This is a genomic window from uncultured Bacillus sp. (genome assembly GCF_958411575.1).
In the GTDB taxonomy this organism is placed as follows: domain Bacteria; phylum Bacillota; class Bacilli; order Bacillales; family Bacillaceae; genus Bacillus; species Bacillus spizizenii.
Genome location: NZ_CATYRA010000009.1, coordinates 1 through 170,182 on the forward strand (window position 1 = coordinate 1; position 170,182 = coordinate 170,182).

Here is a 170,182-nt window from a genome sequence, read left to right on the forward strand (position 1 = left end):
AATTGGCTGTTTAAAAGGTGTTTTGATCCCTGTCTCGAAAACGGGGGTCAGTCCCGAATCAGGACGCTTTTTTCTTATTTCTCAGTTACAGGTTTTTTAACGATACCGAGGATAATGGCCATCACGACAGCACCGATCACGATACTTAATAGGTAAAGCAGCGGATGGTTTGTGATGAAGGCTACGAACACTCCTCCGTGAGGTGCCGGAAGCGTGACACGGAAGAATTCAGTTAATCCGCCGGCAACAGCTGCACCAACGACAGCAGCTGGGATGACGCGAAGCGGATCAGCCGCAGCAAACGGGATCGCTCCCTCTGTTACGAATGCAGCACCCATGAAGTAGCATGTAATACCTGCTTCACGGTCACGTCGAGAGAACTTGTTTCGGAAAATTGTTGTTGCAAGTGCGATACCAAGCGGAGGAACCATACCGCCGGCCATAATCGCTGCATGAGGCGCATAGTTGCCTGCATCGATCATCGCGATACCGAACGTAAAGGCTGCTTTATTAAGCGGACCGCCCATATCGATCGCCATCATACCGCCTAAGATAATACCCATTAATACAAGGTTGCCAGTACCAAGGCTTTCAAGCCAGTTTGTTAAGAAATCCATAAATGCTGCTACCGGTGTATTCACAACGAAACGCATGATAATACCAGTTAAGAAAATACCAAGCAGCGGATAAATTAATACAGGTTTCAGTCCGTCAAGTGACTGCGGAATAAAGACGAATGCTTTTTTCAAAAGAACAACGATATAACCAGCCAGGAATCCGGCAATTAATCCGCCTAAGAATCCAGCATTTGCTTGAGTAGCCATAAATCCGCCGACCATACCAGGCGCAAAACCAGGACGGTCTGCAATACTCATTGCGATGAATCCGGCAAGAACAGCCACAATTAATCCTAATGCATTGTCACCGCCGATAAACTTAAGAGCTGCAGCAAACGTGTTGTAAGTAGGATCATCCGGATTGGATGAATTAATTCCCCAGAAGAATGAAATGGCAACGAGGATACCGCCGCCGACTACGAACGGAAGCATGTTGCTGACACCGCTCATCAGATGCTTATAAAACGCGCTTCCGATGCCGCCGCCAGATTTTCCACTCGTTCCATCTTCCTCGTTTGAAGCTGAAGAACCGCCGCCGTTGCCTTGATAAATCGGCGCATCTTGATTCATCGCTTTTTCGATAAGCTCTTGCGGGCGTCTGATACCTGCTGTAACAGGTACTTGAAGCACGCGCTTGCCTTTAAAGCGCTCCATTTCAACCTGCTTGTCCGCTGCGACAATGATTGCAGGTGCATCTTCAATTTCTTGGGCAGTCAGCTTGTGCTTAATACCGCTTGAACCATTTGTTTCGACCTTAATGTCCACACCCAGCTCTTTCGCTTTTTCTTTAAGGGCATCCGCAGCCATGAATGTGTGTGCAATACCTGTCGGACATGCAGTCACCGCCAGGATTTTTCCTTTTCCGGCAGGTGCTGGTGCCGCTTCTTCTTCCTCTTCCTCTTCGTCATCATCTTTATCATGCTGGTTAATGATGTCGATGATGGCATCTTCAGACTCAGCTTCAAGGAGCTGCTTGCGGATTTCTTCACGCATTAACAGCGTTGAAAGTCTTGACAATGCTTCAAGGTGAGTGTTGTTTGCGCCTTCAGTCGCCGCAATCATGAACACCAAGTGAGCCGGCTGGCCGTCTAATGATTCATAATCGACACCGTCTTTTGAACGTCCGAACGCGATCGCTGGGTTGATAACGCTTGCCGTTTTCGCATGCGGGATAGCGATTCCTTCACCAATACCCGTTGAGCTTTGGCTCTCACGATTTAAAATGGCTTCTTTGTAGGCTTGTCTGTCATTTAACTTTCCAGCCTTATCAAGAACAGTGACCATTTCGTCAATAACATTTTCTTTTTCTTTGCTCTCAATATTAAGCTTTATCGTATGCTTCGTTAAAAGCTCAGTTATTTTCACTTTTGTTTCCTCCTCTATAGACGTGTGACCTTAACTTCAGGAAGAAGCTGCTGGACAAATTCTTCTGTTCCAAGTTCTTCAGAGAACGCGGTAGCGCTGCCTGATGTCACTCCTAAGCGGAATGCTTCTTCAAGCGGCAGTTGTTTGGATATACCGGCAAGGAACCCTGCAACGACGGAATCTCCCGCTCCGACTGAGTTTACCAATTTCCCCTTTGGCACGTTAGCAAAATAAACTGCTTCGTTCGTAAATAGAAGCGCTCCGTCTCCAGCCATGGATACGATGACATGTTCAGCGCCTTGTTCTACAAGCTTTTTCCCATAAGGAACAGCTTCTTCAACAGATGTAATTGTCGTGCCGAACATTTCTCCAAGCTCATGATGGTTTGGTTTCATCAAAAACGGTTTCATTTCTGTCGCTTTCAAAAGCGCCTCGCCTGAGATATCCAGAACAACTCGCGCGTTCTGCTGTTTGCAGGCCTCTGCGATTTTTTCATAAGTATCATGAGGCAGTGAAGATGGAATGCTTCCTGCAAGGACGACGATATCTCCCTCTTGCAGAGATTGGAACTGTTCTAAAAAGGCTTTGAAATCTTCATCTGAAATTGTCGGTCCCTGCCCGTTAATTTCAGTTTCATCACCAGTTTTCAGCTTTACATTGATACGGGTATCTTCTTTCACTTCAGAAAAAGCTGTTTCCAGGTTTTCTTCCCGCAAAAATGTTTTGATATATTCTCCGGTAAATCCCCCGACGAATCCGAGTGCTTTAGACGGTACATGGTGTCTTTTCAGCAGTCTCGATACGTTGATGCCTTTGCCCCCTGGATACTTTGTATCGTATGCGGAACGGTTCAGGCCTCCTACAGTAAAATCTTCAACGTGAACAATATAATCGACAGATGGATTAAGTGTTACAGTGTAAATCATGGTTTCACTACCTTTACGACAGTTTTTTCTTGGTAATTATCGAATGTAAGCTCTTCAGCGTCAGTCGTAATGATTGTTGCGTCGCCTATTCCGGCGAATGCCGAAAATGAAATTTCTCCGAATTTCGAAGGGTCTGCTAAGACGTAAGCGTGTTTTGCCTGTTTGACAGCTTTCTGTTTTAAAAGGGCCTCATCAGGGTCCGGCGTTGTGAAGCCAGCCTCTGTATGGACACCGTTTGTACCCAGAAAACTCTTGTCAAATCTGTACTGATCCATGGCAATCAGTGAAGCGCCTCCAATGACCGCGCCCGTTCTGTGCTTTACGTATCCTCCAAGCAGATAAAAAGAAATTTCTTTCCTAATTAATGCTTCGATATGCATCACCCCGTTTGTGACAACGACAATATCTTTGCTTTTATCCATAAAATCAATCATGTGCAAAGTCGTCGTGCCTGCATCAAGGTAAATGCAGTCCCCTTCTTCTAAAAGTGAAGCAGCTTTTTCAGCAATCTTCAATTTGTCGTGAAGGTTTTTGGATGATTTTTCAAGCATATCGGGTTCAAGTCTGATATCGGAAAGCTTGGCCGCTCCCCCATGAACACGCTTTAAAAAACCGCGTTCTTCAAGCGTCGATAAATCTCTTCTGATTGTTGATTCAGAAGCATTTGTCAGATTTATGAGCTCTTGAATTTTTACCACATCATACTTTTCTATTTGATCAATAATCAATTGATGCCGTTCAGGAGTTAACATGCTTCACCTCCTAATGAAAACGTATTCATTTTGAATACAATTTCATTGTAAACGCTCTTTTCAGTTTAGGCAACTAAAATCATTCAAATTCATTCAATAACTATCAAAATCTTTCACGTTTCTCCATATTAACGTATGTCTATAGGGTTTGTAAACTGTAAATTCGACAAAAATAAGGACAATTGTACGACATTTTCTTCTTATTTTAATGAAAAAAGTCTTTTATATTCATAGTAGAAATCATGAAACATAAAAAAACCTCATGCATGTTGCATGAGGTTACTCATAACGCAGCGCTTCAATCGGATCAAGCTTTGCGGCTTTATTTGCAGGAAGCATGCCGAAAATAACACCAATGAGCATACTGAACAGCACGCCCCCGCATACAACCTGCCAGGATATGAGTGACGGCCAGCCCGCAATAGCTGAAACAAGCGATGCCCCTCCGTATCCAATACCAATCCCAATCAGACCGCCAATCAGCGTTAATACGACTGATTCAATTAAAAACTGAGTCAGAATCTGTCCCCTCGTCGCACCGAGTGATTTTCTGATTCCGATTTCCCGCGTCCGTTCCGTGACTGATACGAGCATAATATTCATGACCCCGATTCCGCCGACCAAAAGAGAGATGCCTGCAATTGAGCCGATAATCGTCGTCATAATCGCCGTTACTTTGCCAATCCCGGCAGCGATCTCTTCCATGTTCATCACTTGGTACGAATCCTCTGTGCCATGATTGTCATTTACCAGTTGAACCGCTTCTTTTCCAGCTGATTTTATGTCGTCTGCTGATTCGACTTGCAATGATACGTTACTGAAATCACTTGTGCCAAAAGAGGATTTCATCATATTAAATGGCACATACATTTCACTTAAGCCGAAAGAAAGCAAGCCTGTTTCTTTTTTCAGCACGCCGATAATTTCAACAGGCTGTCCGTTGATCCAAACTACTTCACCGAGAGGAGAGGTTTTATCAAACAGCTCCTCAGCCATCTTTTGAGAGATGACTCCGGCTCTTTTCCCCGCGAGAAAATCATTGTCGGTAAAAGTTCGGCCGCTTTCGATTTGTAGAGAATTGACATTCATGTATCCATCGTTTATGCCGTTAATCGTAACATCGGTTTCTTCCTCATGATAACGCGCTGTCATACTATTAGAAGTCGAGGCAACGACTTGTTTGATGCCCTCTATCTCTTTTAAACCTTTAATATCGTTTTCTGTAAAAGTAGATTCTGCTAAGGCGTTCGGATTGCTTGCAAGCTCCTCATCGCTTGGCATATAGTACAGCTCCACGGTATTTCCCGGACCGCTGATCGACTGCTTCAGCATTTGCTCGCCGCCCTGTCCTACCGCTACGACAACAATGACAGAGCCTACGCCAATGATAATGCCGAGCATCGTTAAGATCGAACGCATTTTATGGGCAAGGACAGAGCTTAGAGCCATTCTGATGTTTTCTAACAGGCTCATTCTCCCACACTCCTTTGTCCGGAGCTGGCAGGAACAATGTTTCCGTCACGCACCATGACGATCCGATTCGTGCAATCTGCAACTTCCGGCTCGTGAGTAACAAGAACGATTGTCGTTCCCTCGGCATTTAATGCTGTAAATTGATCCATAATCGCCGTGCTTGTTTTCGTATCCAGCGCGCCGGTCGGTTCATCAGCTAAAATCAATTTTGGCTCATTCACGATCGCCCTCGCAATTGCCACCCGCTGCTTCTGTCCGCCCGACAGCTCATTAGGCATGTGGAGCATTCGATCAGCTAACCCCACCTTTTCCAACGCTCTCTCAGTCCGCTCTTGCCGTTCTTTTTTACCTATACCGGAATAAATCATCGGCAGCTCAACATTCTTTTTGGCGTTCAGCCGCGGAAGAAGCTGAAATTGCTGAAATACAAAACCGATAGACCGGTTACGGACTGCCGCCAATTCTTTATCTTTATATGAAGAAATATCTTCGCCGTCTAATTTATACGTACCGGAAGTCGGCCGGTCAAGACATCCGATAATATTCATGATCGTCGATTTCCCTGATCCTGACGGCCCCATAATCGAGACATATTCCCCTTGATGAATGTCCAAATCAATGGAATGGAGAACATCAAACGTTTCCCTGCCGATCTGGTAGCTTTTTCGCACATTAGAAAGCTGAATCATTTATGCTTTCACTTCCGTTCCATCGGTCACCTGATCAGAAGGATTCAAAATGACTTGATCATCTTGAGAAATTCCCTCTTTAATTTCTGTCAGATCATCTGTTACTTCACCAATTTTGACATCAACTCGTTTTGCTTTTCCGTCTTTTACTGTATATACATAATATTGATCATCTTCTTTTTTGACTGCCTTTGAAGGAAGCATATTTGCTTTCCGCTTATCTGTTTCAATATTCATGATGAATTTAAACCCTGGCTTTCCTTCTGGAAGATTCCCTTTTATTTTCACTTGAAGCGGGTACTGGACCGCTTGTTCTGTTCCTTGTGCCGCAGTGCTTTCCTGCTGATCCGGAACAAGTCCGACTGCGGAAACTGTGCCTTTCCATGTTTTATCCTGAATAACATCTGAAGTGAGTGTGACCTTCTGGCCTTTTTTGACTTTCAGTGTATCGTATTCAGACAATTTCCCTGAGACGACTAGGTCTTTCGGGTTGCCGATATGTATGACAGGCTCTTGAATATCTGATTTTTTGGATGCCGCTTCTTGGTTGACAGAAATAACGGTGCCTTCGATGTCGCTTTTCACTTGAAGATCTGACACCCGATTGGCAAGTGACTGCCGCTGAAGCTCGGTTTGTTTTAATTCGATCTCAGCTGTTCTTTCCTGCATTTGAAGCTCCGTCCGCTCAGATTCAATTTGTTTTTCTGCTTCTTTCTTTCCAACCTGTTTTTCCAGTTCTTTTTCTTTGCTGTCTAAGGCTTTTACCTTTTCTTGAATTTGGTCAATTTGAAGCTGATTCGATTCAGCCGTTAACTGGTTCTGTTCTTTTTCCAGGCTCAGCTGTTCATTTGTATAAGTGATCAAAGGCGTGCCCTTTTTAACTTTATCGCCTTCCTTCACTTTAATGTCTTCTAATGTCCCTTTATCCGCTTCATAAAACACATACTGTTCATTTGAAAATTTAAGTGTGCCGGGAACCATAACCGTTGCCGAGATTTCTTTTTCTTCGAGACCTCCCGTCTGTATCTTCTGGCCGGCGCTGCCGCTTGTCGGAGCGGCAGACCGGTATATATTTATTCCAATAAAAAGCGCGACTAAAACAGCGATTCCAATCCCGATCCAGACTTTTTTCATGAGTTTATGCACCCGCCATAGAATTGATTAAACCTGTAAAAAACGAAAAAACAACTAAAATTCCAAAAAGAATAATTGCTGAAATCCATCCAGCTTTTTTGGAGATGCCCCCTGTTTTGTGAAGCCCGATCGCTAATATTACAAAACTCCATATGCTGAAAATTTCAAAGGAATTTAACACGCTGGCCAGAGCCCCATCTGACGGGATAATCCCTGCTAATGACGTCATGCTGTAAAGCGGATTGGCATCAGTCGTGAAAACAACGATTCCATTAATCAATAATCCAAGACTGCTAATTAAAGAGACAAACAGACCGAGAGAAAGCATTTTTTTGTATGTGGTAACTCCGCCTGATATTTTTACACAGAGCCAATAAATAAGAGGGGCAATAAATAACGCTGCGATACCGCCGAAAATAGCGCCTGCCATTGCTCCAAATTTGGTTATTGTTGCGACAGTTTCAATTTGTTCAGCTGATAACCCTTCAGTGTCCCCGCTTTTCAAAAGCTCACTATAATCCGTACCGAGTGATTGCAGTACCGCGCCAACGATGATAATCGCTGCAACAATTAATAGCGGTCCCCATACAGCCGGTCTTTCTCTTATTCTTTCAAATTGAACGGACGGACTTGTGATCACTCCGAAAAGTGATGGCTTTTCAGTCGCCATTCCGCTGTTTTTTTCTACATTTGTTTCCATTACAAAACCTCCTCGAGAATATCTAACAAATAGTACGGGAGAGGTACCAAAAAGTTTCATGTTTTTTTAATAAATTTCCAAAAGCCTTCAATGTATAACTGAAGGCTTTTTATATTATTCTATCACTGTGCTGTATTGCGCTTTCACAAGCTCGGCATAGATGCCCCCTTTAGCGAGCAGCTCTTCATGGTTCCCTTCTTCCATTTTCTTGCCGTGATCAAGAACAATGATGCGGTCGGCGTCGCGGATCGTGGACAATCTGTGGGCGATCATCACTGCTGTACGCCCTTTCAGCAGCGTTTTTAACGCCTGCTGAATTTTTACCTCCGTCTCTGTATCAATACTTGCCGTTGCTTCATCGAGGATGATAATAGCTGGATCGGCGAGCAATGCTCTTGCAAAGGAAATGAGCTGGCGCTGCCCGGCAGACAGTACGCTTCCCCTTTCCTCCACCTCTGTTTTGTATCCTTCTGCTAAACCAGAAATAAACTCATCAGCTCCGACCGCTTTAGCTGCTTTCATCACTTCTTCGTCTGAAGCACCCGGCCGGCCAAAACGAATATTTTCCATGATGGTCCCGGAGAAAATAAATGTATCTTGCAGCACAATGCTGATTTGAGAGCGCAGACTGGCAAGGGAGAGATCCTTTATCGGAATGCCATCTATTTTAATGGTGCCTCCCGTGGCATCATAAAAACGGCTGATTAAATTGGCGATCGTCGTTTTCCCGCTCCCCGTATGTCCGACAAGCGCAAGCGTTGAGCCCGCCGGGATAGAGAAGGAAACCGCGTGAAGAGCTTTTCGTTTTTCATCATACGAAAATTCAACCTCTTCAAAACTGATCTCCCCACTTATCTTTTTCTTATGAATGGCATCCGGCTTCTCCTTGACATTTGGCTGTTCGTCCAGAAACTCAAAGATCCGTTCGGATGAGGCCATCCCCATTAACAGCTGGTTATAGACCTGGCCCAGTCTCGAAATAGGTTCCCAAAACATGCCCAGATAGAAGGCAAAAGAAACGAAGACGCCAATCGTGATGGTTTCATTCATGATGAGTGTGGCGCCATACCAAATCAAAACAGCCGTTCCAATCGCATTCGTCATTTCTACCAACGGACGGAACATGGCATTTTTTCTTGTTGCTTCCCGCCATGATTGGTAGTTCTCCTGATTGACACCGTCAAAATACGCCATGTTTTCTTCTTCTTGCGTAAATGCCTGCGTGACACGGATGCCTTGAATGCTTTCGTTCAGATGAGAATTGAGCTTCGATTGCTTAAGTCGCACCGTTTGCCAGGAGCGGCGTATTTTTTTTCTGAGACTTGTTGAAATAAAAAACATGATCGGCAGTGTCACCATGATGGCGATAGTCAGCTCAGGACTCAGCGTAAACAAAATGATGATAACGCCGGCCAGAAGGAGCAAGTCCGTCAATAAGTTGATGACTCCGCTTGTAAAGAGCTCCTGAAGAGAGTTAATATCATTCATAATCCTGACCAAGATCGATCCTGCCGACCGCTGATCAAAAAATCGATGGGATAAGCGCTGCACATGGGTAAATAAATGCTGGCGCAAATCGTATATCACATGCTGGCCAAGCTGATTCATCCACCTGATTCTTAACACATTGGCGGCATAATTGAGCACATATAAACCGCTAATGATAAAAATGAGCTGGGTCAGCAGCTCCGAGTTTCTCGCTGTAATCGCTTGATCGAGAACATAAACACCGATCAGAATGGGAATCACAAGCTTCACAGCAGTCCCAATCAATACGGTGAGAAAGGAAAGCGGCAAAATTGTTTTTCGATAAGGCTTGACATAACTCAGCAGCCGCCACATTTGAGCCCAGTTAAACGGCTTTTCAATGATTTCATCTGAAGAATAATAGAAACGCTCCAAAATCCCCTGTTTTTTTGCTTGTTTCATATGGCCCTCCCTATCCGACCTGATGCGGCTCATTGATCATTTTGACATCACGGTATTGCAAATCATAAATCTTTTTATAGTAGCCGCCTTTTTCAAGAAGTTCGTGATGTGTTCCCCTTTCACAAATGCGCCCTTTATCAAAAACAAGAATTTCATCGGCGTGTTTCAGTGAAGAAATACGGTGAGCGATGATAAAGGTTGTGCGGTTTTTCATAACTTCTTTTAAGGCGAGTTGTATGCTGTGCTCCGTTTGCATATCTACTGCGCTTGTGGCATCGTCCAATATTAAAATGCTTGGGTTCAAACAAATGGCTCTCGCAATGGCGATTCGCTGTTTCTGTCCCCCGGAAAGCCCCATTCCCCTCTCTCCCAGCATGGTATCATATCCATCAGGAAGCTCCATAATAAAGTCGTGAGCCTGCGCCCTTTTTGCCGCTTCGATGATGTCTTCCATTGAGGCGTCCGGCCTCCCATACGAAATATTTGATCGAATCGTAGATGAAAACAGAAAAGATTCTTGAAGTACGACCCCGATATTGGAGCGAAGGGTTTTTAACGAATAATCTGTAATGGGTTTGTGATCAATGGCAATCATTCCGCCAACAGGGCTGTAAAACCTGGTGAGGAGCTGTGTGACTGAGCTTTTACCTGAGCCTGTCGGGCCCAATAGTCCGATTATCTTCCCGCTATTTGCCTCAAAGCTTACATTGCACAGCGCGTTTGTTTGTTCTTTTCCGTATGCAAGAGAAACATTTTTGAAATGGACATTGCCGGTTAATTTTTGTTTATGCAAAGTATGAGCATGGTCTGTGATGCCTTCTTCTCTTTCCAGAATTTCCAGCAGGCGTTCACCTGACGCTTTTGCTTGAGAGAACATATTGATTACAAAGCCTAAGTTCATAATCGGCCACATCATATAATTGACGAGGCTGAAAAAAGCGACAAGCTCGCCGGGATTAAGCTGATTTTGCATGACCAAATAGCCGCCGTATGAGAGGAGAGCTACAATGCAAATATTACCGATGAACTCCATTAAAGGGAAATACGCAGACCAAATGGATGATGTTTGTAAATACTGTGCCCTGTATTCCGCATTGGCCTTATTAAAAGTGCTGATCTGAAAATCTTCCCTGGAAAGAGATTTAACCGTGTTGATGCCGCTGATATTTTCTTGGACTTTTGTATTGAGTTTCGCAAACGATTTGCGGATGCCTCTAAAGGCAGGATGGACCCTTTTGTCAAACTGATATACCGCAACAGCGAGAAATGGCAGAACAGCTATGGTCACAAGCGTAAGAGGAACAGAATAGTAAAACATGACCGACAGGCTGATGGCGACCAGCAGGCCGAATCGTATGAGCTCAGCGAGACCGTATGACAAGAAAAAGCGAAGCCCTTCAACATCAGCTGTCAGCCTGGACATCAAATCTCCCGTTTTCGCGTTATCATAATAAGAAAAAGACAGCCGCTGCAGTTTTTCATACAGGCCATTTCTCAGCCGATAAACGGATTTGATTCCAAACATATCACCTAAATATTGATGAAAAAAAGTGGCGATTCCTTTCAGGGCCATTACCACAATAAATCCCAAGCTGACCCATGCTGCAAGCTGATACTGCCTCCCCATTACGATTTCATCAATCGTAATTTGCAGGATAATCGGGTAAACGACAGTAATCGCAGTCATCAAAAGCATGGCCAGAAGCGACCACATAAACACTTTTCTGTACGGCCAATAAAACGTTTTTAATCTTTTAAATGTCTCCATATCCAGCACCTTTCCAGTTTTTATCATCTTTACTATATCGATACCCGAAATAAATTTCTATTGTTTTTCAAAAAATTCAGTCTAATGATGGAGTGGGTCTCTTACTTTATAGGGAGTCACTTATATGTAGAATAAACGCTTACAGAAAATCATTGTATGCTGAGGATACTTGGGGATATGCGAAAAAAATACAGAAAAACCGGATGGCTGAATGCCGTCCGGTTTTCATCCACCACTGACCGGTGGAATGATGGCTACCGTGTCACCTGAAGATACGGAGGTGTTTTCTTTTACATAGCTTTCGTTAACGGCAATCATAGCTGTATCAATGGATTCGAGGCCGTATTGTTCTTTTAGACTCGCTTTTATTTCGTCTGTCGTTGATTGTTCCATATCTATTTCCAATGCTTGTGTGCCGGCCTGTTCGGCAAGCCCTGCAAATAATAGAATTTTAATCATGCTGCTCTCCCTCGCTTAGATCTGGTTTTCCGTTCGGATAAGCTGTTGTTTCAAGCTGGTCGCCGATCCATTGCTCACCGTTTTCCCAAATTTCTTTTTTCCAAATGGGCACAATCTGTTTAATTCGTTCGATCGCATACTCATTGGCTTCATAAGCAGCTTTTCGATGGGGAGAAGATACAGCGATCACGACCGCTGCTTCACCGATATCCAGCACACCTATACGGTGCGTGATCGCCGCTGAAGCGCCTTCCCACTTTTCTTCGATTTCAGCGCCGATTTGAGCCAGCATCTGCACGGCCATCGGTTCATATGCCTCATATTCAAGCCGAACCGTTCTTTTTCCGTTTGTCCATTCCCGAACCGTGCCAATAAATGTAGTAATTGCCCCTGCTTCCCGTTTCTCCACTTTTTTGATGATGTCTTCAGTAATAATGGGTGTTTTCGTAACCTCAAACCGTTCCATTATGCAGATTCCCCCTTCAGCTGTGAGAGCACAAAATCCACGGCAACCGGATCATCCGCATGAAAAATGGGTAATCCCTGATGCTCTGTCATATGCTCTTTTTTTCTATAGATGATGGCGATTGTATTTACTGTCTTCAGCGCTTCTAGATCTTCCTTTTCGCTTAGTATAACTACTTTAGGATAAGGGGCTTTTTTAAAGCCTTCGATCAGAAGGCAGTCTGTTTCTAGAAACTGATATAACTCGATCAGCCGCGTCAAATCCCAATTGCGGCGGGCTGTCAGCTGTAACACACCAGCACCTTCTACCGCTGTCACATCAGCACCTGCCGCTTGGTAACGGTCAGTGTCTTTTCCTTCAGTGAACGTTTGCGGTTCACCGCCGTGTCCGTGATGCTTCAAGCAACCCAAATTGAGCCCCTGTTCAGAGGCTTTTTCAAGAATACGCTCAATAAACGTTGTTTTTCCGCTGTTTTGAAATCCTACAACTTGGACGATCGGGAGAGGACAGACCAAGGCCATTCACTTCCATTCTCTTCTCTGATGAGCAGCACTTGAACCGTTCGGCCTGATTCATACCCTCTTGTGCCGCCCGGCAGGATAATAAACGCATTTGCTTCTGCAAGTGACGTGACAGAGCTCGACTTATCTAATCCGACGGGTGCCGCCAACAGCTTCCCTTCCTGGTGATACACGAATGCACGAACAAATCGGGTGAATGGGTTCGGCTTCGGAAAATCCTTTGTCAAAACAGCTTCTGCACAAATTGAGTGCGGTTTTTCATTGAACAGCCATGTCTGGATCATCGGTTTGACAAACAGTTCAAAACCGACATAGCATGCTGAAGGATTACCTGACAGGCCAAACAGCAGCATATCGTTTGCATGCGCCACCGTTGTTACGCTGCCCGGGCGCATGGCAACTTTATTAAAGAGCACGTCCGCTCCGAGTTTTTCATAAATCGCAGGCAAAAAGTCAAAATCACCCACTGACACGCCGCCCGTTGTAATCAGAAAATCAACCTTTTTCATTGCTTCTTTGATCGCGGCAAAGCTTTTATCCAGAACATCAGAAATTTTCCCTAAATAAAGCGGTGATGCGCCTGCTTCTATCACTTGCGCATACACCATACTGGCATTGCTGTTGCGGATTTTCCCCGGCTCCAGCGGATCACTGACATTCAGCAATTCGGTACCAGTTGCGATTATCCCGACAACAGGCTTTCTCACAACAGGCACAGATGCGTATCCGAAGGTTGCCAAAAGCGCAGTCACTCCTGGTGTCACCCGGGTGCCCTTTCTCAATAAAATACTCCCTTTTTGAGCGTCTTCACCTGTTTTTGAAATATTATCCCCCGTCTGGAAGCGGCGTTTTAAAGACATAAACGCTTTCCCATCCTCCTCAAAGGTTTGAGTCAGCTCTATCATGACGACAGCATCTGCTCCTTCAGGGATTTGCGCACCAGTCATAATCCGCACGGCCTGAAACGGGCCAAGTTCTTTTTCAGATACAGCCCCCGCTCCAATATGATCTATAACTTCAAACCGAACTGGGTTCTCACGTGAAGCTTCAGCCGTATCGCACGCTCTGACAGCAAAACCGTCGTATGGCGAACGGTCAAATGCAGGTACGTGGTGATCTGCTGTTACATCTTCAGCTAAAAATCGATGAAGGCTATCTTCAAGCGCCACCCATTCTGTTTCCCCTTGTTTTTGAAAATGGCTGACACGCCGAACTGCCTCGTCTACCGGTATCGGTATTCTTTTCTCCAGCATTCTGACCCCTCCTGTTGTTACAATCCAATTACTCTTGCCAACACGGAATTGGCTTCTTTCACATCATTTGTTCCATGCACCAGTGCCCGTCCGTCATTGAAAATGACGATTCTGAAATCTTCGTAAAAAATATGCAGCAAAAACGCATTGGCCTCGACCTTTCCAATTGTTTTCAGCCGCTTGATGAGCTCCTGTTTCGGAATTCTTTTTAATGATTCCGATCTTACCTGAACTGTATCACGGCCGCACAGTACAGCGGCTTTTGGTGTGTTCCAGTCTTGGAGATAAGGATAAACCGCATGTGCTCCGCAAGAAGGACAATCCTCACGGCGTACGTGATCCACGTTAATCTCCATATGTGAGTTGTTCCAGACATCGAATGTCACAAAACCTCGCTGTATCGCATCTGTTTGTCCGGTTAATAGCTTTAAAGCCTCAGCCTGCTGATAAGCCGAAACAATATGCACAGCGGGCGGAATGATGCCAGCAGTATCACACGTCGCCCCGCCGACAGGAATTTGCTCAAACAAACAAGACAGACAAGGGGTTACTCCCGGAATAATCGTCATGAACATCCCCTGGCTGCTTACACAAGCACCATAGACCCACGGTGTCTTTGTTTTCTGGGCTAGATCATTTATCAGCATGCGGGTTTCAAAATTATCTGTCGCGTCGATCACGACATCTGCTTTTTCGATCAGCGGCTCAAGCGTTTCAGCTGTTCCTTCGGCAACATACGCCTCAATATGTATTCCGCTGTTAATCGCTGACAGATGCTCTTTGGCAGCCATGGCTTTCGGCATACGGAGCTTGGCATCGCTTTCTGTATAAAGCTGCTGCCTTTGCAGGTTGCTCCACTCCACATAGTCACGGTCAATAAGGGTAATGGTACCGACCCCCGCTCTCGAAAGCCCTTCAGCACCTGCAGTCCCAAGCGCTCCAGCTCCGACAACCAGCACATGGCTGTCTCCCAGTCTTTTCTGTCCTATTTCGCCTATTTGCTTAAATCTGATTTGCCGTGAATAACGCTCCTCCATCAAACCTGTTCTCCTTATCTTTTATGTCATCTTAACATGTTTTTGCTCCATCAGTCCCACCTGAAGGAGTCCGTTTTTTCTTCCAAACGCCTAAAATCATCACGTGTATTAACGTTGATAAACTCTGCCGGATTTGCTCCGATCTCTTCAGCCTGTACGTAACAAACCGAAATTCGGCCTAACAAATCTGATATTCTTAATCTCTTCTCAGAGAGCTGATCATATAGAATCGGCATAATTCGTTTATGGTAAATTGCAATCAATGGCTGCTCCCGTCCGTCTGAAATCGGGACGACCGCGTCTATACCCTCAGTCATCAGGCGCTTGAGCTCCAGCATCGTCCTTCTTTGTATCAGCGGCGTGTCACAGGATAGAACAGTATAAAGATCACCGTCTGTCTTTTTAAAAGCGGTATATATACCAGCCAAAGGCCCCATTCCTTGAAACGGCTCAGCATCTTGATACACTTCGATTTCACCGTTTTCTTGAAATCTATCAATAAACTCAGGACGGCTGATGATAACTGTATGTTCTCCAAACGCCTTTTTAGCCCATTCGTAAAACATCTTGCCTCTCCAATTTACAAATGCCTTCGGTTCTCCGAAGCGCCGTGAAGCTCCTCCTGCCAGCAGTACATTTATATGCTTCATGTCATCTCACCTCTAGTTCGTTAAAAGCATAGCAAAAGCAAAGCCCCAATGCCAATGCTTGTCTGTTTATTAAAGAGGAATAGCTGTTCAGTATTTGCATATTGTAGTGTTAACATCATGAGGGAGATGGTTCGAATGAAAAGATCAGGTCCTTTTTTTCACGACGTGTCTCAGGAGAACCTTTATTTAAAATCAGAGCTTTCAAGGTGCCATAAGCTGATTTCCGAACTTGAAGCAAGCTACTTCCATCAGAAAAATAACAAGCTTCTCAAAGAAAATAATGATATGAAAGAAAAACTCCAGCAGCTGTCTGCCGAATTAACACAAATGTCAACGAAAGAAAAACACGCCTCCCATACCAGCCAAACCCTTCACCAAATAAGAGCTGAGCTGCTTGATAAAATCGTTGCTTTGCAGGAGCTTCTTTCTGCTGAAACCTATAAACGCAAAGCAGAAATAGAAGAAAAACATAAACTTCATATTGCTAATATCAAAATTGAAGAAGAAAATAAAAATCTTCATAAACGAATCAGCCATCTTCAGGCCTCTATTGAGCAGGAACAAGGCGCACTGCTTCAGGCAAAACAGCAAACCGAATTGATAAAAGCCGAAAACGGCCGTCTAAAAGAGCAAATGGTAGAAAAAGAATATCAGCTAAAAAATATTAAAATAGAAGTTGATCATATGAAAGATCGAATCATAGAAACGAAAGAAAGGCTGCTCGAAATAGAAAAAACGAAAGAAAAATTATTTCACGAAACTATTATATCGTATAAACGGCAGCTTGATGAAAGCGATGCCTGGATTGCTTCTCATTTTGCCGATATTGATGGCGGCACGAAACAAAAAGAAAAAACGGCAGAAGAAGCTCCAGCGGTCTACGCGCAGCCAGCTCATGTAGAAGCCATACTTGACGATGTCACCAAGCAGATACATGCGCTTCAAAAACAGCTTGCCCGCGCCCAATCATCAGACCAAGCCATGAGCCATACAATCGAAGAGCTGAAAAACAGAGCCGCTGAAGAAAAGCCATATCAAAAGTGGGTATATAAGCTTAATCTTGAAAAAGAAAACAAACCTTCACAGAAAAAACCTCAATAAAAAACTGCTTGAGCCATGCCAAGCAGTTTTTCTGTATCTTTATTCATTTGCTGATTCTGCAGATTCAGTTGATTCAATTTCGCCTTCTAAAATGTACTGGCCGCGATACGGCTTTTTCACTTCCGGGTACATTTTAATTAAGCTTTGCATAAACGTTGTCATATTAGGGATTTCAAGACCGCTTTCTTTTTCAATCTCTTTTTGAAGCTCGGAACTCTTAATCGCCGCGTTGTGGCGTTTTAATGTTTTAATGGCAGCTTCACGCAGCTTAGCTGCTTTTGATCCCGGTCTTGCCGTCCCTCTTCTTCTTCGTGTTGTTCCGTCTGGTATACCGGCAGGAAGAGAGGAAATAGATTGAAGCTGAGGCTGAACAGAAGACTGCTGCTGTGATTGCGGCTGATAGCTTCTGATTTCCTGAGCCGCAAGCTCGGCGAGAACCGGCAGAGAGTCAGGTTTTTTTTCAGAACGGAAATCCTTTTTGATTTCGGAAGGGCTTCCATTTCTGTCCAGCTCTCTTAATTTTGCGTATATTTTATCACGTTCAATTTGATATTCACGAATGACTTTCACTTCAGCTTCATTTAATTGTTCTAACCGCAAGCGCAAAGCTTCTCTTTCATTAAACATTCCTCAATGTACCCCCTATCAAAATTAACATCTTTAATTAAGATATTAGATTACAAAAGTAATTTTATCAACTATTATTTTAGCATTTTACTATTATATTTACTCTATGAAAAATTCCTTATTTTCTGAAAATGTTTTATTTTTCAAAAGAGTCCTTTATTCACAAGGGATTGAGGGGCTTTCAAATTCATTTGGTATAATGTTGAAAATATATATATTACTTACTTCTTTAATGAAATTTAGTGTAATATCTACAATTTTCGAGTAATGGGATATGAAATTTATCTAAAATTGAGGAAAAACATCAAAAATTAGCTGTTTTTTTAGCGATTCAATTAAACAAATCATCATTTCCTATGCCCAAATTTGGAAAAATAAGCTTCTTACTCTTCTTCGATTGTTTTCTTTCACAAAAAAAACCTGATGAGATCAGGTTTTTATGAAGAACTATTCAGATGCCTGTTCTGTTTCAGTCAGAACACGGTTCACACGTTTTTCAAGCATTTTCATACCGCTCCCGCCGGCTTGGAAGTGACGGAGCTGTCCTGTTTTATCAAACACATAGTATGCAGGCACAAATTCATTTTCAAATGCATCTGTTAAAGCATGATCACTGTCGACAAAAATCGGCTGAGTGATGTCATGTTCAGCAGCTACTTCTTTAATTTTGCCGAGGTCAAGATCATCTTCGGAACGAGGCATATGTACAGCTACTACGTTCAGTTTATCTTGATATTTATCACGAAATTCGTTCACTTGCGGCATCGCTTCTTTGCACAGATGGCAACTGATGGACCAGAAATGAATAAGCGTCGGCTTTTCCCCGATCAATTGCTCTCTCGTTACTTCACCATTGAACCAGGCCTTCTCCCCAGTCAATTCAGGCATTGGCTGACGTAATTTCATTGCTTTACCCTCCTATTAAACAGAAAGGCCTAACGAATATGTTAGACCCATTTTCGTCCTTAGAAAGACTTAAAGTGTTTTTTGGCCTGGTTTCCAGTTAGCCGGGCAGAGTCCGCCAGTTTGCAGCGCTTGAAGAACACGAAGCGTTTCGTCAACGTCACGGCCAATATTATTATGGAAAACAGTTTGATATTGGAGCTCGCCTTCAGGATTGATAATAAACAATCCGCGCAGGGCCACACCTTCTTCTTCGATTAAAACGCCATATTCACGGGATACCTCGTGGTTTGTATCAGCAGCAAGCGGATACTTCAACTTGCCAAGGCCGTTTTCTTTGCGGTCTGTATTAATCCACGCCAAATGAGTATGGATTGTATCAGTTGAAACCCCGATGACATCAGCATCAAGATCTTCGAATTCGTCATAGCGGTCAGACATTGCTGTAATTTCAGTCGGACAAACAAAAGTGAAGTCCATTGGATAGAAGAACAACACTGTCCATTTGTCGTTTTTCATGTTTTCCTCAAGACTTACTTTGCCAAATTCTTTACTTGCAAGGACTGCTTCCATTTCAAAACGAGGAGCTTGTTTACCTACCATACGTTCTGCCATATGTATCCCTCCAATTTATAGTTTGGCTTAAAAGCCGGATTCACATGAAAATAAAGGGTGTTTACCCATATTTCGTTAACAACATCACAATGCCCATTATATAGGAGAGGATTTTCTGAGTCAATTTTTAACAAATCTTGTATGTCTTTGGTTTCGACATTTTTGAGTAAAGAGTTTAACATATTCATGTATAGGGTAACTAACCTCAATGTGCAGCAATCAATTCAGAAAAAGGAGCTCCAACATGGATTTTATTAAACAATACGATTGGGCGGGACTGATTACAAATGCCGGTATCCTGCTCATTAAACTCGTCATTATGGTATTGCTCTACTTTATCGTTCGATCTTTAGGCATAAAAATCATTAAACATCTGTTTGCAAAATTCGAGGAGCAGCACAGCTTGACTATCGGACGTGCACATACACTCCGAAGCCTGACTCTTAACATATTTGCTTACATATTAATTTTTATATTCTTTGTCATGGTTCTTGATTTGTTCCATTACGATCCAAGTGCTCTTTTAGCGGGAGCAGGAATCGTCGGACTGGCTGTCGGATTTGGCGCCCAAGGACTTGTCAGCGACATCGTGACAGGTTTTTTTATATTGCTTGAAAAACAATTGGATGTCGGAGATTATATTACTGTTTCCACCTTTGACGGGATTGTTGAGCAGGTTGGCTTAAGAACCACTCAAATCCGCAGCTTTGACGGAACCCTGCATTATATCCCAAACAGAAACATTACAAACGTGAGCAATCATTCGCGGGGAACAATGCAGGCTTTAGTTGATATTAAAGTGCCGGCTGAAAGAAACATTGATGAAACGATTCACATTTTACAGCAAGTATGTGATGAGACAGCGGCCTCTCTCCCGCAAATAAAAGAAGGTCCCAATGTCATCGGGATTCAAGAACTTGGAACTTCTGAAATCGTGATCAGAGTCATTGCCAAAACAGAAAATATGGAACAATGGCGGGTCGAGCGAGTGCTTAGAAAGGAAATAAAAACCGCGTTTGACCGTGCTTTTCCTAAAGAAACAGAATAAATAAAAGAACCGAAGCTTTTTGCTTCGGTTTTTATTTACTGAATTCTGCTTTCAACTTCGCTGCAAATTTCTTCAGCAGTCATCCCGGAAGCTGTAATGACAGGTGCTTGTGTTACCGTATCGGCTATCCCTTGCACATTATTATCAAGACCTGTTACGACACAGCAGTCACAGCCTTTTGCATCGTCAGGGCTTTTCATCATTACAACGTCATATCCTTTTTCTTTTAATGCAGCTTCTACATCTGATAACGATTGTTCAATTCCAATTTTTTTAGCCATTATTGAACACCTCCGTTTACTAGAGTGCTCATTTTATGGAATTTTATTCTTTCATTTATACTTAATTGGCATAAACAGAAAAATAACCTGTCATGACGTTAACCGCTGTTTCTATCGCATTTTCATCAGGATTCAGCTTGGCGTGATGAAGCCCATGTTCAGAGTCAGCACCGAGCCAGAACATGAAGCCGGGATATTTTTTCAGCATGTAGCCAAAATCCTCTCCAGTCATTGCTTCTTTTGCTTCGATTACTGTTGCCAGTTGATGTTCAGCAACAAAAGACATAAATTCTTCTGTCAGTCCGTTCGTATTGTAAACTTGGTGATACACTGACGGGTATGTCACTTTCCCTTTGCAGCGGAACCCGATTTCGATTCCTTTCACTATATCTTCAATCCGCTCCTTTACCTTCTTCATTGATTCTTCAGAAAGCGTGCGGATCGTGCCTTCCAAGTGGGCCGTTTCCGCAATGATATTTTGTGCTGAGCCTCCGGTAATGGTACCAACTGTAATAACGGCACTGTCCAGCGGATCTGTGTTTCTAGAGATGATCGTTTGCAGCTGGGTGACAAGTGTGCTTGCGGCTACAACCATGTCCTCGGCCAAATGCGGATAGGCTGCATGTCCCCCTTTGCCTACCAAATCGATGACAAGCTCTGATGTATTCGCAAAAAGAAGGCCGCTTTTTGTCGCGATAGTGCCTACTGGCAGCTCTGGAGCAATATGCAGTGCAGTGATGAAATCAGGCTTCCACTTTTTTAAAACGTCGCTCTCAAGCATTGGTTCCGCACCGCCAGGTCCTTCTTCTGCCGGCTGAAACAGAAACAGCAAATCATGTTTGACCGGATGGTGAACAAAATGGTCAATAATGCCGAGTGCAATCGTCATATGCAAATCGTGTCCGCAGGCGTGCATGTTACCGTGATGCTCTGATGCGAAGGGAAGACCGGTTTGCTCTTCGATGGAAAGCGCGTCGATATCCGCTCTGTATGCCAGCATTTTTCCCGGCGCCGTCCCGTTGATCTTTACAAAAAGCCCTGTTCGCCATTTCTCAATTTCAATTCTGTCTTGCGGATATTGTTCCAAAACATTTAATAAATATTGCTGGGTTTTGAACTCCTGAAATCCTAGCTCCGGTATACGGTGCAGATCTCTGCGGATTGCGATGAGCTCCTCTTTCTTCATTTTCATTCCTCCTGCCTATACGAATAAGGCGTGGATATATTATCCACGCCTTTTTTATCAAACCATTCCTTACAGCTGGCGTAATTCCTGCTTGATTTCAGTTTTGCCTTTTGTTTTCTCATCAATGTCTTTGATTTTTTTAGCAGGTGTTCCTGCAACGACAGTGTATGGCTCAACATCGTTTACCACGATCGCTCCCGCAGCAACAACCGCTCCTTTACCTACTGTTACGCCTTCAAGCACAACAGCATTTGCGCCGATCACAACGTCGTCTTCAATGACAACCGGTTTAGCGGATGGCGGCTCAATAACGCCCGCAAGCACAGAACCCGCTCCGATATGGCAGTTTTTTCCAACAGTAGCTCGTCCGCCCAAGACAACGTTCATATCGATCATTGTGCCTTCGCCGATAACTGAACCGATATTGATAGAAGCACCCATCATGATGACTGCGTTATCACCGATTTCAACTTGGTCACGGATGATCGCGCCCGGCTCGATACGCGCTTTGATATTTTTAAGATCAAGCATTGGAATCGCAGAATTGCGGCGGTCATTTTCAACCACATAGTCTTCGATTTTGCTTTGATTTTCTTCAATTGCTGTTTGGATTTCGCTCCATTCACCGAAAACGACACCAGTGTTTCCATTGATAAAAGCTTTCGCAGATTCACCGAAATTAATTCCTTCCAGCTCACCTTTCACGTAAACCTTTACAGGTGTAGATTTTGTACTATTTTGAATAAATGAAATAATTTCATTTGCGTCCATCATTTTCATATGTATAGTCCTCCTCCTGATTTTCTACCTCATTACTGTATCAAAGGAAAGATACAAAGACAAGAAAAAAAGGAACAGCTGCTTTAGCAGTTCCCAGTGGGTGAGTCAGACAGCGATTCCGCTTTTCTTTGCGAATTGTCTCCCGAACTCCATTAATTCTTCCTCTTCTTCACCTTCTGGATTATTTTCTATTTTTACCGAAGGCAGCACAATTTCGCCTCCGCGTTCTTTTATTTTGGCTTCTAGCGTATCAACTGCTCCGCAGAAAAATTCATATGCCGTATCACCGGAACCGAATACAGCGCATGTTTTGCCGGAAAAATCAATCTCATCCATATCTTCAGCAAGGTCTAAAAATTCATCAGGCAGATCTCCGTCTCCCCACGTATAGGTTCCCATAATAATATGATCATAATCGTTAAACAGCTGTGCATTATCAATATCCATCGCTTCAAAACGGTCCGCTTCCACTTCCGCCTCCTGAAGCCCCTTCTCAATCAAATCTGCCATCGCTTCAGTGTTGCCTGACATTGTTGCATAAACGAGCAAAATCTTCCCCAATTCCTTATTCCTCCTCTAATGAATCATTGCTGAAACTTCGTACGGCTGGACAAATTTACATTCATACAAGCCTGCACAAAAGAAGTTCTCTTTCTGATTAGCCACTCTCCACCCATGCCCCTTAATGGTATCGAACCACTTTAACGCTCGGGCTTCCAGATCAGCCTGGTAAATTCTCGAATAACCATTTTCATCTTGTGTCGTTGTGACATATATAATTCCATCATCCTCTGAAATATCAAGAAATGATTCTTCTTTTCTGATCATGCTGGAATGTATGGTGAATTCTTCATCAGTCAAAATATTACGTACAGTGACAGCACCGTGCTTTCCTTTCACAGAACCCATCGCCGCCACTAGCCAATTTTCATTGAATACGAGCATGGATGCCGTCATCCGGTTTTCTTCTTTCTTTACAATTTGGACAGTATTACGTTTAAAATCGTAAGCCCAAATGCCCCCAAAATATTCGTGTATTTGCGTGCCGATGAAAAGACTGCCGCCGTGCAGGCACAACGAACGGATTACAGGGGGGGTATCAAATTCCGCAAAAGGTTTGGCTACGTGCCATGAAACACCAAAATCATCCGATACATAAATGCAATGCTTGCCATGGGCGCAGACAAATCCGTCGTTTCGGCCAGTAATCGCCCACACTGTTGCATTTGTCGGAAAGCTAGACATCGTCCAGGTTTTCCCTTCGTCAGACGAGCGAATGACCGTTCCCTTTTCACCGACGCCAAATAAGTAAGGCCCTATGTAACTGATGCAATGAATTTTGCTTTTCAAACGAAAAAGCTTTCTCCAGCCCTGCTCCAAAGAATAATGAAAAATGCCTTCTCTTTGTAGGGCCACAAAATAACCAGAAAATGCCGATGCCGTGACAGCAGTCGCTCCTTTATGAAACATGGATTTTTTCCTTGTTCATATAATCTGCCCATGCTAGAAAATCTCTCGCAAACGCTCGGCAGCTTTCCACATCTTCATCTGTTTCAGGCGCTAGTTCGATTTTCAATGTTTCCTGGTAAACAGCAGCCCCCGCCTCTTGCAGCATGACACTGAACAAATTGACCGCTTCACAAAACTTCGGATAAGAATAATCTCCAGATCCGAAGCAGGCTGTTTTTAAGCCATTAAGCTGAAGCCGTTTGACCTCTTCAAAAAAATCTTCCGCTTCGTAAGGCAAATCGCCATCGCCCCATGTATAGGTGCCAATCAGCACATAATCATAGGATGTCAAAGCAGACACATCCGCATCATCGATCTCGATACAATCGATATCCAACTCATATTCCTGAAACGTTTCTTTTATAATTATGGCAATGTCTTCTGTATTTCCTGACATGCTGGCATATGTAATCAAGGCTTTAGCCATGTTATCACCCCATTAATTGATAATGATTTTCAATATCATATGTATCACTTTAACTGATAATGATTTTCATTGTCAATGCGTAAATAAAAAAAGACAGCACATCGCTGTCTTTAAAATGGATTTTCTTGATCCAGCATATCCTTTATCACTTGAACAAAAGCTTGAACTTGCTTCAGCTCAAAGGCAGGTTCATAGCCTAATAGCCATGTATCCCGTCCGATCGGATGCTCTTTCATGTCTAACAGAGGCATTTTATTGACTTGATCTTCGTTTTGAAGGGTAACAGACGGCAAAATGGCATAACCGATTCCGTGCAGCGCCATCTGTTTGCACGTTTCAATCTGATCAACCAATATCGTCTGTTTTGGCGACGTTTTAAATTTTTGATGCCACCAGTGCTGTATTTCCTGAAAATAAGTGCTGTCGCTTTTAAATTGAATAAACGGCCGTTCTGTATGAGCAATATCTTCGATGCAGGAAATTTCAGTGTCCACTAAATATAGGTGATCTGTCATTAAGTAATCTTTACGGCCCTTCCACTCTGGATTGCCCCTAATAATGCCGATATGAACCTGATCCTCATATAAGCTTTTCAGCATTTCGCTGCTCCAGCCGGTAATGAGTGAGACCTTTGCATTCGGATACTTTTCCACATACGTCTTCAAGACTTTAGGAAGCCAATGCTGGCCGATTATGGAGGCGACGGCAAGCTTCAGTGTGCCGTGAATTTCACCTTCAAGCTCATCAATATTTTCTCTTATTCTTTCCTGCTCTAACGTCACATCATTCGCAAACTGAATGATTTTCTCACCGGCCGGCGTTACCGTTAACCCTTTTTGGGATCTTAAAAAGATTTTTGTGCCCCACGCCTTTTCAATGGTTTGTAAGCGCTGAGATAAAGCCGGCTGAGATACAAAAAGTCGTTCCGCCGCCTTTCTCATATTTAACTCCTCAGCTAAAACTACGAGCATATGAAGCTCTTGAAGCTGCATGTCGTCCTCCTTTTTATGATCAATAAGTTTTTCTTATCTCTCATTCTATTAAAATATCAGTTTCTGATTCAAGCCCTATTCTGGTTTAAATTATGTATGCGCTTTCTTTCCTGCTCTGGCAATATAATAAAAATAGGCCGTGAAGCCTACTTGTTCAATGAGCGTATATGCTTATTCAATTCCTTTAAAACCACTCTTCTCGTAAAAATCCCTTCAAACACCTGTTCATCATTTTCAACACAGACAAATCCGTTATTAATGACCATGCCGAATCCCTTCATAATCGGATCATTTATATGGAGGCGCGGAATATCAGTCAGCATGACTTCCTCGACAGTAATCTGGTCAAGCTTTTCAAACTCGATTCGCTCAAGCCCAAAAATGCTGTTCATGATCATATTTGTACCAATTAAGCCATGTAAACGATAGGAAGGATCAAGAACCGGGATGGCTGTGTATCCGGTTTTTGTCAGCACTAATAATGCGTGCTCAAGGTTGTTGCCGACTTGAACGTGCGCTACTTTGTCCGCCTCAATCATAAATTGTCCGACTGTTGCCTCAAGAAGCTGGTCTGATTGTAAGCTTATCATGTTTTCGACCCCTTTTCATTTTCATCAACAATACATTCCCTATATTACAATAATATAAACTTTATCAGTATTTGTCGAAAAGTTTCCTTTCAATAAAAAAGATACTCTTTATGCGAGTATCAATTATAGGGTGCTCCATTAATTTTCAAATCGAAATCGGTCGTATAGCGTTACAAGTTTTTTGTAGGTGGTTCCGTCAACGTTTTTGGTTCCTGTCTCTATATCGTTGATCTCACTGCTTAATAGCTCGATGGCATACTCATGGTTGATCAGGATATTCAGCAGAAGTTTTTGTTCTTCTTCTGTAAATCGTTCACCGATAAGACTCATTCGCAATCAGGCCCCCTGTTTTATACTGAATACCTCTGAAAGCAAGACAACTTACTTTCAGCTCTACCGCTAGAATAAGTAATCAGAAAACAAACGTCAACCGCATAATTCGACATTTCCCTTGGCTTTTCAGCCGGAATTATTTTGTAAAACGATTAGCATAGCTGAAGGCAGTGTATGAATCCGGTTTTATTTTCGCCTCAATCCCCATGGAAGTGATACGTCCTGTCATTTCTTGAATCAGTTCTTTTGTAAGCCCTTTTTTCCCAATATCCAAGTGAACCTCAAAGGTAAGATCCGCCCCCTCACCGGTAAAGGGCAGGAGCAGATCGGTAATATCCATTAAGTGCCCATCAAGAATATGAGCGGCCGTTTCTTGGCTGTACGCCGTTTCTAACGAAATCTTCTCCCGAAGGCTATGTATGGGTCTGTCGACTGTATGATTTTTCAAGCAGCCCCAAGCTCCCTTGCCTGTACGATGCAAATGCAATGCGGTAATAAACTTTGTGTAATCGCGGTACACTTGGGAGTCGGTTCCGATCGATAACACATAGGAAGAACGGGGGTCCTTTCGAACAAATGCTTTAAGCCGTTCCATCACATCTTGAAAGGTCATCTGTGCTTCTGAAAGATTATAAAACAGAAAAGAATCAGCCATAGCGACACTCCTTTTCAAAATTTACAACCATGAAACAAGTATGTTCCTTACCGTTTATTTCGATTACTTTTGCAAAAGCGGAAGCTTGTTCCCACTATTTCAGGAATCTTACTGAAGAAGTTCAAAGATTTCGATGGAAACCATGTCGATATTATCAAACGGATATGTGTTAGGTTTTTCACCTTTTTGGAAAACCGTCAGTTCAAACGTTTGATTTTTTTCGAAATATTTAACACTGCATATTTTCTCACCATTTACTTCGAAATAACGCTGCATTGGCTCGTTAGCCGCTTCCGCCGTTTCTTGCAGACTTTGCAGCCGTGTGATGATACCCATTAATTGTGACATTCTAAAAAAAGACTCCTTTCAAAAAGCAACTTCAAATCAACAAGTATTTATTATAATACAAGTTCTATTGAGCATCATACCATAAAGTCGGACAGGATGGCATTTTCACTGCTGAATTTAAGAAAAGAAAAAAAGTGAAAAAACTATTTTTTATTAGTTTGAGGCTTTTTTTGAATGTCATGCACACAATTATGATTTTTTTGGTATGCCCGCAGAGTCAAGAAAGCTTTTTTTTTCAATTTCATCAAAATCTTCTTTTTAAATTTTGCAATATGTAATGATTCAGAGTGAACATCTCGCCGCATTTGCCGTCTAATATCTCTTGCACGGCCGTGCAGCATTAGTACGGGAGTTCAGGCGCTGAAAGAACATTTTTGTTCCTCAGTGTTCAGCGTTTTCCCCTAGTTAGGTTTATTGTTTTATTGATTGTCTTATGCTTTGGCAAATAAAAAAACTTGGCGGGGGTAGCGCCAAGCTTTTTCGGATCTTGATCTGATAGAGGGGTTGGGGAACAGAGAGTAGCTTCTCTCTATAATTAAATGATAATGATTCTCAGTATCAATGTCAATCGTTTTTTGATATTTTTTTCAATTCATAAAAAAACGGCCTTTCAGCCGCTTAAATCAATCCATCCTGCTCATATAAATAAGAATACGGCAAGTCTATAAATAAATACATCTGATCATCCATCGGATACGAAAACGTTCTGATCATTTCACCTGTTTCCAAATCACTGTACAGATCACTGAAAAACCCTTTTCTGAGATTTCTCATTCTCATAATGTTCTCCAGGAAATAAGGACGCCAGCTCCAATTCTTTTCCGCGTATTCCGGCTGGTAAATCCATTCTCCATCTTGTTTAAACACATTTCCCGTCAGCTGATCGCCTTCTTCGTCACACATGTAAATTCTAAAGCTGCAATCGGTCAGCTCTTCCGCCAGCTTTTTAATAAAGTCATCATCAGAAGACAGGTTGTTTTTTCTCAAAGATGTCACAGCCTGGTGAACTCGTTTGTAAAACTGTTCAGAGTGCTCATAGACAGTTTCAAGCTTCTTTTTCTCATGTGTGATAAATTGGTGAAATTCAGTTTTAAGCCTTTGTTTCAATACATCTCTCTCTAGAAACGTTTCAGAAGGAGACAACAGGTAATAGCCCTGAAAATAGCGGCCTCCGTTTCTCCAAGCGTACTGAAGCTGGAAGTTCGCCTCAATGTCTTCATACAGCAACGCAGCACCGATTTTTCTCGCTAATAAAGATATGCTATATAGCACATGCTCATATGACGGTGACGGCTGTGATACTTTCAACGCCTGCAAATCGATTTTTAACAGATCAGGCGAAAGTAATGCAATTCTGTCCAGGTTGCTGCTTTCTTTTCCGATATTATCAACTGCAATTTTAATTCCGTATGTACGATAGTAGGCAAGCATATGGTAAAGCTGCTCAATATCCCCTTCAAAATTGTGCTCCGTAATTTCAAGCACGAAACGATGAAGTTCAATTCCTTTCGCTTCATATTCTTTCAGAAGCTCCAGAAAGCTTTCGCCGTGATCAAGCATCAAAAGATTGGCATCCTGATTCATAAAAATCAGCAGATCAGAATCCGCTTCTAAAAAGCGGTCTAGAGCTTGGCGGATAATTCTGTTATCCACCTCTAATTTATATTCTTCGGGTATTCCCCCATCTAAAAAGAAGGGTCCGAGACTTTGAATTTCTGAATCTGCCATTATACGCCCCAGCACCTCATACCCGACGATTTTCTGCTCCTCGGCACTGAAAATCGCCTGGTAATATGGGAGGACATCATCAATGTTCGTTAAAATATCAAGTGGATCCAACATGTTATCACCTGCTTCTCTATCTTTGTCTGATTATACCACATTGAATCCAAAGTTTAATATGCTTTAAAACGGATAAGGATTCAGCCATTGCCCCCCATCAAGAGTGACACATTCTCCATTCATATAGGAAGCTTCATCAGAAAGCATAAACGCGGCCAAGGCGGCGATTTCCTCCGGCGTGCCGAGCCGGCCGAGCGGCACACTGTTCAGCGTGCGGGCCTTCGCTTTTTCCGATTCAAATAGCTTCTCCGCACCGCCTGTTCGTTCTATCGGACCGGGTGCAATCGCGTTTGTGCGAATTCCATATTGGCTCCCCCACTCCACGGCCAGGGTTCTTGTCAGTGACAATACCCCTGCCTTGGCTGCAGCGGAATGAACGACCCCCGCTCCCGCTCCCCAAGCGTATGTGGCGGCCATATTTACAATGACGCCCTTCTGCTGCTTCTCGATCCAATACCGTGCCGCGGCTTGGCTGCAAAAAAATGTGCCGTTTAACACAATCTCAATAACGGCTTTCCATCCATTGGGCGTCAGCTTTTCTGCCGGGCAAATAAAATTTCCGGCCGCATTATTGATTAGCGCATCAACCCGGCCAAAGGCTCTGATCCCTTCTGTAATCATGTCTGAAGCAGCGGAATCAGAACGGACATCCATTTGAAAACAGGCGACTTGCCCCTCAAAGGTCTCAATTTCTCTTTTCGTTTCCTCAAGTGCTTCCTGATTCCGTCCTGTCACCATGACGTGCCAGCCTAATTCAGCCTGTTTTTTTGCCATTGCTTTTCCCATGCCGCTTGACCCGCCGGTAATAATAACCGTCTTTTTTTCCATGTTTCTCCCTCCCGTTATGAATGAGTATTCATTCAATATTATTCTATCATTATATGCCTGCTCTGTCAGTACATGCTGATATGAGATTTTTTCAAGATACAGATGCTATAATAGAAAAACTCTATTAAAGGTTGGTTTGAAATGAAAAAGATGTCCAGAAGACAATTTTTAAAAGGAACGTTCGGCGTTTTTGCGGCCGGGGTTTTAACGGCCGGCGGCGGATATGGCTATGCCCGCTATCTGGAACCGCATATGATTGAGACTACTAAACATACGATTAAAAGCTCTCTCATTCCCCATGGATTTGACGGTTTTAAAATCGTGCAGTTCAGTGATACACATTTAAGCGATTATTTTACGCTTGATGACTTTAGAACTGTCATCCTGACAATTAATGAATCTAAGCCTGATTTAATTGTTTTTACCGGTGATATTATCGATAACCCTGGTACGTATCAAAATTATCAGGCAGTGATTCCTTTTTTGAGAAAGCTGCAAGCACCCTTCGGCAAGTTTTGTGTTTATGGCAATCATGATCATGGCGGCTATGGCACGGATGCTTATAAAAGCCTGATGTCATCAGGAGGTTTTACGGTATTCCGCAACGCCTATCAAAAATTGAAGCTCACAGACGGCAGCGAAATTGAGATTGCGGCGCTCGATGATTTAATGCTCGGCAAACCCGATTATGAAGGCACCCTATCGAAACTAAGTGAGAAGCTTTTTTCTATTCTGCTCGTCCATGAGCCTGATGCCGCCTTGAATACAAAAATATACCCTGTCAATCTGCAGCTATCCGGACACACACACGGCGGGCAGATCCAGCTGCCCTTCTACGGACCGCTTATTACGCCTCCGTACGGAAATGTCTATACCGAAGGAATGTACCAAACAGGCGACACTCATATTTATGTGAACCGCGGCCTCGGGATGACGAGACTGCCTTTGCGATTTCTGGCTAAACCTGAAATCACAGTCTTTACATTAAAAAGCACAAATTAATGTAGCAGAATGGGTTCCTCATCAATACTTATAAATAAAAAAGAGAGGATGAGGAAACTGCTCACGTACCAGATTAAACAAGGCGATACACTCACCAGCATCGCGGCCGATTTCAGAGTAAGCACTGCTGCTTTGATCCAAGCCAATCCTTCTCTGCAAACAGGAGTTATCGCCGGACAGCGCATTGTCATCCCCGGTCTGCCGGACCCAAATACGATCCCATATCATATTGCAGTCTCTATTGGGGCTAAAACCCTTACTTTGTATCAAAATAATCAGGTAATAAAAACTTATCCGATCGCCGTCGGTAAAATACTGACACAAACACCAATTGGCGAGTTCTACATTATTAACCGCCAACGCAATCCCGGCGGCCCATTTGGCGCTTATTGGCTGAGTCTTTCAAGGCAGCACTACGGAATACACGGGACGAATAATCCCTCTTCGATTGGTAAGGCTGTTTCTAAAGGCTGCGTTCGCATGCATAACAAAGACGTAATCGAACTCGCTTCAATTGTGCCAAACGGAACAAGAGTCACTATTAACCGGTAATGTTTTCTTATTTGTTTCAAAAACAGGCGGTTTATAATATGATAAAGTGGGACCTTTAGGGTAAGGAGCGTTTTTATGGATATATTTAAAAATCGTAATTTTGTTCGTCTATTTTTCGCAGCACTCGCTTCTCAAATGGGCACGACAGTAGGCAACATGGCATTTGCTTTTTTCTTGCTGGACCGCTTCAGCAGCCAGCCTTCATATACGACCTTGGCGGAGCTGATGTATTCTCTCCCGACCATATTTGTATTTTTGATCGTCGGAGTTGTCGCGGACCGGTTTGACAGAAAAAAGGTCGCGGAAAACTGTGATTGGATCAGAGCCGGCCTGACTGTCGTTCTTTTTTTCACTTTATTTAGCGGCAATATTCCTCTTGTTTTCTGTATTTTATTTGTCAGAAGCGCTGTAACGAAGTTTTTCTTTCCGGCAGAAAACAGTTTGGTACAAGCCATCCTGCCGAAGGAGCATTATGCGAAAGCGGCAGGCCTTAACCAGATGCTTTTTAGTATTTTCATGGTATTCGGAGTCGGAATCGGCGCTGTTATGTACAACACAATCGGTATTGAAGGCGCCATTATTCTTGATTTTGTCAGCTTTATCATTTCCGGGCTGCTGATCCGCAGCTGCCGGATCCCGAAAGAAGCCCGACAGCCAAACGGTGCATTCAGCTGGAGAAAAACTTCTGTTAAAGATTCAATAAATGATTTTAGGGAAGGTATTTTCTATATTTTAAAAAACAAACTCCTGGCATCTCTTATTTTCGGTTTCTTCATTTTTGGATTTGTCAACGGAGGATTTGCCGTATTGCCAATGTTTACGATGAAATACGGATTGGCGCCTGACCGTTACGAGTGGCATACGTCTGTATTTACTATCGCACTCGGGTTTGGGCTGCTGGCGGGAAGTGTAATCGGCACGATCATCTCTAAAAAAGTGAAGCCGCACTTTTTAATGTCGATACCGATTTTCATTGCAGGCTTGCTGATTTTCGTTCTCGGCTACACGAATGTTTTAGGGGTGTACTATGCGGCAGCTTTTGCCCTGGGAATGTGCATTGGACCGATCAACATTGCAATCGGAGGATGGATGCCAAAGATTGTTCATCCAAAGCTGATGGGACGTGTAAGCGGCTTGCAGGACCCTTTTATGATGTTTGCACAGTCTTTAACACTCGGCTTAGTTGCGCTGTTATTCCCTAAGTTCGTTTCAAACATTGATTATCTTTATTACGGCATGGGCGTTATTATCCTGCTTGTTTTTATTTTTTATTTTGTTGCATTGCCAAAATACAGTGCACAGGTTGCGGAAGTGAATGTTCAGGAAGCATTTCAAGAGCAGCCGAAAAAGAAAGCAAGATCTGTATAATATACTTTAAAAATGCGCTTTTTTTCTCAGAAAAAAGCGCATTTTTACATTCAATATTTGCATTTCAATTTTAAAAAAGTATAATCTAATCATATAGAATTTGATAAGAGCAAAGGAGAGAAATAATGGACGACCATGCATATACGAAAGATCTGCAGCCAACCGTAGAAAATCTTTCAAAAGCAGTTTACACTGTGAACCGCCATGCAAAAACCGCCCCCAACCCTAAATACCTATATCTGCTGAAAAAACGGGCTTTGCAAAAGCTTGTCAAAGAAGGTAAAGGAAAGAAAATAGGGCTTCATTTTTCAAAAAATCCAAGGTTCAGCCAACAGCAATCGGACGTGCTTATCTCAATCGGAGACTACTATTTTCACATGCCTCCAACTAAAGAAGACTTCGAACATCTTCCGCATTTAGGTACACTTAATCAATCGTACCGAAATCCTAAAGCTCAAATGTCTTTAACAAAAGCGAAACACCTGTTGCAAAAATATGTGGGCATGAAAGAAAAACCGCTTGTGCCAAATCGCCAGCAGCCAGCTTATCATAAACCTGTTTTTAAAAAGCTTGGCGAGAGTTACTTTTAAAATAAAAACAGCCGTGCCACTCAGGCACCGGCTGTTTTTATTTATTCGATGACATACGTATCCACTTTTTTAATCAAGTCACTGATTTCAGGCTTGCTGATTTGCTCATCTGCGCCAACGACTTCTCCGCGGTGACGCAAATCATCTGTAATTAGCGATGAGAAAATCATAACAGGTACGTCTGAGCTTTTCGGGTTTTCCTTCAGCAGCTTTGTGAGCCTGTGTCCGTCCATTTTTGGCATTTCAATATCAGTGATAATCATATCAATCTGTTCTGATAAATCAGTTTCATTTTCAGCAAGGTTCATAATGTAGTCATATGCCTCTTTTCCGTTTTCAAACGAAGAAACATTGTTGTACCCTGCTTCTTTTAACTCATCCTGCAAGAGGCGCATCAAGAGCGGTGAGTCCTCTACAATGATAAGCTTTTTATCAGCTCTTCTTTCATCGAAGCCCTCGGTATGCATATTGTACGTATCCACACCTGAGTCTGATTCGATGTCATAAATAATCTTCTCATAGTCAGGCAAAAAGATCATCAGGTCTTCGAGCTTAATAATCCCGGTAAGGTGCCGCTCCATCCCTTGATTTAATGATGTCGGTTTTTCAATAGCTTCCCAGGACACTCGGTGAATTTGCGAAACAGAGCCGACATGAAAAACGATTTTCCGTTTATTAAATTCAGTCACGATATATTTCTCGTCTTTTGATCCGTCAGGCTCAACTCCAAAAAATGAGAAGAGGCTGATCACAGGAAGAATCTCTCCTCTGAGCTTAATCATGCCTTCTACATGCTGATGAGAGTGAGGCACTGATGTCACCTCGACTGGCTGAATAATCTCTCTTACCTTCATGACGTTAATTCCGAAAGCATTATCGCCCACGCCAAACTTCACAATTTCTAATTCATTTGTACCAGAATCCAATAAAATTTCGTATTGTTGTAACGACACTTCAATCCCTCGCTATTCGCATTCAGTATTGTACTGTATATATCGGCGTAAATTGTAAAAAGTGAATGGCATGGCTCTTCAAAATCGGATTCTGGGAGCGTCAAGCCGGGGTTCTTTAAAATAGAAACTTTTTTCCTAATAACCATTGACTTTCCAACTAACAGTGATAAAATAGTCAAGGATTTTTCCAAAGAAGGGTGTAAATAATGGGTACCTTAGTAATATTTAAAGAAAATGAAATGACTGTTTTAGAAGATATCAGTGAAGAGACTTACCTGCATATGAAGAAAGAATCAGCTGACCTTCAAGAAGAGCATCCATCGTATATGATTTGGCACGAAGACCTTCATTTTGATTATGGTTATTAATGATATTGGCACATATAAACAATAATAGAACATGATACAATAAAGACAATCAAATCGCTGGTTGTCTTCTTTTTTTCTAAAAAGAAAGGTATGTTTAGAAAATAGGCGCATACAATCGAAATATATCGGCTAAAAAGGTGACAAATGATCAGCTAGTGGTAAAATAGGATAAACTCATTATATTTGTTAAGGTGATGAATTATGGAACATTTGCTGAATCCGAAAGCAAGAGAGATTGAAATTTCAGGAATACGCAAATTCTCAAATCTTGTAGCTCAACACGAAGACGTAATTTCACTTACAATCGGCCAGCCTGACTTTTTCACGCCGCATCACGTGAAAGCTGCCGCAAAAAAAGCCATTGATGAAAACGTGACGTCATATACTCCGAACGCCGGCTACCTGGAGCTGAGACAAGCTGTGCAGCTTTATATGAAGAAAAAAGCGGATTTTAACTATGATGCTGAATCTGAAATCATCATCACAACAGGTGCAAGCCAAGCCATTGATGCTGCATTCCGGACGATTTTATCTCCCGGTGATGAGGTGATTATGCCAGGCCCGATTTATCCAGGCTATGAACCTATTATCAATTTGTGCGGCGCCAAGCCTGTTATTGTTGATACTACATCACACGGCTTTAAACTTACTGCCCGTCTGATTGAAGATGCTCTGACTCCTAACACCAAGTGTGTCGTGCTTCCTTATCCGTCAAATCCTACCGGCGTAACTTTATCTGAAGAAGAACTAAAAAGCATCGCTGCCCTTTTAAAAGGCAGAAATGTCTTCGTATTGTCTGATGAAATATACAGTGAATTAACATATGACAGACCCCATTACTCCATCGCAACCCATTTGCGGGATCAAACGATTGTCATTAACGGCTTGTCAAAATCACACAGCATGACCGGTTGGAGAATTGGATTTTTATTCGCACCGAAAGACATAGCAAAGCACATTTTAAAGGTTCACCAATACAATGTGTCGTGTGCGTCATCCATTTCTCAAAAAGCCGCCCTTGAAGCTGTGACAAACGGCTTTGACGACGCCCTGATTATGAGGGAACAATACAAAAAACGTCTGGACTATGTGTATGACCGTCTTGTTTCCATGGGACTTGACGTTGTGAAACCGTCTGGTGCGTTTTATATCTTCCCATCTATTAAATCATTTGGAATGTCTTCATTTGATTTTAGTATGGCTCTTTTGGAAGATTCAGGTGTGGCACTCGTGCCGGGCAGCTCATTCTCAAAGTATGGTGAGGGATATGTGAGGCTGTCTTTCGCATACTCGCTGGACACGCTAAGAGAAGGCCTGGACCGCTTAGAATTATTTGTATTGAAAAAACGGGAATCAATGCAGACGATAAACAACGGCGTTTAAGCCGTTGTTTTATTTTTTTGGAAATGAAATTTTAAATGCTGTGCCTTTTTCCGGCTGGCTGTCTACATGGATGACTCCCTGATGATTTTCGATAATATTAAATGTCACCATCAGTCCAAGCCCCGTGCCTTTTTCTTTTGTCGTTAAAAATGGTTCTCCAATCCGGTTCAGCACCTTTTCAGGTATGCCTTCTCCTTCATCTTTGACAGTGACATGAACAGAATGCTCATCCTCAGTTATGATAATGTCTACTGTTCCCCCATCAGGCATTGATTCAACTGCATTTTTAATTAAATTAATGAATACCTGCTTTAATTGGTTTTGATCCCCGTTTATATAAATGCTGTCATTTTCATAGCTGGTTCTGATAAAAATGCCATTTAAATTTGCCTGTGTTTCTAACAGGGCCGAGACCTCACCAATTAATTTTTTCAAGTTCAAATATTCTTTAACGGCATTTTGCTGGGGTTTCGCCAGCATAAGCAGTTCACTGAGTATTAGTTCGATACGGCTGAGTTCAGAGAAGACAATATCAAAGTAATGTTCATTTCCTTCCATCGTCGGTTTCATCAGCTGCAAAAATCCTTTGATCGCTGTCAGCGGGTTGCGGATCTCATGGGCGATTCCCGCCGCGAGCTGCCCTGCGATTGATAATTTTTCCGATTTCAGCATCAACTCTTCTGTTTGTTTTCTCTCAGAAATGTCCCGAAGAATGACTTGGACAGCCGCTTCTCCAAAAAAGGTCGTCGGAATGCAGACCATCTCCGTATAGATGACCCTGTTCTGGAAAGTGAACCATGATTGCTTGACAATTTCTGATTGTGTTTTTTGCTCGGCGATGTTTTGGATTCTTTCTTTTACATCCTCGTGATCGCAAGGATGCAGCTGATCATATATGTTTTTGCCAATTAAATCTTCATAGGTAGCCGCTTCAAACAGGGAAATTCCCGACTCATTCATAAACACCCATTTTCCATTATGAATCACCGCAATGGTATCGATTGAATTTTGAATCAGCAGCTGATATCGTTCACGGCTTTTTTGCAGGATGGTTTGGAATTTTTTCCTTGAAGAGATATCGATCAGCAGCAGCAGCTCAGCCTGCTGGTTTTTGTAGACGGTCGGGGACGCTTTCACTTCTAAATGAACAGGTGTGCCATCAAGCCTTTTCCACGTCTGTTCAATCATTCCAACTTCCATTCCTTTTTGCATTCGTATAATCCTGTTTTTCACGATATCATGATATTCTTCTTCAATAAATTCATAGGACCATTTGCCAATAATAGCACCCTTGCTTTTCGCTCCCAGCATTGAAAGCATCGCACTGTTTACATAGACGATCTTGCCTTTGACACTGATGCATAGCGGACTCGGAAGATTTTCAACTAACCGTTCATAATCATCCGTTATATATGTAGTCGATTCCGGGCTTGCAGGCTCGATTTCATGTTTTTCGAAATTTAGGGAGTGATGGCCTGTTTCTTCTTCAAGAACCTTCATTTTCAAAATGATTTCCCGTTCTGTCCGCTCAGCTCTTGTCGTAACGATTTCTACCGCAGCCTCCACCCACACAATCGTATGATCTTTTTTAATAAAACGAAAGGTGCACGGCATCAGATGATGTTCATTATAAAAATAGCTTTCAACTAAAAATTGGTCTTCCTCATGCAAAAACGTTTTGAGGAATGATCCGATCATCTCTCCTTGGAGATAGCCTAAATGCAGTTTGGAGTTGGCAGATATATAAATGATGCGTCCATTAGAGGCCAAGACTGCATGAATATCGGTTTTTGTTTGAAATGGTTTAACATGCTGCGTATCCTGTTCCACAGAATCCCTCCTTTGCATGATCATCGTGTTTCGATATATACAGATTAACTTTTACCTAGTATGATTCGCTAGAAAATGAGTATTCTCCTTCTATTCTTATGGTGAACGTCAATTTTTGAATAAAAGAAAGGGCACACAACCTTTCAGTTGTGCACCCTGTTTTTTTATTTTTTACTGTGTTTCTTTTCAAGCTCTGCGTAAGCGTGTATTGCTCTTTTGGCGATAAGTTTGTTGATCGGATCGTGGTCGTTCGCTACAGAAGGTACAACGACACTAAATGCCACTTTTGGATTTTCAGACGGATAATAGCCGACAAATGTCAGATTATACGTACTTTTCCCCCACCAATTACGGTTTGTTCCGTAATAAAATGTTTGAGCAGTTCCTGTTTTTCCTGAAACATCTTCTGTAAATGTATTTTTAGCTGTCCCTGAAGAGGTAACTAATTTCATTCCGGTCTTTACCTGCTGTATGTCACTATCTGTGTTGTTAATTTTATTGAGGATGTTTGGCTTTCTTTGTTCAATTGTTTTCCCAAGACCCTCTTTATTGTTGGGCTCATGAACACTAGTAACAATTCTTGGTTGAATACGGTATCCTCCATTGGCAATTGATGAGATGTACTGCGCCATTTGAAGGGGTGTGTATGTATCGTATTGACCGATTGCCAAGTCTAAAATTAAGCCCCCTACAGCATCAGGTGTAGTTTGCATTCCGGCTGATTCTTGTGGCAGATCAATACCTGTCTTTACGCCCAGGCCAAACTGGCTGTAGTAATTTCTCATTTTGTTTAAATCCTTCTGGTCAGCAGGAAGAGGTCCATGCGGCTTGTATGTAACACCGGCAATGTGCATGGCGATATTAAACATATATACGTTTGAACTTTTTTGCAAAGCCGTTAATTCATTTATGGTTCCCATGTTCATATAGGATTTCTTCGGTTTGTTATTACCTGCAAAATACAAAGGCGTATCAACAAAATATTTATAATGCGGTATGCCGTCTTGATAGCCGGCAAGTACAGTGGCGCCCTTTACTGCGGATCCCATTTCGTATTGTGTTGTAAAAGCACCAATCGCATAATCTTCAATTTTGTTAGTTTCTAAGTCTATCTTTTTTCCGGCCATGGACAGTACATCCCCGTTATTAGGATCCATCATTACGACAAAGGCTCTGTCAATCATGTAGTTACCGCGTGCACGGCTTTTTAGCAATTCCTCTTCTATGCTATTTTCCACTTCTGCCTGAAGCTCCATGTCAAAAGAAAGCTGAAGATCGTATCCCCTGCTGCCTTTATCAATGGTTTTTTGGCTGACGACATTCCCTTTATTGTCTTCTACGTATTGTACTTTTTCCTTTTGGGAATTTAGATAGTCTTCATATTGATACTCTATATAACTTTTTCCCACCCTGTCATTATTCGCATAGCCTCTTGTTAAGTAGAAATCTTTCCGGTCGCTCAACAGGCCTTGATCAGGTGTCGTGACGCCGCCGAAAACAGAATAGAGGGTTTTGTCATAAGGATATTTTCGTGTCCAATCGTTTACAATGTCGATTCCCGGAAGCTCTTCTAAATGCTCAGAAACAATTGAAATTTCATCATATGTTAAATCATTTTTTGGTCGTTGCGTGGAACTTTTCTTCTCATCAAGCAGTGTTCCGTTTTTTCCATTGCTGTTGCTTTCATTTGGATTCATCGCTTTTACGATTTGAGGTTCGTAAGCATTTCCGCTTGAAAACCTTGTATATATCGCAGCGATTTCCATTTCTTCGTCATCTCGCTGAATCGCCTTCAATTCTTGATCTGGTACACGCTCAATTTGAAGCTTGTAAGCCTGGGCCCCTTTTAGATTGCTTTCAGATTCCTTAAGCAGAGCGGCGGCTTTTTTCGGATGAGATGCGATCCAGTAATCACGCAAATCTCTTTCCTTCAAAAATTCGGTATCAATATGAATTAAAGCCGCAAGCCGCTTCGCTGTTTTGATTTTGTCTTCTGTTTTTGTGCTCGATGTTGAAACATACACAATTTCAGGCACGCTCTGGTTATCGACAGCCACTTTCTGGTTTCTGTCGTACATCTTCCCTCGAGGCGCCGGATAGTATGCTGTTTTTGCATTTGCTTTCTCAGCGTCTTCTTCATGCTGTTCGCCTTCAACAATTTGAACAACGCCAAGCTTAAAGATTAATGCAGTGAATAGAACAAAGACAGCAAGGAAAAAAAGGTTCATTCTGATTGCCCTGTTTCCTTTGCCCTTTTTCTTTGGTTCACGTCCTATTTCAGTCACTTCTGGTTACCCCTCTCAAATCATTCAATATATTTACATATACTGAGATTAATTGTAACACCTTTGTAACAGTTGTTACAGCAAAAAGGGATAAAAAAAGCTGTCAATATAAAAACACTTTAAAATATAACTAACGATTCAAATAAAAGGAAGCTATGTAACTGTACGATAATATCATAAAATGCAGCTGATTCCCTTCGTCTCAGCGGTTTAGCGCATATTGGTTACGAAAATGACAACCTCTCTTTGTCAAAGGAAAGTGATGGATACTTTATGACAAAAAAGCTATGTTATGATTTTTTTGTAGAAACAAACAACTCTAGGAGGTTATGAACTAATGAAGAAAGCATTTATTTTATCTGCTGCCGCTGCGGTTGGATTATTCACATTCGGGGGCGTACAGCAAGCATCAGCGAAAGAACTCTCCTGCCAACATGTGGTAACGGTAAAAACAGGGGATACAGTGCAAAACATGTCTCTTAACGATGTAGTAAAAAAGCTGCATATTAAAACAAATATGAAAACATTAAATGCTGCAAACGAAAAAGAGATCAAGCAGCTGCTGAAAAAACATGCGAAGCAATCTAACATGAACATTCAGGATGTTCAAAAGACAGAAAATGCAAAACCTGCGCAAAAAACTACAGAAAAAGCAGCTGCTGAAAAAAACACTGCTTCTAAAACACCAGCTGCTTCTAAAGCACCTGCAGCTGCTGAAAAAACAAACACAACAACTTCTGCGCCTTCATCTGTAAGTGCATATGAGAAAAAAGTTGTTGAGCTTACAAATGCAGAAAGACAAAAACAAGGCTTAAAACCGCTTCAAATTGATGAAACGTTAAGCAAATCTGCACGCGCAAAATCTCAGGATATGAAAGACAAGAACTACTTTGATCACCAAAGCCCAACTTACGGCTCACCGTTTGACATGATGAAATCTTTCGGAATCAGCTACAAAACAGCAGGTGAAAACATTGCTAAGGGCCAAAAAACACCAGAAGAAGTAGTAAAAGCTTGGATGAACAGTGAAGGACACAGAAAAAACATTCTAAACCCTAACTTTACTCACATCGGTGTAGGCTACGTTGAATCTGGAAGCATCTGGACACAGCAATTCATCGGAAAATAATAAAAAAAGAGATTGCCTGTTTCGTACAGGCAATCTTTTTTTATTTCACCCAGAGCTTATATATACTCTGTGTTCCGCTGTTTTCTTCGCCTTGTGCAGCGAGCTTGTCATATAAGGATTTTGCAAGCGACAAGCCGGGCAATTCTTCTCCCATTAATTCCGCTTCCTCTAGCGCGATTCCCATATCTTTAATAAAATGTTTCACATAAAAGCCTGGTTCAAAGTTGCCTTGCAGCATACGGGGAGCAAGATTTGATAATGACCAGCTTCCGGCTGCGCCCGTTGTGATGCTTTTCAGGACATTTTCCGGCTGCAGGCCTGATTTTTGAGCATATGCCATCGCTTCAGCAACACCGATCATACCAGCTGCGATTGCAATCTGATTACACATCTTGGTATGCTGGCCGCTTCCAGCCGGTCCTTGATACTGAATGTTTTCTCCCATTAAAGAGAAAATTGGCATGCAGGCTTCAAATGCTTCTTTTTCTCCTCCAACCATAATTGCGAGTGTTCCGTTTTGTGCACCGATATCTCCGCCGGAAACAGGGGCATCTAAAGCGAACAATGACTTTTCTTTAGCCGCTTCAGCAATCTTCTTCGCCAGCGAAGGTTTAGATGTCGTCATATCAATGAGATATGCGCCTTCTTTTGCGTTTTCAATAATTCCGTTACTTCCGAAATACACTTCTTCAACATCACTGGGATAGCCGACCATTGTAATGATAACGTCCGCTTCTTTTGAAAGATCTTTGACCGTTTCTTTCCATACTGCGCCTTTTTGCAGTATGCTGTCTGCCTTTTCTTTTGTCCGGGTGTACACCAAAACAGGATGGCCGTCATTGAGAATATGTGATGCCATGCTTTTTCCCATCACTCCAAGACCGATAAAACCAATTGTTTTCTTCAAGGTCATTCCTCCCAGATGTTTCGTTTTGATTTTAGTTAAAATGTATCGTTTTTCCTTCATTTTCTAGACTACCATATCTATTCATCATATAGTAGACTCTTAAAATAAAAAATCCCCAAGACATATTTTGGGGATTTTTTTGATTACAATGTGAATTTCGTAATTGTGTTCATAAGCTCTTGGCTTGCATGTTTTAACGTGTCTGTTGAGTGTTTGACTTTATCAAGAGTGATCAGCTGTTCATCAGTTGATGCGTTCACTTCCTCTGCTGCGGCAGCTGATTCCTGTGATATAGCTGAAATGCTTTGAATGGCTTCAGAAATCGCGAGCTGTTCTTCACTCATTCTTTGAATTTCTTCGTAAATGTGATCTATGCCCTGTACCAGCGATTGCATTTCCGCAGTTATCGTGTTTAATACCTCTCCTGTCTCATGAATGGCACTGTTTTGTTCATCATTCATTCTGCTTGCCTCTACCATTGCGTGAGAGGCCTCTTTTGTCTCTAGCTGGATCAGTTTCACAGTCTCGCTGATATGCTTTGTAGAGAGTGCTGATTGCTCGGCAAGCTTCCGCACTTCATCGGCTACGACAGCAAATCCGCGTCCGCTTTCTCCGGCTCTGGCTGCCTCAATGCTGGCATTTAAGGCAAGCAAGTTGGTTTGATCAGAAATATTCGAAATCGCTGTAACGACTTCTTCAATATTCTTTGTTTGATTTTCCAAATCAAGCAGCATCGTTTCAACCTTTTTCGTTTCCATGTTGGCTTCGTTTGACTTCATCAGCAGCTGGCCGAGCGCGTCAAGTCCTTTATAGCTTGCATCCTCAGACGATTTTGAGCGTTCTTTAATTCCGCCTGCCTCCTGAGCGATTTGTCTGATTTTCGTTGACAGGCTTTCTGATTTTTCGTTAATGGTCTCGACTTCAGAAGCCTGTTCTGATGCCCCTGCGGCTACTTCTTCAATCGCTTTTGCTATTTGTCCGCTTGTTTCATTTGTTTCCGCAGAGACAGCCGTTAATTGCTCAGAGGTATCAGATACTTTCCCTGAAGAGAGTCTCACTTGCTCAACCATTTCCTTCATATTGTCAACCATCTGGTTAAAGTCTCTTGTTAAAATACCGACTTCATCCTTGGATTTTGATTCCGCGTGCACTGTTAAATCACCCGCGGAAACTGCCTTCGTTTTTGCGATCAGCTGCTGTATCGGGCCGGTTATCGTTTTGGCCAGGAAGTAGCTGAGAATCATTGATATGATAAGCGCAATCAGTGATATCCAAAGATTCGCCCGATTCATTTTATCTGAAATCCACATTAATTTATCAGTATCAAATAGCGTTCCGACTTTCCAGCCCGTTTCCCCAATCGTTTGGTACACAACCATTTTCTCATTTTCATCCTGTATCCCTTTTTTCTCAGATGCAATGGTTTTCAGTGTTTGGTCCTTTGATATATTTTTTCCTTGGTTTGACGGGTGTGCTAAAAGATTGCCGCTGGCATCAGCTAAAAAGGCAAATCCATTGTAAGGCACCTTTTGCTTATTGACCATACTCTGGATCGCAGAGAGCTTTAAGTCGTAGCTGGCAACCCCGACCACTTTTTGCCCATCAAGGACCGCTTTCGATGCAGTGACAATCATGTCTCCCGTCACGACATCTTTATAGGGCTCTGTCCAAACGACTTGATCCGAGGTTTCAGCTGCAAGCTTATACCATGGTCTTGTTGTCGGATCATAATCATCAGCAAAATCTGCTTTCGGATATGTAAACATTTCTTTTTTTGCGGTGCCTACATAAGCCATCGCAACATAATCATCGTTATCTTTGATTTGTTTAATGTCATCGTTAAAGAGCCGAGAAGCTTCTTTACTAGGTTTTGTTACAAATGTATGAGTTAATTCCCCATTAGCCAATCTTGATAACGAAATGGCATAACTCTTTAATTGCAATTCAATATTTTGTTCAAGTGACTGTGTCACGTTTTGAGTTGTATTTTTCCCATCCTCTGTAATCATCGGTTTTAGCGTCAAATAAGAAGACAGCATTAAAAGAACAACTGTGACGATTAACATGATTGAAACAAAAACAGCAATCTTCATGTGAAGTTTTTTAAACAAACCAATCCCCTCCTAATTTCTATATCGGCCCTTTCGTTTAAAAAATGAATAATCAAAAAAAACAAATTATATGAAAAACGGAACATATTTACTGAAAATTCAATCTTCGTTATAATGAAACAACATAAGGAGGGTGATGATCATACGAAAACAAATGTATGTGCACAACGGCAGAAAATTTGAGACTCTGACTATTAGAAACTATACTGAAACTGACGTAAAGGGGCTGATTTCTCTTCAAAGAGAATGTTTCCCTCCTCCGTTCCCCCAAGAATTGCTATGGTCGGAGGAACAGCTTGACAGCCATATCAAAACCTTTCCGGAAGGCGCTTTATGCGCGCTGGTCAGTGGCAGAATTGTCGGTTCTATGACTGCCCTTATCATACATTTTGAGCCTGAATCTCCTGACCATACATGGGCGCAGGCAACAGGTAACGGATCTATTAAAAATCATGATCCTCACGGAAATACTTTATATGTAGTGGATATTTCAGTTTCTCCTCATTATCGAAAGCTTGGAATCGGAAAATGGCTGATGAATACGATGTATGAACTGACTGTTGACAAGCGGCTGGAGCGCCTGCTCGGCGGCGGGCGCATCCCTTTTTATCATAAATACTCAGATGAGATCAGCGCTGTTCAATACGTCGAAGATGTGATAGAGGGCAAGAAAAAAGACCCTGTGCTGTGCTTTCTTCTCCATTGCGGCCGTTCACCGATTCGTGTAGTCAGCAATTATTTAGACGATAAAGAATCATTGAATTTCGGCGTTTTGATGGAATGGAAAAATCCTTTTTATAAAAAAGCGAGCTGTTGATCACAACAGCCCGTTAAGTGAAATATTCAATTTTTGCGTTAGGGAAATAGGTATCAATATAGGATTCAAGCGTTTCCCGAAGTTCATGCTCTTCATCTTTCTGATAAATATATTTTCCGATCCCGTAACGGCCCCATTTATAACGACGCTTTTCTTCATCTAATTCGAGCTTCGTCTTCGGGTAATTCTTCTCTATCACTCGTTTGGCCGGTTTTGTAAAACGGTGCTGAATTAATTCAAAAGTAATATCATGTCTGACGTCCTGCGGCAAAGCAGCATCAAGCTTTTCAAACAGATGTCTGTATCCTTCTTCCCAGTCTTCATGAATATAAATCGGCGCAACAATAAAGCCTAGCGGGTATCCTGCTTTTGCAACTTTTACTGCCGCTTCTATCCGCTTATCAAGAGGTGAGGTTCCCGGCTCAAAGTTCTTAATCACATAGTCGGCATTAATACTGAACCTAAATCTCGTTTTCCCGTTATGCTTTGCATCTAACAGGTGATCGACATGATGGAATTTCGTTACAAATCTGAGCTTTCCGAGGTCACTTTGTCCAAAATGTTCAATGGCGCGCTTCAGCGTGTGTGTCAGATGATCGATTCCTACAATATCTGACGTACATGAGGCTTCGAACCTTGTGAATTCTGGTGCGCGCTCCTTCATATACTTATCTGCCTGATCCAAAATCTCTTCGACGTTTACATAGGTTCTGATATACGGCTTTGATCCCATCGTTGTTTGCAGGTAGCAGTAATGGCAATGCCCCATGCAGCCTGTTGCAAACGGAATGGCATATTCAGCCGAAGGTTTAGAAGAATCAAACTTTAATGTTTTCCGGACACCGATGACTAAAGTTGACTTTGCGTTGCGATATTGCTGAAGATGATTCTTTCCGGGAATATTACGCACTTGATTGTGGGATGTCGTTTCTCTGATTTCAATGCCCATTTTCTCAAATTTATCTTGTAATTCTTGGGCCAGCGGATATTCCAGCGCCCTCGGTTCAATATATACAAGCTGCGGAACAAATGGGTTCTGCATAGTGCCACATCCTTTTCCTTTACTACCGTTACTTTTCTCTTAAGGCGGAAAGGATATGAGTTGTAATGATTTCCTTGTTACTCATACGGATCGATATCAAATAGTTCTTTGTAGAGTGATTTAGCTTCCTCATAGCTTGCAAATACAGCATCATCCTCTGCAAATGGATGATAGGTTTCATAAATAAACAGCGAAAGCTCGCCTTCATGGTATGGATGGTGCACAATTTCAGCTTCCTTTATGTGGGCAACATTGGCGGCGTGCGGATTTCTGTAGATCACATAAACTGTATCTCCTGCGTTAAATTGGTTTGACATACTATCCCTCCTAGCCATGTTATTGTGCCCTTCTATACGTTTACTTATGAAAAAAACCAGACAGGCCGGAGGCCGTCTGGTTTTTTGTACATTACTTGAATGTTTCTTTTACGAACGCGACAACTTCTTCTGTCGTGCTCATAGATAAGATTTTCTCTTTGAATGACTCAGCTTCTTGTTTAGACAATTTGCTGATTTGTGTTCTTGCCGGAAGGATAGAAGTTGCGCTCATTGAGAACTCATCTAAGCCTAAGCCAAGAAGGATCGGAATCGCAATCTCGTCTCCTGCCATTTCTCCGCACATGCCAACCCATTTTCCTTCTTTGTGTGCCGCTTCAATTACAAGTGTAATTAAACGAAGGATTGCCGGGTTGTATGGCTGATACAGGTAAGATACACGTTCATTCATACGGTCAGCTGCCATTGTGTATTGGATCAAATCGTTTGTTCCAATACTGAAGAAATCAACTTCTTTAGCAAACTGATCAGCGATGACTGCAGTTGATGGAATTTCAACCATCATACCGACTTCAATATCGTCAGATACAGCCTGTCCCGCTTTTACAAGCTTCTCTTTCTCTTCAAGAAGAATCGCTTTTGCTTCTTTGAATTCGTTAACTGTCGCAATCATAGGGAACATGATTTTCAGGTTTCCGTATGTACTTGCACGAAGCAGCGCGCGAAGCTGTGTTCTGAAGATTTCTTGCTCTTCAAGGCAAAGACGAATCGCTCTATATCCCAAGAATGGGTTCATTTCTTTAGGAAGCTGCAGGTAAGGAAGCTCTTTGTCTCCGCCGATATCAAGTGTCCGCACGACAACTGATTTTCCTTCCATACGCTCAAGAACCGTTTTGTAAGCATCAAACTGCTCATCTTCTGTAGGCAGCTGATCTCTTCCCATGTAAAGGAATTCTGTACGGTAAAGACCAACTGCTTCTCCGCCGTTTTCAAGAACGCCTTTCACATCATCAGGAGTACCGATGTTAGCTGCAAGCTCTACATGATGTCCGTCTTTTGAGACAGTCGGTTCATTGACAAGCTTCGCCCACTCAGCTTTTTGAGCCAAATAAGCATTATGTTTTTCTTCATACTCTTTTACAGTTTCCGCAGATGGGTCAATAATGACATCACCATTGATACCGTCAACGATAACAGTCACGCCGTTTTGGATCGTTCCTGTAGCCGCTTTCGTACCAACAACTGCCGGAATCTCAAGAGAACGCGCCATGATGGCAGAGTGAGATGTGCGTCCGCCAATATCAGTTGTGAATCCTTTTACGAACTCACGGTTTAATTGCGCTGTGTCAGACGGTGTTAAGTCTTCAGCTACAATAATAACCTCTTCTGAGATCATGCTTGGGTTTGGAATTTCGACGCCAAGCAGGTGGCCGGTTACGCGTTTTGTTACGTCGCGGATATCTGCCGCACGCTCTTTCATATATTCGTTGTCCATTGATTCAAACATAGTAACGAACATAGAAGACGTTTCTTTTAAAGCGAATTCAGCATTCACTGAATCAGTGCTGATTTTTTCTTTCACAGGGTTCAGAAGCTCAGGGTCACTGAGAACTAAAAGGTGAGCAGAAAAAATATCAGCTTTATCCTGACCCAGTTCTTTCAAAGCGTGCTCTTTGATTTTTTCGAGCTCTTCTTTTGAACGTGCAATCGCTTCATCAAAACGGCTTACTTCCGCTTCAGAATCAGAGATGTTTTTCTTTTCAACCGTTAAATCTGGTTCTTCAAGCCGGTACGCTTTTGCAATCGCGATGCCGGCTGAAGCGCCAATCCCTTTTAATTCTTGCATTACTCGCCGAGTCCTTCGCTTTTCATTGTTTCTTCTAAAGCGTTAAGAGCATCGTTTTCGTCAGCGCCAGTAGCAGAGATTGTGATCTCAGCGCCTTTAGCGATACCTAGAGACATAACACCCATGATAGATTTAAGGTTAACTGTTTTGCCGTTATATTCTAAATTAACGTCAGCGTCGTATTTGCTTGCAGTTTGTACAAGAACTGTCGCAGGACGAGCGTGAATTCCAGAATCTGCAGTTACTTTGAATGTTTTTTGTGCCATTTTTATCATTCTCCTTTTAACTTAAAGCTTTATTACTTCACAATATTATATCATACAGCCGTACTTGTCATCTGACAAGCACAGCGTACTATATACCCTTATTTTTCAATCTTCACAATGTCTTCTTGCTCTCTGTTGACTGAGCCGCTTGCTTTAATGCTGACTGATTCTCCCTCAGCAAGGTTCGTAAACACAATCGGTGTCATGAGAGACGGTACATTTGGTTTGACTGCGTCCAGATCAACTTCAAGAAGTTTTTGTCCAGGCTCAACGCGGTCTCCTTCTGATACGAAAGATGTAAATCCTTCGCCCTTCAGGCTGACAGTATCAATACCAAAGTGGATCAAAATTTCTCTTCCGCCGTCGGATTGCAGGCCGATCGCATGTTTCGTCGGGAACACATTTAGAATTTTTCCTCGAACCGGTGATACGACAATACCTTCAGAAGGGAGAATCGCAAAACCGTCACCCATCATTTTTCCTGAGAAAACTTGGTCAGGAACATCAGTAATCGGGTGAATTTCCCCAGCAATCGGAGAAACGAAAACTTCCTCGCCGATTTCATTTTGCAGCGGTTCTGCAATGACTTCCTCAACCTGCTGACCTACTTCCTCTTGAGCAGATGTTGTTGGTTCAGGTCTTGGCTTGCGTCCCGCAATGATGTCTTGCATTTGTGTTTTTAAACCGTCAGAACGCGGTCCGAAAATAGCTTGAATGTTGTTGCCGACTTCCAGCACCCCGGATGCACCGAGCTGTTTCAGACGGTCTTTATCAACCTTTTTCTGATCGTTTACAGTCACGCGCAGACGAGTGATACAAGCATCAAGGTGTTTGATGTTTTCCTGGTCACCCATTGCCTGCAGGATCTCGTAAGGAAGGTCGCCTGCTTCTCCTGTTTTCCCAGATGCTGCTGTTTCAGCTGTAGCATCTTCACGGCCTGGTGTTTTCAGATTAAATTTGCGGATCGCAAATCGGAATCCGAAGTAGTAAATGACCGCAATCCCTAAACCAACAGGGATGACAAGCCACCATGCCGTCCGGTTCGGTAAAATGCCGAAAAGGAAGTAGTCAATCAAACCGCCGGAGAATGTCATACCGATCTTAACATTCAACAGCTGCATGACCATGAATGAAAGTCCCGCAAATACACAGTGAATCGCAAACAAAACAGGGGCAACGAATAGGAATGAGAATTCCAATGGCTCTGTGATCCCTGTCAGGAAGGATGTCAAGGCCGCTGAACCCATAATACCTGCAACGAGTTTTTTGTTTTGCGGTTTTGCTTCATGATAAATCGCAAGTGCCGCAGCAGGCAGACCGAACATCATAAATGGATATTTACCTGTCATGAACGTACCTGCTGTTAACTGTACGCCGTCTTTAATCTGCGCCATAAAGATACGCTGATCCCCGCGGATGATTTCCCCTGCTGCACTCTTATAGCTGAAGAATTCATACCAGAACGGCGAATAGAAAATGTGGTGCAAACCGAATGGAATAAGCGAACGTTCAATCACCCCGAAGATAAATGCAGCAAGGGTTGGATTCGCTTCCACTAATCCTGTTGAAAAGGCATTCAATCCATGCTGGATCGGAGGCCAGATCACTAACATAATAAGACCCAGAATCAGTGCAGAAATTGACGTAACAATTGGAACGAAACGTTTACCCGCAAAGAAACCAAGATATTGCGGCAATTCAATTGTATAAAATTTGTTGAACAATAATGCAGCTAACACACCGACGATAATACCGCCGAACACGCCTGTCGCCAAGGTAGGTATACCAAGCATGTTTACATATGCTGGATGGTTTTCCGTGAAGAACTTGGCTCTTTCGATTGAATCGGAAGGAATGGTTCCGTTTGCAAGAAGAACCGCACTCATGGATACGTTCATCACCAGATAACCGATAATTGCTGCAATCCCTGCAACTCCATCACCGTTGGCAAGCCCGATGGCTACACCTACTGCGAATAGAAGCGGAAGGTTATCAAAAACAATCTGCCCAGCGCTTTCCATAACACCCGCTACGAGCTGAACATTGTCATTGCTCAAGAAATGCATGACCTGAATCATGTCCTTATTTTGCATCGCATTCCCGATCGCAAGTAGAATCCCCGCAGCCGGAAGGATCGCAACTGGAAGCATAAGCGCACGCCCAATTTTTTGAAGAACGCCGAATAATGCTTTAAACATAAGAATTGACCTCCTCTTTTTACTAGTCTGACCTTACAGCTAAAAATCATGACAACGAATTCACAGGCGTAAGTCTTCCAGTTTAACCGTTTACATTTGCCCTTTTACACAACAAAAAGGGCATGAGCAAAATTGGGTGCGCAAAAGAACGAGAATGAACTTCCCGTTTTTTCCCCTCAATCACTCATGCCTGATCGGATCAGTAACACGTTATAAGGATAAACTGAATTTATGAAATTTTATTGGTTAATCGGTACAGATGAAGCGTCAGATAAACCGCTTCCGCCTCATGAACTGGTTTCTTCAATGTTTGCTGCAAGATTTTAATCAATTTCCAAGCTGTATTGTAGCATAGCGGATATTCATTTTTCAATAACAACATTAATTTTTCTGGTTCTTTAGTCGGTTCTTCTTTTTTGATTCTTTCTATTGTAAATCTGATATGCCGGATCAGCCGTAAATAGTTGACACTTTCCTTGTTTACTTTCATTTGAAACGAGTCTTCAATCACCTCGACAAGCTGCGCCATCAGCTGCGAATGCTGATTAACTTCGGACAGCGGACGGTTTGTCAGAGCTGAATGGATATGCAGAGCAATAAAGCCGATTTCTCCTTCTGGGAGGCAGATTCCCGCTTTTTCATTAATCATATCTATGACTTCTTTGGCGATTTGGTATTCTTCAGGATAAAGTGACTGAGTCTCCATTAAAAATGGATTTTTCATATCAAAGCCCTGCTGCTGCCTTTTGATCGCAAATGCGATATGGTCTGTCAGCGCAATGTGAATATGTTCATTTAATGAGTGGTTTGTCCTATTACTGATGTGATAGATGACATCGTTTGAAATATCAACGAGCTTTTCATCAACATAGTCAAGGAGCTTTTTAAACTGCTTTTGTTCCTTCTCGTCCTTTAAAATGAACATTTTATCGTAGCCTTTATCTTCAATGACATCATCTTGTTTTTTTCCGAAACCAATACCTTTTCCAATTAAAACGACTTCGCTGTATTTATGATGAGAAGCAATTAAGACGTTATTATTCAGTACCTTTTTCACTGTGAAGGACCCATTCACGATCCTCAGCTCCTTTGTCATTCAATACCTCATATCGTACATAACGAACGGAATGCGCGTCAAACCTTTTTTCGATGCTTTCACTAAACAGTCGATCTTTCGATGAGACGGTAATCGAGAACTTTCCTTTCAATCGGCTGTCCCTGAATTCTTTTTTCCAGCATGGCAAACGCCTGCTTTCCCATTTCCTTTGTCTGAATATCGATCGTTGTGATACCAAGCGATTGGCTAATTTCATGGTTATCAATGCTTAAGATTGCAAGCTCATCCGGTACAGATAGCCGCTGGGCCTTTGCTTCAAGTAAAAGCCCTGCTGAAACTTGATCATTGGCAACGAAAATAGCCGTCGGCTTTTCCTTCCACTTTTTCCACTTATGAAAAAGTGCCTTGCCATCATTAATTGAAATCGCTTTCTCAATCACCCAGTCTTCATGAAATGCTTCTCCGATCTCTTCCAATGCTTCTTTATAGGCTTTGATTCGAAAATGGCTATTCATGCCTTTTTTTCTTGCCAAACAGATGGCTATTTTTTTATGCCCTTTGGCAATTAAATAGTCCAAGCCGTACCGGAATGCTTGTTGGTGAGGAATGCTGATGGTTGGAAAACGGCCGATATCTGAATTCTGGCAAAGCAATATCGGGCCTTCCCATTCTAGGATTTTTTCATCAGCAAGCGCCTTTGAGCAAAAAATTAACCCGTCAACCTGCCGCTGCTTTAATTGGGACAGTGCAAAGATTTCTTTCTGTACATCATAGTTTGTTTGGAATAAAGAGAGGTGAATCCCGGATTCCGCGGCTGCGTCGGCTATACCTGCAATCAGCTCTGCAAAATAAGGCAGATTAACCGTCGGCAAAACAACGCCAATCATATTTGAAAATCCTTTCGACAAATGTACGGCATGGATATTTCTCGTGTACTCTAATGCTTCCATTGCCTCAAGCACTCTATTTCTTTTGTCTTCACTGACATAAGGATGATTGTTTATGACTCGGGAAACCGTTGTAACGGAGACACCGGCTTTTTCTGCAATGTCTTTAATATTAGCCATAGATTCCCTTCTTTCTAAATTCCCTTGATCTGGAATGCGTTTCATACAATATGATATGAACATACCAGACATATTTTGTTTTTTAGCTGAAAGGAGAAGATCACATGGGTTTCTTCATTTTAATTGGATTATGTCTGACTGTTCTCGGCGGCAGCTGTCTTGCAGTAAAACCTCTCAACCAAAAACATGAAATTAAACCATTTCGAACATTTGATGATTTTTTTATTTAATGCAGATAAAAAAGGACGATGTCGAGAACAAAGTCCTTTTTTATTTCCATTTACGGCAGTATGATTAATTCCTTTGGATATTGGGTCAGCGTAATCGCTCCGTCCTTCGTTACATGAACGTCATCCTCAATGCGCACGCCGCCGATCTCAGGCACATAAATCCCCGGTTCGATCGTGTAGACCATGCCTTCCTGCAGCAGTGTATCGTTGGCTTGGCTCATTGATGGGTACTCATGAACAGAAATCCCGAGCCCGTGTCCCAGCCGGTGAGGAAAATAATCTCCGTACCCTGCTTTTTCAATGATTCCGCGGGCAGTTAAATCCAGATCTCCGATTCTGACACCGGGTTTGCTTGCTTCAATCGCGGCTTTTTCCGCTTGAAGCACGGTCTCATAAATCTCCTCTTGCTTCGGATTGACAGTCTTGTATGCAAACGTTCTTGTAATGTCAGAGCAGTAGCCATCAAGAATAACACCGAGATCAAATAAAACAAAATCACCTTTCTTCAACGTGGCTGTACCCGGATTACCGTGAGGCTGGCCTGATTTTTCTCCAAACAAAACCATTGTGGAGAAAGACATGCCCTGAATTCCTTTTTTCTTCAGCTCATACTCGATTTGAGCGAGCACTTCCACTTCACTGATGCCTTCACGCAAAGCAGCTGTGCCGACTTCAACGCCGTAATCAGCAAGCTTTGCCGCCTCTTTCAGCAAACGAATTTCATTGTCGTCTTTAATCAGGCGAAATTGATTGAGTGTTTCTTCTGCTGAAACAAATTGAGCCCCGCCCACTGAATGCTTCAGCTGTTCCGCACGTGATAGTGAGATCGAATCCTTTTCTACCGCGAGTGTATGTATGCTGCTATTTCGCTTTTTCAAGGCTTTCTCTATCAGTTCCCACGGATTTTCATGATCCGCATAACCAATGATTTCATGATTCCAGCCTGCGTTGCGGGCCTGGTTTGCTTCCATTCCAGGACACACAAAGAAAGGCTCCTCTTCTTGAAAAATAAATAACCCCATTAATCTTTCATGCGGCTCTGTGTAAAAACCGGTTAAGTAAAAAACATTCTCTTTCGTATGAATAAATGCGGCAGTATGCCCCATTTCCTTCAGCCATGAAGAGACGCGTTGTATTCTATTCACTTCTAGTTCCTCCCTGCCATTTGCAATGCTTTGTTCTGTCTTTCATTGTAACAGGTTTTACAGGTGTTTGCCTTCCGTGGCACCTTCGTTTTCGATCCATTTTATTTCCTGCCCCGCTTCCTGTATACTGACAGTAGAGTTCAAGCGCAGGGAGTTGTTCCGTTTTGCTGATGAATTTTTTCAGACGAAAAGCAGTTATGCTCTTAACGGTTTTGGGAATTTCCGCTCCTTTTATCGGTATGAAGATGGTCAGTTTTTATTATTACAGCTCTATCATAGGCTGTGCAGCGGGTTGCCTATGCTGCGTCCTCGCTCTTATCATAGTTACGAAAAGATCCGACAAAGACAATAAAGAAGGAAAAGCTTGATACATAAAAAACCAGCAGCCCAGTTGGACTGCTGTTTTTATTTTAGGAGTCTTAACCCGTTTAAGATCACCAAAATCGTACTTCCCTCATGACCGATCACGCCAAATGGCAATTCCATCACCTGCAAAAAGTTGGCGCAAATCAGCAAGCAGATCACAGCTAGAGAAAACACGATATTTTGTTTGATAATCCTGTTCATTTTCCGTGACAAACGGCACATGTTTACGAGCTTTTTCAAATCGTTTTGCATGAGTACCATATCAGCGGTCTCAAGAGCGACATCTGTTCCGCCGCCCATTGCAATGCCGACATCCGCCGCTTTAAGTGCCGGCGCATCATTGATTCCGTCACCGACCATTGCAATTGTTCCGAATTCTTCTTTTAACCGTATGATTTCATTCACTTTTTGGTCAGGCAGGCATTCTGCAGCAACAGTTGTCATTCCGGCTTCGTTCGCTATCGCTTGAGCCGTGTCCTCATGATCCCCTGTCAACATGGCCGTTTTAATCCCTAGTCGGTTCAATTCTTCCATGACCTCTTTTGCTTCGGGCCTGATTTGATCTTTCAGTGCAATACAGCCCGCTATTTGATCATCCTTTTTTACAAATACAATCGTATAGCCGCTTCGAATGATATCAGGTGCTGTTTGTTTTATAAATTGTGCTGCCATTTCCTCGCCGATAAAACCTGCTTTACCGATCTTCCATTTCGCGCCCGACACTTCTGCCATAACGCCAAACCCTGATGTTTCTTCTATAGATATGTAGCCGGACTGATTTACGCCGCGGCTTTCAGCGTACGTTGTTATTGCTTGAGCGAGCGGATGGCTTGATTGCGTTTCGATGGCATAGACGGCCTCAAGAACTTCCGCTTCACTGAATCCTTCTGCAATTCTGATCGTCTCAACGGCAGGCTGGCCTTTTGTTACAGTGCCCGTTTTATCAAAGGCGATCATCTGCACAGAGCCCAGCTGTTCAAGGAAGACACTTCCTTTCACAAGCATACCGTTTCGGGCGCCATTTGAAATCAAGGACAAAGCTGCCGGCATAATAGAGGCGACAAGCGCACAAGGCGAAGCGACAACCATAAACACCATTGCGCGGTAGAAGGTTTCACTCCAGCTCCAGCCCAGCGCAAAGTGCGGCACGAATAACAAGAGCCCCACCGCGATCAGCACACCTTTTACATAAGCATTTTCAAATCGTTCGATGAAAGCTTGTGCGGGTGAAACACTGCTTTGTGCAGATTCAACCAGTTTGATAATTTTTCTGAATAACGAATCTTCATTTGCTTTCGTGACACGGACGGTCAAGGAACCGTTGCGATTCACTGTTCCTGTAAATACAGCGTCACCGGTATTTTTTTCTACAGGCATTGATTCACCTGTTAATGCTGACTCATCAATGCTTGTTGAGCCTGATTCAATGATACCGTCTGCCGCTACGCGTTCACCGGGTTTGATCACAATCATATCACCGGCCTGCAAGTCCGATACCGGAACTCTTTTGGTTTCACCATTGACCATCAGCGTTGCTTCTTCAGGCTCAAGCTGCATTAAAGAAGTTAAATCTCTGCTGCTTTTATTCATCGTGTATGTTTCTAAAGCTCCGCTTAAGGAAAAAATAAATATTAAAATAGCACCCTCCGCCCAGTATCCGATCAAGGCGGAACCGATTGCAGCGAAAATCATTAAAAGTTCTACATTCAACGTTTTGGATTCGAGCGTTTCTTCGATTCCTTCCTTTGCTTTAGCAAATCCGCCGATCACAAAAGCCAGCAAGTAAAGTGTTATTGATAATACTTGATGTCCGGATAAAAGCCACCCTGCCAAAATAAGAGCGCCTGACACGAGTGCTGCGATAAGCTCCCCATGTTGTGCCCAGTTTTTTTCTTTCTGGCCTGTTTTTAATGGCTCATGCGGATCGTGTTGAACGATAACTTGTTCATTCATATCAAAATCTCCTCTCTAATTGAGAACGCAAATCATCTTCATTTCTCTTATAAAAACAAAATTGCCGCCCAAAAGGCAGCTTTATCGTCAGTTACTTCTTGATGTCTTCCTTTATTATAGCATGCGCAATAAGAATTTCAATTATAATTATTTTAATTTCTTCTTGATAATAATTATCATTAACATCCATCAATTCTTCATTACATGAAAAAAGCTGAGAGTCTGTGCTCTCAGCTATTCTTCCGTCCATTCTTTCAGTTGTTCCGCCGTCATCGGGCCAATTTTTGTTTTTTCAATTTCTCCCTTTTCATTCAGCAAAAATGATGTTGGGATCGTGATGATATGATACTCCTTCATCAATTCTCCTTTTGAGTCAAGAACGATCGGAAACGTCAGCTTGTTTGCTTTAATAAAGTCTTCAACGGCTTGCTGATTTTGTTCTGAGTTCACTAAGTTCACCGTTACCAGCTTTACGCCATCGGATTGATGGGCATTATAAAACGATTGAAACTGGGGAAGCTCCTTTTTGCAGGGCGGACACCAAGATGTCCAAAAATGCAGGATGGTTTTCTGCCCTTTATGCGGGATCGAGATATCCTCCCCTTCTATCGTTTTCATAAGAAAAACAGCGGGAACTGCAGGCTGTTTATCCTCAGCGGCTGCCACATCAGGAAACCATGCAATCATCCCCAATAACATAAGGCATACAGTAAGCAAGCGCTTCGTCAACATGGAATCTTCCTTTCATGCTTTTCAATTAGCTTGCCCCTGCTTTTTCTTTATCATCCTTCAATTCGCGGCGTTCTGTTTCCTCCCGTAAGGAAAACAGATACCCGCAGCGCTTTGCAAATCTGTGTATAGTGAAGGCTCGTCAGCAAAATCATGCCGGTGTTCATTCCGAGGATAATCCCGAGCATTTGCAAATTCTCCATTGATCCCAGCACATACATCATACTTAGGGCAACGATATGGCTCCACACATTGTGATAAAAAGCTTCTTTTACAAACCCCATCCCGATTAAGCACGCCTGCAGCGGCATGACAAACAGATGAAAAAGAAAGTAAGGCCACAACAGCTGCAGGTAATACTGCGCTTCGGGGGAGTGAAAGAACAAATGTGTGAGAGGTCCCGCAAACTGGAACATGATCCAGACGGCCGGTATGCCGTAGCCAAACGTAATGAAAATCGACTGCTTCAGTCTTTTTAATACGATGTCATATTGCGAAAGCGCATAAGCTTCCGAAATGCTCGGTATCATGACAACCATTAACGAATGGGCAATAAAAGCAGGGAACGACCCTATCGTCACAGCCACACCGGCCAGCATACCATATTGATCGATCGCCGCTGTTCCGGCAACGCCCGCAGCCAAAAGCGCTCCTTTTACTAAAAAGGGTTCAATCGCATTGACAACCGCATGAAAAATGCGAAGCCCCGTTGTAGGAATGGAAACGGCAAGCAGTCTTTTTCTTACATCCTTTCCACGCAAATGAATGTGCTGCTGGCCGGATACCGCCCGCCTCGCCATGATAAATTGTGAATATAAATAAACAAGCACAACCACATCACTCACGACGAGGACAAATAAGGAAATCAGCACAGCCATATCCAATTCAAATGAGTACCATTGAAAAAAGAGGAATAAGCACAAGAGCTGGATGATTTTTTTCAGCACATTGGCGATTGCGATCTTCCCCATTTTTTGTACACCCATAAAATAGCCTCTGGCGATTGAAGTAAAGGCGACAATAGGAATTAAGCCGATGACAATCCCTTTAATAAACGGGTGGTATGTATCGAATACCGGAATAAACGGAAGCGCAATACTGGCAGCGGCGGTAGAAAACGCTGTAAAAACGACCGTCATTCTGAATGCGTGCCTCAGCATGCTTTCATGAAGCTTAGGGTTTGATTCGGCAATGAATTTTGAAATTGAGATCGGCAGTTCCAGGCTTGCGATGACTATAATTAAAAAGATCGTGGGCAAAATACTCATGTAAAGCCCCATCCCGTGCTCGCCAAGCTCCCGCGCCAAAATCATATTCACGACAAATTCAAGGCATTCAGCGAAAAAGGCGGCAATGGATAAAAGAATGATCCCTTTCACAAATCGATTCATGAAGTCTCTCCTTGTCTCTTGTACTACCAACATCATATGAGACAAGTTCAAAAATTATTTTATTTTTACTCTTTATATGTAAAAAAGCACAGCTGAGACAAATTGTCTCTTCTATGCTTAGATGGCAAAAACGTGCCTGCCGATTTTTTCTATGATTTTTCTTGAACGAATCCAATCATCTGACGCTGTTTTCGGATTATAAAAGAATATGGCATCTGTTTCTCTATTGTTTGAGGACAGCGCTTCTTCAGCAGCAGCAATCGATTCTTTATCAGGCTTTTGATTAATGCTTCCGTTTGCGACCGGTTCAAAGGCGTTTTTCTGATAAATAACCCCTCTTATTGTATCAGGAAAACCTTTTTTCTCCGTTCTGTTCAGCACAACGCTTGCTACGGCGACCTTGCCTTTATAGGATTCTCCCTTAGCCTCTGCGTGAACGAGACGGGACAGCAGATCTTTTTCAGACTGTGTATATGTTTCTTTCTTTTCAGTTGTTTTGGCTGGCTGGTCTTTCTCTTTCTTTTCAGTGTGTGCTGATAGCTTGATCGGCTTTATTTTTTTCTGGTCCTTATCAGCAGACAGTGAAGGGAAAGATTCGTCTCTCTCTTGATCTATATGTGTAAGCCATTTCGCTTCTTCATGTTTTGTCTTCTTTGTGCTCAGTAGTGAAGCTTGTGTATGTTCAATTTTTGCTGCAGGCATGAAACAAAGAAGAAAAACAGCCAGAGCAGTGAATTTCGTCGTCATACAGTTTCCTCCTTAAAGTGCTCAAAAAAACACTTCATAACCTTAACAAGAGATCCATTCATTTTCACGGAAAAAGATTTTCCAACTCTCCCAAGGAGGCATCAGGATGGAATATACCGGATGACAGGCTGGTTAATGGAAGAAAAATAGCTTGAAATTCTATAAATATTGTCATTTAAAAACATATTTATCCATTTTTGGTGTTTTACATTTTGTTTACATCTGTTACAGTCGAGTGTAATAAAGAGCCTGTATTCTGTCATATATGATAAAAAGGCTTCTCACGTATGAGAAACCTTCAGCTTCTTGGCTGTTCTAAGTATTGAAATATAACATCTCCGCCTTGCTGGGCAATTCCTCGGAAATGTTTAAAATCATCTTGTTTAGATAACACAGCCCTGAAATCCAGGAAATGCTCTTTCTGGACTCTCAGTTCGTTTATTGCGCCGGTGCGCAGCTGTTCAATCATTTCAGTAATCTCTTCGGGACGCAACGAAAATTCCCCCTTTTCTTTCTTTTGACGAAAATCAATATATCATCTTTATAGCGTCAGGACAATTCATTAGGGAGATAAAACTCCTTATCGCTTTACTTCTCAATGAAAATACTGCAAAATACTTTCAAAAGGCATTATTATGTTTAAAGGAGAGGAAGCTTGTGAAAATCGCTAAGGTTGGAAATGTCATTGAATTTAAAAACGGATTAACCGGTGTTGTTGAAAAAGTAAATGAGAATTCTGTTATCGTTGATGTCACGATTATGGATAACTATCGGGATCTTGAGTTAGATTCATTGACAGTTGTTAATCATAAAAATTATAAGATCATCAAAGACTCCTATTAAACCTCCTCATTTCCACATTCATTCGCAAAAACGGCAAGACGGACAATTAAACACCTTACATATGAAATTCGCTTTCTCAAAAGCTGCCGGCCGGCAGCTTTTTTACATCAAAAACACCGATTATGAATCGGCGTTTTTGTCTGTTTCCGTTATTTCTATATAGAACTCGCTGACAGATCCTGCTTCATACAGGTTGGTCAATGACGTTGAATAATTTGTAATTTCCCCCCGGAAGGCAAGATTTCGTTCCGGAACCTCGACGGTAAACGTTTTTTCATACAACAGGACAGCGATATCATGGTAAGTCTCACTCGTAACGTTTAGGGTAAATGCAATTTTGCGCTTCGGCTCGCTCTCCTCTTGATATGCAGCCATTTCTAACGTTACATCGTTTAAGCGCAATGTTTTCACTTCATATCACTCCTTTATCGTTCATGCATCTTAGCATACCTTAACGAACGTTTACAATGAATCTGTTCTGACCTATTATGTTAACCAATTCTTTAGAAAAGACACCTTTACAAACATACGTTCGATCAACTATAATAAAACAGACGAGCTGCCATCCAGCATCCCGTCTTTTCATTAGAAAGCGGCGAGTGGCATTCCCCCCGAATTCACTCGTCTTTTTTTTATAAGTATATCTTTCATCCACAACCATCACATCCAAAAAAATACATTCATTTAAAACCAATAACTCAGCCTTCTTCGAAGTTATCTGAGTATTTATTTCCCTCACTATTCAATAACAACTTTACCAAAAAACAATTAGAAACACTTCAAAAATTTTACAAATTGACTAATCTGCAAACATTTCAATAATATGCTTCATCATTAAACATTCCTCCTTATCTATCGTATATCTTTTGCGCCTCAAACATATGTCAGCCTAACCTCCTCCTTCAATGCGTTAAAGGAGGAGCCGTGTGTTACTCGGCTTCTCACTGCATGCTCGTTTGTCATTTGTAACCACCTCTCATAAATACAACCCCATCGTTATGTTCGATTTTGGGACATTGGGATTTAAATTTTTCACAACCGACAATATGCACATTTAATAAATGTCGCGCCATTTCCTTCCGTCATTATAACTGCGAAGTTAGATACCTGATTGGCACAACCTCTTCGTAAATAACTGCAAATAAACTTTTAAAAACGGACGTTTTCGTTGAAATTCCTCTGTTATAGCTGCGTATGTCATTCGAAAAATGGACAAAAAAATAACCCCGCCAAAAAGGCGAGGTCACTTCGGTCACACTTACGTTCATTATCGACTCTATTCTACTATATTACGAGGCACACTCCGTATCACACTTCGGAAATAATTAGCGATTATCAATCGTCTCCGGATACAAGTCATGGTTCATCATACGGTATTCGGCCATTTTCTCATACTTCGTGCCCGGCTTTCCGTAGTTTGTGTACGGGTCAATGGAAATTCCGCCTCTTGGCGTGAATTTGCCCCATACTTCAATGTAGCGCGGATCCATTAATTCAATTAAGTCATTCATGATGATGTTCATGCAGTCTTCGTGGAAGTCACCATGGTTTCTGAAACTGAACAGGTACAGTTTTAATGATTTGCTTTCAACCATTTTTTCATCAGGAATGTAGCTGATGTAAATTGTTGCAAAGTCAGGCTGTCCTGTCTTCGGGCATAAAGATGTAAATTCAGGGCAGTTGAATTTCACAAAGTAATCACGGTTTACATGTTTATTCGGGAAGGATTCCAGCACGTCCGGCGCATATTCAAATAAATAATTTGTTCCTTGGTTGCCAAGCAATGTGACACCTTCTAATTCTGATTCTTTTCTAGTCGTCATATTTATCTTCCTTTCTATTATACTCCGCGTTTGTTGCCCCATAACAGGGTGTGCAGCTGCGGAAGCACTCTGACCAGATTCAGCTCCGCGTCGACAGCTACCTTATCTACAAGCGCTTCATATTTTCCAAGCAAATGTGCAATCAGTGACTGATCGTCTGTTGTATGCACATCATCATTACCAACTTGTAAATAAAACGGGATTCCCGGGTAACGCTTGTGCACCGTTTTCGCAAACTCCAGATCTTCATCATTAAAAATGACTACCTTCAAGCTGACAGCGTGCTGTCTGTTATTCTCTTTAAGTGAAGTCAAAATGTGATCAAGCTTTTGAAAGTTTGTCACCATTTTTGAGCTTGGCGGTTTTGGAGAAATTGTCAGATCATCAATCAGCGTAAACCAATCCTGATAAACGGTCCCCTGGGTTTCGAGCGCTGCCCGGATGTTATTTTCCTTCAGCAGTTCGATAAAAGCATCCAGCTGCTTTAACAGGGCCGGGTTGCCGCCTGAGATTGTCACGTGTGAAAACGCGTCTCCCCCAATGTCCTTAAGTTCGGCAAAAATCTCCTCAGCCGTCATCCAGCGAATATCTTTTTTAGCAGACCCGTCCCAAGTAAAGGCGGAGTCACACCAGCTGCAGGAATAGTCACAGCCGGCTGTACGGACGAACATCGTTTTCTGTCCGATCACCATGCCTTCTCCTTGAATCGTCGGGCCGAAAATTTCTAATACAGGAATTCCTTTAGCCATTCAAACCACCCTTTTTCGGACGGTAGACACAGTAACTTGTCGGTGTTTCACGGACAAACACCTGTACACAGTTCGGCTTATTCTCCAATGTGTCTAAATAAGCCTGTACGTTGTCATAAATCGTTTTCGCCACGACTTCAGTTGTCGGGAGCGAATACCGGTCGTCCTGAGAAAAATCTTCATGATCATTTAAAAGCGTATGATCATAGTTTCCGTGCACCAGTTTTTTGAGCACGCTGAAATTGACAAGGAAGCCGGAGTCGTCAAGTTCGTCACCGGCAACGGTAATATTTACGGTATACGTATGCCCGTGAACCCTGCTGCACGCTCCAGCACTTTCCCGAGGGATAAAATGAGCAGCTGAGATGTGCATGTCCTTATTCAATTCAAATGAATAAGGATGCTGGGCCTGCGGATAAATTTGAGATAACAATTTATGCACGCTCTCCTTTCATCGCCATATATTCTTCATACCCTTTTGAACGAAGGTGGCATGCCGGACATTCGCCGCAGCCGTCTGCGATGATGCCGTTATAACATGTCAGCGTGTTGTTTTTTACAAAATCAAGCGCGCCAAGCTCATCTGCAAGCTTCCACGTTTCTGCCTTATTGAGCCACATGAGAGGCGTATGAATCACAAACGGTTTCTCCATCGCCAAGTTTACTGTTACATTGCAAGATTTCACGAATTCATCGCGGCAGTCAGGGTAACCGCTGAAGTCTGTCTCGCAAACTCCTGTAATAATGTGGCGCGCGCCAATTTGGTATGCCAGGATAGACGCAAAAGATAAGAATACCAAATTGCGGCCCGGAACGAATGTGGATGGCAATTCGCCGTCTTTTACTTCTATATCAATATCATTTCTTGTCAGAGCATTCGGTGCAAGCTGATTTAAAAGTGACATATCGAGCAAATGGTTTTTCACACCAAGCTTTTCTGCAATGGATTTTGCCACTTCAATTTCCTGCGAATGACGCTGATTGTAATGAAAAGTCACCGTTTCGACTTCTTCGAATTCCTTTAGAGCCCACAGTAAGCATGTGGTGCTGTCTTGACCGCCGCTAAATACGACAATTGCTTTTTCTTTTTTCATGATTCCTCTCCTTCTCCGCAATAAAAACTTTCGGCGAGAGACATCGCTACAGCTGATTCACACAAAAAAACACCTTTTCGGAAGGTGCTCTAGAAAAACATAAAAAAGGCCGTATCCAAGGATACAGCTCGTCCTTAGTTTTTTATAGAGGGTGTAGCTAGAACCTCTCCCGCATATCGAACGGATTTTCTTCAATTTTTCACTTCTGCTATCTTACCATAATGTTGTTTTTCTTGACAATAAAAAAAGTCAGCCCCTAGCTTTCCGTTCAAGCATCGTTCCGCAATGACGGCTCGCTTCATTATATATGTATGTTACAAACTGCGCCTCCGGGGAGACTTTTTGCAAATCAGGGCGCCTATGAAGGCCAAACTCACATAGCCAAACAAGGGATAAATCGTTGAAATCAGCTTGCCGTATCCAATTTGGCTCGTGATATAAGCCGTAATCATAATGGCTGCAAAGATATATTTGCTTTTCATTGGCAGAAAGCTCTGCACTTGTTTTTCCAACCCATATAGATTGCCGATAACTGATGTGAACACTTCACCGAAAATAATGAGCAAATAAATCAAATGGACAGATCGCGCAAAGAGATAAACCACTTGAGCCATCGGTATATCATACAAAAATACATCCGGGAGTGTCGACAAAGACAGAAAACTCGCGGACAGCACAATCGTCAGCATGGTGCCTCCGATTAAAGCGCCTTTTTTTATCACTTTTTCCGATGGCATTTCATTCGCCAGCGGAACCAAAACCGCTTGGGCAAGCGATAAATTCAAAGCGCCGTAAGAAACCGCTGACAACAGCCAGTCCCAGCGATGCGGCCAGACCCACTGAGCTGCGTTCCGCGACTCGCTGACAATAAAAGAGTCGGCCACCACAATCATAGAAAAGATGATCAAAAGAGGAACAACAAACACATTGACACCGAAAATGCCTTTTACCCCTTTAGTCATCACGATTAAGCTCAATCCGATTGTAATCAGCATCCCAATCTGAGCAGACATCCCCAGTTGCTCCTCAAAAAGCGCCCCTGCCCCAGAAAGCATAACAGATGTGACACCGAGGAGAACAAATAGCATAAACACATTGATAATCCGCCCAGCTGTCGCCCCGAACAAGAATATATTCATTTCTTGATATGACTTAGCATTGATTCGCTTTGAAATGATCATCAGCTTGGCCCCCAAAAACGTAAACATCCCGCCGCTGATGATAATACCGAATAAACCGAACCAGCCGAACTTCAGAAAAAACTCAACAATTTCCCTGCCAGTCGCAAATCCAGCTCCGACTACTGTGCCAACATACACAAAAGCAAGCTGACTTGCAGACCCTTTTGATTGTACCATTTCTCCCCTCCGAACGAACCGCAGTTTTGTCCATATATGCCTTTTTATAACCTATGAGACAAGTTCCTTGAAAAGACGAAGAAAACATGTTTTACTGTGTAAACAACTCAAAAATTTTTTATGCAAAAGACTTGAAAGTCAAAGATGGTCAGAGTATACTATAAATCAAAGTTGGTCAAACGAACCGGCCTTTTTTAAAAATCAATTGGTCAAAGTTGGTCAAATAGTCAGACTGCTCTGAGCATATGGTTTTGAAAGCCGATAAGTTTGCCGTATACTATTAGTCAAAGAAGGTCAAATCCAAACGACCTTTTTATTCACATTCATTGGTCAAAGAAGATCAAACTTTTAAGGAGGTTTTGGCAAATGCGTTGTCAACATTGTCATCAAAACGAGGCGACGATTCGCCTTAACATGCAAATAAATTCCGTTCATAAACATATGGTTCTATGTGAAACCTGCTATAACGAACTGACTCGTAAACCTTCAATGAGCATGGGTCCTCAATCTTTCGGTTTTCCGTTTGAACATGCATTCCAGCCGAAAGAACATAGCGCAGCAAAACAAAGCGAGAAAAAAGGATTGCTTGATGAGCTGGCTCAAAATATTACAAACGGTGCAAAAGCAGGTCTCATTGACCCCGTCATCGGCCGTGATGAAGAAGTGGCGCGCGTGATCGAAATTCTGAACCGCCGCAACAAAAACAATCCAGTTCTGATTGGTGAGCCGGGTGTAGGGAAAACCGCCATAGCCGAAGGACTTGCTTTAAAAATTGCTGAAGGTGATGTTCCAAACAAACTGAAAAACAAAGAGCTTTACTTGCTTGATGTTGCATCCCTTGTTGCAAACACAGGGATCAGAGGCCAATTTGAAGAGAGAATGAAACAGCTGATCACTGAGCTGAAAGAACGAAAAAATGTCATTCTGTTCATTGATGAAATTCATCTTCTCGTTGGCGCAGGCTCTGCAGAAGGATCAATGGACGCAGGCAACATTCTTAAACCTGCCCTTGCCAGAGGCGAACTGCAAGTCATTGGTGCGACAACACTGAAAGAATACCGTCAAATCGAAAAAGATGCCGCGCTGGAAAGACGTTTTCAGCCTGTTATGGTGCAGGAGCCTTCAATTGAACAGGCCATCCTCATTCTGCAAGGGATCAAAGACAAATATGAAGCATACCATGGCGTGACATTCAGTGATGAAGCAATCAAAGCATGTGTGACTTTATCATCCCGCTACATTCAGGACAGACACCTGCCGGATAAAGCCATTGACTTATTAGATGAAGCAGGTTCAAAAGCCAATCTGTTAATTGATGAGCTGAATGATGAAGATGCGGCTGAACGCTTAACTGCGATTGAAGCCGAAAAAACAAAAGCCCTGGAAGAAGAAAATTACGAACTGGCGGCAAAACTCCGTGATGAAGAAATTGCATTAGATAAAAAGCTGAACAGCTCTTCTGCTCATTCCGATGTCACTGTGGAAGCTGAGCACATTCAGGATATCATTGAACAAAAAACAGGCATCCCTGTCGGCAAACTGCAGGCAGATGAACAAACAAAAATGAAAGAGCTTGAAGCAAAACTTCGTGAACGCGTGATCGGACAAGAAGTCGCTGTTCAAAAAGTGGCAAAAGCGGTAAGACGAAGCCGCGCCGGATTAAAATCCAAAAACAGACCAGTCGGCTCCTTCCTCTTTGTCGGTCCTACCGGCGTAGGGAAAACAGAGCTTTCTAAAACGCTGGCAGATGAATTATTCGGCACAAAAGACGCGATCATCCGTCTCGATATGAGCGAATACATGGAGAAACACGCCGTATCTAAAATCATTGGTTCACCGCCTGGATATGTCGGCCATGAGGAAGCTGGGCAATTAACAGAAAAAGTGCGCCGCAATCCATACAGCATCGTGTTGCTGGATGAGATAGAGAAAGCGCACCCTGACGTTCAGCATATGTTCCTGCAAATTATGGAGGACGGCCGTCTGACAGACAGCCAAGGCAGAACCGTAAGCTTTAAAGACACTGTGATTATCATGACAAGCAACGCGGGTGCTGGTGAGAAACAAACGAAAGTCGGTTTCCAATCAGATGACAGTGTAATTGAAGAACAAACATTGATTGATTCACTGAGCATGTTCTTTAAGCCTGAGTTCCTCAACCGTTTTGACAGCATTATTGAGTTCCGCTCACTGGAAAAAGAACATTTGGTCAAAATCGTCAGCCTGCTGCTTGGAGAACTTGAAGAAACATTGTCAGAACGCGGCATCAGCTTGAGTGTGACAGACGAAGCGAAAGAAATACTCGCTGAGCTGGGCTATCACCCTTCATTCGGCGCCCGTCCGCTCAGAAGAACCATCCAAGAATGGATTGAGGATAAAATGACCGATCTGCTGCTTGACAATAGCGAGATCACAAGTTTTCACGTCACTGCAGAAGATCATACAATCAAAGTGCAAGCGAAATAACAATCAGCGGTTTCCTATTTAGGAAGCCGCTTTTTTGCGGATTCATACTCTTGAATGAGAAAATACCGTCCCTTCCCCCGAAGCGTTACTCTCCTTCATCCTTTACACTTTTCTTAAGGAGGGATGGAACATGTTTATATACAGTGAATATTTATTTCTATTGTTATATGAAAACCGTCTGAAGGACAGCTTACAAACAAGCTGCCAATTTCAATACCGCTAAACTCTCGGGCTTTTCAATTTCGAAAGGCCCGTTTTTGTTTATTTCTCCCTTCTATGCCTCTTCCTTGAATATTTCATGAACAAATTCACAATGTCCCTAAAGTTCCGGGCACCAAAACCGATATTAACCATAGACAAGCTAGTATAAAAAGGATTTGGTGAAAACTATGGATAAAACTTCGTTAATCGGTATTATTCTTGCTTTTGTGGCATTGAGCGTGGGGATGGTTCTGAAAGGCGTCAGTTTCAGCGCGCTTGCAAACCCAGCCGCCATATTAATTATTATCGCCGGGACTATCTCAGCAGTCGTTATTGCGTTCCCAACCAAAGAAATTAAAAAAGTGCCTGCGCTGTTTCGAGTGTTATTTAAAGAAAACAAACAGCTGACGATAGAGGAGCTCATTCCTATGTTCTCTGAATGGGCCCAGCTTGCACGCCGCGAAGGCCTGCTTGCTTTAGAAGCAAGCATTGAGGATGTAGATGACACTTTTCTGAAAAACGGGCTCAGCATGGCTGTTGACGGGCAAAGTGCGGAATTTATCAGAGATATCATGACAGAGGAAGTCGAAGCGATGGAGGACAGGCACCAAGCCGGAGCCGCTATTTTTACACAGGCGGGAACGTACGCGCCGACACTTGGAGTACTAGGCGCTGTAATCGGACTGATTGCCGCTCTTTCTCATATGGATAACACAGATGAGCTTGGACACGCTATCAGTGCAGCCTTTGTCGCCACCCTTCTCGGTATCTTTACGGGATATGTACTATGGCATCCTTTCGCAAATAAATTAAAACGCAAATCAAAACAAGAAGTAAAACTGCGTGAAGTCATGATTGAAGGTGTTTTATCCGTTTTAGAAGGACAGGCACCGAAAGTCATCGAACAAAAGCTTTTAATGTATATTCCTGCGAAGGACCGCTTGAAATTTGCAGAACAAGGAGAGGCGCAAAATGGCGAGAAAAAAGAAGAAGAAGCATGAGGACGAACACGTTGATGAATCGTGGCTCGTCCCTTACGCCGACATCCTTACTCTTCTCCTGGCATTATTTATTGTGCTGTACGCGAGCAGTTCGATCGACGCAGCTAAGTTTCAGATGCTTTCAAAATCATTTAATGAAGTCTTTACAGGCGGCACCGGCGTAATGGACTACTCCAGTGTCACCCCTCCAGAAAACGAGTCAGACGGAATCGATGAAGTTGAAAAGGATAAAGAAGAGAAAGAGAAAAACAAGAAAGAAAAAGAAAAAGCCGCTGATCAAAAAGAACTTGAAAATGTGAAGAGCCAGGTGGAAAAGTTCATCAAAGATAAAAAGCTGGAACATCAGCTGGAAACGAAGATGACTAGTGAAGGCCTTCTGATTACGATTAAAGACAGTATCTTCTTTGATTCTGGGAAAGCGACCATCCGTAAGGAAGATGTTCCGCTTGCAAAAGAGATTTCAAATCTTCTTGTGATTAATCCGCCAAGAAATATCATTATCAGCGGACATACTGATAATATGCCAATTAAAAATTCTGAATTCCAATCAAACTGGCATTTAAGCGTCATGAGAGCGGTAAACTTTATGGGGCTTCTGATTGAAAACCCTAAGCTCGATGCAAAAGTATTCAGTGCCAAGGGGTACGGTGAGTATAAACCGGTTGCTTCCAACAAAACAGCGGAAGGCCGAAGCAAAAACCGGCGTGTTGAAGTTCTCATCTTGCCGAGAGGCGCAGCGGAAACAAATGAAAAATAGTTAAAAAGGAAGCCTGTGACATATCAGGCTTCCTTTTTTTACTTATTATGAAACTGTTTTGCGTTTAATCCTACTCTTTTTAACATGTCCGTGCACATCTCTACCTCTTCTTCGCTTAATACGCTGATCATTTCATCAATTTCAGCAGCGTGATCAGGAAAAATATCATTCAAAAGACTGATGCCTTTTTCAGTGATTTGTGCAAATGTCACTCGTCTGTCTGTAGGAGACGCTTTCCGAATGAGGAGTTCTTTTTGTTCCAGCTTATCTACAACGTATGTGATGCTCCCGCTAGCCAAGAGAATTTTATCTCCTATCTGCTGCAGCGGCTGATCGCCTTTATGGTACAACAGCTCTAGTACAGCAAATTCAGTCGGATTCAGTCCATGCTTATGAATATGCTTATTCATATGATCGTTAATGGACCGATACGCGCGCGACAGCACGATAAATAACTTCAGTGATTTTTCTGTCATGTCTCAATCATCCTTTTAGAAACCGTTACAGAGAAACATTAATAAACAAAGACCGAAATGTCAATAAAAATCTTTCCAATATTTCTCTTCTTTTTTATATTATAAGCTGTTCAACATCTTTTTCTAATTTTTTTGGTTATTTTTTCTTATTAAAGAAGAAGAAACAATGATATAATACCTCTAATCAGGTGTATGTTGGAGCGATGCAAATTGAAAATACTAAAAGGCGCCTGCGGGAGAGTCAAACTTTATATGATACTGGTCGTGATTCCGGCAATCGTCATCAGCTTTTTCGTATATGAAAAAGAAAAAGATACAATAGCTGCAGAACATAAGCAAGAAGCGAGTGTCCTGCTGAACCTTCACCGCAACAAAATCAATTATTTAATCGGAGAAACAAAGGCGAGAATGACCTCCTTATCCATCGCCATTGACAGACCGGTTGATATAAAGAAAATGCAGTCGATTTTGGAAAAAACCTTTGATTCAGAGCCGAGATTTTCCGGACTGTATTTTCTAAATGCCAAAGGAGACGTCACCGCAAGCACAACAGAATTAAAAACGAAAGTAAACCTGGCCGACAGATCTTTTTTTACAAAAGCGAAGGAAACAAAAAAGACAGTCATTTCAGATAGTTATTCGAGCAGAATTACAGGCCAGCCGATTTTTACAATTTGTGTCCCTGTTTTGGACTCAAAACGAGATGTGACAAATTATCTTGTCGCAGCTATTCAAATTGATTATCTGAAAAATCTCATTAACTTACTTAGCCCTGATGTTTATATTGAAGTTGTGAACCAAGACGGAAAAATGATTTTTTCAAGCGGACAGGCCTCTCATGCAATAGATCAGAAGCCTGTCAGCGGATATCTGGATGATATCAGCTGGAATATGAAAGTATATCCGAACCCGGTTACAATAGAAGAACTGACAAAAAGCCTTGTGCTTCCGCTTTCATGTAGTATTGTTCTGCTGAATATCCTTTTTATTCTCGTGCTGTATTATTTGCTGAAGCGGCAGACACAGCTGGAGCGCTCAGAAAATGAGGCGCAAAAATTAGAGCTGATCGGAACGCTTGCTGCCAGCACAGCCCATGAAATCCGTAACCCGCTCACCGGCATAAGCGGCTTTATTCAGCTGTTGCAAAAGAAATATAAAGGTGAAGAAGATCAGCTTTACTTCTCCATTATCGAACAAGAGATAAAGCGCATTAATCAAATTGTGAGTGAGTTTCTCGTTCTCGGCAAGCCGACAGCTGAAAAATGGGAGCTGAACTCGCTTCAGGATATTATCGGTGAAATTATGCCGATCATCTATTCTGAGGGCAACCTATACAATGTTGAAGTCGAATTACAGTATTTAACTGAGCAGCCTTTACTCGTAAAATGTACCAAAGATCATATTAAACAAGTGATTTTAAATGTAGCAAAAAATGGCCTCGAGTCAATGCCTGAAGGAGGCAAACTGACGATCTCCCTGGGAGCTTTGGATAAAAAAGCCATTATCAAAGTTGTGGATAACGGTGAAGGGATTTCTCAGGAAATGCTGGATCATATCTTCCTTCCCTTTGTTACTTCTAAAGAAAAAGGAACCGGTCTCGGCCTTGTCGTATGTAAACGGATCGTTCTGATGTACGGTGGCTCTATTCATATCGAAAGTGAAGTGCGAAGAGGCACAGAGGTGACGATCACCCTCCCCGTATCCGCTTCATAGCCCCCCTGACCGTGTCAGGAGGGTTTTTTATCTTCGTGACCGGGCATTGCCAGTCGACTTGCTTGCTGTTCTGCCACAAAAGAGTATTTTGATGAAGCGGAACAGCAATTTCAGAAGCAAAAAGAACATAAAGAATACTAAAAAACCCTTTAAACCTTCCGTGGCATCTAAAAACTCCATATTCCCTCTCCCCGTCACTTTTTGCTGAATTTCAATCGCAAAAACGATAACAATGATCACTGTAACGGTGTAGATAAAGGACAAGGCTGTCATGCTCCATTTAGAAAGCCATGTAAACACAGCGTGTGTGACGCCAAAAAAGATTATGCCAAAAATGCCGATCACCCAAAAATGCATCTCTTTGTCGGTTAAATGAATGCCAAACATTCCGCATAATGAAATAAAAGCGTCATGAAATTGATTGACCATTTCAGTAATGAGAATCGCCAGTTCTTTCATCAGTTCCCTCTTTCATATGAATTTTTCCAGAAAAAAAGAGCGCTTCTGAAAAGCTCTCTCTTTATATATGCATTTGATAGTGCCACTATTTATTTGCATCATATGCTGGCATAACATCTCTGCGGGGCCACAAGCCTAATTTCTTAACAAGGCCTTGAATCCCTTGAGAATGTTCGTTTTCTTGCATGAGCTGGTGATATTCATTTATTAAACAATCCAGCTCCTGACTGTGTCTGATCGTGTCATGCCCTGTAAATCCCTGCTTTCTAGCGGCATCTATCATTAACTTTCTTTTTTCATCAATAGACACCAACAATCTTTCTTGTTCAGAAGAACCGCCCATTCACTTCACCCCTCGCCGCTAAGAAATAGGAAACAAGTTTGATTGGGTTATTGTGCATTATTACAGATTATACTTTATTTGTAAACATATTTTCATTAAATAAGTTATTTTTTCAGGTATAATAGATATATTGATAGGATTAGAAGAACAATACCCAGGTGAAGAATATCTTAAACACGCCGTCAGACAGGAGGTATGCCCGATGAAGAAAAAGAAAGCAATGATTCTCGGAGCTGCAGGCGGAAAAGCGATGTTAAAAAGAAAAAACCGAAAAAAATGTATCCAGTACATCACTATTTTTTTTCAGATGCTTCGCGATTGGAGAAACGGTGACTATCCCCGTTCCCAGGTTAAAACGCTTTTTCTTCTAACTGCTGCCATCTTATATATCGCCATGCCGCTCGATATCATTCCAGATGTTATACTTGGTCTTGGGATCATTGACGATGCAGCTGTTTTAGGTTTGATTTGGATGCTGATTAAAAAAGAAATGTCACAATATGAAAAATGGCGTTTGCAATAAATATAAAAAGCCCCGTTCTTTCTTCGAACGGGGCTTATCCTGCTTATTGATTCACGCTGTCTTTTTCATAAATTGGAACCCAGCCTTCAGTTGTGACAAAGATTCTTACCGCGACAACTTTGCGGTCCTCCTGGAGTGTGAAGTAATGGCGAATATTTTCAGGCACGGAGATTAAATCTCCAGGGTTTAAACGGACATCAAAAAACGTGCCATCCTTGCCCTGAATGACAAAAATGCCGTGTCCGCTTACGATAAAACGGACCTCATCGTCTGTATGGTGATGCTCTCTTTTAAAGTTCTCAAGCAGTTCATCAAGTTTCGGATTGCTGTCTGACAAAGAAATAACATCCTGTGCTTTGTATCCGCGGCGGGCTGAGATATCTTTAATTTCAGTTTCAAAGGTATTAAGGATTTGCTGTTTTTCTTCTTCTGTCAGATCATATTTCTCTGAAAGCTGTTCCGGGAGCTTCGCGATATCCCATTGCTCATAAATAACCTCTTGACTGTCCAGAAAACTTGCTACTTCCTCTTGATTTTCAATCGTTGTATTTGCCTCATCATGAATACGAATTGTTGCCATTTCAGTTCCTCCTTTTATTTAACCAGCTGGTGCTGGAGTGTTTTCAATTTCAAATGGTAGCTGAACAAAAATTCATATGCTTCAAGTACTTTTTTTGCTTCAAATGCTGTTCTTCCCCAAGCGGTAATACCGTGATTTCGGATCAGAACAGCTCCTGAATCTTCTGAAATCTCTTCCGCAAACAGTGCCGCGAGCGTCGGAATATGAGCCGGATTTTCAATGATCGGAATGGTCACTTCTGCATTCTCTTCCCACAAGCCGAGCGCTTTTATTATTTCCTGGCCTCTGAATGTGATTTTCTTTTGATCTCCGTATAGCTCTGAGATCACATTATTGTTTACCGTATGAACATGCAGGCAGCATCCGGCATTGGTTTTGTTGTACAAATGTGTATGCAAAAGCGTTTCCGCTGACGGTTTCAGAGAATGCCCGCTTTCGGCCGGCTCTCCGTTTAGATCCACCAGCAGAAAATCTTCATCCGTTTCTTTTCGTTTATCTTTTCCGCTTGCGGTTACAAGAAATGTTAAAGGCTCATCAGAAACCTTAATAGACAGATTGCCGCTAGTCGCCGGAAACCAATCTCTTTCTGCCAATTCCCGTTTTACTTCAGCAAGTTCTCTCCAGCGTTCTTGTTTTGCAGCCATTCCTGTACCTCCGTTACATTCTCAATATCTTTTCTTATCTCATAAAAATCTTGATACGGGAGATAATTCAGGTTCCGCTCCCGGCATTCGTTTAATAAATAATCCCTTGCAAAGCAAAGGTCAGACAGCTTTGCCGCCTCCACATCTGTAACCGAATCACCGATCATGATGATATATTGGTTCGGTTCAGCGAGTTCATGTATCACTGACGGCTTGCAGCACCCGCATTGATTTCTGCAAGTCCCTTTGCAAGAATGAGGCCAGTCAATATGAATATAGTCACTGTCAAATGAAGCATGGTTGCAATAAATATGGTCTTTCTCCACAATGCCTTCAAGCAAAGGATACACAAAAAAGTCCATTCCTCCGCTTACGATATAAAACGGAAGCTCATGCTCCTTGACAAACGCTACAAATTCCCGAAAGCCTTCCCTAATTTTTGCATCTTCCAATACATATCTTGTAATCTCTTCTTTTAATCTGCTTGGCAGAAGGCCGAACATCCGTCCGACACCTTCCTTTATCGACAGCGTTTTGGATAATACGCCGTCTTTTAATGCCGTCCACTCCGGTGGAGCAAATGTTTTCATGATGCTTATAATGTTGTCGTTCATCGTGATGGTTCCGTCAAAATCACAAATAATTAAAGGCTTTCGAGTCGTCATACAGCTTCAACCTTTCCCCATTTATCAAGGGCAAGCTTTAGATCCTTGCATTGTTCAGCTTTTTCATCTATCGGCTGGGCTTCTAAGACCGCATCAATTATGGCTCTGAACGCTTTGCCCCCGCCTTGGGCACCGTTCGGATGTCCGTGTACGCCTCCCCCGGCGTTAATAATATGATCTATACCGAAATCCCGCATTAAAAGTGGAACCATACCGGGATGAATGCCTGCTGACGGAACGGCAAATGTTTGGTTAAAGGCATCCTCTCTCACACATTCTTCGTGAATCGCCAGCGCATCTTCTTTTGGAAGCGCAACCGAACCGTATGGAGATGGGAAGAGACTAAAGTCAGCACCGCAATACCGGTTCAATTTTCCGAGCAAAAGAGCGTGAGAAAATCCGTAGAACGGAGAAGACGTAAACGCCCCGCTGACAGCTGGATGTGCCATAATCGGGATTGCGATTTCAGGATCTTCCGCTAGGCTTTGCATGACGTCCAAGCCGTAAGCGAAGACATTAAACAAAAGCGCATCCGCTCCCAATTCGGCAGCGCGTCTCGCTTTGTCTTTCAGATCAGCCGTACGTCCAGTCAAATTGACCGCATACAGCGTTTTATGCCCGGTTTGCTCATACGTTTCTTTCAATATTTGCTTTCCTTCTGTAATTCTTGTTTCAAAAGGCGCCAGACCTGTCTCAAAGAAAATTTCATCGTCCTTAATCAAATCAACTCCGCCCAGCGCCTGCTGTCTGAGCTGTTCTTTAATATCACTCAGGTCCCTTCCGATAACCCCTTTAAATATGCTCATTAACAGCGGTCTCTCAAACTCTCCCAGCAGCTTCCGAATGCCGTATACACCAAACTTCGGTCCCGGCAGCGTGCACTTAAATGCTTCAGAGAAGTGAAGGTCGAGTAATTTGATTTTTCCGTCCAGCGACAGCTTGCCAAACACTGTTGTCAGCAAAGCCGGAATATCCTGAGAGAAATTGATTTCAGGATAGGCAATTGTGATCACCGCTTGTTTTGCAGGAGTTCCCTCTCTTTCCTCTACCCTTATCACCCGTCCCTTGTGCTTTTGCATTTGCTCATGTTTCACAAGGGGCAGATCTGTCCATGAGCCTACTGTCAATCCTGTTGCGATTTGTTCTGCTTTCTTCTCTGTATCGGCTCCCGGTTCGGTCAGGAGATAAGTTGCTATTAACTCACTCATGCCAGAGCTCCTTTCATTTTCATCCATATAAAAAAACCTCTTCAAACAGCAATCGCGTCTAAAGAGGTTTCGTTTCTCGTCCGAATCTTATCTCTCAGCCGCCAGCTGCAAGAATTAGCACCGTGCTTTATAAGTCGGTTGCCGGGCTTCATCGGGCTCGTCCCTCTGCCTGCTCTTGATAAGAAAATATAGATTTTATAAATTATTTTGAATTATCCCATCGTTATCAGATCTTGTCAATGCTTTTTTGGGTAAACAGGTTCAGCTTCCCAATTCGATAAGCGGCTTCTTTGAGTCTTTCTTCACTTGTCAGCAGTCCGACTCTGACGTAGCCCTCGCCATATTCACCGAAGCCGTTTCCAGCCGCAACCGCCACATTCGCTTTTTCGAGCAAAAGGTCTGAGAACTGCTCGGAAGTATAGTCTTCAGGCACAGGCAGCCATGCAAAAAATGAACCTGCAGGAGCTGTCACATCCCAGCCGATTTCCCGGCATGCCGCAATCCAAGCGTTTCGCCTGCTCTCATATCGGGCATTTTGCTCCGCTACACACGTCTGATCAGCTAGCAGTGCCTTCGTTGCAGCCTCCTGAGTCGCTCTGAAAAGACTGACAAACATATGGTCTTGATAAAGATTGATCGCTTCAATGACCGAAGCGTTACCGACAGCGAAGCCGACCCGCCACCCTGCCATGTTATACGTTTTTGACAGCGTGTAAATTTCAATTCCGATATCCTTCGCACCTTCAGTCTGCAAAAAGCTTAACGGCTTGCAGCCGTCAAATCCTACAGCGCCGTAAGCAAAATCGTGAACGACACAGATTCCGTTCTCTTTCGCAAAACTCACGGTTTCTTCAAAAAACTCGGAGGTAGCAACAGCCCCAGTCGGATTATTCGGATAATTCAAATACATCAATTTCGCCTGTTCCCTCACTTCAGCGGCGATACTGCTGTAATCAGGAAGAAACGCCCTATCCTTTACGAGCGGCATCATTTCCATCTTCGCTTTCGCAAGTGTAACACCTGACCAGTAATCAGGATAGCCCGGATCCGGAACTAAAATCGTATCACCTGGATTCAACAAGCATTGCGGGAGCTCGACCAGACCGGCTTTCCCGCCGAATAATACAGCGACTTCAGTTTCTGGGTCAAGATCAATGCCGTATTCTCGCTTATAAAATGCTGCTGCGGCTGATTTCAGGCTGTATGAGCCGCGAAAAGACGAATATTTATGATTTTCAGGATCAGCAACGGCTCGTTTCATTTCCTCGACGATATGTTCCGGAGTCGGCTGATCCGGATTTCCCTGTCCGAGATTGATAACGTCGTGTCCTTCTGAGAGCTTTCGGTTCACTTTCTGCACCAAAGAAGCGAAGAATTGTTTAGGCAATTCCTTCAATACATGAGACTGTTCAAATTTCATCTATTCTCACCTTCTAAAAAAATCTTGAAATGATAGTCCATCATCATATATGGTTAAATGAAAAAAGTAAAGAAAAATTTGGGGTGTTAAAAAGATGAAATGGACGATATCTTGTCTTCAATTTGATATTTCATACGGTAAACCTTCGGAAAATATAAAAAAGGCTGAATTTTTGATTGAAAAAGAAAGCAAACATGCTGATGTTCTTGTTCTTCCTGAATTATGGACGACCGGATATGACTTGGCCAACCTTGATAAGCTCGCTGATGAAGACGGGCATTCTGCTCAGAGCTGGCTGCAAAAAACCGCAAAAAAACACGGGGTTCATATTGTCGCAGGATCTGTTGCTGTCAGAAAGGGTTCTGATGTTTATAATACAATGTTCATCGCAGATAAGGAAGGACGAATCATTAAAGAGTACAGCAAAGCCCATCTTTTTCAGCTGATGGATGAGCATGTGTATTTATCAGCCGGTTCCGAGGATGGATACTTCGAGCTTGAAGGCGTCAAAAGCTCAGGACTGATCTGTTATGATATCCGTTTTCCGGAATGGATCAGAAAACATACGACAAAAGGCGCTAACGTGCTGTTCATTTCTGCGGAATGGCCCCTGCCCCGTCTTGATCATTGGAAAAGCCTGCTTATTGCCCGGGCCATTGAAAATCAATGCTTTGTCGCTGCCTGCAATTGTACCGGTTCAAATCAAGATAATGAATTTGCCGGGCATAGCCTGATTATTGACCCTTGGGGACGTATATTGGCCGAGGGCGGCCGTGAAGAAGGCATTGTCAGAGCGGAAATTGACCTTCAAGAAAGCGTTGACGTGCGGGGAAAAATTCCTGTTTTTGATGATATCAGAAAAGATTTATATTAAAAAATATATTGACAATTCAATCAAACACCTGTTACTATGTTCATCAACTGATAAATTAGAATTGTTTAACAAGTGAATATATTCTCTTATCGAGAGTTGGGCGAGGGATTGGCCTTTTGACCCCAACAGCAACCGACCGTAATTCCATTGTGAAATGGGGCGCATCTTCTTGGCGCCGAGACTGAGGTCTCGTAAGGCACGGTGCTAATTCCATCAGATTTGATCTGAGAGATAAGAGAGGCGGGACATGATTGTTAAGCCTCCTTCTCTCTGAGAAGGAGGCTTTTTTACGGCCATTCTGCGGCACACATATCAAGAGATTACATAATTGGAGGTTATGACAATGGCAGTCACAAAAACACCTTTATACGAAACGTTAAATGAAAGCTCCGCTGTGGCGCTGGCAGTGAAGCTTGGCTTATTTCCAAACAAAAGCACGCTGACATGCCAGGAGATCGGCGACGGCAACTTAAATTACGTTTTTCATATTTATGATCAAGAACATGACAGAGCTTTGATCATTAAACAGGCAGTTCCATATGCAAAAGTCGTTGGAGAAAGCTGGCCGCTGACAATCGATCGCGCAAGAATCGAAAGCAGCGCTCTCATCCGTCAAGGCGAGCATGTCCCTCATCTGGTTCCAAGAGTGTTTTATTCTGATACAGAAATGGCGGTTACCGTCATGGAGGATCTCTCTCACCTGAAAATCGCAAGAAAAGGACTCATTGAGGGTGACCATTATCCGCATCTGTCACAGCACATCGGTGAATTTTTAGGAAAGACCCTTTTCTATTCATCAGATTACGCGCTTGAACCCAAGGTGAAAAAACAGCTTGTTAAACAGTTTACAAATCCGGAGCTGTGCGACATTACAGAAAGACTTGTCTTTACAGACCCTTTCTTTGACCATGACACAAATGATTTTGAAGAAGAGCTTCGTCCTTTTGTTGAGAAGCTCTGGAAAAATGACAACGTCAAAATCGAAGCCGCAAAGCTGAAAAAGTCATTTTTAACATCGGCAGAAACGCTGATTCATGGTGATTTGCATACAGGAAGCATTTTTGCCAGCGAACATGAAACAAAGGTGATTGATCCTGAATTTGCTTTTTACGGACCGATCGGCTTTGATGTAGGCCAATTTATCGCCAACTTATTTTTGAACGCACTCGGCCGTGACGGGGCTGACAGAGAGCCGTTATATCACCATGTCAAGCAGGTCTGGGAAACATTTCAAGAGACATTCATTGAAGCCTGGGAGAAGGACAGTCTGGATGTTTACGCCAAAATTGACGGTTATCTTACTGATACGCTCAGTCATATTTTTGAAGAGGCGATCGGGTTTGCGGGCTGTGAACTGATACGCCGCGCGATCGGCCTTGCCCATGTGGCTGATCTGGATACAATCGTGCCATTTGATAAACGAATCGGCAGAAAACGGCTGGCGCTCGAAACCGGCACAGCCTTTATCGAAAAACGTTCGGAATTCAAAACGATAACGGATGTTATTGAATTATTTAAGTTACTTGTAAAGGAATGATCCATTCATGACCCATTCATTTGCTGTTCCCCGTTCTGTTGAATGGAAGGAAACAGCCATTACCATTTTAAATCAGCAAAAGCTTCCTGACGTGACGGAATATGTGGAGCTGACGACGAAAGAGGATGTATTTGACGCAATTGTCACGCTCAAAGTAAGAGGCGCCCCGGCCATCGGCATTACGGCTGCCTTCGGACTTGCGCTTGCTGCAAAAGACATTGAAACAGATGATGTCACGGAATTCCGCCGCAGACTGGAAGATATCAAACAATATTTAAACAGCTCACGGCCTACCGCCATTAATTTATCTTGGGCGCTTGAGAGACTGAGTCATTCAATCGAAAACGCCATTTCCGTAAATGAAGCAAAAACAAACCTTGTCCATGAAGCGATCCAGATTCAGGTCGAGGATGAGGAAACGTGCCGGATGATCGGCCAAAACGCCTTGCAGCTATTCAAAAAAGGTGACCGGATTATGACGATCTGCAATGCCGGCTCTATCGCGACAAGCCGCTATGGAACGGCGCTCGCTCCATTTTACCTGGCCAAACAAAAGGATTTGGGCCTGCATATTTATGCCTGTGAAACAAGGCCTGTCCTTCAAGGTTCACGTCTGACTGCGTGGGAGCTGATACAGGGAGGCATTGATGTCACTCTGATCACAGACAGCATGGCCGCCCATACGATGAAGGAAAAACAAATTTCCGCTGTCATCGTCGGAGCCGATCGAATTGCAAAGAACGGTGATACGGCAAATAAAATCGGAACATACGGTCTCGCGATTTTAGCAAACGCCTTTGATATTCCGTTTTTTGTCGCCGCACCTTTATCTACATTTGATCCAAAAGTGAAATGCGGCGCTGATATCCCGATAGAGGAACGAGATCCTGAGGAAGTAAGACAGATTTCCGGAGTCCGGACGGCTCCATCCGATGTGCCTGTCTTTAATCCCGCTTTTGACATTACACCTCATGATCTTATTTCAGGAATCATCACAGAAAAAGGGATTATGACCGGTAACTACGAAGAAGAAATTGAACAGCTGTTTAGAGGCGAAAAGGTTCATTAAAAAACCGCTGGACTTTGCTCATTTCGGGCCGAGTCAGCGGTTTTTTTGTTTGTTTTTATTGATATTGATGATTTCATCTTTTTGAGCGCTGGATAAAATATGCAGTTTCACAAACAGTTTGGCAAAAACGGCAATTTTCTCAGAGCGGCTCGGCTTCAATTGCTTTGTCCTCCTTTTTCATCAGACCAACTTTTTTAACTTAATAAAATGATATGTCGGCCGTGAAAAAAGGGAACGTGCCATATGTTTTATTTTTCTTTATAGGAGATTTGCTCGATGTTCAGCAAAAATGCTTTGATATCGGTTTTGCTCCCAGCATACCCCGTTAACGCGCTGTTTTTGCCGATCACTCTGTGGCACGGGACAAAAATTGGCAAGTCGTTACGTTTATTAGCCTGTCCGACTGCGCGCACCGCTTTCGGACTGCCGACCGCAGCGGCAATGTCAGCATAGCTTCGGGATTCTCCGTATGGTATCATCGCCAGCGCCTCCCACACTTTTTGCTGAAAAGGAGTGCCTTTTTGGCTCAGCGGCAGTGAGAATGTCTTTCTTTCGCCGGCGAAGTATTCATGAAGCTGTTTTTTCGCTTCTGCCAGGTAAGGTGTTTCCTTGTGCTCTGTATGCTGAACGGTTTCTTTCCAATCCATCCAATCTTCCTGACTGAGAAATAGACGGGTGATTTGGCCACCCTCTTCGGCAATTATGAGTTCCCCGAGCGGCGTTTCCGCTGTCGTGTAGTAGTTCATTCATCAATCCTTCTTTCTTCAGCATTCTGTCTGACGGGAAGCGTAAGGTGGAAAACGGTGCCCTTCCCTTCTTCACTTTCTACCATGATTTCGCCTTGATGTTCTTCAATAATTTTATAGCTTACCATAAGCCCAAGTCCAGTTCCCCGTTCCTTTGTCGTATAAAACGGTTCACCAAGGCGCTTTAATTTATCTTCTGTCATTCCGATTCCCTCGTCTCTTAAGGAGATGAGAACATGATCTTGATCCAGTGTCCTTATCGTCACAAAAATGTTTCCGCCGTCAGGCATTACTTCGATGGCATTTTTCAATATATTGATAAATACCTGTTTCAGCTGATTCGGTTCACAGTAGATCGGGGGAATGTCGTCAATTAAATCAAGATGGATTTGTACGTTGCTTAAATTGGCTTGCGCGTTTAGAAGATCTATGGTGTCTCTCATAATTTGGGTAACATGTTTTTCTTCATACATAATGGCCTGGGGCTTGGCTAAAATCAAGAATTCGGTGATGATGGATTCGATGCGCTTTAGTTCTGAGGTGATCACGTTGAAGTAAAGGGCGTAGTCTCCCTCCACACTTCCTTTCAGGAGCTGAATGAAGCCTTTAAGAGCTGTCATCGGATTTCTGATTTCATGAGCGATACCGGCAGCGAGTTCGCCGACAACATGAAGGGTATCTGACTTGCGCAGGCGTTCCTCCAGTTCTTTTCGCTCCGTTACGTCTTTAAAGATAGCCAGGTTCATATTTTGAATAATATTTCGTTTAAATGAGAATTCCAATTTTCTGTTGTCACTGCTGCTCAGCAAAAATGGAATTTCGTTGTCCATTTCGTCAAAATTAATCTGTCTTGCCGGTGATGCAAGATTTTCTATTTCATACGAAGAAATAATATCTAACAGGCTATGCTGTTTAATCTCTTCATGTGACAGGCCTAAAATATGGCTTGCTAACGGGTTGGCGTCGATGATCCTGTATTGATTGTCGAACAATACATTGCCGTCCATTGAGCCGTTGAACACTTTTCTGAATTTCAGCTCACTTTCCCGAAGCTCCTTTTCCATCCGCTTTCTATCACTGACATTTCTTAAAATCGTCAAGTGCTGGTTCTCTAATATTGTCCGCTTTGAAGTAAATTCAAGTTCTTTGAACTGCCCATTCCCCATTTGAAACAGCAGCTCTTCTCTGATCTCTCCGTATTTTGCGTATTTCCTCTTCGTTATGCTGTATTTCTGCTGCGAGTCAACGAGAAAATCACACAGCCTTCGTTTCAACAGCAAATTCATCGGCAGCTCAAAGATTTTACAGGCTGACTGATTCGCCTTCACGATTCTTCCGTCATTCGACCAGATAATTATAGCATCCATCGCATTTTCAAATATTTCTCTGAAGCGCTCCTCACTTTTAAAGAGCTGCAGCTCCATAGACCGCTTCTCCGTGATATCCCTCATAATGGACATATAAAACCCGCTGATGATGTTTGATGTAATCGTGAATTCAAATAGCTTTTGAACTCCTGAACGAAGCTTGACGGGCAGCTCTCCCTTTGCTTTTCCCTTGCGGTTGAGCGTTTTCCAGATATTATCGAAATCTTTTCGTGAGCCGCTGTCTATGAACTCATATAACGATAAATGAGATAGCTCATTTTGATTGATTTGAAAACTTTTACAGAAGGACAAATTGGCATCAATAAAACCGCCATCTTTATCAAAAAGGACGATTCCGTCAACAGCTCTGTCAAACAAGTCTTTAAAAAGCTGTTCATTCATAGAGAATTCCCGCTCCAGAATTTTCTTTGAAGATATGTCTCTCATGACAACAAAAAAGAAATCCTCGCCAATCCCTCTTTTGGCCAGAAACTCTATGTATTTTGTCGCCCCGCCATCAAGCCTGATCGGGACCTCCTTCCATAGGAAACCTTTTTTAAAAAACTTCTTTACAGCATGATTCAGTTCATCCTTTGGGATTGAAAACAAAAAATCCAAAACGGAACGCTTTTTCAAATCTTCCGAATCAACTTGAAGCATCCTCTCTGTTGCTTCATTCGCCTGAACGATTCGCATTTCATTATCACATATAAAAATAGCATCGAGCGTATTGTTGACAATCACTTGATGCTGATTCAATTCCTTTTTCAGCCGGGCATTTTCTTCTTTGAGACGCTTCAGTTCTTCCCGCAGCTCCGAATTTGTCTGGACACCAAGAGTTTCCATGCGTGTACACTCCTTCTTCAAAACCTATCCCTCAATATTTCTACAAAATGCGGGAACTTCCTTCATTTGCCCTATAAATTTCAGAAAATTTCAGCGCGATTACATAACGAAGACATTTTCTACGATCCTTACCGCCACTTTACATCGTCCTAACAATCAGCCATTTTTTCAATTCCTTTTTCATCTTTTATTTTAAAATATATACCAGCAGGGAATAATCTCTTAGTGACTGATTAAAGAGAAGGTGATGCTATGAGTAAATCGCGGGACAGTTATTTCGATAATGCAAAATTCTTATTGATATTCCTTGTTGTATTCGGGCATATTCTTCGTTCCTTTATTAATGATAACAACTTTATGCTTTACCTCTACAAGTTCATTTACACATTCCACATGCCTGCCTTTATTCTCGTATCCGGTTATTTCGCAAAAGGCTTTAAACGCGCGGGATATGTGAAAAAGCTGGCGGTCAAGCTGATTATTCCGTATTTGATTTTCCAAATCATCTATTCTGTCTTCTATTACATTATGCAAGACGAAAGCATGGCAAATGTGAATCCGATTGATCCGCAATGGTCGTTATGGTTTCTCGTAAGCTTATTTTTTTGGAACCTGCTGCTTTATCCTTTTTCAAAGCTTTCAAAGCTGTGGGCGCTGTTTGTCAGCTGCGGAATTGCCGTGCTGATCGGCTATTTAGACTTTGTCAGCAGCACGCTGAGCCTGTCGCGGACATTTGTATTCTTACCGATGTTCCTTGTCGGATTTTATTTAAATAAACATCATTTTGATTTATTGAGATCAAAACGAGGCAAACAAATTGCGCTCGGGGTACTGGCCGCCGTATTCGTCATCTGCTGGGGCATCGACTTTGACTATTCTTTTCTGTTTGGTTCAAAACCGTATTCTTCATTTGGAGACGTTACCTTGGCAAGCGGTCTTTCCCGAATCGGCTGGTATGTACTCGCCTTTGCGGCGACCTTCAGCTTTTTAGCACTCGTTCCGCAAAAACGGTTCTTCTTTACGAAATGGGGAACCCGGACATTTTACGTGTATTTGCTTCATGGGTTTATTATTAAAACATTGAGACAGTTCGGGCTTGAGGATTCGCTTACTGACTATCAGAGCCTAGTGATTCTCTTACTTTTAACAGCAGCCCTGACATCAGTACTCTCCAGCAATTTTGTTAAGACAGTTGCTCAGCCCTTCATTGAGCTGAGAATGACCAGCTTATTGCAATTGGTCAGAGGCACGGGCAAAAATGCTTATTTAAAATAGAAAAGCACCTCTTAAGCGAGACTTCGCCTAAGAGGTCTTTTTTATTTTTGTTTTTTCTCTTTTTTCTTTTCAGGCTTTGTGACTTCTAGCATTTCGATGATCTTGCCGGCATTGTAATCCCCAAGTTCACTTGAGAATTCTTCCTCCAGCACTTTCTTATTCATGGGCTTTTTATGATTTTGCATATCTCTGCTATGACGATTTTTCTTCAAAATCACATGCCTCCTTGCTGACCCTGTTTGGAATTGCGGTTTGCACCCCTAAAATTCGGGTTGTCATGATACTGTGTCTTATAAGAATTGGGGTCCATGCTCTCAGTAGGTGTATTGTTATTTTTAATGGCTTCATTCACTTCAGCTTTTCGCTTCATACGAATCCTCCTCGCCAATTTTTCAGACATTTATTTCGCTTAAAGATGCAGGAGCTTTAAACTGCACCTGTTGATGTTAGGTTCTCCAACTGAAACGGCGCCACACATCTTTTTTTTGGCAATCAAAAAACACCGCAAAACATGCGGTGTTTTTTCTATCCGATAATCACTCTTTCCTTCGGATAATGATAATTCGCTTCAATTTCCTTTCTTCCGATCAGATACAGGAAGGTCAGGATACCGATTCGCCCGATAAACATGACAATCATAATGACACATTTTCCAACGTTGCTTAAATCAGCAGTAATTCCAAGTGACAGACCGGTTGTACCGAATGCTGAGCACACTTCAAACAAAAGCTCCAGCAGCGAGTGCTTTTCTGTAATGGTAAGAATGAGTGTCGAGCCAAAAACGAGAAGAATCGCCATCATTGTGACAACAAGCGACTTCATGAGATCAGCAGGATGCAGCTCCCGTTTAAACACCTTGACTGACTTATTGCCGCGGGCAAAATGAAACAGCGCAAGAAGGTTCAGAGCGAAAGTCGTTGTCCGTATGCCTCCCCCTACTGAACTTGGCGACGCTCCGATAAACATCAGCGCGCAAATAAAAAATATTGTAGCATCTGATAATTGGCTGATATCAATAGTTGCCAGCCCCCCGCTTCGGGTTGCCGTTGATTGAAACAGGGACAGAAACAAAATGTCATGCCAGGACTTTCCGGCAAACGTGTGGTTTGCTTCCAGGACATAAATGCCGATAGCCCCAAACAAGACAAGTGAGCCGAACGTGATCGTCGTGATTTTCGTAAAAAGTGTAAACGGATATCTTCGATGCTTTGAAAACAAGAAATCCTTTACTTCAACAAGAACAGGAAATCCAATCGCCCCAAATACAATTAAAAGCATAGTAATAAACTGTACAAAATAATCGTGGCGGAAAGGGATCATCGAATTACCTGTAATATCAAAACCGCCATTTGTGGTTGCGCTGATACTGGCAAAAAATCCGTGTAAATAAGCTTCCTGAAAGGAATCATAGTAGGTTAAGAAATAAGTGCCGAGTATGAGCCCGCCAAAAAATTCAATCCACAAGATCAGAAAAAGAACCTGTTTCATGAGATTGACAATCCCAGAAAACTGGGATTGGTTTTGGTCAACCATAATCAGTTTCCGTTCTTTCAGCCCGATTCGTTTTCCCATGATCAGCCAAATGAATGTTCCGAGCGTCATAATCCCAATTCCGCCAAATTGCAGAACAAATGCCAATATAAAAATGCCTATTGTGCTGAATGTATCAGCTGTATCAACTACCGTCAGCCCCGTTACGCTGACTGAACTGACAGCCGTAAACAGCGCATCAATAAACGTCCAGTCCGCCCCCGGTTTATGTGCCGCTGGCAGACTCAGCAATATAACCGCCACAGTAACTGCAAGAAAATAATATAATGCAATCAGTTGGGCTGGAGATAATGCCTGTATCAATTTTCCAATCTTAAATTTCATGTAAAATTCTTCTGCCTCTCTTTTTAAGTACGGTAATTATTCTAAAGATATTGGACCCATTTTTAAAGGCTTTTACGAAACATTTTCTTAACTTGCTTATTTTTTTATTATTTTAGTCAAAGGATAAAATAAAAAACCTCTGAGGGATTCTCTCAGAGGAACAATGTGCTTGTATTATTTAGCTTCTAACCGTCTGATTCGCTCATCTAAATCAGGGTGAGTAGAGAAAAGCGAAGAACGCTTCTTGCCATTAATCTTTAATGTTTGGACAGCTGTCTGATCGTCTTCCATAATGCGGGAAGAGTAGCTCTTAAGCGTCCGAAGCGCATGAATCATCTTATCCTTGCCGGCAAGATCCGCTCCTCCCCTGTCAGCATGAAATTCGCGATGGCGTGAGTACGCAAACACAACCAGGCTGCCGAGAATGGAAAAGACAATCTGAAAGACAATCACTGCAATAAAATGAACGATCGGTGCAAGATCTTCCTTGACGAAACGGCTCGCAATCCAAGCTGCGATACGCGATAAAAAGACGACAAAGGTATTGACGATACCTTGTAAAAGCGTCATTGTTACCATATCACCATTAGCGATATGCGCGACCTCGTGGGCAAGCACACCTTCAACTGCGGCATCATCCATTTGCTCCAGCAGCCCTGACGACACTGCCACAAGGGAACGGCGTTTTGACGGCCCAGTCGCAAACGCGTTCACTTCAGGTGAACGGTAAATTCCGACTTCCGGCATTTTCGTTAACCCGGCAGAGCGGCTTAATCGGTGAACACGATCAACCAATTGCTGTTCCTCATAGCTGAGCGTGTGTTTTTTCGGATTCAGCACTCTGACACCCATCATCGTCTTTGCCATCCATCTTGACATCGCAAGAGACATAAAGGAACCGACAAAACCAACGACTAAACTGAATACAAGAAGCGCAATTGGATCGATACCGCCATCAGCTGTAAAGTACGTCCCGACTCCGGTAACTGAGCTTAAAACAGACAAAACGATCCCGATTGTTGTAAGAACCAAAATATTCGTTAAAATAAACAGAAAAATTCTTTTCGCCATGACAACCTCCGTTATTTTAAGTTCAAAGGAACCTGTATACTTAAATTATAAATCATCCGTTTGAAAATGCAAGGAATTCGACGTATGATGTTAATGTAATTGCTGACGCTTTAATTTTGAACTCATACATAGACTATATCCGCGTCAAATTGTTTTAAAGAGGTGAACAATGAACATTTTTAAACTCACTCGAACCGATATGGTGCGGCTGCTCTATTCCCTAAAAGGACAAGGCGAAATAAGCCCGCTCGACATTCTCGTCCAATCAGCGAACATGTCAGCGGAAAAAGCAGCCAATCATCTTGAAATTCCTGAATTTCTTACAAGATACGAACGAAAAAAGCAGAGGAAAGAATACGGTCTCTCTACAAACGAAATCGTAGAGCTTGGCAACCTATGCGAGCTGACTTCGTTAAAGTCCACTGCTATTCAAAACTGGGTAAAGCGTGATATTAAGGATTTGATCGGACACCCTGAGCTGGGCAAAAAATACTCTGTTGAACAGGCAGTCATTCTTTTAATTGTACGTGATTTAAAATCCATTTATGACTTTGAACATATACGTGCTATTTTAAAAGTGGCCTTTAACACAATCTCAGACAGATCCGATGATGTCATCAGCCCGATTTCTTACTATGAAAGCTGTGCATATGTGCTTGATGCCGTTCATCACCAAGACACGCCTTCTATGAAAGAATCGAATCTGCAGGAGATCGTCGAACAGGAGACAGAGCGTCTTCGCCACCGTTTTGAAGAACTGAATGACAGCCAATGGCTAAAAATCAGACAAATTATCGCCATTACAGTCCTCTCCATTTTGACCTTCCATATTCAGGCAACCGCACACAAAATGACAGCAGACATTATATAGTCTGCGTCACCCCCGGCTTAGAGGCCGGGGTTTTCTTATTCTCCACAACAATTGCCAGCATAAATAAACCCCGTACATTTCAAACTAAGTACGCGTTAAGAATTTCTATATAGAATAAGGAGATGAAAAAGATGGCGAGCAGAAATAAACTCGTTGTTCCAGGGGTGGAGCAGGCACTAGACCAATTTAAACTCGAAGTGGCTCAAGAATTCGGTGTAAACCTCGGTTCTGATACAGTCGCACGCGCTAACGGCTCTGTAGGCGGGGAAATGACAAAGCGGCTGGTACAGCAAGCACAATCACAATTAAATGGCACAACTAAATAAATTCAGGTCTTCATTCGCCGGGGTCACTCGGCGAATCTTCAGTTTGAGCTGAATGATTATCACTGCTGTACCCGTTTGGATTACGGCGGTCAGAAGCGTTATCCCCGTTTGACGAAGAACGATTCCTGCCTTGTTCACCGTTATTCCAGTTTCTGTGATACTGGCTTTGACCTCTTTCACCATTATTCCAGTTCCTGTGATATTGGCTTTGGCCCTTTTCACCGCTGCTGTCTTCATTTCCTTTATCTTGAGGATCTTGTGTTGGGGTTTGCTCATGATCCCCACCTTTTTCAACATTCGTTTTTTCATCTGATTCCTTTACATTTTTATCTTCACGATCATCAGTCTGTGTATCCGTTGCATCTTCTTTCTGTTCTTCGGAATCCGTATCATCCAGCTGTTCCTTATCTCCTTGCTTGTTGTCCTGGCCGTCTGTTTGGTCAGTGTTTTCATCCTCATTTCCGGCGCTCTTTTGATCCTCTTCCCCGGATTGTTTGCTGGAGTCTTCTTTTGAATCTTCACTATTCTTTTCATTTGATTTGATGTAGCTGCCTGTTGAAACGCCTTTCTTTTTCGCTTTTTCCCTCGTCTGCATATCTGACTCGAGAGATTCCATGCGGTATGTCGTTTTATATTTTTCCGTCACATCATTCAGCTGTTTTTTCACAGCTTTTTTATATGTATTGTCTTCCGTATTTTCATAAACAGTGGAAATCAATATTTCTTTCGATTTCTTTACATACCCGTGCTCACTGCAGTCGGTTATAATATCGTCAATCACCTTTTTAAAATCAGTCTTCTCCCAATCATCTATATCATTCACGACTTTCTTTCCCTCATCATTTAGAGGCGTCAGTTCAATCACTTCGTAATCGCTGTTTAACGCCATTTCAACGCTTGGATTGATATCGATTGTCATATACGCATAAGCCTTATTATTAGAAAAAACGGGGAGAATGATAAAAATAAAAAGCATAATAGCAGTCATCGTAACAATCCCCATTTTAAAAGGGCGCAGTTTTAAAAAATCAAAAAAGCTGGCCCTTCTGCCCATGCGTGATTCACTCGGAAGCATGATTTCTTCTCCGATTTCATAGCTGCGGCGATCATTTTTGGCTTTAAAAATTGTCCGTCAGGGGTCAGCAACGTGACGAATTTTCTATTTTTCTCTACTATAATCCCTCTTCTCATGAGTGCAGCACCCCTTTAAGATAATCTTTTAAATAAATATAATCACCCGTAATGATAATACACATCGCAATAATATATTTTCTGTTTCTCTCAATCGTTTTTCGGCTTACAGAGACAAGCTGTTCTAGCTGTTTCACCGGAAGCTGTTTCTTTGTATACAGGATAGCGGCTAATTCTTCATGTTCAACAAGGGTCATTGCCACCTTTATGGCGTTTTGCCTAGCGTCCGCATGCTTTGGAGAGTTTTCAAGCAGTTCTTTAAACGATAAACCATAATCTTTGAGCTGCTTTTGAAAATAGAGGATTTCCTCCCGCCTCTGCTCCTGCTCAATCTGACGGCGGTATTCATCAATGGAAAGCTCGGCTTCAATCAGGCTTTGTGATGACTCCTGATCGTCTCCTTCCTGTAAATCGATATTTATATTTTGTGCGCTTCTGGCTTCTTTTCTGATGTAATCAATGACTTTTCTTTTTATTATTAGCTCAGCAAATGCGAGCAGAGAATTGCCTTTTTCAGGTGAGTATTTTTCAATAGCTTCATTAAACGCGATCAGTCCGATGCTGAACTCATCGTCTTTTTCATCTATATATCGTTTACAAACGGATGAAACCGTCTTTGCGATAAATGGCTTATATTGCTGTATTAATTCATTTTGAAGATCTTTATTGCCTTTTTGTATACTTTCAACAGTTTTTTCAAGCGTTTGCTTCTTTTTTCCCAATTTAAACAAAAGGCTAAGCACTGGTTTCACCTCAGTTCCTCCCTATAACTACTCATTAATGATAGCTAATTTGATAGGGATTCGCAAAGGAGAAAAAGAAATATTGATTTCCAATGTCTCAATTGTGACAAACCATTCTGACGTACTATACATGATTTCGTGCCTTTCTAGAGAATTAAGGGGGTTTTATACGTGTTTTTTGTAACAAAGCTGTTATAAAAATGTTATTTTATTTCGTTCATGAAAACGTTTTAAACATGAAAAGACTCTGCTTTTTAAGCAGAGTCTTCAGATTACGCCCGTTCCCGGCTGCTGTTTTTTTGTTCGTTTTGTGCACCCTCCGGCTGTTTTTTTCCACCTGACATGAACCAGCCGCAAACCGCGATTGCCGCTAAGACACTCCAGAAGATGAGCTTCCATGTTCCAGAATGGATAAAGTGTTCAGAAACAACCGCTATGTCTTGATGGGCAAGCGTATATAAAGCAAGCTTCACTCCGACCCAGCCGACAATCACAAAGGCCGCTGTTTCTAGGCTTGGACGTTCCTTTAATAACTTAACAAACATTGAAGCTGCAAACCGCATAATCACCAGGCCGATAATACCTCCGGCCAAAATGACGATAAATTGTCCTCCGTCAAGTCCGCCGATCTTCGGAAGCGATGTTCCAGGAAGCGTAACCGCCAACGCGACTGCCGCTAAGATGGAATCAACCGCAAACGCGATATCTGCCAATTCAACTTTTAAAACAGTTGGCCAAAAACCGCTTTGCTTTGTCTCTTTATGCGTGTCTTCTTTCTTAAATACATATCTTTTCAATAAATGGCTTGCTGAGATATACAGCAAGTAGATCGCGCCAATCGCTTGAACCTGCCAAACGTTGACTAAAAAAGAAATCGCGAATAAAGAGCCAAACCGCAGAACAAAAGCTCCTGCCAACCCGTAAAATAACGCCTTTTTTCGTTTTTCCTCCGGCAAATGTTTTACCATTACCGCCATAACCAGCGCGTTATCGGCGGCTAAAATCCCTTCCAGCCCGATCAAGACGAGAAGAACCCAACCATACTCTAATAATAATGCTGCATCCATAAATGATACCCTCCCAAAAAAGTTGTTTTCTTTCTCTTCATCCGATCTTATGCCGGCCGGACCATGCAAAAAAGACCTTTGCCGACATAAGGCAAAGGTCTTGCTAGACATGAATTCAGGCATGCCAACAAAGCCGATGGATATCGCAATCCATGAAATGACGACTTTGTTTCCGGAAAACATTCCGGACGCTACTCCCCTTTGGGATTTCAAGAAATATGATATTATACGTCAATGATATGCGCAGCGCGATACTTTGTCAACGTTTATTTTTAAAAAATACAGATAATTGTTCTGAATGGGTGCGTTTCTTCCTCTTTTTTATCAGCAAATAGAGCAGGAACAATGCCAAAATCGCTATCCCGATTGGAAGCATATATTGATCGAGAATAGAGCCAACTTCCTTCCAATTTTCACCGAGCTTCACACCGAGATAAACATATACAAATGTAATCGGCAGCATGGCGATGAACGTATAAAACGAAAACACCCAAACGTTCATTTTTGCTATTCCGCACGGTATGGAGATCAATGTCCGGATGCCTGGCAAGAAACGGCCGCTGAAGGCTACAAATCCCCCATGCTTTTTGAAAAATTCATCCGACTTATCAAGCGCTTCAGGCTTAATAAAGAGATACTTCCCGAAACGTTCAAGAAACGGCCTTCCTCCGTACCGGCCTATCCAATACAGCGTAAGCGGGCCGGCCACTCCTCCAAGAGATCCTGCCAAAACAGCGCCAAAAAGTGTCATATCACCTTTAGATACCCAATAGCCCGCAAGCGGCAGGACGATTTCAGCAGGGATAAACTCAATACAGAGCGCTAGAAATATTCCAAAATAAGATAAGCTTTTAAATGCTTCTATCCATGACATAACCAGCTCTTCGATAGCCATCACTTCCCCTTTTTCATACTTATGTATAATGCATTTTGTTTTTTCGGCAAACGTCAACATGATTTTAACACATTTTTCAGGGTCAGCTGAACTAATAATAGATCTTACCGTATTTCTATGGTCTTAAAGGCTGAAACTCTGCGGCTAAGCAGCCGATAATAATGAGAGTCAACAAGACTGGAACACATGACACGGGGGGAATCTCCATTTGGAAATACACGTTACTTATAATACAACGCTCATATGTTTATCTATTCTTATTGCCTGTGCCGCATCGTACATTTCCCTTGAACTGTCAAGGAAAGTCACTATCAATACAGGCTTAAAAAGCATAGTTTGGCTGATCGGCGGCTCACTTATAATGGGATTCGGTATTTGGTCAATGCATTTTGTTGGGATGATGGCCGTCCATATGGAGATGCCGATGCAATATGAATTCATGCCTTTAATTGCATCCATTGGCGCAGCTGTTTCCGGATCATTTGTGTCATTATATTTTGTCAGCCGGAACATTCTTACATATTACAGACTGCTTACTGGATCAGTTGTGCTTGGCGCATCTATAGCATCTATGCACTATATCGGAATGTCTTCCATTTCCCGGGTAATGATTATGTACGAACCGATTCTTTTTACATTTTCCATTATCATTGCGATTGCGGCATCTTTCGTCTCGTTAAAAATATTCTTTGACCTGGCCTTAAAAAAACATTCTGATCATCTTATGTTTTATAAAGTCATCAGTTCGATTGTAATGGGTATTGGGATTTCAGGCATGCACTATACAGGGATGCTTGCGGCATCTTTCCACGAGGACATGGGACCGCCCGGAAGCCATATGGAGGTGCAAACGTTTCATTGGTCGATTTTTGTTACGTTAATCGTTTTCTGTATACAAACGCTATTATTATTCAGTTCCCATGCGGACCGAAAGTTTATTAAACAGAGCGAACGCATAAAGGATAACGAACAGAGGTTTCAGTCTTTAATCGTCCACAATATTGACGCGATTTTTATTTTGTCATTAGATGGAGACATTATATCGTCCAATCATGCTGGTGAAGACATGATCAGAAAATTTGGCTTTAGCATGCACGATTGGAGACACTATACATCAAAGAAGATTAATCGCCTTTTTGATCAAGTCAAAAAAGAAAAACAGGCCATTAACAGTGATAGCGATCTTATCACTGAAAAAGGCCAGTTTCACTTAAATATTACGCTTATACCCGTTGAGGTCAATCAAGAGCTGGACAGCATTTATGTCATTTGCAAGGACATGACAAAGCAGTACAGGGCAGAAAAAGAAATCCATAGAATGGCTCATTACGATTCACTTACAGATTTACCCAACAGACGGCATGCCATTTCGCACTTAACAGCGGTGATGAATCGCGAGCATACTTTGAACAACAGCACAGTTGTATTCTTTCTGGACTTAAACCGGTTTAAAGTGATTAACGATGCATTAGGACATAATGTCGGCGATCAGCTGCTTCAGCTGGCAGGTAGACGTCTGTCATCTGTTGTCCCTGATAATGGATTTATCGCCCGTCTTGGTGGTGATGAATTTATTATTATTTTAACGGATGCCAATACCAGCACAGGAGAAGCAGATGTTTTAGCAAGAAAAATTATCCAAAAATTCAAAAAACCTTTTAAGATCCAGGATCACACGCTTATCACATCTGTCAGTATCGGGATTGCGATATCACCGAAAGACGGGACGGACGGTCTTGAATTGATGAAAAAGGCTGATATGGCGATGTATGCCGCTAAAGAACGAAACAAAAGCAAATACAGATACTATTCTTTTTCGATCGGCAACAAAGAAACCGTTAAGCTTAACCAAGAAATGGTACTAAGAGAAGCAATCGAAAACAATAGATTTGTCTTGCATTATCAGCCGCAATTTAGTGCAAAAAATCAAAAAATGACAGGGGCAGAAGCGCTGATACGCCTTGTCACCCCCGACGGGCAGCTGTGTCCGCCCGGAGAATTCATCGGTGTTGCTGAAGAAACCGGTCTCATTATTGATATCGGAAAGTGGATTGTAGATGAAGCATGCAAGCAGGCAAGGGTTTGGTATGACAAAGGCTATGACCTTTCTGTCGCCATTAATATTTCCGCAAGACAATTTCAATCTGAAGATCTGATCCCCCTGATCAAGAACGCGCTTGACAAATACCAGCTCCCTCCGCAGCTTCTTGAAGTGGAAGTGACAGAAAGCATGACAATGGACAATCTCGATCACTCCAAGAAGGTTTTATCATCTTTAACAGAATTAGGCATCAGAATCAGCATTGACGATTTCGGAACGGGACACAGCTCTCTTAGCTATTTGAAGGACTTTCCGATTCACAGGCTGAAAATCGACAAATCATTTATCGACGATATTCAGACCCATCCGAAATCAGAGCAAATTACCGGGGCCATTATTGCTATGGGACATCAGCTGTCTTTGCAGGTGATTGCTGAAGGCGTGGAAAATTCAGCTCAAAAACAGCTTCTTTACGAAAAAGGCTGTGACCATTTACAGGGCTTCTTTTTCAGCAGGCCGATACCGCCGGAACAACTCGAACAATTAATTATTGAACAGCCGTCGCAATAACAGCGACGGCTGTTTTTTCACCCATAAGTTACTACACATGAATCGTACTCCCCCTCTTCACACTAAAGAAAAAAAGGGGTTTATCGATATGCATACAATGTGGAAGGGATCAATCAGTTTCGGATTAGTAAACATCCCCATCAAGCTCTATGCGGCCACAGAAGATAAAGACATTAAGCTGCGCAGCCTTCATAAAGAGGATCACGCGCCAATCAAATACGAAAAGATTTGCACGAATTGCGAAAAAACACTCGGTCCTGATGAAATTGTAAAGGGATATGAATATGTAAAAGGAAAATATGTGGTGCTGACGGACGAAGATTTAAAAAGTTTAAAGCAGGAGCATGAGGAGAAAGCGGTTGAGATTGTTGATTTTGTTCAGCTTCAGGAAATTGACCCGATTTATTTTAACCGCTCCTACTTTGTCGGACCCGGGGATAACGGCACGAAAGCTTATACCCTGTTGCGTGAGGCGCTGCGCTCAACCGGAAAGATCGGCATCGCCAATATGACAATCAGGTCGAAGCAGCAGCTGGCCATTCTCCGCGTTTATGAAAATTGTATCGTGATGGAGTCTATCCATTATCCGGATGAGGTGAGAAGCGCTGCTCATGTCCCAGGTGTACCGGATCAATCGAATGTAAACGAGAAGGAACTGCAAACCGCTATCACATTAATAGATGAGCTGACGGCTGAGTTTGAGCCGGAGAAATATGAGGACACGTACCGGCACGCCCTGCTGCAAAGAGTCAACGACAAGCTTGAAAATAAAGAAACAGCCGTTACTCCTGATAAAGCGCCTCCTCGTGAAGATGTCATTGACCTGGTCAGCGCCCTGCAAGCCAGCATCGACCGCACCAGAAAGCCGAACCGGGAAACCCCGGCAGCCGCACCAGCACAAGCCGCGGAACCGAAAGGAGCCGGAGATAAAAAACAAAAAACAACTAGAAAAAAAGCCTCCGGCACGTCATAGCCCATGGCGTTAACCATGCAGCCAGTCCTTACTTCATCACCGCCAATAGGAGCAGAATGGCGCTACGAAGTAAAATATGACGGGTACCGCTGTATTCTCCGCATCCATTCAGAAGGTGTGACCTTAACCAGCAGAAATGGCTTGGAGCTTACCAGCACCTTTCCTGAAATCACGCAATTCGCCAAAACCGCCTTTCAGCATATGGAAAAAGATCTTCCTCTGACACTTGATGGCGAAATCGTATGTTTGGTGAACCCTTGCCGTTCAGATTTTGAACACATTCAGGTGCGGGGACGTTTGAAAAGACCAGATAAGATTCAGGAATCGGCAAATGCGCGTCCGTGTTGCTTTCTCGCCTTTGATCTGCTAGAGCGCCGCGGAGAAGATATATCGTCTCTTTCGTATCTGGACCGGAAAAAATCGCTGTACGATCTCATGTCTGCGGCAAAGTTTCCTGCGTCTCCAGACCCTTATGCTAAGGAAACGATTCAGTATGTCCCCTGCTATGATTATTTTGATCCGCTTTGGGAAATGGTTACGAAATATGACGGAGAAGGAATCGTAGCGAAGAAAACAAACAGCAAATGGCTTGAAAGAAAGCGGTCGTCCGATTGGCTCAAATATAAAAACTTTAAACAAGCTTATGTTTGTATAACAGGGTTTAACCCAAACAATGGATTTCTGACGGTGTCTGTGTTAAAAAACGGCGTAATGACACCGATTGCCTCTGTCTCACACGGAATGCGTGATGAGGAAAAAAACGCCATACGTGAGATTATGGAACAGCACGGGCATAAAACATCTTCAGGGGAATTTACGCTTGAACCATCAATTTGTGCAACCGTTCAATACTTAACGATTCTCCAAGGCACATTGAGAGAGGTATCTTTTGTCGGTTTTGAATTCCATATGGACTGGACCGAATGCACATATGCGCAAGTCATACGCCACTCCAAAACGGTCCATCCAAAGCTTCAGTTCACAAGCCTGGATAAAATCATATTTGAAAAGAATAAAAAAACGAAAGAAGATTTTATTCAGTACACGATTGAAGTCAGTGACTACCTGTTCCCATTTCTGAAAAACCGTGCTGTCACCGTCATCCGCTATCCGCATGGATCAAGGAGCGAATCGTTTTTCCAAAAAAACAAACCGGACTATGCGCCGGATTTTGTTCAATCTTTCTATGACGGTAGCCATGAACATATTGTCTGCGAGGATATGTCCACTTTATTATGGCTTGCCAACCAGCTTGCTTTGGAGTTTCATGTCCCTTTTCAAACCATTCAAAGCAGGCGTCCGGCTGAGATTGTTATTGATTTGGACCCACCTTCACGAGACGACTTTCTCATGGCTGTGCAGGCTGCGAATGAGCTGAAGCGGCTGTTTGACTCCTTCGGCATCACATCGTTTCCGAAGCTGTCCGGCAATAAGGGCATCCAGCTTTATATTCCCTTGTCCCCTGAGGCATTTACGTATGAAGAAACACGCCAGTTTACACAGCTGATCGCTGAGTACTGCACCAATGCATTTCCCGAGCTATTTACTACTGAACGCTTGATTAAAAACAGGCACGGCAAATTGTATCTTGATTATTTGCAGCATGCAGAAGGAAAAACGATTATTTGTCCTTATTCGACAAGAGGAAATGACCTTGGAACTGTCGCGGCACCGCTCTATTGGCACGAGGTACAGCCCTCCTTAACACCCGCTATGTTTACGATTGATACTGTAGTTGATCGGATTAAGAAACAGGGCTGCCCATTTTTTGATTTTTACCGCAACCCGCAAGATGAACCTCTTAACGCCATTTTACATCAGTTGAAGAAAAAGAGCTGACTTTCATCAGATGTGACGGAGGTGGCGTTCAGGCAGGACACCTGAGTCATTAGCCATCTATCATTCAAGTACGTGAGTAGTCAAAAGCAAAGCTTGTCGGGCACGCTGAAAGAGCTGACGAATGAAGTCAGCTCTTTCCCATTCAACTGTACTTTTTTTCTAACCGCTCTTTTTCCTGACGCTGGAGCGGGCTTAGCGGCTCATTATATAAATCGATATCAATCGCATATTTCGGCCGTCTTTTCACCTCAGAAAAAATCGTTCCAATATACTCTCCGATGATCCCGATTCCCATTAATTGCAGCCCGCCCAAAAACCAAATGGAAATGATGAGCGACGCCCAGCCTGCATTTGTATGGCCTAGCAGTTTTTGTATAAATGCTCCAACTCCTGCCACAGTGCTGAAGAAAAATAAAATAAAACCTAAAAGCGTAAAGAATCGAATCGGCGCGACACTGAATGATGTAATCCCGTTAAAAGCGAATGATAGCATTTTTTTCAGCGGATATTTCGTTTTGCCGGCAAAGCGTTCCTTACGGTCATACAAGACTTCGGCTGATCTAAAGCCGATCATGGGAACAATGCCTCTTAAAAACAGATTCGCTTCCGGATAACGAGCGAGCTCTTCAAGCGATCTTTTATTCATTAAACGAAAATCAGCGTGATTATAAATTAATTTAATCCCAAGCTTATTCATGAGGCGATAAAATCCTAAAGCAGTCGTGCGTTTAAAAAAGGTATCAGTTTTTCTGCTGCGGCGGACACCGTAAACGATTTCGCAGCCCTCATGATATTTCAGCATAAAATCCCGGATCACAGAGATGTCGTCCTGAAGATCAGCATCAATCGAAATGACGCAGTCTGACCTGTTCTTCGCTTTATGCAGCCCGGCTAAAAGCGCTCTTTGGTGTCCGACATTGCAGGCTAATTTTAAGCCCGTCACCTTCTTGTTTCTTATGCTCTCCATAGCAATCAAGGCCCAGGTGCGGTCTTTGCTGCCATCATCGACGAACAGAATTTTACTGTCTTCACCGATTAACTTCTCTTCAATTAAGCTGTCTACAACCTCTGTCAGCTGACGGCTTGTCTCTTGAAACACTTCCTCTTCATTGAAACACGGAACGACGATGGTTAATACTGGCTGTGACTGTTTCAATCGATATCCTCCTTATCTTGTTTCATATAAATAAATGCGCCAGGCAGAATCTTTATGGTCAAACGTCTTAACGAGCGCAAGATGGTTTTGATCAGCATTCTTGATCGGAACTGAAGAAAAAATATAACGCCCGCCCATTTTTTTAAATACATCTGTATTTAATTGAAGATTGTTAATCGTTTTCTTCGAGTTCTTTTTGAAATCATATCGTTTACCGAGTTCATCAACGAAAAGATAGCAGCGGCTGCCCCATTCATCAAAATATTGTTTCAGCCGAGCGTTTTTTTCCAGCTCTTTTTCAATGATTTTCCTAAATTCATATTTATAAGAGAGCGGGTACAGATTGTTATACGTATCTAACGTGTAAAACCCGTTATATTGGGCGATAGACGGATGCAGTCCGATGCTTGCCACCCTGTACGAATCTTGAGGACGCCCGATATATTCCTTAATCTCTTTGAATTGCTCGGATGCATAAAACTCCCGGAATGTCGGCGCATTGTAGTGAACGCCATACGTATATTCTTCATTAAAAGGCGCCAACACCATCAGCTGAGCAGCAACCGCAGCATATACAAGCCATTTCCATCCTCTGCCCATCCGCCAAATAAGATATAAAGCAAGCGCAAAGCTTACGTATATGACAAGCGGCCGCAGAAAATGAAAACGGGCAAAATTAAATTCAGCTAAAAAGGCAAATTTCTGCTTCGGCACCGCCCATATTTTGTTGAACCAAAATGCATACCATAATGACAGTCCGTAATTAAGCACACATAAAAACAGATAAACATTTTCTAACTTTGTCCGGTTTCGCTTGAACAGCACAGCTGCAAATACGAGCAGCAGGATCGGGAGGATGACAACAGTGTGAACGGTCATCACGTGATTATGCCCGTAGACAAAGTTTTTTACGGATAGACGAAGAGAATGCCAAACGTCATGCCTGGATGAGATAAATTCAATCCGATGCATTGGTGCGTGTGAGAACAGCATCGAATAGACGAGCCGATACTCTACGAAAAGATAAATACTTGTCATAAATGCAATACTGCCTAAGAACATCAAATTCCATCTTCTTTTTGTAATAGCATCATACAGCCAAAAGCATGCCATCCCTGCCAAGAAAAAGAAGAAGCCTAATACAAAGCTTGAATATAAAGGAAGCAAACCGAGCGTCAGCCACTCTTTCCAAGAGCTATCCCCTTTTCGGATATTTAAAAAAGCCCACAGTGCCAAAGGATATCCAAGCGTACTCAGCATTCCCGAAGGCCAAAAAGGTGTTAAGGCAAATGCCAGCGATACGCCAATTCGGATGAAAGCCGCTTTTGGCTCCTGAATTACATGTTTCTTCAGCAGCACATACATTCCAAAAAAAGCGACAACCCTTGTAATCGTCTGGCTTACTGCATAGGCGGTCATGGAAGAAAAGAAAGCGTGCAGCCAAACAATTCCGCTCAACTCAGTGCCAAAGGCGTCCCGCGGCAGCCCGTTAATGATTTGCGGAATGGCCGCGTCCACCCTGCCGATGATTTCTCCGCTATCTGCCAGCACCTTGTACCAAGCGATATTGGAATCTAAATTGTCGTGGACGCGAATATGGGCATCTTCCTTTAAAATAAAGAGCGGGGATACATACAGCAAAAGGAGAAATAATGCGATCCAGAGATAATATGTTTCTTTTTTGTGTTGTCTCATTAATCGTAACATCGCTTACACATCCATCTGTTATTCTGACACCGTATCCGGCATGTTCTGCCTCATGTGTCAAAATTTATTATCCCTTTTCCTTTCCAAAACATTCATCAGATGACAATCCGTTTTTCAACCTGTCTCTTACCCATTAATTCCCGCTATCCATAAGGCTCGATTACTTACTATACTGATAGGAGGGGAGGGGATATATTTTGTTTACAATCTTACTTTCATTGGCCATACTCGTGTCTGTGCCATTTATATATAGAGCGAATCGCAATACAAAAGATGTAAAGGTCAACACCATTTCAATCGATCAAAAAGACGGCCTTTCAGCCAGAAAAAAATTAAATATCCTTCATTTATCAGATCTTCACTTAGAAAACATTTCTGTTTCACCTGAAGAACTGTATCATTTAACAAAAGATCAGTCTGTGGACATCATCGCCCTTACCGGGGATTTTCTAGATCGGAAACGTAATATTCCGAAGCTGGCAGGTTACTTGAACGCACTGCAAAAGCTGAATCCAGCATATGGAATGTATGCGGTTTTCGGTAACCACGATTATGTATTGAAAGAAAAGGACTTTCAGAGATTGAAGCATGTTTTAGAGGAAAACGGCTGTATCACACTGCAAAATGAACATGTTCAAATCGAGACGGCTGCAGGGCCTGTCAATATTATCGGCATTGATGATTACAGCACGAATCGCAGTAATATTACCGGCTCTTATCAAAATCTAGAAAACGGATACCATCTTGTATTGACACACGACCCAAACATTATTCTGGATATGAAAGATGTTCATTATGATTACCTGCTTTCAGGCCATTTTCACGGCGGGCAAATTCACTGGCCAAAACCGTACCATTTGGCGAAAATGGGCAAACTTGTGCGCATGAACATGGTTAAAGGCCTTCATTATCACCATGATAAACCGTTTTATATCAGCGAAGGCTTAGGACAAACCGGTGTAAATATCCGTGTCGGCAGCCGCCCTGAAGTGACATTTCATCAGATATAATCAAAAAAGACTGTGCTGACCAAGGCATCAGTCTTTTTTTTGATAGGTTTTCTGCAGCTTTTCTTTCGAAATAAACAAATAGGATGTATTCGGTAAATGCCGCAAGCTCACCTGCTTTGAAGTGAGATAAAAAATGGGTATATGCGTGATCTTTTTAAAGCACCTGTAAAAAGGGTTGACCGGGGTGACCACATCAAAACCGAGCCTTTCCACACCTTTGTCAAGCATGGTAATGCCCACAATCCCTTTAATTTTTTCACTTTTTTTATGATTATTAATGTAATCCACGAGAATCGGCATCGATTGGTATACTTTTTGATAGATAATGAGCCCCTTTCTGACTGCGCTCTCTATGCTATACAGCTCCCTAACCAGCTTAATGTTGTGCAGGTGGATTTTAACGAGCACATCATTTTTTCTTATATGCGTTCCGTCACTCAGTACGACATGATGTCCTTTGTACTTCGTCAACCTCACTCGAAAGACGCTTTTTCGATCTTTGTCAATCAAGGTCAGTCTTGAAAAAAAGAAATAAATCGGGTCAACCACTCTCCAAATAGAAAGGAAACAGGTTTTCATCTCTTCACCTTCCTTATAATCAAAAACACCCTTATATTTTGTGAACGTTCTCCCCAAAATATAGTTGCCATATTTTTTAAGGAGGACCATCATGAAAAACATTCTCATTTTTCCTTTTTTAAGCATATCCACCGGCCATCACCATGTTGCAGATGCCCTGCAGGCTGAACTGGAGTCCCAAGGGCTGGCAGCAGAGAAAATTGATATCTTTTCACATACGTATAGACGGTTAGAAAAATTGTCCTCTGAGGCGTATTTAAAATGGATTCAATATTTCCCGAAAACGTACAGTGGCATTTACAGGCTCCTCGCCTGCGGAAAATATCAAAATGACAAACGCTATGCCATGTACGAATGGCTGTTCACACAACAAATGAGACACATCCTAAAAGAGAAACAGCCTGATATCGCCTTCTGCACACACGCACTGCCTTCTTATCTGTTGAACCGGCTAAAACTGGAATATCCGAATATGAAGGTTGTGAATGTATATACTGATTTTTTTGTGAATCAGTTATGGGGGCGGGAGAATATTGATTACCATTTTGTGCCGATCATGGATGTCAAGAAGCAGCTCTTGTCTGAAGGAATCGATCAGAAAAACATATACTTGACCGGCATCCCCGTTCACCGGATGTTTGAAATGGAATCAGCAGACACCTGTCAGCATCATCCGCCATTTACCATCATCATCACAGGCGGCAGCATGGGGGTCGGAGGTATTTTAAAATGGGTTCAGGATCTGTCGCCAGGCGGAAACATCTTATACAAAATATTATGCGGCAGGAACAAAAAGCTCTACTGCTATGTCAAAAGTTTACGCCACCCTTTTATTGAGGCGATTCCCTACCTTCACAGCAAAGCAGAGATGAATCGTTTATACGATCAAGCGGCAGGCATCATGACAAAACCCGGAGGCGTGACCATCAGCGAATGCTTACAGAAACGGCTTCCGGTATTTATTTATCATGCGCTGCCGGGACAGGAGGAAATGAATTTGAACCTTCTAAAGGAACGAAGGCTTGTCACAGATATGAGAAACTGGGACATGCAGAAAGCAGAGGAGCGTATTGCGGCATTTTTTCAATCAAATGAACAGATGAAAGAATATGAAAAACGTGTCAATGGCTATCTTGGCGAAATATCTGACCGGAAGATTGCAGATGTTTTAAAAAGAATGATATGAAATAAAAAAAACACTCCCTGAAACAGAGAGTGTAGAATAGTTAACGAAACAGCAAATGCTGGCTGTGAATGCCTGCTTTCTTCAGCAGGAGGATCAGCTGGTCCTGTTCATCAGGCGAAAGGCCTGAAAACGCTCTCGCAATACGCAGTGCATGAATCGGATAAATTTTATCCAAATACTCATTTCCCTTGTCAGTTAAATGCGCGTAAACGGAGCGTTTATCTTTCGGATCCTGCTCCCTTACTAAAAATCCGTTTCTTTCTAATTTGTCAATGACATATGTGACGTTTCCGCTCACAAGCAGAAGTCTCGACCCAATTTGCTGTAATTTTTGCGGGCCTCTTGTGTACAGGAGCTCTAGTACAGCAAATTCAGTGGGATTAAAGCCGTGCTCTTTGCTGTCACGTATACTATGTTCAGAGACACTTTTGAAAGCCCTTGCAAAAACTCTGTACAAATTCATCGCACGCTCAACTTCTTCTTCGTTAAACGATAATCTCATCATATCTACCTCGTATATAGGATTTTTATAAAAAAATAATGAAAACCCTTACATATAATAAGAGTTCAGTCCCTTACTATACGTATTCGCTATAATTCGAGAAATTCCTTCTGAAAGCAAAAAAAATCCTTATACATTATCTTGTATAAGGATATTTTTTGTGATTTTGAATGCTGCGAAAGAAATAAGCATATTCCTTCCGAAGCTCAGAAATCGTCATCTTGTTCATGACTTCTTTATTATAAACTCCAATTTGACAGAGTTTTTCAGAATAATGGCTTCGTTCTTTTTCTAAAGCAGATTTCAATAAATTACTCATAGCGTCCTCCTTCATTTTGAGGTATCCTATACACAGAATACGCTTTTTAAATGAATGTGGTATGAATCTAATGTAAAGAATTTATGTCTACGAAGATTTTCGGTAAAGTCCGTTTTGAACCGATCTTAATAATTGAAAAGCATGTTCTCCGGCAAGCTGCATAAACGTCTCCAACATTTCATCACGCTTGATATCCAACTCTATAATTTCTTTTGCCAGCGAGACCGCTTTTTCTTCCTCCATGATTATCCTTCCTCCTCAGTTATTCGTTACATAAAGGATAAAACGCGATTGTGTGTTACGCATTATTCTTGTTAATTTTTCTTCCGTGTTTTTTCAAAAATCTTCTATTTGATGTTAGAAAATATGACAAGCGTCAGGTTTTTTCGTTTTGTTTTTTATATACTATTATCAAAAGAAATCCAGGGGTGGAAAAATGGCCACAGAAGATCATTCTTATAAAGACAAAAAAGTGATTTCAATCGGAATTGTGAGTGAATTGACAGGATTGTCCGTAAGACAGATCAGGTATTATGAGGAACGAAAGCTCATTTACCCGCAGCGTTCTTCAAGGGGAACGAGAAAATATTCTTTTGCAGATGTGGAGCGGCTGATGGATATTGCCAATAAGCGTGAAGACGGCGTACAGACGGCAGAGATTTTAAAGGATATGCGCAAAAAAGAGCAAATGTTAAAAAACGATCCGCAAGTGCGGAAAAAAATGCTGGAGGGGCAGCTTAATGCTCACTTTCGGTATAAAAACCGTTAAATGATAAAAGTCCGACTCGCTATTGAGACGGACTTTTATCATTTATAATGAGTGTATGAATGCAGTGGCAATGCCAAAGTAAATTAATAAAGACAAAATATCGTTTAACGTTGTAATCAGCGGTCCTGAAGCGATCGCCGGGTCTACTTTCAGCTTATGCAAAATAATAGGGATAATCGTTCCTGACATCGTACCGATAATTAACGTGAAGAACAATGAAGAAGCGACAACAAATCCCAGCAGCGCGTTTCCTTGCCATAAGATGGAGACAATCGCAATCAGCACAGAACAAACCGCTCCGATATAAATACTTGTTCTGAACTCCCGGAAGATCAGGCGCACAATCGTTTTTTTGTTCATTTCTTCTTTAGACAAACCTCTGATGACAACCGCGAGGGATTGTGTTCCCGTATTTCCTGTCATCCCTGATACCATCGGCATGAAAAACGCCAGCGCGACAACCTGCTGCAGCGCATCTTCAAAATAACTGATAATGCTTCCAGAAATCAGTCCGATAAACAAGAGTAAAATCAACCATGGCAGGCGCCGATACGCCGCCACGTAAGCCTTTGTGTCAAAGGTGATGTCTTTACCTGAAGCGGCAAATTTTTCATAATCCTCATCAGCTTCCCGAATGACGACGTCGATAATATCATCGACCGTTACAATACCGACAAGCACGTTGTTTTCTTCCACAACCGGGATGGCCAAGAAATCGTAACGTTCAATCAGGCGGGCAACCTCCTCCTGATCCTGAAGAGCGTCTGCTGATATGACACGGGTAAACATTAAATCCTGCACCTTTTCTTCAGGTTCGCCCAGAATCAAATCGCGGTAGGAAAGTACGCCAACCAGCTGTTTGCTTTCATTGATGACGTATAAGTAGTTGATCGATTCAGCTATTTCAGCAAAGCTTTTCAGTTTGACGACCGCGTCTTTTACCGAATAATGCTGAGGAATCCATACATACCGGTTTGTCATCATGCGTCCCGCTGAGTCAGCCGGATAATTCATCAAAAGCTGTACAGCTTTTGACTCTGATGCTTCCATGCTGGACAAAAGCTGTTCCTTCAGTTCCTCGTCCATTTCTTCTAGCAATTGAGCGAGGTCATCGTTGTCCATTTTGTTCATCGCCAGTGTTGCTTTTGTTTTTCCAACTTTATTTAAGACGACAAGCTGATATTCGCGTTCCAGCTCCCCAATCATATCAGTAATATCATCCACAGTTAAATATGATAAATAGCGGGCGCGGTGTTTTTCTGGCATTTCCTTAAAAATAAATGCCATATCATAGGGCTGAAGCTCATCAATAACGCTTCTGAAATCCTTAATTTTCCCGTCTCGCAATAAAATAATAATGCGTAAAATGAGTTCGTCATAGGTCATGTTTTGAACCATCGGGACTCGTACCTCCTCTACGGAGACGTGCCGGCCTCGCCTGAAGGTGCGGCAGATCGTCTCCTCATCGTGTAATCAATTGTCTTGCTGTCATAGTATATGGGTACCTCTTCAGATTGACTCGAATGGGGAGAATCCATACTCCGCACCTCCTTTGATCAGTTTCGTTTTAAAGGCATAAAAAAAGCCTTCGGGAATTGAAGGAGAAAGAAGCACGGCAAAAAAGCGTGCGAGCGCCTTCAATCGTAGAGCTTTAGCACTGTATGGCATAGGATCTCATCATCCAGCTGCGTTAAAAATCACCTTATGTCGATGATTTCTGTTGACCCATTGGCGTCTTTGGACATTTTTGGGCAGCAGCGTATCTCCATACAGGAGCCTCACCTAACGAAGTTCCTAATTGAATTGACACACTGAGATTACAGAAAAAAACAAGCTGTGTCAACTCAAAAAAGTAATTAATGCGCTTTCATCACCATTACGGAACAAAACAAGGGCCTAAGCCCTTATTCTGTTGTTTGCGTCTCATCATCTTCAGAGAGCAAATGATATGTTTCATGAAGAAATAAAGCGTACTCTCCTTCCTTCGTCGGATGAGGGACATATTCAGCCTGATTGATGTATTGCTCCTCTTTCTTTTCCATGCGTTTTTCGCCTCCTTTTCTACTTAGATTGTCCAAAAGAAGGTTTCTTATCATGAAAAAACCCCGCTGCTGCGGGGTTTTGATTAGTCGTCTATCTCTTGCTTGATGATACGTCCATCCTTTGCGGAAATGTCAAATTCCGCCTCAGTTCCTTGTTTCGTTTGGATCTCAACTTCGTAGATGTAAGCGCCGTCGTCTTCATCAAGCTTGCTTTCTGTTACGGTTCCATTTGTTTGCTTTAAGGCAATTTCTTCAGCTTCTTTTTTTGTGATGATGACTTGTTCTGCTTTCTCCTTTAACGGGTCATTGAGCGCTTGTTTTGTATTGATATCTACATAAACGTCGTAGTCTTCACCGTCTTTTTCGATCTCCACTTCATAGACTTCTTTGCCGTTGTAAATGTCTCTGTCGATGTCGTCCACTGTGCCGTCAACAACCGTTTTGGCTATTGATTTCGCTTCCTGTTCAGTGAGTGCATCAGTCTTGGAAGAAACAGACTGTGTGTTTTCATTGTTTTCTTTTGCAAACGCATTGTAGCTGAATCCGCCAGCCGCTAAACACCCTGCTAAAAGACCAACCATCCATCTTTTCTTAAGCATACGTGATTCCTCCTTTGTTTTGTATGAGTTCAGTTTACACACTCAACATGAAAGGAAAACGAGAGAAAGATGAGAATTTGATGAGAACCCGTCAGTCCTCATACACAATGTTTGCAACCTTTCCGGTGTAGGCATTAATTTTCACAGTCGCTTCTTTATCATCCGGAAGATCAACATCCACTTCAAAGATGAGAGTGCCCTCACTTTTTTCGAGATCTGCGTCATCCGCTGTCCCGCCCGTTTCTCGCTCAGCAATGGTTTTGGCTTCTTTTTTCGTAATCGGTGTTTTTTGTTGATCTTCACCGCTGATTCGATCAGCAGACACGACTGCTTTTGCATTCATGTCTATCTTCACTTCGTATGTTTCTCCATCTTCTTTTTGAATGGTATATGTGGCAACACGATTCTGTTGTGTTTGTTTTTTGACGGTTCCCGGCACCCGCTCAAGCGCGAGATGCTCGGCTTCTTTTTCTGTCATGGCAGATGGATTCATCGCTTTTACTCTGTTCATCGAAAGAATGTTAGCTGATTTTGCGTCAGCTTTTATAAAATAAGTTCCCTTTGGATTTTCAAGGGTCATGTCATATGTTTTTTTATCCTTTGACTGTGTTACTTTCGTGACCTTTCCTTCATAAGAGGCTTCTACTTTTTTTACGACAGCCTCCTTTGACAGTACATCCTCATGGGTTTGCCGAATGATGAGAACTGCACAGATGATGACGGCTAAAACCGCTGCTCCCGCAGCAAATACTGCTTTTATGTTCATCGGCCTCCCCCATTCTGTTCTCTGAATTGCATGATAACATCTGTTCCTTCTCCAGGCTTGCTTTTTACAGACAGCTCAATGCCGTGTTCATCGGCGATTTGCTTGGCAATGGAAAGGCCTAAACCCGTTCCGCCTGTTTTTCTGTTTCGTGCCTCATCCGCCCGGTAGAACCGTTCGAACAGGTGCGGGATATGCTCCTCAGGTATTCCGATGCCTTTATCTCTAACAGACAGAAACGGCCGGCCATTCCTCGTTCCGGCCGACAACACAATGGCTTTTTCACTATACTTTATGGCATTATCGAGCAAAATGGTCAGCAGCTGCTTGATGCGTTCTTCATCAGCTGCAACAAACAGGCTCTCCTTATCAGTTTCAAGCAAAATATCACGCTGATAGACGGGCTGGAGCGTTTGCATGACGGCGCGCGATACTTCAACCAGATCGATTGTTTTGAGGTCAAGCTCAAGTCCTTTATGGCTTTTGGCCAACGCCAGAAGCTGATTGGTCAGTTTTTTCATATGCACCGCTTCTGAATGAATGGCTTCTATCGATTCCTCAAGCACTTCCGGTTTTTTTGCCCCCCACCGTTTCATCAGGCTGCTGTAGCTTTCTATAATTGTGAGCGGGGTTTTCAATTCGTGTGAAGCATCTTGAACGAATTGCTGCTGTTTATCATAATGCTCTTTCAGCATCATCGCCATCTCATTAAATGTCAGCCCCATTTGATATAACTCGTCGTACGACTGACCTTCCAAAGAAATTGTTTTAAATGCTTTCTCCCGCTGTATGTCTTTCATCGTCATCATTAATCGTCTGATCGGATTGATGATACGGCGGGCAAGCAAGCTGCCGGCAAAAAAAGAAGCGATACAGACAGCAGCACTTGCAGCGATTAAAATGATTTTTAGCAGAAACAGACTCTCCTCTGTGTTCTCCAGCCTTTCAACCAGCTGAAGAGATACCACTTGCCCATCGGTCCAAATAACGGGAACAGCAGCCTCAGCAAACAGTTTGCCGTCATGTTTCCTTACATCTACCGTTTCCCCGCTGTGATAAGAGATTGGAAAATGTTTATACGCTTTTTCTTTTGTCATGGTCATGACGGCTTTTTGATCACCATTCACTACACGAACCATGCCGTTTGCCGGAAGATAAGCCTGCAGCATGTCCTGCAAAGCGACTCCTTCTGTTTCAGCAGCATGTAGCGCTTCGGCAATGTTATCCGTCTCATCCGCAAGCCTACCTGCATCCTTTGAGGTCAGCGCGGACGAAAAAATGAGATAGACTGCGGTATGGACCAAAATTAATAAAACCAGCAGCGATATTGATGTGTACAGATGAATCTTGGTCTTCAGCTTCATCGTTTACCCCTTAATGGCATAGCCGACCCCTCGAACAGTATGGATCAGCTGTTTTTCGTAAGGATAGTCCAGTTTTTTTCTGATGTATCTGATGTAAACGTCCACCACATTTGTATCACCGATATAATCAAATCCCCATACAGAGTTTAGAATCTGTTCCCGTGTCAGCACTTGCTGCGGATGTTTCAGCATATAGACGAGCAAATCAAATTCCCGGGGCGTTAATTCCACCTCTTTGTCTCCGCGCCTCACTTCACGGGTTTTTTCGTTCACCCGCAAGTCGTCATATGTAAGAAAGGTGTCGATATCTTCTGTTTTTGTTCCATTTTGGCGCAGCGCCACCCTGATTCTCGCAAGCAATTCCTCAATTTCAAACGGCTTGGTGACGTAGTCATTCGCACCGATGTCCAGCCCTGTTACCTTATCAGGGATACTGTCGCGTGCCGTTAATAAAATGACCGGTGTCTGCTGATCCGTTTTTCTCAAGCGGCGCAGCACTTCCAGGCCGCTAAGTCCCGGAAGCATGACGTCTAGAAGCACTAAGGAATACCTGCCTTCCGCGGCCGCATTCAGTCCTTCAGTGCCATTGTATTTAATGGTGACATTATATCCTTCATATTCCAATTCAAGCTGGAGCACCCTGGCGATTTTTTCCTCATCTTCCACGATTAATATGTGCCCTTTTTCCAAATTTGATCATCCTCTCCTGTCCCTATATGAAAAAAAATGATTTCATTGTTTACAAAATGATTCTTATCATCTATTATGATGTCAAAATAAAAAATTGTATACGGAAAGCACTAGGGGTGCTGTTTTTGGCTGAGATAAAGCGCGCAAACACGCGCTTTGATCCCTTATGACCCGATCTGGATAATACCAGCGTGGGGAAGTGCAGGTTGACCGAATGGTGTATTTTTTTGTGCGCTTAATCGATCTATGACTGCATATTCCCTTAGGATATGCAGTTTTTTATTTTACCAAAAAAACAGGAGGTCGGAGAAATGGATCATATTTGCGGGACAAGCAGAATCGCCGGTTTTCGGTTCTCTTTATACCCGATGACGGATGATTTTATCAGTGTGATCAAGTCAGCGCTGAAAAAAACCGACACATCTAAGGTTTGGACGAAAACAGATCATATCAGCACAGTCTTGCGCGGATCGATTGATCATGTATTCGACGCTGCCAAAGCCATTTACCTTTATGCGGCGAACAGCGAAAAACACATCGTCATGAACGGGACGTTTTCCATCGGATGCCCGGGCGATACACAGGGAGATACATATCTTTCTGTAAACGATAAGCGTGTCAATGAAGATGCTGTCCGAAGCCTGTTCGCGGAAGCGCCGTGCCAATTTGCGCTTTATCCGATGAATGAGCCGGATTATATGGGCTTGATCATGGAAGCTCTCGATATTGCGAAAGCAGAAGGCACCTTCGTACAAGGTGTCCATTATGCGAGTGAGCTTGACGGGGATGCGCATGACGTGTTCAGAACACTGGAGGCCGTTTTCCGCATGGCTGAACAGCAAACAAACCACGTAACCATGACTGTGAATCTCTCGGCTAACAGTCCATCAAGAAAAAACAGAAAGCAGGGATAAAATGAAAAGCTGGAAAGTAAAAGAAATTGTCATCATGTCCGTTATCAGTATCGTTTTTGCCGTTGTTTATTTATTATTCACGCATTTCGGAAACGTACTTGCAGGTATGTTCGGGCCAATCGCCTATGAACCGATTTACGGCATTTGGTTTATCGTTTCCGTCATCGCTGCGTACATTATTCGAAAACCGGGCGCAGCGCTTGTTTCTGAAATCATTGCCGCTCTCGTTGAGTGCCTGCTGGGAAATCCGTCTGGCCCGATGGTCATCGTCATCGGTATTGTTCAAGGTCTCGGGGCTGAGGCTGTATTTCTCGCGACGCGCTGGAAAGTATACTCTCTGCCTGTCCTTCTGCTGGCAGGAATGGGATCTTCAGTAGCCAGCTTTTTCTACGATCTCTTTGTTTCTGGCTATGCAGCCTATTCACCAGGTTATCTTCTTATTATGCTTGTGATCCGTCTGATTTCCGGCGCGTTGCTTGCGGGGCTGCTCGGAAAAGCAATCAGTGACTCTCTTGCTTATACGGGTGTGTTAAACGGAATGGCACTCGGAAAGGAACTGAAAAAGAAACGGAAGCGGGCATCAGAACATGCAAGCCTTTGATGAGCTCCTGACGGTTGACCAGCTCAGCTTCTCTTATGAAGAAGACGAGAAACCGGTGTTTCAAAACATTTCGTTTTCGCTGCAAAAAGGGGAATGCGCTTTATTGCTGGGGCCGAGCGGGTGCGGAAAAAGCTCGCTCGCCCTTTGTTTAAACGGTCTTTACCCGGAGGCTTGCGACGGCATACAGTCCGGACATGTATTTTTATTTCAAAAACCGGTCACAGACGCTGAAACCTCCGAAACGATTGCTCAGCATTGCGGGGTCGTCTTTCAGGACCCGGATCAGCAGTTTTGCATGCTGACGGTTGAGGACGAAATCGCTTTTGGGCTGGAAAATCTGCAGGTTCCGAGAGAAGAGATGACAGAGAAGATTGATGCCGTATTAGAAAAATTACGTATTACCCATTTAAAAGAAAAAACAATATCTGCACTGTCAGGAGGACAAAAGCAGAAAGTGGCTCTCGCCTGTATTTTGGCGATGGAGCCTGAGCTTATTATGTTAGATGAGCCAACTTCTTTATTAGATCCTTATTCAGCTCGGGAGTTCGTTCACATGATGAAAGATCTTCAGCAAGAAAAAGGCTTCAGCCTCCTCGTCATTGAGCACCAGCTTGATGAATGGACGCCTTGGATTGAGAGAACAATCGTGCTGGACAAAGCAGGCAAAAAAGCGCTCGATGGCCGGACGGAAGATCTATTTCAGCACGAAGCGGAAACTCTAAAGCAAATGGGCATCGCGATTCCAAAAGTGTGTGACCTGCAGGAAAAACGCAGTATGCCGTTTACTTTATCAAAAGAAACGCTTTTCAAAGAACCCTTTACCGGGCATGCCGAAAAGGATGAAGCTCCTTCCGGGAAGAGTGTGCTGGAAGTCAACAGCCTTTCGTTCACGAGAGGACAGCAGACGATTTTCAAAGACATCAGCTTTTCCTTGCGCGAAGGCTCTTTGACGGCGCTTGTCGGCCCGAACGGCACCGGAAAATCAACACTCTTATCCGTCCTCGCCCGTCTGATGAAGCCGAAAAGCGGAAAGATTCTTCTATATGATAAGCCGCTGCAATCGTATAAAGAAACTGAACTGCGAAAACGAATGGGATTTGTTTTTCAAAACCCGGAGCATCAGTTCGTCGCCGGCACAGTATATGACGAGCTGCTGTTCGGCCAGAAAGTAAATGCTGAAACTGAGAAAAAAGCGCAGCACCTGCTGCATCGTTTCGGTCTTGCACATTTGGCTGATCATCATCCGTTTGCAATCAGCCAAGGGCAAAAACGGCGCCTGAGCGTCGCTACCATGCTCATGCATGACGTAAAGGTTTTATTATTAGACGAACCAACCTTTGGCCAGGACGCCCGTACGGCGGCTGAATGCATGGACATGATTCAGCGGATTAAGCAAGAAGGAACCGCTGTCCTCATGATTACACACGATATGGAGCTAGTGTCTTCGTATGCCGACAGCGTGCTAGTGCTTCACGATACAGGCCTGGTTTTTGACGGATCTCCAGCGCAGTTATTTTCTCAGGAAACCGGACTTGTCCAAAAAGCAAAGCTCACCCTTCCTCTTCTATATGAATGGATGGCATATCAAGAGGAGGTGCGTGATGAAGCAGCGGTTACATCTCATTAATCCGACAGTGAAAGCAGCAGCCGTTTTTTGCTGTGTTGTCATGCTGTCGTTTATTTACAATCCTTACACTCCTGCGTGTTTTTATATCATCATCGTTGCGGGTATCCTATTGGCGGCCAAAATTTCATTGAAAAAATGGTTTTTGTTTACGATTCCGTTTTTGATTTTGGCATTCGGATGCGTATGGACAGCCGCTGTTTTTGGGAAGGTTCCGACAACACCGGATAATTTCTTGTTTCAAGCCGGCCCTATCTCGATCAACAGCGATAATGTATCTGTCGGCATCTCTCTCGGATTTCGTATTTTGTGCTTTTCCGCCTTATCAATGATGTTTGTTTTTACAACCGATCCGATTTTATTTATGCTGAGCCTTGTCCAGCAGTGCAAACTCTCACCAAAGCTCGCATATGGCGTTATTGCAGGCTTTCGTTTTCTTCCGCTTTTAAAGGATGAGGTCCAGCTGATCCAGCAGGCTCACAAGATCAGAGGAGGAGCGGCGGAGAGCGGCTTCATTGAGAAAATCAGCGCGTTAAAGCGGTATACCATCCCCCTTTTGGCCAGCGCCATTAGAAAAGCGGAACGGACAGCGCTGGCGATGGAATCGAAAGGTTTTACAGGAAGCAGAAAACGGACATATTACCGGACACTGACCGTCAACCGGCGCGATTGGCTGTTCTTTTGCCTCGTTCTCTTATTATTCGCAGGGTCTTTTCTCGTATCTTTCTGTTTTTCCTCATAAAAAATCCGCTATCGGCGATAGCGGATTTTTTCTTATTGATGATAGTTTAATGCCTGGGCGAGATTGGTTTTAATCGTAATATTCGAAAAATCAATTCCCAGCTGTACAGCGGTTTGCGCAATTTCAGGCCTGATTCCTGACAGGGTTGACCTGACACCGATCAAATTGAGGGCCTCGATCAATTTAAAGATTTGGTGTGCTACCATCGTATCAACCACCACAACACCTGACAGATCGATTAACAGATGCTCCACGCGTCTTTTTGCACAAGCCTGAAGCGTGTTTTCCAGAATAAACTTTGCCCGTTCGGTATCAATGTCACCGACAAGCGGAAGCAGAGCTGTTGATTTGCTCAGTGTAATGACAGGCGAGCTTAATTCTAGTATCATTTCTCTTTGGGCGTTTAATTGCTGTTTGGCATTCATTTCAGCGTGATCGACGAATGTATAAATGGTAAAATCAAATACTTTTACAATCAAATCTGCCCATTTTTGTTTCTCTCCCGATTCAAACGCCGACTCGTTTTCTTCTGCGAACTTCTCAAAATACTTCGTATATAATCTCCGGTTTCTCATAAACTCCCGAATGACATACTGAACCGGAGTGTCAAGATGCTTTTGATCGTTCGTCAGCTCAATGACCCACTCTTGAAATTCTTCGAGAAATTGTTTTTCCGGTAAAACATACATGTAATTCAGATGCCGGTAAAATTCTCTGTCCTGCTCTTTCAATTCTTCCGTTACAGATGCATTATGTAAGGCGTAAAGCGAATTCGGATCACTTTCCTCCATCGTTTCAATCCATTCCTCGGCCATTTGGTCCACATGCTCTGAAAAAAACGCATATAATTTTTCATTCAGTTTCATCACACTGCTCCTTTCCCCAACACTATTATAACTTGACTAACAGCTGAATCCCAGTCATACATGCTGAAGCCATCCAATATTTTGAAAATTACTAATTCTTTGGGTTGTATCCCATTTTTTCAAAATGCTTCAAATGGCTCTGTCCGAACGGTTGTTTTTTTCATATAATATGAGGCAACACCCTTGAATCCACTTGAAAGCATAAAAAAGGAGGGCTTTTTTATGAATGGTGAAATCCGCTTGATCCCGTATGTGACGAATGAGCAGATCATGGATGTAAACGAGCTTCCTGAGGGCATTAAAGTGATTAAGGCGCCAGAAGTGTGGGCAAAAGGGGTAAAAGGCAAAAATGTAAAAATTGCTGTATTGGATACGGGGTGCGACACAAGCCATCCTGATTTAAAGAACCAAATCATCGGCGGAAAGAACTTTACGGATGATGACGGCGGCAAGGAAGATGCGATCTCCGACTACAACGGACATGGCACACACGTCGCTGGAACAATTGCAGCTAATGATTCAAACGGCGGCATTACCGGGGTCGCGCCTGAGGCAAGCCTATTGATTGTGAAGGTTCTTGGCGGTGAAAACGGCAGCGGACAATACGAATGGATTATTAACGGCATTAACTACGCGGTGGAACAGAAAGTCGATATCATCTCAATGTCCCTTGGCGGACCAAGCGATGTGCCAGAGCTGGCAGAAGCAGTGAAAAACGCCGTCAAAAACGGAGTGCTTGTCGTGTGCGCAGCGGGAAATGAAGGTGACGGGGACGAACGAACAGAAGAGCTTTCCTACCCTGCGGCTTATAATGAAGTCATTGCGGTTGGATCTGTTTCCGTAGCGCGAGAATTATCAGAATTTTCTAACGCTAATAAAGAGATTGACCTTGTGGCTCCGGGAGAAGATATCTTATCCACTCTCCCTAACAAGAAGTACGGTAAGCTTACCGGCACTTCAATGGCAGCTCCTCATGTCAGCGGAGCGCTTGCTTTAATCAAAAGCTATGAAGAAGAATCATTTCAAAGAAAGCTTTCTGAATCTGAGGTTTATGCACAGCTGATCCGCAGGACACTTCCGCTTAATATTGCTAAAACGCTGGCAGGCAATGGATTCCTGTATTTAACCGCTCCTGATGAGCTGGCAGAAAGAGCAGAGCAATCACATTTGCTGACCATATAAAATTATTTTTCTTATATAACATAAACCAAATATTGTCAATCAAATTTCAAATTCTATGTTGACAACGAATTTGAATTACTGTTAAGATTACCAACAAATGATTCAACTTTTCAAAAAATTAATAACATTTTCTCTTATCGAGAGTTGGGCGAGGGATTGGCCTTTTGACCCCAACAGCAACCGACCGTAATTCCATTGTGAAATGGGGCGCACTGCTTTTCGCGCCGAGACTGATGTCTCATAAGGCACGGTGCTAATTCCATCAGATTGTGTCTGAGAGATGAGAGAGGCAGTGTTTTACGCAGAAAAGCCTCTTTCTCTCATGGGAAAGAGGCTTTTTATTGTGGGAAAACCTCTTAGCAGCCTGTATCCGCGGGTTAACGAGAGTGTTTTACATATAAAGGAGGAGAAACAATGACAACCATCAAAACATCGAATTTAGGATTTCCGAGAATTGGACTGAACAGAGAATGGAAAAAAGCACTTGAAGCGTATTGGAAAGGCAGCACTGATAAAGATACGTTTTTAAAGCAAATCGACGGACTATTTTTATCCGCAGTAAAAACACAAATTGACCAGCAGATTGATGTTGTGCCTGTTTCTGATTTCACACAGTATGACCATGTACTCGACACAGCAGTCAGCTTCAACTGGATTCCGAAACGATTCAGACATTTGACTGATGCTACCGATACATACTTCGCTATCGCCCGCGGAATAAAAGACGCTGTATCCAGTGAAATGACAAAATGGTTTAATACAAATTACCATTACATCGTTCCGGAATATGACGAGAGCATTGAATTCCGCCTGACAAGAAACAAACAGCTCACAGATTACCGCCGGATCAAACAGGAATACGGCGTTGAAACAAAACCTGTGATTGTCGGCCCTTATACGTTCGTCACGCTTGCTAAAGGCTATGAACCGTCTGAAGCAAAAGCGATCCAAAAACGCCTTGTGCCGCTATATGTACAGCTTTTGAAAGAGCTTGAAGAAGAAGGCGTAAAATGGGTTCAAATCGATGAGCCGGCGCTTGTTACAGCTTCTGCCGAAGATGTCCGAGGCGCAAAAGAATTATTTGAAAGCATGACAAACGAGCTTTCATCCTTGAATGTGCTTTTGCAGACGTATTTTGATTCTGTTGATGCTTATGAAGAGCTGATCTCTTACCCGGTACAGGGAATTGGCCTTGATTTCGTTCACGATAAAGGCAGAAACCTGGAACAGCTGAAAACACACGGATTCCCAACAGATAAAGTGCTGGCAGCCGGCGTCATCGACGGACGCAATATTTGGAAAGCAGATCTTGAAGAACGTCTCGATGCCGTTCTTGATATTCTCAGCATTGCAAAAGTCGATGAACTGTGGATTCAGCCTTCCAGCAGCCTGCTGCATGTCCCGGTAGCGAAGCACCCTGATGAGCATTTGGAGAAGGATCTGCTAAACGGATTATCCTACGCAAAGGAAAAACTAGCCGAGCTGACAGCTTTGAAAGAAGGTTTAGTATCAGGAAAAGCGGCGATCAGCGAACAGATTCAGCAGGCGAAAGCTGATATTCAGGCGCTCAAACAGTTTGCAACTAGCGCGAATTCTGAACAAAAGAAAGAGCTTGAGCAATTAAGCGATAAAGACTTCAAACGCCCGATTCCTTTTGAGGAACGTTTAGCCCTGCAAAATGAATCTCTCGGCCTTCCGCTTTTGCCGACGACTACGATCGGAAGCTTCCCGCAGTCTGCTGAAGTGCGGAGCGCACGCCAAAAATGGCGGAAAAATGAGTGGTCTGATGAACAGTACCAAGACTTTATCAATACAGAAACAAAACGATGGATTGATATTCAGGAAGAATTGGAGCTTGATGTGCTTGTGCACGGTGAATTTGAACGGACAGACATGGTCGAATACTTCGGTGAAAAGCTGGCCGGCTTTGCCTTCACAAAATACGCTTGGGTTCAATCATACGGCTCACGCTGTGTCCGCCCGCCAGTCATTTACGGAGATGTTGAATTTATTGAACCGATGACAGTGAAAGACACGGTATATGCACAGTCCCTGACATCCAAGCATGTGAAAGGAATGCTGACCGGTCCTGTTACAATCTTAAACTGGTCCTTCCCTCGAAACGACATTTCGAGAAAAGAAATCGCCTTCCAAATCGGGCTTGCCCTTCGTAAAGAAGTAAAAGCGCTTGAAGACGCAGGCATTCAAATTATTCAAGTAGATGAACCGGCGTTGCGCGAAGGCCTTCCATTAAAAACCGAAGATTGGAATGAGTATTTGACTTGGGCGGCAGAAGCATTCAGATTAACCACTTCTTCCGTGAAAAACGAGACGCAAATTCATACACATATGTGCTACAGCAACTTCGAAGACATCGTCGATACGATCAATGATCTTGATGCCGATGTGATTACAATCGAACACAGCAGAAGCCACGGAGGATTTTTAGATTATTTAAAAGACCATCCGTATTTGAAAGGGCTCGGCCTTGGTGTATATGACATTCACAGCCCTCGTGTGCCGTCAACTGAAGAAATGTACAACATTATCGTTGATGCACTTGCCGTCTGCCCGACTGACCGCTTCTGGGTAAACCCAGACTGCGGATTGAAAACAAGACAGCAGGAAGAAACGGTTGCCGCATTGAAAAACATGGTTGAAGCCGCAAAACAGGCAAGAGCTCAGCAGACACAGCTTGTATAAAATAGAAACCATCTGTCTTTGGCAGATGGTTTTTTCTATTAGAAAGCGGAAATCGGTTTCCGATGCTTCCCGTCCCCTTCTATTAATATTTTGGCTGTTCCATTTTCATCAAATTCCACAAGGCTCATTGAGGTATCATGTATGTAAGCAGAATTCCATATGTCATGAACGCGTCTTCCCTTTATGATATTTAACAGCATTAATATAAAGACAGAATGGGTAACCAAGAGAACATTACCGGAAGAATGGCTGTCTAAAATCGTTTGGAGAGCCAGCCTTACCCGGTTTTCAAAGTCAAAAAACGTTTCACATCCCTGCTGGCGATAAGCTTCGGGATAATGAAAATAAGCATGAAAAAGATCTGGTTCGTCCCTTTCAATATCCTCTTGTTTTTTCCCTTCCCATGAGCCCAGTGACATTTCTCTGAATATATGATCTATCACCAGCGGGGGCCTGCGCGATCCCAGTATGGTTTTTGCTGTCTCTTCTGTCCGCTTGCTCGGGCTGATGTATACCTGATTCAATTCAATATCCTTCAGACGCTCCCCAAGAGCGCGGGCGTTGTACAGTCCAAGTTCTGTTAAATCAGAATCCAGCCAGCCCTGCATCCGTTTTTCTACGTTCCATTGGGTCTGTCCGTGTCTGGCAATATATAAATGCAGCATGATTACCCCTCCTCTATTCTCCTCTTATCTTAGCAAATCACCCAAATACTTTGTTTATTTTGCACTTTTTCGAGAATGTTCTTTGCCCCTTTTTCGGCTATACTTATAACACTCAATTGACAGGAGGGTTTGGGATGAATCATGAAACATTTTTAAAACGGGCTGTCGATCTTGCTCGTGATGGAGTGAATGCAGGAGTTGGCGGGCCTTTCGGAGCCCTTATTGTGAAAGACGGATCCATTATTGCCGAGGGGCAGAACAATGTCACAACAAGCAATGATCCGACCGCCCATGCGGAAGTGACAGCTATTCGGAACGCCTGCAAAGCACTTGGAACATTCCAGCTTGATGACTGCATTTTGTATACGAGTTGTGAGCCATGCCCCATGTGCTTGGGCGCCATCTACTGGGCCCGGCCCAAAGCCGTTTACTATGCAGCGGAGCACACAGACGCTGCTGAAGCCGGTTTTGATGATTCATTCATTTATGAAGAAATTGATAAACCTGCTGAAGAAAGAACGATCCCCTTTTATCAAGTGACACTGACGGAGCATTTATCCCCGTTTCAGGCATGGCGGGATTTTGCCAATAAGAAAGAATATTAAAAGGATCAGGCATGTGCGGCCTGATCCTTTGTTAATTCGCTGAGAAGCCGCTGTGCCCGGACGCACTTCGGGTTGGCATTCAGCGCTTTTTGCAAATACAAAACAGCAGTCATATGCTGACGCAATTCAGCATGGCAGACACCGAGCCAGCAGCTTGATCTAAAATCGGCTGCCCCCTTCACCTGTACGTACTGATGGTTTTCATTATTGGTTTGCAGGCAAGCTTCAAACGCTGCAATCGCTTCTCTGACTTTTTTAAGCTGATACATGACGATCCCTTTATAATAGTGAAGCGTGCAATAATCCGGATAATGTCGCAGCGCTTCATGGATATCGCGTTCCGCTTCTTCGTACCGTTCTGCGTCAATTAATAATTTAAACTTTAAATAATAGACAGCAGGCGGCGGAAATTGCATATTTCTTTTACATTCATTGATGCAATCCACTGCCAGTAGGAGGGCTTTATCATGTTCGTTTCCTCTGTCATACTCAGCTGCTTTCTGATAAAGGAGAGACGGGTCAGTGCTGGATGTCAGCAATTCCGTATTCAGCAAGCTTATGTTGTGTTTATGCTTTTGCTGTGCCTCCTGCTCTAAATACCCGTAATGGTGAATGATACATGGAAGCGAGAAAGTACTGCTTTCCCCTTCTCCCTCAGGCCTTTCGCAAACCCTTCCCGTAAACGTTATGTTTTGCTGATTGCGGATCAGCCTGATCTGCCTTTGTTCAAACGCTTCGTGTTCATCCCATTCCTTCCCTGTATAGTTCACAACCTTCACGCAACCGAGAGATGGCAGGCTGTCAGCCAGCATCGAAGGCAATAGGCTGCCTGTGTCCGGATCTAATTCTTCGTCGGCATCCAGGATCAATATCCACTCACCCTCGGCATGCTGCAGACTGGCATTTCTCGCCTGTGAAAAATCCTGTTTCCATCTATGATGATAAACCCGGGCATGAAAGCTTGCGCAAATGTCTTCCGTACGATCGTTTGACCCGGTATCAATCACAATGATTTCATCGGCAATAGGCTGCACACTCTCTAAACAGCGTGCAATATGGCGTTCTTCATTTTTCACAATCATACATACTGACAGCTTTGGTCTCTTCATGTACTCACCTTTTCTCTAGTCTGAATTCACCTCTATTACATGTATTCACACTTCGAAAAGATCATGCCCGCCCCGCATGCTTCCCCACAAAAAAACATCCTGAGAACCCTCAGGATGCCGGTCATTATTTTAATTCTAATTTCACATCAATATTTCCTCTGGTTGCCTTTGAATAAGGACAGAAATCATGAGCAGCATTGACAAGCTCTTGCGCCTTGTCGCGATCCAAATTTTTCGTGTTCACAACAAGTGTGACGCCGATTTTAAACCCGTCGTCGCTCTCATCCTTCATGAGGCTGACCTGTCCTTCAACTTCGGAATCAATCTCGATATTTTGTTCTTTGGCCACGTGTTCAAGCGCGCCGCCGAAGCAAGCAGCGTATCCTGCCGCAAAGAGCTGTTCCGGATTTGTGCCGGTTTGTCCTTCTTTTTTGGCATTTGGCATTACAATATCAAAATCAAGAACACCGTCATCTGATGTAATATGTCCTGCCCGTCCGCCGCGCGCGGTTACTTTTGCTGTAAATAGTGCCATATTTTCCAACCTCCTTATTTGTATCTAGTTGTTATATTTCCCTTTCTGATCTTTTTAAACATGCTATGTTTGCCGAGAATAGGAAAAGTGATGTTTTTCAGATACAATAGAATGGAATGTCAGAAAGAGTTGGTGAACAAGATGGAAAATGAATTTGACCATATGAAATTGGAAAATCAGCTATGTTTTTTGCTTTATGCGAGTTCACGGGAAATGACAAAGCAATACAAGCCGCTGCTTGAAAAACTAAATGTGACGTACCCTCAATATTTGGTTTTGCTTTTGTTATGGGAGCACGAAACGCTAACTGTCAAAAAAATGGGCGAGCTGCTGTATTTAGATTCAGGAACGCTCACTCCGATGCTAAAGCGAATGGAACAGCAGGGTTTGATTACGAGAAAAAGATCTGAAGAGGATGAGCGGTCCGTGTTGATCAGCCTGACAGAGGACGGGGAGTTACTAAAAGAAAAAGCGGCTGACATACCAGGAACGATCCTGGGGCTTTCAAATCAGTCCGGAGAGGACCTGAAACAGTTAAAATCCGCTCTATATACATTGCTGGAAACACTTCATCAAAAAAATTGAGGATACCTTATACGAGTATCCTCTTTTTTCTTTTATTCAGCTACTTCAAGCGTAACATCGATATTTCCGGAGGTTGCTTTTGAATACGGGCAGACGCCGTGCGCTTTTTGCACAAGTGCCTGTAATTCTGATGCACTGACTCCTTTTCCTTTCACCTGCAGCGTTACACCCAGTTTGTAGCCTTGATCTGCTTCATCCTTTAACAGGCTGACATGCGCTGTAACCTCTGTCTCCACTTTCACTCGTTCTGTTCTTGCTACAAGCTGAAGTGCGCTGTCAAAGCAAGCTGCGTAACCTGCCGCAAACAGCTGCTCCGGATTTGTCGCTTTTTCTAATTTCTTTGCTCTCGGTGTCCCCGGCATTGCGACATCGAGCTCAAGAACGTGGTCTGATGAAATCACCTTTCCTTCTCTTCCTCCTACCGCTGAAACAGTCGCTGTAAATAATGGCTGACTCATTTTTGTATCCCCCTAATTATATTTTATACAATTAAATTGTACACAATATAATTTACAGTGTCAATTTTTTAACGCGCAAAAAAGCTTATCCCGTTACGAGATAAGCTTTTTCATCGAACATTGCCCCGCTATTCGCGGATTTGCCCTGTTCCTTTAATAATGTATTTTGTAGAAGTCAGTGCTGGAAGTCCCATCGGCCCTCTTGCATGAAGCTTTTGCGTGCTGATGCCGATTTCGGCTCCGTAGCCGAATTCAAATCCGTCGGTAAAACGGGTTGACGCATTATGATAGACAGCGGCAGCATCGACAGCCGTTTGAAAATAAGCCGCGTGCTTGTCATCTTCAGTTAAAATTGCTTCAGAATGATTGGTGCCGTATTGCTGGATATGCTTCACAGCTTCTTGGATGTTCTCAACCGTCTTTACGCTAATGACAGGCGCTAAAAATTCAGTTTCCCAATCTTCTTCTGACGCTTGTTTGCTTGAAGGATGAAGTTCACATACAAATTCATCACCGCGAATTTCAACTCCTACGCTTTCCAGCTGAGCCAGTAATTCTTTCCCGTGTTGCTTCGCCCATGCTTTGTGGATCAGCAGTGATTCAATCGCGTTGCATACGGAAGGGCGCTGCGTTTTGGCATTTACGACAACCTTTTCTGCCATTTGGTGTTTGGCTGTTTCGTCAATGAAAATGTGGCAGTTTCCTGCTCCGGTTTCTAATACAGGGACTGTCGATTCTCTGACAACGAGATCGATCAATTTCTTGCCTCCGCGCGGAATCAATACGTCTAAGCCATCATTTAACGTAAAGAGCTCTTTTGCTGTCTCTCTGCTCGTATCCTCAATCAGCTGCACAGCGTTGATCGGAAGCGCTGATTGCTCGAGTGCTCTGTGAATAACATTGACGAGTGCTTTATTGCTGTGAATGGCTGAGGAGCTCCCCCGCAGGACAACCGCGTTCCCTGTCTTCAGGCAGAGGGTAGCCGCATCAACTGTGACGTTTGGCCTCGCTTCATAAATCATTCCAACGACACCGAGCGGCACACGGATTTTTTCAATAAACAGGCCGTTTTCCTTTTCAATCGTTTCAAGAGATTCGCCGACCGGGTCCGCCAAGTCGATTAAGAGCTCTACCGCGTCCGCAATGTCACGAATGCGTTTCTCATCCAGCTTGAGACGGTCAATGACATCCGGTGTTAAACCATTTTCTTTTCCGTTCTCAATGTCTTTTGCATTCTCCGACAAGAGAAAGTCCAGTTCGTTGCGGAGTCCGTTTGCAATGAGACTGAGCGCCTCATCCTTCTCGACCGTTGTTTTCATGATCATTTCGGCTGCTGCTTCTTTCGCCAGCTTCGCTTTTACAGAAACTTCACTCATTTTCCTGCCTCCTAGTCTTTTAAATTGACCCAGTCATTCCTATGAATAACCTCAAACGTTCTCTCAAAATCAAGTTCATTACTTCGTTTGCCTTTGGCCTCCATAATCTCCTCGGAGGAGTAATGAGTTTGGCCTTTGCCGATCACGCCGCCCGGTCCTCTGACTTCCACAACCGCCCCTTTCGGAAAGCTTCCATTTACGCCTACTACGCCAGCCGGCAGCAGGCTGCTTCCGTTATGGATCATCGCCTCCTCGGCACCCGCATCAATGAGGATCTCTCCTGCTATCGGCGAGTGGAACTGAATCCACTGTCTCGTGTTGTTAACCGAGGATAATTCTTTGTCTCCGATATAAGTGCCGTCTCCCCTGCCGTCTAAAATATCCGCAAGCTTTTGCTCTCCGCTGCCTGTTCCGATAAACACTTTCACTCCAAGAGACAGCGCAGTTTGTGCAGCTAACAGCTTTGATTTCATACCGCCGGTGCCGACCTTTGATCCGGCTGAGCCCGCATATCCCAGTAATTCAGGCGTGATCTCCGGCAGATAATCAAATCGTTTCGCCTCAGGATTTTCATTCGGATTGGCATCATACAGCCCGTTAATGTCAGTGAGAATCATGAGCTGGTCCGCATGAATCAATCCGCTGACTAACGCAGAAAGCATGTCATTATCCCCGAATGTCAATTCTTCAACAGATGTAGAGTCATTTTCATTGATAATCGGAATGACGCCGCGCTCCAGTAATTCCATTATCGTTGCATATGCGTTTCGGTACCGTTCTCTTTTCGAAAAATCATTTCTCGTTAAAAGGATTTGTCCCGGAGTCAGAGAGTATTGTTTGAATTGATTCATATATTGCTGCATTAACAGTGTTTGTCCGACCGCGGCCGCCGCCTGCTTTCCTTTAATGGTAACGGGTCGGGACGGATAACCGAGGCTGGAAAACCCCGCCGCTACGGCACCCGAGGTAATCAGAATCATTTCATGTCCCGCTTTCTTCAACAGTGAAATGGCTTGAACATGCTCTCTGATTTTTGCCTCATCAATGCTTCCGTTGCTATTCGTGAGCGAACTGCTTCCTATTTTCACTACTATTCTTTGTTTTTTCATTTATTCTCCTCCGCGGCTTTTTGCCAGCCAACTTACAATAAAAAAACCCATTTCATCCTGATTCATAAGGACGAAATGGGTTTCCGTGGTACCACCTTGATTGAACGCGCTTATGCACGCTCCGCTTTCCTGTAACGCCAGGTTACGCGCCTAGGTTTTCCCCCTAAGACTCCAAGGCAGGTTCGGCAGGTTTCATGCGGCAAAATGTTTCAGCGGTTCATTTTGCTCTCTGTCACAGAAAGGTCTGCTTACTAATCCTCTTCAACGCTCAATGATTTTTTTATATTATGCAAAGAAAAAGGACACTTGTCAAGGTTTTTTGTCACCAAAAAGAGCCCGCATGGCGCGGGCATCTTCAGTCTAGTTAAAGACGATTGTTTTATTTTCGTGAACGATGACGCGGTCTTCCAAATGCCATTTTACAGCACGGGCAAGCACGCTGCGTTCAATTGTTCTTCCAATGTTTTTTAGCGCTTCCGTATTGTCACGGTGGTCCACGCGCTCAATATCCTGTTCAATGATCGGCCCTTCATCAAGATCGTTTGTGACATAGTGAGATGTCGCTCCGATCAGTTTCACGCCGCGCTCGTAAGCCCGTTTGTATGGATTCGCACCGATAAAAGCAGGCAGGAACGAGTGGTGAATATTAATGATGCGATTCGGATGAGCCGAAACAAAGTCAGGGGTTAAGATCTGCATATAGCGTGCAAGCACGATCGTATCAATCTCATATTGCTCAAGCAGTTCAAGCTGCTTCTTTTCGACTTCCGCTCTGATGTCTTTGTTTGCTTTCATATAATGGAATGGAATGTTCAGCCGTTCAACCAGTTCTCTCGCTTCCTCATGGTTGCTGATGACAACAGCGATTTCCGCCATAAGGTTGCCGGTTTGCCATTCCCAAATCAGCTCATGCAGGCAGTGAAGCTCCTTTGAGACAAAAATGGCGACGCGCTTCAGCTCGCTTGCCAATGTTAAACTCCATGTCATGTCGAATGTTTCCGCAACAGACGCAAACGCATCCTGCAGTGTTTCTTTTTTCTCACGAATGCCCTCGCAGTCAAATTCAATTCTCAGGAAGAATCGGCCGCCTTCAGGGTCTGTCGTATATTGATTAGATTCTATAATATTGGCGCCGTGTTCAAACAAAAACGCGGAAACTGCAGAGACGATCCCCGGCTGATCGGGACAGCTGACCAAAAGACGCCCTTTATCCTCATTTCCGTCACGGTATTCGTTCAACCGCTGTGTCATATATGATTTCATGAATAATCCCTCTTATCTTTCTAAGTCTAAACTATTTATCCATTATACTGAAGATTTGATAAAAATCAATTTATGACAGAATTTTTAAACCAACCGCTGAACATAAAATCAAAGCGATAAAAAAGATCCGTTTGGCGTCTTTCGGCTCCTTGTAAAAGAGGATGCCGACAAGTGCTCCGCCGGCGGTGCCAATACCTGTCCAGACAGCGTAAGCCGTGCCCATTGGAATGGTTTCCATAGCATACGACAGCAAGGAAAATGAAGCAGCAAAACCAACAATGATCAACAGCACCCATTTCACGCTTTTTTCCTTCGCATATTGATTCATAAGGGCCACGCCGGCCATCTCCAAACAGCCCGCGCACAATAAACTGATCCAGTGCAGCATTATGCCTCGCCTCCTCTTTCCTCTGTCTCATCCTGTGTCACAAGCTTCAACCCGATTACACCGACTAAGAGCACGCCGATTAGCAAAAGCTTCGGCCATCCAACCGGCTCATGAAACAGAATGATTTCACTCAGCACTGTTCCTGCCGTGCCGAGTCCGGTAAAGACGGCATACACGGTTCCGACAGGCAGACTGTTTGTCGCCTTCATTAAAAGATAAAAGCTGACTATGATGCCGACGGCAGTGCCGCTCCATGTTAAAGCTGAGTCAGCATGCTTTAAGCCTACCACCCAAACAACCTCAAAAACGGCGGCAAGCACGACTAATCCCCATTTCATTTCAAGTCATTCCTTTCTTTCCAGTAAGATTCTCCGAAAACAAAAAAACCCCGGACAGTCGTCTCTCATGAGATTGACTCTCCCGGGCTTTTTTCCCTCCGTGTGCATACACGCCTCTATTTACGCGTATGTGTTTTCTCTCGGACCAGGCCATGTTCATTGACACGCGGAACCCTAGAAAACTTTACCTGACATCATGATACTATAACTTGACTCTTTCTTTCAATTGTAAGATTTTCTTTCATATACTGCGATTGGTTTATTCCATTTTCTAATCGTTCTATCATAAATCATGCCGATTTTCTCCGCTACTCGTATGGACGCTTTGTTATTAGGGTCAATCAAAGCCGCAATTGTGCCGAACTGCCGATCGTTGAAACCGTAGTCTAGGCAGGCTTGAGCCGCTTCTTGCGCATAGCCGTTCCCCCAGTGGCGGAAGGCAAACATATAGCCGATTTCCATTACTGTTTGATTTTCGACCTGCTGAGGAACGATGCCGCATTGCCCTAAAAAGTCCCCTGTCCGCTTATCTTCGGCGATCCACAGACTGACGCCGTACCCTTTTTCATTTCTTTTGTTCCAACTGATCCACTCGCGGGTTTGCCTCTTATCTTTTAAACCGGAATAATATTTCATGACGTCAGGATCGTTAAAAAGTTCAAACAAATAGGCTTGATCCCGATCTTCCATACAGCGCAAACGAATTCGATCGGTCACAAGCTTCGTTTTAGCGCTCATATTTCGCCACATCCTGCTTCCATTCTTTTTTGAGGGCCTCAATATGTGCTTGATGATAGCGGTTATGATCCGCCATATGCCAAATGCCCCACCGTATGGTCGCGGTGTCACTATCGTAAGAAAGCGGCTGATGCAAATCATTTTCAGTTAAGGTGTAACATACCGATTTCAGCTCGTTTACCACATGCCGATGTCTTTTCAAGAGTTTATCTAATCCGGGCTGATTCTCCGGTTCAGGCAGCCGTCCGCTTTCATCTGCCATCAGGCCGTATACTTCTTCAATATGATCTGGTATCCGGTTTTCCTTGATACGCCAGACCCATCTGATATCTACATTTGTGATATGGTGCAAAAGCTGAGCTGTGCTGTTTTTTGTTTGGCAGCGCCCCTTATAGTAAAGTTCATTGTGTGTCATGTGACTTACGATAAAAGCCAGACGGAGACTGTTTTCTTCCACTGCTGAATACAACAGACTGACCGTTGGTGCCATATCGTTTCTAATGAATAAGTCCTTCATGTTCAATTCCCCTCCTAACTAGGTACATTTGACACCAAACAAAAATTCCCTTTAAAAAAGAAAAAAGCTCTCGTTAAAAATAGAGAGCAATCTTAATTGTTATTTCCCGGTTTATATAAATAAGGATCATGCTGCGGTTCGTTTGAGGTATTCAAATCAAGCGATATATCACCGCGGGCATTCATCGTGCCAAGCGTGATCAAGGAGAGCCGTTTTGGGCTGTATCCTTTTTCCTCAAGCTTCTCAAACAGCCAGGTTCGGTTTTTTTGGAGGTATTTCAAATTATGATCAAGGATTTCGCCGTCCAGTATGAGAGGTATCGGGATAAAATTCCGTTCAGCTTCCATATTCAAATCCCGCACCTGCACCGCTCTCGCTTCCTCTTTTGGGATAACGCTTACTTCCCCCGTTTCTTCAATGATGGCAAGATCAATGTCAGCCGGATCGGCATAGCCCTTTTCCCTTAGTTTTCCGAGCAGTTCATTAACCGTCAGCCTTTCTTTACGCAGTCCGCATTCATCAATGTCCCCGTTTCGGATTAAGACAGTCGGGCTTACGACCAGTAACCAACGCCATTTATTAGAAAGAGAGAGCTTGCTCATCAGCAGATAAAGCACCAAAAAAGAGCCTGCGTAATAAATTGACATCGGCAGCCTGGATGTAAGAATCGGCTCACTGATGATTGTGCCGATTGCGAAGGTCAAAAGCAGATCAAAATTGTTCATTTGTGACACGGCTTTTTTACCGGCAAGCCGAAACAGAATATACGCAATCGTAAATACGATAACTGGCTTCAGTAAAAATGCCCATACCATCCATAACACTGATCTTTACCTCCATCCGCTGGTCATATTTTGAGCCTATTGTTCCCTGAGGCAGGTCCTCTATACATCATCCTTTTTTCGATTCTAAATAGGCGAACGTGCAGATAGGCAGCACATAACATAATAGAAAATGAAATCGATTGGAGGCGCAATATGAAACATCAGAAAACGAGTGCCCATTGGCCCTATGATCTGTCATCAGCTCCTCATCCCGCTAGCTATAAGCAACAGCAGTCTCTCGACAGACTAGCCGGTTTAGAGCTGAAAATGGAGCAACTAATCAGAGCGATTGAGGTAAACAATGAATTGCTGAGAACGATGCAAGAACAGCAAAACCGTGTATGCACAAGCGGCGGAGGCGGGTCAGTGATTGTCCGGATGTAGAAGAAGGCGTTGTCCGCCTTCTTCTCTTTCAATAAAATACTCTTCTCTGAAAGAAGAGTTTCATACATGTGATCAAACGGACTGTGCCATGCTTAATTGCGGGCCGAACAGCTCGTAATGGATAGACTCTGGCGCTGATCCGAGTTCTGATACAAGTTTATGCATTGCCGTAATAAATGACGATGAACCGCAAATATAATAATCTGCATCTGTATTGGCAATCAGTTCTTTGAGAAACTGCTGATCAATCTGTCCTTCATGAAATTGAAGATCACCTGCACGGTCTTCCTCTGTTGGCTCACGGTACACAAATGCTGTCTTGACAGAAGAATGGTTTGCCGCTTCTTCTACCTCATGACGCAATGCGTGATACTCACTGTTTTTCGCGGCATGAATGAATAGAATCTGCCGTTTAGGCTGCTTGGAAACAGACGTTTTCAGCATGCTGATCATTGGTGTAATACCAACTCCGGCACTGATCAGAACGAGATCTTTTTGTGATGAAGCATCTAAAACAAAGTCCCCTGCCGGTGCGCTGATCTCTACTGAATCTCCCTCCTGCAGTCCATCGTGTAAATAGGAAGAAACGACACCGTCTTTCTTCACTGAAATTCGATAATAGTCTTTTCCCGGCATATCAGACAGGCTGTACTGGCGGATTTGCGTATATTCAGAATCAGGAATCTGCACTTTAATGCTGATATACTGCCCTGCTTGAAAATCAGGTAACGGCTTGCCGTCTTCCGGCTTCAGATAGAAGGATGTAATTTCTGCGCTCTCCCGCTCTTTTTTCGCGATGACGAACGGCTTATATTCTTTCCAGCCGCCTGCTTGCTCTTCCGCCTGTTCATACATTTCTTTTTCAATTCCGATAAACGCGTCAGCTATGACTCCGTACGCTTTCTCCCATGCCTGCATAATGTCAGGGGTTGCAGCATCTCCCAATACATCTTTAATGGCAATCAGCAAATATTTCCCAACGATCGGGTAATGTTCAGCCTTAATTCCGATACTGCGGTGCTTATGGCCGATCTGTTTGACGACCGGAATGATAGTTCCGAGCTGGTCTATATTTGCCGCAGCTGCAATAACGGCATTTGCAAGGGCAGCGCGCTGAGTTTTCTTCTTTTGGTTTGTTTGATTAAAAATGTTCAAAAGCTCTGGATGGTCTTGAAACATCAGATCGTAAAAACGGCCAGTGATGGTTTCTCCATGCTGTTGTAATACGGGTACAGTGCTTTTAATGATTTCGATTGTTTTATTATCTAACATGTATAAACAATCCTTTCAAAAAGATGTATTTAAAATATATCTTTAAAATACATGATCTCACGATTAAAAGATATATCTAAAATGAATCTTTTATAAAGTTGTCACAAAATTATCAATTTAACGTGACATTTGTTGCTTTTTTATAGAATTCCCTAGCAAAAACGGACTAACCATTGTAATAATCACCATTGAAAAGCACAAAAAAACCCAAAACAATATATGTTTTGGGTTTAACGTTCACCAAGGTTTATCAGTTCCGAGCGCATTTGCAAGCGCTTGGCTGTGTTTCTTGCGGTTCTTTCGTTCATTAGCGCGCTGTACTGCTGTATTATGAAGCATGATTTCTTCTTCTGTTTCCGGTACAACTCTCGGTACAGGCACCGGCTTGCCATTTGAATCTAATGCGACAAATGTCAAAAAGGATGTGGCAGCGAGTTCCCGTTCGCCAGTCATCAAATGCTCCTTAATGACTTTCACAAATACTTCCATGGAAGACGTGCCGACCCATGTCACATAGGACTCCAGACAGACAGAATCTTTTTGCCCGATCGGCTTTAGAAAATCTACAGAGTCCATTGAAGCTGTTACTGTATCACGTCTGCAATGGCGCGCCGCCGAAATAGAGGCAATATCGTCGATGTAGCTCATTAATTTTCCGCCAAACAGCGTATTATGGTTGTTCGTATCAAGCGGGAACACCCTGCTGGTTTTTACAACCTTTGACTCTTTACAAAATCTTGTTTCCGGTGTTTCCATACCTTTCTCCCCTTTGATGTCTGATCTTTTAGCTAAATGCACTTATATTCTCCTATTAAACAATATTCTCTGCCATTTGTCTAAAATTTAAAATGGTTTAATGATTTTCATGATGAGGGAATAATAAATGTATTCTTCACACTTTAGGAGGAAAAACAAATGGACGTATCCATCCCAAAATTTCAGCACAAAATGGTATGCCGAACGGAATACGGCACACTTCAGAAAGTTGTTTTATGCAGTCCCGAGCACATGACCATAAAAGATGTCATAAACGAAACACAAAAACATTTTGAAGATGACAATATTCATGTAAAAACCGCCAACGATCAGCACAACCGCTTCGTTGAAGCACTTAGGTCACATAATGTTGAGGTCATCCTTTTACCCGTTCGCGACGGGCTCCCAGAACAGGTTTTCACTAGGGATATAGGGTTTGTCATCGGAGAAAAAGCCTTCCTCTCAAGCATGACTGAACCGATTCGCCAAGGGGAAGAAGCCATCATAAAAGATTTTTTTCACAGGCAAGGCATTTCTTACACCCGTATGCTTAATACAAGCATTGAAGGCGGTGACGTCATTATTGATGAAGATATCGTCTACGTCGGTATCAGCCAGCGCACCGACATGTCAGCCATCGGCCAGCTAAAAGAGGAGCTACCTGAACATACAGTCGTTCCAGTGCAGCTGCATGAAAAATTTTTGCATTTGGACTGCGTATTTAACATCGTATCTGAAAACGAAGCGTTAATTTATCCTAATGCCCTTGAGCCAGAGGCTGTTCATATGCTTGCAAAACGTTACAATCTCATTGAAGTGCCCGAGGACGAACAATTTACGCTTGGCACCAATGTCCTTTCAATCGGGAGAAAAACGATTATCAGCCTCCCTTGCAACCGCCATGTCAATCAACAGCTATCGATAAGAGGCTATCATATCATCGAAATTGATCTGTCAGAAATTATTAAATCAGGCGGCTCCTTCAGATGCTGTACGATGCCGCTAATTCGCGGTGAGTGAAGAAATTCCCCTTTTTCATGTTTTGAACAGCTTATTTTATCAAGATACGTTAATATAGAGATGACATCATTTTAAGGGGGAAATCGCATGACAAAGTACATAGGATATGTCGGAACATATACAAAAGGCGGAAGCGAAGGGATTTATTCATTTGAGCTTGATACTGAGAAAAAAACACTCAGCGAGCCAAAGCTTGCCGCTAAGCTGGGCAACCCGACATATGTAACGCCGAATAAAGACAACACCATTCTTTATTCAATTGAAAAAGCAGACGGCCAAGGCGGAGTTGCTGCCTATCAAGTCAATAAAAACAGCGGTGAATTAACATTTCTGAATCATCAGTTAATTGATGGGCCATCGCCATGCCACGTTAGCGTCGATGATCAAAATCAGTTCGTACTGACTGCCAATTATCACAGCGGGAAGGTACACGCTTTTCCGGTTCAGGAAGACGGAAGCTTGCAATCACCTGCTACAGAAGCCGCTCACACAGGAAAAGGACCGCACGAAAGACAAGAAAAACCGCATACACACTATGCCGGGTTCACACCTGAACACAATTATGTGGTAGCGGTTGATTTAGGTACAGATAAGCTGTACACCTATAAGCTGAAAGACGGCGTATTGGCTGAATCCGGAAGCCATTCCTTCGCTCCCGGCGCAGGACCTCGCCATATCGCTTTTCACCCGAAAGAAAAATACGCTTATGTGATGACAGAATTAAGCAATGAAGTGATTGCGCTTGAATATAATCCGACAGCCGGCGAATTTAGAGAAATCCAAGTCGTCTCTGCCATCCCTGATGATTTTACAGATAACAGCCAGGGAAGCGCCATTCATGTCACACAGGACGGCCGTTTTGTTTACGTCGCAAACCGCGGCCATGACAGTATCGCTGTATTTGAAGTGAATCAATATTCAGGCGAGCTGGCTTTCGTGGAAAGAGTTTCGACAGAAGGAAACTGGCCTCGGGATTTTGTATTTGATCCAACGGAAGGATTCCTTGTCGCTTCAAATGAAGAAACAGGCAACCTTGTCCTGTTTGAAAGAGACAAAGAAACCGGCCGATTGACTGTGCTTCCATCAACTGTCTCTGTCCCTTACCCCGTTTGCGTGAAATTTTTACATCAATGATAAAAGCAAAGACTGGCTCCGGAGCCAGTCTTTTTTTGATTATCTCACCTTTTCTGTCGTCTCAGCATTTCGATACAAATGGCAGGCGACAAATCTGCCGGCTTCAATTTCCTGAAGGTGGGGACGGGATTCCCCGCATTCAGGCATCGCCTCCGGACAGCGGGTCCGAAACACGCAGCCGCTCGGCGGATTGACCGGGCTCGGCAGCTCCCCTTTTAAGAGGATGCGCTCACGCTTGTCCTCCAATTCAGGGTCAGGAATCGGAATCGAGGACAAAAGCGCCTTTGTATAGGGATGCAGCGGTTCGCGATACAAGGTGCCGCTCTCTGTAATTTCCATCATGTGCCCTAAGTACATAACACCGATCCTGTCACTGATATGCTTCACCATCGAAAGGTCATGGGCAATAAATAAAAACGTGAGCCCTTTCTCTTTTTGAAGCCGCTTCAGCAGGTTGACCACCTGCGCTTGAACCGAGACATCAAGTGCAGAAATCGGTTCGTCTGCCACGATAAATTCAGGATTGAGCGACAGTGCTCTGGCAATCCCGATTCTTTGTCTCTGCCCGCCGCTGAATTCATGGGGATAACGGCTGCCAAAATCAGGGTGAAGCCCTACTGCCTCAAGCAGCTCGTCCACGACGAGAAGCCGCGCTTTGTGGGTATTGTAAAGGTTGTGAATTTCCATCGGCTCCAAAATGATTTCTCGAACGGTCATGCGCGGGTTCAGCGAAGCATAAGGATCCTGAAAAATCATTTGCAGCTTGCGGTTAAAGGCAAACTGCTCTTTCTCACTAAGTGCGTGAAGGTTGGTGCCGCGGTATTTCACACTTCCTTCTGTTGGCTGATAAAGGCGCATCAGCACTCTCCCCAAGGTTGATTTCCCGCACCCTGATTCACCGACTAGCCCAAACGTTTCTCCTTCATGAATGTGAAAGGTGACCCCGTCGACGGCTTTGACTGTCCGCTTTTTTCCTGCGTCAAAATGCATTTTCAGCTGGCTGACCTCTAACAAAGGCAGTGGCGTCATTTGTCTACCTCCTTATTCTAAAACACAGCGGCGTACCGCACATCGTTCTTTTTCATAGATTGTCTCTTTTAATGTAAGAATTTCGATTGATTTTCCCGTCTTTGGAGAATGAAGCATTTTCCCGCCGCCGACGGACAGACCGACGTGGTGAATCGCTCCTTTTCCTTCCTCATAAGCAAAAAACAGCAGGTCACCGGCTTTCATATCATCAAGCGGGATTTCCTCCCCCGCCTTTGCCTGATCTCCTGCATCACGGGGGATGCTGTATCCATTGGCCTTAAATATACTGTACATAAACCCGGAACAATCAAATCCAAACCCGCTGATCCCTCCCCACAGGTAGGGAAGCCCGAGAAAAAACGCCCCCGTTTGAATGATGTCTTCAGCAGTCCCTTTCTGTTCGCGGACAGGCACTGCATCAGTTTTCTTCACAAACCTTTCCCCCAAAACGGTCGAAACTTTAAAATACCCGTTTTCTTCTGCAAGAAGGGGGAGAACCGTCAAAAAGCTCAGTTCGATCTCCTTTTCTCCATTGCTTTTGTACAAAAAGGCAGCAGGTTTGCTGATCATGACATCCTTTTGCGTATGGATGGGACTTGTTTTTTTCAGCTGGTTCTTTTTCATCCAGCCCGGATATCCGCGTGAATCTTTTCGGGATGGCTGGCTCGGCACGATTACAGAAACCCATTCACCCTGTTCCGCCGTCACCAGTACCTTTTCGCCAAAGAGAACCTGAGTTTGGATCACATTGTCTGTACATAATCCAAGCCGCTCATCATACGTCATGCGCTCCAGCCAGTCTCTGATCAATACGGTAGGACGAAGCATCGCTTGATCAGATGGACGAGGTGAATCAGGCGCTGTCCAGATGTTGGCCACTGCTGATATGACAGTGTGCATCATTGCTCTATTTCCCCTTTCAATAGCGCAGCTCCAGTGATTCCGAGACCTGGTCTGTCAGGCATCGCAATCGTGCTGCCTCTGTATGTTATGCCACCTTTGATGACATCTGTTTTCAGCATCAGCGGCGCATCAAAATCAAAGCGTGTGATATTTCTTTTGCTTGCCGCAAAATGCGCCGCGGCCGTAATGCCCAGCTTCGTTTCGATCATGCTGCCGACCATGCACTCTACCCCGCACGCCTCAGCCATGGCATTGATTTTCTCTGCTCCGCTAATGCCGCCTGCTTTCATCAATTTAATATTGATCAAGTCAGCGCTCCGGGTTTGAAGAATTTCGAACGCCTGCCGCGGCGTAAAAACACTTTCATCAGCCATAATCGGTGTGTCTGTCGCATCTGTCACCTTTTTAAGCCCAGCGAGATCATCTTTATGGACAGGCTGCTCGACAAGTTCAATGCCAAGACCGGCATCCTCCATTTTCCGAATAGCAGTTACCGCTTCCTTCGGCGTCCACCCCTGATTGGCGTCTAATCGAAGTTTCACGGCTGACCCGACACGTTTTCTGATTTCTTGGATACGCGTGATATCTGTTGCGATATCATCTTTCCCGACCTTTATTTTCAGCGCCTGAAAGCCTTGATTGAGATAATTCTCGGCATCCGTTGCCATCTCTTCAGGTGAGTTGACACTGACGGTATAATCTGTTTCCAGCGTATCTTGGTATCCGCCGAGCATTTGATAAAGCGGCAGTCCGCACATCTGCGCCCAACCGTCGTATACCGCCATTTCCAAAGCCGCTTTAGCGCTCTGGTTTCCTGTAAGAAGATGCTGTATGTCGTGCAGAATAGCTTCACAGCCGGACAGGCTTTTTCCAAGCAGTGCCGGCTTCAAGACATTGTGAATTGCACTTTCAATACTATCCATGCTGTCTCCTGTAATCACTATCGTCGGAGGCGCTTCTCCCCATCCGATTGCGCCGTTGTCATAAGTGATCCTTACGATGACCGATTCAGCCGTATGCACAGTGCGAAGCGCGGTTTTAAACGGCTTTGTCAGCGGTACGGCGATTCGGTTTGTTTCTATTCGCATGATTTTCATGTCTTCAGCGCCCCTTTTGAAACGCCCGCCCCGATGACGACTGTTTTATGTGCTGTATTCATAGCAGCTTGCGCACCGATCGGTACGGCGAAACTCGGTGAGCAGTGGCCGATTTTAAATCCTCTCAGAGCAGGCTTGCCCGCCGATAGAATATAGTCATCAAGCACCTGCTCAAGCGACAGAGATTTCTCCCTCTTCACCGGGACACAGTTGTGAAAATCACAAACAAGAATTCCGGCTGCATCCGTCAGCTTTCCTGCCATTTTCAGCTGATTCAGCATCCGGTCGATTTGATATGGCTCCTCGTCAATATCTTCAATAAACAGAAGCTTCCCTCTCGTATCAATTTCAAACGGCGTGCCCAGCGTAGACGTCAGTAAAGAGAGATTTCCTCCGACAAGCTCGCCTTCCGCTTTTCCGGGAACAAGCACGGTCAGCGGAGAAAGCTCTTCTGTATAGGTAAATTCCGTCTCTTGGAAGAGCTGCTCATACGACGCTTTTGTCAGCGGGTGAACGTCGTCGAGACCAATATCTGAGCTGAGCATCGGGCCATGGAAGGTGACAAGACCTGTGTTTTGATGGATGGCAGTATGTAAAAACGTAATATCGCTGTATCCCCAAAAGATTTTAGGATGTTTGCGGATTAAGCTGAAATCAATGCCGGCGGCGATACGTCCTGTCCCAAAACCCCCGCATGCGCACAGCACTGCTTTTACCTCCTCGTCTCTGAACATCTCATGAAGATCAGCCAGCCGCTCATCATCTTGTCCCGCTAAGTAGCCGTGCTGGTTTTTCAGTGCCTTGCCCAATTTCACCTGAAGTCCGAGCTCTTTTAAAAATAAAAGCGCGGTGTCAAGCTTTTTTGGATCCGGCGGGCTTGCAGGCGCGATCACTCCGACTGTATCACCCTTTTTCAGCGCTTTCGGCTTGTGATTCAACTGAATCACTCCTTTCATTTGCTCTGCACCCTACGTATACGTGCAAGAAAGAGAAAAAATACCGCTCCTTCGCATAAGAGAGCAGTATTTCCTCAATCGCCGGCGTCAGTTTTTATCTGCCCATTTTAAATCGATATAGCCGACAGGATGCCGGACGATTCCCTTCACATTTTCGTTTTGCAGGTTGACCTGGTTATAGAAATAAACCGGAATAATCGGCGCTTCATTGACCAGCAGCTTTTCTGCTTGATGCATTAGGGAGAAACGCGTTTTTTCATCAGCTTCATGTTTCGCCCGCTTGATCAGCTGATCGTATTCTTTATTGGCCCAGCCTGTGCGGTTCATCGAATTTCCTGTTTGGAAGGCTTCCAGAAAACTGATAGGGTCTGCGTAGTCAGGCAAAAAGGAGCTTTGAGAGAATTGGAATTTCAGCGCTTTTTGATCCTCTAAAAATACGTTCCATTCCATATTGGCCAGCTTCACATCGACACCTAGAGTATTTTTCAATTTTTGCTGGATCGCCTCGGCAATCTTTTTATGCTCCGGCTTTGTGCTGTAAGTAAGAGTAATCGCAGGAAGCTTATCATAGTTTTCTTCCTTCATGCCCTTTTCCAGCAGCTGCTTCGCTTTGCTTTCATTTGTCGTGACCAGGTCTCCGCCCGCTTCACGGAAATCCTTGCCATCAGGCTGCGTAAATCCAGGCGATACAAAGGCGTGCGCAGGTTTTTCGTTATTTTTCGTGACGTATTTTACAATTTCCTCCTGATCGACAGCCATCGCAAAGGCTTTTCTGATGTTTTCATTTTGGAATGGCTCCATGTTCACATTAAATCGGTAGAAATAGAGGCCCGCCTGGTCAACAATACTGACATTGTCCTGATCCAGCAGCTGATCGCTTAATTCAGCAGGGACATAAGCGGTATCCAGTTCACCAGACTGAAACATCTGATAATCTGTATTTCTGTCACTGACCATCGCCCATTTCACCTTATCAAGCTTCACGGTATCTTTATCCCAATACATGTCGCTTTTTTCCATTGTGATGCTGTCATCATGCTTCCATTCCGTCAGCTTAAACGGACCGTTCCCGACAAATGTATCTGCCTCAGCAAACCACTTTGGATTTTCTTTATCGACCTTTTCGTTTACTGGAAAATACGCCGGATTGGACACGACGCTGAGAAAGTATTTTTGCGGTGCTTCAAGGGTTACTTCAAGGGTTCGGTCATCCTTTGCCGTCACCTTCACATCGTCTTTTTTCCCTTTCCCGCTGTTATACGCTTCGCCGCCTTCAATAAAATAGCCGAGAAACGCAGATGAAGCGCCTTTTTTCGGATCAAGCATCCGTTTCCACGCGTATTCAAAATCTCCGGCCGTTACCGGATCTCCGTTTGTCCATTTCGCATTTTCCCGAATCGTAAATGTGTAGGTTTTTTTATCGTTTGAAACAGACCACTTTTCCGCCATTGCCGGTTCAGGCTCATTCTCTTTGCCAAGACGTGTCAGCCCCTCCATGATGTTATTTAACGGCTGCCACGACACATTATTAAAACCGATCGGCGGATCGAACGAAGTCGGTTCATTTTCGTTATTTAAATACAGCACCTTTTCCCCGCTTGTTTTTGCCTTATCATGACCGCTTTCCTTTCCGGCCTGTTCGTTCGCTGTACATCCCATCAGCGCAAACGAAAGTCCTAATGCAAAGCCCATTCCCCATAGCTTTTTCACTCGTTTCATCCTCTTCCCCCTTTTCATGATCAATCCTTTGCACCTCCAGACAGCATCGCATGTTCAGCCCGTTGATCCTGCAGCCAGCAGTTGACGGTGTGCGTGTCAGATCTGATGGTCTGGCCCGGGTATACCCTGTCACACACGATCATCCTGTTCGGACAGCGGGCGGCAAACGGGCAGCCTGGCGGAGGTGAAAATAAATCCGGCGGCGTTCCGTCAATCGGAATCAGCTCTGCGCCCTCCATATCCAACCGCGGGACAGAATTCAGCAGCCCTTTCGTATAAGGGTGCTGCGGCTGATAAAAAATATCTTTTCTCGTGCCGATCTCCGCCATTTTACCGGCATACATAACTGCAACTCTGTCAGCAACCTGAGCAACGACCCCTAAATCGTGTGTAATCAGAATGACAGACACATTCGTTTTTCTTTGAATCTCTTTAAACAGCTCCAAAATCTGTGCCTGAATGGTCACATCAAGAGCGGTGGTCGGTTCGTCTGCGATTAATATATCAGGCTCGCAAATCAGCGCCATCGCAATGACAATCCGCTGTCTCATGCCGCCGCTGAATTGGTGGGGATACTGTTTGAGACGCTCTTCGGGATCTGGAATGCCGACCAATGACAGCATGGAAAGCACTTCTTCCCTCGCCGCCTTCTTGCTCATGTTTTTATGGCGCAGGAGTGCTTCCCCCAGCTGATCTCCGACAGTCAGCGTCGGGTTTAACGCTGTCATCGGGTCTTGAAAAATCATAGATATGTCGGCTCCCCTTATGCTTCTCATTTCTTTGTCAGAGAGACGGCAAAGGTCTTTGTTTTTAAATAGGATGCTGCCGTCCGTCACTTTCGCCGAGTAGGGCGGAAGCAGACCCATGATGCTTTGGGAGGTAACGCTTTTGCCGCAGCCGGATTCGCCGACGATTGCAAAGGTTTCACCTTGATACAAATCAAAGCTAACCCCTCTGACCGCCTGAACCGTACCGCCGTAAGTCGTAAAAGAAACGTGCAGATTTTGGACTGACAGAACTTTTTCCATACAGCTACCTCCTCAGCTTAGGGTCGAGCGCATCCTGTAATCCGTCTCCAAGCACATTAAACGCATACATCGTTAAGGAGATGAAAAAGGCCGGAAAAAACAAGCGCCACCAATGCCCAGACAAAATCGTAGGCAGACCGTCATTCGCCATCACACCCCAGCTAGCAAACGGAGCCTGTATGCCGAGGCCGAGAAAGCTTAAAAATGATTCTGCGAATATAGCGGCAGGTACGGTTAATGTCATTTGTACGATGATCGCTCCCATTGTATTCGGCAGCAGATTCTTCCGGATGATGCGAAATGTTTTCGCACCAAAGGTTTTCGATGCGAGTACGTATTCATAATTTTTAATCTGAAGCACCTGTCCTCTTACAATTCTCGCCATGCCGACCCATCCGGTCACAGTCAGCGCCACAATAATGGTGCCCAGTCCCGGCCCCATCAGCACCATCAGCAAAATGACAACAAGGAGATACGGCAAGCCATACAGCACTTCGATAATCCGCATCATGATGCTGTCAGTCCTGCCGCCTTTATAGCCGGCAACACCCCCGTAGATAACTCCGATCATAAAATCAATCAGCGCTGCCATGACTCCGACAAATAACGAAATCCTCGCTCCGTACCATGTTCGGGTAAACACATCCCGGCCGAGCTCATCGGTGCCGAACCAATGATCGGCTGAGGGCGGGAGATTTTGTTCGGTCAGCGATTGGCGCGCGACACTATGGGGTGATAAAAGGGGCCCGATTACTGCCATGACAAATAGAAATAAAAGAATAAAGAGTCCCGCCATCGCTAATTTATTTTTCTTCAGCCTCCTCCAAGCATCCTGCGTGTATGACAAACTCGGCCGCTTGACCGAATCGGCTTCTCGATTTTTTTCGTGATTCGAGACAAACCACTCATCCGGCACCTGAATGTGCTGCTTTGGCTGGCGTTCATTTGTTTGTACAGGGAGATTCACACGCTTCACCCTTTCTTATGCAGTTTAATGCGCGGGTCCAGCAGACCGTAGGCCAAATCGACCAAAAACAGCATGATGATCAGAATGACGCTGTAAAAAACGGTCGTTCCCATAATCACGGGATAGTCCCGCTGATTAATACTTTCAACAAAATATTTTCCCATTCCCGGAATGGCAAAGATTTTTTCAATGACAAAGCTTCCTGTTAAGATGCTGGCGACGAGTGTGCCCAGGACGGTAATGACGGGCATGAGTGCATTTCTGAGTGCGTGTTTTACGATAATTTTGAACGGAGAAAGTCCTTTTGCCTTTGCTGTGCGGATATAATCCTGTGTCAGGACTTCGACCATGCTTGACCGTGTCAGCCTGGCAATGATCGCCATTGGCCCTACAGCAAGCGCTGCGGTCGGAAGCACCATATGAATCGGGCTCGTCCATGTGGCAGCGGGAAATAGTTTGAGATTGACAGCAAATTGCTGAATAAGCAATGTTGCCAGAATAAAATTCGGGATGGAGATGCCGAGTACCGCGAGACTCATCGCGGCGTAATCCAAAAAGCCATTGCGGCGGAGCGCAGCGATTACGCCCAGCACCAGTCCAGAGATCACGGCAATGACAATGGCTGTCATTCCAAGCTCAAAGGAAACGGGAAAACCGCGTTCCAGCATATCATTTACGCTGTCTGACGGTTTTTTAATTGAAGGTCCGAAATCGAATGTAATGATGGATTTTAGGTAGATGATGTATTGGAAAATGAGAGGATCGTCTAAGTGATAGTAGGCTTCGAGATTTTTTTGAACGGCTTCATTTGTGCCTCTCTCCTCGTTAAAAGGAGATCCGGGAATGACCTTCATGAGAACAAAAGTCAAAGTGGTAATCACCAAAATCGTAGCTACCATTGCCCAAAAACGCTTCATCATGTATCGCGCCAAAGCCTCAACACCCCTTTAGCAGAATGATGTCCGCATCGCAAGCTCAGTCATGACAAGCATCGCCTGATAGGCTTCAAGCATGTCCTTCGCCTGAAATTGAACGGTTGTGGTTCCCGGCTTTATTTCAGTTCCCGGCATCAGATTCGCCCATTCTGCCTGGCCGTAATTGGCGAACTCAATGCTCAGAACCGGTCTGTCAGGCGGTGTGAGCGGTTTGACTTTGTCCTTGTTTTGCAGGGCAAAGGCGGTTTTTTCTGTCAGCAGCCGGCCGGCTTTCGCGGGGGACAAACACTTCACTGCGGATCTTGAAATGGTTTGTTTAACAGCGGCTGTCGTAACATTCGGAATGAGCTCTTCCGCTTCCTTCGCCGCACGGTCGTCTCCGGCTACCATAATGACCGGGACATCATAATAACCGGCAACGTATGCATTTAACCCGAGCTCACCGACGGGCCGATCGTTTATGTAAAAATGACGGACGCCGAAAATCATGCTGTGTGACATCACGCCGGGTGTTGAAGCTCTCGCATGATACCCGAGAAACAAAGCGCCTGTAAACGTATCATCCAGCCCCTCTACCATTGAAAATGGTTTGACGTCACCGGATATCAAGTCTGCTTCAGGGTGAAGCCTTTCAACCATCAGATTATTCATCTTCGAATGGCTGTCATTGACAAGCACCTCGGTACACCCGCTGTTAAACGCTTCGGCAATACAGTAGTTTGCTTCTTCAGTCATGATGAGACGCCCGCGTTCATAATTGCGCTTGCCGGAATCCACAAAGGTATCGTCCGGAAGACCCGAAATACCTTCCATATCTACTGACATGTACAGTTTCATAACGCTCCTCCTTTTTTACTAAATTATGAATATTCTAACAAATTATATTAAAAAAAGAGGAAAAATGCAATATAACTGAGGAAAATCACAACGATTTAATGATAAAAAAAGAATCCTCTTTCAAGGATTCATGTCTGTTTCTCCACCTGTTCTGTAAGCAGCTTATATTTTTTCAAGGTTCTTTCAAACACCTCATCAAAAACGTCCGGCACAGAAGCGTGTATCACTTCAGCTCCCTCTCCTGTAATTCCGCCTTTCGTTGCGACACGTTCCAGCGTTTCCCCGAAGGACATCTTCTTTTCGATCAGCAGCTTGCCAGTTCCGTATAGTGAATGAATCAGAAAATCAAAGGCTTCTTCTTTGGACAGGCTGCTGTTTCTGACTGCAGACAGCGCCAGTTCTTCGAAGACTGCTGCTATGAACCCTGGTGCCGAGCTCGTCAAATTGCTGGCGGCATCCAAATTCGATTCTTTGATTTCTCGTACACGGCTAAAAATCGATAACAGTTCATTCAGGCGTTCTTTTTTATCCGCTGTCAGTGCTTCACTGTGAACGACAAGCGAGATGCCTGCTCCTGCTTCAGATGTAATCGCAGGAATGAAACGTGATATACTGGCTTCCGTTTCAGCCTCCAAAAGACGCAACGGCACACCGGCGGCAATGGAAACGATATGCGTATTTCTGTTCACATACGGGTGCAGACGGCGCAGCGTTTCAATAACATTTAGCGGCGGGACACATATAAAAATCAAACGGCACGTTTCCGCCCAGTTCTCGAGCGGATCAGCCGATACATGTGGATAATCTGACTTCAGCGCCTGCAGCCGCCCCCCCTTCGTTCTTGTTTCAATAAAGAGCTCGTGCTCCTTGATTTTTTCATGCTTCAACAGCTGCCTGGCGATCATATCGGCCATGCTGCCATATCCAATCAATCCAATCTGTTCCATCGACTCAGTCCTTTCATATACAATATGAAGTGTACCGTTTTCCGCACTTTTTCACAATTTCCCATAATCTTTTCATTTTTATCCCACAGTTTTTGTTTATGATAAACTCAAGTCATAAACCTATCATAATCAAAATAGAAATCAGTGAAAATAGAGAAACGGAGTGAACATGATGGATAACTATCGTGACGAAAACAGAACGGAAGGCAATGAGAGTGAGGTCTTGCTAGCAAAAGAGAACGATCAGAGCACCTCCTACTCAGCCCGTAATGTCATTCATGATCAGGAGAAGAAAAAACGTGGGTTCGGATGGTTCAGACCGCTGCTAGGCGGAGTAATCGGCGGCAGTATCGCCCTTGGCATTTACACGTTTACACCGCTTGGCGACCATGATGCTCAGGACACTTCAAAACAATCATCCAGCCAGCAGCAAACACAATCGGTTACAGCTAAAAGCACGTCCTCTGAATCTAGCAAAAGCTCGTCAAGCTCAAGCAGCTCATCTGCATTCAAGAGCGAGGATGCTTCTAAAATCTCAGATATGGTGGAAGACATTTCACCGGCGATTGTCGGCATTACAAATCTTCAGGCTCAGTCAAACAGCTCTTTGTTCGGCTCTAGTTCATCTGGTTCCAGCGAAGATACAGAAAGCGGTTCAGGATCTGGTGTCATTTTCAAAAAAGAGAACGGCAAGGCTTATATTATTACGAATAACCACGTCGTAGAAGGGGCATCTTCCCTGAAGGTCTCTTTATATGACGGCACTGAGGTGACAGCAAAGCTGGTAGGGAGTGACTCATTAACAGATTTAGCGGTCCTCCAAATCAGTGATGACCACGTAACAAAAGTGGCAAGCTTCGGTGATTCATCTGATCTCAGAACAGGCGAGACCGTCATTGCGATTGGAGATCCGCTCGGAAAAGACTTGTCCCGCACAGTAACACAAGGAATTGTAAGCGGTGTGGACAGAACGGTATCAATGTCAACATCAGCCGGTCAAACAAGCATTAATGTGATTCAAACTGACGCGGCGATTAACCCAGGTAACAGCGGCGGTCCATTATTAAATACTTCCGGCAAAATTGTCGGCATTAACAGCATGAAAATCAGTGAAGATGATGTAGAAGGCATCGGGTTTTCAATTCCAAGCAATGACGTAAAACCGATTGCAGAAGAATTGCTCTCTAAAGGACAAATTGAACGTCCGTATATCGGTGTCAGCATGCTTGATTTAGAACAAGTGCCGCAAAACTACCAAGAAGGCACACTCGGCCTGTTCGGCAATCAGCTAAATAAGGGCGTATACATCCGTGAGGTCGCTTCAGGCTCTCCTGCTGAAAAGGCTGGATTGAAAGCGGAGGATATTATCATCAGCCTGAAGGGCAAAGAAATCGATACAGGCAGTGAATTGCGCAATATCTTATATAAGGACGCAAACATCGGTGACACAGTTGAAGTGAAAATTCTCAGAAACGGCAAAGAAATGACGAAAAAAATCAAACTCGACCAAAAAGAAGAAACAACTTCGTAAGACATAACGCCTCAGGCCGCAAAAGCGGTCTGAGGCTTTTTATTGAACAAAAGACCTATCTCCCTTTGAAACTTTCTAACGAGATAATCTGTATATCATTCAGACTGACATCATTCTCATAAGATGCTTGTTTGAGAAAGAGGTATGAACATGAAAACCGTGGGATTGAGCATGATCTGGTCAGGATTAGCTTTTCTGTGCTAAGCTTTCTCCTATCTGAATCGACATTGGCATAGGGAATTACACTGGATGCCAGTATTCTATTAAACATAACTGGTACGGCTCTAATCATGCGTTTTTTAAAAGCCCCTCAATATAACAGCTGACATGCAGCAGCCGAAGACGAAATCTTTAAGCTTTGTGCTTTTATTTCAGCATGACTGAACCGCAGTGTAAGTTCACAATCCCTTAGTCCCATAAAACGATCAACATCTGTTGCTTTGATCTTCGCACAGAACAAAAAACCCCTGTCCGTCACAGACAGGGGTTTCAGGTTTATGACATATGCTGGTCCCTATAGAGTCTTTTATTGTCAATTCCATACGATTTCTGAACGATGTAAAGCGGCCTGTCTTTGGCTTCATCATAGATTCTGCCGATATATTCGCCGATCATCCCCAGAATCAAAAGGACGATGCCGCTGAACAGGAGTTGGATCACAATAAGTGATGACCAGCCGGTAATCGTGCTGTCTGTGAATAGCTTCAGATACAGCACGATAAACATATACAGAAATCCCGCACCTGACATTAACATCCCCGCATAGCTCGCCAGTTTCAGCGGTTTGTGAGAAAATGTCGTGATGCCGTCCATTGAAAGCTTCAGCATTTTCTTGAGCGGGTACTTTGTTTCTCCGGCAAGCCTTTCATCGCGTACATACTCGACCGCTGTCTGTTTGAAGCCCACCCAGCTGACGAGCCCTCTGACAAAAGGATTTTTTTCTTTTAATCTCTTCATTTCGTCACAGACTTTTCTGTCCATGAGCCGGAAATCCCCTGTATCAATCGGGATATCAATATCCGTCATGCTGCTTAGAAGCCGGTAAAACAAAGCCGCAGTTTGTTTTTTGAAAAAGGTTTCCCCTTTTCGTTTTGTCCGCACGGCGTACACGACCTCATAGCCTTCCCTCCACTTTTCAATCATATCTAAAATCAGTTCAGGAGGGTCCTGCAAATCGGCGTCAATGACGACGATTGCATTTCCCTGTGCATAATCCATACCCGCTGTAATGGCGATCTGGTGCCCAAAGTTCCTTGAAAAATCAATGATTTTCACTCTCGGATCGAGCAGGCTGTGTTCTCTTAAAATCTCAATGCTGTGATCTTTGCTTCCATCGTTGACAAAAAGCAGCTCGTAGTTTTCCTTCGTTTGATCCATGACCTCTTTTAAGCGCTGATAGGTTTCATGAATGACAAGCTCTTCGTTATACACGGGTACAACCACTGAATATTGAATATGTCTGGTCATGTTTTTTCCTCCTATTCATCAGCATGTAGTTCGTATAATGTAGCTGACTGATTCATTCCGCCAGGCCCGCCGCCCATTTGGCTGTTTTCGCCTGAAGACTTGCTGTTGCTTGATGTATCAGTATTTTCTGTTTTCTGATCAGATGATGATTGTTGATCAGAACTTGATTGCCACTTATCTGAAGACACTTCTTTCCCGTTTTTCTCAACCCATTCAACAATGTCATTGTTTCCGCCTCTTCCTCTTCCAGAAGCCAAGAAGTATTTCACTTTTCCTTCTTTTACAAGCTTTTTGAATTGAGTCAGCGTGATAGCCGGGTCAGAACCGCTGAATCCGCCAATAGCCATGACAGCTTTTTTCGTTTTAATAATATATGGCGCTGCTGTGTTCGAGTCGGTTGTGGCGAATAAGTACTCAGCTCCGGAGTTATTCTCCTCTAAATATTTGATCAGTTTCTCATTTACAGTGGCATCAGACATTCCCATGCCTTTTCCGCTCATGGATGCAAGCTGAGGACCTGTTTCAGGCTGTGAGCTGTTGCCCCCGTACAGAAGCGGTGTGCTTGCCCAATAAATCGGCATCACCAGCAATGCGAGAAGAGCTGCAAGAGATACATAATAACTGATCGGTTTTTGGCGCTGTTTGAACAACAGCAGCGCAATCGCTGACATCACGCCGATCACACCTACGCCAATGCTCCAGCCTGCACCGAATTGATCGTTGTAGTTTCTGAGAATAAACAATTCAAATCCAGTTGTGGCAATCATCGCTGCCGGCAGAAGCCATGATTTCCAGCCTGTCTGATTGCGGTACAGGTGAACAAGGGCAACCCATCCCGCACCGACAAGAGCCGCTATCGGCGGTGCCAGCATAATGAGATAATAATGATGGAAAAATTCTGCAACACTGAAAAATCCGGCTATCGGAACAAGCCATGCAACCCAGAACACCGTTTCCTTCTGCTCTGCAGATAATCTTCTTCTTTCTCTTGCCCCCGCGATCAGTAAGCCTGCGATTCCAAAGATCGCAAATGGCAGAAGCCAGCTGATTTGATCAGATAATTCTTGTTGGAAAAGCCGCAGCGGACCGGGAGTTCCCGTTCCGAACATTCCTGAACCTGATTGCATTTTCGATCCGGTGCCTGTACCGCCTTTCCCTCCGTCTCCGCCAGGTCCGCCTTGGCCGCCTTGGCCGCCATCTCCTCCGCTTGGAGGGCCTCCTTGACCGCCGCTTGGCATTTCACCATTGGATGGAGGTGCCGTCATATTGCCATTTGATGATTTGTCATCACTTAATGAGTTACTGCTTGATGACTGATTAGGCGGTGCTTGATTTTGTGTTGAACTGTTATCAGAAGAAGACATTTCTTTTGAAGCCTCTCCGTTTGATCCGCCCTGGCCGCCGCCGGAATTTTGGCCTGTCAGCCGCTGAATCCCGTTATATCCGAAAGCCAATTCCAAAACGGAGTTGGTCTGGCTGCTTCCGATATAAGGCCGCTTACTTGCAGGGATATTGTCAACAATGAGCGGCCATGATAAGGAAACGGCTGCTAATACGGCTAAAGCACTTACCAAGGAAATGATTTTTTTCTTTATTGTGGCGTTTGCCGCAATCAGATAGAACAATAAGAAGGCCGGCAAAATCATATAAGCTTGAAGCATTTTTGTATTGAAGCCTACTCCAACGACGAAAAATGCTGCTAACAGCCAGATCAACTTTCCTTTTCTGATCGCTTTAAAGAGAAGCCATGTGGCCAACAATAAGAAAAATACCAATAATGCATCAACATTGTTTGTACGTGCTACAGCAACAGCAATCGGTGTACATGCCATAACAAATGAGGCAATGCGCGCCGCTGTTTTTCCGAATGTCGGCTTAATCAGCAAGTACATAAGAAGGACTGAACCTACACCCGCTAATGCCTGAGGCAGAATAACACTCCACCCATGCATACCAAATATCAATGCACTGATCGTTTGGATTTGATAGGTAATAGGCGGTTTATCAACTGTTATAAAGCCGGCAGCATCGAACGAAGCATAAAAGAAATTATGAAAACTTTGCATCATACTTGTAACTGCCGCGGTGTAATAAGGATTCACCGTGTCGTCCTTCCAAATGTTATAGATATTTAAGAATGCAGATGCGAGCAAAATGAGGATGAGAACGATATCCAGCTCGCGTTTTTTCTTTTCCACTTGTTTTTCACTCCTTTTTGTCTAACTTTGAAATAGTGTAACAAGCAAATATGAATAAACTATTAATAAACAAAGACAATATTTTTGCCGAGACCATTTCATGCGAATCTCCCATATACACAACAGGTTTCAAGCCATTTCTCCCAATCAGCATCTGATATTTCCTCCCCAATAAGCCGTCCCGTTTATGTCAAAATGTATGATGATAATAAAAAAAGCCTTCCGGCAACGCCGGAAGGCAAATCAATTACAATTTATTGTATCGGTTTTAGTTTTGCTTCAATTTCAGCTCTTCGATGCTCAAGATACGGCGGAAGTGCGATCGTTTGGCCAAGCTCATCAAGGTTTTCATCAACCATAAAGCCCGGTCCGTCAGTTGATAACTCGAACAAAATGCCGTTCGGCTCTCTGAAATACAGTGCCTTGAAGTAGTAGCGTTCAACGATGCCGGAATTGCTATAGCCTTCCCGGCTGATGATCTGGTGCCACCCAGCAAGTTCTTCTTCATCTCTTACACGAAATGCAACATGGTGAACACTTCCTTTGCCTTGGCGCTCACGGGGAAGATCGTTTCTTTCTATTAAATGGATTTCCGTTGCCGCACCGCCTTCTCCAGATTCCAAAATAACGGCGGTTCCTTGTCCTTCGACTGTTTCACGATTGATTTCTGTAAATCCAAGAATATTCGTCAATACGTGTAAGGTTGGTTCAGCGAAGGGCACAGTCAATTCAACCGGTCCTAACCCGCGAAACGAAAATTCTTCTGGAATGCCGCTTTGTTTAACAGGCAGACCATATCCTTTTCCTTTCTCATCAGCAGTCAGCACAAGGCGCTGTCCTTCATGATCTTGGAATGCCAATATGTCACGTCCCGCTCTTTGGACAATGCCGCTATGCGCCACCTGATGCTCTTCAAAACGTTCTTTCCAGTAATGCAGGGCTTCTGTGCTTGGAACGCGCAAACCAATAGAAGAAATACTGTTTGTTCCCGCATGAAACGGCGCAATGCGGGGGATCTCGAAAAACGTCAGCTCAGTTCCCGGATTTGCCACTTCATCTCCGTAGAACAGGTGGTACATTGTCGGTTCATCCTGATTGACTGATTTTTTGACAAGCTTTAATCCTAATACTTTCTTATAGAAATCTAAGTTTTTTTGTGCATCGGCCGTTAATGCCGACACGTGGTGAATGCCGTTGACTTTCATATACTGTCCCTCCAGGTCATTTTATCTCGATTTCGAGATATTATATCATAGTTGTATATTTATTGTTCTAATTACAAGGTATTTTATTCGCATGGGAAAGTCAACATATCAGCTTCAGCGAAGGTTCGTTATTTTGCTGGGTTCTCATCGCATCCTCTGTTTCGGTTAAAACCCATCCGCAAAACACGAACTTTTAAACCAGAAAATCATATATTCATTCGCTTATAACTTATTAAAGCAGGCGTTTTCACAGGTTTATCAGCCACACACAAAGCAAATATCGAAAATCAGAAAATTTATTTTATTTCACTTTTCTAAAATAGGGTTTACAATATGAAAAAAAGATTCTTCTCATGAAGCTTCAACATCATAGGAGGTTAACATGCATACTGAAGACAACGGTTTGAAAAAAGAGATAGGCCTCTTGTTTGCCCTTACTCTTGTCATCGGCACCATTATCGGTTCAGGTGTTTTTATGAAGCCTGGCGCTGTGCTCGCTTATTCAGGTGATTCAAAGACAGCGCTTTTTGCCTGGCTGTTAGGCGGTATTTTAACATTGGCGGGCGGTTTGACAATCGCGGAAATCGGAACGCAAATTCCAAAAACCGGCGGGCTTTATACGTATCTTGAAGAAGTGTACGGCGAGTTTTGGGGATTTTTGTGCGGCTGGGTGCAGATTATCATTTACGGTCCGGCGATTATCGGTGCGCTGGGTTTATATTTTGGATCTTTAATGGCCAATCTTTTCGGCTGGGGATCTGGACTATCAAAAGTAATCGGAATTATAGCAGTTCTCTTTTTATGCGTCATTAATATTATCGGTACAAAATACGGCGGTTTTGTCCAAACACTGACAACGATCGGAAAGCTGATTCCGATTGCATGCATCATCATCTTTGGCCTTTGGAAAGGCGATCAGCACATCTTCACAGCAGTAAACGAAAGCATTTCCGATATGAATTTCGGAGCAGCGATTTTGGCTACATTGTTTGCTTACGACGGATGGATTCTTTTGGCCGCTCTCGGCGGAGAAATGAAAAATCCCGAAAAGCTGCTGCCACGCGCAATGACGGGCGGATTATTAATCGTAACAGCCATCTATATTTTCATTAATTTTGCATTGCTTCACATCCTGTCTGCGAACGAAATTGTCACACTTGGTGAAAATGCGACAAGCACTGCTGCCACCATGCTGTTCGGGTCAATTGGCGGAAAGCTGATCAGTGTCGGGATTATTGTCAGCATCTTCGGCTGTTTAAACGGAAAAATCCTATCTTTCCCGCGTGTATCATTTGCAATGGCAGAACGCAAACAGCTTCCATTTGCTGAAAAACTGTCACAAGTACACCCGACGTTCCGCACACCTTGGATTGCGATTTCCTTTCAAATTGCCGTGTCTTTGATTTTGATGCTGATCAGCAACCCTGATAAGCTCTCGGAAATCTCTATTTTCATGATCTACATTTTTTATGTGATGGCCTTTTTTGCGGTGTTTATCCTCCGCAAGCGAACAAAGGGAGAAAAGCGCGCCTACAGTGTTCCGCTATACCCATTCATGCCGATTTTGGCCATCGCAGGCTCATTCTTTGTGTTAGGAAGCACACTCATTACAGATACACTGAGCTGCGGTTTATCCATCCTCATCGGCCTTGCCGGACTGCCTGTTTATTACGGGATGAAAAAAAGAAAAGCAATCTAATAAAACGGTTCCCTAGTTTAGGGAACCGTTTTTTGGTGAAACAGAAGATAAAAGTTGACAGGAAAAATACAACTTTTGATATACTTTTTACGTTAAGCAGAAAGATTGTGCAAACTTGGGTCGTTTTTTTAAACCGAAGTAGGTCAAAATAAGTGGACATGATTTGCCGAAAAAGTCAAGCCGTGTTTTTTTCGACTTTACCTGTTTTTTTTCGACAAAAGGCTATATAATAATTTGATGTGTGCATTGTCTCATTCAAACTATGGAGGGTTTTTAATGATAAGAAGAAAAAAAGATAAGTTCTCACTCCTTTTAACAGAAATCGCAAAAAATATAGACGAAACTGCCGAATATTTTGTGAACTTTAAGGTCACAAACCAAACGACGCTTAAAGAATTTGCAGATACGTTAAAAGAATATGAAACAAAAGGTGACAATCATGTTCATGTCATGATTAAAGAGCTTAACAAAGCGTTCATCACTCCTATTGAACGCGAAGATATCCTTCAGCTGACAAACAGCCTGGATGATGTGCTCGACGGAATCGAACATTTCTCTGCCATGATGGAGATTTTCTCGATTACTTCATCAGACGAGCATATCGATAAATTCAGCGGATACATCAGAGAATGTGCCAAAGAAATTTTAATTACGATTGAGCTGCTGGCAGAAAACCGCTTAAAGGATATTCAGCCTCACGCAATCAAAATTAAAGAGTATGAGCACAGCTGTGACAACCTGCACAGAAAATCATTAAAGAATCTTTTCGGAAATGAAACAGATCCGATCAAAGTTATTCAATATCGGGAAATTTACGAAACGCTTGAAGAAATTGCCGACTCTTGCCAAAGTGTTGCCAATAATCTTGAAACCATCATTATGAAAAACGCGTAACGAGGGGTTAAAATGGATATTTTATTAATTTTAACGATACTAATAGTCATTTGTGCTCTGGCGTTTGATTTCATCAATGGGTTTCATGATACGGCGAACGCAATTGCGACTTCAGTATCGACAAAAGCGCTGAAACCGCGCCATGCCATTATAATGGCGGCTGTGATGAACTTTATCGGAGCAATGACATTTACAGGTGTTGCCAAAACCATTACGAAAGACATTGTAGACCCTTATACATTAGAAAATGGCTCTGTCGTAATTTTGGCTGCATTAATCGCTGCGATTGCCTGGAACCTGATCACATGGTACTACGGCATTCCAAGCAGCTCATCTCATGCCATCATCGGAGCTATTGCCGGTGCCGCCATTGCGTCAGCCGGATTTGCTGCGTTAAATTATAAGGGATTCATTAAAATCATTGAAGCACTTATCTTTTCACCGCTTATTGCCTTTGTCCTTGGGTTTATTCTTTACAGCATCGTCAAGGTGATCTTCAAAGACAGCAATTTGGCGAAAACGAACAAGCAATTCCGCAGAGTGCAGATTGTAACAGCTGCCCTGCAATCGTATACACACGGAACAAACGATGCGCAAAAAGCAATGGGAATTATCACAATGGCTCTCATCACAGCGAATTTACATACTTCTTCTAACGATATTCCAACCTGGGTACAATTCGCCTGCGCGACAGCCATGGGTCTCGGAACATCAATCGGCGGCTGGAAAATCATCAAAACCGTTGGCGGAAAGATCATGAAAATTCGTCCGGTAAACGGTGTTTCTGCTGACTTAACCGGTGCAGCTATTATTTTCGGCGCCACATTTATTCATTTGCCGGTCAGTACAACCCACGTCATTTCTTCATCAATCCTTGGCGTCGGTGCGTCACATCGGGTAAAAGGCGTAAACTGGGGTACGGCCAAGCGGATGCTCATTACATGGGTCATCACGCTTCCGATTTCAGCGACACTTGGTGCCATCGCCTACTTTATTTTAAATATGATTTTTTAATGTTACACCGCTTCTGTCAAAGGAGCGGTTTTTTTGATGGAACAGGAAAACCAGCCGTATCTCTCGAATACAATAAGCAGAACCTATTTCAGATGTGAGGGATTGATGTATGCTTTTATTCTTTCAGATCATGGTCTGGTGCATCATGGCCGGATTGGGCTTATACGTGTATGCCACGTGGCGTTTCGAAGCGAAGGTCAAAGAAAAAATGTCCGCTATCCGGAAAACATGGTATTTGCTGTTTGTTCTGGGCGCTATGGTATACTGGACATATGATTCCTCTTCCCTGTTTACTCACTGGGAACGGTATCTCATTGTCGCCGTCAGTTTTGCTTTAATTGACGCTTTCATCTTCTTAAGCGCATACGTCAAAAAACTGGCCGGCAGCGAACTGGAAACAGACACAAGAGAAATTCTCGAAGAAAACAACGAAATGCTCCACATGTATCTCAATCGGCTGAAAACATACCAATACCTATTGAAAAACGAACCGATCCACGTTTATTATGGAAGTATAGAAGCATATGCTGAAGGTATTGATAAACTGCTGAAAACCTATGCCGATAAAATGAACTTAACGGCCTCCCTTTGTCACTATTCGACACAGGCTGATAAAAACCGGTTAACAGAGCATATGGACGATCCGGCAGACGTGCAAACTCGTCTTGATCGAAAGGATGTTTATTACGACCAATACGGAAAAGTGGTTCTCATCCCTTTTATCATCGAGACACAGAGTTACGTCATCAAGCTGACGTCTGACAGCATTGTCACGGAATTTGATTATTTGCTTTTCACATCATTAACGAGCATATATGATTTGGTGCTGCCAATTGAGGAGGAAGGTGAAGGATAATGGAACGCGCATTTCAAAACGGATGCGAGCCCCGCGCGGCGAAGTCGTTTAAAATCCTGAAGAAACGTTCAACCACCAGTGTCGCAAGCTATCAAGTCAGCCCGCATACAGCAAGAATCTTCAAAGAAAACGAACGGCTGATTGACGAGTATAAACGAAAAAAAGCATGATCACACTAAAAGGACAAGAGAAAACAGCTCTTGTCCTTATTCCTTTTCTTATAAGGGTTACATATACTAAAACAAACAGAGGATATTGTCAGGTGATACAGTGAAAAAATTGGTGAGGCGTGTGAAGTTTGTTGATTACGGAAAGTTTGGCCTTTCCGGGTATTCGCTTCGGGTGAGGGAGCGGAGTGCAGGAATTTTAAAAAAGTTAAAGAAGAAAAAATAAATCCCGGAGAAACTCCGGGATTTTTCGTGCGCTGTGATCAGCTTAATTGTGCTGCGATCTTCGCTTTAGTCGCCGGCCCGTAAATACCGTCGGCGGTTAGACCGTTAACAGACTGAAAACGCGCAACTGCATCAGCTGTTTTCGGTCCGTAAATGCCGTCAATTCCGTTGTTGACAGCTCCTTTATCAGGGTAAAAATAGAGGGCGGCCAGTGCTCTTTGCACCTGAAAGACGTGTTCTCCTGAGGTGTAAGGCGTTGTTAGTTTGATAATGCCGTCAGGAAGCGGATAGAGTTCTGGTTCTTCAGCGTACGATGGTGCACTTACAATTAACACTTGACCGACCTGAATGACATTCGGGTCTTCGATATTGTTCCACTCTCGCAGTTGAGCAACAGTAACACCGAACGCTCTCGCTATGGATGTAAGCGTGTCACCTTGTTTCACGACGTAAGTTTGGCTGCCGCCTCCCCCAATTCCGGCTTTAAACGAATCCCACGTATCCAACAATTTTCGGGGACATTCCTTCCCAGACCAATACTTATGAGGGACGACATTGGCGAGACTGATATTGTGTTCAGACATTAATGTTTTGATGAGCCACTGGGCATTTGCTGTTGCTTGTGCAAAATCCCCATCGGTATTTTCACAAATTTCAATCCCGATAGAAGCCCGGTTGCCGCTGCCGTTTCCATCTCCTGCATGCCAGCCGTTTTCATTTAAAGGCAGATGCTGATAAATTTCTGTATCATCAACTGTAAAATGCCAGCTTGTCGCCGTATCAGGATTTTTTAAATAGCGGGCATGGGCCTCAGCATCCGCTCCGGCTGCAGTGTTCGCAGTATTGTGCACTGTAATGTAAAGCGGGGTCATTGCATAGCCTGGACGGTTATTTGCACCGACTGGAATAAAGTCTTGGATAATGTTAACCATTTTCATCTCTCCTTATTTGGTCAGATTATTTTCCTTTAACAAATCACGCTGTTTTTTCCCTTTTTCTGTTACATAGTTGTTTTTAAACCAAGCGGCAAGTGTCGTTCCAATTGTGAAAATGACAGATCCGGCAGAATAAAGAGCGTCAGCAAGCTGATTGACCTGCTCCTCCTGAATGTCCAATGGTGATTTGCCAAGCATCAGCATGGTCTGGTTGATTAATGCAACCAAAAGAAGCACCGTCCTGATGACCGTGCCTTTGTCAAACATTTTCATAAAAATCCCCCTTTAATGCTGCAGCAGGTTGTACATAATGGCGATGGCTCCGCCAATGACCCCTGTGCATACTGCTGTAATGATGGCACCTGTGATGGTGCGTTTAATCCACGTTGTATTTTCATCAATTTTGTTTAATTTTTCGTTCAGCGTCATGATTTGCTGATCTTGCCGGTCAGATACTCGTTCTAATACGGAAACTCTTTGCTCCAGCGCTTTGTGCTCACCTTTCATGTCTGCAAAATCCTGCTGAAACACATTCACATCTATCTCTTGCTGCATTACTCACTCCTCCTTTACATGCGGATCACCTCCCTTCCGAGGGCCGAAATGGTTATGAAACCACGGTTCCTTTTATCGAAAGAGTCCCGCCGGTGATACTGGCGATCTCCATGATGATCTCCTTGAAACCTTTAATATTAAAGGCCCACGCCTCAGCTTTCCCTAACGTACTCGAGGCAGAGGACGCATCATCAGATTTCACGCCTCTGATCGGAAGTTTCTGTCCTGACATTGATTTCCCCCAAAATTTCACCTCACTCGTTTCCGCTGTGCCGTATACTTCAACGAGTAAATGTGCGGTGCCGTTCACAGGTAACGCGGCACCCTCACCCGCGGACTCGGCATTTTCATGAAAGACAAAGTCAAACGTCTTGCCAGCTTCCACTTTCAGCCGTCCACCGTCTGTCTGAAGCTCCGAAAAGTCTATCTGCAAAGGCGCTTTTCTATTTAAACGCACGTCCATTTCTCCCGCACCGACTGATTGGTATAAAACAAACTCAGATTGCTGAAGATTCCCGTTCACATAACGGAAGCGGTAATAGCGTTTAGAAAGGTACACCCAGTCTGTCGCTGTCAGGACACCCGCTGGGACATTAACTGTTGCTGTCGTTGTCCAAGCATTGCTATTGTCGCTTTCTTCTATAAAGAGCGTACCTTCACGATCTGCATACGCCCATCCCTTCACTTTCGAAACCAGAACTGCGCCCAGCCTGTCTTGCCCGAGCTGACTGTATGCCTCAGTCGCCTTTAAGGCAGCGTTTGTTAAAATCTCCGCGACACCTGACAAGTTCGAAACAGGTGTCACAAAATCACTTTTTTCTCCTCTATAGGGCTTTACAGCTCCGGCTTTTCCAGTCTTATCGAGAGGAAATTCATATTGATACTTCACCATCTTCATCCTCCTTTTGATCTAAAAACAGGCAAAATAAAAAAGCCTTACATGGCTTTACCGGTAATTTCTTTATACTGGTCAGATGTGATTAGCTTTTTGTTCACACCCTCTGCCAGGTCCTCAAATGAACAGTCTTGATATGCGATGGCCTGTTTCACCATATCCGTTGTCGCCCACTCATAATAGAGGGCAAGCACCCAATAATTCATTCAGCATGATCTCCTTTCAAGGAAAGTAATGAAAGCTTTATATCTGACAGCTCGCTCCCCAACGTTTTGTTCAGCTCTTCTAGCTGCTTACGAGCCAGCTTTTCTTGGGACAATTCCTGAGCGAGAAACTCCACCTGATCAGGCGGCTCATACGGTGGGTTTTTTTGTAGCTCTTCCCACCAGGATTCGAGTTCTTTTTGGGTTGGGATTGGGGCGCGCAGGTTCCATTCAGCTATATAAGACCCTTCCCCGTCATTTTGAACGATAAAATCTTTTGTTGGATCTGTATTGGGGTATTTATACATGATTGCTTCTGCGATCATCGTTTTTCCTCCTATACTTATACTGTAGGATAGTTAAGCCCTCCAAGTTCTTGAATGTCTATATAATTGTATACTTCGTTATAATCGGATACACCTCTTCTATCAGTACCATGATAGTTGCAATAGCAATAGATCTCTATATAGTCACCTTTGTTCATAGGAACGGTTACATTACCATTTAAGTCAAGGTTCATTTCATTTTCCTTATCAACAAAGTCCCCTCTCTTATGGTCAATTGGTTTATACAATGATCCATTTAGATAGAGTTTCAAATGAAAATTGATGTAAGCCGGTGTATTTATCATATACAGCCCAACTCCTACTAAAAACATTCCATCATTAGGAGCAACGAATCTACTATTCTTTGTATCAAAAGCATTATGACTATCTTTTATTTTGCGATTGAACTGAATTTTTGTATGGGCTGCTTTATCCAAATACTGTATGCCGGTAGTCCGGATATACGCATGTGCAAATCCAGAAATTTTGTGCCAAGCTGTCCAGCCTGAACCACTCCACCAGTGACGTATCCATGTACCGGTACTATCAATATAACTGCCAGATTCATTTCCAGTCCCATAAAAATATTGAGCAAATCTAAAATCACTGTATTTCTCATTTTTCACGAAGCCATAACGAAGTGGGTAACCGGTATTATTTCCTTGACCTATATCTATTAAAGTTAATCCCTGAGGATACTCATCCCCTCCAGTTCTTGCATCTTGAATTGCATTAGACCCTGTAAGTTTGGTTAATTTTTGATTTGTATAATTTGTGTCAACATAGTTTTTTGCATCAGCTAAGGCTTTATCTGCTTTTGCTTGTGCTCCTTGTGAATATTCGATCTCCATCCATGGAGTCCACTCTTCTGAATCTTGCTTTTTATTTCGGATAAATTTTCTTCTATTGTCTGGAATTGAATCTGTATATCCCGAATAAGAAGTAAACTCTTGATAAGGATAAGTTTCAACATTATAGACAAGCAAATACCCATTTCTATTAATTGGAGCATTTAATTCCGTGGTCGATGAATAAATATAATAAAATCCTGTTTTTGTTATATTATTTAAATCTTCATTGTAGAATTTTCCCAACGTTCCATCATCTTGAGTCAATTTGAAAATCTGGCTGTTATTCCATTTAGTTTTATCGTTCTGTGTGACATGGATTTCCGTGTTATTAGCATGACTGTCCGTATAAAGCTTTGCTGTATTTAAAACAGATTCTAGTTCCTCTGATGAAGGAATGGTAATAAAATCAGTCCAGCCTACAGTATCGTACCAATGACGAATAAATACTTTCTTTTGGCCTGTGTTTCCAGCATAAAAGAAAAATTGAGCAAAACGGTATTTGCTCGATTTTATATTCAGCACTTCACCTAATTCGTAGGGATATCCTGTAGATCCTTGAAGAATTGCGACAGTAGTAATGCCAATTGGATAGTTGTTTCCAGAGTATGCTGCGTCCTGATAAAGAGACTCATCGGTAATTTTATTGATATTTTCACTATTTAATTCTTCTGATGTGACAAGACGTTTCCACCCTCTGAATTTCCCGTCAGTATGCACCATTCCAATCCACATGGTGACTTCAAAGCTTTGGTAAGCAACAATTGTTTTTCTGCCGCTCTCACCCTCTATCACATCGTAGTTATACCAAGCATTATCATCATCAACTGGATTGTTTACTACATACTTTCCTACTCCATAATAAAATCCCGTTGATAATGATAGAATATCAGTCCCATCAGGTACCCAAGTTCTTCTGCCGTTATCTTTCGTTAACTTTGTCAGTTGAGCTCCGTTCCATTTCACACGCTCATCATTGGTGATATGAATACTGCTATTATCAGTATGATTGTCTATATAATTTTTAGCATTTTTCTCAGCCTGTGCAGCCTTACTCTTAGATCCAGCTTCTGTCTCGAAAGATGCCCATTCGGACCACTCACCGCTGGTTAATGTTTTTCTCCAAATTCCTCCGTCATTTGTCATGGCGATTGCTTCCCCATCATTTTCAGAAGAGTACAAATAAATGCCTTTAGTGGGTTGCGGAGGTGTATTCAGACCTGTTTTTACTGTGTAAAAAGTAAATGATTTCTTTTGTTGAGCAGCTACCTCGTTAAAGTCTTGTCCATTGTCAATAGTGATAAAGACTGAACCATCATCTTTCGTAATCTTAGATAACTGACCGCCATTCCATTTCTCTCGCTCTTCCTCTGCAATATGCCGCACTTGATCTTGATCGTGCTGGTCAAAATCCTTCTTTGCCGCCTGCTTTACGTTATCCACGTTCCCCAGTCCGACTTGTGCCTTTGTTGTGTTATGGGGGTTGTTCATGTCGTTTTTGTGGGCGGCCAGGTCTGTGTGGGCGTCTTTTATGCCTTTTTCCCAGCGGTTGACGTCATCTTCGTTGATGGGGTCATCCGGAAGCCAGTCTGTTTTTTCTTCGTATGCCATGTTTACACCACCTCAAAAGTAAATCTGAAATCAAGTGTTCTGTTTTCACTGACATCCAGGTCAGTCTTTCTTTCTGTGATTACATTGCCCAGCTCGTCAACAATTTGTACCGTTTCGATATGCTTGATGTCTTCCTCACGTTTTGTCAGAACGGTGACTGTCGCCCCATCAATGGAGAGCTCTACTATTTCTGTTTTTTGTCCGTTAAGCAGCACGTGATCAATTCTGTTTTTTAGATCAGCAGCTGTGCGTTCTCTGTATATGGTTGAAATCAAGTTAAAACCACCTCATTGTTGTTAAGGGTGACAGAATAACCGACTTTCAGCTCACCGGCTGTTCGGTATCTGCGGTGATTCAGGATGACTGTATCTTTAATTTGAATCGTCTCATTTAATCCGCCTCTGAGCGTATACGCCAAATGAGCGGGCTTCATGTTTTCGATGGCTTCGATCAGCTCATTCATGTGCTGAAGGTCATCAACATTGATATCTACGTTAAATCGGTATTCACCGGGCAGCCGGCGGACCTGTGCAGATGGTTTTTTCAAGAAACGATTCACCGCCTGCTCAATGGCCCTGTAGGTGATTGGCGGGATGTTCGACATTTTTGAAATGAGCCGCAATCGTCTGATTTCATCAGTGTCACCTGATTCCCGCGGCACGTTTAAAATCTTTTCCCAGCGGCTGAGCCCCCATGTCGCTGTCGGCACAAATAGCTGATCCGTCAGATCAAAAATGCTGTTATTCTGTTTATCAAACTCAGGCGCTTCCGCTTTTAGCAGCTCTGCCATTTCTTTAAGGCTGGTGAGAAACGGAGGCAGATACGCTGTCATGTCATCTTGTTTGCTCAATGATCTTCACCTGCCCAAGCTTAGGAATTTCCACATCGCTCAGCACCAAATTTTCGGAGGTGCCGTTGATTTTAATATTGGAATAATCACTGACTGACGGTGAATTATAGACGATATTGTTAATTTGAGAAAGGCGGATGACGTTGTCTTCGAACGCCATTTTTTTAAAGAGATTTAAAACGCCCTCTTCAATTTCTGACTTCACTTCATCAATTGAGTGATTGATCTCAGGCAGCACTTCGGCAGAAATCTCAACTTCCTTCCAGACGGCGCTTTCTACTGTGACAACGGCTCCGATTGGCGCCTGCCCCTCCCCTTGTCCTGGTTCAGGGTCGATATAATCTTTCACTTTTTGAATTAAGATATTGGAAGCCGGCTCAAGATTCGCATTCGTGACGACAATTTTGACCGTGCCGTCACCGTTCCAAAGCGGGAAGATCTTTGCCTTCCCAACACCGTCCACTTCTTCAGCCCACTCTTTATAATGCATTTTATTGGCACTGACAGCTTCACGCCGAACCCTTGTAAAATACCGTTCTCTTAAGCTGTCATCTCCTTCTTCCTCGCGCCCTGGAATCAGGATTTCTTTGACAATGGCTGTCTCTAATCCGGGAATGGTATCCAGCGACAGTAAATTGCGTCCGGTCAGATTGGCGTTTCCTGCTTCACCAGGTGTTTCACAGATGAGCGTTCCGTCTGCCGTATATTGAAAATAAAGATTATCCACATAGAAGCGGGAGCCCACAGGAATAGTAATTCCAGACGTAAACTCCCCCGCTCTGACCGCCTTTGTCGCGGCTGTCCGTTCAATCCCTGCTTCCGCTGCACGCCGGTCTAGAAATTCGCCTTGCGCGGTATCAGAGAAGACTAGCTCAAGCACTGTATCCAGCCATATATATGACTTCGCAAGCTCGGCTGCCGCCGGGGCTAACGCATTATAAATGACGCTGCCTTCTCTTGTGTCAATATCTGCGGAGATGCTGTTCAGCATACGCTCCATAATCTCTTCAAAGGTCTGATCTTCAAACATCTTCGCCAATCACCTCCTCAATCTCAAGCGTCCCTTCATCTGTCTCCACCAAAAAAGAAACATGAAACGCATCGCCTTGTTTTTCTATCTCAAAATCAGTTACAGCAGATATCCGGTCGTCATAAACCAGTGCCTCTTCTATCAGCCTCGGAATCTCCATTTTTTTATAGGCATCAGTCGTTTCATGATCTGTAAGCACGTCTTGAAGCTCATTTCCGACATTATGGCTGTATACGGAGTACGCATATCGTTCTGTTTGTAAGGCGATATACACGAACTGTCTGATCGCTTCAAACCCGGTAATCAGTTCATTTGTAATTCTTCCGTTTTCAAAATCTATTTTGTATGTTTTAGAGGTTTCAATGACTTCGCTGTCATCTTCAATATCCTCAAACTCCACTTCTGGTGTCAGGGCCATGATGCCCACTCCTTTTTACAAGCTAAATAAAAACCCCTTCATGCGAAGCGGTTTGTCTATAATTTATCTAAAATAAAAAACGATTGCCCGCCAGTCAGAGCCGCGGTCATGACGCGATCGCCCGGCTCGAGTACATCGTCTCCTCCGGACTGCATCCGTTTTGGGATGATGATCGCGTCAGCCGGTATGATCAGTTTGCTGTTTTCTTTTAATTTGATTTCCACAGGAGAAACCGAAACAACCTCAGCTGGCAGCAGCTCCACCGGAGACTCAGCGTCAACTGCGCCAACGGCCAAATGTTTAATAGCCTCACTCAATCTCATCAGGAAACTCCTTCCGGCATCGTATTCTTTTCGACAACATCAATGGTCATCGTATGTTTCGTTCCTTTAAACTCGTGCCGGTCCGTATCTACCCAGTAGGTTTTCTTGATCCCGGCTTCCGGAATGGAAATATAGACAGGCAATCCGCTTTGCACTTCCGGGATACCGACTGCCTGAATATTTTTCAGTTCTTTTTTCACGCCCTTTTTTTCAGCAAGGCGTACATCTGCCCGCTGCTGAAGCTGTGCCTGGTTGATGTCATCTGTGACCGTTTCTGTATATTGAAGCACACCGTATTTGTTTACGCCTGAACTGTCCTTGGCAGACGCTTTATACGTCTTATTGTCCTTCTGCCGGCGGAGCACCACCCGTGTGGCAGTGTCGTTTATAGAAGTGCTGAATTGGTAGCCCGTGATGTTGACGCCTGTTTCCAGCACCCATACCTCTGACGGATCTGGCCAAGCGCGCAGACCGAGCTTTCCTTTTTTCGAATACAGCTGATAATGTCGGCCTGTCTGGCTTTTCGTCTGTTTCAACGCTTTTAATATGATGTCATACAGGGTCGTATCATTTTTAATGACGAGGCTTTTAATCGTATGGCCTGTATTCGCAATCGAGGTCGTCGGTATTTGAAAATCGTTGGCGATCCTTTTGATCATCTGATCAGCACGCTGATTGGAAAACACGTACACATCCTGATTTTTGACCAGGTACTGAAGCATATCGTATGCGCTGAAAGCAAGCGTATGCTCGTCCGGGGTTCTAGCAAAAACAATACCACGAAAAAGCTCTTTTCCCTTCCACTTAAACAAGACAGTATCTCCTTCAGTGACGCTGTAATACGTCTGGTCGCCCTGTTTGATGACGATGGTCGCTTCTATGGAGCGCGGCGCCTGATAACGGTGGCCTTCCAGCGATACGCTTTCTGCAACCAGCTCAAGCCACTCTGTGTCTTTAATGACGAACAGTTCAATCATCATACATCACCTGTTTCATTGCGGTATCTTTAATTTTTGGCCGGGAAAAATCCAGTGGCCCGGCTGCCTGATATTCCGTTTGCTTCGTTTGATCATTGCTGTTTTATTGGCGTTCCAAATTTTGCGCCATTGCGTGCTTTTCCCGTAAAACCTGCCGGCAATGTCCCATAGTGTGTCTCCCTTTTTTACTGTGTACGTTTTCGGAGATGACTTCGACGGGCGTTTTGCCTTTGTTTTTTTCTTCTGCTTGATTTTTCGGGGGGAAGCAGTTTTGTATTCTTTTAGTACAATATCAAAATCCCTATCTCCTATCTCATTGTCTCCTTCACTGTATTTAAGGCTTTCAATGCTGCATGTCATATTGATTTTTGTTCCTGTAATTAAAAATTGGACAGGCTTTTTAGCCTTCATCCATTTTTCAATTTTCGCAATGGCATTTTCCGGAGACGGGAGATTTTGATATTCAGCTATCGGCGTATACTTTTTTGGAAAAAAAGAAGAAAATGAAATTTCTTTCGCTCCGGGTTCTTCAATAAACGTTAGTTCACCAAGTCCTGTTATCTTTACTGAGTCATTTTGTACACTATTCGCCATGTCAATCGCTTCAGGAAGAACAGGGAATCGCAGCTTTTCTTTTCCCTGTGATATCCAAAATTCATAGACAGACTTAGTCAAAAGCCACGACCCCCTTTGTTCCAGTGTTAATATCTTTTTGTAATTCATCAAGTAATGCCTGCTTGATTTTCGCTACTAGGCTGTCAGCGTCCTGTTCATTATGGAAATGCTGATCGCCGTTAAACTCAATCTTAATTTCTTTCGTTCCGGCTGTGTGTATCGTTTGCCGGGTTCCAGCAGTAATGGCTGAAACTTGTCCTGAAGAAAGGTCAGACTGGGATTGAGATGGATCTGTCACTTCCATACCCAGAGCTTGCGCCGCTTTCTGAAGGAGATAGCGACCGCGTATGCCCCGCTCCTCCGGAATGATCCATTCCCTCTTGTTTCCTTCACCGACACGGGCAATTTGTTCTTTTGTAATCAGCCCGCCGTTGGCATATCCAACATACGGCCCGCCATGATTCAAGCTTTTAATCCCCGGCACATTGTTGATCGACCCGTATCTGCTTTTAATGTAGCCGATCGCAGCAGCTGCGTTGTGAATCGGGTTTTTAATGTTACCCATACTTGGTGCTTTATGATCATTAAAGGTGCTTGGGATTGTCTGCATGAGCCCTTGTGACGGATGCCCCGCTTTTGCGTTGCTGTCCCAAAGGTTGATTGCGTTCGGGTTGCCTCCGGATTCATGCTGTGCAATTGTCATTAGTCCCGGAAGCCAGCTCATCGGTGTCTTTGTGGCCATGAGAGCGGCCATAATCCACTGTTTCACGTTCCCGCTCATAGCGCCCATCCCTGAATAAGCAGCAGCCAGTGATCCAGCTTGTTTTTCAGCATATTTCTTTACATCTACTGACCCAAGACCTTTGACAACACCGATTGAAGCAAAACGCCCCAAGCTCATCATGACGCGGGAAGGTGAATGGATATCTAATTCCTCGCGAAAAGCCTGTTCCACTCTCTTCGCCATATCCTTTGCAGCTTGTTTCACTTCACTGGATTTAGAATTCATGCCTGTCACAAAGTTTCCGACCATGCCTGAACCCCAGCTATTCGATGTGTCTTTTGAACGCAGGAACGGTTTGTCAACATGTGTGCTAACATATTGTGCTGTCCCTGTTTGGGTTGAGTTTTGTCCTTGCGCAAAGCCTTTGACCGTTTCTGTGCCCCATGAGGACGATTTGTTCACAGTAGCTTGGAACGGTGTTTTAACTTTTGATTGCAAAAAGCCGTCTGTTCCGGTTGCTGTGCCGTTTTGCCCCTTAGCATAGCCGCTTACCATCTGTTTTCCGTAATTTTGTGAAGAAGAAATCATTTGTGTAAATGGCGTATTGATGTTTTTCTTTTTCCAGTCTTCCATTTTGACTGGCTGATTGCTGATGCCTTTACCAAACCCTTCTGAAAATTGCTGTCCGAGTGTGGACGCTTGGCCTGTAAGATTTGCAGTGTCCATTGATGGAGAGGCTGATCCTGATAACGGACTGGAAGCTGCTCCTCCTGAAACAGATACCGGATTTCCACTGGAAGACGAAGCGGCTCCCATGTCGTCTACGACTTGCATACCCAGCTTAGACGCCGCTTGAGAAAGAAGCATCTTCCCCCGGCCTCGGTTGTTATCAACCGGGATAACGAATTCCTTGCCGGCTTCACCGATCCAAGAGATGGTTGGTTTGGTGATGTAGCCGCCTGTGGCTTTTTTATCCGGATCCTTACCTTTATTCGGATCTCCGCCGCCGGTTACAAAATTAATCACTTTACTAGCTACGCCGCCAGCTTTATCCCAGATTTGCTTCACCCAGCCGAACGCTTTAGAAAAAGCATCTGAAATGGCTTCTCCAACCTTTGTAAGAGGTTCTTGAATATTCTTTTTAAACCAGCCGCTCAGGCCCTTCCAAATGTTCTTAACGGTGTCTATAGCTTTTTTGAAAGCGTCAGAAATTCCCTTGCCTACATCTAAGACTGTATTTTTCACCGGGTTCCAGACTATATCCATGAACCATCCCGATACCGTACTGAACACACTCTTAATTTTAGTCCAAGCGCCGGTCATTTTATCCCATATTGTGGTTGCCGCTCCGATAACAGCCGATTTGACTGGTCCCCACACATTGCTCATAAACCATGAAGCAACTGTACTGAACACATTTTTAATCGTCGTCCATGCGTTTACAATTTTAGACCATATGGCTGTAGCCACACCAACAACCGCGGATGACACCGGTGTCCAAACATTGTCCATAAACCATGTTGATACGGTACTGAAAATTGTTTGTATCGTTGTCCATGCGTTTACGATGTTTGACCATATACTTGTAGCCACTCCCATAACCGCGGATGACACTGGTGTCCAAACATTATCCGTAAACCATGTTGATACAGTTCCCCAAGTACCCTGAATGGCTGACCAGGCATTTTGCGCACCCTCTGTAATGCTGTTCCATGTATCATTTAGAGCGCCGGCATCAATTGCCTTCCCTAAACTTTCACCACCGAAAGTGCCGGCAATTCCTCCTACAACACCACCAATAGCGGTTCCGACTCCCGGCACAACGCTTCCAATAGCCGCTCCGGCAGCTGCTCCTGCTAAACCTCCGCCGGCTGAACCTACCTTTTCACCGGCATTATCCTTATTGATTCCGGCTAAGTCAGTAAGAGACAAAATTTCGCCTAATCCCGGTATTCCCTTTGCAGCTCCTTTTAAGCCCTTCAGTCCGCCCTTCAAACCTTTTGATTCTCCCAATGTTTTCAGAAGGCCTGAAAAACCTTTGCCTGATCCGCCTTTAGCTGCTTTTGCCGATTTAGGCGTATTCACAGGATTTGATTTATTGCCTTTGTTTGATGAACCGTTTCTATTTTTGACTTTTTTGCTTTTGCCTGTACTGATTCCGGCACAGCAGCATCCGCAAGCCCCGCCCCATTTTCCGCCTGACTTCTTCGATTTAGAGCCTGACGCTTTTTGATTCATAGAAGGTTTTTTAGTGCGGTTTGAGTTGTTTGAAGTTGAAAGATTTGTATTGGCTTTTGAGGCTTTTTGTTTGCCTTTACTTCCGCTGGATTTGCCGCCAAGCAGTCCTCCAAAATCCAGATTCACTAGCTTTTCAGCAATGCCTTTTATAATCTTTTCAAAAAACTCTCCCACTTTTTCAATAATTTTATCAGGACTGAATTTCTCAAATTTTTTCGCGATTTTTGAGACAATATTATCAAAAAATTTTTCTGCTTTATTCGCGATTTTATCTGGGTTGAGGAAATTGAATTTTTCAGAGATTTTGTCAACAATATTTGTTAAAAAGTCTTCTGCTTTAGTGAGAATCGCGTCCGGACTGAATTTACTCACGATATCATCCACTTTTTTCATAAAGGAGTCTGTAAACTTGTCCAGTTCGTTAAAAATGGTTTCTGGGCTGAATTTACTTACGACATCGTCCACTTTTTTCATAAAGGAATCTGCAAACTTATCCAGTTCGTTAAAAATGGTTGCCGGGCTAAATTTGCTTACAATATCATCTACTTTTTTCATAAAGGAATCTGCAAATTTGTCCAGCTGCTTAAAAATAGCTTCAGGACTGAATTTACTTACGACATCGTCCACTTTTTTCATAAATGAGCCTGTAAATTTGT

Annotated in this window: 177 protein-coding genes, 2 pseudogenes and 7 riboswitches; of the genes and pseudogenes, 47 read left to right on the plus strand and 132 right to left on the minus strand. The window is 43.4% G+C overall.

Annotated elements, in window-relative coordinates; translation table 11 throughout:
- Positions 1-74: 74 nt before the first annotated feature.
- From Q5C82_RS14920 to Q5C82_RS14990, 15 genes are all read right to left on the minus strand, one after another.
- On the minus strand, positions 75-1,982 hold the full coding sequence (locus tag Q5C82_RS14920) for a PTS fructose transporter subunit IIABC (RefSeq protein ID WP_003218724.1): 1,908 nt from the start codon (positions 1,980-1,982) through the stop codon (positions 75-77).
- Positions 1,983-1,996: 14 nt separating this feature from the next.
- Positions 1,997-2,908, minus strand: coding sequence for a 1-phosphofructokinase (gene pfkB, locus Q5C82_RS14925; RefSeq protein ID WP_003218722.1), 912 nt, complete (start codon positions 2,906-2,908; stop codon positions 1,997-1,999).
- On the minus strand, positions 2,905-3,660 hold the full coding sequence (locus Q5C82_RS14930) for a DeoR/GlpR family DNA-binding transcription regulator (RefSeq protein ID WP_003218720.1): 756 nt from the start codon (positions 3,658-3,660) through the stop codon (positions 2,905-2,907). The genes pfkB and Q5C82_RS14930 overlap by 4 nt, the downstream gene beginning before the upstream one ends.
- Positions 3,661-3,939: 279 nt before the next feature.
- Entirely contained in the window at positions 3,940-5,133 is a 1,194-nt protein-coding gene (gene skiZ, locus Q5C82_RS14935; protein ID WP_003218718.1) for a sporulation-delaying-protein transporter subunit SkiZ, read from the minus strand.
- Positions 5,130-5,822, minus strand: coding sequence for an ABC transporter ATP-binding protein YknY (gene yknY, locus Q5C82_RS14940; RefSeq protein WP_003218716.1), 693 nt, complete (start codon positions 5,820-5,822; stop codon positions 5,130-5,132). Before yknY ends, skiZ begins: the two co-directional genes overlap by 4 nt.
- Positions 5,823-6,956, minus strand: a complete 1,134-nt coding sequence (locus tag Q5C82_RS14945) for an efflux RND transporter periplasmic adaptor subunit (protein ID WP_003218714.1) — start codon at positions 6,954-6,956, stop codon at positions 5,823-5,825.
- A 4-nt stretch (positions 6,957-6,960) separates the two neighbouring features.
- Positions 6,961-7,656 carry a toxin SDP protection protein YknW gene (gene yknW, locus Q5C82_RS14950; protein ID WP_003218712.1) on the minus strand — a complete coding sequence of 232 codons (696 nt, stop codon included), beginning with the start codon at positions 7,654-7,656 and terminating at the stop codon, positions 6,961-6,963.
- A gap of 114 nt (positions 7,657-7,770) precedes the next feature.
- On the minus strand, positions 7,771-9,585 hold the full coding sequence (locus tag Q5C82_RS14955; RefSeq protein WP_003218710.1) for an ABC transporter ATP-binding protein: 1,815 nt from the start codon (positions 9,583-9,585) through the stop codon (positions 7,771-7,773).
- A 10-nt stretch (positions 9,586-9,595) separates the two neighbouring features.
- The gene (locus Q5C82_RS14960) at positions 9,596-11,353 is read right to left on the minus strand and encodes an ABC transporter ATP-binding protein (protein WP_003218708.1); all 1,758 of its coding nucleotides are present in this window, start codon (positions 11,351-11,353) and stop codon (positions 9,596-9,598) included.
- A gap of 225 nt (positions 11,354-11,578) precedes the next feature.
- A complete protein-coding gene (gene moaD, locus Q5C82_RS14965) occupies positions 11,579-11,812 on the minus strand; it encodes a molybdopterin converting factor subunit 1 (RefSeq protein WP_003218706.1) in 234 nt (77 codons plus the stop codon).
- The gene (locus Q5C82_RS14970; RefSeq protein ID WP_003218704.1) at positions 11,805-12,278 is read right to left on the minus strand and encodes a molybdenum cofactor biosynthesis protein MoaE; all 474 of its coding nucleotides are present in this window, start codon (positions 12,276-12,278) and stop codon (positions 11,805-11,807) included. The genes moaD and Q5C82_RS14970 overlap by 8 nt, the downstream gene beginning before the upstream one ends.
- Entirely contained in the window at positions 12,278-12,799 is a 522-nt protein-coding gene (gene mobB, locus Q5C82_RS14975) for a molybdopterin-guanine dinucleotide biosynthesis protein B (RefSeq protein WP_003218703.1), read from the minus strand. The genes Q5C82_RS14970 and mobB overlap by 1 nt, the downstream gene beginning before the upstream one ends.
- Complete coding sequence (glp, locus tag Q5C82_RS14980) at positions 12,760-14,052, minus strand: gephyrin-like molybdotransferase Glp (protein WP_003218701.1); 1,293 nt, start codon at positions 14,050-14,052, stop codon at positions 12,760-12,762. Before glp ends, mobB begins: the two co-directional genes overlap by 40 nt.
- Before the next feature lie 17 nt (positions 14,053-14,069).
- The gene (locus Q5C82_RS14985; protein ID WP_003218699.1) at positions 14,070-15,089 is read right to left on the minus strand and encodes a MoeB/ThiF family adenylyltransferase; all 1,020 of its coding nucleotides are present in this window, start codon (positions 15,087-15,089) and stop codon (positions 14,070-14,072) included.
- Between the two features lie 50 nt (positions 15,090-15,139).
- Complete coding sequence (locus Q5C82_RS14990; protein WP_003218697.1) at positions 15,140-15,739, minus strand: molybdenum cofactor guanylyltransferase; 600 nt, start codon at positions 15,737-15,739, stop codon at positions 15,140-15,142.
- Between the two features lie 135 nt (positions 15,740-15,874).
- Here Q5C82_RS14990 and cse15 point away from each other — a divergent pair, with 135 nt between their 5' ends.
- Complete coding sequence (cse15, locus tag Q5C82_RS14995; protein ID WP_003218694.1) at positions 15,875-16,840, plus strand: spore protein Cse15; 966 nt, start codon at positions 15,875-15,877, stop codon at positions 16,838-16,840.
- A gap of 39 nt (positions 16,841-16,879) precedes the next feature.
- Here the strand turns inward: cse15 and rok are convergent, their stop codons facing one another.
- The 3 genes from rok to ahpA form a co-directional block, all read right to left on the minus strand.
- A complete protein-coding gene (rok, locus tag Q5C82_RS15000; protein WP_003218692.1) occupies positions 16,880-17,467 on the minus strand; it encodes a transcriptional regulator Rok in 588 nt (195 codons plus the stop codon).
- Between the two features lie 447 nt (positions 17,468-17,914).
- Positions 17,915-18,373 (minus strand): thiol-disulfide oxidoreductase YkuV, encoded by a 459-nt coding sequence (gene ykuV, locus Q5C82_RS15005; RefSeq protein WP_003218690.1) that lies wholly within the window; start codon positions 18,371-18,373, stop codon positions 17,915-17,917.
- A gap of 69 nt (positions 18,374-18,442) precedes the next feature.
- Positions 18,443-18,985: a biofilm-specific peroxidase AhpA gene (gene ahpA, locus Q5C82_RS15010; RefSeq protein ID WP_003218688.1), complete on the minus strand. Its 543-nt coding sequence runs from the start codon at positions 18,983-18,985 to the stop codon at positions 18,443-18,445.
- 244 nt (positions 18,986-19,229) lie between these two features.
- On the opposite strand from ahpA, the gene mscT reads away from it, so the two are divergent.
- Positions 19,230-20,033, plus strand: coding sequence for a small-conductance mechanosensitive channel protein MscT (mscT, locus tag Q5C82_RS15015; protein ID WP_003218686.1), 804 nt, complete (start codon positions 19,230-19,232; stop codon positions 20,031-20,033).
- Between the two features lie 35 nt (positions 20,034-20,068).
- On the opposite strand, the gene Q5C82_RS15020 is transcribed toward mscT, so the two are convergent.
- From Q5C82_RS15020 to fadH, 13 genes are all read right to left on the minus strand, one after another.
- Positions 20,069-20,314 carry a YkuS family protein gene (locus tag Q5C82_RS15020; protein ID WP_003218684.1) on the minus strand — a complete coding sequence of 82 codons (246 nt, stop codon included), beginning with the start codon at positions 20,312-20,314 and terminating at the stop codon, positions 20,069-20,071.
- A gap of 61 nt (positions 20,315-20,375) precedes the next feature.
- Positions 20,376-21,500 (minus strand): N-acetyldiaminopimelate deacetylase, encoded by a 1,125-nt coding sequence (locus tag Q5C82_RS15025; protein WP_003218682.1) that lies wholly within the window; start codon positions 21,498-21,500, stop codon positions 20,376-20,378.
- A 69-nt stretch (positions 21,501-21,569) separates the two neighbouring features.
- Positions 21,570-22,280 (minus strand): 2,3,4,5-tetrahydropyridine-2,6-dicarboxylate N-acetyltransferase, encoded by a 711-nt coding sequence (dapD, locus tag Q5C82_RS15030; RefSeq protein ID WP_003218680.1) that lies wholly within the window; start codon positions 22,278-22,280, stop codon positions 21,570-21,572.
- A 105-nt stretch (positions 22,281-22,385) separates the two neighbouring features.
- A complete protein-coding gene (locus Q5C82_RS15035; RefSeq protein WP_003218678.1) occupies positions 22,386-22,841 on the minus strand; it encodes a flavodoxin in 456 nt (151 codons plus the stop codon).
- Between the two features lie 15 nt (positions 22,842-22,856).
- On the minus strand, positions 22,857-23,750 hold the full coding sequence (locus tag Q5C82_RS15040; protein WP_003218677.1) for a hypothetical protein: 894 nt from the start codon (positions 23,748-23,750) through the stop codon (positions 22,857-22,859).
- Positions 23,740-24,216, minus strand: a complete 477-nt coding sequence (locus Q5C82_RS15045; protein WP_003218676.1) for a flavodoxin — start codon at positions 24,214-24,216, stop codon at positions 23,740-23,742. Before Q5C82_RS15045 ends, Q5C82_RS15040 begins: the two co-directional genes overlap by 11 nt.
- A gap of 110 nt (positions 24,217-24,326) precedes the next feature.
- Positions 24,327-25,208, minus strand: coding sequence for a transcriptional regulator CcpC (gene ccpC, locus Q5C82_RS15050; protein ID WP_003218675.1), 882 nt, complete (start codon positions 25,206-25,208; stop codon positions 24,327-24,329).
- A 146-nt stretch (positions 25,209-25,354) separates the two neighbouring features.
- A complete protein-coding gene (gene cbpB, locus Q5C82_RS15055) occupies positions 25,355-25,798 on the minus strand; it encodes a cyclic-di-AMP-binding protein CbpB (RefSeq protein WP_003218674.1) in 444 nt (147 codons plus the stop codon).
- Positions 25,799-25,936: 138 nt separating this feature from the next.
- The gene (gene abbA / locus Q5C82_RS15060; RefSeq protein ID WP_010886502.1) at positions 25,937-26,134 is read right to left on the minus strand and encodes an AbrB antirepressor AbbA; all 198 of its coding nucleotides are present in this window, start codon (positions 26,132-26,134) and stop codon (positions 25,937-25,939) included.
- A 133-nt stretch (positions 26,135-26,267) separates the two neighbouring features.
- Positions 26,268-26,786 carry a ribonuclease H-like YkuK family protein gene (locus tag Q5C82_RS15065; protein ID WP_003218672.1) on the minus strand — a complete coding sequence of 173 codons (519 nt, stop codon included), beginning with the start codon at positions 26,784-26,786 and terminating at the stop codon, positions 26,268-26,270.
- A 108-nt stretch (positions 26,787-26,894) separates the two neighbouring features.
- Positions 26,895-27,134, minus strand: coding sequence for a YkuJ family protein (locus Q5C82_RS15070; RefSeq protein ID WP_003218671.1), 240 nt, complete (start codon positions 27,132-27,134; stop codon positions 26,895-26,897).
- A gap of 618 nt (positions 27,135-27,752) precedes the next feature.
- Positions 27,753-28,976: an EAL-associated domain-containing protein gene (locus Q5C82_RS15075; protein WP_003218669.1), complete on the minus strand. Its 1,224-nt coding sequence runs from the start codon at positions 28,974-28,976 to the stop codon at positions 27,753-27,755.
- A gap of 63 nt (positions 28,977-29,039) precedes the next feature.
- Entirely contained in the window at positions 29,040-29,804 is a 765-nt protein-coding gene (gene fadH, locus Q5C82_RS15080; protein ID WP_003218667.1) for a 2,4-dienoyl-CoA reductase, read from the minus strand.
- A gap of 141 nt (positions 29,805-29,945) precedes the next feature.
- On the opposite strand from fadH, the gene Q5C82_RS15085 reads away from it, so the two are divergent.
- From Q5C82_RS15085 to Q5C82_RS15100, 4 genes are all read left to right on the plus strand, one after another.
- On the plus strand, positions 29,946-30,806 hold the full coding sequence (locus Q5C82_RS15085; RefSeq protein ID WP_003218664.1) for a metallophosphoesterase: 861 nt from the start codon (positions 29,946-29,948) through the stop codon (positions 30,804-30,806).
- 57 nt (positions 30,807-30,863) lie between these two features.
- A complete protein-coding gene (locus Q5C82_RS15090; protein ID WP_079996611.1) occupies positions 30,864-31,358 on the plus strand; it encodes a L,D-transpeptidase family protein in 495 nt (164 codons plus the stop codon).
- 75 nt (positions 31,359-31,433) lie between these two features.
- On the plus strand, positions 31,434-32,726 hold the full coding sequence (locus tag Q5C82_RS15095) for an MFS transporter (protein WP_003218661.1): 1,293 nt from the start codon (positions 31,434-31,436) through the stop codon (positions 32,724-32,726).
- 125 nt (positions 32,727-32,851) lie between these two features.
- On the plus strand, positions 32,852-33,316 hold the full coding sequence (locus tag Q5C82_RS15100) for a YkyB family protein (protein WP_003218659.1): 465 nt from the start codon (positions 32,852-32,854) through the stop codon (positions 33,314-33,316).
- A gap of 41 nt (positions 33,317-33,357) precedes the next feature.
- Here the strand turns inward: Q5C82_RS15100 and cheV are convergent, their stop codons facing one another.
- A complete protein-coding gene (gene cheV / locus Q5C82_RS15105; RefSeq protein ID WP_003218657.1) occupies positions 33,358-34,269 on the minus strand; it encodes a chemotaxis protein CheV in 912 nt (303 codons plus the stop codon).
- A 206-nt stretch (positions 34,270-34,475) separates the two neighbouring features.
- Between cheV and Q5C82_RS15110 the strand changes: the two genes are divergently transcribed.
- Complete coding sequence (locus Q5C82_RS15110) at positions 34,476-34,637, plus strand: hypothetical protein (protein ID WP_003218655.1); 162 nt, start codon at positions 34,476-34,478, stop codon at positions 34,635-34,637.
- 201 nt (positions 34,638-34,838) lie between these two features.
- On the plus strand, positions 34,839-36,020 hold the full coding sequence (locus Q5C82_RS15115) for an aminotransferase A (protein WP_003218653.1): 1,182 nt from the start codon (positions 34,839-34,841) through the stop codon (positions 36,018-36,020).
- A gap of 9 nt (positions 36,021-36,029) precedes the next feature.
- Here the strand turns inward: Q5C82_RS15115 and kinA are convergent, their stop codons facing one another.
- Together kinA and Q5C82_RS15125 are read right to left on the minus strand one after the other, a co-directional pair.
- On the minus strand, positions 36,030-37,850 hold the full coding sequence (gene kinA / locus Q5C82_RS15120; RefSeq protein ID WP_003218651.1) for a sporulation histidine kinase KinA: 1,821 nt from the start codon (positions 37,848-37,850) through the stop codon (positions 36,030-36,032).
- A gap of 164 nt (positions 37,851-38,014) precedes the next feature.
- On the minus strand, positions 38,015-40,135 hold the full coding sequence (locus Q5C82_RS15125) for a penicillin-binding protein 2 (protein ID WP_003218650.1): 2,121 nt from the start codon (positions 40,133-40,135) through the stop codon (positions 38,015-38,017).
- A 337-nt stretch (positions 40,136-40,472) separates the two neighbouring features.
- Between Q5C82_RS15125 and Q5C82_RS15130 the strand changes: the two genes are divergently transcribed.
- On the plus strand, positions 40,473-41,264 hold the full coding sequence (locus Q5C82_RS15130; protein WP_003218649.1) for a CAP domain-containing protein: 792 nt from the start codon (positions 40,473-40,475) through the stop codon (positions 41,262-41,264).
- Between the two features lie 40 nt (positions 41,265-41,304).
- On the opposite strand, the gene Q5C82_RS15135 is transcribed toward Q5C82_RS15130, so the two are convergent.
- Both Q5C82_RS15135 and mcpC read right to left on the minus strand, forming a co-directional pair.
- Entirely contained in the window at positions 41,305-42,171 is an 867-nt protein-coding gene (locus tag Q5C82_RS15135; protein WP_032727331.1) for an NAD(P)-dependent oxidoreductase, read from the minus strand.
- 143 nt (positions 42,172-42,314) lie between these two features.
- Positions 42,315-44,282, minus strand: coding sequence for a methyl-accepting chemotaxis protein McpC (gene mcpC, locus Q5C82_RS15140; protein ID WP_003218647.1), 1,968 nt, complete (start codon positions 44,280-44,282; stop codon positions 42,315-42,317).
- 136 nt (positions 44,283-44,418) lie between these two features.
- Between mcpC and Q5C82_RS15145 the strand changes: the two genes are divergently transcribed.
- Complete coding sequence (locus Q5C82_RS15145) at positions 44,419-45,099, plus strand: GNAT family N-acetyltransferase (RefSeq protein ID WP_032727214.1); 681 nt, start codon at positions 44,419-44,421, stop codon at positions 45,097-45,099.
- 13 nt (positions 45,100-45,112) lie between these two features.
- Here Q5C82_RS15145 and splB read toward each other — a convergent pair whose 3' ends face one another.
- The 8 genes from splB to papB all read right to left on the minus strand — a co-directional run bounded on the left by splB (position 45,113) and on the right by papB (position 54,225).
- Positions 45,113-46,141 carry a spore photoproduct lyase gene (splB, locus tag Q5C82_RS15150; RefSeq protein ID WP_003218645.1) on the minus strand — a complete coding sequence of 343 codons (1,029 nt, stop codon included), beginning with the start codon at positions 46,139-46,141 and terminating at the stop codon, positions 45,113-45,115.
- 77 nt (positions 46,142-46,218) lie between these two features.
- Entirely contained in the window at positions 46,219-46,458 is a 240-nt protein-coding gene (gene splA, locus Q5C82_RS15155) for a splAB operon transcriptional regulator SplA (protein WP_003218644.1), read from the minus strand.
- Between the two features lie 91 nt (positions 46,459-46,549).
- Complete coding sequence (gene ptsP, locus Q5C82_RS15160) at positions 46,550-48,262, minus strand: phosphoenolpyruvate--protein phosphotransferase (RefSeq protein WP_003218638.1); 1,713 nt, start codon at positions 48,260-48,262, stop codon at positions 46,550-46,552.
- Complete coding sequence (locus Q5C82_RS15165; protein WP_003218637.1) at positions 48,262-48,528, minus strand: phosphocarrier protein HPr; 267 nt, start codon at positions 48,526-48,528, stop codon at positions 48,262-48,264. Before Q5C82_RS15165 ends, ptsP begins: the two co-directional genes overlap by 1 nt.
- A gap of 98 nt (positions 48,529-48,626) precedes the next feature.
- Positions 48,627-50,726: a PTS glucose transporter subunit IIABC gene (ptsG, locus tag Q5C82_RS15170; RefSeq protein WP_003218636.1), complete on the minus strand. Its 2,100-nt coding sequence runs from the start codon at positions 50,724-50,726 to the stop codon at positions 48,627-48,629.
- 229 nt (positions 50,727-50,955) lie between these two features.
- Complete coding sequence (gene glcT, locus Q5C82_RS15175) at positions 50,956-51,822, minus strand: ptsGHI operon transcription antiterminator GlcT (protein ID WP_003218635.1); 867 nt, start codon at positions 51,820-51,822, stop codon at positions 50,956-50,958.
- 62 nt (positions 51,823-51,884) lie between these two features.
- The gene (locus Q5C82_RS15180) at positions 51,885-52,850 is read right to left on the minus strand and encodes a LacI family DNA-binding transcriptional regulator (protein WP_003218634.1); all 966 of its coding nucleotides are present in this window, start codon (positions 52,848-52,850) and stop codon (positions 51,885-51,887) included.
- A gap of 280 nt (positions 52,851-53,130) precedes the next feature.
- Positions 53,131-54,225: a di/tri-peptidase gene (gene papB, locus Q5C82_RS15185; RefSeq protein ID WP_003218632.1), complete on the minus strand. Its 1,095-nt coding sequence runs from the start codon at positions 54,223-54,225 to the stop codon at positions 53,131-53,133.
- A gap of 164 nt (positions 54,226-54,389) precedes the next feature.
- Between papB and Q5C82_RS15190 the strand changes: the two genes are divergently transcribed.
- Positions 54,390-54,593: a hypothetical protein gene (locus Q5C82_RS15190; RefSeq protein WP_003218631.1), complete on the plus strand. Its 204-nt coding sequence runs from the start codon at positions 54,390-54,392 to the stop codon at positions 54,591-54,593.
- A 37-nt stretch (positions 54,594-54,630) separates the two neighbouring features.
- Here the strand turns inward: Q5C82_RS15190 and pfeT are convergent, their stop codons facing one another.
- From pfeT to Q5C82_RS15215, 5 genes are all read right to left on the minus strand, one after another.
- Positions 54,631-56,544, minus strand: a complete 1,914-nt coding sequence (gene pfeT, locus Q5C82_RS15195) for a metal-transporting ATPase PfeT (protein WP_003218630.1) — start codon at positions 56,542-56,544, stop codon at positions 54,631-54,633.
- A gap of 234 nt (positions 56,545-56,778) precedes the next feature.
- A complete protein-coding gene (stoA, locus tag Q5C82_RS15200; protein WP_032727215.1) occupies positions 56,779-57,276 on the minus strand; it encodes an endospore biogenesis thiol-disulfide oxidoreductase StoA in 498 nt (165 codons plus the stop codon).
- A 50-nt stretch (positions 57,277-57,326) separates the two neighbouring features.
- On the minus strand, positions 57,327-58,664 hold the full coding sequence (gene ykvU / locus Q5C82_RS15205) for a sporulation protein YkvU (protein WP_003218627.1): 1,338 nt from the start codon (positions 58,662-58,664) through the stop codon (positions 57,327-57,329).
- Between the two features lie 117 nt (positions 58,665-58,781).
- A complete protein-coding gene (locus Q5C82_RS15210) occupies positions 58,782-59,411 on the minus strand; it encodes a cell wall hydrolase (protein ID WP_003218625.1) in 630 nt (209 codons plus the stop codon).
- A gap of 298 nt (positions 59,412-59,709) precedes the next feature.
- A complete protein-coding gene (locus Q5C82_RS15215; protein WP_003218622.1) occupies positions 59,710-59,904 on the minus strand; it encodes a hypothetical protein in 195 nt (64 codons plus the stop codon).
- 164 nt (positions 59,905-60,068) lie between these two features.
- On the opposite strand from Q5C82_RS15215, the gene Q5C82_RS15220 reads away from it, so the two are divergent.
- Positions 60,069-60,254 carry a DUF2187 family protein gene (locus tag Q5C82_RS15220; RefSeq protein WP_003218620.1) on the plus strand — a complete coding sequence of 62 codons (186 nt, stop codon included), beginning with the start codon at positions 60,069-60,071 and terminating at the stop codon, positions 60,252-60,254.
- Between the two features lie 120 nt (positions 60,255-60,374).
- Here Q5C82_RS15220 and Q5C82_RS15225 read toward each other — a convergent pair whose 3' ends face one another.
- The 6 genes from Q5C82_RS15225 to Q5C82_RS15250 all read right to left on the minus strand — a co-directional run bounded on the left by Q5C82_RS15225 (position 60,375) and on the right by Q5C82_RS15250 (position 65,278).
- Positions 60,375-60,665 (minus strand): DUF3219 family protein, encoded by a 291-nt coding sequence (locus Q5C82_RS15225; RefSeq protein WP_003218617.1) that lies wholly within the window; start codon positions 60,663-60,665, stop codon positions 60,375-60,377.
- 914 nt (positions 60,666-61,579) lie between these two features.
- A complete protein-coding gene (gene queF, locus Q5C82_RS15230; protein WP_003218613.1) occupies positions 61,580-62,077 on the minus strand; it encodes a preQ(1) synthase in 498 nt (165 codons plus the stop codon).
- A gap of 17 nt (positions 62,078-62,094) precedes the next feature.
- Positions 62,095-62,826, minus strand: coding sequence for a 7-carboxy-7-deazaguanine synthase QueE (queE, locus tag Q5C82_RS15235; protein WP_003218612.1), 732 nt, complete (start codon positions 62,824-62,826; stop codon positions 62,095-62,097).
- Positions 62,819-63,268 carry a 6-carboxytetrahydropterin synthase QueD gene (gene queD, locus Q5C82_RS15240; protein ID WP_079996348.1) on the minus strand — a complete coding sequence of 150 codons (450 nt, stop codon included), beginning with the start codon at positions 63,266-63,268 and terminating at the stop codon, positions 62,819-62,821. Before queD ends, queE begins: the two co-directional genes overlap by 8 nt.
- Positions 63,261-63,920 (minus strand): 7-cyano-7-deazaguanine synthase QueC, encoded by a 660-nt coding sequence (gene queC / locus Q5C82_RS15245; protein WP_003218610.1) that lies wholly within the window; start codon positions 63,918-63,920, stop codon positions 63,261-63,263. Before queC ends, queD begins: the two co-directional genes overlap by 8 nt.
- Positions 63,921-64,048: 128 nt before the next feature.
- Positions 64,049-64,093: riboswitch (PreQ1 riboswitch) on the minus strand.
- Positions 64,094-64,234: 141 nt separating this feature from the next.
- Positions 64,235-65,278 (minus strand): hypothetical protein, encoded by a 1,044-nt coding sequence (locus tag Q5C82_RS15250; protein WP_003218609.1) that lies wholly within the window; start codon positions 65,276-65,278, stop codon positions 64,235-64,237.
- Between the two features lie 366 nt (positions 65,279-65,644).
- Here Q5C82_RS15250 and clpE point away from each other — a divergent pair, with 366 nt between their 5' ends.
- The 3 genes from clpE to motB all read left to right on the plus strand — a co-directional run bounded on the left by clpE (position 65,645) and on the right by motB (position 69,703).
- A complete protein-coding gene (clpE, locus tag Q5C82_RS15255; RefSeq protein ID WP_003218607.1) occupies positions 65,645-67,744 on the plus strand; it encodes an ATP-dependent protease ATP-binding subunit ClpE in 2,100 nt (699 codons plus the stop codon).
- A gap of 389 nt (positions 67,745-68,133) precedes the next feature.
- Positions 68,134-68,946, plus strand: coding sequence for a flagellar motor stator protein MotA (gene motA, locus Q5C82_RS15260; protein ID WP_003218605.1), 813 nt, complete (start codon positions 68,134-68,136; stop codon positions 68,944-68,946).
- Positions 68,918-69,703 (plus strand): flagellar motor protein MotB, encoded by a 786-nt coding sequence (gene motB, locus Q5C82_RS15265; protein WP_003218604.1) that lies wholly within the window; start codon positions 68,918-68,920, stop codon positions 69,701-69,703. The genes motA and motB overlap by 29 nt, the downstream gene beginning before the upstream one ends.
- 38 nt (positions 69,704-69,741) lie before the next feature.
- On the opposite strand, the gene mhqR is transcribed toward motB, so the two are convergent.
- Positions 69,742-70,179 carry a MarR family transcriptional regulator MhqR gene (mhqR, locus tag Q5C82_RS15270; RefSeq protein ID WP_003218603.1) on the minus strand — a complete coding sequence of 146 codons (438 nt, stop codon included), beginning with the start codon at positions 70,177-70,179 and terminating at the stop codon, positions 69,742-69,744.
- 192 nt (positions 70,180-70,371) lie between these two features.
- Here mhqR and kinD point away from each other — a divergent pair, with 192 nt between their 5' ends.
- Positions 70,372-71,892 carry a sporulation kinase KinD gene (kinD, locus tag Q5C82_RS15275; protein WP_044427771.1) on the plus strand — a complete coding sequence of 507 codons (1,521 nt, stop codon included), beginning with the start codon at positions 70,372-70,374 and terminating at the stop codon, positions 71,890-71,892.
- 27 nt (positions 71,893-71,919) lie between these two features.
- Here kinD and Q5C82_RS15280 read toward each other — a convergent pair whose 3' ends face one another.
- Both Q5C82_RS15280 and spo0E read right to left on the minus strand, forming a co-directional pair.
- On the minus strand, positions 71,920-72,351 hold the full coding sequence (locus Q5C82_RS15280; protein WP_003218600.1) for a hypothetical protein: 432 nt from the start codon (positions 72,349-72,351) through the stop codon (positions 71,920-71,922).
- 85 nt (positions 72,352-72,436) lie between these two features.
- On the minus strand, positions 72,437-72,694 hold the full coding sequence (gene spo0E / locus Q5C82_RS15285; RefSeq protein WP_003218598.1) for an aspartyl-phosphate phosphatase Spo0E: 258 nt from the start codon (positions 72,692-72,694) through the stop codon (positions 72,437-72,439).
- A gap of 202 nt (positions 72,695-72,896) precedes the next feature.
- Between spo0E and Q5C82_RS15290 the strand changes: the two genes are divergently transcribed.
- On the plus strand, positions 72,897-73,217 hold the full coding sequence (locus tag Q5C82_RS15290) for a YkvA family protein (RefSeq protein ID WP_003218596.1): 321 nt from the start codon (positions 72,897-72,899) through the stop codon (positions 73,215-73,217).
- Positions 73,218-73,260: 43 nt separating this feature from the next.
- On the opposite strand, the gene mtnD is transcribed toward Q5C82_RS15290, so the two are convergent.
- From mtnD to mtnE, 5 genes are all read right to left on the minus strand, one after another.
- Complete coding sequence (gene mtnD / locus Q5C82_RS15295; RefSeq protein WP_003218594.1) at positions 73,261-73,797, minus strand: acireductone dioxygenase; 537 nt, start codon at positions 73,795-73,797, stop codon at positions 73,261-73,263.
- 14 nt (positions 73,798-73,811) lie between these two features.
- Positions 73,812-74,441, minus strand: coding sequence for a methylthioribulose 1-phosphate dehydratase (locus tag Q5C82_RS15300; protein WP_003218593.1), 630 nt, complete (start codon positions 74,439-74,441; stop codon positions 73,812-73,814).
- Positions 74,399-75,106: a 2-hydroxy-3-keto-5-methylthiopentenyl-1-phosphate phosphatase gene (gene mtnX / locus Q5C82_RS15305; RefSeq protein ID WP_003218592.1), complete on the minus strand. Its 708-nt coding sequence runs from the start codon at positions 75,104-75,106 to the stop codon at positions 74,399-74,401. The genes Q5C82_RS15300 and mtnX overlap by 43 nt, the downstream gene beginning before the upstream one ends.
- The gene (mtnW, locus tag Q5C82_RS15310; protein WP_032727332.1) at positions 75,103-76,314 is read right to left on the minus strand and encodes a 2,3-diketo-5-methylthiopentyl-1-phosphate enolase; all 1,212 of its coding nucleotides are present in this window, start codon (positions 76,312-76,314) and stop codon (positions 75,103-75,105) included. The genes mtnX and mtnW overlap by 4 nt, the downstream gene beginning before the upstream one ends.
- An 84-nt stretch (positions 76,315-76,398) precedes the next feature.
- Positions 76,399-76,499: riboswitch (SAM riboswitch) on the minus strand.
- A 41-nt stretch (positions 76,500-76,540) separates the two neighbouring features.
- Positions 76,541-77,734 (minus strand): methionine-glutamine aminotransferase, encoded by a 1,194-nt coding sequence (gene mtnE / locus Q5C82_RS15315; RefSeq protein ID WP_003218589.1) that lies wholly within the window; start codon positions 77,732-77,734, stop codon positions 76,541-76,543.
- Between the two features lie 94 nt (positions 77,735-77,828).
- Here mtnE and Q5C82_RS15320 point away from each other — a divergent pair, with 94 nt between their 5' ends.
- The 3 genes from Q5C82_RS15320 to mtnA all read left to right on the plus strand — a co-directional run bounded on the left by Q5C82_RS15320 (position 77,829) and on the right by mtnA (position 81,214).
- A complete protein-coding gene (locus tag Q5C82_RS15320) occupies positions 77,829-78,608 on the plus strand; it encodes a carbon-nitrogen family hydrolase (RefSeq protein ID WP_003218588.1) in 780 nt (259 codons plus the stop codon).
- Between the two features lie 83 nt (positions 78,609-78,691).
- Positions 78,692-78,846: riboswitch (SAM riboswitch) on the plus strand.
- Between the two features lie 105 nt (positions 78,847-78,951).
- Positions 78,952-80,145 (plus strand): S-methyl-5-thioribose kinase, encoded by a 1,194-nt coding sequence (gene mtnK, locus Q5C82_RS15325; protein ID WP_003218587.1) that lies wholly within the window; start codon positions 78,952-78,954, stop codon positions 80,143-80,145.
- A gap of 7 nt (positions 80,146-80,152) precedes the next feature.
- Positions 80,153-81,214, plus strand: coding sequence for an S-methyl-5-thioribose-1-phosphate isomerase (mtnA, locus tag Q5C82_RS15330; protein WP_003218586.1), 1,062 nt, complete (start codon positions 80,153-80,155; stop codon positions 81,212-81,214).
- 33 nt (positions 81,215-81,247) lie between these two features.
- Here mtnA and Q5C82_RS15335 read toward each other — a convergent pair whose 3' ends face one another.
- The 3 genes from Q5C82_RS15335 to kinE all read right to left on the minus strand — a co-directional run bounded on the left by Q5C82_RS15335 (position 81,248) and on the right by kinE (position 84,173).
- Entirely contained in the window at positions 81,248-81,373 is a 126-nt protein-coding gene (locus Q5C82_RS15335; RefSeq protein ID WP_003218585.1) for a hypothetical protein, read from the minus strand.
- Between the two features lie 89 nt (positions 81,374-81,462).
- On the minus strand, positions 81,463-81,960 hold the full coding sequence (locus Q5C82_RS15340) for a methylated-DNA--[protein]-cysteine S-methyltransferase (protein ID WP_003218584.1): 498 nt from the start codon (positions 81,958-81,960) through the stop codon (positions 81,463-81,465).
- On the minus strand, positions 81,957-84,173 hold the full coding sequence (gene kinE / locus Q5C82_RS15345; RefSeq protein ID WP_003218583.1) for a sporulation two-component system sensor histidine kinase KinE: 2,217 nt from the start codon (positions 84,171-84,173) through the stop codon (positions 81,957-81,959). The genes Q5C82_RS15340 and kinE overlap by 4 nt, the downstream gene beginning before the upstream one ends.
- 252 nt (positions 84,174-84,425) lie before the next feature.
- Between kinE and Q5C82_RS15350 the strand changes: the two genes are divergently transcribed.
- Positions 84,426-85,448 (plus strand): acyltransferase family protein, encoded by a 1,023-nt coding sequence (locus Q5C82_RS15350; protein WP_003218581.1) that lies wholly within the window; start codon positions 84,426-84,428, stop codon positions 85,446-85,448.
- A gap of 41 nt (positions 85,449-85,489) precedes the next feature.
- Here Q5C82_RS15350 and Q5C82_RS15355 read toward each other — a convergent pair whose 3' ends face one another.
- The 4 genes from Q5C82_RS15355 to htpX all read right to left on the minus strand — a co-directional run bounded on the left by Q5C82_RS15355 (position 85,490) and on the right by htpX (position 88,394).
- Positions 85,490-85,660 (minus strand): hypothetical protein, encoded by a 171-nt coding sequence (locus Q5C82_RS15355; RefSeq protein WP_003218579.1) that lies wholly within the window; start codon positions 85,658-85,660, stop codon positions 85,490-85,492.
- Positions 85,661-85,662: 2 nt separating this feature from the next.
- Positions 85,663-85,818, minus strand: a complete 156-nt coding sequence (locus Q5C82_RS15360) for a hypothetical protein (RefSeq protein ID WP_003218577.1) — start codon at positions 85,816-85,818, stop codon at positions 85,663-85,665.
- Positions 85,819-85,973: 155 nt separating this feature from the next.
- On the minus strand, positions 85,974-87,323 hold the full coding sequence (gene ktrD / locus Q5C82_RS15365; RefSeq protein WP_003218575.1) for a Ktr system potassium transporter KtrD: 1,350 nt from the start codon (positions 87,321-87,323) through the stop codon (positions 85,974-85,976).
- A gap of 174 nt (positions 87,324-87,497) precedes the next feature.
- Positions 87,498-88,394, minus strand: a complete 897-nt coding sequence (htpX, locus tag Q5C82_RS15370) for a protease HtpX (protein ID WP_003218573.1) — start codon at positions 88,392-88,394, stop codon at positions 87,498-87,500.
- A 169-nt stretch (positions 88,395-88,563) separates the two neighbouring features.
- On the opposite strand from htpX, the gene htpK reads away from it, so the two are divergent.
- Both htpK and sspD read left to right on the plus strand, forming a co-directional pair.
- Positions 88,564-89,265: a transcriptional regulator HtpK gene (gene htpK, locus Q5C82_RS15375; protein WP_003218571.1), complete on the plus strand. Its 702-nt coding sequence runs from the start codon at positions 88,564-88,566 to the stop codon at positions 89,263-89,265.
- A 131-nt stretch (positions 89,266-89,396) separates the two neighbouring features.
- Complete coding sequence (sspD, locus tag Q5C82_RS15380; RefSeq protein WP_003218568.1) at positions 89,397-89,591, plus strand: acid-soluble spore protein SspD; 195 nt, start codon at positions 89,397-89,399, stop codon at positions 89,589-89,591.
- Positions 89,592-89,601: 10 nt separating this feature from the next.
- On the opposite strand, the pseudogene Q5C82_RS15385 reads toward sspD, so the two are convergent.
- The 4 genes and pseudogenes from Q5C82_RS15385 to Q5C82_RS15400 form a co-directional block, all read right to left on the minus strand.
- Positions 89,602-90,782: pseudogene (locus Q5C82_RS15385) on the minus strand (anti-sigma factor domain-containing protein).
- Positions 90,779-91,534, minus strand: coding sequence for an RNA polymerase sigma factor SigI (gene sigI / locus Q5C82_RS15390; RefSeq protein ID WP_003218559.1), 756 nt, complete (start codon positions 91,532-91,534; stop codon positions 90,779-90,781). The pseudogene Q5C82_RS15385 and the gene sigI overlap by 4 nt, the downstream one beginning before the upstream one ends.
- Positions 91,535-91,797: 263 nt before the next feature.
- Positions 91,798-92,775, minus strand: coding sequence for a TerC family protein (locus tag Q5C82_RS15395; protein WP_003218558.1), 978 nt, complete (start codon positions 92,773-92,775; stop codon positions 91,798-91,800).
- A gap of 76 nt (positions 92,776-92,851) precedes the next feature.
- Positions 92,852-93,517: a DedA family protein gene (locus Q5C82_RS15400; RefSeq protein ID WP_079996591.1), complete on the minus strand. Its 666-nt coding sequence runs from the start codon at positions 93,515-93,517 to the stop codon at positions 92,852-92,854.
- 178 nt (positions 93,518-93,695) lie between these two features.
- On the opposite strand from Q5C82_RS15400, the gene Q5C82_RS15405 reads away from it, so the two are divergent.
- From Q5C82_RS15405 to Q5C82_RS15415, 3 genes are read left to right on the plus strand one after another with little or no spacing between them, the layout of a single operon-like run.
- Positions 93,696-96,098 carry an EAL domain-containing protein gene (locus tag Q5C82_RS15405; protein WP_003218555.1) on the plus strand — a complete coding sequence of 801 codons (2,403 nt, stop codon included), beginning with the start codon at positions 93,696-93,698 and terminating at the stop codon, positions 96,096-96,098.
- 37 nt (positions 96,099-96,135) lie between these two features.
- Complete coding sequence (locus Q5C82_RS15410) at positions 96,136-97,071, plus strand: Ku protein (RefSeq protein ID WP_079996346.1); 936 nt, start codon at positions 96,136-96,138, stop codon at positions 97,069-97,071.
- Positions 97,072-97,074: 3 nt separating this feature from the next.
- Positions 97,075-98,910, plus strand: a complete 1,836-nt coding sequence (locus Q5C82_RS15415; RefSeq protein WP_003218553.1) for a DNA ligase D — start codon at positions 97,075-97,077, stop codon at positions 98,908-98,910.
- 142 nt (positions 98,911-99,052) lie between these two features.
- Here the strand turns inward: Q5C82_RS15415 and Q5C82_RS15420 are convergent, their stop codons facing one another.
- The gene (locus tag Q5C82_RS15420) at positions 99,053-100,066 is read right to left on the minus strand and encodes a glycosyltransferase family 2 protein (RefSeq protein ID WP_003218552.1); all 1,014 of its coding nucleotides are present in this window, start codon (positions 100,064-100,066) and stop codon (positions 99,053-99,055) included.
- A gap of 12 nt (positions 100,067-100,078) precedes the next feature.
- Positions 100,079-101,773, minus strand: coding sequence for a DUF6044 family protein (locus Q5C82_RS15425; RefSeq protein ID WP_003218551.1), 1,695 nt, complete (start codon positions 101,771-101,773; stop codon positions 100,079-100,081).
- Positions 101,774-101,970: 197 nt separating this feature from the next.
- Here Q5C82_RS15425 and Q5C82_RS15430 point away from each other — a divergent pair, with 197 nt between their 5' ends.
- Positions 101,971-102,783, plus strand: coding sequence for a metallophosphoesterase (locus tag Q5C82_RS15430; RefSeq protein WP_003218550.1), 813 nt, complete (start codon positions 101,971-101,973; stop codon positions 102,781-102,783).
- Positions 102,784-102,810: 27 nt separating this feature from the next.
- On the opposite strand, the gene Q5C82_RS15435 is transcribed toward Q5C82_RS15430, so the two are convergent.
- The gene (locus Q5C82_RS15435; protein WP_032727336.1) at positions 102,811-103,362 is read right to left on the minus strand and encodes a hypothetical protein; all 552 of its coding nucleotides are present in this window, start codon (positions 103,360-103,362) and stop codon (positions 102,811-102,813) included.
- 91 nt (positions 103,363-103,453) lie between these two features.
- Here Q5C82_RS15435 and Q5C82_RS15440 point away from each other — a divergent pair, with 91 nt between their 5' ends.
- On the plus strand, positions 103,454-104,548 hold the full coding sequence (locus tag Q5C82_RS15440; protein WP_003218548.1) for a glycosyl transferase: 1,095 nt from the start codon (positions 103,454-103,456) through the stop codon (positions 104,546-104,548).
- 40 nt (positions 104,549-104,588) lie between these two features.
- Here the strand turns inward: Q5C82_RS15440 and Q5C82_RS15445 are convergent, their stop codons facing one another.
- The 3 genes from Q5C82_RS15445 to Q5C82_RS15455 all read right to left on the minus strand — a co-directional run bounded on the left by Q5C82_RS15445 (position 104,589) and on the right by Q5C82_RS15455 (position 105,612).
- A complete protein-coding gene (locus tag Q5C82_RS15445) occupies positions 104,589-105,053 on the minus strand; it encodes a MarR family winged helix-turn-helix transcriptional regulator (RefSeq protein WP_079996345.1) in 465 nt (154 codons plus the stop codon).
- Between the two features lie 133 nt (positions 105,054-105,186).
- Positions 105,187-105,369 carry a hypothetical protein gene (locus Q5C82_RS15450; protein WP_003218546.1) on the minus strand — a complete coding sequence of 61 codons (183 nt, stop codon included), beginning with the start codon at positions 105,367-105,369 and terminating at the stop codon, positions 105,187-105,189.
- A gap of 87 nt (positions 105,370-105,456) precedes the next feature.
- Positions 105,457-105,612: a hypothetical protein gene (locus Q5C82_RS15455; RefSeq protein ID WP_003218545.1), complete on the minus strand. Its 156-nt coding sequence runs from the start codon at positions 105,610-105,612 to the stop codon at positions 105,457-105,459.
- Positions 105,613-105,805: 193 nt separating this feature from the next.
- Here Q5C82_RS15455 and tnrA point away from each other — a divergent pair, with 193 nt between their 5' ends.
- A complete protein-coding gene (gene tnrA, locus Q5C82_RS15460; protein WP_003218544.1) occupies positions 105,806-106,138 on the plus strand; it encodes a MerR family transcriptional regulator TnrA in 333 nt (110 codons plus the stop codon).
- A gap of 42 nt (positions 106,139-106,180) precedes the next feature.
- Here tnrA and mgtE read toward each other — a convergent pair whose 3' ends face one another.
- The 7 genes from mgtE to ykoG all read right to left on the minus strand — a co-directional run bounded on the left by mgtE (position 106,181) and on the right by ykoG (position 111,596).
- The gene (gene mgtE, locus Q5C82_RS15465) at positions 106,181-107,536 is read right to left on the minus strand and encodes a magnesium transporter (RefSeq protein ID WP_003218543.1); all 1,356 of its coding nucleotides are present in this window, start codon (positions 107,534-107,536) and stop codon (positions 106,181-106,183) included.
- Positions 107,537-107,553: 17 nt separating this feature from the next.
- Positions 107,554-107,676: a hypothetical protein gene (locus tag Q5C82_RS15470; RefSeq protein WP_010330178.1), complete on the minus strand. Its 123-nt coding sequence runs from the start codon at positions 107,674-107,676 to the stop codon at positions 107,554-107,556.
- 91 nt (positions 107,677-107,767) lie between these two features.
- A riboswitch (M-box (ykoK) riboswitch) is annotated at positions 107,768-107,935 on the minus strand.
- A gap of 107 nt (positions 107,936-108,042) precedes the next feature.
- The gene (locus Q5C82_RS15475) at positions 108,043-108,180 is read right to left on the minus strand and encodes a transcriptional regulator SplA domain-containing protein (protein WP_003218541.1); all 138 of its coding nucleotides are present in this window, start codon (positions 108,178-108,180) and stop codon (positions 108,043-108,045) included.
- A gap of 83 nt (positions 108,181-108,263) precedes the next feature.
- Positions 108,264-108,779, minus strand: a complete 516-nt coding sequence (locus tag Q5C82_RS15480) for a PepSY domain-containing protein (RefSeq protein WP_003218535.1) — start codon at positions 108,777-108,779, stop codon at positions 108,264-108,266.
- Positions 108,780-108,870: 91 nt separating this feature from the next.
- Positions 108,871-109,545: a PepSY domain-containing protein gene (locus Q5C82_RS15485; protein ID WP_003218533.1), complete on the minus strand. Its 675-nt coding sequence runs from the start codon at positions 109,543-109,545 to the stop codon at positions 108,871-108,873.
- Positions 109,542-110,906, minus strand: coding sequence for an ATP-binding protein (locus Q5C82_RS15490; protein ID WP_003218531.1), 1,365 nt, complete (start codon positions 110,904-110,906; stop codon positions 109,542-109,544). The genes Q5C82_RS15485 and Q5C82_RS15490 overlap by 4 nt, the downstream gene beginning before the upstream one ends.
- Before the next feature lie 3 nt (positions 110,907-110,909).
- Positions 110,910-111,596: a two-component system response regulator YkoG gene (ykoG, locus tag Q5C82_RS15495; protein ID WP_003218529.1), complete on the minus strand. Its 687-nt coding sequence runs from the start codon at positions 111,594-111,596 to the stop codon at positions 110,910-110,912.
- 102 nt (positions 111,597-111,698) lie between these two features.
- Positions 111,699-111,811: riboswitch (TPP riboswitch) on the plus strand.
- A gap of 96 nt (positions 111,812-111,907) precedes the next feature.
- Between ykoG and thiU the strand changes: the two genes are divergently transcribed.
- The 4 genes from thiU to thiX are packed head-to-tail and all read left to right on the plus strand — an operon-like array spanning position 111,908 to position 115,477.
- Complete coding sequence (gene thiU / locus Q5C82_RS15500; RefSeq protein ID WP_003218528.1) at positions 111,908-112,510, plus strand: HMP/thiamine ABC transporter substrate-binding protein ThiU; 603 nt, start codon at positions 111,908-111,910, stop codon at positions 112,508-112,510.
- Position 112,511: 1 nt separating this feature from the next.
- Entirely contained in the window at positions 112,512-113,111 is a 600-nt protein-coding gene (locus tag Q5C82_RS15505) for an ECF transporter S component (protein ID WP_003218525.1), read from the plus strand.
- Positions 113,098-114,738: an ABC transporter ATP-binding protein gene (locus Q5C82_RS15510; RefSeq protein WP_003218523.1), complete on the plus strand. Its 1,641-nt coding sequence runs from the start codon at positions 113,098-113,100 to the stop codon at positions 114,736-114,738. Before Q5C82_RS15505 ends, Q5C82_RS15510 begins: the two co-directional genes overlap by 14 nt.
- Entirely contained in the window at positions 114,713-115,477 is a 765-nt protein-coding gene (thiX, locus tag Q5C82_RS15515) for an HMP/thiamine ABC transporter permease ThiX (RefSeq protein ID WP_003218522.1), read from the plus strand. The genes Q5C82_RS15510 and thiX overlap by 26 nt, the downstream gene beginning before the upstream one ends.
- Before the next feature lie 32 nt (positions 115,478-115,509).
- On the opposite strand, the gene rsbRB is transcribed toward thiX, so the two are convergent.
- The gene (gene rsbRB, locus Q5C82_RS15520) at positions 115,510-116,343 is read right to left on the minus strand and encodes an RsbT co-antagonist RsbRB (protein ID WP_003218520.1); all 834 of its coding nucleotides are present in this window, start codon (positions 116,341-116,343) and stop codon (positions 115,510-115,512) included.
- Between the two features lie 222 nt (positions 116,344-116,565).
- Here rsbRB and isp point away from each other — a divergent pair, with 222 nt between their 5' ends.
- Both isp and metE read left to right on the plus strand, forming a co-directional pair.
- Entirely contained in the window at positions 116,566-117,525 is a 960-nt protein-coding gene (isp, locus tag Q5C82_RS15525) for a serine protease Isp (RefSeq protein WP_003218517.1), read from the plus strand.
- A 131-nt stretch (positions 117,526-117,656) separates the two neighbouring features.
- Positions 117,657-117,812, plus strand: a riboswitch (SAM riboswitch).
- Between the two features lie 127 nt (positions 117,813-117,939).
- Positions 117,940-120,228, plus strand: a complete 2,289-nt coding sequence (gene metE / locus Q5C82_RS15530; RefSeq protein ID WP_003218515.1) for a 5-methyltetrahydropteroyltriglutamate--homocysteine S-methyltransferase — start codon at positions 117,940-117,942, stop codon at positions 120,226-120,228.
- 38 nt (positions 120,229-120,266) lie between these two features.
- On the opposite strand, the gene Q5C82_RS15535 is transcribed toward metE, so the two are convergent.
- Positions 120,267-120,893, minus strand: coding sequence for a histidine phosphatase family protein (locus tag Q5C82_RS15535; protein WP_003218512.1), 627 nt, complete (start codon positions 120,891-120,893; stop codon positions 120,267-120,269).
- A gap of 134 nt (positions 120,894-121,027) precedes the next feature.
- On the opposite strand from Q5C82_RS15535, the gene Q5C82_RS15540 reads away from it, so the two are divergent.
- Positions 121,028-121,498 carry a nucleoside deaminase gene (locus tag Q5C82_RS15540; RefSeq protein WP_003218510.1) on the plus strand — a complete coding sequence of 157 codons (471 nt, stop codon included), beginning with the start codon at positions 121,028-121,030 and terminating at the stop codon, positions 121,496-121,498.
- Between the two features lie 5 nt (positions 121,499-121,503).
- Here Q5C82_RS15540 and Q5C82_RS15545 read toward each other — a convergent pair whose 3' ends face one another.
- Together Q5C82_RS15545 and Q5C82_RS15550 are read right to left on the minus strand one after the other, a co-directional pair.
- On the minus strand, positions 121,504-122,607 hold the full coding sequence (locus Q5C82_RS15545) for a glycosyltransferase family 2 protein (protein WP_013307967.1): 1,104 nt from the start codon (positions 122,605-122,607) through the stop codon (positions 121,504-121,506).
- A gap of 124 nt (positions 122,608-122,731) precedes the next feature.
- Positions 122,732-123,142: an organic hydroperoxide resistance protein gene (locus Q5C82_RS15550; protein ID WP_003218506.1), complete on the minus strand. Its 411-nt coding sequence runs from the start codon at positions 123,140-123,142 to the stop codon at positions 122,732-122,734.
- A gap of 141 nt (positions 123,143-123,283) precedes the next feature.
- Between Q5C82_RS15550 and ohrR the strand changes: the two genes are divergently transcribed.
- A complete protein-coding gene (gene ohrR, locus Q5C82_RS15555) occupies positions 123,284-123,727 on the plus strand; it encodes an organic hydroperoxide resistance transcriptional regulator OhrR (RefSeq protein WP_003218505.1) in 444 nt (147 codons plus the stop codon).
- Positions 123,728-123,759: 32 nt separating this feature from the next.
- On the opposite strand, the gene Q5C82_RS15560 is transcribed toward ohrR, so the two are convergent.
- From Q5C82_RS15560 to Q5C82_RS15600, 9 genes are all read right to left on the minus strand, one after another.
- A complete protein-coding gene (locus tag Q5C82_RS15560) occupies positions 123,760-124,185 on the minus strand; it encodes an organic hydroperoxide resistance protein (RefSeq protein WP_003218504.1) in 426 nt (141 codons plus the stop codon).
- A gap of 128 nt (positions 124,186-124,313) precedes the next feature.
- Positions 124,314-125,561 (minus strand): glutamate-5-semialdehyde dehydrogenase, encoded by a 1,248-nt coding sequence (gene proA, locus Q5C82_RS15565; protein WP_003218503.1) that lies wholly within the window; start codon positions 125,559-125,561, stop codon positions 124,314-124,316.
- 11 nt (positions 125,562-125,572) lie between these two features.
- Positions 125,573-126,670 (minus strand): glutamate 5-kinase, encoded by a 1,098-nt coding sequence (proB, locus tag Q5C82_RS15570; protein ID WP_003218502.1) that lies wholly within the window; start codon positions 126,668-126,670, stop codon positions 125,573-125,575.
- Between the two features lie 360 nt (positions 126,671-127,030).
- Complete coding sequence (gene purU / locus Q5C82_RS15575; protein WP_003218501.1) at positions 127,031-127,933, minus strand: formyltetrahydrofolate deformylase; 903 nt, start codon at positions 127,931-127,933, stop codon at positions 127,031-127,033.
- Positions 127,934-128,003: 70 nt separating this feature from the next.
- The gene (gene ykkD, locus Q5C82_RS15580) at positions 128,004-128,321 is read right to left on the minus strand and encodes a multidrug efflux SMR transporter subunit YkkD (RefSeq protein WP_003218500.1); all 318 of its coding nucleotides are present in this window, start codon (positions 128,319-128,321) and stop codon (positions 128,004-128,006) included.
- A complete protein-coding gene (gene ykkC, locus Q5C82_RS15585; protein WP_003218499.1) occupies positions 128,321-128,659 on the minus strand; it encodes a multidrug efflux SMR transporter subunit YkkC in 339 nt (112 codons plus the stop codon). The genes ykkD and ykkC overlap by 1 nt, the downstream gene beginning before the upstream one ends.
- Before the next feature lie 77 nt (positions 128,660-128,736).
- Positions 128,737-128,848, minus strand: a riboswitch (guanidine-I (ykkC/yxkD leader).
- Between the two features lie 33 nt (positions 128,849-128,881).
- Positions 128,882-129,397: a GNAT family N-acetyltransferase gene (locus Q5C82_RS15590; protein ID WP_003218498.1), complete on the minus strand. Its 516-nt coding sequence runs from the start codon at positions 129,395-129,397 to the stop codon at positions 128,882-128,884.
- Positions 129,387-129,914, minus strand: a complete 528-nt coding sequence (locus Q5C82_RS15595; RefSeq protein WP_003218497.1) for a DinB family protein — start codon at positions 129,912-129,914, stop codon at positions 129,387-129,389. The genes Q5C82_RS15590 and Q5C82_RS15595 overlap by 11 nt, the downstream gene beginning before the upstream one ends.
- A 92-nt stretch (positions 129,915-130,006) precedes the next feature.
- The gene (locus tag Q5C82_RS15600) at positions 130,007-130,738 is read right to left on the minus strand and encodes a DUF421 domain-containing protein (protein ID WP_003218496.1); all 732 of its coding nucleotides are present in this window, start codon (positions 130,736-130,738) and stop codon (positions 130,007-130,009) included.
- Positions 130,739-130,891: 153 nt separating this feature from the next.
- Here Q5C82_RS15600 and Q5C82_RS15605 point away from each other — a divergent pair, with 153 nt between their 5' ends.
- Entirely contained in the window at positions 130,892-131,122 is a 231-nt protein-coding gene (locus Q5C82_RS15605) for a hypothetical protein (protein ID WP_003218495.1), read from the plus strand.
- Between the two features lie 72 nt (positions 131,123-131,194).
- Here Q5C82_RS15605 and hmpA read toward each other — a convergent pair whose 3' ends face one another.
- Both hmpA and Q5C82_RS15615 read right to left on the minus strand, forming a co-directional pair.
- A complete protein-coding gene (gene hmpA, locus Q5C82_RS15610; protein WP_003218494.1) occupies positions 131,195-132,394 on the minus strand; it encodes an NO-inducible flavohemoprotein in 1,200 nt (399 codons plus the stop codon).
- A 237-nt stretch (positions 132,395-132,631) separates the two neighbouring features.
- A complete protein-coding gene (locus Q5C82_RS15615) occupies positions 132,632-133,150 on the minus strand; it encodes an acyl-CoA thioesterase (RefSeq protein WP_014476577.1) in 519 nt (172 codons plus the stop codon).
- A 159-nt stretch (positions 133,151-133,309) separates the two neighbouring features.
- Here Q5C82_RS15615 and Q5C82_RS15620 point away from each other — a divergent pair, with 159 nt between their 5' ends.
- Positions 133,310-134,170 (plus strand): dimethylarginine dimethylaminohydrolase family protein, encoded by an 861-nt coding sequence (locus Q5C82_RS15620; RefSeq protein ID WP_003218490.1) that lies wholly within the window; start codon positions 133,310-133,312, stop codon positions 134,168-134,170.
- Positions 134,171-134,257: 87 nt separating this feature from the next.
- Positions 134,258-135,304 carry a 6-phosphogluconolactonase gene (gene pgl, locus Q5C82_RS15625; RefSeq protein WP_003218488.1) on the plus strand — a complete coding sequence of 349 codons (1,047 nt, stop codon included), beginning with the start codon at positions 134,258-134,260 and terminating at the stop codon, positions 135,302-135,304.
- A 39-nt stretch (positions 135,305-135,343) separates the two neighbouring features.
- Here pgl and Q5C82_RS15630 read toward each other — a convergent pair whose 3' ends face one another.
- The 10 genes from Q5C82_RS15630 to proG all read right to left on the minus strand — a co-directional run bounded on the left by Q5C82_RS15630 (position 135,344) and on the right by proG (position 145,722).
- A complete protein-coding gene (locus tag Q5C82_RS15630; protein ID WP_003218487.1) occupies positions 135,344-136,333 on the minus strand; it encodes an ABC transporter ATP-binding protein in 990 nt (329 codons plus the stop codon).
- 12 nt (positions 136,334-136,345) lie between these two features.
- Positions 136,346-137,236 carry a C40 family peptidase gene (locus tag Q5C82_RS15635; protein WP_003218486.1) on the minus strand — a complete coding sequence of 297 codons (891 nt, stop codon included), beginning with the start codon at positions 137,234-137,236 and terminating at the stop codon, positions 136,346-136,348.
- The gene (gene ykfB / locus Q5C82_RS15640; protein ID WP_003218485.1) at positions 137,233-138,333 is read right to left on the minus strand and encodes an L-Ala-D/L-Glu epimerase; all 1,101 of its coding nucleotides are present in this window, start codon (positions 138,331-138,333) and stop codon (positions 137,233-137,235) included. The genes Q5C82_RS15635 and ykfB overlap by 4 nt, the downstream gene beginning before the upstream one ends.
- Positions 138,330-139,289 carry an LD-carboxypeptidase gene (locus Q5C82_RS15645; RefSeq protein WP_003218484.1) on the minus strand — a complete coding sequence of 320 codons (960 nt, stop codon included), beginning with the start codon at positions 139,287-139,289 and terminating at the stop codon, positions 138,330-138,332. The genes ykfB and Q5C82_RS15645 overlap by 4 nt, the downstream gene beginning before the upstream one ends.
- Before the next feature lie 87 nt (positions 139,290-139,376).
- Entirely contained in the window at positions 139,377-141,026 is a 1,650-nt protein-coding gene (gene dppE, locus Q5C82_RS15650; protein ID WP_079996581.1) for a dipeptide ABC transporter substrate-binding protein DppE, read from the minus strand.
- A gap of 2 nt (positions 141,027-141,028) precedes the next feature.
- A complete protein-coding gene (gene dppD / locus Q5C82_RS15655; RefSeq protein ID WP_003218482.1) occupies positions 141,029-142,036 on the minus strand; it encodes a dipeptide ABC transporter ATP-binding subunit DppD in 1,008 nt (335 codons plus the stop codon).
- 4 nt (positions 142,037-142,040) lie between these two features.
- Entirely contained in the window at positions 142,041-143,003 is a 963-nt protein-coding gene (dppC, locus tag Q5C82_RS15660) for a dipeptide ABC transporter permease DppC (RefSeq protein WP_003218481.1), read from the minus strand.
- Between the two features lie 5 nt (positions 143,004-143,008).
- Positions 143,009-143,935 (minus strand): dipeptide ABC transporter permease DppB, encoded by a 927-nt coding sequence (gene dppB, locus Q5C82_RS15665; protein WP_003218480.1) that lies wholly within the window; start codon positions 143,933-143,935, stop codon positions 143,009-143,011.
- Between the two features lie 15 nt (positions 143,936-143,950).
- The gene (dppA, locus tag Q5C82_RS15670) at positions 143,951-144,775 is read right to left on the minus strand and encodes a D-aminopeptidase DppA (RefSeq protein ID WP_003218479.1); all 825 of its coding nucleotides are present in this window, start codon (positions 144,773-144,775) and stop codon (positions 143,951-143,953) included.
- A gap of 128 nt (positions 144,776-144,903) precedes the next feature.
- Positions 144,904-145,722: a pyrroline-5-carboxylate reductase ProG gene (proG, locus tag Q5C82_RS15675; protein WP_003218477.1), complete on the minus strand. Its 819-nt coding sequence runs from the start codon at positions 145,720-145,722 to the stop codon at positions 144,904-144,906.
- A gap of 172 nt (positions 145,723-145,894) precedes the next feature.
- On the opposite strand from proG, the gene htrA reads away from it, so the two are divergent.
- On the plus strand, positions 145,895-147,253 hold the full coding sequence (gene htrA / locus Q5C82_RS15680; protein ID WP_003218476.1) for a serine protease HtrA: 1,359 nt from the start codon (positions 145,895-145,897) through the stop codon (positions 147,251-147,253).
- Positions 147,254-147,748: 495 nt separating this feature from the next.
- Here htrA and Q5C82_RS15685 read toward each other — a convergent pair whose 3' ends face one another.
- The 4 genes from Q5C82_RS15685 to Q5C82_RS15700 all read right to left on the minus strand — a co-directional run bounded on the left by Q5C82_RS15685 (position 147,749) and on the right by Q5C82_RS15700 (position 152,123).
- Complete coding sequence (locus Q5C82_RS15685; protein WP_003218475.1) at positions 147,749-148,720, minus strand: glycosyltransferase family 2 protein; 972 nt, start codon at positions 148,718-148,720, stop codon at positions 147,749-147,751.
- Positions 148,721-148,731: 11 nt separating this feature from the next.
- Positions 148,732-150,918 carry a glycosyltransferase family 39 protein gene (locus Q5C82_RS15690; protein WP_003218474.1) on the minus strand — a complete coding sequence of 729 codons (2,187 nt, stop codon included), beginning with the start codon at positions 150,916-150,918 and terminating at the stop codon, positions 148,732-148,734.
- A gap of 7 nt (positions 150,919-150,925) precedes the next feature.
- Positions 150,926-151,072, minus strand: coding sequence for a hypothetical protein (locus Q5C82_RS15695; RefSeq protein WP_003218473.1), 147 nt, complete (start codon positions 151,070-151,072; stop codon positions 150,926-150,928).
- Positions 151,073-151,172: 100 nt separating this feature from the next.
- Complete coding sequence (locus Q5C82_RS15700; protein ID WP_003218472.1) at positions 151,173-152,123, minus strand: ring-cleaving dioxygenase; 951 nt, start codon at positions 152,121-152,123, stop codon at positions 151,173-151,175.
- A 382-nt stretch (positions 152,124-152,505) separates the two neighbouring features.
- Between Q5C82_RS15700 and steT the strand changes: the two genes are divergently transcribed.
- The 6 genes from steT to spoIISC all read left to right on the plus strand — a co-directional run bounded on the left by steT (position 152,506) and on the right by spoIISC (position 156,979).
- Positions 152,506-153,822: a serine/threonine exchanger gene (gene steT / locus Q5C82_RS15705; RefSeq protein WP_003218471.1), complete on the plus strand. Its 1,317-nt coding sequence runs from the start codon at positions 152,506-152,508 to the stop codon at positions 153,820-153,822.
- Between the two features lie 276 nt (positions 153,823-154,098).
- A complete protein-coding gene (locus tag Q5C82_RS15710; protein ID WP_003218470.1) occupies positions 154,099-154,716 on the plus strand; it encodes a DUF47 domain-containing protein in 618 nt (205 codons plus the stop codon).
- 12 nt (positions 154,717-154,728) lie between these two features.
- Positions 154,729-155,730: an inorganic phosphate transporter gene (locus Q5C82_RS15715; RefSeq protein ID WP_003218455.1), complete on the plus strand. Its 1,002-nt coding sequence runs from the start codon at positions 154,729-154,731 to the stop codon at positions 155,728-155,730.
- Between the two features lie 109 nt (positions 155,731-155,839).
- Entirely contained in the window at positions 155,840-156,586 is a 747-nt protein-coding gene (gene spoIISA / locus Q5C82_RS15720; protein WP_003218453.1) for a toxin-antitoxin-antitoxin system toxin SpoIISA, read from the plus strand.
- Positions 156,586-156,756 carry a three component toxin-antitoxin-antitoxin system antitoxin SpoIISB gene (gene spoIISB, locus Q5C82_RS15725; RefSeq protein WP_003218451.1) on the plus strand — a complete coding sequence of 57 codons (171 nt, stop codon included), beginning with the start codon at positions 156,586-156,588 and terminating at the stop codon, positions 156,754-156,756. The genes spoIISA and spoIISB overlap by 1 nt, the downstream gene beginning before the upstream one ends.
- A gap of 85 nt (positions 156,757-156,841) precedes the next feature.
- Positions 156,842-156,979, plus strand: coding sequence for a three component toxin-antitoxin-antitoxin system antitoxin SpoIISC (spoIISC, locus tag Q5C82_RS15730; protein WP_136654612.1), 138 nt, complete (start codon positions 156,842-156,844; stop codon positions 156,977-156,979).
- A gap of 37 nt (positions 156,980-157,016) precedes the next feature.
- On the opposite strand, the gene Q5C82_RS15735 is transcribed toward spoIISC, so the two are convergent.
- The 16 genes and pseudogenes from Q5C82_RS15735 to Q5C82_RS15810 form a co-directional block, all read right to left on the minus strand.
- Complete coding sequence (locus Q5C82_RS15735; RefSeq protein WP_003218449.1) at positions 157,017-157,910, minus strand: N-acetylmuramoyl-L-alanine amidase; 894 nt, start codon at positions 157,908-157,910, stop codon at positions 157,017-157,019.
- Between the two features lie 12 nt (positions 157,911-157,922).
- Positions 157,923-158,186, minus strand: a complete 264-nt coding sequence (locus Q5C82_RS15740) for a phage holin (protein ID WP_003218447.1) — start codon at positions 158,184-158,186, stop codon at positions 157,923-157,925.
- Between the two features lie 12 nt (positions 158,187-158,198).
- Positions 158,199-158,468 carry a hemolysin XhlA family protein gene (locus Q5C82_RS15745; RefSeq protein ID WP_003218444.1) on the minus strand — a complete coding sequence of 90 codons (270 nt, stop codon included), beginning with the start codon at positions 158,466-158,468 and terminating at the stop codon, positions 158,199-158,201.
- Positions 158,469-158,520: 52 nt separating this feature from the next.
- Positions 158,521-159,360 (minus strand): hypothetical protein, encoded by an 840-nt coding sequence (locus tag Q5C82_RS15750; protein WP_003218443.1) that lies wholly within the window; start codon positions 159,358-159,360, stop codon positions 158,521-158,523.
- A gap of 44 nt (positions 159,361-159,404) precedes the next feature.
- The gene (locus Q5C82_RS15755; RefSeq protein WP_003218441.1) at positions 159,405-159,569 is read right to left on the minus strand and encodes an XkdX family protein; all 165 of its coding nucleotides are present in this window, start codon (positions 159,567-159,569) and stop codon (positions 159,405-159,407) included.
- The gene (locus Q5C82_RS15760) at positions 159,566-159,892 is read right to left on the minus strand and encodes an XkdW family protein (protein ID WP_003218439.1); all 327 of its coding nucleotides are present in this window, start codon (positions 159,890-159,892) and stop codon (positions 159,566-159,568) included. Before Q5C82_RS15760 ends, Q5C82_RS15755 begins: the two co-directional genes overlap by 4 nt.
- A gap of 17 nt (positions 159,893-159,909) precedes the next feature.
- Positions 159,910-161,922 (minus strand): pyocin knob domain-containing protein, encoded by a 2,013-nt coding sequence (locus Q5C82_RS15765; RefSeq protein ID WP_230939509.1) that lies wholly within the window; start codon positions 161,920-161,922, stop codon positions 159,910-159,912.
- A gap of 165 nt (positions 161,923-162,087) precedes the next feature.
- Positions 162,088-162,351, minus strand: a pseudogene (locus tag Q5C82_RS15770) (terminase); the annotation flags it as partial.
- Between the two features lie 2 nt (positions 162,352-162,353).
- On the minus strand, positions 162,354-162,626 hold the full coding sequence (locus Q5C82_RS15775; protein WP_003218436.1) for a hypothetical protein: 273 nt from the start codon (positions 162,624-162,626) through the stop codon (positions 162,354-162,356).
- Positions 162,623-163,201, minus strand: a complete 579-nt coding sequence (locus Q5C82_RS15780) for a YmfQ family protein (RefSeq protein WP_003218434.1) — start codon at positions 163,199-163,201, stop codon at positions 162,623-162,625. The genes Q5C82_RS15775 and Q5C82_RS15780 overlap by 4 nt, the downstream gene beginning before the upstream one ends.
- Entirely contained in the window at positions 163,185-164,231 is a 1,047-nt protein-coding gene (locus Q5C82_RS15785; protein WP_003218432.1) for a baseplate J/gp47 family protein, read from the minus strand. The genes Q5C82_RS15780 and Q5C82_RS15785 overlap by 17 nt, the downstream gene beginning before the upstream one ends.
- Positions 164,224-164,649 carry a DUF2634 domain-containing protein gene (locus tag Q5C82_RS15790; RefSeq protein WP_003218430.1) on the minus strand — a complete coding sequence of 142 codons (426 nt, stop codon included), beginning with the start codon at positions 164,647-164,649 and terminating at the stop codon, positions 164,224-164,226. Before Q5C82_RS15790 ends, Q5C82_RS15785 begins: the two co-directional genes overlap by 8 nt.
- 56 nt (positions 164,650-164,705) lie before the next feature.
- On the minus strand, positions 164,706-164,972 hold the full coding sequence (locus Q5C82_RS15795; protein ID WP_003218427.1) for a DUF2577 family protein: 267 nt from the start codon (positions 164,970-164,972) through the stop codon (positions 164,706-164,708).
- Positions 164,972-165,949: a phage portal protein gene (locus Q5C82_RS15800; RefSeq protein WP_003218425.1), complete on the minus strand. Its 978-nt coding sequence runs from the start codon at positions 165,947-165,949 to the stop codon at positions 164,972-164,974. The genes Q5C82_RS15795 and Q5C82_RS15800 overlap by 1 nt, the downstream gene beginning before the upstream one ends.
- A 15-nt stretch (positions 165,950-165,964) precedes the next feature.
- Entirely contained in the window at positions 165,965-166,624 is a 660-nt protein-coding gene (locus tag Q5C82_RS15805) for a LysM peptidoglycan-binding domain-containing protein (protein WP_003218424.1), read from the minus strand.
- Positions 166,617-170,182, minus strand: a 3,566-nt coding sequence (locus Q5C82_RS15810) for a transglycosylase SLT domain-containing protein (RefSeq protein WP_214763727.1), incomplete at its 5' end; no start/stop codon positions are given. The genes Q5C82_RS15810 and Q5C82_RS15805, both read right to left, overlap by 8 nt.

What these genes read in the sequence shown, in the direction of transcription:
- pfkB (WP_003218722.1), bottom strand. Translation starts at nt 2,908, where the DNA reads ATGATTTACACTGTAACACTTAATCCATCTGTCGATTATATTGTTCAC.
- Q5C82_RS14930 (WP_003218720.1), bottom strand. Translation starts at nt 3,660, where the DNA reads ATGTTAACTCCTGAACGGCATCAATTGATTATTGATCAAATAGAAAAG.
- skiZ (WP_003218718.1), bottom strand. Translation starts at nt 5,133, where the DNA reads ATGAGCCTGTTAGAAAACATCAGAATGGCTCTAAGCTCTGTCCTTGCC.
- yknY (WP_003218716.1), bottom strand. Translation starts at nt 5,822, where the DNA reads ATGATTCAGCTTTCTAATGTGCGAAAAAGCTACCAGATCGGCAGGGAA.
- Q5C82_RS14945 (WP_003218714.1), bottom strand. Translation starts at nt 6,956, where the DNA reads ATGAAAAAAGTCTGGATCGGGATTGGAATCGCTGTTTTAGTCGCGCTT.
- yknW (WP_003218712.1), bottom strand. Translation starts at nt 7,656, where the DNA reads ATGGAAACAAATGTAGAAAAAAACAGCGGAATGGCGACTGAAAAGCCA.
- Q5C82_RS14955 (WP_003218710.1), bottom strand. Translation starts at nt 9,585, where the DNA reads ATGAAACAAGCAAAAAAACAGGGGATTTTGGAGCGTTTCTATTATTCT.
- Q5C82_RS14960 (WP_003218708.1), bottom strand. Translation starts at nt 11,353, where the DNA reads ATGGAGACATTTAAAAGATTAAAAACGTTTTATTGGCCGTACAGAAAA.
- moaD (WP_003218706.1), bottom strand. Translation starts at nt 11,812, where the DNA reads ATGATTAAAATTCTATTATTTGCAGGGCTTGCCGAACAGGCCGGCACA.
- Q5C82_RS14970 (WP_003218704.1), bottom strand. Translation starts at nt 12,278, where the DNA reads ATGGAACGGTTTGAGGTTACGAAAACACCCATTATTACTGAAGACATC.
- mobB (WP_003218703.1), bottom strand. Translation starts at nt 12,799, where the DNA reads ATGGCCTTGGTCTGTCCTCTCCCGATCGTCCAAGTTGTAGGATTTCAA.
- glp (WP_003218701.1), bottom strand. Translation starts at nt 14,052, where the DNA reads ATGCTGGAGAAAAGAATACCGATACCGGTAGACGAGGCAGTTCGGCGT.
- Q5C82_RS14985 (WP_003218699.1), bottom strand. Translation starts at nt 15,089, where the DNA reads ATGGAGGAGCGTTATTCACGGCAAATCAGATTTAAGCAAATAGGCGAA.
- Q5C82_RS14990 (WP_003218697.1), bottom strand. Translation starts at nt 15,739, where the DNA reads ATGAAGCATATAAATGTACTGCTGGCAGGAGGAGCTTCACGGCGCTTC.
- cse15 (WP_003218694.1), top strand. Translation starts at nt 15,875, where the DNA reads ATGAAAAGATCAGGTCCTTTTTTTCACGACGTGTCTCAGGAGAACCTT.
- rok (WP_003218692.1), bottom strand. Translation starts at nt 17,467, where the DNA reads ATGTTTAATGAAAGAGAAGCTTTGCGCTTGCGGTTAGAACAATTAAAT.
- ykuV (WP_003218690.1), bottom strand. Translation starts at nt 18,373, where the DNA reads ATGAAATTACGTCAGCCAATGCCTGAATTGACTGGGGAGAAGGCCTGG.
- ahpA (WP_003218688.1), bottom strand. Translation starts at nt 18,985, where the DNA reads ATGGCAGAACGTATGGTAGGTAAACAAGCTCCTCGTTTTGAAATGGAA.
- mscT (WP_003218686.1), top strand. Translation starts at nt 19,230, where the DNA reads ATGGATTTTATTAAACAATACGATTGGGCGGGACTGATTACAAATGCC.
- Q5C82_RS15020 (WP_003218684.1), bottom strand. Translation starts at nt 20,314, where the DNA reads ATGGCTAAAAAAATTGGAATTGAACAATCGTTATCAGATGTAGAAGCT.
- Q5C82_RS15025 (WP_003218682.1), bottom strand. Translation starts at nt 21,500, where the DNA reads ATGAAGAAAGAGGAGCTCATCGCAATCCGCAGAGATCTGCACCGTATA.
- dapD (WP_003218680.1), bottom strand. Translation starts at nt 22,280, where the DNA reads ATGAAAATGATGGACGCAAATGAAATTATTTCATTTATTCAAAATAGT.
- Q5C82_RS15040 (WP_003218677.1), bottom strand. Translation starts at nt 23,750, where the DNA reads ATGTTTCATAAAGGAGCGACTGCTGTCACGGCATCGGCATTTTCTGGT.
- Q5C82_RS15045 (WP_003218676.1), bottom strand. Translation starts at nt 24,216, where the DNA reads ATGGCTAAAGCCTTGATTACATATGCCAGCATGTCAGGAAATACAGAA.
- ccpC (WP_003218675.1), bottom strand. Translation starts at nt 25,208, where the DNA reads ATGCAGCTTCAAGAGCTTCATATGCTCGTAGTTTTAGCTGAGGAGTTA.
- cbpB (WP_003218674.1), bottom strand. Translation starts at nt 25,798, where the DNA reads ATGATAAGCTTACAATCAGACCAGCTTCTTGAGGCAACAGTCGGACAA.
- Q5C82_RS15065 (WP_003218672.1), bottom strand. Translation starts at nt 26,786, where the DNA reads ATGGCTGATTCTTTTCTGTTTTATAATCTTTCAGAAGCACAGATGACC.
- Q5C82_RS15070 (WP_003218671.1), bottom strand. Translation starts at nt 27,134, where the DNA reads ATGTCACAATTAATGGGTATCATCACACGGCTGCAAAGTCTGCAAGAA.
- Q5C82_RS15075 (WP_003218669.1), bottom strand. Translation starts at nt 28,976, where the DNA reads ATGTTGGATCCACTTGATATTTTAACGAACATTGATGATGTCCTCCCA.
- fadH (WP_003218667.1), bottom strand. Translation starts at nt 29,804, where the DNA reads ATGGAAAAAAAGACGGTTATTATTACCGGCGGGTCAAGCGGCATGGGA.
- Q5C82_RS15085 (WP_003218664.1), top strand. Translation starts at nt 29,946, where the DNA reads ATGAAAAAGATGTCCAGAAGACAATTTTTAAAAGGAACGTTCGGCGTT.
- Q5C82_RS15095 (WP_003218661.1), top strand. Translation starts at nt 31,434, where the DNA reads ATGGATATATTTAAAAATCGTAATTTTGTTCGTCTATTTTTCGCAGCA.
- Q5C82_RS15100 (WP_003218659.1), top strand. Translation starts at nt 32,852, where the DNA reads ATGGACGACCATGCATATACGAAAGATCTGCAGCCAACCGTAGAAAAT.
- Q5C82_RS15110 (WP_003218655.1), top strand. Translation starts at nt 34,476, where the DNA reads ATGGGTACCTTAGTAATATTTAAAGAAAATGAAATGACTGTTTTAGAA.
- Q5C82_RS15115 (WP_003218653.1), top strand. Translation starts at nt 34,839, where the DNA reads ATGGAACATTTGCTGAATCCGAAAGCAAGAGAGATTGAAATTTCAGGA.
- Q5C82_RS15130 (WP_003218649.1), top strand. Translation starts at nt 40,473, where the DNA reads ATGAAGAAAGCATTTATTTTATCTGCTGCCGCTGCGGTTGGATTATTC.
- Q5C82_RS15145 (WP_032727214.1), top strand. Translation starts at nt 44,419, where the DNA reads ATGATCATACGAAAACAAATGTATGTGCACAACGGCAGAAAATTTGAG.
- splB (WP_003218645.1), bottom strand. Translation starts at nt 46,141, where the DNA reads ATGCAGAACCCATTTGTTCCGCAGCTTGTATATATTGAACCGAGGGCG.
- splA (WP_003218644.1), bottom strand. Translation starts at nt 46,458, where the DNA reads ATGTCAAACCAATTTAACGCAGGAGATACAGTTTATGTGATCTACAGA.
- ptsP (WP_003218638.1), bottom strand. Translation starts at nt 48,262, where the DNA reads ATGCAAGAATTAAAAGGGATTGGCGCTTCAGCCGGCATCGCGATTGCA.
- Q5C82_RS15165 (WP_003218637.1), bottom strand. Translation starts at nt 48,528, where the DNA reads ATGGCACAAAAAACATTCAAAGTAACTGCAGATTCTGGAATTCACGCT.
- ptsG (WP_003218636.1), bottom strand. Translation starts at nt 50,726, where the DNA reads ATGTTTAAAGCATTATTCGGCGTTCTTCAAAAAATTGGGCGTGCGCTT.
- glcT (WP_003218635.1), bottom strand. Translation starts at nt 51,822, where the DNA reads ATGACAAAGGAGCTGAGGATCGTGAATGGGTCCTTCACAGTGAAAAAG.
- Q5C82_RS15180 (WP_003218634.1), bottom strand. Translation starts at nt 52,850, where the DNA reads ATGGCTAATATTAAAGACATTGCAGAAAAAGCCGGTGTCTCCGTTACA.
- pfeT (WP_003218630.1), bottom strand. Translation starts at nt 56,544, where the DNA reads ATGAATGAACAAGTTATCGTTCAACACGATCCGCATGAGCCATTAAAA.
- stoA (WP_032727215.1), bottom strand. Translation starts at nt 57,276, where the DNA reads ATGTTGACGAAGCGCTTGCTTACTGTATGCCTTATGTTATTGGGGATG.
- ykvU (WP_003218627.1), bottom strand. Translation starts at nt 58,664, where the DNA reads ATGAATCGATTTGTGAAAGGGATCATTCTTTTATCCATTGCCGCCTTT.
- Q5C82_RS15210 (WP_003218625.1), bottom strand. Translation starts at nt 59,411, where the DNA reads ATGACGACGAAATTCACTGCTCTGGCTGTTTTTCTTCTTTGTTTCATG.
- queF (WP_003218613.1), bottom strand. Translation starts at nt 62,077, where the DNA reads ATGACGACTAGAAAAGAATCAGAATTAGAAGGTGTCACATTGCTTGGC.
- queE (WP_003218612.1), bottom strand. Translation starts at nt 62,826, where the DNA reads ATGGCTAAAGGAATTCCTGTATTAGAAATTTTCGGCCCGACGATTCAA.
- queC (WP_003218610.1), bottom strand. Translation starts at nt 63,920, where the DNA reads ATGAAAAAAGAAAAAGCAATTGTCGTATTTAGCGGCGGTCAAGACAGC.
- Q5C82_RS15250 (WP_003218609.1), bottom strand. Translation starts at nt 65,278, where the DNA reads ATGGTACAATCAAAAGGGTCTGCAAGTCAGCTTGCTTTTGTGTATGTT.
- clpE (WP_003218607.1), top strand. Translation starts at nt 65,645, where the DNA reads ATGCGTTGTCAACATTGTCATCAAAACGAGGCGACGATTCGCCTTAAC.
- motA (WP_003218605.1), top strand. Translation starts at nt 68,134, where the DNA reads ATGGATAAAACTTCGTTAATCGGTATTATTCTTGCTTTTGTGGCATTG.
- motB (WP_003218604.1), top strand. Translation starts at nt 68,918, where the DNA reads ATGGCGAGAAAAAAGAAGAAGAAGCATGAGGACGAACACGTTGATGAA.
- mhqR (WP_003218603.1), bottom strand. Translation starts at nt 70,179, where the DNA reads ATGACAGAAAAATCACTGAAGTTATTTATCGTGCTGTCGCGCGCGTAT.
- kinD (WP_044427771.1), top strand. Translation starts at nt 70,372, where the DNA reads ATGTTGGAGCGATGCAAATTGAAAATACTAAAAGGCGCCTGCGGGAGA.
- Q5C82_RS15280 (WP_003218600.1), bottom strand. Translation starts at nt 72,351, where the DNA reads ATGAAAGAACTGGCGATTCTCATTACTGAAATGGTCAATCAATTTCAT.
- spo0E (WP_003218598.1), bottom strand. Translation starts at nt 72,694, where the DNA reads ATGGGCGGTTCTTCTGAACAAGAAAGATTGTTGGTGTCTATTGATGAA.
- Q5C82_RS15290 (WP_003218596.1), top strand. Translation starts at nt 72,897, where the DNA reads ATGAAGAAAAAGAAAGCAATGATTCTCGGAGCTGCAGGCGGAAAAGCG.
- mtnD (WP_003218594.1), bottom strand. Translation starts at nt 73,797, where the DNA reads ATGGCAACAATTCGTATTCATGATGAGGCAAATACAACGATTGAAAAT.
- Q5C82_RS15300 (WP_003218593.1), bottom strand. Translation starts at nt 74,441, where the DNA reads ATGGCTGCAAAACAAGAACGCTGGAGAGAACTTGCTGAAGTAAAACGG.
- mtnX (WP_003218592.1), bottom strand. Translation starts at nt 75,106, where the DNA reads ATGACGACTCGAAAGCCTTTAATTATTTGTGATTTTGACGGAACCATC.
- mtnW (WP_032727332.1), bottom strand. Translation starts at nt 76,314, where the DNA reads ATGAGTGAGTTAATAGCAACTTATCTCCTGACCGAACCGGGAGCCGAT.
- mtnE (WP_003218589.1), bottom strand. Translation starts at nt 77,734, where the DNA reads ATGAAATTTGAACAGTCTCATGTATTGAAGGAATTGCCTAAACAATTC.
- Q5C82_RS15320 (WP_003218588.1), top strand. Translation starts at nt 77,829, where the DNA reads ATGAAATGGACGATATCTTGTCTTCAATTTGATATTTCATACGGTAAA.
- mtnK (WP_003218587.1), top strand. Translation starts at nt 78,952, where the DNA reads ATGGCAGTCACAAAAACACCTTTATACGAAACGTTAAATGAAAGCTCC.
- mtnA (WP_003218586.1), top strand. Translation starts at nt 80,153, where the DNA reads ATGACCCATTCATTTGCTGTTCCCCGTTCTGTTGAATGGAAGGAAACA.
- Q5C82_RS15340 (WP_003218584.1), bottom strand. Translation starts at nt 81,960, where the DNA reads ATGAACTACTACACGACAGCGGAAACGCCGCTCGGGGAACTCATAATT.
- kinE (WP_003218583.1), bottom strand. Translation starts at nt 84,173, where the DNA reads ATGGAAACTCTTGGTGTCCAGACAAATTCGGAGCTGCGGGAAGAACTG.
- Q5C82_RS15350 (WP_003218581.1), top strand. Translation starts at nt 84,426, where the DNA reads ATGAGTAAATCGCGGGACAGTTATTTCGATAATGCAAAATTCTTATTG.
- Q5C82_RS15360 (WP_003218577.1), bottom strand. Translation starts at nt 85,818, where the DNA reads ATGAAGCGAAAAGCTGAAGTGAATGAAGCCATTAAAAATAACAATACA.
- ktrD (WP_003218575.1), bottom strand. Translation starts at nt 87,323, where the DNA reads ATGAAATTTAAGATTGGAAAATTGATACAGGCATTATCTCCAGCCCAA.
- htpX (WP_003218573.1), bottom strand. Translation starts at nt 88,394, where the DNA reads ATGGCGAAAAGAATTTTTCTGTTTATTTTAACGAATATTTTGGTTCTT.
- htpK (WP_003218571.1), top strand. Translation starts at nt 88,564, where the DNA reads ATGAACATTTTTAAACTCACTCGAACCGATATGGTGCGGCTGCTCTAT.
- sspD (WP_003218568.1), top strand. Translation starts at nt 89,397, where the DNA reads ATGGCGAGCAGAAATAAACTCGTTGTTCCAGGGGTGGAGCAGGCACTA.
- Q5C82_RS15395 (WP_003218558.1), bottom strand. Translation starts at nt 92,775, where the DNA reads ATGTTTTCCGGAAACAAAGTCGTCATTTCATGGATTGCGATATCCATC.
- Q5C82_RS15410 (WP_079996346.1), top strand. Translation starts at nt 96,136, where the DNA reads ATGAATCGTACTCCCCCTCTTCACACTAAAGAAAAAAAGGGGTTTATC.
- Q5C82_RS15415 (WP_003218553.1), top strand. Translation starts at nt 97,075, where the DNA reads ATGGCGTTAACCATGCAGCCAGTCCTTACTTCATCACCGCCAATAGGA.
- Q5C82_RS15425 (WP_003218551.1), bottom strand. Translation starts at nt 101,773, where the DNA reads ATGTTACGATTAATGAGACAACACAAAAAAGAAACATATTATCTCTGG.
- Q5C82_RS15435 (WP_032727336.1), bottom strand. Translation starts at nt 103,362, where the DNA reads ATGAAAACCTGTTTCCTTTCTATTTGGAGAGTGGTTGACCCGATTTAT.
- Q5C82_RS15440 (WP_003218548.1), top strand. Translation starts at nt 103,454, where the DNA reads ATGAAAAACATTCTCATTTTTCCTTTTTTAAGCATATCCACCGGCCAT.
- Q5C82_RS15445 (WP_079996345.1), bottom strand. Translation starts at nt 105,053, where the DNA reads ATGATGAGATTATCGTTTAACGAAGAAGAAGTTGAGCGTGCGATGAAT.
- Q5C82_RS15450 (WP_003218546.1), bottom strand. Translation starts at nt 105,369, where the DNA reads ATGAGTAATTTATTGAAATCTGCTTTAGAAAAAGAACGAAGCCATTAT.
- Q5C82_RS15455 (WP_003218545.1), bottom strand. Translation starts at nt 105,612, where the DNA reads ATGGAGGAAGAAAAAGCGGTCTCGCTGGCAAAAGAAATTATAGAGTTG.
- tnrA (WP_003218544.1), top strand. Translation starts at nt 105,806, where the DNA reads ATGGCCACAGAAGATCATTCTTATAAAGACAAAAAAGTGATTTCAATC.
- mgtE (WP_003218543.1), bottom strand. Translation starts at nt 107,536, where the DNA reads ATGGTTCAAAACATGACCTATGACGAACTCATTTTACGCATTATTATT.
- Q5C82_RS15470 (WP_010330178.1), bottom strand. Translation starts at nt 107,676, where the DNA reads ATGGATTCTCCCCATTCGAGTCAATCTGAAGAGGTACCCATATACTAT.
- Q5C82_RS15475 (WP_003218541.1), bottom strand. Translation starts at nt 108,180, where the DNA reads ATGGAAAAGAAAGAGGAGCAATACATCAATCAGGCTGAATATGTCCCT.
- Q5C82_RS15480 (WP_003218535.1), bottom strand. Translation starts at nt 108,779, where the DNA reads ATGCTTAAGAAAAGATGGATGGTTGGTCTTTTAGCAGGGTGTTTAGCG.
- Q5C82_RS15485 (WP_003218533.1), bottom strand. Translation starts at nt 109,545, where the DNA reads ATGAACATAAAAGCAGTATTTGCTGCGGGAGCAGCGGTTTTAGCCGTC.
- Q5C82_RS15490 (WP_003218531.1), bottom strand. Translation starts at nt 110,906, where the DNA reads ATGAAGCTGAAGACCAAGATTCATCTGTACACATCAATATCGCTGCTG.
- thiU (WP_003218528.1), top strand. Translation starts at nt 111,908, where the DNA reads ATGGATCATATTTGCGGGACAAGCAGAATCGCCGGTTTTCGGTTCTCT.
- Q5C82_RS15505 (WP_003218525.1), top strand. Translation starts at nt 112,512, where the DNA reads ATGAAAAGCTGGAAAGTAAAAGAAATTGTCATCATGTCCGTTATCAGT.
- Q5C82_RS15510 (WP_003218523.1), top strand. Translation starts at nt 113,098, where the DNA reads ATGCAAGCCTTTGATGAGCTCCTGACGGTTGACCAGCTCAGCTTCTCT.
- thiX (WP_003218522.1), top strand. Translation starts at nt 114,713, where the DNA reads ATGAAGCAGCGGTTACATCTCATTAATCCGACAGTGAAAGCAGCAGCC.
- rsbRB (WP_003218520.1), bottom strand. Translation starts at nt 116,343, where the DNA reads ATGAAACTGAATGAAAAATTATATGCGTTTTTTTCAGAGCATGTGGAC.
- isp (WP_003218517.1), top strand. Translation starts at nt 116,566, where the DNA reads ATGAATGGTGAAATCCGCTTGATCCCGTATGTGACGAATGAGCAGATC.
- metE (WP_003218515.1), top strand. Translation starts at nt 117,940, where the DNA reads ATGACAACCATCAAAACATCGAATTTAGGATTTCCGAGAATTGGACTG.
- Q5C82_RS15535 (WP_003218512.1), bottom strand. Translation starts at nt 120,893, where the DNA reads ATGCTGCATTTATATATTGCCAGACACGGACAGACCCAATGGAACGTA.
- Q5C82_RS15540 (WP_003218510.1), top strand. Translation starts at nt 121,028, where the DNA reads ATGAATCATGAAACATTTTTAAAACGGGCTGTCGATCTTGCTCGTGAT.
- Q5C82_RS15545 (WP_013307967.1), bottom strand. Translation starts at nt 122,607, where the DNA reads ATGAAGAGACCAAAGCTGTCAGTATGTATGATTGTGAAAAATGAAGAA.
- Q5C82_RS15550 (WP_003218506.1), bottom strand. Translation starts at nt 123,142, where the DNA reads ATGGCACTATTTACAGCAAAAGTAACCGCGCGCGGCGGACGGGCAGGA.
- ohrR (WP_003218505.1), top strand. Translation starts at nt 123,284, where the DNA reads ATGGAAAATGAATTTGACCATATGAAATTGGAAAATCAGCTATGTTTT.
- Q5C82_RS15560 (WP_003218504.1), bottom strand. Translation starts at nt 124,185, where the DNA reads ATGAGTCAGCCATTATTTACAGCGACTGTTTCAGCGGTAGGAGGAAGA.
- proA (WP_003218503.1), bottom strand. Translation starts at nt 125,561, where the DNA reads ATGAGTGAAGTTTCTGTAAAAGCGAAGCTGGCGAAAGAAGCAGCAGCC.
- proB (WP_003218502.1), bottom strand. Translation starts at nt 126,670, where the DNA reads ATGAAAAAACAAAGAATAGTAGTGAAAATAGGAAGCAGTTCGCTCACG.
- purU (WP_003218501.1), bottom strand. Translation starts at nt 127,933, where the DNA reads ATGAAATCATATATGACACAGCGGTTGAACGAATACCGTGACGGAAAT.
- ykkD (WP_003218500.1), bottom strand. Translation starts at nt 128,321, where the DNA reads ATGCTGCACTGGATCAGTTTATTGTGCGCGGGCTGTTTGGAGATGGCC.
- ykkC (WP_003218499.1), bottom strand. Translation starts at nt 128,659, where the DNA reads ATGAAATGGGGATTAGTCGTGCTTGCCGCCGTTTTTGAGGTTGTTTGG.
- Q5C82_RS15590 (WP_003218498.1), bottom strand. Translation starts at nt 129,397, where the DNA reads ATGAGCGCTAAAACGAAGCTTGTGACCGATCGAATTCGTTTGCGCTGT.
- Q5C82_RS15595 (WP_003218497.1), bottom strand. Translation starts at nt 129,914, where the DNA reads ATGAAGGACTTATTCATTAGAAACGATATGGCACCAACGGTCAGTCTG.
- Q5C82_RS15605 (WP_003218495.1), top strand. Translation starts at nt 130,892, where the DNA reads ATGAAACATCAGAAAACGAGTGCCCATTGGCCCTATGATCTGTCATCA.
- hmpA (WP_003218494.1), bottom strand. Translation starts at nt 132,394, where the DNA reads ATGTTAGATAATAAAACAATCGAAATCATTAAAAGCACTGTACCCGTA.
- Q5C82_RS15615 (WP_014476577.1), bottom strand. Translation starts at nt 133,150, where the DNA reads ATGGAAACACCGGAAACAAGATTTTGTAAAGAGTCAAAGGTTGTAAAA.
- Q5C82_RS15620 (WP_003218490.1), top strand. Translation starts at nt 133,310, where the DNA reads ATGGACGTATCCATCCCAAAATTTCAGCACAAAATGGTATGCCGAACG.
- pgl (WP_003218488.1), top strand. Translation starts at nt 134,258, where the DNA reads ATGACAAAGTACATAGGATATGTCGGAACATATACAAAAGGCGGAAGC.
- Q5C82_RS15630 (WP_003218487.1), bottom strand. Translation starts at nt 136,333, where the DNA reads ATGACGCCACTGCCTTTGTTAGAGGTCAGCCAGCTGAAAATGCATTTT.
- Q5C82_RS15635 (WP_003218486.1), bottom strand. Translation starts at nt 137,236, where the DNA reads ATGATGCACACTGTCATATCAGCAGTGGCCAACATCTGGACAGCGCCT.
- ykfB (WP_003218485.1), bottom strand. Translation starts at nt 138,333, where the DNA reads ATGAAAATCATGCGAATAGAAACAAACCGAATCGCCGTACCGCTGACA.
- Q5C82_RS15645 (WP_003218484.1), bottom strand. Translation starts at nt 139,289, where the DNA reads ATGAAAGGAGTGATTCAGTTGAATCACAAGCCGAAAGCGCTGAAAAAG.
- dppE (WP_079996581.1), bottom strand. Translation starts at nt 141,026, where the DNA reads ATGAAAAGGGGGAAGAGGATGAAACGAGTGAAAAAGCTATGGGGAATG.
- dppD (WP_003218482.1), bottom strand. Translation starts at nt 142,036, where the DNA reads ATGGAAAAAGTTCTGTCAGTCCAAAATCTGCACGTTTCTTTTACGACT.
- dppA (WP_003218479.1), bottom strand. Translation starts at nt 144,775, where the DNA reads ATGAAACTGTACATGTCAGTAGATATGGAAGGTATTTCGGGTCTTCCG.
- proG (WP_003218477.1), bottom strand. Translation starts at nt 145,722, where the DNA reads ATGGAACAGATTGGATTGATTGGATATGGCAGCATGGCCGATATGATC.
- htrA (WP_003218476.1), top strand. Translation starts at nt 145,895, where the DNA reads ATGGATAACTATCGTGACGAAAACAGAACGGAAGGCAATGAGAGTGAG.
- Q5C82_RS15685 (WP_003218475.1), bottom strand. Translation starts at nt 148,720, where the DNA reads ATGACCAGACATATTCAATATTCAGTGGTTGTACCCGTGTATAACGAA.
- Q5C82_RS15695 (WP_003218473.1), bottom strand. Translation starts at nt 151,072, where the DNA reads ATGCTGATTGGGAGAAATGGCTTGAAACCTGTTGTGTATATGGGAGAT.
- Q5C82_RS15700 (WP_003218472.1), bottom strand. Translation starts at nt 152,123, where the DNA reads ATGAAAGTCAACGGCATTCACCACGTGTCGGCATTAACGGCCGATGCA.
- steT (WP_003218471.1), top strand. Translation starts at nt 152,506, where the DNA reads ATGCATACTGAAGACAACGGTTTGAAAAAAGAGATAGGCCTCTTGTTT.
- Q5C82_RS15710 (WP_003218470.1), top strand. Translation starts at nt 154,099, where the DNA reads ATGATAAGAAGAAAAAAAGATAAGTTCTCACTCCTTTTAACAGAAATC.
- Q5C82_RS15715 (WP_003218455.1), top strand. Translation starts at nt 154,729, where the DNA reads ATGGATATTTTATTAATTTTAACGATACTAATAGTCATTTGTGCTCTG.
- spoIISA (WP_003218453.1), top strand. Translation starts at nt 155,840, where the DNA reads ATGCTTTTATTCTTTCAGATCATGGTCTGGTGCATCATGGCCGGATTG.
- spoIISB (WP_003218451.1), top strand. Translation starts at nt 156,586, where the DNA reads ATGGAACGCGCATTTCAAAACGGATGCGAGCCCCGCGCGGCGAAGTCG.
- Q5C82_RS15735 (WP_003218449.1), bottom strand. Translation starts at nt 157,910, where the DNA reads ATGGTTAACATTATCCAAGACTTTATTCCAGTCGGTGCAAATAACCGT.
- Q5C82_RS15740 (WP_003218447.1), bottom strand. Translation starts at nt 158,186, where the DNA reads ATGAAAATGTTTGACAAAGGCACGGTCATCAGGACGGTGCTTCTTTTG.
- Q5C82_RS15745 (WP_003218444.1), bottom strand. Translation starts at nt 158,468, where the DNA reads ATGCAGCAAGAGATAGATGTGAATGTGTTTCAGCAGGATTTTGCAGAC.
- Q5C82_RS15750 (WP_003218443.1), bottom strand. Translation starts at nt 159,360, where the DNA reads ATGGTGAAGTATCAATATGAATTTCCTCTCGATAAGACTGGAAAAGCC.
- Q5C82_RS15755 (WP_003218441.1), bottom strand. Translation starts at nt 159,569, where the DNA reads ATGAATTATTGGGTGCTTGCCCTCTATTATGAGTGGGCGACAACGGAT.
- Q5C82_RS15760 (WP_003218439.1), bottom strand. Translation starts at nt 159,892, where the DNA reads ATGATCGCAGAAGCAATCATGTATAAATACCCCAATACAGATCCAACA.
- Q5C82_RS15785 (WP_003218432.1), bottom strand. Translation starts at nt 164,231, where the DNA reads ATGTTTGAAGATCAGACCTTTGAAGAGATTATGGAGCGTATGCTGAAC.
- Q5C82_RS15790 (WP_003218430.1), bottom strand. Translation starts at nt 164,649, where the DNA reads ATGGCCCTGACACCAGAAGTGGAGTTTGAGGATATTGAAGATGACAGC.
- Q5C82_RS15795 (WP_003218427.1), bottom strand. Translation starts at nt 164,972, where the DNA reads ATGAGATTGAGTGAGGCTATTAAACATTTGGCCGTTGGCGCAGTTGAC.
- Q5C82_RS15800 (WP_003218425.1), bottom strand. Translation starts at nt 165,949, where the DNA reads ATGATTGAACTGTTCGTCATTAAAGACACAGAGTGGCTTGAGCTGGTT.